The organism is Clostridium sp. C105KSO13, from assembly GCF_001517425.1.
Taxonomy (GTDB): Bacteria; Bacillota; Clostridia; order Lachnospirales; family Lachnospiraceae; genus Muricomes.
Window position 1 is genome coordinate 115,343 of the sequence record NZ_FBWL01000171.1, and the last position, 230,686, is coordinate 346,028.

Genomic DNA, 230,686 nt, shown 5'->3' on the forward strand with positions numbered 1-230,686 from the left:
ACTGATTGAAGAATCAGAGCTATAAAGTCAGTAAATTACAAAGTAAAAGATAAAGGAGTCAAAAGGATGGCGGCAGTGGCACTGGAGAATTGGGTGGAACGAATCAGAACCCCGGAAATTGAATGTATGAGCAGGGATGAAATGGCAGCCCTGCAGAGTAAACGTCTGGTAGATGTCGTAAATCGTGTCTATCACAACGTAGACTTTTATCATAGGAAGATGAAAGACCTGGGAGTAGAACCGGGAGATATTAAAGGAATTGCCGATATCGATAAGCTTCCTTTTACAACAAAAGAAGATTTAAGAGACAATTATCCTTTCGGGCTTCTGGCAATACCTAAGAGAGATGTTGTACGTGTTCAGGGAACCTCCGGCACAACGGGCAAGCTGACACTGGCATCCTACTCTCAGAAGGACATTGATGTCTGGGGGGAATGTGTAGCAAGATGTCTGTCCATGGCAGGCCTTAGCCAGGAGGATATTATCCATATCTGCTATGGCTATGGACTATTTACAGGAGGCATGGGAGTGGATTTCGGTGCAAGAGCACTGGGGGCAACGGTCATCCCCATGTCTGCAGGCAACACCACACGTCAGATGATGTGCATGGAAGACTTTGGCGCGACTGCTATTGCATGCACCCCGTCTTATGCACTTCATCTTGCAGAATCCCTGCAGGATGCCGGCCTTATAAACAGACTGCAGATAAAGACAGGGATCCACGGAGCAGAGCCCTGGACAGAGAAAATGCGCAGGAAGATCGAAGAAATTCTTCATATTAACTGTTTTGACATCTATGGACTATGTGAAATTACCGGACCAGGTGTGGCGCAGGATTGTATTCACCATGCAGGATTACATATCAATGTAGATTACTTCTATCCGGAAATATTAAATCCGGCTACCCAGGAGATGTGTGCAGATGGAGAAACCGGAGAGCTGGTTTTTACCACTCTGGCGAAGGAAGCAATGCCTTTGCTGCGCTACCGGACAAAGGATTTAACCAGCATTGACCACAGCACCTGCAAGTGTGGAAGGACTACACCGAGAATTTCTCAGTTTACCGGACGTACGGATGATATGAAAGTAATCCGAGGGGTCAATGTATTTCCGACTCAGGTCGAAACAGCACTCCTGAGCATGGGTGGTGCAGTGGCACCACATTATCTCATGATTGTAGAGCGGGAAAATAATATGGACATCCTTACGGTTATGGTAGAGGTAGATGAGAGCCTGTTCTCCGATGAAATCAGAAAATTGGATGCGCTGAAAAATAAAATAGGTGCAGTGCTGAAACAGGCACTGGGGGTATCTGCCCGTGTGAAGCTGGTCGAGCCGAAGACCATACAAAGAAGCGAGGGAAAAGCAGTGCGCGTTATCGATAAACGTGGTCTGTAATAAGCAAAGGGGGTAGGCAAAAGTGGGAATCACAATTCAGCAATTATCAGTATTCCTTGAAAACAGGGAAGGACGTCTGGACGAAGTGCTTGCGGCATTGGCAAATAATGATGTGAATATCGTGGCACTGAGCCTGGCGGATACATCGGATTACGGAATGCTCCGAATGATTGTTTCGAATCCGAACAAAGGCAGGGCTGTATTAAAGGAGGGTGGGTTTACAGCAATGCTAACAGATGTGGTGGCGTTTCGTGTTCCTCATGCTACAGGTTCTTTGAGCAAAGCAATGCACCAGATTGTAGAGGGAGATGTGAATATTGAATACATGTATGCCTTTGCAAACGGAGTGGATGCATCTGCTGTACTTAAGACAGATGATCCGGCGAGAGTGGCGGATATTTTGAGGGGCAGCGGATTTGACGTCTGGGAGGAAGCAGAAGCATATGTTTCCAACTTGGATCTCTAGTACCCTGTTCGGCACATTAGCATAACAGGTTTTAAAGCTGAAAAAAGGTATCGGGGAAGTTCCCGATACCTTTTTTAGGATTCTTAATCATATTTCGCTGTATTTCTTTTAAATATTTAATTTTAATTATATAATTAAAAGGTACATATAAAATTCTGATTAAAGTTTTACTACATTAGTTGCCTGAGGTCCTTTAGCTCCTTCTGTTACGTCAAACTCAACAGCCTGACCTTCTTCTAAGGACTTGAATCCATCCATGTTTAATCCTGAGTAGTGTACGAATACATCATTTCCTTCTGAATCAGAGATGAATCCATAACCTTTTTGGTTGTTAAACCATTTTACTGTACCTGTCATTGTGTTGCCCTCCATAAAATAAAAAAATAAATAATAAAGTATTTGCATTGTCCACGAAACTCTATCAACAACGCTGTATTAGCGTAGCACATTTAACAATGAAAGTCAACGCATTTATGAAACATTCTGCAAAAATATACAAATTGGTTAATATTTAACAGTTCAGATATCAGCTTAGTTCTTCTCCAGTTAATCTCTGTATCAGAATATTGAAAATAGTTCTAAAAAGTAATATAGTAATTATCAAAGAAAACCTATAATTCAGGAAAGTAAGGAAAATATTATGATAACAATAACAGGTAAAAGTGTATTTGGAGGAGTTGCTATCGGAAAGCTTTCTTTTTATAAGCGAAATCGCAGAGTGACCAAGCGCATCCATATCGACGATGCTAAGGCGGAATGCATCCGTTTTCAGGGTGCTAAGACAGTCGCTGTCGAGCAGTTGAAAAAGCTTTATGAAAAGGCCCTGGGGAATGTAGGTGAAGCGAATGCAATGATTTTTGAGGTTCACCAGATGATGCTGGAGGATCTGGATTATATAGAATCTGTTGAGAATATTATTCGCACCCAGAATGTAAATGCAGAGTTTGCGGTGGCGACAACGGCAGATAATTTTGCAGAAATGTTTTCTGCCATGGATGATGCGCATATGCAGGGACGGGCGGCAGATGTGCAGGATGTATCAGAACGTGTTTTGAATATTCTCTGCGGAGGCGGAGCAGATGAGAGGGGCAGGCAGAGCGGGAAGCCAAGTATTATTGCCGCTGACGATCTTGCCCCCAGCGAGACTGTGCAGCTGGATAAAAGCAAAATCCTCGGCTTTGCCACCATGTATGGATCTGCCAATTCTCATACCGCAATCCTGGCAAGGTCGATGAACATTCCGTCCATTATCCAACTGGGTGAGAAATTGAGTGACAAGCTAGATGGAAAGATGGCGGTGATGGACGGCTTTACCGGCACCCTGTATGTAGATCCGGATGAGAAGACCCTTGCCCTGATGCAGGAAAAACGAGTGAAAGACCTGAAGGAGAGAGCTCTTCTTGAACAGCTAAAAGGCAAGGAAAATGTGACAAAGAGTGGGCAGAAGGTAAACATTTATGCGAATATAGGAAATGTCTCTGAAGTGGGAGCTGTTCTGAAGAACGATGCAGGTGGAATCGGGCTGTTTCGAAGTGAGTTCCTGTATATGGAGAACGACACATTCCCCAGCGAGGAGCAGCAGTTTGAGGTATACAGGAAGGTTGCTGAGAATATGGCCGGCAGAAAAGTGATTATCCGTACAATGGATATCGGGGCAGATAAACAGGCGGACTATTTTGGACTGGATAAAGAAGAAAATCCGGCACTTGGATACAGGGCAATCCGCATCTGTCTGACAAAAACTGATATTTTTAAGACTCAGCTGCGAGCCCTTTACCGTGCGGCGGTGTTTGGAAATATTTCCATTATGTTCCCGATGATTATCTCCATGAAGGAGATTGCGAAGATTAAAGAGATGATTGCCGAAGTCATAAGTGAGCTGCAAGAAGATGGAATTCCTTTTAGGAAGGATGTGGAGCTGGGCGTAATGATTGAGACTCCCGCATCTGTCATGATCAGCCGGGAGCTGGCCCGCGAGGTGGATTTTTTCAGTGTGGGGACCAATGACCTGACACAGTATACACTTGCCATAGACCGGCAGAATCCCAAACTTGACAGTTTCTATGACCCACACCATCCGGCAATACTTGCCATGATCAGGATGGCGGCGGAAAATGCCCACGCAAAAGGCAGGCGGATCGGCATCTGCGGTGAACTGGGCGCTGATTTGGAACTCACGGAGACGTTCCTTAAGATGGGAGTGGATGAACTTTCCGTGTCACCGGCCATGGTTCTGCCTTTGAGAAAAAAAGTCAGAGAGTGTGAGTAACAAAAAATACAACAAATCAATGCATTCATGTAAAAAGTATTGTATAATAGAAGGGACCAGACTAACATATATTTATCATCAGGAAGAGTAAAGAAGCCAGATGATAGGAATAATATAAGAAGGGAGTAATATGGAGAGAGAAGCTTTTATATGGCTTGGACTGCTGATTGTTTTTTTGGCGGTTGAGATTGTTACAGTTGGGCTGACATCAATCTGGCTGGCAGGAGGATCTCTGGTGGCATTAATCCTGAACATTGCCGGCTTGAATCTATTATGGCAGGTGGCTGCATTTTTCGTTGTCTCTTTTTTACTATTGTTTTTTACCCGGCCTTTTGCGGTAAAGTACATAAATGGTCATCATGAGAAAACCAATTATGAAGGAGTGATCGGCAGGATAGTGCGGGTTACTAAAACTGTAGATAATCTGGCTCAAACCGGAACTGCAGTCGTGGGCGGCGAAGAATGGACAGCGAGAGCTGAGAAAGACGGAGATGTATTGGAGCCAGGAACTCTGGCAAAGGTGGTCAGCATATCCGGTGTGAAACTGATTCTAAAGAGATATGAGGAGGAATAAGTATGAGTGCTTTTATTTTAATAGTAATACTGGTTATTGTCTTGCTTGTCTTAATGACAAGTATCAGGATTGTGCCTCAGGCGCATGCCTATGTACTGGAGCGTTTGGGAGGCTACAGGGCTACCTGGAGTGTGGGTCTTCATTTTAAGGTGCCGATTATTGAGAAAGTAGCCAGAAAAGTTTCTTTGAAAGAACAGGTGGTAGATTTTGAGCCGCAGGCGGTTATTACAAAGGATAATGTAACCATGCAGATTGATACGATTGTATTTTTTGCGATTACAGATCCAAAGCTGTATGCATACGGTGTAGAAAATCCGATTACTGCTATTGAAAATCTGACAGCTACCACCTTGCGCAATATTATAGGTGATCTGGAACTGGATGAAACATTGACTTCGAGAGAGGCAATTAATTCCCAGATGCGTACTTCGCTTGATATTGCCACTGATCCGTGGGGAATTAAGGTAAAACGTGTGGAATTAAAGAATATTATGCCGCCCAAGGCTATCCAGGATGCAATGGAGAAGCAGATGAAGGCGGAGCGAGAACGAAGAGAAGCAATTCTGAGAGCAGAAGGAGAGAAGAAGTCTACTATCCTTGTGGCAGAAGGTCAAAAAGAATCCGTAATCCTGGAAGCGGAAGCTTCCAAGCAGGCAGCTATCCTGAAAGCAGAAGCTGAAAAGCAAAAGAGAATCCGTGAAGCAGAAGGTCAGGCTGAAGCTATCCGCAGTGTCCAGAAAGCAACCGCGGATGGTATTGAATTTGTTAAATCAGCGGGAGCTGATGATGCAGTATTGACGCTTAAGAGTCTGGAGGCATTTGCCAGGGCTGCGGACGGTAAAGCAACGAAAATTATTATTCCATCGGAATTGCAGGGAATAGCAGGCCTGACAAAAACAATCTCAGAAGTTGCACAGCATGAAAAACCTGAAGCATAGAGTATGTGTGAAAACGAAGTAATAAGAATATCTGTCCGTAATCTTGTAGAATTTATTCTGCGCGAGGGGGACATAGACAATAGAATACGCGGCAGCATGGATAAGGACATTATGCAGCAGGGAAGCAGAATCCACCGCAAGATACAGCGGCAGATGGGCTCTAATTACCGTGCCGAGATTCCTTTAAAGCTTCAGATTCCCTGCGAAGAATTTCTTCTTCAGGTAGAAGGCAGGGCAGATGGGGTTGTAGAGGAAAAAGGTCATGTTACGATAGATGAGATTAAAGGAGTTCTGAAGGAATTAGTTCATATTGAAGCACCTATAAATGTGCATCTTGCACAGGCCAAGTGCTATGCTTATATCTATGCTGCGCAGAAAGATCTGAAAGAGATCGGCGTGCAGATGACGTATTGCCATTTAGAGACAGAAGAAGTAAAGCGGTTTTCCTATATCTATCCGTTTTCGGAACTGGAAAGCTGGTTCCAGTATCTGGTAAGACAATATGAAAAATGGGCCAGGTTTCAGATGGAATGGAGGTCAGTACGGCAGGAGTCTATAAAACCTGTAGAGTTTCCTTTTGATTACAGAGAAGGCCAACGTGATATTGCGGCTTCCGTTTACAGGACAATAAATAGAAAGAAAAAGTTGTTTATACAGGCTCCTACAGGTGTGGGGAAGACTATGGCGACCGTATTTCCGGCGGTAAAAGCGGTGGGGGAAAATCTGGGAGAAAAGATTTTTTATCTTACTGCGAAAACCATCACCAGAACGGTAGCGGAACAGGCTTTTTTTACATTAAAAGAGCAGGGATTGAGATTTAAAGTTATTACTCTCACTGCCAAGGAAAAGATTTGTTTTTGTGAGGAAACAGTTTGTAATCCCGATTACTGTCCTTATGCAAAGGGGCACTATGACAGAGTGAATGATGCAGTATTTGATATGATTACTCATTCCGATGATATGAGCAGGGAGTCCCTGGAAGTTCAGGCAAGGAAATATAATGTCTGCCCCTTTGAGATGTCACTGGATGTATCGACATGGGCGGATGCTGTTATTTGTGATTACAATTACGTATTTGATCCCAATGCCCATTTGAAGCGTTTTTTTTCTGACGGAAACAAAGGAGAATATCTTTTCCTAATTGACGAGGCACATAATCTTGTAGAGCGTGGCAGGGAAATGTACAGTGCGGTTTTGTATAAGGAAGATGTGCTTGAAATAAAGCGTCTGGTGAAGAAGGATGACCCCAAACTGGCCAAAAGACTGGATGAATGTAACAAACAGCTTCTGGCTCTGAAAAGAGCATGCGAAAATTATGAAGTGTTAGAGAGCGTTTCCTATATTGCTGTGAAGCTGATGCATATTATGTCCGGAATAGAAGAGTACCTGGAAAAAGCACAGGATGAAGAAAAAAGAGAGCAGGTTTTGAATTTCTATTTTCAACTCAGGAATTTTATGCATATTCATGACAATCTGGATGAGAATTATATGCTTTACACAGAATTTGAACGTGACGGGCGCTTTAAATTAAAATTACTTTGTGTGAATCCGGCGGTCAACCTCAAAACATATTTGGATCAGGGGTACAGTACTGTGTTTTTTTCGGCCACGCTGCTTCCCATGCATTATTATAAAAAACTTTTGAGTGAAGCTGATGACTATGCTATTTATGCCCCATCCTCTTTTCCCAGGGAAAACTGCCTGATTTTACTGGGAACAGATGTAAGCTCTAAATATACTATGCGGGGAAACGCTATGTATCAAAAGTTCTCCGACTATATTTTGAATATGGTTGAAGCAAAAATGGGGAATTATATGGTTTTCTTTCCTTCTTACCAGTTTATGAAAGACGTCTATGAAGATTTTCAGAAAGAAATTGAGGAGAGGGAGGATATAGACTGTATTATCCAGTCTCAGCATATGGGAGAAGAGTCCCGGGAAATATTTCTGGAAAGTTTTGAGGAAGACAGAGAATGCAGCCTTGTGGGATTCTGTGTGATGGGAGGTATTTTTTCCGAAGGGATTGATCTTGCAAAAGACAGGCTGATAGGGGCGGCAATTGTAGGAACAGGCCTTCCCCAGGTGTGCAATGACAGAGAAATACTGAAGCAGTATTTTGATAGAAGAGGCATGAAAGGGTTTGATTATGCTTATTTGTATCCTGGAATGAATAAGGTACTGCAGTCTGCGGGAAGGGTGATACGGACAGAAACGGATAAAGGCATCATAGCTTTGTTGGATGACCGCTTTATGCAAAGAAAATACAGGGATATATTTCCAAGAGAATGGGAAAGATATCAGATATGCAGGTTGGAAAACTTTAGAGAAAATATAGAAAAATTCTGGGAGGAGAAAAAATAAATTTTCTCCTCCCAGTACTTGTAAACTAAATAGTATCATTATTCAATTGTTATATATTTAGCCTGATCTTCAATTTCTTTAGGGGCATCCTTGGGGATGGACAAGTGCAAAACTCCGTCTTTGAAAGAAGCTTTGATGTCTTCCTGTGTCAGATGATCACCGATATAAAAGCTGCGGTTGCAAGAACCTGTGTAGCGCTCTTTGCGGATACAGTTGCCCTTTTTATCCTTTTCCTCCTGATTCTCTTCGTGAGAAGCTGTGACGGTGAGATATCCATCTTTTAAATCCGCTTTAATATCTTCCTTATTATATCCCGGTAATTCAACTTCAACTAGATAGCTGTTGTCATTTTCATGTACATCAGTTCTCATTACCTGTGTTGCAGAACGTTCAATTGGACTCTCAAAAAATGGATCTTTAAAAAAATCATTGAAAAAATTTCTATTTGCTAATAACATAAATCCTACCTCCTTAACTAAATCCCTTACCTTTGTTCTAAATGTAATATAGCACACATTGTTAGCACTGTCAACAAGCGAGTGCTAAAAATGCGTGAAAAGTGTGTGAAGCACTATAAATATTGGCTTCACAATTATTGTGCCACTATATCCGGTTATTATTCTAAATTCTCTATTGCTTTTCTTTCAGTTTCGCTCTCGCCAAATAATTTTAAGAACTCCCGGGCTGCTCTGGTTAAAGGGATTTGATCGTTGTGTGCGATGACGATCTCCCTCTCGGGCAGATCTTCTTCTGTTTCGACAATAAACAAATCTTCAAGATTATCAGCGATGCAGTAATCCGGGATGAAAGCAATTCCCAATCCTATGCGGGCCAGATCCATAAGAAGATCATTGCTGGTCAGCTCTATTTCAGGGACGAGGTCCAGCTGGTGCTGCTGGAACATCCTGTGGAGAAACTCATTTGTTGTGCTTTGCCTATCCAGCATTAAAATAGGGTATTTGACAAGTTGTTCAAATGTAAGTTTCCTGTCTTTTAAATCGTGGAAGGACTGATTGGCTATGAAAACATCTCGGAAGGTTTTTATTTTTTTAAAAAAAGAAACATTGCTTAGATAGCTGTTGGGATAGTTTACTACAATCAGGTCCACCTGACCAAGTTCCAGAAGTTTTACACATTTAATGGAAGTCTGGTTGATGACTTTAATATGTGCATTTGGAAATGTCTTATGAAAATTTTCGAGATAGGGAATCAGAAAGTAGCGGCAGATGGTATCAGTGGCCCCAATACGGATCTGTCCACCTGTGGAAAGTGCATCAAGGAGTTGTGCCTCTCCCCGCTGTATCAGATGCATGGCCGGTTCAATGTGGCGCATCAGAATCTCTCCCTCTGGAGTCAGAGAAACCCGCTTTGTGCTGCGAATGAACAGCGTCTGGTCAAGTTTATTTTCCAGAGTTTTTATAGACTGGCTCACCGCAGACTGGGAAATGAAAAGCTTTTTGGATGCTTCAGAAAAACTTAAAGCAGATGCCACATGATAAAATACTTTGTAAAGTTCATAATTTATATCCACCATTAGACCTCCTAATAAATACTCCTTGTAGTATAAGATGTATGGAAGTGAATTACAACCCCTGTTATGATAAAATGATACCAGGGTCAAAAGGTCATGCATTTCATGCTTGCATGAAAAAGCATGACTTTGGGACCCGAGAAACATGATAAAAACAGGACGGGAGATTTGAGAATGAAAAAGGCGGGACACTGGGCACTGGGGATTATTTTATCGTTTGCTGTAATTATTATTCTTTTGATTTCGAGTTTTGAAGCAGCAATGTATACAGATTTCAGCTTTTATGAAAATGAATATAAAAAATATAATGTACTTCCTGAGCTGGATATGAAAATGAAAGACATGATGTACGTCACCCATGAAATGATGGAATACCTGAGAGGGGACAGGAAAAATCTTCAGGTGATTACAACGGTTGAAGGGAAAAAGCAGGACTTTTTTAATGACCAGGACAAGCTCCATATGAAAGACGTGCAGGGATTATTTATAGGAGGCCTGCGTTTGAGAGCAGGCAGTGCTGTTATTTTGTTCCTATGCCTTCTTCTTTTAATATTTACCAGGGGAGACTGGAAATATATTATTCCCCGCGCATTTCAGATTGCATTGGGGGTAACAGGAGCAATCTCGGCAGTACTGGGATATGTGCTTTCCAGGGATTTTACATCTGCATTTATAAGGTTCCATGAGGTTTTTTTTACGAATGATCTGTGGGTGTTTGATCCGGCTGAAGACTTTATGATCCGGATGCTGCCGGAAGGACTGTTTTCTGATTTTGTTGTGAGAATAGGCAGTATATTTACGGCAGGTCTTGTTATCCTGCTGATTTGCAGTGTTATATGGAGAAGAAAGACAAAGATTAGAGAAACTAATTAATTAGTTTAATATTATTAATTATTCTTATCAGGTGCGTCATGGTAGAATAATTAAGCAGGATACAGTGAAGATGCAAAGGAGACTGCTTATGAGTGAGGTAAGACGCATATATGTAGAAAAAAAGGATGAATTTGATATTGCAGCAAAAGAATTAGGACATGAAATCAGATACTATCTTGGAATCGGGACAGTGACTGGCGTTCGTGTCCTTATTCGTTATGATGTGGCGAATATTTCTGACGGAAAATTTGAAAGGGCGTGTAAAGGTATCTTTGCAGAACCACCTGTCGACATACTGTATCAGGAACATTTCCCTGTACAGGAAGGAAGCCATGTTTTTTCAGTAGAATATCTGCCCGGACAGTTTGACCAGAGGGCGGATTCTGCAGAACAGTGTATACAGCTTATCAGTGAAGAGGAAAAACCTGTGATCCGGACGGCTGTAACCTATGTCATCCAGGGAAATGTGACAGAAAGCGAGCTGGAAGCTATAAAAGTCCACTGTATTAATCCTGTAGATTCAAGAGAAGCCAGGCACCAAAAGCCCGAATCACTGGCGGTATCTTTTGAAGAGCCGGAGGTTGTTCGGATTTTTGAGGATTTTGGGACTATGACCCAAGATAAGCTGAAAGATTTATACGATTCCCTGGGCCTGGCGATGACTTTCAAAGATTTTCTATATATACAGAAATATTTCAGAGATGAGGAAAAGAGAAATCCTACAATAACTGAAGTCCGAGTGTTGGATACTTACTGGTCAGATCATTGCCGCCACACTACATTTTCTACGGAGCTGAAAAAAATTTCCTTTGGTGATGGAGACTATAAAGAGCCTATGATGCGGACTTATCACCAGTATTTACAGGATCACAGAGAAATTTCTGGGGACAGGGAAGACGAATGTATCTGCCTTATGGACCTGGCACTGATGGCGCTTCGGAAACTGAAGAAAGAAGGAAAATTGAACGATCAGGAGGAATCTGATGAAATCAATGCGTGCAGTATTGTGGTTCCCATAATGGTGGACGGCACAGAAGAAGAATGGCTGATCAATTTCAAAAATGAGACACATAATCATCCGACGGAAATCGAGCCATTCGGAGGCGCTGCAACCTGTCTTGGAGGTGCAATACGGGATCCTCTTTCCGGCCGTACCTATGTGTATCAGGCTATGCGGGTAACAGGGGCAGCCAATCCAACGGTATCTATACAGGATACATTAAAGGGAAAATTGCCACAGAAAAAGTTGGTGAGCCAGGCAGCCCGTGGTTACAGTTCTTATGGGAATCAGATAGGTCTCGCCACCGGTATTGTGCAGGAGATATACCATCCGGATTATGTAGCAAAACGCATGGAGATTGGTGCAGTGTTAGGTGCAGCACCGAAAAGGGCAGTGATCCGGGAGACTGCAGATCCGGGGGACAGAATTATTTTGCTGGGAGGACGTACCGGCCGGGACGGGTGCGGCGGGGCAACGGGATCTTCAAAGGTCCACACGGAGGAGTCCATTGCAGAATGTAGTGCAGAAGTACAGAAAGGGAACCCACCTACAGAACGTAAGCTGCAGCGTCTGTTCAGAAGAGAGGAAGTAAGCAGCTTAATAAAGAAATGTAATGATTTTGGTGCAGGGGGTGTTTCGGTCGCCGTAGGTGAATTAGCAGATGGGATTTGCATTGATCTGGATAAGGTACCAAAAAAATATGCCGGGCTTGACGGAACTGAAATTGCGATTTCCGAATCTCAGGAGAGAATGGCAGTTGTTGTAGATCCGGAAAATGTGGCTCGATTCCTGGACTTTGCAAAAGAAGAAAATCTGGAAGCAGTGGAGACTGCAGTGGTCACAGAGTCTTCAAGATTGATTATGGTGTGGCAGGGGAAAGAAATTGTAAACATTTCCCATACATTTCTGGACACCAATGGGGCACACCGGGAGACGGACGTGGAAGTGGAAATACCGAGCAGGATATCGAGTCTGCTTATAAAAGAGCAAATAGAAAATGTAAGAGAAAAGTGGCTCAGTGTGCTGGGAGACTTGAATGTATGCTCTCAAAAGGGACTGGTGGAAATGTTTGACAGCTCGATCGGGGCAGGTTCTGTGCTCATGCCATACGGAGGAAAATACCAGTTGACTAAATCCCAGACAATGGTGGCAAAGGTGCCCGTTTTAAAAGGAGAAACAGACAGTGTTTCCATGATGAGCTATGGATTTGATCCTTATCTGTCCGGTTGGAGTCCATACCATGGGGCAATTTATGCTATCACAGAATCTGTGGCAAAAATTGTGGCATCGGGAGGGGATTACAGGAAAATACATTTTACTTTTCAGGAGTATTTCCGAAGGATGACAGCAGATCCAAAGAGATGGAGTCAGCCTTTTGCAGCACTGCTTGGAGCTTATGACGCTCAGCTTGGATTCGGGCTTGCTGCCATCGGTGGAAAGGACAGTATGTCGGGAACGTTCCAGGATAGAGATGTTCCTCCTACACTGGTCTCATTTGCTGTGGCTATGGCAAAAGACAAAGAAATCATAACTCCGGAATTGAAAAAAACGGGAAATAAACTTATATGGATGAAAACCCCCAAAAACGAATATGATATTCCTGTATACAGTCAGCTGAAGGATCAGTATGACTTGTTTTATAAGGACATCCACAGTGGCAGGATTGTATCTGCTTATGCACTGGACAGATACGGCGTTATTGCGGCCGTAAGTAAGATGGCGTTTGGCAATGGGGTTGGCCTTAGAATAGAAGCTGACATAAAGGCAGACGAATTGTTCGCCCCGGCATTCGGAGACCTTGTGGCGGAAGTTCCGGCGGATAAAGCCTGCGAACTTAGGATTCCATGTACTGTAATCGGTGAAGTAACAGCAGACCAGATCTTCCATTATGGAGACACGGCAATCCCCCTTGAGGAAGCAAAAAATGCATGGACGCAGACACTGGAGAATGTATTTGCCACAAAATCTTCTTCAGACTGCAAGGAAGTAATAGAAGAAAACCTTTACCAAACAGAGAATATACATATTTGTGGTCACCAGATAGGACAGCCATCCGTATTCATACCGGTATTTCCAGGAACAAACTGTGAATATGACAGCCAAAAGGCATTTGAACGGGCGGGAGCCTCAGTGACAACAAAAGTGTTCAGAAATATGAGCGCATCGGATATACGTGAATCTGTTGAAGTATTTGAACGGGAAATTTCAAAAGCTCAGATTATCATGTTTCCGGGCGGATTTAGTGCAGGAGATGAGCCTGATGGCTCCGCAAAGTTTTTTGCAACGGCTTTTCAAAATGCAAAGATAAAGGAGGCGGTAGAAAAACTGATTCATGAACGCGACGGACTTGTTTTAGGAATCTGCAATGGGTTTCAGGCTCTCATTAAACTGGGATTGGTTCCTCATGGCTGCATTGTGGAGCAGACAGAGGAATCCCCCACCCTCACATACAACACGATTGGACGACATATTTCGAAAATGGTTTATACAAAAGTAATTTCGAACAAATCCCCATGGCTTTGGGGAGCGGAGGTCGGAAAAGTGTATACCAGCCCAGTATCCCACGGGGAAGGGCGGTTTGTCGCCGGCGAGAAGTGCATGGATCAACTGTTTTCAAATGGCCAGGCAGCAACCCAATACTGTGATATAGACGGTGTTGTCAGCATGAATGAAGAATGGAATGTAAATGGTTCTTACCGGGCTATCGAAAGTATCACCAGTCCTGACGGGCGTGTGCTGGGAAAGATGGCTCATGCAGAGAGGCGGGGAGATTCAGTGGCAATCAACATATATGGAGAACAGGATATGAAAATATTTGAATCAGGTGTGAAATATTTTACTGGAGGGCAGATAATTGGTAAATAAGGAGCAGTTATGGGAATGGATCCAGACGCTGGGAACAATCGGAAAAAATCCGGATGGCAGTGTAACTCGTTTTCCTTTTACGAATGAAGACCGTGAAGCCGGAGAATATTTAAAAAGATTGATGAGGGAAGCCGGACTTGCTGTGAGAGAAGATGCAGTTGGAAATATTATCGGCGAATGGGAAGGGCGGGATAAAAGTCTGCCCGTTGTTCTGACAGGTTCTCATTATGATACCGTTCAAAACGGAGGAAAATTTGATGGTACATTAGGCGTTCTGGCAGCGATAGAAAGCGTTCAAACCATGAGAGAGGCTGGATTTATCCCAAAACATTCCATCCGCGTGATCGGTTTTAAGGATGAGGAGGGAAATCGTTTCGGCTACGGTATGATCGGCAGTAAGGCAGTGTGCGGGCTTGCAGACCCAAATAAATTAAAGTCAAAGGATGAGAATGGGATTACACTTTATCAGGCTATGAAAGATTTTGGAGTTCATCCCGACAAATTGGATTCCTGCGAAATGAATGACCTGCAAATGTTTGTTGAATTGCATATCGAGCAGGGAAAAGTACTGGAGGAAAGACGCGCACAGATTGGCATTGTTACAGGCATTGCAGGGGTGACCCGCTTTGAGGTTACTGTCACGGGTGAAAGCGGACACGCCGGCTCTACCCCAATGAAAGGGCGCAAAGACCCTGTAGTGGCCATGAGTAAGTGGATTACAAGGCTTACATTGCTGGCAGAGACAAATGAGGAAATTCGTGCAACCGTGGGAGAAATCACTACAGTACCGGGAGTACGGAATGTAATTTGTGCGAAAGTAAGGTTTTCTCTGGATATAAGAGCCCTTGATAACCAGGAGGTTCGTATTTTTATGAAAACTATGGAGGCCTATGGAAGAGAACTGGAAACACAGCATGGCGTGCAAATCCAACTTGTACCGGAGCTTTCAAATCCATCACATTTATGCAGTGAGAAATATAGGCATATAGTTGACGAGATCTGCCTGGAGAAGAACATTCTGGCAGTCAGTCTTACCAGCGGAGCCGGGCACGACTGTATGAATTTTGCAGGAAAATGCGACACTGCTTTAATCTTTGTACCATCAGAAAGGGGGCTGTCCCACAGGAAAGAAGAATACACCTCAAAAGAGGACTGTGCAGTCGGTGCTGAAGTACTATGCGAATTTTTGAAACGGACAGCATGTTAAGACAAAAAGGAGAAAAGAGAGATGAGTATGAAAAGTTTTTTTAAATTGGAGGAAAAGAAAACAAATGTTAAGACAGAGGTGATTGCCGGAGTAACAACTTTCATGACTATGGCCTATGTACTGGCAGTACAACCCAGCGCTATAGTAGGTTTCTCAGGGGATACTTATACAGATATCAACGGAATTGTCATCACCAAAGAGGCTATTATGGTGACATGTGCCGTTGTAAGTGCAATTATCACTCTTTTTATGGGGCTGTATGCAAATCTGCCATTTGCGCTTGCTACGGGGATGGGCACAAACTTTATGTTTGGGGGCCTGATACAGTCAAACACATTGTCGTTCGGTGCAGTTATGGCTACAACTTTGATTTCCGGTGTGATTTTCGTAATTTTAACTATTTTTGGTGTTCGCGATCTTATTGTCAAGGCAATTCCCAAAAATATTAAAACCGGGATCGGAACGGCAATCGGGTTTTATATTACGTATTTAGGCTTTAAAAATTCTGGTATCGGAAGTTTTGAAAATGGCATTTCTTTCGGCAATTTGAGAGACCCAGCAGTACTGTTGGCAATACTTGGTTTATTCCTTATTGCAATTCTAACGGCTTATAAAGTTAATGGCGCCATACTTATCGGTATCGTAACGGTTACAATTATAGGGATACCTTTAGGGGTCACCACGATACCGGAAACTTTTGCAAAGGTTCCCGATTTTGCCGGCTTAAGTAATATTATGTTTGAATTTGACTTTATATCCCTGCTCACATTTCAGACCATTGTCTACGTTTTTATAGCCTTTTGTGGAGACTTTTTCTCCACCCTGGGTACTGTGTTAGGGGTGGGCGGAAAGGCAGGTATGCTCGACGAAAATGGAAACATGCCGGAAATTCAGAAACCTTTTCTTGTGGATGCCATTGGTACCTGTGTAAGTGCCTTTACCGGAAATACCACGATCACTACCTTTGTGGAATCTACTGCAGGCGTGGAAGCAGGCGGGCGTTCCGGACTTACCAGTGTTGTCGTAAGTGTACTTTTTGGTATTATGGTACTGTTCTCGCCGCTGGTATTAATGATTCCTAATGCAGCTACCGGGCCGGCACTGATTTTTGTGGGTCTGCTGATGATCAATGGTATTCAGAGTATTGATTTCAGTGACTTTACAGAGCTGTTTGGCACCTTTATCATGATTGTATTCGTGATTTTTACCGGCGGGATTGCCAGTGGTATTGCTGCAGGTATTCTGGCCCACATCGTGATTAAATTGGCAACGGGAAAATGGAAAGAGCTGCATCCGGTTATGTATGTGTTAGCGATACCACTGGTTATGTATTTCATATTTATGTAGGAGGAGAAGAAAATGAAAATATATCCCAAAAATAAAAGAAACTTATTAAAGGCGGCACTAGGTGAGCTTCAAAGTGATCTCCTGATCAAAAATGTCCGCCTGGTGAATGTAATCACAGGCGAAGTATATCCGGCAAGTGTATATGTGTATGATGGAATGATTGCTCATGTGGAATGGCACAATCCAGAGGATAACACTTTCACAGCCGAAGAAGTCATTGACGGCGAAGGCAAATTTCTGATTCCCGGACTGGTCGACAGCCATGTGCACATTGAAAGTTCTATGATGACTCCGAGAAATTTTGCAAAGGCAGTGATTCCTCATGGTACTACCACAGTGATTACTGATCCTCACGAGATAGGAAATGTATATGGCGTGGAGGGTGTACGTTACATGCATGATGCCGGAAGCAATCTGCCAATGTGCCAGTACATTGATATCCCCAGCTGTGTACCGTCGGTACCCGGGCTGGAAAATGCCGGTGCAGATTTCGGCGCTTCGGAGATTGAAGAGTTGGCCGGACTTGAGCGGGTAATCGGACTTGCGGAGGTTATGAGTTATATCGATGTCATTCACGGGGAAGACAGAATGATGGATATTCTTGATGTGGCAGAAAAACACGGACTTTATCTCCAGGGGCATGCACCGTTTCTGACAGGCAGAGAGTTGTCGGCCTATCTTTGCGCGGGTCCGAATACCTGCCATGAAACAAGAGATGCAGGGGAAGCTATTGAGAAGTACCGCAGTGGTATGCGCCTTGATGCAAGAGACAGTTCCATCACGAAAAATGTGAAGGAGGTGTGGAATGGTGTTAAAGACTGCAAGTTTTTTGATAACCTTAGTCTCTGCACGGATGACAGAGAGGCTGATGATATTCTAAATAACGGACAGTTGAATGAAGTTGTCCGCTCTGCGATTAAAGCCGGCATGGAACCGATAGCAGCAATCAAATCCGCCACCTGGAATTCAGCCAGAGAAGCCGGAATCACCAATCTGGGCGCTATCGCACCGGGGTATGCCGCAGATATGTTGATTGTTGATGACCTTAGATCGATTCACCCAAGCTGCGTCATTTACCGGGGTAAGCTGGTTGCCAGAGACGGAAAACTCACAGCGGCAATTGAGGATAAAAAATATCCACTGGAAAAAAGGAATTCTGTGACTATCAAAGAGTTAAGTGAGGATGATTTCACAATTAAAGTGCAGCCAGGCCAAGACAAAGTAAAAGTGAATGTAATGCGCTACTATGATTTAAATTTATCTACTACTCAGATAGAAAGTAGAGAATTGCCGGTAGTTGACGGCAAGCTGAAACTGGATGAGGACTTGAAGTTCGTGGCAGTGGTAAACCGTTATGAAGGAAATGACAATATTGCATTGGGCTTAGTGAGTGGGTTTGGTACAAAGAAGGGCGCGCTGGCGTCTACGGTCTCTCATGACAGCCATAACCTGACAATTGTCTATGATAAACCAGAGGATGCACTGGCTGCCGCAAATGCTCTAAAAGCCTGCGGCGGCGGTATGTGTGCGGCTTTAGACGGGAAGATACTTCATACACTGGAACTTCCCCTGGGAGGACTTATCTCCTTAAAACCTGCAGAAGAACTTGCAATTGACAGTGCACAGATGAAGGACGCTATCCGTCAATTGGGACTGACAGAAATGGAGAACCCCCTTCTTCGCATCGTAACCCTTGCATTGCCGGTTATTCCCGAGGCAAAAATGTCAGACCTTGGTTTGGTCAAAGTGTCAACAAAGGAACTGGTACCGCTATTTGTACAGTAAGTCAAATACCCCACAGCTGGCGTGTCCTGTCTTTTGAAGTAGAAGTGAAAAAGTGAATAATATTTGCATAAAAAATCTTGCATTTTGTCACATCTGTTGGTATAATCAGACCAAGTAATAAAAAATTGTACCAAACGCGAAGAAACAAGAAAGAATTTACAGCCCTATGAGAGGAGAAAGATTATGAAGAATTACAAAAGTATTATTGCAGTTCTGCTTGCGGGTACGATGTTATTTTCTTTGGCCGGATGTTCAGGCAAGAAGGATAAGGACTCATCTTCCAAAGGCAGTCAGAAGACAGCGGAGGCCGGCAAAGTAGACAAAGACGGCTACATTGTAAAAGGCACCGATACGGATTCCAAATCTGAGGACAATGACCTGGTCATTGCTATCGAAGGAAGTGTAAGCTCCATGGACCCGGCAAACATACCGGATACCAATGCGATTTCCGCAACACGAGGTGTCTATGAGAACCTGGTTCAGTTCAATGAGGAGAATGAACTCGTCGGTCAGCTGGCAAAAGACTGGGAGATTTCTGATGATTCCCTCACGTACACGTTCCACTTGAACGAAGGAATCAAATTCCATGACGGATCCGATTTCAATGCCGCTGCAGTAAAGGTAAATTACGACAGAGTTGTAAACAAGGATAACAATTTACGGCAGAGAAGAACTTTTGTCGTCACAAACGATGACGGTTCAGAGGAGCCACGGGTGGCAAGTGTTGAAACACCAGATGACTACACAGTTGTATTCAAGCTGACAAAAGCGTGGTCTCCGTTTATTAATCGTATGACACAGTTCTGTATCATTAGTCCGAAAGCTCTTGAGGAATATGGCAATGATATTATGAACCATCCCGTTGGTACAGGCCCCTATACATTTGTAGAGTGGGAAGAGGGAGACCATACAACAATGAAGAGAAACGATGATTACTGGAGAGAGAAACCGGGAGTGGATACCGTTACAATTAAAGAAGTTCCTGAAGCCGGTACACGTACGGCAATGCTCCAGACAGGAGAGGCTGATTTTGTGTATCCTATGCCTGTAGATCAGATTGAGGCAGTGCAGGATACAAAGGATTTGAATGTAATGGCTGCAGACTCTAACATTATGAGGTATGTAACCTTGAACATGAATCTTCCTGAACTGAAGGAAGAGAAAGTACGGCAGGCTATGAACTATGCAATTGATAAGGACGGGTACGTCCAGCTCATGTATTCCGGTTATGGAAAACCTGCCACTTCAGTAGTTCCGGAGATTATCACAGGTTATGAAGAGCAGCCGGCATATGATTTTGACCTGGACAAGGCAAAAGACCTGCTGAAGGAAGCCGGGTATGAAGATGGTTTTAAGCTGACACTGTGGGGAGATAACAGCACGCAGGAAATCAAAGGCATGACATTTATCAAGCAGCAGCTTGAGCAGATTGGAATTGAAGTAGACGTTATGCCAATGGAGCCGGCGACAATCAATGATAAAATTTATGTAGATGCAGATGAAACCGATATAAACATGTGGTATGTAAACTGGTCAGCTTCTGATTTTACAATGGACGGTTCTATTCGTTCACTGCTTTACAGCAGCATGTGCCCTCCGGTAAGTGCAAATACGGCATATTACAATGATAAAGATTTTGACAAAGACTTGGATGAAGGGCTCACGAATGCAGACCCGGATGCACAGGCAAAGGTATATGCAGATGCACAGAAACGTGCATGGGAAGCATGTCCATGGCTGTTCCTTGGCAATGACCAGGTGATTTTTTCAGAGAAGACATACCTGTCAGGCGTGTATGTATCTCCGGATGGTGCTTTCCATTTTGAGAACGCATCCCTGGCACAATAGTCAGCCATAGGATTTAAGCAGATATAGAACTTAGACGGATATAGAACTGCCATTTTCTGTAATGGCAGTTCTTTTAGAATAGGAGGAAAGCTGAATGGGGCGTTATGCATTAAAAAGGATTTTAAGCGCAATTCCACTTCTTATTGTTATTTCATTTTTGATTTTCATGTTCATACACCTTATCCCGGGGGATCCTGCAAGACAGATCGCGGGTATGGATGCCACAAAAGCTGATGTGGAGCTTGTAAGAAATCAGCTGGGATTAAATGACCCACTGCCTGTGCAGTACGGAAATTACATGAAAGGCCTGGTCACAGGAGATTTAGGAAATTCGGTTAAAAACGGAAAGACGGTAGTGGAGACGATTAGGCCTCGATTTAAACCAACGATCTTACTGACTGTTTCATCCATGATCTGGGCAACCATTATCGGTGTCTCACTTGGAATTATTTCTGCGGTTATGAAAGGGAAGGCTTTGGATTATATCGGAATGCTGATTGCCATATCAGGGATTTCTCTTCCTGGTTTCTGGCTGGGGCTGGAATTGATCCAGATATTTTCCGTAGGGCTGGGGTGGTTTCCTACAGGGGGGCTTGGCAGCTGGCAGGCGTATGTTCTTCCGTCACTGACTATGGGAGCTGGAATTATGGCCATTTTGGCAAGGTTTACTCGTTCTTCCATGCTGGAATCTATGCGAGAGGATTATGTGCGTACGGCCCGAGCAAAAGGACTCGCGGAGCTTCCGGTTGTAATACGGCATGCTCTCAAGAATTCTCTGATTGAGATTGTTACTGTAGGTGGATTGCAGATTGGCGGACTTCTGTCTGGCTCCGTAATGGCAGAGACTGTCTTTTCCATTCCGGGTTTGGGACGTCTTCTTGTAGATTCTATTAAGTTCAGGGATTATAAAGTTGTGCAGGCATTACTTTTGTTTTTTGCGCTGGAGTATATCGTAATTAATCTGGTTGTCGATCTGCTGTATGGCGTAATCAATCCCAGAGTCCGTTACGATTAGGAGGAAAAAGCATGGCAGAAATAAAATCAACAGTAAATATACAGAATTTTGAGGATGCGGAAGCTCTTCCAAAACCGAAGAGCAAAGTAAAGGAGTTTATAAAAAAATTCACAAAAAGAAAGACTGCCGTCATTTCCTTTATTTTTATCGTACTTCTTCTGCTGGCAGCAATTTTAGGACCTCTTCTTGCACCGTATGATGCCAATCAGGCAGATTATTCGAATCTCCTGCAGGGCCCCAGCGCTGCACACTTATGGGGTACGGATGAGTTTGGAAGGGATATTTTCAGCCGGCTGCTGGTAGGCACGAGATTGTCCCTTGCCTCGGCACTTTCAGCAACGATTGTGGGAACTGCTCTGGGTATCATTTTTGGACTGATTGCAGGATTTTATGGCGGATGGATTGATTCACTGATTATGAGATGCTGCGATATTCTGTTCTCGTTTCCGGATATCTTGCTGGCAATTGCCATTGTAGCAATTCTTGGGCCGGGTATGATTAATGTTATTATAGCGGTTGCAGTTTTTACAGTTCCTTCGTTTGCACGTATTATACGAAGTGCAACAATTTCGGTAAAGGAATCCCTCTATGTAGAGGTTGCCCGATCCATCGGGTGTAAGAACAGGAGAATTCTATGGGTACACATATTTCCCGGAACTATCCAGTCTATGATTGTAAACTTTACCATGCGGGTGGGCACGGCAATTCTTGCTGCCTCATCTCTTAGTTTTCTTGGATTTGGGGCGAATGTTACAGAGCCGGACTGGGGGGCTATGCTTTCACAGGGGAGAAATTACCTCAACACGGCTCCTCATATTGTACTATTCCCCGGTATTCTGATTTTCCTCACTGTCCTGGCATTTAATCTGCTGGGTGACGGGCTTCGGGATACACTGGATCCAAAAATGAATTAGGAGGAACAGATATGGCAGAAAAATTATTAGATGTAAAAAATCTCCGAACAGAATTTAAGCGTGATAAAAGCTGGGTCACCGCAGTCAACGATGTCTCATTCCACATTAATAAAGGGGAAATATTGGGTCTGGTCGGTGAATCAGGGTGTGGAAAGTCGGTGACTTCCCTGTCTTTGATGCGCCTTCTTCCGCCGGGATCCAGCAAGATTTCCGAAGGAGAAGTTCTCTTTAATGGGGAGGACATTTTGAAGGTGAACAAGAAGGGAATGAGAAAAATCAGAGGACGTGAGATATCCATGATATTCCAGGAACCCATGAGTTCTCTGAATCCCTGTATGCGCATTTCAAAACAGATCACTGAGGCCATATTGCTTCACAATGATATTTCTAAAACTGAAGCCTATAGACGTGCCTTTGATGTGCTGAAATCCGTTGGCATTCCGGATCCTGGTATGACCTTGAACAGCTACCCTCATCAGTTGTCAGGGGGCATGTGTCAGCGTGTTATGATCGCCATGGCAATGTCCTGTGAACCGCAGCTTCTCATTGCAGACGAGCCGACTACGGCATTGGATGTAACGATTCAGGCGCAGATTTTGGATTTGATGGAGGAGATTAAAGAAGAGCGCAATACCGGAATCCTGCTGATTACTCATGACTTGGGTGTGGTGGCAGAGATGTGCAGCAGAGTCATTGTCATGTATGCGGGCCGCATCGTGGAAGAGGCACCTGTAAAAGAACTGTTTGAGGCCCCCATGCATCCTTATACCAAAGGGCTGATTGAGTCTGTACCGAAGCTGGGGAGTAATGTGACATCCCTGCCTTCGATTCCGGGAAGTGTTCCTGATCTCTCCGTTATGCCCAAAGGATGCAAGTTTGCACCGAGATGCAAATATGCCATGGATATCTGCATAGGAAAAGAACCGGAGCTGGTTCCCATTCCGGGACAGGAACACCGCTGCAGCAGATGTGTTTTACACAACCTTGAGGAAAAGGAGGTATCCAGACCATGAGCACACCAATTGTTTCTGTAAAAAACGTGACAAAAACATTTGACGCAGGGAAAGGCATGTTTGCGAGGAAAGCAAAGGTACATGCAGTAAATGATATTTCTTTTGACATTATGCCGGGAGAGACATTTTCACTTGTGGGGGAATCGGGCTGTGGAAAGTCAACCACAGGAAGGCTAATTGACCATCTCCTCACCCCGGATTTCGGAGAAATCTGGTTTAACGGAAAAGATATATCAAAACTGAGCCAAAATGAGATGCGTCCCCTTCGAGCAGACGTGCAGATGATATTTCAGGATCCCTATGGCTCTCTGAATCCGAGAATCAAGGTGCAGGATCTGATTGCGGAGCCCCTGCTGATTCATACAGACCTTTCGGCGGGAGAAAGATTGAAAAAGGTATATGAATTATTGGAAATCGTGGGCTTAAGTGCTGCCCACGGTGAGCGCTATCCCCATGAATTTTCGGGAGGGCAAAGACAGAGACTCGGAATTGCAAGAGCACTTACTGTTCATCCAAAGCTAATTATTGCAGATGAGCCGGTTTCAGCTCTGGATGTATCCATTCAGGCACAGGTTTTAAATCTTCTTCAGCAGCTTCAGAAGGACTTTAACCTTACCTATCTGTTCATTTCCCATGATTTGAGCGTTGTGGAAATGATTTCAGATAAAATTGCGGTTATGTATCTGGGCACTATCGTTGAGACCGCTTCCAAAAAAGAACTGTATGCACATCCGATGCATCCATATACACGTTCTCTTCTTTCGGCAGTTCCAATTCCGGATCCCACAAAGAAGAAGGAGCGGATTCTGTTAAAAGGAGATTTGCCCAGCACTACAAATCTTCCGAGCGGCTGCCTGTTCCATACAAGGTGCCCATACTGCCAGGAAAAATGTATCAAGGAAAGACCCGAAACGCGAGAGATTGGGGAAGGGCATTTTATAAAATGCCACTATCCGATATGCAACGAGGAGGAAAAGAATGTATAAATTTGATAGAGCAAGCTATGAAAAGAGAATGGCGTGGTATACCGATGCTCGTTTTGGGATGTTTATCCACTGGGGGCTTTATGCGATTCCCGCCAGGGGAGAATGGGTGCGCAGCACAGAAGAGATATCGAAAGAAGAATATATGCAGTATTTTGAGGAATTCGATCCGACAGCTTATGACCCTACAGCATGGGCAAAAGCAGCAAAGGAAGCCGGCATGCAGTATGTTGTGTTAACCGCAAAACATCATGATGGTTTCTGTCTGTTTGACAGTCAGTATACAGATTTCAAGTCCACCAACACCAAATGCGGGCGAGATCTTGTGGCGGAATTCGTCGAGGCGGTAAGAGCTCAGGGACTGAAAGTCGGTCTGTATTTCACTCTTCTTGACTGGTATCACACAGACTATCCTCATTACGGAGATAAGATTCACCCAATGCGGAATAATCCAGAATATGGTAATGAGAATCGTAATTTTGACAACTATCTTACTTATATGCACAATCAGATTCGAGAAATATGCACCAATTATGGGAAACTTGATCTTTTGTGGTTTGACTTTTCCTATGATGATATGAGAGGAGAAACATGGCGTGCTACAGAATTAATGGATATGGTGCGCACGCTGCAGCCGGACGTAGTCATTGACAATCGGCTGGAGGTCAGCGGGGAAGGTTATGGTTCACTTGCCAGTGGGAATCCCACACCATACCATGGGGATTTTGTGAGTCCGGAACAGATGATTCCACCCAACGGCATTTGTGATGTGAACGGCAATGACCTGATATGGGAAGCCTGTGTGACTATGAACAACAACTGGGGCTATCATGCCACGGATCATTTCTTTAAACCGGCGGGCATGTTGATCAAGAAACTGGTGGAGTGCGTTTCCAAAGGCGGCAATATGCTTTTGAACGTGGGTCCGGATGCGAGAGGCAATATTCCGGATGAATCTTTGGACATTTTGAGCGTCATCGGAAAGTGGATGAAAAAGAACAGAGAAAGCATTTATTGCTGCGGAAAGTCGGGCATTGATAAGCCGGATTATGGGCGGATTACAAGAAACGGTAAAAAGCTTTATTATCATTTATTTGAGAATACTATCGGGCCTGTTCCCCTTACCGGGATAAAAAAAGAAGAGGTAGAAAAGATACGTTACCTGGGATCAAAAGCAGAAATTCCCATTTCCACAAGCTGGGTACACAGCGATTATCCCGACATTGTGTTTGCCGACCTGGGGCCGGATCCAATACTTCCGGATGAAATTGACACAGTTTTAGAGGTCACATTAAAATAACATACAAGGGAGGTAAGCCTTTATGTTTACTGAAGAAAGACAGGAGCAGATACTAAAGCTTCTCCGGGAGCAGGGGAAAGTATATGTAAAGGATCTGAGCAAAGCATATGATGTGACAGAAGATTGCATCAGAAAGGATCTCAAAGTACTCGAAAGCAGCGGACAGCTCAAGAGAACATACGGAGGGGCAATCCTCTCCCAGGAATATCCTCTGGAACGGGATGTTATAGACCGTAAAAATTATCATCTGGATAAGAAAAAGGCGATTGCAAAAAAGGCGGTAGGCCTGATTCACAACAATGAAACGATTTTTTTGGATATTTCTACAACGAACATTCAGCTGGCCAGGCTGCTCGCCCAGGCAAAAATGAAGGTTTTTGTTGTTACAAATATGATAGATATTCTACAGATAGTGGCTAAAAATCCTTTGATCACAGCAATCGGAACAGGCGGGATTATGTATCAGACTGTCAACGGCTTTATGGGAGCAACTGCGATCGAAGCTATCAGGCAGTATAGCTTTGAACGTGCTTTCATCGGAAGCTGTGGGATAGATATGACAGATCTTTCGGTAACCACATTTGGACCCGAGGATGGGCTGACAAAAAAGGCGGCCATTGAAAATAGCCGCCACAGTTATGTTATGATGGAAAAAGATAAGTTTTATTTTAATGAATCTTATAAATTTACACATCTTGATGATGTTCACGGTATTATTTCGGATGAAAATCCGGATTCCGGAATTATCAAGACATTAGAAAATGCAGGGGTACATTTATACTAGATTGCCAGAATGTATGCCGGGAGGACAGATGATGGGAAAATTTACATTAGAAGCTTGTGTAGACTCTGTAGAGTCCGCCATTGCGGCAGCGAAAGGCGGAGCTGACCGCCTGGAATTGTGTCAAAATCTGCTGATTGGCGGAACAACACCGGTGCCTTGGCTTTTCCAGGAAATCAGGCAGCATACGGATATTAGAATCCATGCGCTCATAAGACCGAGATTTGGCGATTTTTGTTATACTGATTATGAATTTAGCTTAATCTGTGACGCTGTAGAGACCTTCCGTCAATTGGGGGCAGAGGGAATTGTTGTGGGAATCCTGAAACCGGACGGGACTTTGGATGTGGAAAGAATGAAAATTCTCATGGAGAGAAAAGGAGACATGTCAGTTACTCTTCACCGGGCATTTGACGTATGCGCAAATCCAATCGCGGCCATGGAGCAGGCCGTCCATCTTGGAATTGATACAATCTTGACGTCCGGGCAGGAAAATACATGTGTTTTGGGAAAGGAACTGCTTAAAAAGCTTGTAAAGAAAAGTGCAGGGAGAATTTCCATTCAGGTGGGGGGCGGCGTGGATGCCGGTGTGATTCGCGACCTGTATGAATATACAAGTGCCGCTGCTTATCATATGTCAGGCAAAATTGTAATGAACAGCCCTATGGAGCACCGGAACAAAAGACTGAATATGGGCGGTCCAGGCATCAATGAATATGAAATCTGGCGCACGGATGAAAATAAAATCAGAGAAGCCAGGCAGGTTCTGGATAAACTGCAGCAGAGGTGATGATCATGTTTCTAGAAGAAAACAAGGAGAGAATAAAAAGAGAATATTGTGCCAGACAAAAGGAGCTTCCCGGGTTATTTGCGGAAGTGGATGAAAAAATGGCAGACTGCCGTCAGGAGGTGGTTCTTGCCCTGCAATATTTATATACGTATTCACCGTACAGTGACGTGGGAAACTATCCCTTTGAGTATTTTCTTGATTTTGCAGAACATGGTGTGAAACTTTGGAAGGAATCTGAAGAAGTAAAAAAGCTTCCGGAAGAAATATTTTTAAATTATGTACTTTGTCACAGAGTAAATGAAGAAGAAATTCTGCCCTGCCGAAGCTTGTTTTACAATCAGCTAAAAGACAGGGTGCAGGGAATGGCTCCAAAGGAACGCATGCTGGAGGTCAACTACTGGTGCGCGGAGAACGCAACCTATCAAAGTACAGATGACAGAACTTTGTCGGCATTGGCAGTGTATAAAAGAGGAAACGGCAGATGTGGGGAAGAGTCTACATTTATGGTGAATGCTCTCAGAAGTGTGGGAATTCCTGCAAGACAGGTTTATGCACCCCACTGGTCCCACTGTGATGACAATCATGCCTGGGTAGAAATGTGGTGGCACAAAACCTGGTATTTTACTGGTGCCTGTGAACCTCAGCCCATTTTGAACAGAGGATGGTTTACCAATGCATCTTCCAGAGCCATGATGATACATTCCCGCCGGTTTGATTCCGGAGTAGAAAAAGCTCTGGCCGGCCGGATGATTGGAAAGACGGGAATAACTGTGATGTTTAATGAACTGGACCGTTATGCAGTGGTTAAAAAAGCAAAGGTACACATAATAGATGAGAATGGCAGTCCGGTGCCGGGCGCACAGGTTTTCTTTGAAGTACTCAATTATGCACAATTTTTCCCGATTGCTCAGACTATCACAGATGAGACAGGAGAGACATATTTATTTACAGGGGTTGGCAGTTTGCATATTCGTGCAGAGCTGAACAAGCAGGCAGAGTTGTGTGGGGATGGGTTTATCGATACCGACAGAGAGGATATTTGCACAATTAAGCTGACAAAGAAAGCACCTAAGGAAGAATGGCTGGCTTACGATATGACTGCTCCCCATGACACTCCTGTACATACAGATGCCCCTACAAAGGAACAGGTTCTGTCAGGTGATGTAAGACTTAAAGCAGCTGCCAGGATAAGAGAGTCCCATATGCGTACCTTTACAAATCCAGACAGAGAAGCTTTTTTAACCGGAGATACGAAGCCGGGGGAAAATGGAGAGCTGCGTCAGGCTATGCTTGATGTTTTGACAGTAAAGGATCAGACAGACTGTAAATATGAAGTCCTGGAAGAACATCTGCAGTATGCCCTTCCCTATAAAAAACAATATCCCCATGATACCTTTGTACGGTATATCTTAAACCCGAGAGTGGAAGATGAGATACTTTCTACTTATCGGAAGAAGATCATCCAGACATTTGGTGCCGAAGAGATGAGTAAGTTTAGGGGAACGCCTGCCGCTATATGGGACTGGATTACTCTGAATATCTGTACCTGTCCTAAAAAAGAACAGGACAGCCTTATAACCCTTCCCGCTGCAAGCCTGAAGCTTCATACCGCCAGCCCTCGCTCCCAAAAGGTGCTTTTTGTAGCTATTGCAAGGTCATTGGGTATTCCCGCAAGACTGAATCCTGTCAGCGGTACAATGGAATACATGGCGGGAGACACATTTGTTCCCGTTTTGCCGGAAGAGTTATCGGACTGCCATCTGGTCTTAGAAAGAGGGGCAGATGATGCATGGAATTACTTCCAGGATTGGAGTATAGCCCGTTTTGTAGAGGGAAAATATGTTTCTTTAACGCTTTCAGATACCCTGTGGGAAGATGAAGAACTGCATCTGCAGCTAAAACCCGGCATATACAGGATTCTGACCGCCAACCGGATTCCCAATGGTTCGGTATTGACAAATCGGTATGAACTCCGGCTGGAGAGCGGTGAAGAAAAGAAAATCAGTCTGATGAAGAGAGAGGCAGACCTAAGTGATATGCTGTTGAATATTGATATGCCGGATTTCTATGTCCGGGATTGCAGCGGAAAGGAAATTAGCGGAGGTGATTTGAGCAGCAGCGGTCAGCATATTTTTTTCTGGCTGGAGGGAAGCAGAGAGCCTACTATTCATATTTTAAACGAATTGCTGGGACAAAAGGAGGAATATGCAGGATACCAGAATGAGATGATTTTTATTGTCCAGTCAAAGGCAATGCTTGCAGACAAAAATATTGCCCAGGTTTTGCGGACATTTCCCGGAATACGGGTCTTCTACGATGATTTCGCAAGAAATGTAGAGCTGCTGGGCAGACGTGTGTATGTGGATCATGAAAAACTTCCATTAATTATAGTTACCTCCGGAAAGCTAACTGCGGCCTATGCAGAAAGCGGATACAATGTGGGAACAGGAAATATGATGCTCAGGATTCTGGAAGAAATCCGGAATACCCGGGAATGAAATGGAGGTAGGAAACGTTGAAAATAGATTTAAGTGAAATCAGCGGAAAAAGACAATATCAGTTTGTAGAAAAATTTAATTATATACGGGAAGCAGGCACAAAAGGTGAGAAAAAGGCAGCGAATGAGATATTAAGATATCTCGAGAAAACGGGACTTACAGCTGTCACAGAAGAATTTGAATTTCCTGCATATGAGATTATGGAGGCGAGACTTAAGGTTACACAGCCATATGAAAAAGAGTATCGGGTAATAGGGTATAAAAAATGCGGAAACACACCGGAGAGCGGCATTGAGGCACCCTTTCTTTATATTGAAAACGGGGATGAAATCAGTCTGTCTTATGCAAAGGGAAAGATTGTCATGCTAAACGGACCGATACAGAAGAAAACCTATCAAAAATTAGTTTCCTTTGGGGCAGTTGGATTCATCACTATGTCAGGAACTCCAATCGATGAAGGGGAGGATCTGAAGCCTGCAGGGTACAGCCTGCGCGGCGTAAAAGAGCCTCCCGTACAGGGCGTGAATCTGCACTATAAAGATGCGGTGGAGCTGGTAGAAAATGGGGCTTCCCGGGTTAGATTAAAGCTGCAGCAAAGACAGGTGACGCGTGTCTCAAGAAATATTGTTGCCAGAGTAGAAGGTCTTGACAAGGCAGAGGAGATACTGACCTTAAGTGCGCACTACGACTCTGTTCCTCAGGGTCCGGGTGCCTATGACAATATGTCCGGTGCAGCGATTATCATGGAGCTTGCAGGATATTTTGCTAAAAATCCTCCCAGGCGTACGCTTGAGTTCATCTGGTTTGGGGCAGAAGAAGCAGGGCTTTGTGGGAGCAGGGCTTATGTGAGGACCCATGAAGCAGAACTTGCAAGACACAGATTCAATATGAATGTAGACCTGGCGGGACAGCTCATTGGCGGAACAGTAATCGGCGTGACAGGAGAAGCTAAAGTATGCCAGATGCTATCTTATCTGATGCATGAAGCCGGCATGGGTGTATCATTTAAAAATGACATTTGGGGAAGTGACTCCAACACATTTGCCTGGAAAGGTATACCGGCCATGACACTCAACCGAGACGGTTTCGGTATGCATACACGCTATGATACCGTCGAACTGATTTCTTCCTGTTCCTTAAAGCGCAGTGCAGATATCCTGCTGTATATCGCCAAAAATCTGTCCCAGGCAGAGGTCATTTCTTTTGAGAAAAAGGTACCGGAGGAAATGAAGCAGAGGCTGGAATTATATTATGAGGAAATATAAGACTCCTCTTTTTGTTTGTCTCGTTTGAATCTTGCAATTAGTTCTTCCAACATGTGTGCCTGGCTTGAAAGTTCTTGGCTTGCAGCAGCGTTTTCCTCAGAAGTGGCGGCATTTGCCTGGATTACGGATGAAATCTGCTCGACACCTTGATTTATCTGTGCTATGGCAACGGCCTGCATCTGGGAGGCATCTGCAATCTTGTTAATCAGCGTGATGGACTCATTTGTGGCATTTTCACTTTTTTGCAATGATTCAGCGGTAGCGGATGCAATTAAGGATGCTTTGTCAATTGCTTCCACTGCAGCTTTAATTAAAGAGGCAGTATCCTTTGCTGCTTCCGCTGATTTGCCAGCGAGGTTACGTACCTCATCAGCTACAACGGAAAAGCCCTTTCCAGCTTCGCCTGCACGGGCTGCTTCAATAGCTGCGTTCAAAGCCAGAATATTAGTCTGAAAGGCAATATCATCAATCATTTTAATGATTTTCGAAATCTCCTGGGATTTCTGCGCTATCCGCTCCATGGCTGTCACCATATTCTGCATCTCATTGCTGCTCATATTCATTTCTGTTCCAGAAAGAGACACTTTGTCATATGCAGATTTTGCATTTCCTGCATTTTGGGTGATTTGCTCTGTAACCTGTTCGATTGAAGCGGATAACTGTTCTACAGAACTTGCCTGTTCTGTTGCACCTTGAGACAGTGTTTGAGAAGTATTTGCTATCTGCCCGGAACCACTGTTTACCTGTTCTGCCGAGTTATGAATTTGACCTAACATGGCATTTAGGTTTATGAGCATTGTCTGCATGTAGGTTTTTAATTTTCGAAATTGCCCTTCGTACTCTTTGTGCAGTTCAACGGTGAAATCCCCTTCGGAAATCAAGTGCAGAGCATGGGATATTTCATCAATATAAGACTGGTAATTGTTAAGCTGCCCTATGGTGAGCCGGAAAGATTTGGCAAGCTGTCCTATTTCATCTTTCGAAGATACTGAGAGTTCTACATCAAAGTCACCGTCAGAGATGCGAGTCGCAGCAGCTGTAATTTTGCGGATTGGCTTTACAATATTACCACTTACAATACTGGTGATTATGATTACCGCAGCCAATACAAGAAATAACATTATAGACACAATGGTAATAACGGAACGAAGTCCACCACTAAGGATACTGTTTACCGTATCTATAGGTATTCCTACAAAATATATGCCTATGATTTGCTTGCTGTTATTATATAAAGGGGTATATTTTGTCATATACTTAGACCCAAGAATGTCTGCTTCACCGAAATATGTATTTTTGTTTAACCCCTTTTTGTATGCATCTTCATTGGTATCCAGCTTGGTTCCTATGACTCGTTTACCATTATTATCTTTGATTGTGGTCAATACTCTTTTAAAATCGTTGCCATCCTTTCCGAAAACAGTTGCAACCACATTCATTTTTTCAGAAAGCAGGTCAATGGCTTCATAGCTGCCTTCAATTTTCTGCCCATTTTCATCGATGAGTACGCCACTGCTATCTAGTGATAAAGTTCCAAACTGTTCTTTAAGTTGAACAGCGAGCATGTTATGCGCTGCTGTCAGTTGCTCTTCCACCTGTTTTTGCATAATCTTGTCTGTGGTTTTAAAACTTTCATAAACGCCAATTATGGCAGTGGAAAGTGATGTGATAATGACCAAAACAAGGATATTTAAGGTCAGTTTCGTTTTTAAGCTTTTCAAATTATGCACCTCTTTTTTATAGTTTAAAATCTATATATGATTATCGGCTGAATCCTAGTAATAATAACTAATATTATAAGTTTTCTGTAATATTTTTTATATTCAAAATATACGTAAACTGTATATAAGAGGTCATTAAAGAAAATAGCCCTTTATCGTTCAATTAATATTTAAAACGGCGTGTAGAGCCTTCCTGATTTCAGGCATCCGCTTTTGTTCAAACTCTGGCCGATCTTTAAGCCATTTCGTGTTTAGCGGGGAGGGATGGGGTAATATATAGGCCGGCTTATCATGAATTACTTGGTCTTGAAATACTAAATCAGCAAAGTTCCTTTTGGGGAAAAAATAGTTAGATGCATGTCTCCCTATTATAATGTAAATCAAGTTATCGACAGATTCTAATTCAAGATGCATCCATTTTTTTGCACAGTTCTTGGGCGGCGTACGGTCTCCTCCTTTTGGATTTTTTCCTGGATAGCAGTGCGCTATAGAGGTAATATAAAAGTAATCGGGGTTATAGAATACCTCATCTTGTATTTGATACCATTCCTGTCTAAGCTTTTTGCCACTCATATCATTAAATGGCTTTCCTGTTTCATGGACCAGCAGAGACGGGGCCTGACTAATCTGCATAATTTTAGATTGGGAATGCCCAAAAAATACCGGATGAGGTTCATACCCAAATAGTTCTTCGCAATCTCTGCACTGCAAGATTTCTTCTTTTAACTGTTGTATTTTCATAATGGTAGTCTCCAAAGAATATCAAAAAAGCCCATAAATCTGGGCTTTCTACTAGTAGCGGAAACTGGATTTGAACCAGCGACACCACGGGTATGAACCGTGTGCTCTAGCCAACTGAGCTATTCCGCCATATACGATATTTGAAAATGTATGGGACCTATAGGGCTCGAACCTATGACCCTCTGCTTGTAAGGCAGATGCTCTCCCAGCTGAGCTAAGATCCCATAACTTCACCGGTTTGCGATTGTATTACCCGCAACCCGCTTTGCTATTATACTATTAAAATTCGTCAGATGTCAACACCTTTTTCTGCTTTTTGAAATTTTGTAGTTTTGTGAAAAATCTGCTAAGTTGTCAGATATTTCCTTGAGCATATTAAGTCTATTTCTTGTAGCAATACTTTACTGATTATGATAAAATCAGAAGATGAGAAATTAATGGAGGAAAAAGTGATGAATGAAAAATCCAGAATTGTACTAAGGCTTGTGGCAGGTTTGTATCTTGTATATACAGGAATTAAATTGATTCAGGGACTTATGGCAGATAGACCTGCCAATATGGTCCTAATGTTTATAATAGCAGTAGTCTTTGTTATTGTCGGTGCCGTATTTGCCATTCTTTCTATAAAAGATATGAGAGAACTTAAAGGCACAGAATCGCCCGGGGAGCAAAGTGATGAGGAAGAGGTTCGGGAATCAGGAGAACCGCAGAACAGCGTGGAAATTGCCAAAGACGAGAACAATGAAAACAAGAACAATGTAAACCAAGAAGGAAGAAATACAGAGATCACGGACGAAAAAAAGTGATAGGGTGGATTTTATAACAGAGATAAGGAGAATTTAATATGCGTATAGGAATGGGGTATGATGTCCATACACTGACCACCGGAAGAAAGCTGATAATCGGAGGAGTGGAGATACCTTACAAAAAGGGACTCCTGGGACATTCAGATGCGGATGTGCTGGTTCATGCGATTATGGATGCTTTGTTGGGTGCTGCGGCCCTCGGTGATATCGGAAAGCATTTTCCAGATACAGATCTTCAGTATAAAGGGGTCTCGAGCATTGAGCTGTTAAAGCGTGTAGCACAGCTCATCGATGCTGAGGGGTATATTATAGAAAATATTGATGCCACGATAATTGCACAGGAACCTAAGATGCGGCCCTATATCGATCAGATGAGGGGCATTGTGGCAAAGGCACTTGGTCTCCTTGACGACCAGGTCAATATCAAGGCGACAACAGAAGAGGGGCTGGGATTTACCGGAAAGGGAGAAGGAATTTCTTCCCAGGCAATCTGTGCGCTGGAGAAGATAACAAATTTCAGCAGTTTTGATGTCACTCAGACTACAGCCGGCTGTGCGGGATGCCAGGGCTGCAAAAGAGAGTAGAGGAAAGGAAGTATAAGATGCGGCTTCGAAAACTTGACAGCAGTGAACACGGCCTGACAAGAGGTCTATGGGAGAAAGTGTTTAACGAGGACAGCAAAGAATTCCTGGATTACTATTATTTTATAAAAGCAAGAGATAACCAGATTTATGTAATAGAGGAGGAGCGGAAAATCCGCTCCATGCTCCAGTTGAATCCTTATGCTCTGCAGGTGGAAGATAAGCAATTTCTGTGTAACTATATTATTGCTGTTGCCACGGAGGAAAGTTACCGGAAGCGCGGCTATATGGGGGAACTGCTGCGAAAATCTATGAAAGATATGTATAGGCAAAGAGAGCCATTTACATTTTTGATGCCAGCAGCAGAGGCTATCTATACGCCTTATGATTTCCGTTTTGTTTACAGACAGAACCAGACAGAAATGTATGGCAAAGAGGGGATTGTGGAAGTGGACTTAAAGGATGCGGGGCCTGGTGACTCTGCTGATATGGCAGAATTCTTCAGAAATTACTTTGCTTTGCAGTACCAGGTATATGCCCTCAGAGATGAGAAGTATTATCAGACTATGATATTTGAACAGATGAGTGAAAACGGCGGGGTAAAGCTGATGAAGCTGGACGGACGTATTGTCGGAATGTTTGCTTATGCCAGAGAGGATAATCTTTACATCAGAGAACCCTTATATTTACGGGAATATGAAGAAGACTTCCAAAAGGCCGTTTACACATTAAGAAACGGGGCTAAGGCATCGGCAAAAGTATATGCGGGAAATGAAAGTGCAGAAACAAAAAAAGTTCCTACAATTATGGTGAGAATACTGCATTTGCAGTCACTTTTGAAATCTATGAACGTAAAGGCAGGAGAGAGGCTGGACTGTTCTTTTGCAGTGTTAGATCCGATCATAACAGCCAACAGCCGGGTATGGAAACTACTAAGCAGCGAAAATGATAGCTCGGTACAAGTTCGGGAGACAGAAGATTCAGAGGGAGTATTGACAATCAGCGCACTGACAAGTCTGCTGTTTGGTTACAAGACATTAAAAGAAGTAAGCCAAGAAGAAGATGTGGTAATCTCTGAAAGATTAGCAGATGAATTACAGAAAATTCAACCATTGAACAAAATATACTTAAATGAAGTGGTCTGAATATTCTGAAAACAGAGCGCAAAAGGGACAGTCCCCTTTTTCGTAGTTGACAAATTTGATAAGTTTGCATAATATGTATCTATATAGATAGAGTTTTAAAGGCAATGAGCGGAAAGAGTAGCAGGTTCTGAACTTTCAGAGAGAGGCTGCCACCGGCTGAAAGTGGCCTCAAGGGAGGAGTTTGTGAAGTGCATCCGGGAGCTGATTCTGCAAAAGTGACAGGCACTAGTAGCAGAGTACGGGGAGCATACGTTACGTGTGATAAGTGAAAGAAGAAATTCTTTTATTAGAGTGGAACCGCGGATATGACTTCGTCTCTTACAGGAGACGAGGTCTTTTTTCTTTCACAAGAAGGGAAGGTAGAAAGTTTTATGGGAATGATATCTTATATTAAAAATGAAATTCAGGTAATCAGGGAGCGCGATCCTGCAATAAAATCAAATATGGAGGTCTTGCTTTACCCGAGTTTTAAAGTTATACTTAACTATAGAGTGGCTCATAAGCTATATCTGAAGCAGCACTATTTTCTAGCCCGCTGGATCTCACAGAGAGCGGCAAGAAAGACCGGAATTGAAATACATCCCGGTGCAACGATTGGAAAGGGCCTGTTCATCGACCACGGAAGCGGAGTTATTATCGGAGAAACGACTATTATCGGGGATAATGTAACACTCTATCAGGGAGTTACTCTGGGCGGCACAGGCAAGGAACAGGGAAAGAGGCACCCTACACTGGAGGACAATGTGATGGTCAGTGCAGGAGCAAAAGTTATCGGATCCTTTACGATTGGTGAAAATTCAAAAATCGGAGCGGGGTCTGTTGTATTGGAAGAAGTTCCGCCTAACTGTACGGTTGTAGGCGTTCCGGGACGTGTTGTCCGTATGGACAATAAGAAAGTACCCAGAACAGATATGGATCAGATTCATCTGCCGGATCCGGTTCTGAGTGATATCAAAGAGCTTCAGGAATCCTGTGTTCGACTCAATGGTCAGGTTAAGGATATGGAAAAGCAAATGAAACACCTGCTTGACAAAAATAGTGGACAAAAAAGATGAGTCCTAAAAACAGCAAGAGGAGAGGAAGTATGAAATTATACGATACACTGTCAAAAAGAAAAGAAGAATTTATTCCCCTGGAACCGGGAAAAGTAAAAATGTATGTCTGTGGACCTACTGTTTACAATTACATTCATATAGGAAATGCAAGGCCTATGATTGTATTCGATACAGTGAGAAGATATTTTGAATATAAGGGATATGAGGTCAACTATGTGTCTAACTTTACTGACGTGGACGACAAGATTATAAAAAAGGCGATGGAGGAGGGCGTGGCAACATCTGAGATTTCCCAGCGCTATATTACAGAGTGCAAGAAGGATATGAAAGCTATGAATGTGAAGGCGGCCACAAAGAGCCCTCTCGCCACCGAGGAAATCTGCGGCATGGTGGACATGATTCAAACACTGATTGACAAGGGATTTGCCTATGAGAAGAATGGAACCGTCTACTACCGTACAAGAAAGTTTAAAGATTATGGAAAATTGTCTCATAAGAATCTGGATGATTTGCAGTCCGGCGGCCGCTCTCTGCTAGTGTCCGGCCAGGAAGAAAAAGAAGATTCTTTAGATTTTGTTTTATGGAAACCCAAAAAAGAAGGGGAACCGGCATGGAAATCTCCCTGGAGTGAAGGGCGGCCCGGCTGGCATATCGAATGCTCCGAAATGTCTAAGAAGTATCTGGGAGAGCAGATTGATATTCACGCAGGCGGAGAGGATCTGGTATTTCCTCATCATGAGAATGAAATCGCCCAGAGTGAATCTGCAAATGGCAAAGAATTTGCAAAATACTGGATGCATAATGCGTTTCTCAATATTGACAACAGGAAGATGTCAAAATCTCTTGGCAATTTTTTTACAGTCAGAGAGATCGGCGAGAAATATGACTTGCAGGTCCTGCGGTTCTTCATGCTCAGTGCTCACTACCGAAGCCCGCTGAATTTCAGCGCAGAGTTGATGGATGCAGCAGGGACGGGGCTGGAAAGGATTATAACCGCCGCAGATAATTTGAAGTTTCTGAAGAACAATGCGAAATTACAGAATATGACAGACGTAGAAAAAGAGGATTTTGAACGGACACAGGAGTATGTGGATGGATTTGAAAAAGCAATGGATGATGATTTTAATACAGCAGATGCAATCTCTTCCATCTTTGAACTGGTAAAATACACTAATACAACGGCAGACACAGAGAGCTCCGCAGAGTATCTGCAAAGTCTTCTGGATTTGCTGATAAAGCTGACGGATGTACTTGGAATCATCGTGGATAAAGATGACGAAATTCTGGCAGAGGATATCGAGGCTCTTATTGTGCAGCGCCAGGAGGCCAGAAAGAGCAAAAATTACGCGAGAGCTGATGAAATCAGAGAAGAACTTCTGTCAAAAGGTATTATACTGGAGGATACTCGAGAAGGGGTAAAATGGAAAAAAGCGTAGGATTTGAGTTTCACGAGTATATAAAAGAGATACTGGATCTTCAAGAGGTGGATATTGCAGGCTATTCACCTCTTGTTCTGGCATATATCGGTGACTGTATTTACGATCTGGTTATCAAGACCATGGTTATCAGCGGGGGAAATAAACCGGTACATAACCTACATGAGGAGACAAGCAGGTTTGTACAGGCTTCTGCTCAGTCATTGATGATGCGAGCTATGCAGGAACACTTGACAGAAGAAGAGCATGCAATTTACAGAAGGGGACGAAACGCAAAATCTGTTTCCCCCGCAAGAAACCAGTCCATCACGGATTACAGAAGAGCCACGGGATTTGAGGCACTTTTGGGATATCTATACCTGAAAGAGGATTACAAAAGACTTATCGATTTAGTAAAAATCGGCTTGGATAGCCTAGAGGAGTAATATGCAGGAAAAAGAAATAAACAAATTAGAAAACGACGGAAATACTTTAATAATCGAGGGCAGAAATGCAGTTATGGAAGCTTTTCGCTCGGGAAAAACAATTGATAAGCTTTTTGTTTTGAATGGCTGTCAGGACGGGCCTGTGAGGACAATTGTGCGAGAGGCCAAAAAACAGGATACGATTTTGAACTTTGTAGAAAAAGAAAGACTCTCACAGCTTTCCGAAAATGGAAAGCATCAGGGGGTTATTGCGTATGTGGCTGCCTATGATTATTCGGATATTGAAGATATGTTTAGTCTGGCAGAAAGGAAAGGGGAACCTCCTTTTCTGATTCTGCTTGATAATATTGAAGATCCCCATAATCTGGGGGCGATAATCCGTACCGCGAATCTGGCAGGTGCACACGGTGTCATCATACCTAAACGAAGGGCTGTGGGTCTTACTTCCACAGTTGTGAAAACCTCGGCCGGAGCTCTGAATTATACTCCTGTAGCAAAGGTTACAAATATATCTAAAACGATAGAAGAACTTAAAGAAAGAGGCCTTTGGTTTGTATGCGCAGATATGAGCGGTGAACCCATGTACAGCCTAAATCTCACAGGCCCTATTGGCATGGTCATAGGGAATGAAGGAGAAGGAGTAGGAAGGCTGGTAAAGGAAAAATGTGATTTTGTTGCAAGTATTCCGGTGAAAGGGGAGATAGATTCCCTGAATGCGTCTGTCGCAGCCGGAGTGCTGGCATATGAAATTGTTCGTCAGAGAATGAAATAAAAACCTGGAAAATATTACAGGCGGTCAGAATGAGAGAGGGTTGGACTGATGAGTAAATATGATGCGATAACAGACAAGCAGTTGATTTCAGATTTCCGGAACGGAAATTCAGAAATTATGGACTACATCATGGTAAAATATAAATCAATGGTCCGCAAAAAGGCAAGGGCAATGTATTTGATTGGTGGGGAAAATGAAGATCTTATACAAGAGGGAATGATTGGACTTATCAAGGCGGTCCGTGATTATGATCCTTCTCAGAAGGCTTCGTTTGTCAGTTTTGCTGAACTTTGCGTATCCAGACAGATGTACACTGCAATCGAAGCATCAAAAAGAAAAAAGCATCTGCCGCTAAACTCTTATATATCCCTATATGAAAATGGAGGTAATACAGACGAAGAGAAGAGCATTCCTTTGATAGACACTATCGAACCGGAGGTGGAGAACAATCCGGAAGCTCTGTATTTTGGCAAAGAATACACAGAAGCTTTTGCCGGGGAGTTAAAGAAAAATTTAAGTACTCTGGAAAACCGGGTGTTGTACCTTCATCTTATGGGGGCTGATTACAGGACAATTGCAGAATTGCTGGATAAGAGTCCCAAGACAATAGATAATGCACTCCAGAGAATAAGGAACAAGGCGGAAAGATTATTACCGGAATAAAAGAAAAGTCGGAAAAAGACCTATGAGTGAAAATATATTGCAGCATTGTGCAACATGTTCTGGAGGGATTACAATTAATAAAAATAGCCCGGGTTCCATAATGAATCCGGGCTAAAATATTTATATAATTTCGATAACATTTTTTGGGCCAGCTGCCTAGCGGATTCGAACCGCCGACCTCCGCCTTACCAAGGCGACGCTCTACCTACTGAGCCAAGGCAGCTTGTACGTGAATTTCACGCAACATTGATAATATACACTAAAAAGGGCAGTATTGTCAATATGGTTTGCTAAATATTTTCAGAATCCAGTATGATTGTGAATGGCCCGTCATTGATAAGGCTGACTTTCATTTCGGCTCCGAAGCTCCCGGTCTGGACTATCGGGACAGTTTTTCTGCATTTTTCTATGATATATTCGTAGAGGGCATTTGCCATATCTGGTTTTCCTGCTTCAATAAAGCTGGGGCGGTTGCCTTTTTTGCAGTTCGCATACAGGGTGAACTGGGAAACAAGGAGAAGACTCCCGCTTACATCGGACAGGGAAAGATTCGTTTTCCCATTTGCATCTTCAAAGATTCTAAGGCCGGTCATTTTCCGAATGAGCTTGTCCGCGGTTCCTTGGGTGTCGCTGTCTGAAATCCCGATCAAAACAAGAAATCCCTTTTTTATTTCGCCAATTACTTTTTCATCCACAGTCACGGATGCTTCCGTAACTCGTTGTATTACAAATTTCATATGCTTTCCCCTTGTTTTAGTTTATATGCTGTTTAGTTTATACTACATGTACCATAAAGTCCAGTACGCTTTTCCTGGGAAACCAATAAGATTACGGGCTATAAATATTATAAAAAATGAATGCTACTGTCAAGATGCAACGATTTGAGGAATACAGGAAATTAGTGGTGTGATTTATATGAGATTATGCTAGAATAAAAAATGTGGGGACCTTTAGTACAGGTGAAAGGTAGCAGTGATATGAGCCTGTTTAGAGATCAGCTCGTCCCGCTGAAAGAATGTCTGGAGGAATTACTGGAATTTATACAGGGACTGAAGGTAGAAGAAATTCCGTATTTTTACAGATCCATTGAAAACATGAAATATAATCTGGAAATTTGCTGTTTGGTTCAATATGAGGGGTGGGAACAGCTGGAGAGTATTCTAATAAGGGACTGGAAGGCAGCAAACCATATGCTGCTGGGAATCCCGGGATTTGATATTCGTGCGGACAATCCTGACAAAAAAGATGAGCTGAACTGCAGGTTTCTTGAACTTGTTTCCAATGTAGAAGAATTCTTACGGGCGGGAGAGAACTGACAAAAGGACGAGGGAAAAAACCTCGTTCTTTTGCTGTCAGGAGATTACTTGTCGTTGTATAGAATTTGTGGTAATATAATTGGGCAGAATGTTAGTATTTGAGGAGGAAATAATGGAAAACGAGACAGTTTCAAGGAATTTTATTGAACAGGAAATAGATAAGGACCTGGCGGAAGGTGTATATGACCATGTTAGTACCAGATTCCCCCCTGAGCCCAACGGATACCTTCACATTGGACATGCCAAGTCTATACTTTTGAACTACGGTCTTGCCCAGGAGTATAATGGAACATTCCATATGCGTTTTGATGATACAAACCCAACAAAAGAAGATGTGGAATTTGTAGATTCTATTAAAGAGGACATACAATGGCTGGGGGCGGACTGGGGCAATCATCTGTATTTCGCATCTGATTACTTTGATCAGATGTATGAATTTGCAGTGAAATTAATAAAAAAGGGAAAGGCATATGTTTGCGATCTTTCGCCGGAAGAGATTCGCGAGTACAGAGGAACGCTGACTGAGCCGGGAAAAGACAGCCCATACAGAAACCGCTCTGTGGAAGAAAATCTGGAGCTGTTTTCGGCTATGAAGAAAGGTGAATATAAAGATGGGGAGAAGGTTCTGAGGGCCAAGATTGACATGGCATCACCCAATATAAATATGCGCGATCCCATTCTTTACCGCGTTGCCCATATTTCTCATCACAGGACGGGGGATAAATGGTGTATTTATCCGATGTATGACTTTGCCCATCCGCTGGAAGATGCAATCGAGGAAATTACTCATTCTATTTGTACTCTGGAGTTTGAAGACCACAGGCCGCTATATGACTGGGTTGTAAAAGAATGCGAATTTGAACAGCCGCCGAGACAGATTGAGTTTGCAAAGCTGTATCTTACCAATGTGGTGACGGGAAAGCGCTATATAAAAAAGCTGGTAGAAGACCATATTGTGGACGGCTGGGATGATCCCCGTCTTGTGTCCATTGCGGCATTGAGAAGAAGAGGCTACACGCCAGAATCAATCAAGATGTTCATCGATATGTGCGGCATATCGAAGAGCCAGAGTTCTGTGGATTACGCCATGTTGGACTACTGCATCCGTGAGGACTTGAAGCTGAAGAAGCCCCGCATGCTGGCGGTACTCGATCCTATTAAGCTTATAATCGACAATTATCCGGAGAATCAGGTGGAATATCTGGATGTGCCGAACAACCTTGAAAATGAGGCCCTGGGCAGCAGAAAAGTGGCCTTTGGCAGAGAACTTTATATTGAAAGAAACGATTTTATGGAGGAGCCGCCGAAGAAGTATTTTCGTCTTTTCCCCGGAAATGAAGTACGTCTTATGTACGCATATTTTGTGAAATGCGTAAGTTTTGTAAAAGATGAGGCAGGAAATGTGACGGAGGTTCACTGTACCTATGACCCTGAAACAAAGAGTGGCGGAGGTTTTACCGGAAGAAAAGTAAAAGGGACGATTCACTGGGTACCTGCTTCCCATGCGGTAAAGGCGGAAGTCCGTCTTTATGAAAATCTTGTAGATGAAGAGAAGGGTGTATACAACAAGGAAGACGGTTCTTTGAATTTGAATCCGAATTCGCTTACTATCCTTAAGGATTGCTATGTGGAGAAGGCCTTTGATATGGCAAAGCCGGCCGACAGCTTTCAGTTTGTCAGAAATGGCTATTTCTGTATAGATGCAAAGGACTCAAAGCCAGATGCACTGGTATTCAACAGGATTGTTCCCCTTAAGAGCTCTTTTAAATTGCCAAAATAGTCACAAGGGGAACCATGAGATGAATGAATTGACGATCAACCTTCAGACTGACTCTAAGACTCCTCTTTATGAGCAAATTTACGACTATATAAAAAAGGACATTCAGAGTAAAAAAATTAAAAGCGGGGAAAAGCTTCCCTCTACCCGTTCCTTGAGTAAATATCTGGAGGTCAGCAGAAGCACAGTAGAGCTGGCCTATGAGCAGCTGTTATCTGAGGGTTACGTGGAGGCGGAACCTTACCGTGGGTATTTTGTGGCACAGATAGAAGGTCTATATCAGCTAAACCAGGGCACGGAGAAGATTCGAGAAAAGCCTGCAAAAGAAGCAAATCGATTTAAATATGATTTTACACCCAATGGAGTAGACCTGAAAAGTTTCCCTTATCATGTGTGGCGAAAATTATCAAGAGAGTGTCTGCTGGATGACAAGGCCGAAATGTTTCGTCTGGGACAACCTCAGGGAGAATATGGACTTAGGAATGCCATCTGCAATTATCTGCATCAGGCAAGAGGAGTTAACTGTCGCCCAGAGCAGATTATTGTAGGGGCTGGGAATGACTATCTTTTAATGCTTTTGACAACAGTTATCGGACAGAATCAAAAGGTTGCCCTGGAAAACCCCACATACAAGCAGGCCTACAGGCTTTTTAAAAATCTTTCCTATGAGACTTGCACTGTGGATATGGATTCCAGAGGCATGAAAATCAACCAGCTTAAGGATTCCGGAGCGGATATTGCATTTGTAATGCCATCCCATCAATATCCTATGGGAATTGTCATGCCTATCCGGAGGCGTCTGGAGCTTTTAAAATGGGCAGACGAAAAAGCGTTTCGCTATATCATAGAGGATGATTATGACAGTGAATTCCGCTACAAAGGGAAACCAATCCCGGCGCTTCAGGGATATGACAATCATGACAAGGTAATCTATATGGGCACCTTTTCAAAGTCCATTGCACCGGCGATACGAATGAGTTATATGGTGCTCCCGAACCCGCTGCTTGCATTGTACCAGGTGAAAAGCGGGTTCCTTAATTCTACTGTTTCAAAGGTAGATCAGCTGATCGTACAGAAGTTCATAGAAGAGGGATATTATGAGCGCCACTTGAATAAGACAAGAGCTCTATATAAAAACAGACATGATGTATTGCTGGGGTGCTTGAAAGGAATGCAGGATATCTGCACGGTGTCGGGAGAAAACTCCGGTGTTCATTTATTGCTTCACTTTGGAGAGGGATTGTCTGAGGAAGAGCTGATACAAAGGGCAAAAGCGGAAGAAATAAAGGTTTACGGGGTGACAGAGTATTATGTTGAACCCCCGAAAAAGAGGAATGCTACAATACTGCTTGGATATGCAAATATGAATGAAGAGAGGATAAAAGAAGCGGTCACCATTTTGGAAAAAGTGTGGAGAGAAAAAATAGCAGAACAAACAGGACCAAAGGATAATTCCCCGGCCCTGTGAGAATAATCAGACTGTTATTTAATTTCAATAGAAGGCGATTTCTCTTCATCTGAAACCGCTCCATCAGGAGTCTCACCGGCGCCGTCCGCAGAAGTATTGTCCGTTGTTTTTTTCAGCGGGACATACTCTCTGTCACGGACAGGCTGAAGATCACTGTCCAAATCAAAATCCTCATCTTCTGTAAGGTCCTGGCTGTCACCACAGCTGCATTCATCAGATCTGCTTTTGCAGAAATAAGCTATGATAAGACCAATTGCAGTACCAACGGTTGCAAGACTTATGAACCATTTTAAAAACTTTTTCAATTTATAAGTCTCCTTTCTATGGGGTAATAATTGAACTTAGCACTTATTGTAATACTTTTCAGGTGTAATTACAATGAGAAAATCGAAATAATATTTTACATAAAGATGAAAATATAGTATAATCCATAAGGCGGTGGGTTCATAAGAACCGCTAATGAATTTTAGCAGTGACAATATACGCAGGAGGGTTCAAAATGGTAAAAGCAGTAGTAGGTGCTAACTGGGGCGATGAAGGAAAAGGCAAGATTACAGATATGCTGGGAAAAGAGGCCGATATCATCGTTCGTTTTCAGGGGGGAGCAAATGCAGGACACACAATTATTAATGATTATGGGAAATTTGCACTGCATACACTGCCATCCGGGGTGTTTTACGACCATATAACCAGTATTATCGGGAATGGTGTAGCGCTGGATATTCCTGTTTTATTTAAAGAAATCCAGTCCATTATTAATCGGGGAGTTCCAAAACCGAAAATTCTTGTATCTGACAGAGCACAGATTGTAATGTCATATCACAAAGATTTTGACGCATACGAGGAAGAAAGGCTGGCAGGAAAGTCCTTTGGTTCTACAAAGTCGGGGATTGCACCATTTTATTCCGACAAGTATGCAAAGATTGGTTTTCAGGTCAGTGAGTTATTTGATGACAAGCTTCTGAAAGAAAAGGTTGTGCGTGTTGCAGAGCAAAAGAATGTGATGTTGGAACATTTATACCACAAGTCACCGATTGATCCTGACGATTTATATAAAGAACTCAAAGAATATAAAGAGATGATTGAACCTTATGTATGTGATGTTTCTCTTTATCTGCACAATGCCTTGCAAGAAGGAAAGCATATACTGCTGGAGGGGCAGCTCGGCTCCCTTAAGGATCCGGATCACGGCATTTACCCAATGGTTACGTCTTCTTCTACGCTGGCAGCTTACGGTGCAATAGGTGCAGGAATTCCTCCTTATGAGATTAAGCAGATCATCACGGTGTGCAAGGCATATTCCAGTGCAGTCGGAGGAGGCGCCTTTGTCAGCGAGATTTTCGGAGACGAAGCAGAAGAGCTGAGACACCGCGGCGGGGACGGCGGAGAGTACGGTGCTACGACCGGACGTCCCAGACGTGTAGGCTGGTTTGACTGCGTGGCATCAAAATACGGCTGCAGAATGCAGGGAACAACAGATGTGGCCTTCACCGTTCTGGATGTGCTGGGTTATCTTAATGAGATTCCGGTATGCGTTGGATACGAGATAAACGGGGAGGTAACTACTGAATTTCCAGTCACCCATCTCCTTGAAAAAGCGAGGCCGGTATGGAGGAAATTCCCAGGATGGAAATGTGATATCCGCGGAATCAAAAAGTATGAAGATCTGCCGGAAAACTGCAGAAACTATATTGAATTTATAGAACAGCAGATTGGTTATCCGATTACTATGATCAGTAACGGCCCCGGCCGGGATGATATCATTTATCGAAATTAGTCAAATACCCCGCAGTAAGCTGCGGGATATTTTGACTCTCGCGGCAGTCGCTAAATGGAAATGCCAGCATTTTTGCCTGGCTTGTTGCTGGCGGGAATAAACAGTTGTGTTGACTGCCCGAGCCCTGTATTTTTGCAGGGCTCTTTTTCTTATACCTTTTCCACAAATATAGTATAGTTGCCTGGTAAAACTTTTAGCATACTTAAGAGGGGGCAATCATATAATAATAAGGCCGGTGTCTATCGGCAAGGAGGTATTTTTATGCGTCAGAGCAACAATAAAAAAACAGTACAAGAGATGATTTCGATGGAAGAATACCTGGAAAGAAGACAAGAGAAAAGAAAAACAGAAATAGCAGAAGATCCGGTAAAGGGAAGCAGAGCGACAGAATGGAGTGCAGCTATGGAACTTGTACAATTATTGTATGTATAAGAAACTAAGACTCTTCATCTGTATCATCTGATTTTTCATTTTGAAACAGACGGTAGATTAATCCATAAGCATATAAAAGAACAGGTACAAAAATTGTGGCGGCTACTGACACTTTCAGCAAATCAGCGGAGGCAGAGCGATCAAAAACGGCGAAAATCAAAGTGCTTCCATATAGACAAATGAGAAGAATAGCACCGATTAAAGCGAGAATACGTTTGGCTTTTTTCATGACAACCTAAATCCTTTCTATTGCATATAATGTTATTAAGTAATAAATTTATTATAATTGAAACGGGGAAGCATTTCAACTTTGAATTGAAAATGATCATATTTTGTTATATAATGGGTGCGCAAGTGAAACTTAGAAAAAGGAGTTATATACCATGAGCGAAAAGTGTTTATTAGACCAGTGGAGAGATATGGCCTATGATAAAGAACAGACAAGAGAACAATTAGAAAAGTTCTGGGGCACATATTTTAATATTGAGAAAGAAATTTATGAGCAGCTTCTGGAAAAACCGGATACAGAGGTAAAAGGCACCGTAAAGGAGCTGGCTGGGAAGTATGGACAAGAAGTCCTGACAATGGTAGGGTTTCTGGACGGTATCAATGACAGTCTGAAGGTTCCTAATCCTATTGAGACAATGGAGGAGACAACAGAGGTGAGCCTTGCATTCGATAAGGAAAAGCTATATAAAAACATGGTCGATGCAAAAGCAGACTGGCTTTATGAGCTTCCACAATGGAATGAGATTTTTGATGAAGAGACTAGGAAGCGTCTGTACCGTGAGCAGAAGCAGTCAGGCACCATACGCAAAGAAAAGAAAATAGGAAGAAATGATCCCTGTCCCTGCGGAAGTGGCAAGAAATATAAAAAGTGCTGTGGAAGAAATGCATAATTAAATCGAATGAGAATATATTTTGAAGTTGTCGGCATAATATGTCTATTATATTACAGTGCCATTTGTCTGTATACAAGAAAACTCAATTCTACCTTTGCTTTATTCTGGCCGGTGTGCAGCGGGATACATATTCTGCTAGGTCTCCTGGCTTTTAAGGGAAAGTGGAGTATTCTACTGTGGATTATAATTTTTTTGCTCTGGGTTATTTTTCTTTCAGTTGAAATACAAATCTGCACTGCAATGACGAAAAGAGCAGAAGCCGGGCTTTCGTATATTATCGTTCTCGGTGCTCAGGTCCGTGGAACAAAAATAACCAATTCATTGATGAGGAGGCTTGATGCAGCTCTTTGTTATCTGGAAGAAAACTCCGAAACCAGCGTAATTGTTTCAGGCGGACAGGGCAAGGGAGAAGATATTAGTGAAGCATTTGCTATGGCAGAATATCTGTATCAGCACGGAATTGATGAAAAGCGTATTATTTTGGAGGATACATCCAAATCTACAATGGAAAACTTAAAAAACAGCAGTAAGATAATAGATGATTTAAGCAGACCTGTTGGAGTTGTGACAAATAATTTTCACATGTACCGTGCGCTGCAGATTGGCAAAAAGGCCGGGTTCAAGAATGTCCGGGGAATTGCTGCCACATCGAACCCGGTATTACAGTTAAATTATCTGGTAAGAGAATTTTTTGCTGTAATCTGGATGAAAAATAGCAGTTGACAAAAATGCCGACAGTGTTATAATGAGTCTAGATTTAGAAGAAAACACATTGACGAGACGAGTAGGGTGTGAAAGGATACAGAGAAGGAAGCCAAAGGCTGGAAGCTTCCCATTGCGGAAACATCTGAAAACTACCTCTGAGTGGCTGAAAACAGTCCGGTGATTCCGTTATCATCAAAATGAAGTGGTTCTGGCAGCAAGTCTGCTGGCTCAATTAGGGTGGAACCGCGAGATTATTGTAAACTCGTCCCTTTCTACAGCTTTTCTGTAGGAAGGGTTTTTTAATGCAAAAAAATTTATGAGAGGAGAAGAATATGAAGGTTATTTTAAAAGACGGATCAAGTAAAGAATATGCAGAAAGCAAGTCTTTGATTGAAATTGCAAAAGATATCAGCGAAGGGCTGGCCAGAATGGCCACAGCCGGAGAAATAAATGAAGAGGTAGTGGATTTAAGGACAGTTGTTGATAAGGATTGTAATCTCAATATACTGACATTTCAGGATGAGAAAGGAAAGGGAGCATTTCGTCATACTGCATCCCACATTATGGCTCAGGCTATAAAAAGATTATATCCGGACACGAAGCTTGCAATCGGACCTTCCGTAGCAGACGGGTTTTATTATGATATTGATAGGGATGAGCCGCTTGTCGCTGATGATCTAGAAAAAATTGAAACGGAAATGAAAAAGATTGTAAAAGAAGCACTTCCTATTCAGCAGTTTACAAAACCGAGAAAAGAAGCTATTGAGTATTTTAAAGAAAAAGATGAACCATATAAAGTAGAATTGATTGAAGATCTTCCCGAAGACTCTGTAATTAGCTTTTATTCTCAGGGAGAATTTACAGATTTGTGCGCAGGCCCACATCTGATGAACACGAAAGCCGTAAAAGCGTTTAAGCTTACAAGCCTGGCAGGTGCTTACTGGCGAGGCAGTGAGAAAAACAAAATGCTGCAGAGAGTTTATGGAACAGCATTTCCCAAAAAGGCTGAGCTGGATGAGTATTTGACAATGATGGAAGAAGCAAAGAAGCGCGATCACAGAAAATTGGGCAAAGAACTCGGTCTTTTTATGATGCGTGATGAAGGACCCGGCTTTCCGTTTTTCCTTCCAAACGGAATGGTTCTCAAGAATACACTTTTGGATTACTGGCGCCAGATACACACAAAAAACGGATACCAGGAAATTAATACTCCGATTATGTTAAGCCGCCACCTGTGGGAGACATCAGGGCACTGGGATCATTATAAGGACAACATGTATACAACGGTAATTGATGATGAAGATTTTGCAATCAAACCAATGAACTGTCCGGGCAGCATTTTAGTATATCAATCAGAACCCCGTTCCTACCGCGACCTTCCGCTGCGACTGGGAGAGCTGGGACTGGTTCACCGCCACGAAAAATCAGGCCAGCTTCATGGTTTGATGCGGGTACGCTGCTTTACCCAGGACGATGCCCATATTTTCCTGACACCGGAACAGATTCGAGATGAAATTAAAAAAGTTGCAAAACTAATTGACGAAATATATGCTCTCTTTGGATTCAAGTACCATGTTGAACTCTCCACCAGGCCTGAGGACAGTATGGGAAGCGATGAGGACTGGAATATGGCTACTGATGCGCTGCAAGGTGCTCTGGAGGAGTTGGGGCTTCCTTACGTGGTAAATGAAGGGGACGGCGCATTCTACGGCCCGAAGATTGATTTTCATCTGGAGGATTCCATTGGAAGGACATGGCAGTGCGGCACCATCCAGCTTGATTTTCAGCTCCCGCTGCGTTTTGAGATGGAGTATACAGGAGCCGACGGGGAAAAGCACAGGCCGATTATGATTCACCGTGTGGCCTTTGGTTCCGTCGAGCGTTTTATTGGTATTTTAATTGAGCATTTTGCCGGTGCATTCCCCACCTGGCTGGCACCGGTTCAGGTTAAAATACTGCCGATTTCAGATAAGCATAAGGAATATGGCCAAAAGGTTCTGGAAAAATTACGAGATGAAGGTATCCGAGCAGAAATTGATACACGTGCAGAGAAGATTGGATATAAAATCCGTGAAGCGCAGATGAAAAAGATTCCATATATGCTTGTAGTCGGAGCTAAGGAAGAAGAGGAAGATCTTGTCTCTGTCAGAAGCAGAGAGACAGGAGATGAAGGTCAGAAGAATTTGGACGAATTTATTGCATCTATAAAAAAAGAAATTGACGAAAAATCTGTCCGTGAAAGGAAAGAGACAGAATAATTTAACTGTTGGCTGGGCATAATGATACTGATTACATGATAGGAGGAGGTATGATTATGCCAGATTTGAAATGCACGGTGCAGACATGTACACACAACAAGCAGTTTTTATGTGACCTTGATAAAATTCAGGTGGGCGGAAACAATGCAAAATCAATGATAGAGACATCCTGTGATAGCTTTCAGGAAAGAGCAGGAGAAGCTTATGAAAACGGAAGCTACTCTAACAGTTACGGAGATGACATTACGGGGAATGCATCCGACCGCAGTGACGTTGACTGTGAAGCTACAGCCTGCCAGTATAATGACAGCTGTAAGTGCCAGGCCGGAAAAATCAGTGTAGAAGGAAGCAATGCCTGTCACAGTGACGGAACAGCATGTGCAACCTTTGAATATAGAGGCTGATTTAGAAAAATGAAATGAATATATAAGTACCAGACGGGGACGATTGATAATAATCGTCCCTTTCTTTTGTTGACGTGAGAGCACGTGTGGCGCTATAATCATTGTATCTGCATAAAAACGGGAAGGAATTATAAAGTGAATGGATGATAAAACACGAGATAAAATAAAAAAACAAGAGGAGAAGGGATATTATTCAGGAAGACCAGTATTCGATGGAAACGGTCGTTCAAGATTCCTACAGAAAATAGGGCGGGGAATGTCCGCTTTTCTGGTGATAGCAGCCGGCCTTCTTTTTTATTTTGCACTGCTGAGGCTCCCTGCTATTTCAGGGGCGGTTAAGGAAATATTTGAGGTTTTGAAGCCGATTATATATGGGCTGACAATTGCTTATCTTTTGAATCCCATCGTGAAGTTCATAGATTCCCGTTTAATTCCGGTCTTGGAAAAAAAGATTCCCAGCAAAAAGAAAGCACATGGGATCTCCAGATGTGTAGGCATCTTTGCGGCAATTATTGTACTTATTTTTGTGATTGTCACTTTGTTAAATATGATGATTCCTGAGTTATATACAAGTATCAGAGATATGGTTCTTACTGTGCCCAGTCAGTTAAGTCAGCTGGTTGATAAAGTCATGGAGATGAACTCACAGAATTCAACCTTAAGTCAGTTTTTAAACAGCATACTCAAAGAGGGCACGGAATATATACAAAACTGGATGCGCAGTGATTTGCTGAACCGAGTTAATATTGTGATGTCCAACCTGACAGTAGGTGTCATCAATATTGTCAGAGAGCTGCTGAATGCTGTCATAGGCATTATAGTATCTATATATGTACTGTTTAGTAAAGAAAAGTTTTCCAGTCAGTGCAAAAAAGTAACGTATGCGATTTTTCGCCCGTCGCAGGCCAACATGATTCTTCACCTGACGACGAAAGGAAATGAGATATTTGGCGGTTTTATTATTGGTAAAATTATTGATTCCGCTATTATAGGCGTATTGTGCTTTCTGGGTCTTTCACTGCTGAAGATGCCCTATACAATGCTGGTCAGTGTAATAGTGGGTGTTACCAATGTAATTCCGTTTTTCGGCCCATATATCGGTGCCATACCAAGTGCTATTCTAATCATGCTGGCAGACTTCAGGATGGGAGTTTATTTCATCATATTTATTATAGTGCTGCAGCAGATTGACGGAAATATTATAGGACCGAAGATATTGGGAGATACAACTGGCCTCTCGTCCTTCTGGGTAATCTTTGCAATCATGCTGGGCGGAGGTTTGTTTGGCATTCCGGGTATGATATTGGGCGTACCTACGTTTGCGGTAATCTATTATATTGTGAATATGCTGATTGACCACTTGCTGGAGAAAAAGAAGCTTCCATTGCATACGAAAGCATATGGAGAAAAAAGCTATGTAAATTCCGGAGGAAAATATATACATTCAGATGAAGAAAGAATCCAGGAAAATACTGGGGAAAAAGAGGAATAAGAGATGCCAATAAGAGTACAAAATGACTTACCGGTGAAAGAAATACTGGAGAGAGAAAATATATTTGTAATGGATGAATACCGTGCAGCACATCAGGATATCCGTCCTATAAGCATTGGGCTATTGAATCTGATGCCCTTAAAAGAGGACACGGAGCTTCAAATTCTCCGCTCCCTGTCCAATACACCTATACAGATAGATGTGACCTTTGTGCGGGTCAGCAGCCACGAGTCAAAAAACACCTCCACCAGCCATATTTTAAAGTTTTACGAGCCGTTTAAAAACATCAAAAACAATAAATTCGACGGTTTTATTATTACAGGAGCTCCAATTGAACAGATGCCGTTTGAGGCTGTGGATTACTGGAAGGAGCTGGAAGAGATTATGGAGTGGACAAAAACAAACGTGACTTCCACCCTGCATCTTTGCTGGGGAGCACAGGCGGGCTTGTATTATCATTATGGAATTGACAAAGTACAGCTTCCGGAAAAATTATTTGGTGTTTTTAAACACAGGGTCAAAAACCGCAAAATTCCGTTGGTGAGAGGTTTTGATGATGTGTTTTACGCTCCCCACTCCAGACATACTACGGTTTCCCAGGATCTTCTTGAGAAAGATGAGAGAATTACCATATTGGCTGATTCTAAAGAAGCCGGGGTCTTTTTATGTATGGCAGAGGATGGAAGGCAGATTTTTGTCATGGGGCATCCTGAGTATGACAGAATGTCACTTGACTCAGAATATAAAAGAGACAGGGCAAAGGGATTGGATATACAGGTACCCGCCAACTATTATCCGGATAATAATCCCCAAAATAAACCAGAACTGATCTGGCGGGCACATGCGAACAATCTGTATTCTAATTGGCTGAACTATTATGTATATCAAATGACCCCTTATGACCTGTATGGAACGCCGTCGTTTTAATAATTTTCAACACGTTGATCTTTCGAGTTTCCTGTCTGATATTCATTGTGTTTTTTTTCAATGGCTGTCTTATCCTGTTTTATAGCTCCGGAATGGATCAAGGCAGTCTTAGCGCATGCAGGACCGATTAATTCATACAAAACAGACGAGGATAAAATAATCGTCAACAGCATATTGCCCATAGTATCAGTTAAGATTCTTTTGCCTAAAAAAGCGAGCCCAATTGCTACTCCGGCTTGAGGAAATATAGCTAACCCTAAATAATTTCTTACTTCCTTTGTGGTTTTCGCTAGGATACATCCCAAATAAGCACCAAGGTATTTTCCCACAATCCGCATTATAAAATAGGATACACCGATTACTCCCAGGGTATCGAACGAGCCAATATCCAAACTCATTCCTGATACAACAAAGAAGATTGACAAAATTGGTGGGGTAAATCTTTCTACTTGCCTGTATAATTTTTTGTCTTTAGTCATGTTGATATAGGTCGTGCCAAACAACATACAGGAAAGTAAAGGGGAAATATCTACCGCAGCGCATAATCCCGCAAGTCCTAAAAGAAGTGAAATGGTTAATATTAGCCGGTTATCCTTGCTTCGTTTGGGAGTCATTAGCTTGCTCAAAACGACACCGCTTATAAAGCCAATTACCAATGCTCTAATATTGTATACCATGGGCATTAAAATATCAGAGGAAGAAACATTTGCCCCAGTCCTGGCGTTAACAATGGTAGTTGCCACGCTAAATACTATTAGACATACAGCGTCGTCAAAAGCAACTACCTGTAATAACATATTTACAAAATTGCCCCGGGCTTTACCGCTCACTTGGAAAGTAACAACATGTCACTGGACGATTTCAATGTCATTTTAGAAGTCCATAATATTGCCACGATTAAAGATCTTATACGACAGGATATAGGCGTTTCTATCCTTGCAAGAAGCGCGTGTCTTGATGAATTAAAAAAAGGTAAGATTACCGTATTGCCTATAGAAAATCTCAGCATGATTCGCGAAATCAATATTTTATATCACAGTGATTTTAAGCATGCGGATATTTTGCAGAGTATAATGAAGGAATACAATAAAGCAGTGAAATTTTACGCATCATAAATTGAGATTTATAACCGGTCAAATATCTATTAGCTGATATTCGACCGGTTATCTTAATGATTATTTAGTATTCGCGATAAAGTATTGCGAGCAATTCCAAGACGTTTAAGAGCTCTTGTGAAACTAGAAGATGGAGTGGCTGGATAGTAAGTATAGCCTATTGTTCCTCTAGCTGAAATTGAGATACCAGCTCGCTCAATGACTGTGCCTGTGCGGATAGTTCCTCGCTGGTCGCCGAGCTTTCTTCTGCGGCGGCGGAATTGCTCTGTACGACAGTGGATATCTGCGATACCCCTTCCTCTATATGTTCTATGGCAATGGTCTGCTTGTCGGAAGCATCCTGGACGGCAGCCATTGATTGTACAATTTCATTCAGGCCAGCGATTACCCGTTTCAATGCATCGGCGGTTTCATCTGTAATCTGGCTTCCGCCGTCCACTTCAGTGATGGAAGTTTCTATGAGATTTCTTGTATTGGCTGCAGACTGTGCGCTCTGTTCCGCCAACTTTCCAATCTGATCGGCTACCACAGCAAAACCTTTTCCCGCGGCTCCGGCTCTTGCCGCCTCAATCGAGGCATTCAGGGATAAAAGGTTGGTCTGTGCGGCAATGTCTTCGATTCCTCCAATAATATTTTTGATTTCGTTGGAGGTATTTTCTATACGTTTCATTGCTTCTGTTAATTTGGTCATCTTGTCCTGGCTTACAGCAGCTTCTTTTTCAACTGTTTTCGCTTTAGCATGGGCTGCATCTGTAGCTTTAGTCGTATCCTCCACCTGCTTTGTCACAGCTGTTGTGGTAGACAGCAGTTCCTCTACGGAACCGGCCTGTTCACTTGCTCCCTGTGCAAGCTCCTGAGCACCGGAGGCCAGCTGACGGGAACCGGCGTCTACCTGTGCGGAAGCGCTTCTTATAGATTGGATTGTTTCTGAAAGAGTCAGCCGGAGTTCCTGCATGGATAGTAATATTTCGTGGTATTCACCTACATAGATTTCTTCATTGACTCTGGAATGCACATTGAAGTTGCCTGCTGCCATTTCTGAGAGAAGATAACTTACATCACCAATAATAGTCTGCTGGGCAGATACTATAGAGGATGTTGACCGGGCCAGAGTCCGTGTCTCGTTTTTAGATTTGATATCAGGAACTTCTGTAGTCAAATCTCCTAAAGCCAGAAGCTTCAGACGCTCTGTGCACAAGCGGATGGCCTCGCCGATATGTTTGCCGGTTCTTCTTGCCATGAAGGTACCAAAAAACAGAATAATTACAGTAGATACTGCAATACCTATAAGACCCTTGACGGTATTGTCCAGAAAGTCGGAGGAGGGAGCGGTGATTCCCAGACTCCAGCCATTAATTCCTATAGGGGCATAAGCTAAATACTTGGTTTTACTGTTATAGGTGTATTTTCCAAATCCTGACTGCCCCTGGGTCATCTTTTTCTCCAGAGCGGCAACATCTTTTAAAGAAGCCTCTTTCTTGGAATCCTCAATATCGTTTTCTTCATTTACAACCAGATTGAAATCTTCATGTGCAATGATGCTCCCCTCACCGTTTATAATATAGGCGCCGCCATTTTTGCTTACTTTGATATTCGATACAATATCTGTAAGAAACATGGCATCTACAGTGACACCTACAACACCTGCAATCTGTGTATTCTGTTTGCCGTCTTTCCACAGGGGAGCTGCGATGACAACCGTTAATTTTCCGCTTACCTTGTTGTATGTAGGGTCGCTTATGACAGTATTGCCGGACAGAACCTTGCCAAAGTACGGACTGTCAGAAATATCTGTGTTGTTTATCTTATTTATTCCGTTTTTATCTGTGGCAAACACAGTATCCCATTGGTACTGTTCTTTGTATCTGCCCATTATATATTGTTTCTCAGTTGGTGAGAGTGTTTCTGAAGCTAATTGAGGAATTGTACCAAGCATTTCCACAGTATTCATGGTGGCTTTTAAGTTGGCTTTCACCTCCCCGGCTGCTTCAGCTGCCGTGACCGGCATACTTCCCTCCAATGCGCGGGCAGTTGAAATATAATTCAGATAGCAGGCGATGCCGCCTGACAAGAGCAATGATACCGTCAGTAAGCTGATGATAACTCTTTGAATCTCTCGCTTGATTGTTGTTATTTTCTCTTCTTTCGTATTATTTTTTCGTTTCCTTTGTAGTTTCATTTCTGAATCTCCTTCTGTAGATGTCTGCTATGCTTTTAAACTTTTTAATGCCTGTTTATTTTACAACGTTCCGGTGTGTTTGTCTATTCAAAACAAGAAATAAGTCACACAAAAATCATACAAAAATTTATAACTTGGCGCTTACAAACTGTACAAGTATTGGAAGTAATGCAGTGGCGGACGCGGCTTAACAAAGGTCAAATGTATATCCTGTTTCTATAGTTGACAAAACAAGTGAAGAAACATAAGATATTTTCTGCATAAATTATAGGTAAAAGCAAATTCTGGAGCAGATGTTGATAACTATTAGTTTATGTATGATTGTAAAAGATGAAGAAAATGTCTTAGATAGATGCCTTAGCTCTGTGGCTGATCTGGTTGATGAAATTATTATTGTGGATACAGGTTCCACAGATAAAACCAAACAAATAGCAGAAAAATTTACTCATAAAATCTTTAATTTTCAATGGATTGATGATTTTTCCGCAGCCCGCAATTTTGCTTTTGAAAAAGCAGAAATGGACTATATATTGTGGCTGGATGCGGATGATATTATTATACGGGAAGACCAGGAAAAATTTATGGCCTTAAAAAAAGAGCTTACACTTGAGACCGATGTTGTGATGATGCATTATAATGTTGGATTTGATGAAAATGGGAAAGTAACATTTTCCTATTTCAGAGAAAGACTGGTAAAAAGAAGCAACAAATTTAAATGGGTTGAGCCGGTTCATGAATGTCTGCAGTTCTGGGGGAATATTGTTCATGCGGATGTAGGAATTACACATGCAAAACTGGAAGAAAGCAGAAGTGACAGGAACCTTAAAATATACGAAAAGCTGCTGAAAGACGGAAAGGAGCTTTCTGCCAGAGGGACTTACTATTATGCGAGAGAGTTAAAGGACCATAAAAGATATGAGGATGCTATTTTAATGTTCACAAAGTTTCTTGACTCAGGATTGGGCTGGATGGAGGATAACATTGTGGCTTGCAGTGAACTGGCTAAATGTTATCAGATTACGGAAAACCCTCAGAAGGTATTGCAGAGCATGTTCAGGGGGTTCTGGTATGATAGCCCCAGAGGAGAAATGTGCTGTCAGATTGGAATGTATTTTAAAGAAGCGGGTAAATACCGGCAGGCAGCTTTTTGGTTTGAGCTGGTATTCAGCCTTGAAAAACCAGAAGATTCCTGGGGATTTCACCAGGAAGATTACTGGGGGTATATTCCTGCACTGGAGTGCTGTATCTGCTATGATAAACTGGGAGAGTACGAAAAAGCTGAGGCTTTTAATAATCTGGCAGAAAACCTCAAGCCCGGTTCAGCTGCGGTATTATACAATAAACAGTATTTTGAAAATAAACGAAGAGATGTAACTACTTTCAAGAAGAGCAGCCAGTACCAATAAAAGGATTTTGACAAGGGTAACCAACATTATGGATATTGTATATACTATTACTAAAGGAACATTAGTTTTATTATGAGGAGTCAAAATTATGAAAGAAAATGAAAATATAGAACAACAAAGCTGTTTCAACAATAATTCAAACTGTAATCCCTGCAACTGCGGCCCGGGAAATTGCCGCCCCAGACCTGTATGCCCTCCGGGACCAACTGGTCCAATGGGACCGAGAGGCCCGATGGGACCGAGAGGCCCGATGGGACCAAGAGGCCCGATGGGTCCGGAAGGTCCTACCGGCAGTCAGGGACCTGCGGGCGATACAGGTCCAAGAGGCGATGTGGGTCCAAGAGGTGACATAGGTCCAAGAGGGGCAACGGGAGCAACAGGTGCAACCGGCTCCACAGGAGGAGCGGGTGCAAGAGGAGCAACGGGAGCAACCGGTGCAACCGGCCCCACAGGAGGAACGGGTGCAAGAGGAGCTACGGGAGCAACCGGTCCTACAGGTCCTACCGGAGCAACAGGAGCTGCAGGCCCGGTGGGTCCGACAGGAGCAACAGGGGCAGACGGGGCAGCAGGTCCTGCAGGTCCTACAGGTGCAACAGGGGCAGACGGGGCAGCAGGTCCTGCAGGTCCTACAGGTGCAACAGGCCCGACAGGTCCTACGGGGCCAACCGGTCCTACAGGCCCCACCGGAGCAGACGGAACTTCTGTTACAATGGTTTCTATGAATGCACAGAATACAACCGGAGGTATTATCTCTGTGGTGCTTGGTGGTACCACGGTAAGCCTGCCGAATAATCAGAATCTAAGTACCTTTACGGTAAATGGTGCCAATACTGTTTTTACTGTACCAAGCACAGGCACCTATCTGGTGACTTACGAGATTAATATCACGGCATCAGTGCTTATGTCTTCCAGAATATTACTAAATGGCACCACACTTCCCGGAACCGTTTTTGCTCCACTTGTAGCTGTATCTGATTTATCTGCCACTACAATTACTCCACTGGCGGCCGGAGATAGACTTGAACTTCAGCTTTTTGGCGTAATTGCGGCATCGGTACTCCAACGCGGTGCAGGTGCTACCCTTACTGTTATACGACTCGCGTAGTTTTTTAAAACTTCAAATAAAGTAAAAAGGAGCAGCCCGGCTTGTCCTGGGCTGCTCCAAATGTAATGTCAATTTTTTTGTAACTGAAAGCCAAAATAAAACAAAGAGAATATATACTGGTATGAATTATGACAACTAACACATACTAACAAAAAACCTGTGAAAGGAGCTTTACAATGATAAATAATGAAGAACTTCCTATTGGCTTTACCATGGCACTTGCGCAGCATTCAGACGCTTTGAACCATTTTTCACACCTTTCAAAAGAAGAGCAGGAGAAAGTGGTTGAGGGAGCAAAGCAAAAGCACAGCCATGAGGCCATGAGAAATTATGTAGAAAATATGTTTCAGGGGTAATTACGGCATAAAACGCTTTGTGTGCAGCGACAAAAGAGGAGGTGCTTGAGGAGCAGAAAGCCAAGCTTAGAAGATACAATAAGGCAGTATATGCTGCGGTTTTTCAGGATGCAAAGAAATTCAAACAGAAGAGATAGAAAATATCAATATTACCATGTAATAAAACAATAGGCTATTTGTCTTCCTTTACTTGAACAGTTCGTATAAGAATTGTATACTACTATGGTATGATATGACTAAGGAGGAAGATATGAAGAAGAGAGTACTAGCACTTTTATTGACGGGTGCATTGGCAATGTCTATGTTTACAGCCTGCGGATCAAAAGAGACCGGCAGCCCGAAAGAAAACGGTACAGAGGCCGAGACAGAGGTAAAAGAGAAGGGTGAATATCAGTTTGTTTCCACTACTGATGCAGTGGCAGCTGCCAAGGAAGGCAAAACACATGTATTGGATGTACGTGAGTGGAGCAACTATGCCGAAGGAAGAATTGAAGACTCCGAATGGTGTCCTATTTTCCCACTGGAAGATGATTCACTGGTGGACCAAATGAAAACATATGCTAAAGACAAATTAAGCGATGGTGAAAAGATATACATTGTCTGCAACAGCGGTCAGAAAGGTGCACAGAAAGCAACCGGCGTTCTCAAAGAAGCGGGGGTTGATGAGAGCCTGATTTATACTGTGGAAGGTGGAGCAAAAGCACTTGCAAAGGAAAAAGGCGCCCTTACAACGAACCGGGTAGATGAGAATATTGACTGGCAGTATGTTAAAGGTACCGATGTGCTGTCAATGGAGGATCCTCAGATTGTAGATGTGCGTGATGATAAAACATACGAAGAGGGACATTTAAAGGATACACTGCAGGTAGATCTAAAAGATGTTGAAAATCCGGATGCTCAGACAGCAATGTATGATTTGTCAGGTGAGCTGGACAAAGATAAACCGGTATATTTTTTGTGCTACAGTGGAAACAAATGTGCAAAGACAGGGGTTTCAGTGTTAAAGGATGCAGGATTTGACCCGGATAATCTTTTTATTATTCAGGATGGAGCAAAGGACAGTGACATCTCAGCGGCTTTTGTAAAATAGCATAGTTATAAGGTGTTAAAGAGACGGCAGACAGCGGGGGATACCCCGCTGTTTTTACATCCATTCTCCATATTTGTGTACATATATTTTTTTCACAAGCTGAACACACAGAAGATAACCAATAAGAATTACAGCCAGCCAAAGAGCAAACTGTGGAGGCAGGCGGCGCATATCCAAACCTACTGCAAAATCTGTAAAGCCCGTTATCAGTCCGGCCGCGGTTATCACAAGTGTGGACAGGAAAAGTGGTGCCGAAGGTTTGCTTTGAAGGAACGGTATTTTTGCTGTGCGGATCATATAAATGACTAATACTTGTGATACCGTTCCAAATACGAACCATCCGCATTGAAACAAAGGGGCCTGTTCCATCGTATTTGCACCGATCACCAACCATAGAATGGCAAAACACAGAATATCAAATACAGAGCTTAATGGCCCCATATACGTGATAAAGGACTTGATAGAGTGTGTTTCCCATTTTCGCGGTTTCTTCATGTATTCTTTATCCACGCTGTCAAAGGGAATACCCATCTGTGCAAAGTCACACAGCAGGTTTTGTGTTAATATCTGCACAGGCAGCATGGGCAGAAAAGGCAGAAAAATGCTGGCTGCAATGACTGAAATCATATTGCCGAAATTACCACTTGCGGCCATCTTAATATACTTCATGATATTTCCGAAGGTACGTCTCCCCTCAATGACACCTTGTTCGAGCACCATTAAGTCTTTTTCCAGAAGAATGATGTCGGCAGTTTCTTTGGCAATATCCACGGCACTGTCCACTGAAATCCCAACATCTGCCTGTCGCAGGGCGGAGGCATCATTGATACCGTCTCCCAGGTATCCTACAGTATGACCTGCTGCCTGAAAGGCTCTTACTACCCGTTCTTTCTGGGCAGGGGACAACTTTGCGAATAAGTCGCAGTTTTTAACGGCTTTCAATAATTCATCATCATCCATTTGGTCTACATCACGTCCGATTACAAGGCTTGAAGTGTTTACGCCTACTTTGCCGCAGACCTTCAATGCCACGCCTTCGCTGTCTCCTGTGAGAACAACGGTGCGTACACCGTGTTCCAGAAGAGTGGAAATAGCTTTACTCATCCATAGGCACAATCTGTCCGCTCATTTCCACAAAAGAGGAGATAGAGATAATTTCCTCCACGGCACCTTTCGTAATAAGTTGTCTTTTTCCTGTTTTGTCCGTCAAAACTACGCTCATTCTGCCGCGGGAGAAATCGAAAGGTATTTCATCTACACGGCTATACTTCTCCAAGATGGGTTCCAGCCCATTTTTTGCGGCCCGGTTGATAATAGCAAGGTCGATTAGATTTTTTAGACCGGTCTGAAAATAACTGTTAAGATAGGCATGCCGAAGTATACGACTATCGTCCTCCCCGTGAAGGTTCATATACTTTTCCAACACAATCTTGTCCTCAGTCAATGTCCCGGTTTTATCTGTGCAAAGTATATCCATTTCTCCGAAGGTCTGTATAGCGCCGAGTGTGCGGACAATTACCCTGTGCTTTGACATGGAAACAGCCCCTTTAGCCAGCGTTGTAGTCATAATTACCGGCAGCATTTCCGGCGTAAGCCCGACAGCAATGCTAATGGCAAAGAGAAAGGCATTTGTCCAGTCACTTTTGGCAAAACCATTGATGAGAAATACGACAGGAACCATAACCAGCATCATGTTTATAAGGAGACGGCTGATGGAATCCACCCCTCGTTCAAAACTGGTTTTTGCCCGATCACCGGATAGGGACTTTGCCATAGATCCCAGGTAGGTGTCATTGCCGGTAGCAAGTACCACAGCCGTAGCACTGCCGCTAATTACATTGGAACCTGTAAAACCAAGATTCGTTAAATCAGTCAATCCATCCTCCGGTTTGTTTTTTGAAATGCTGAATTTCTCTACAGGGTTGGATTCTCCTGTCAATGCAGCCTGGGCAATAAAGGTGTCTTTCGTTGTCAGAAAGCGAACATCTGCCGGAAGCAGGATAACATTAAAAGGATGAATCATGGCCTCTCTCAGACGGTGAAGCACTGTATTTTTCTTTCCTGTTGTAATAACATTTTTTCCGTTTTCATCTTGCCTGTGCAGGGCTTCTTCGCTTGTTAGTCCGGTTTCTGCAGTGGAGAAAAGAGAAAATAATTTATCCGTTGCCATAAAAGAATAAGAGCTGAGTTTCATTTCGGTATCATGCCTGTTTTTTTGAAGCTGCCTGTTGTATAATGACCTCATAAATATAACATGTCTATGCAGATTGTCAACTTTTGGGAAGTGATTTTGTTCTCCGATTTGCCCAGATGAATCCTATGGATTTGAAAAATGCTTTGGGTTGACTTCTAAGTGGTATCATTATACAATACCATTTAGAAGAGGAACAATTATAACTAATTTAGAAGAGGAAGATTTTATGAAAATTTTTCAGAAAGGCTTCAACTATTCTCAGGATGGCTTTGGAAATCGGCTTGTTTACCACTTACAGGGCTGCAATATGAGGTGTCCCTGGTGTTCCAACCCCGAGGGAATGAAGCCAGAGGGGGTGTTAATTACAGAAAAGGAGTGGCTACTGGAGGAAGTCTGTCCCCACCGTGCAATTCAAGATGGCATACTTGAGCGGGAAATATGCCAAAGCTGCCCAGAGCATGAGTGTATTACGAAACACCGGACGAAGGGAATAAGGTTGTCTTATGAAGAGATAAATATAGACACGTTGGTGGAAGCGACTGTGTCCAATTCTTTGATGTTTTATGATGGCGGAGGAGTTACTTTTACCGGGGGGGAGGCCACAGTACAATTTTCGGAACTTCTTAAGGTGCTTAAAAGGCTGCGGGCCAAGGGGATACATACTGCTGTGGAGACCAACGGGACTCATGTCCGACTGGCGGAGTGTTTTCCATATATCAGCCAGCTTATTATGGACTGTAAATTGTGTGATGATGTGAAGCACCGTCAGTTTACAGGGATCTCCAATGTTCATATTATGAAAAACATAGGGGAGGCTGCAAGGACGCATCCCTGCGTACATATTCGCGTGCCGCTGATAGGTGGCATCAATGACAGCGATGAGGACCAGAAAGAATTTTTGGAGTTCTTCAAATCTATAAGTGGAGATAATGTGACATTCGAAGTATTGCAGTATCATGAATTTGGGAAAGAGAAATGGCATCAATGTGGGTGGGAATATAAGATGACAGATGCAGCCTATGTAAGTGATCAAGGGGTCAGGCAATTCAGGCAGGCAATTGTAGAATGCGGTCTGCAATATATGAGTACATAAAACGATATATGTCAGCAAAGTGGCGGGGATTCAGGAGGGCAAGTTCGCTTTGCGGCATCTCTGCCCTCCTGAAAAGATGAGAATATTCTGAAAACGGAACTCAAAAGGGACAGTCCCCCTTCAGAAAGGGACAGTCCCCCTTTAGAAAGGATGGAATTATGTTAGCAAGACTTGGATTATGGGCTTCTGAAATTACCGTTTTGGCGAAAGAGAGGTTTCAGGAAGAACGTAGTATTGACCACCTGGAGGGGTGGTTTCTGGCAAAAGAGATTATGAGGCGCTGCGATGAGGAGTTTCAGGACGAACCGGATTCTCTCCGCATTGCAAAGACGCTGAAGGAGACTGTGAAAGCGCTTCCTCTGTGGATCAGTGATTATCATTTGTTCGCAGGAACACAGGATGATTCTTTTGCGCGTTCCTACGCGCTGATTAACCCCGCTTTTACCGTGGACTCTTTCTGCGGATATTGTGATCCGGTGGCGGTATTTGAGGACATTGATCCCATAGGGGATATTACACAGGAAAGAATTGACGATTTGAAAGAGTACAATAATCACACGGCATTTTCGGACGCACTGCGCCGGGCATATGACCTTGCAGGGGACAGTACAAGTGAGGCTATCTTTTTTATTGAACAGGTAACAGGACATCTGGTTCCCGACGTGCGGCCCTTACTGAAATATGGAGTACAGGGTGTCAAGGATGAAATACATCGAAATAGGGAAAAGGAAAATGACGAAGAGAAGAAAGTCTATTTCCTGGCCATGGATACTGCATTGGATGCAGTACTGATTTTGGCCGAAAGGTACGCTAAACTGGCCCATGAAAAGTATGAAGCAGCAGAAGAGAAAGATAAGCCGCGGTATGCGTTGATGGAAGAAACTCTGAGAAAGGTTCCGGAAAAAGGGGCGGAGAACCTATACGAGGCCATCCAGTCCTTTATTTTAATCTGGCAGACTATGTGTCTGGAGCAGACGCCTAATCCATTTGCCTTTTCGGTGGGAAACGCGGACAGAATATTTGAGCCATACCGTGCAATGGAAGAGACAGACCGTGAGATAGCAGCGGCACTGTTCAAACATTTGCTCGTTTTCTTCAATGTAGCTGATAGAAGCTGGGCAATTTCCCAGAACCTTATTGTAGGTGGAAAATCAAACACGGGGGAAGATCTGACGAATCCGACGTCTTATGCTCTTTTGGATGCTTATTTTGATATGAATCTTCCTCAGCCCATACTTTCCGTAAAACTTCACAAAAACACACCGCAGGAATTGTATGAAAGCCTGGGAAGATTTTTCTTTACACCCGGTTGTCTGACACCGTCACTTTTTAATGACGATTCTGTTTTCCCGGTACTGCAGAGCATGAGTGGCATAAGTGCTGAAGATTTGGAGGACTATTCTGTGGCAGGCTGTCAGGAACCGCTGATTATGGGAAAAGACAATGGGAATACAACAAACAGCTGGCTGAATCTGGGGAAAGTGCTTGAACTATCTTTAAACGGAGGGATATCCACCATTACTGGAAAAAAACTGGGCAAGAGCGATGAAGAGCTGGGGTATGCAGATAAGAAGTCGATACTTGAGAATATCAGAAAAACATTTTATCAAAATCTGAACGAATATCTGGATAAAATGATTGCCTGTGCAAATGCAGCATCTGAGGCAGTTGGCCTTCTTCAGGTTCCATTTTTGTCTGCCATGATGGGGGGAGTTAAAAGCGGTATTGACGCAAGAGACACAAAGAAACAGGGGACGAAATATAACGGAAGCGGCTGCTTAATTCATGGGTTGTCTGTAGTTGCGGATTCTTTTATAGCAATTGACACCTTGTTAAAGGAACGCCCCCAGGATGCTGACAGGCTGATAGCTGCACTTAGCACAAATTTTAAAAACGATCCTGCAATGCAGCAGTACCTTATGACAGCACCAAAGTTTGGAAATCATATAGCAGTGGTAGATGAAGAAGCTGCGGAGATTGCAAACAAAGTCAGCGACATGGTTGCGTCCAGAAAGAATTATCTGGGCAATCCATTTAGACCTGATTGGTCCACACCTTCCACCCATCTTTTGTATGGATACTGGGTCGGGGCCACACCGGACGGGAGAAAAGCAAGGGAACAACTGGGCTATGGCGTAGACCCGCTGTACGGAGAGGCTCACCAGGGACTGGGCTTTAGAATGTTGTCCAATATGAAGCTGCCTTTTGAAAAGATGAATGGAGGATATGCATCTCATTTGGGAATCAATCCAAACTATTTTAAATCATCTGAATTTGAAAGCAAGGGTCTTGAGTTTCGTGATAAGATTGTGGTGCCACTTTTCTACAACCCACAGGAAAAAGGAGTATCTCCGTTTTACTTATACGTGAATGTGGCCACCCCTGAGATGTTGAGGAAAGTCCTTACAAATCCCAAAAGATATGCCCCCAGTGGAGTGTATATTGTGAGAATTCACGGGACATTCGTTAACTTCCTGGATTTATCACAGGATATTCAGGAGGACATTATTAAAAGGCTGGACCCGGCGTCTGCAAGTATGTGAGAAGGAGAGAAAAGATGCAGTATTATATCGGAATAGACCTTGGAACCTCCAGCGTGAAATCCCTTCTGATGAGAGAAGACGGCGAGATTATAGATATCGCGCAGGAAGGGTACGACATCATAAAGCCCCAACAGCAATATGCCCAGCAGGATATGAACCTGCTCTGTCAGGCCGCCGAGAGAACAATACAGGCGATTTTGGTGAAACATTCCGGGATAAAGGAAAATATACGGGGAATCGGTTATTCCGGGCAGATGCATGGACTGGTAATGATTGATAAAAACAGAAATCTTATCAGGGATGCGATTATATGGGCTGATCAGCGATCCGGAGAAGAAATCAGGGATATTTATTCAGTGATACCGGAAGAAGAGTACAAAGAAGTAGTACTGAATTCATTAAGCACCGGTTTTTTAATCACTTCCCTTATGTGGGTAAAAAAGCATGAGCCGAAAATTTATGCAAAAATTTTTAAAGTTATGCTTCCAAAAGACTACCTTCGCTATAAGATGTGTGGGGAACTGGGAACAGATATGTCCGACGCTTCCAGCGCAGTCATTTTTGACACAAAAAACAGGCAGTGGGCCTGGAAGTTTATCGAAAGACTGGGGATTAAAAGAGAGTTCTTTGTTCCTTGTCATGAGGCTTATGAAATTGCCGGAGAAGTAACGCAAGAATGTGAAAGAAATACAGGCTTAAAGGCAGGTACAAAGCTTGTATACGGAGGTGGCGACAGTCTGATGCAGGGGATAGGAAACGGAATTATATCTCCTGGGACCCTTTCTGCTAACATCGGCACTTCCAGCCAGCTTTCCTGCACCATTCCACAACCTTTACATGACAGCCTGTACCGGACGAATACCTTCTGTCATGTGCGGGAGGACAGATGGATGCTTATGGGGGCTAATTTAAGCGGCGGGGTGGCACTCAAATGGCTGATGAAAAACATCCTGGATATGCAGTCCTATGATGAGATGACGGCACTGGCAGAAAAAGTTCCCGCCGGCAGCAGCGGACTCCTTTTCCTGCCCTACTTAAGCGGGGAGCGGACACCCTATAATAATCCCGATGCAAAAGGTATTTATCTGGGGCTGACACTGAAACACACCAGGGCAGAGATGATTCGGAGCACCATGGAGGGAATTATTTTTGGAATGAAAAATTCTCTGGAGATTTTTCGGGACATGGGGATAGAGTTCCAGCGTATTTTTGCCTCAGGCGGTGGAGCGAGAGGAAGATTGTTCCGCCAGATACAGGCAGATATGTTTGGCAAAGAAATCTATACAAGCATAGGAAAAGAACAGGCATGTGTGGGTGCAGCTATTACAGCAGCCGTAGGAACAGGAGGGTATGCCTCCTATGAAGAAGCGTGTGACAGGATTGTCTGCCTCAGCAAAGATACAGTAATACCTGATTTGGAAAACCAGAAAATATACCAGGAAAGATATGAAGTTTATAAGGAATTGTATCCCAGGAATAAGGAGCTGTTCGATTGCAGTATTCACCGTGAAGGATTATAATAATATTTATGGGCGAAGAAAATTTATATATTAATGTTAAAAACCGGATATGTGAAGCCATTTTTAATGGCACATATAAAGAAGGAGAAAAGATACCAGCTGAACGTAATCTGGCGGAAGAGCTGGATGTGAGCCGGGTAACTCTTCGTAAGGCACTGGAGCTTTTAGAAGAAGACAACCTGATTGTAAGAGAAGTGGGCAGTGGAACGAGAATTTGCTTTCACAATTACGGAACTGCCTGTAATATGGATATGATCGTACTGATTGCCCCGGCTAAAAACCCGTTTTTTTCAGACTTTATTGCTCATTTTCAGCGGTATGCACAACGGGAGGGGTCTATGGTCCTCTATGTAGAACCCCCCCCCAGGGAAACTCTGGAAAACTGTCTGTACCGGCTTTATAAGAGAGGACTTCAGAATGTGGCAGTGTGGCTGGAGGATTTGCCGGTGGATATAGAGAAGCTGAAAAGACTCAGGGCGATGGGTATGAATATGGTATTTTTCGACACAGATAAAGGACTTCCTTATGCAGACTGTGTGGCCTTGGATAATGATAGAGCGATTTGTGAAATTTATGAGAAATTAAGAGAGATGGGGTACACGGATATCGGGTATGCAGGCTGGGATCGAAGTGATATCTACAGTATCCGGGGGCGCGAAAGGGCTTACTTGAAGATAGCAGGAGCAAAAGAGATATTTCTCAGGCTTCCCTGGAAATGCCGGAACAGCAGCAGTGATTTTGTATTGAACCGTTTGAAAGCTTCCAAGGAAAGACTCCCACAGGCGATTATCTGTGGTGACAGAGAAAGTGGTGTGGCGGTATCGAAAGCGGCCGGCCGGCTGAAACTGCAGATGCAGATAGCATCCATAGATGATTTCCGAGAAGCCAAAAGAAGGCATGTGGTTACGTATGTCCAGAATCTGAAAGAAAGCGTGAGCCAGATTTATGAATGTCTGCAGGAGCAGAATCAAAAGGGAGAGAGCTGGGTATCAGATGTTTATTTAATAAAAGGAAGTTTGTAACTAGCTTCATCTTACTTTGGCTAAGTACCGGATAGTTACGGGAATGTAAAGAATGGGAGGATATAAGAGATGGAATACAGTGAAGTGATTAAAAATGCGAGAGGATGCATCGGGCCTTACTGCAAGGCGTGCAATGTTTGTGACGGAGTTGTATGTAAGAATACAATGCCCGGGCCGGGAGCAAAAGGCACCGGAGATCTGGCCATAAGAAACTATCGCAAATGGCAGGAGGTGCGTGTCAATATGGACACTCTCTGCGAGCAAAAGCCGATACAGACGGAAATCGAACTTTTTGGAAATACCTTTGATTATCCGTTTTTTGCGGGGCCGGTAGGAGCAATAAAGCTGCACTACGGAGATAAATATGAGGAGCAGGAGTATAACGATATTCTTGTTTCGGCCTGTTCAGAAAATGGAATTGCCGCATTTACAGGTGACGGGACGAATCCTGTTGTTATGACAGAGGCCACAAAGGCAATTCACAATGCAGGCGGTATAGGGATTCCCACTGTAAAGCCCTGGGATCTGGAAACGATTCGGGAGAAGATGGAACTGGTAAAGAAATCAGGCGCATTTGCTGTGGCGATGGATATCGATGCAGCCGGACTGCCGTTTCTTAAAAACTTAAATCCACCGGCCGGAAGTAAATCTGTGAAAGAATTAAAAGAAATCGTAAAGATGGCAGAGATTCCATTTATTCTCAAAGGAATCATGACCCCGAAAGCAGCACACAAGGCAAAAGAAGCAGGAGTTCAGGGGATTGTCGTGTCAAATCACGGAGGACGTGTGCTCGACCAGTGCCCGTCAACGGCGGAGGCTCTACCCTCCATTGTGGAGACTGTGGGCAGTGAGATGAAAATATTTGTGGACGGCGGAATTCGCTCAGGAGTTGATCTGTTTAAAGCTTTGGCGTTGGGAGCTGACGGAGTTCTGATTGCCCGGCCTTTTGTGACGGCAGTATACGGAGGAGCAGCTGAAGGAGTTGCTGCGTACATAGAAAAAATAGGATCGGAACTGAAAGATACCATGGCAATGTGCGGTGCATTTTCTATTTCTGAGATTCAAAAAAGTATGATTTGGAAATGTTAAAAGATTTCTTCAAAAATCCATGTCCTTTTTTGTGAAAGATTCAATATTGACTCTGTATTCGATTGAGTGTTAATATTAGTAATAACACATTATATAGTTGGATATAAAAAGATAAGCACTAAATGTAGAATAAATCAATGTATGAAAAGGAGCGGGGCTTATGATGAAGATTATCAAAAAAGACGGGACAAAAGAAGATTTTAATGTACAGAAGGTCGTAGTAGCGGTCAATAAATCAGCTTATCGGGCCCTGATTAAATTCACAGACGAGGAACTGGATTATATCTGTCAATTTGTGGAGGAGAAAGCAAAGTCATTAAATGTCACAGACATCCCCATTGCAGAGATGCATAATATAGTGGAGGGGGCCCTTGAAAAGGTGAATCCGGTTGTGGCAAAGAGTTACAGGGATTATCGGAATTACAAACAGGATTTTGTACAGATGCTGGATGATGTGTACAAGAAGAGCCAGTCTATTATGTATATCGGCGACAAAGAGAACAGCAATACCGACAGTGCTCTTGTATCCACTAAGAGAAGTTTGATTTTCAACGAACTGAATAAAGAATTGTATAAGAAGTTCTTTCTGACTGTAGAGGAGATACAGGCTATACGCGAAGGGTACATCTATATCCATGATATGTCTGCCAGAAGGGATACAATGAACTGCTGCCTTTTTGATGTGAAGAGCGTGTTAAATGGCGGCTTTGAGATGGGAAATCTATGGTACAATGAGCCCAAAACTCTGGACACTGCCTTTGACGTTATAGGAGATATTGTGCTGAGTGCGGCAAGCCAGCAGTATGGCGGCTTTACTGTTCCAAACGTAGATGAGATTTTGGAGCCTTATGCCGAAAAATCACACAAACGTCTTCTTGAAAAGTATAGAGGCCTTGAACTTCCCGAAGAGATGGTTCAGAAGGTTGCATGGAAGGATTTAGAGAAAGAGATGGAGCAGGGCTTTCAGGGATGGGAGTACAAGTTTAATTCTGTTTCTTCAAGCCGCGGTGATTATCCCTTTATTACAGTATCAGCTGGAACCCGTACCAGCATTTACGGCAAACTGGCAACATTTAAGATGTTGGAGGTGCGCCGGAAAGGGCAGGGAAAAGAGGGGCACAAAAAGCCGGTTCTCTTTCCCAAAATTGTATTTTTATATGATGAGAATCTCCACGGCCCGGGAAAGCCTATGGAGGATTTGTTTGAGGCCGGCATAGAGTGCTCGAGGAAAACCATGTATCCTGATTGGCTCAGTCTGACCGGAGAAGGTTATGTGCCGAGTATGTACAAAAAGTACGGAAAAATTGTAAGCCCTATGGGCTGCAGGGCATTTTTATCTCCCTGGTACGAAAGAGGAGGAATGGAGCCCGCAGACGAGAAGGACGAGCCGGTATTTGTGGGCAGATTTAATATAGGGGCTATCAGTCTGCATCTGCCTATGATATATGCGAAGTCTCAGCAGGAAAACAAGCCATTTTTTGAAGTATTGGATTATTATCTGAACCTGATCAGGAAGCTGCACCAGAGAACCTATGATTATCTGGGTGAACTAAAGGCATCCACCAACCCGCTGGCATACTGTGAAGGTGGATTCTACGGTGGGCATTTGGGCTTATATGATAAAATAAAGCCTCTCCTGAAGTCGGCAACAGCATCTTTCGGCATTACGGCATTGAATGAACTACAAGAGCTTTACAATAAAAAATCCCTGGTCGAAGACGGGGAATTTGCCGTTGAGACTTTAAGCCACATTAATGATAAGATCAATGAGTTCAAGGAAGAAGACGGGCATCTGTATGCAATCTACGGTACACCTGCAGAGAATCTCTGCGGCGTACAGGTACAGCAGTTCCGCAAGAAATACGGGATTATTGAAAATGTGTCTGACAGGGAATATATAAGCAACAGTTTTCACTGTCACGTGAGCGAGGATATTACACCTATTGAAAAACAGGATCTGGAGGGCCGGTTCTGGAATTTATGTAATGGCGGAAAGATTCAGTATGTAAAATATCCGATTAATTATAATATAGAAGCTGTGAAGTCCCTGGTCAGAAGAGCTATGGACAAGGGTTTCTACGAAGGAGTAAACCTTTCTCTTTCTTATTGCGATGACTGCGGACACGAAGAATTGGATATGGACATATGCCCGGTGTGCAAAAGCAAAAACCTGACAAAAATAGACAGAATGAACGGATACCTGTCCTATTCCCGTGTGAAGGGGGATACAAGGCTCAATGATGCAAAGATGGCGGAGATTGCAGAAAGGAAAAGTATGTAATATGCAGTACCATAATATTACAAAGGACGATATGTTAAATGGCGACGGGCTGCGGGTAGTTCTCTGGGTTGCCGGCTGTTCTCATGGCTGCAGGGAATGTCACAACCCTGTCACCTGGGATCCTAACGGGGGAATTCTGTTTGATCGGGAAGCGAAAGAAGAACTTTATGGGTATCTGAGAAGAGACTATATCAGTGGTATCACATACAGCGGGGGCGACCCGCTGTTTGTCTCTAACAGGGCCGATATTACAGCATTGGCAGAGGAGATAAAACAAAAGTTCCCAGATAAAACCCAGTGGCTTTACACAGGATATGAGTGGGATGAGGTCAAAGATCTGGCGGCCATGAAATATCTTGATGTAGTGGTAGACGGAAGATTCGATGTGGATTTAAAAGATACAAAACTGCACTGGAAAGGCAGTGCAAATCAAAAAGTAATCGATGTACAGCAAAGCCTTAAGAATGGTGTGATTGTACTGCACGATGAGTAGAAGGAGACAAACATGCAGAGAATTGCAAAATTTTACAAAGTAAGCCTTGAACAATTTAAAACAGACTGGGCTGATACCTTTGGATCGGAGGAGGAAGAAACGCTTCAAAATATATATGAAGAAATCAAGCTGCCAAGGCGGGCTACTTCCGGTTCGGCGGGTTATGATTTCTATGCACCGATGCACTTGGTATTGAAACCCGGTGAAACAGTGAAAATTCCCACAGGTATCCGCGCAGAGATGGAGGAAGGCTGGGTTTTAAAATGCTATCCCAGAAGCGGTCTTGGCTTCAAATACAGACTACAGATGAATAATACGGTGGGAATTATCGACAGTGACTATTTTTATTCTGACAACGAAGGACATATTTTCTCCAAAATAACCAATGATACAAAAGAAGATAAGACTATAGACATCGGCCGAGGAGAAGGATTCATGCAGGGCATATTTGTAGAATACGGAATTACAGTAGATGATGATGCCACAGAAACCAGAAACGGTGGATTTGGCAGTACAACTCTAAAATTATAAAACAATTCTGAAAACGAGCCTCAAAAGGGTCAGACCCCGTTTAAGATTGGAAGGTTCTGGGTACTCTAACCATAGAATATCAGGCAACAGGAAAGGAATGAATGTTCTATGGTGAAGAAAGCAGTGGGAAGAGTAAGCGATTCTTTCCGAGAAAATATTGAATATATGAATCAGGTTCTTCCGGTGGAGGAAAGTTTTGATATGCTTCGGCGGGAAATTATAATTGGAGGCAGATATGCTACGCTCTACTTTATTAACGGGTTTATGAAAGAGGAGACCATGCAGAAGATCATAACCTCCTTTTTGGGTGTAAAAGAGAGAGAGATGCCTAAAGATGCAACTTCATTTTCCCGTAAATATATACCCTATGATTCAGTGGATATTATTTCCAGCTTTGATGAGGTGATAAAAAATGTTTTGTCCGGAATCTCCTGCCTTTTTATTGAAGGATATGAAGCCTGCATTGCCATTGACTGCCGCACTTATCCGGCAAGGAGTGTGGAGGAGCCGGAAAAAGATAAATCCTTACATGGCTCCAGAGATGGCTTTGTAGAAAATATTGTATTTAATACAGCAATGATACGCAGGCGTATACGAGATCCTCATCTGATCATGGAAATGGTGGAGGCGGGAAATACTACCAGAACTGATATCGCCATAAGCTATATGTCTGACAGGGTGGATGAGGAAATGCTGAAAAATATACAAAATCGGATCAACCAGCTTCAGATAGATGATTTGCGGATGAATCAGCAGACCCTGGCGGAGGAAATGTTTAAAAGAAAATGGTTTAACCCTTTCCCGAAATTTAAATTTACAGAGAGACCGGATACAGCGGTGGCGTGTCTTCTGGAGGGGAAGGTTGTGATCCTGGTAGATAATTCTCCCTCTACAATGATTCTGCCCACCTCCATCCTGGATATGATCGAGGAGGCAAATGATTACTATTTTCCCACTATGACAGGGGTTTACTTAAAATTTACTCGAATATTGATTACAATTCTCACTATGTTTTTGACACCGACGTTTATGCTGTTTATGCAAAACCCTGATTGGCTCCCTGACATATTCCGCTTTGTAGCTGTCAAAGATACAATCAACATTCCTTTAATATTTCAATTCCTGATACTGGAGTTATCCATTGATGGGCTTAGGCTTGCGGCACTGAATACCCCGAGTATGCTCAGTACGCCTTTAAGCGTAATTGCAGGTCTTGTTATGGGGGAATTTTCGGTACAATCGGGCTGGTTCAATGCAGAGGTAATGTTGTACATGGCCTTTGTGGCGGTTGCCAACTATACCCAGCCCAACTTTGAACTCGGTTATGCATTGAAGTTTATGCGGCTTATTCTCTTAATACTGACAGCTTGTTTAAACTTACCGGGATTCATTATCGGATGTGTCCTTATACTGTGTTTTCTCGCATTTAATAAGACCTTGTCCGGCAGAAACTATCTTAATATAAAGTTACATTAATAAAAATTTTCAATGAAAATATTTCCTTTTCCCTTTGCGGAGAAAAAGTTTTTGCGCAAAGGGGAAAAAGGTGGTATGATAAAAAAATAAAGTACAGTTCAGGAGGATGGGGATGGGATGAGAGAATTTGTGATTTCAGTAAACAGCACCGTGGATTTGCCAAAAGAGTGGCTTGAGGAGAGAAATGTCCAGGTAATTCCTTTAAAATATACAATTGATGGTAAGACCTATACTGATATGGAGGGTCTGACTGGTAAGGAGTTTTTTGCAAAACTTCGGGAAGGAAAAATGTCGGTTACGTCTCAGGTGAACCCCGAAGAGGCGAAGAGTGCTTTGGAGCCGTTCTTGAAAGAGGGAAGGGATGTACTTCATCTGGGCTTTTCCTCTGCATTGAGCGGTACATATAACAGCATGAGAATTGCCGGAGAAGAGCTGGCAGAAAAGTATCCTGAGGCAAAGATTGTTGTCATTGATACATTGTGCGCCTGCCTCGGTGAGGGACTTCTTCTCTATAAAGTACTGCAGTTAAGAGATGCCGGAAAGAACATGGATGAGATAGCAAAATGGGTGGAAGAGAACAAACTTCATATCTGCCACAATGTTACTGTAGATGATTTGAATCACCTGCATCGGGGCGGCAGAGTGTCAAAGACAACTGCAGTTGTAGGGACTCTGGTACAGATTAAACCAATTATCCATATGGACAACGAGGGCTCCCTTCAGGTAATCGGGAAAGAGCGCGGTCGTAAAAGGTCTCTGAATAAGATTGTAGAAATGGCAGTGGAGCAGTCCAAAGGCTGGGAAAATGATGAAATTATGGTCACACACGGTGACTGCCTGGAGGACGCCGAATACGTAGCGAATCTTGCTAAAGAAAAGCTGGGCGCAGCGGACGTTTTGATTAACAATATAGGAACGGTGATTGGAAGCCATACGGGCCCCGGTGTAATTGCACTTTTCTTTATGGGAAATGAACGATAAAAGTCATAACGAAGCTGTCCTGAAGGAGTATCGAAGAAACCTTCGGTGCTCCATTGGTGTGTTCTGTCATAGTAAGACACAACAAAGCAGAATCGTAGTTATGGCTGAAGTATAATGTTTTTGTGAAAATATATTGACATTTATTCTGGAATATGATAGTTTAAATAGTGCGTGAGGCAAAAAAGAAAGTAGAGTATCCACTCTCACCATAGCACAAGCAGGTGACTATTGGTTCGATATTGAAGTATTCACATGATTTTTTATAATGTGTGCATACCCAGGTACGAGTGGAGAGTGTTCACTCGTTTTTTTATGCGGCGGGGGACTTTAATTTTTATCTTTCAAATTTGTTTTTACGGAAAGAACCTGGAAAGAATTCATTTAACGGAGGTATACGACAATTAGCGATTTAATGATTAATGAGCAGATCAGAGACAAGGAAGTTCGATTGGTCAGTGAGGATGGGGAACAACTAGGAATCATGTCATCCAGAGAGGCCCTGAAGAAGGCTATGGAGGCAGAGCTTGATTTGGTGAAGATTGCACCGATGGCAAAACCGCCGGTCTGCAAGATTATTGATTATGGAAAATACAGATATGAGCAGGCACGCAAGGAAAAAGAAGCCAAGAAAAAGCAGAAGACTGTCGAGTTGAAGGAAGTGCGATTATCACCGAATATTGATACCAATGATTTGAATACGAAGGTCAACAATGCAAAGAAATTTATCATGAAAGGTAATAAAGTGAAGGTAACTTTGCGTTTCCGTGGAAGAGAGATGGCACATGTATATCAGAGCAAACATATTTTAGATGATTTTGCAGCCCAGCTGGAAGACATTGCATCTATCGAAAAACCGGCGAAGTTAGAAGGCCGAAATATGAGCATGGTTTTAACTGAAAAACGTTAAAAATAAATCATTACGGGCGCTTTCGGCTCCCAGTAAGCACACAATGAAGGAGGAACTTATTATGCCAAAAATTAAAACAAATAGAGCGGCAGCAAAACGTTTCAAAGTAACAGGTACAGGAAAGCTGAAAAGAAATAAAGCATACAAAAGCCATATCTTAACCAAGAAGTCTACGAAGAGAAAAAGAAATCTCAGACATCCGGCTATTACAGATGCTACAAATGTTAAAAATATGAAGAAAGTATTACCATATCTGTAAGATTTGGAAATTGATAAGGAGGATTAGGAAATGGCAAGAATTAAAGGCGGAATGAACGCTAAGAAAAAACATAACAGAACTTTGAAATTGGCTAAAGGATACAGAGGAGCACGCTCCAAACAGTACAGGGTTGCAAAACAGTCTGTCATGAGAGCACTTACATCTTCCTACGCTGGCAGAAAACAGCGTAAGCGTCAGATGAGACAATTGTGGATTGCACGTATCAATGCAGCTGCAAGAATGAATGGACTGTCCTACAGCAAGTTTATGTATGGTTTGAAACAGTCTAATATCGATGTGAACAGAAAAATGCTGGCAGAACTTGCAGTGAGTGACAAAGAAGGATTTGCCACACTGGCAGAGCTTGCAAAAGAAAAAATTGCATAATAAAGGCCAATAAAAAACATAAAAAATATGTTGACATTTGGAGAAACAAATAGTAAAATATCACTTGTGGCGTGTGAACGAGAAACTTTCTTCACCGCCGAAATGCGGAAGTGTCGGAACTGGCAGACGAGCAAGACTAAGGATCTTGTGAGCAATGCGCTCGTGTGGGTTCAAGTCCCATCTTCCGCACTAATATAAAAGAACCTCAATTCTACTAAAAATAAGTGGAATTGAGGTTTTTTTTGAGAATCACTTAAAAATCTCATGGTCTTGTCGATATTATAACATAATAGTAGTTCTACCATTGGATAAAAACGGGAGGGCACCATGGGGATTAGAAACGAGAAAAATAGAATATTAGGAGTATGTGGTATTCTTCTAACCATTCTTGTCTTTGCGCTCCTTTCCAGAGTGATTACAGTGCGGGCACAAGGGGTTTATGTACAGGAGAACATAGGGGATGAAAAAGTTGACCGTGAAGCAGCCAAAGAAGCAAAGGAAATTCAAAATCTTTTAAAATCAGGCGGCACATCCCAAACAGCAGAACAACAAGATGAGGCTCAGAATACTACAGGTCCTGCACTACATCTGAAGGAACAGCTTCAGAAAATGGCTGATGGTACAGTCAATGCGAACAAAGTACTGCTGAAAAGCAAAATGCATGTGTTAAGAACAGAAACTACAGACAACACGTTTAATATGGAGAACGGCGATATTGTTTTGAAACCGGGTGGGGAATACAGTCAAACAAATGATACTTCATCCTTTGATAGTGCAGGAACGGTGCCGGATGAAAAATTTGTAATTAACGGCGGAGTAAGCGGTTGGACAGATCAGTATAATATAACAGTAAAACGAGGAGCTAATCCGGTAATCACACTTGAAGATTTAAAAATCGATTTATCAGGTTTCAATGATTTAGCTCCAAAAAGTCCCCTTTATATAGAAAGCGGTGCTACTGTTACACTTGTTTTATCAGGTGGACAAGATGAGGCAAAAGTGCTCCTGCAGGGAAGCCCGCTGGTGTCGGGAATTACTTTGGAAACAGGAGCCACGCTTCGTATTCAGGGGAAAGGTGATATCCTTGTATATGGGGGCGGAGGTGCGTATGCAGTTGGAAACGGAAACACTGCAGGAGGTTCGTTTTGGGTCGGTGAGGACGCAAGATTTCAGGCATACAGCAATATGGCAGATGGTGCAATCAATGTAAAAGTGTCTCAGACTGCAGATACAAGGCGAATTCTGCAGGGATCTCTTGCTGCAGCATTGGACGGCGCTGCTATTATCAAGGCTGAAAACAGGGACGACTGGAATGAGCAGTACACCATGCATCTTCCGGATCAGTTCAGATCCTTTGCAGTGTCTACGACAACGCCAGGCGGTGATTATGTATCCTATATAGCTGCAGATGAAAATGCAGGTGTAAAGGATTCCATGCTGCTGGCGAACAGTTTAAATAAAGCGCAGCACAGCTATAATCTTACTGGCGCAGGCAACACAATTGCCTCACTGAAAGAACTGAAAAGTCAGAAGATTACATACACTGTATTACTTGACGCAAACGGAGGAACCTTTTCAGACAGAGACCCCAAGAAAATGTATGATATTGGATATGGAACAACGATCAGTCTCCCGACAGCAGCTGCCCTTATCAGAGATAACCATGATTTTTCCGGCTGGCATAGAACAAAGGATTCCTTTGAAGACGGGGATGAATGGGAATCTGACACGAAGGTAGTAAGAGACAGTACCTGGCTTTATGCATCCTGGATACCCCGGAACTGTACAGTTGAATATCGCTACGAAAATGAGATCAAAAAGAAAGTAGAGGGGAAGAAATTCGGAGATACACTGAGTGATGATGAGTCAAATGCAGAGGAAACCCCACCTACTATTAATAAGACAAACTATACAGTTGTAGGCTGGCTTGCGGAGGACGGCTCTAAGTGGGTATTTGGTAAAGATGGAACAAGGATTACGAAAGAAACTACTATACTTAAGCCATATCTACTTGCAGACTGTAAAGTTACATTTAAAGAAAATGCGGGTAAAGATACTGTAACTAATATGCCTTCTATCAATCCAATGACAGTACCGGCAACTACCAGTCTTTCGGCAGTAACGACGGTGCCCGAGCGTGCTGACTATACATTTATAGGATGGTACAGGGATGCTAAGTGTACAAAGCCGTGGGATATGAATGCCGACAAGGTTACGACCAGCATTACGCTGTATGCGGGCTGGGGAGCCAATGAGACAATAGTGACCTTTCATGTAGCAGAAGAAGGAGAAGAAAGTGTAGATCCTCCTTCAAGAACCGTCCCATTTGGGGAGAAAATCCCATCGCCGCATGCAGCAAAGAGTGAGCGTAAAACAAGCCTGCCCACAGGCTATAAAGTGGAAGGGTGGTATACGGATGAAAAGCTTACAAATAAGTGGGATTTTTCAGAGGGGCTGAAAGATTCTGATGGAAAATTTGACCTTTATGTAAAGTGGCATCAAGATACATGCTGGGCAACTTTTCTGCCTAACAGCACTGATGCAGCACTTCATGGGGAGCAGTCCCTATCGGTAGGTTATAACGAGAGTTTAAAGGGAGTTCATGTTGATTTGGAGAGCAAGCTTGAGAGCATGATTACACGAACCGGGTATGAGGTGAAAAACTGGGTTACCAGTGGAGGCAAAGTGTGGGATATGTCTGCTCCATTGACAGAAGATATTGAGTTGAAAGCTCAATGGACGCCGAAGATTTTTGAAATCAACTTTAAGACTCCTCAGGAGGATTGCCCCATCTTATCTTCCGGTGAAAGCTCAAAGCAGGTTGCATATGGAAAAACATTAAGCGAACCAAAGTACCCCGCAGACGGGCAGACTTGGCCGGGGCATACGTTTCAGGGCTGGTATACAGAAAAAGACGGTAAGGGAGAAAAATGGAACTTTGCCGGCGCCCAAGCTGCAAATACAGTAGAAGGAGATACAGATCTTTACGCATACTGGACTCAGGACGAATATACAATTAATTTCCAAACCTATGCAGAGGACGAGAATCCTCCTGAACCGTATAAAGGATTCCTTTACGGTGAACTGCTTGCAAAACCTGACGATCCGGTCAGGGAAAGATATGAGCTTCTTGGATGGTATAGGGATGAAAATTGTACAGAATCGTGGGATTTTGATACAGATACAGTAACTGGAGATATGACCCTCTATGCCGGGTGGCAGGGGGAACCTGTAGATGTTATCCTCAATATAGAATACGAACCGGAAAATGAGAAACCAGGGAAGAACGTTCAGGTGGATGTGCAAGGAGTGCGCTTTGGAGACTTCTTAACGCGTGAACAAGTGGAGGATCAGGAAACGGAAGCGACAAAGAAGAGGCCCGGATATACGTTAAATGGCTGGTATACAGATGAGCTGCATCAGGAAGAGGGGCTGTGGGATTTTGCACTGAACAGGGTGGAACCTCCGAAAAGCGAACCTCTCAATCTGTATGCGTACTGGACCTGGGATGAATATACAGCTCAGTTTATCACTTTTGACGGGGACACCAGCATTCCACCTCAAACCGGTCTGCGGTACGGCAATTTACTAACTAAGCCTTCACCGGATCCTGAGAGGGAACATTATACTTTCGGAGCATGGCATACGGTTCAGAACCCGGAAGACGATACAACCGTATGGGATTTTGAAAAAACTAAAATAACAGGAGATATGTGTCTTTATGCGTCCTGGACACCGGACGTCTATACATTGTCCTTTGAGACAAACGGTGGTTCGGCCCTTGAGCCTGTAAAAGTAACTTATGGCACGTATGTTCCCGATGAAAGTATGAAAACAACCAAAGAGGGATATGTGCTTGCAGGATGGTACCGTGACCCCGAGCTGACACAGCTTTTTGTGCCCGCTTCTGAATATGTTGACCATACAATGACCATTTATGCAAAATGGGAACTGAAAAAATATACAGTGCGCTATCACTATAGAGATTCCCCGGACAGTGATGAAGAAGAGGTGGAGACCTATAAGGAAGCTTTTAAAGTCGGAGATTATCTTACGAAACCAAATAAGACACTACCTCATAAAACTTTGAGTGCCTGGTATCAGGATGATACATATCAGGATAAATGGGTATTTAAGCGGGATCAGGTCCGAGGTGATACGGAACTTTATGCATACTGGTCGGATACATTGTATTCGGTACATTTTGAAACTTATGATGGTACGGAAATAAAAGACCTGGAAATGATCTGGGGAGAACAGTTCGAGCCGCCGAAGGATCCTGAGAGAACAGGCTATACATTTACGGGCTGGTATAAAGATGCCCAGTGGAAGGAACCCTGGGATTTTAATGAGGACTTTGTGAATGGAAACACAATCATTTATTCCGGATGGAAAGCAAACATGTACACAGTCAGCTTTGATACCGCCGGGGGCTCGGAGCCTGTCGAGTCCCAGACGCTGGCCTATGATTCGCTGATTACAGAGCCATCCGCACCGGCGAAGGATGGATATACATTTGAAGGCTGGACGGATGCAGGAGGAAACAAATGGGATTTCGGTAGGGATACAATAAAGGAGGATACAGTATTAACAGCACAGTGGTCTGAAAATAAAGACGAGGATGACGATAATGAAACCACATCCGGCGGTACCCCTGGGACAGGCACAAAAAGCACCGACGCCCCAGGCTCAGAAACACAGAACTTGGGAACTGCAGGCGCAGGCACCCCAGGTGCAGGTGACACAGGTTCGGGAACAGGTACATCTGGTCAGGCGCTTAAAGATGCTGCCGGCGATTTAAAGGAAATTCTCACCGGGGATAAAGCTCCGCTGACATATTCGATTGCAGGAATTATATTAGCTGCAGCCGGCATTCTCGGGTCATTGTATAAAAAGATGAGATAAGGAGATGGAGAAAAAGCTATGAAATATGAACTGACAAAAGATCTGGAAACGGGGAATACATTGATTGATTCCGAGCACAGAGAACTGTTCAGAATGGTCAATAATCTGCAGGAAGCCTGTGCAAAGGGGCAGGGGCGAAGTCAGGTGGAGACAGCAGCCGGATTTCTTGTGAATTATGTAAAAAAGCATTTCAGGGATGAACAGAATCTTCAGACGAGTGTAAGCTATCCGGGATACCCGGCACACAGAAGTTTCCATGAAAATTACATATCACAAATTTCGGCTGCTGCTGACACAATACTTGTGAGCAATGCAGATATTGCCTCCCTGGCGGAGCTGAATCGTCTGATTGGCATACTGATCGCCCATATCCGCACAGAGGATAAGAAATTGGCAGCATATATTGTAAGTTATAAGAAACAGAAATAGGTGTATTAATTGAAAGGGCTGGAAAAAGAATATGAAGTATGAACTGACAAAGGATTTGCAAACCGGAAACGCATTGATTGATTCCGAGCACAGAGAATTGTTTCGGATTATTAATAATTTACAGGAGGCCTGTGCAAAAGGGCAGGGACGCGGTAAGGTTGAACCCACCGCAAAATTTCTTGTGGATTATGTAAAAAAACATTTTCGAGATGAGGAAGAACTGCAGAAAAGTGTTGAGTATCCTGGGTATTCGGTACACAAAAAATTTCATGAAGACTATATTATACAGATAGAAGGGGGAGCGGATAAAATACTGACTCATAATGCGGACATAGCGTCTTTGGCAGAGCTAAACAAGCTGATTGGTATATTGGTGGCTCATATTCGTACAGAAGACAGAAAGCTTGCATCTTATGTCAGCACACATGATAAATAGAAAAATGTAATAGTAGTAACAAAAAAGCATCTGTTCTAAAACAGATGCTTTTTTAGATACATTATATTTTGATTTACATGGATTTCACGCTTTATATTTCGGGTGGAAGATTCTTTCGAAGATATGCCATTAACAAGCCGGCTATATTCTGACAGGGTGCCTGTACACATACGGCGCCTATTTGGTGAGCCACCATTGGCATTCCATATACGACACTGGAATCTTTATCCTGCCCGATGGTATAGGCTCCTTTTTGGCGCATGTGTAAGAGCCCCTGTGCTCCATCTCGCCCCATCCCGGTTAATATGATGCCCACCCCGCGCTGTCCGGCCGTTTCTGCCACAGAATGAAATAAAACATCTACAGAGGGGCGGTGTCCGCTTATCTTTTCCCCCGGAAATAAACCAACACGATAGTGGCTGCCGTCACGCAGCACCTTCATCTGCAGATCACCGCCGGGAGCAATCAGGGCAAGTCCGGGAGATATAATATCCCCATCTTTTGCTTCCCGCACCTCCATACGACAAAGTTTGTCCAGCCGATCGGCGTACATTTTTGTAAAGCCCTCCGGCATATGCTGCGTTATCACAATACCGGGAATATTTTCGGGAAGATCACGGAGGATTTGCAAAGTTGCCTCTGTACCGCCTGTGGAGGCCCCCACCGCAATCAGCATGGAGGATGGGACTTTCATAGTGAGCCTCTGACGATGGCCTCGCAGTCCAACAGCAGAACTACGGTACCATCCTCAAGAGAAAGCATCAGATTTGTAAGTTCCTGGCGGTTCTCAATAGGAATAGGGGCTGCAAGTGCAGTATTTATATTTTGAACCTGTAAAACGGAATCCACTGCAATACCAATGTGAATAGAGTTTATTTCCAGAATGATAATACAAGTGGAAGAAGTATATTCTACAAAAGGCTTGCCTAACTTAAGCCGCATGTCCATGACCGGGATAATCTGTCCTCTGAGATTGATAATACCCTTTATATAATCCGGTACCAGGGGAAGTGGGCGGATTGTATAGTTAGTAATAATTTCAATTACGTTATCTGTGCTGACTCCGAACACCAGTTTGTCTGATGTGAAAGTCAGAAATCGGGAAGTAGTCTGCTGTTCTTCTTCCAAAGTGTCTGCTGTGTCTGACATAATATAACCTCCAATCTATTTGCCTAAAACATTTCCTGGGCAGCGGTGTATATGCTGCCGATATCCAGAATAATACTGATATTGCCATCACCGAGAACAGTACAGCCACTGATGCCGGAGTGTTTAATATTAAAGTTGTTAAGATATGGCGGAAATGGCTTGACAACTACCTGCTGTTCTCCGATTAACTGATCTACAAAGATACAGTATGACTTATCACTTGCCTCTACCCACATCATAATTCCATCATCAATATCTGTAAAGCCTTCTTCCATACAAAACAGACTGCGGATTCGAACGACGGGGAAAAATTCATCCATACATTTTATGATTTCATGGCCTGAGGCATCCAGGATGATGTCCTCATTTGATGCTTTAAATGACTGTCTTATGTTGGCGATAGGAATCGTAAATATACTTCCTCCAATTGAAATTTCCATACCATCCACAATAGCAAGTGTTAGAGGAAGCTTTAAGGTTGTCTTGCTCCCCTTTCCTTTTTCACTGGAAATACTGACAACACCGCCAATCGCTTCTACGTTTTTACGGACAACATCCAGCCCGACCCCTCTGCCAGAAAATTCGGTAACTTCGGAATTTGTAGAAAATCCGGGCAGCATTAGAAGAGATAAAATTTCTTTTTGCGAGTACTCCTCTGCAGGCTTAGTCAGTAGATTGTTCCGGCTTGCCTTGGCAAGAATTGCATCCGTATCCATGCCTTTCCCGTCGTCTTCCACAGAAATGATAACTTCGCTTCCCGTATGTTTTGCGGAAAGTATAATCTCCGCCTGGGCCTCTTTTCCCGCATCGATACGCTCCTGAACGCTATCTTCAATGCCGTGATCCATTGAGTTTCGTACAATGTGCATAATAGGATCTGATATATTGTCTACGATGGTTTTGTCCACTTCTGTGTCTTCCCCGATTATAGTCAGCCGCACATCCTTATTCAGTGTCTTTTTCATGTCACGGACAATGCGGTTCATTTTTTGGAATACACTGGAAACGGGTACAATCCGCAGTGACATTGCAATATCCTGAAGATCATCCGTCAGTTTGCGGAGCTGGCGTGCTGATTTCAGAAAATTATCCAGCTTTACATTTTGAAGCTCCGGAGAAGCAATCACCATAGATTCTGTAATAACAATTTCACCCACAACTGCCATCAGTTTATCCAGCTTGCTGAGATTAACACTGATTAAACTCTGCTTTGTATGTGTGGCCGGGGCAAAATTGCCGGCGGTCGGAGTGGAACCTGCTGCAGGGGTATGCCTTGCTTTGCCGGCTGCGGCAGCTTTTGATGTATCCTTCTCTTTTTGTGGGTCATCTTCGCTGGAAATCAATTCATAGGTGTGAATATTACTGGTGCCTTTTAGAACACTTATTGCACTTTGGGCATCTTTTTCAGAAGAAAATCCGAGAAGAAATCCGTCTTTTGCAATCGCATCTTTAGTGCCGGAGTTTGTCTCCACGTCTTCTGGAACAAATTGAAAGGTCAGGTTCTTGTCTCTGAGTGCTGTCACGAGCATAAAAGCGCGAAGGTTTTCCATGCCGCAGTCCGGCTCAAAGAAAACCTGGATCTGGTAAGGAGCATTTATTCCAAAAGAATTTTGAGCCGAAGAATTCACTGCGGAGGAATCTAAGGAAGAACTACCGGTGTCTTCTTTTTGTATTCGTTTCAGAAAGCTGTTAATTTTGTCTGTAAAATCTGTAATGTCTGCATCCAGAGGCTGATTATTTTCTACCCGGATGATGTCTGCACTGAGCCTGTCCATAGATTGAAACATCAAATCAAAAAGATCACTTTTCTGTTCTTCATCCAAAGTGTCCATGCCGTTTTCGCGTATGTAAAAGAAGAGGTCTTCAATATGATGTGCCACTTCCATTAAAGACTGGAATTCAAGCATTGCAGAGGACCCTTTGATTGTATGCATACTTCTGAAAATCTCGTTTACGTCGTCTTCAGTAAAGCTGCCTGCTTTTTCGGCATTAATAAGCCTTTCATCTAACTGCTCTAAAAGGGAATTTGTTTCAAACAGGAAGGTTTCGAGCAGGCTGTCTGTTGTATTGTCCATAATTGCACCGCCTTATTTTATATTTGGTAAAAACATTGCAAAAGCAAGGGTATGTGTGGTAATGTACTTTTAGCATGTTTGACAATAAAAGAAAATGCTTCATTATTACACATAGATCCACTATAAGTCATATATCGGCAAGGCAAACAAAAAAATAATCAGGGCAGGTGATAAAATGTCAAATGTTTTAAAAGTTACAACACCAATGACCGGATATGAAAATTCAAATCAATTAAAGACAAACCCTTTAAAGACGGCGGACCCTTCCATACAGGGGCAGGTAAATCCGGAGAAAGTGGTAAGGCCGGATGCCAGGAATGACTCCGGGGCGGGACAAGATGCGGGATTGAAGTTTCAGTATGAATCCAATTATGGAACTTTCCTTCAGCAGCTGAAAGAAAGCCCTGCTCTGACAGAGGAGTTTTCACAGATTTTTATGAGAGGCACAGGCACACTGGCAGAGTCGGGACTGAAGGAGGGATTTGCACAAAAGCTGACAGAGTTTTTCGAGATGATTGAGTTCTCTCCCCGGGATATGCTGGGACTACTTAAGAATCAGAGCAATGCAGCTGTCCGCTTCAGCGGAACTTTTTTTTCTATGCTCAGGCAGGTGATGAATTCCGACTCTCCCCTGGAACTTAAAGCGTCCATTCTTGATTTTATGAGACGGTACACAGATATGGCAGAGACACCACATCTTATGGAGAATATCCGACGTACACTGAACAATATAAAAGGGCAGATGTACAGAGATTCAAGAGAACAGCTGGAGCAGTTGGAGGAAAAACTTCAATATGGTACGGGCGGCGAAGAGATGAAGGAGAATATGGAAGCAATCCGCGGAAAAATTTTACCTTTCCTGAATCTTTACATATCCAGAAGCCATGAAAGAGGGAACTTAAGAGACATGGCTGCCCTTCTGGCATCATTTGCTGCACGCTGTGAAAACGGCAACCCGGACAGGGTTCAGGCTTCTTTTGAACAACTGATGAGATATCCGGACATGCAGAAGTGTTTCCGGGGATTTGACGTCTCTGCGCTGCTGCAGGTACTGGCCAATACTGAGTATGAAAAAGCATCCAGGCAGAATGAATGGATGAACCGGTTTGCGGAGATTATTAAATCGGGTATGGCAGGGGAGGCCGGAAGCAGTCAGAAGGCAGCCTTTGAAAATATGATGCATTCCATTCTGCTTAACGAAAGCGTATATATGCCGGTTCTCCACATGATGCTCCCCATGCAGGTGGGGGAACGACTTATGTTTGCGGAGATGTGGATAGACCCGGACGCTGAAGGTCAGGAGACACAAAAGAAATCCGTGATAGCAAAAAGGACAGTGCAGGGACTTTTAAAATTTGATATCAGAAATCTGGGTTTCTTTGATCTGTATTTTATCTATCAGGGCGGCAGCATCAAGATGCAGCTGAACTGTCCGGAGAAACTGGAAGACAAAAGCCGCACTATTAAAGACGATATTTCAAAAATCATGTCTGAAAACGGGATAAAAGCAGAAGAACTATTTGTGGAAACAGGGCAGGAGTCTATCCCTGTATCCGATGCGTTTCCCAAAATATTTGAAAGGAAGAATTCAGTCAATGTCAGAATTTAAAGAACTTCTCAATCAAAAGGCGGTTGCACTGACTTATGATGAACACCGGCAGGCAGCTCCGGTTATTGTTGCGTCGGGGATGGGGTATATGGCTGAGAAAATAATTGAAGCGGCAGAGGATAACGGAGTACCTGTCTATGAAGATAATTCACTTGCAACTATACTTACCCAACTGGAGCTGGGCACGGAGGTACCGGAAGAATTATATCAGGCAATTGTGGATATCTATATGTACTTTCTGGATTATGTTCCTGAGAAAGAAATCCAGCCAAAGTGATATAATATATAGAGGCAATTATTCAATATCAGGCTCGAAAAGGACTGTTTTGTCAGAGATATATGGATACAGTCTTTTTTGTTTATGTAAAACCTAAGCAAGTTACTTCTCATTCGATTGATTTTCATTTTAAAATATAACATAGTCTTATAATTTTTGCTTGATTATCGAAACAATATGTAGTAGAATTTGTTAGATAAGGGGAAATATTAACGATATATTTTCAGCGAAAGGAAATAGAAAATACGATGTTTACAGGGGATATAATCACACGATAATGAAATGTGAAAAGAAATGATACGATAAATATATAAGATAGATATATAAAGGAGTACAGAGAATTATGGAAAATGATTTTGGAGAGATTCTTCTCTCTGCTCTGGATGAGGGAAATGATATCATATATCTTTCTGATCCTGAAAATTATAAACTATATTATCTCAACAAAACAGCAAAAAATGCACTGGGAAATCCACCCAGGACACAGTGGTTTGAGAAGCCCTGCTACCAGGTGCTGCATGGCAGCGAAAGTCCATGTAATTTTTGTCCATGCCCTAGGCTTTCAGACCAGGTCCAAAAATGGGAATGTTTTAGCAAGAAAATGGGAAAACACCTCCATGGTAAAAGCCTAGCGGTTGAAAGCGGGAATAGAATATTTCAGGTGGGAATCGCAGCTAATATTACAAAACAGGTGGAGCTGGAGAACAGGATTAATTACCTGAATAAGATGGATGAACTTACAGGAGCGGGAAATCGCAGAAGCTACCTTGACAGACTGTCCCGGATTGATGAATGCGAATCCGGCGGAATTGGCATCCTTGTGACAGATATAGACCGGCTGCGGGATGTCAACGATGCATACGGATGCCAGTGGGGGGATTTTATATTAATTCATACAGCCGAGGTATTGAAATCAATCTTTGGGGAGGAACTTTACCGCATCGGTGAAGATGAGTTTATGGCATTTGGAACGGATATGGATGAAGCCCGGTTTGAGAGCGTTGTAAAAGAACTTACCGAACGGGCAAAGTGGGACGAGCAGTTCCAGGTATCTCTGGGTGCAAGCTATTACGACGGAGAAAGAGATATTGAATATCATATTTCTGCAGCAAATGAAAAAATGAATCTTGCCAAGCTTTATCATTACAGTGAGAGTGAGGATCAGATCCTGGAAGGAACACCGTCTGAAAACGGAGGAAAATACCAGACTGTCCGCTCAGAGAAATTAAAAGCTGAGATTCAAGGTGAACGGTTCCAACTTTTCCTTCAGCCTCAGATCAGTCTGAAGTCAGGGGAAATCGGTGGAGCGGAGGCTCTGGTGAGGTATATAGATGAGAAAGGGAATATCATTTACCCAAATGCTTTTATTGATAAGTATGAGACAGAGGGACTAATCCGCTATATTGATATGTATATGCTGGAGGGTGTCTGCCGTCTGCTCGCAAAATGGCAGTTATCCGGCAAACAGAAATTGAATATTTCCGTAAACTTTTCCCGTGTTACGCTGATTGAAGACAACATTGTGAAAAAAATGAAAACAATCTGTGAAAAACATAAAGTTCCGCCTTCCATGGTGAAGATTGAGATTACAGAAAGCGTGGGAGTGCTGGGACGCCGTGAGCTGGAGCACCTGTTGATATCTCTTCAAAGAGCAGGCTTTTCCATATCTCTGGATGATTTCGGCTCCCGATATTCTGATCTTGCAATTTTGTCAATTGCTAATTTTGACGAGATTAAGCTGGATAAAAGTCTTGTAGATAAAATAGAAAATAAAGGAAAATCCAGAACCATTGCAGAGTATATATTACATATGTGTATGGATTTGGAGCTGACACATACGGTGGCTGAAGGAATTGAAACGGTTCCCCAGAGAGAAATATTTAAACAGTATGGTTGTGAACTTGGACAGGGGTATTTGTTTGACAGGCCCATGCCTGTGGAGGACTTTGAAAGAAAATATATACTATCTTAATTTTTTTTTGACTGGCAGTGTCGAAAAAGGTCAGGTTATGTTTGAAGAGAAGGTTACAGCAGACAAAAAGGAGGATTAATATGTCAGGTATCAATGGACTTTGGGGGAATTCTATTTCTATGGTGGAGAAATCCCTGGATTATTTATGGGAAAAACAGCAGGCCATATCAAATAATATTGCAAATGCGGAAACTCCAGGGTATAAGTCGAAGTATGTGACTTTTGAAGAGAGCTACAGGGAGAGACTTCAGGAGGCATTGAAAGCAAAAGATCCGTCACAGGTTCAAAAGGCTATTTCCGGGGCACGGACGACCATTATGGAAGCATCAAAGGAGTCGGCCAGGCTGGACGGCAATAATGTGAATGCAGATGTGCAGCTGATAGAGATGAGCAGAACCGCTCTGCAGTACCAGTACGGTCTGAATGCAATAAACAGCGACATAGCAAGACTTAGCACCGCGATCAAAGGACAGTAGGAGGCAGAAGATGGACGCAGGATTTATAACACCTATAAAATTATGGGAAAATCTTCCGGAGGCAACAAAAGCCGGACAGATAGAAAATGACAGTGATGTGTTCAAAAGTATATTTGAGCATGCGGTGAAGGACGTAACGAATACACAGAAAACATTAGAACAGCAGCAGTATTTGCTGGCAACCGGACAAATGGATGATGTACACAGTGTGTCGGTTGCGGCATCGGAAGCACAGCTGTCTGTGGATATGCTGGTTCAGCTGAGAAATAAAGCGATTGAATCTTACAATGAACTGATGAGAATCAGCCTGTAAGTAATAAAAAGATGAAGGATGTTGGCTGAAGGCATGGAAAAGATAAAAATAAAAGTGGAAGATCTGAAACAATTTTTAGACAGGTACAGTACCAGGACAAAGGTGTTGGCTGTGGGAGGAGCGGTTGTTATTCTGTCAGCAGCCATAATTGTAGCTTTGATTTTAAATCATAAAGAGTATACAGTGCTCTTTTCAGGGGTTACACAGGAAGAAGAGGCCCAGATTGTAGGGAAACTTTCGGAGGCAGGAGTAGAATATCAGTATAAAGATAACGGTAATATTCTTGTCCCCGAGGACGTCGCGGATCAAACCAGAGCAGACCTTGCCTATGAAGGATATCCCAAAAGTGGTTTTACATATGATGTCTTTACTGAACATGCGGGCGGAATGACCACCGATACAGAAAAGCAGACATATAAGCTCTATGATCTGCAGAATCGTATCGGTGCTACAATCCGTCTTTTTGATGGAGTGAAAGATGCAAAAGTAACGATAGCCTTAGAAGATGAACAGAAGTATGTTCTGGAGGATAAAGAAGATGAAACATCAGCAGCTACTGCCTCTGCCGTTGTCACTATGAAAGATGACGGTTCTCCTTCGGAAAAACAGGCCTTAGCTATACAGAGACTTGTTGCCGGGAGTGTGCCGGGCATGCAGATGGAGAATGTATCTGTGTTTGATGGAAATGGAATCGAAATCTCTGTGGATTCTGACAAGGCAGGCACCTCCGGTGATGCAGGAGAACAAATTGCTCAGCTGATAGAGACGCAGATTTCAAAAAAGGTTATAAATGTTTTGGGTCCCTTTTTTGGAAATAATAACATACGGGTTTCGGCGCGGGGTAAGATTAACATGGAGAAAGTAGTCCGTGAAACCACAACCTATAATACACCGGAGAAGGTTGATGAAAAGGATAAGACAGGAATCGTATCCAATGAAAGCACCGACAAAAGTACTGCAGATTCAGGAGAGACCGCTGGAGGTACAGCTGGAACAGAGGCAAATTCCGATGTCACCGAATACAATGCTGACAGCGGTACAGATGCCGGCAGTGTGGTGGACGAAAGCACAACCAGGGATTATCTTGTGAATCAGATAAAAGAACAAGGCGCATTAGATCCGGGAGTTTTGGAAGACCTGACGGTATCTGTTGCCGTTAACAGTGATTCCCGAAGCAATATCAGTATGAACCAGCTGATAGATCTTGTAGGAAATGCAACGGGAATTGCGGCGGCGGACAGAAAAGAAAAGATTACAATTGTGAATTCTCCCTTCTATGAACCCCAAAAGGCGGAGGCTAAAGAGACAGCAATGACGGATATTAGTGGCAAAGTAAAGGAATATTTTCCGATTGTTGCAGTGGCAGCACTCCTAGCAGCTGTTGTTATTTTAATTACTGTACTTTTGCTGAAAAGAAGGAAAAAGAAAAATCCTGAGCCTGAGGAAGCGGAACAAAAGCAGGAAACAGAAGATCTTGATGAGTTCCTTATCCCGGAGGAAACTATAAAACCGGAGATTCTGCATGCACAAAATGAAAAGAGCAGGGAATTGAGAGAAAATGTGAGAGAATTTGCGGATACGAATCCGGAGATTTCTGCGCAAATGATTAGAACCTGGCTGAATGGAGGAAATCAAGATGGAAGCAACCCGGCCAAATAGAGCTCCAAAGTTGACACCCGGGCAGAAAGCGGCGGCGGTTATAGCTGCCCTTGGGGCAGACAAAGCATCTAAAGTATATAAGTATCTGACAGAGGAAGAGGTGGAGCAGCTCACTTTAGAAGTGGCGAAACTGGGCCATCTGGAATCGGAGCAGACGGAGGCTATTTTGGATGACTTTTATAAAACCTGTCTGACCCAGAAGGTTGTGACAGACGGCGGGCTTGAGTATGCCAGGGCTGTGCTTGAAAAGACTTACGGGGAATCAGTGGCAAATGAACTTCTGAGGAAAGTTACTAAATATATGAAGAATCGGTCTTTTGACTTCATTACAAAGACAGATACAAAAAATTTATTTTCCCTTCTTCAGCATGAAAGACCCCAGACAATTGCACTGGTACTGTCTTACCTGGATTCTTCGCAGGCAGCCGAATTGATTGCGGAGCTTCCCGAAGACATGAGACTGAAGGTAGTAGAGAGTATTGCAAGAATGGAAAGCGCTTCACCTGAGGCAATTAAGATTGTGGAGGTACAGCTGGCAAAGAAATTTGACAATATTCTTACGACAGACTTCACCAGCATCGGAGGTGTGGATTATATTGCGGATGTTATGAACCGTATGGACAGAGGTAATGAAAAGTATATCTTTGACGAGATGGGAAAAGACGACCCGGAACTGGCCGAAACAATTCGCAAGAAGATGTTCGTATTCGAGGATATTCTTACGATGGACGACCGTGCGATACAGCGGTTTATGCGTGAGTGCGATATGAAGGATATTGTATACGCCTTAAAGAACGCCAGTGAGGAAATGCTTAGTCTGTTCTATAACAATATGTCAAGCCGTATGGCAGACACGGTACGGTCTGATCTGGAGGTTACCGTCAATGTACGTCTGCGCGATGTGGAAGAAGCGCAGCAGCGGATCGTCGAAATTATCAGAAAGCTTGATGAGGAAGGCGAGGTCGTCATAGGCAAAGGCGGAAAGGATGAAATTATTGTATAGGGTGATGAAAAGTGAGCCGGAGGCTGTGCTAAGCCTGGGAAAGGATGTACTATATCCGGATTTCGCCGCTGAAGGGAAAGAGGAGATACTTTCTGCGGAAGAAACAGCAGAGGATGAAGAGGAAAGTGAAACCCAGGATATTATGGCCGGGGTATATGCCCAGGCAAAGGAGATACTTGAGGCTGCCAAAAAAGAGGCGGAAGATATACGGACTGAAGCTTATCAGACCGGCTTTAAAGCCGGAAATGAGGAAGGTTACAAACAGGGGGCCGGGCGGGCCCTGAAGGCATATAATCTTCGGTTTGAGGCCGAGTTTAAGGCTCTCCAGAAACAGCTTGCAGAGTATATAAAAGATGTAGAAGTTGCGAAAGACACTCTGTTGGAACAATACATAGATGATTTGAAAAACATAGCATTGGCAATCGGTGAAAAGATTATACAAACCAGCTTAAAATCCAGCAGTGAGGTTGTTGAACGTATGATTTTGTCTGCTACAGGCAGAATTAAAAAATCAGCATGGGCTAAGATTTATATCGGCAAAGGCCAGGAGACTATGGATGTCCGAGGGGATGTAAAGTTCTTGCAGGAACTTTCTAAATTGTCAGACAATGTAAAGATTATCATGCTTGAGGAAGAAGAGACAGGAACCTGTATTGTAGAGCTGCCAGATGAGGTCATTGACATGAGTGTAAAGACGCAGCTTGAAAATATAAAAGAGATTCTCAATAACGCGCGTCTGTAAGTGTGGGGATATAGACAAAGTAAATGGAGGAAAACGGATGCTTAAAGATTTACCCGGTCTGATTATGAAATCTGAGTCAATCAGCCATATCGGAAAAATTGAAAACATTACCGGGATGGCCATGGAAGCATCTGGCGGAGGCGCCAACATAGGCGATATTGTTCTGATTTATAATGATGAGCAGAAAAAGCAGATACCCGCCGAAGTTGTCGGCTTTCGGGATGATAAGATACAACTGATGGCATATGAGAATATGCATGGCATTGGCACAGAAAGTTTTGTCAGAAATACAAAGAAAAGGCTGAAGGTTCTTGTGGGCGAATTTTTAAGAGGCAGGGTCATAGATGCACTGGGAAATCCTCTGGACGATGTGGGGGCGTTTAACTCCGATCGGTACTATTATGTGGATAACCCGAAGATCAACCCTCTTACGAGACCTCCAATTACCGAGGAACTTGAATTCGGGGTCAGAGCAATCGACGGCTTGAATACCATAGGTAAAGGGCAGAGGATCGGGATTTTTGCCGGGAGCGGTGTGGGGAAAAGTACTTTGCTTGGAATGATAGCCAGAAATGTAAAAACGGATATCAATGTGATTGCTCTGGTTGGAGAGCGTGGGCGTGAGGTGCGTGAATTTGTAGAGAAAGATCTGGGACCGGATGGCATGAAGCGTTCTGTTCTGGTAGTTGCCACTTCAGATCAGCCTGCGATGCTGAGAATGAAGTGTCCCATGGTTGCAACGACTATTGCTGAGTATTTTAAAGACCAGGGAAAGGATGTGCTGCTGATGATGGATTCACTGACGCGTTTTGCTATGGCCCAAAGAGAGATTGGCCTTGCGACAGGGGAGCCTCCCGTGGCTCGGGGATATACCCCTTCCATTTATGCCGAATTTCCAAAACTTCTCGAGAGAAGCGGAAACTTTGCAAAAGGTTCTATAACCGGAGTCTACACAGTTCTTGTGGAGGGGGATGACACAAATGAACCCGTAGCCGACACGGTTCGGGGAATCCTTGACGGGCATATTGTTCTTACCAGAAAGCTGGCAAACCGAGGACATTTTCCAGCTATTGATGTCAATGCCAGCATTTCCAGGCTGATGAGCAATATTGTTACGCCTGAACATAAGGAACTTGCTTCAAAAATCAGAGATCTCCTGAGTCTGTATGAACAAAACGAGGACTTAATATCAATTGGTGCATATAAAACAGGGACAAACCCTAAACTGGATGAAGCAATTTCTAAAATTGACAAGATAAATGCCTTTTTGATGCAGGAGGTAGAGAACAGTTACAGTAAAGAAGAGACTTTTCAAATGATGAAAGACATATTGAAATAAGAGTGGAGGAAGGCAGTTGAAACGGTTTTCATTTGCGTTGGACAGAGTTTTGAACTATAAAATCCAGATTGAAAGAAATTTGAGAAATGAATATGCACAGATTGTGCAGAAAGTTATGAGAAAGGAAGAACAGATCAAAGGACTGGAGCAAAGACACAGAGTGTGTGCTGTTGATTATGATCAGGAGAAAGAACGTGGTGCCATGGTAAACAGACTGCGTACGTTTGAAGATTATCTTCAGTCTCTTTCAGATAAAATAAATGCAGAAAAACAAAACCTGGCACAACTTAAAGTTATAGAAGAAAAGAAGAGACAGGAAGTAATTGCTGCGAAGCAGGATACGGCTTCTATTGATATGTTGAAGACGAAAAGAATGCAGGAATATGATAAAGAGGTCCAGAAAGACGATGAAAGGCTGATAGAGGAGTTTGTATCCAACATGATGTCAGGCAGTGCCTCTGCATAATAGGAGGTGTCATATGCAGATTACTATAGATATGAAGGTGAAGGGAGGAGGAAGATGAATCAGATCACGGAGACTTTGCCCCGACAGGAGAAGAAGTGTCATGTTTTGGGAAAAGGAAAAAACAAGGAAAAAGTTCAAAAGAGCTTTGAGGATATCTTAAAGGGGCAGAAGAAAGCTCAGACAGTGTTTACAGGGGACGGGGCAATTGTTTGTCCCCAGATGCAGGCTATGTTTTTCCAGACCTTGCCCGGGAAAACGGTGAAGATTCAGAATGATTTGAGTAAATTATCTTCTGTTTCTCAAATACAGGAAGGGCCTTTAGCCGGTCATCCAAAAGAAGGACAGGAGACTGTGCAGGATACTACGATGGAAAATATAGCAGGCAAAACGGAAGATTCTTTTAATACAATCCGGCCGGTAATACAGATGTCCCAGGATAATAGTACACAAGCAGCGCAATCCACGAGCTTAAAGGGGCAGACGGCAGATTCTCTGGGGACGATTTCATCAGTTGAGACAGCAGGAAAAGAGAGGCCGGCAACTGCTCCGGAAAGAAAGAGCAGTATGCCGAAGGTTACGGAGGAAAGACCGGCAGCTGCGAAAGAAACAGGCAATGAAATGCAGGCTGTTCAGAAATTTACCGTCCACACGGAATATGTACATGATGCAAAGGCCGGGAGAGAAGCTGCTTTAGCTCCCCGGGAAAAGATACAGCCGGATATACAGGATCTTAAAAGCAAAATTATAGATCAAATGAATACAGGGAAGAAAGAATTTCAAGTGCAGCTAAAACCGGATAACCTTGGGACGGTGCTTGTGAAGGCATCCTATGAAAACGGAAAGGCGGTCATTTCTATTGTATGTATGGAATCTAAGACCGTGCATACAATGGCCCAGAATGCAGAAGAGCTGGGAAACCTAATTCAGTCCAGGCTGGGCGGCCCAACCCAGGTAATGGTTGAGATGCCACACACGGATTATCTGGAACAGCAGGGCAAAAGGCAGGAGGGCAGGGAGCAGCAAGACAGAGGCCGGCAAGAGAAAAAAGAGAATCCTGCCAATGAAGGATCAGAAGAGTTCCTGCAGCAGCTAAGGTTAGGGCTAACATAAGAAGGAAAGGGAGATCACTTATGGATGGAATACAGGCATTAAGCAATAACAGCAGTACTTCAGTAGAGGCAGGAAGCGCAACGGGTACATCAGGTTTAAGCATTAATGACTTTTACAAGCTGCTTGCAGCTCAGATGCAATACCAGGATGCAGATAACCCAATGGACACAAGTGAGATGATGGCGCAGATGGTACAGACCCATATGATTGAGGCCATTACAAATATGTCCACAATTAATACAATTACCTACGCTTCTTCCATGGTTGGAAAAGAAGTGACAATGGCAGAAACTGACTCCCAGGGTCAATTTACGGGAGAACATACTACAGGAACTGTGTCTGGGATACTGATGGGGGACAATCCTATTCTTTATATGGGGGATAAGGCCTACCATATGGCTCAGATCATGACAGTAGGCAAGGTGCCGGAGTCTGTAATAGATGATGGTGAGGGAAGTGAAGGAACGGATACAGATAATAATAAAAACGGAGAATTAGCAGTATAGGATAAGAGAAAGAAGGTACAAAACATGGTTAAATCAATGTATGCGGCCATTGCCGGGCTGCGTTCACACCAGAACAAGATGGATGTAATCAGTAACAATATTGCGAATGTAAACACCTGGGGATTTAAGAGCAGGACTGCAAATTTTCAGGATGCTATGTATCAGAATCTGACAAACAGCACCGGGGGTAATACAACAGAGGGAGGAAACGGTGGTATAAACAGTTCTCAGCTTGGTTACGGAGTGAATATGGGTTCTATCTCGACAAATTTTACTACAGGAAGCTGGGGGTATACCGGCAATTCAATGAATTGTATGATTGACGGGACAGGCTTCTTTATCGTAGGTCCGATGCAGGAGAGCGTCCCTGCTGATGCCCTTGCAGAAAATAATATGAACCTCTCCAGAGTGGGGATATTCAGTGTGGACAATAACGGATATCTGGTAGACAACGACGGGAATTATATTTACGGATTTACGGAACAGGCTGCAGACGGCACATGGAACACAGAGAACCTTCAGCCTATAAGAATTCCCACAGATGATGCCGGAGAACGTTACAATATATCATCTTACAAAATCGGTGCCGACGGCGTCATCACAGGTATCACAAAGGACAGCCAGAAAATTACCATCGGCCAGATAGCTGTGGCTACGGTTGAGAATCCCGGTGGACTGGAGCAGACAGCGGGGTATCTGTACACCATCGGCGAAAATGCAGGAAATGTTTTGGGAGTACAGACAATGGGAACAACAACTGGCACCATTTTAAGTGGCTATCTGGAGATGTCTAATGTTGATCTTGCAACGGAAATGTCTAATATGATCACGACCCAGAGAGGCTATCAGGCCAACACAAAAGTGATCACTGTGACAGATGAAATGCTGGAACAGCTGGTCAATATGAAACGCTAGTGTATTAGGGAAGGAGGCGGAAGCTGCCGTGATAGAGCTGACCAAGTTAAATGGCGAGCCTATTTTAATTAATCCAAATCAAATCGAATATATAGAGCTGATACCGGAATCCAAGATTGTTATGATGAACGGAAAATATCACATTGTCTGTGAATATAAGGATGAGATTATTGTACGTATCATCAGGTTCTACAAAGCTATTCACAATATACACAACAGGGAGGACTGATTTCATGGATTTTACTACAATTGTCGGTATAGTGGGAGGACTTTTCTTCATTATAAGCGCGATTATGGACGGTGGAGATATAAGCAATTTTGTGGATATGCCCAGTGTGGCCATTGTAATGGGGGGTGTAGTATGTTCTGTTATTGCCAGCTTCCCGTTCAGCATGCTTAAAAATGTGGGGATGCATATGAAGAAACTGATCTCCGCAAAAGAATATGCTCCGGAACCGGTAATAAATACAATTGCTGAATTTGCCCAGCTTGCCAGAAGAAATGGACTTCTGGCATTGGAGGATAAAGCAAACGCGTTGGAGGACCCTTTTTTCAAGCAGGGGATCCTGCTTGTGGTGGATGCTATGGAGGCAGATAAGGTCAGGGAATTGCTGGAAACAGAGGTTGACAATATGTCGGCCAGGCATGAGGAGGAAGTAGCAATTTATGACAAATCCTCTCAGTATGCTCCGGCGTTTGGTATGATAGGTACTCTTGTAGGACTGATTAACATGCTCAAGAGCATGGATTTGTCAGACGGAGCATCCAATAGTCTGGGAGCCAGCATGGCAACAGCTTTGATTACAACATTTTATGGATGTATTCTGGCTAATCTTGTTTTCATGCCTATTGCGAAAAAGCTCAGAATACGAAATGAAGAAGAGGTAATCTACAAACAGATTATCATAGAAGGGGTCATGAGCATTCAGGCCGGAGAAAATCCCAAAATCATAAGAGAGAAGCTGACATCTCTGCTCAGGCAGAAGCAACAGAAACAGATACTAACAGGCAAGGGTGAGACTCCTGCGGGAAAAGGCATGAAAAAGGGAAAAAGGAAAGCAGCATGACTATAAAGTTTGTATATGACTGAGAAATAGGCAGGAGGAAGAGAGCAGTGAAACGTAGAGGAAAAAAACAGGAAGAAAGCGGAAGCTGGATGGACACATACGGCGACATGGTTACGCTGCTGCTTTGTTTTTTTGTATTACTCTATTCCATATCGTCTGTTGATCAGACAAAGTGGAAAAACCTGGTAAAAAGCATGAACCCGGAGGCAGCAGAGGCAGTCCAGGATAAGGCAGACAAAGTAGCGGACAGCCCAAAAGCCAGCGAGTCAGATTCAGATGTGAAATTTGAAGAACTGTATAACAGTCTGGTTCAAATACAAAATTCAGCCGGTGAATCTATGGATATTCAAATTGCGAGAGGGGACGGGTACCAGTTCATAACTTTCAGAGACCGGGTTTTCTTCGATGGAGACAGCTTTGTACTGAAAGAAGAAGGCAAGAAAGTGCTGGACTCCTTTTCAGCAGCTATAGCCCCGGCCGCCGAATCGGTGAAGGAGATACAGGTGCTGGGTCATACCACGCAGGCGGATCCGGCCATCCAAAATGAGTTGGTCAGTGATAGACTTTTGTCCTCTGACCGTGCGGCTGTAGTGGTTGCCTATATCCAGGGGAAAAACGTGATTGATCCTAAAAAACTGGTGAGTGCCGGGTATGGGCAGTTCCGTCCTATAGATACTTTTGAAACAGAGGAAGGAAGAAGGCAGAACCGGAGAGTGGAGATTTTAATTACCCAGTCGGGAGCTGTAGAGCAAAGCCTGGATGAATATTATAAGCAGGTATATCAGGACGGAGAACAAAAATAACAGGAGTAAAATTATGGCAGAAGTATTATCTCAGAATCAGATAGACGCACTGCTGAATTCTATGTTGAAGGATCACACAGAAAGCGTCTCTGAATCTCAGAAGGAGCCGGAAAAACCTTGGAAGAAATATGATTTTTCCAGTCCCAAGAAGTTTACAAAGGATAAGTTAAAATTAATTAAGGGAATTTATGATAATTATACCCGTCTTGCATCTTCCAGAGTCAATGGGATTCTCAGAGCAAACTGTGAGATGGAAGTCATAACGGTGGAAGAGCAGCATTATCATGAATTTAATAATGCTTTAAGTGATAATGATGTAATGACCTTGATGCCTCTGAAGCTTCCGGATGACTCAAAAGCACCTCCTGTTTTAGTACATATAAGCCAAAAGCTGATGCTTAATATGATTGACCGGATGCTGGGCGGGAGCGGGGATGATGACTCTGTGGATTCTTCTTACAGTTACACAGAGATTGAAAGCGCTCTGTATGAAAAGATGATGGAGTATCTTCTGGGAGTTACGAAGGACGCATGGAACAATTATATTCAAGTCAAAATGGGAGACCTCACTCTGGAGACTAACCCGGGGTTATATCAGGAAATCAATATGGAGGAACCGGTGGCAATCATTCTTATTAATGTGAAAATGAATGAGATAGAGGGGAATATGACAATTTGCATTCCCGGTAATTTATTGACAAATATTTTTTCGATTATTGATAAGCGGAAACATGTATCCGGTCTTTATGATGAGGGTATCGAGGACGCTCCGGAGATCATTTTAGATAACCTGAAGAATGGATCTTTGGAAATAAAGGCGGAGCTTAGCCAGGCGGAACTGAGCTTACATGATGTGTGCAGTCTCCGGGTGGGGGACGTGATAGATCTGAATCAGGGAAAAGATATGGATATCACATTGTATGTACAGGAACAGCCCTGGTTTAAGGGTACTCTCGGGGCACATAAGAAAAATGCTGCAGTCAGAATAGAGGAACGACTGAGTTATTAGATTAATTAATCAAAGAAAGAGGTAAAAAAAATGGCGAAAATTATGGTAGTAGACGATGCAGCGTTTATGCGCATGATGGTGAAGGATACTCTCTCAAAGGGAGGGTATACCGATATATGTGAGGCTGCAGACGGTGCAAAAGCAGTGCAGATGTATAAAGACATTAAACCGGATCTTGTGCTGATGGACATCACCATGCCTAACATGGACGGGCTGGAGGCTCTGAAGGCGATTAAGGCATATGATGCAGGAGCCACAGTCGTAATGTGTTCTGCAATGGGACAGGAGACTATGGTTATTGAAGCTATTAAATCAGGAGCAAAAGACTTTATTGTAAAGCCTTTTAAACCAAACCGTATTTTAGATACAGTATCAAAAATAATTGATCAATAGGCAGGAGGGGGCAATATGTCTTTTTTAAGTTCTCTGAATATCAGCGCAAGCGGCATGACCGCTCAGCGGCTTCGCCTGGATGTTGCGGCGGAAAACATTGCAAATGTTGAGACAACCAGAACGCAGGACGGGAGTCCATACCGCAGAAAGCTGGTGGTTCTGGAATCAAAAAATGATTTCCGCACAGCCTTTGCTAAAGCAAAAGATAAACAGTCTGCGCAAGGCGGAGTGGAGGCGGCTGCAGTCGTAGAGGATGGTACACAATGGAAGGCAGTGTATAATCCCAGTCATCCGGATGCTGATGCTAAGGGGTATGTGATGATGCCCAATGTGGATGTGGTACAGGAAACAACAGATGCAATGGCGGCCACGCGCTCATACGAAGCCAATATCACTGCGTTTAATGCAGTGAAGCAGATGGCCCAAAAGGCGCTGGAAATAGGAAAATAAAGAGTGGCTTTGCATTGCCGGAAAGAGAGTTAGAAAATGGACAATAAGAAATTAAGTTCAATGGAAATAGATGCCATAGGAGAAATACTGAATATCAGCCTGGGTGCTTCTGCGACTGCCATTTCTTCCATGCTGGATGAACGGGTAGATATTACAACTCCGGTTGTCCGTCTCCAGAATAAAGATGAATTTAAGTTCAATCATCTGGAGCCGGCTGTGGGAGTGGAGATTGTTTATATAGAAGGTCTTACAGGCAGTAATGTAATGCTCCTGAAGCGCAATGATGTGCGGGTCATCGTTGAAAAGCTGTTGGGCACGGAGATTGCAGAGGAAGATTTTGAACTGGATGAAATGAATATCAGTGCTATCTGCGAGGTTATGAATCAGATGATGGGAGCGTCGGCTACCGCACTTTCAGAACTGCTGGGGAGAACAGTAAATATTTCGACTCCGGAGTCCTTTGAAATCACAAGTCCGGATCAATTTAAGGATAAGTATTTTCTGGATGATAATGTTATGGCTGTAATTGGATTTACCATTCAGATAGCAGACAAACTGCAAAGTGAATTTATGAATCTTATGCCAATAGGGCTTGCCCGTGAGCTTGTTTCAGGGTTTTTTGCGGACGGGGTTCCCGATGTGGTGGAGGAATCGGATATAGCTTCACCTGCAGACCTGCCAGCTCAGGAGCCTGACAGAGAAAAATCTGCAGATGTGCCGGTCCAGGAACAGGCACAGGAATCGTCTGCTGTATCCCAGAATATAGCAGACGAGATGAATACAGAAAATCAAAAAGGCGGGGAGACTTCTAATGATATACTAGAGCTGATGCGCCGCCAGATGGAGGCTCAACAACTTCAAATGCAGCAGATGCAGCAAATGCTGCAGATGCAGCAGTCTGACTCCCCAAAGAAAATAGGCGTAAGACCGCTGCCCCGCCCCAATCTGACAGAGGGTATAGATACCCAGCCAAATGCAAAAGAGCAGGAAGCAAATATGGAATTAATTATGGGAGTGCCCCTGGATGTATCTGTGGAAATCGGGCGGACAAGAAAACTGGTAAAAGATATTTTGGAACTAAATAAAGGGTCTCTTGTAGTCTTGGACAAGCTCGCAGGGGAACAAGTGGATTTATTCGTCAACGGACAGTGCATCGCAAAAGGCGACGTGGTTGTAGTAGATGACAATTTTGGCATCCGTATTACAGAAATTTTAAATGATGAGATTGCACTGCTTGGGTAAGGGAGAATACATATGTTAGATGGAATGGCTACGGCACTGGGAACCTTGCTTATTATGGGCCTCATCCTCTGGCTAGCCTATGTTTTTTCAAAATATATAGGCAGAACAGGAAAAATCGGCGGTAAAACTCCCTACATGAAAATAATAGCCCAGCTTCCGGCAGGCCAGTATGGGACCCTTGCTATTGTACAGACCAAAAAGAGTTATCTCCTGCTGGGAATGACGTCCTCGCAGATTACGGTGCTGGACGAGTTTGAAGACCTGGAGGAATTAGATGAGAGTAATGCCGGCAAAGGGGAGATACCGGATTTCAAATTGCAGTTGGAGAGACTGACAAAAAGGAAGAAGTAAATATATGGATACAAATTCTTTAGTTAATATAAACGGGAATCAGGTTCCCTCGCTGGAAATCATTGTTATGATGACGGTTTTAATGCTTCTGCCATCCATTGTCATTATGATGACCTCATATGTCAGAATTATCATTATCCTTTCTTTTGCGAGAAATGGGCTGGGGGTGCAGCAGACACCGCCCAATATGGTGTTAACCGGAATCGCACTGTTTCTGACTTTGTTTATTATGAATCCAGTCATCAAGGATGTGAACACTCAGGCCTATGAGCCTTATAAAAGTGGTCAGATTACACAGCAGGAGGCATTGAAGCGGGCAGAAGTTCCTATGAAAGAATTTATGCTTAGACAGACAGAAAAAAGCAGTCTGAATATGTATATAGAGATGTCCGGGACAGATAAAAAAATAGAGCCCGAGAACCTGCCGATGACTGTCGTTATCCCCTCTTTTATGACCAGTGAGCTTAAAAGGGGATTTACGGCCGGCCTGCTTTTGCTTATTCCATTTCTCCTAATTGATATCATCGTATCCAGCACGCTAATGTCCATGGGAATGATTATGCTGCCGCCGGCAACTATTGCATTGCCGTTTAAGCTGCTTTTATTTGTTACGCTGAATGGATGGGAGCTTTTGTTCTCTACTATAGTGAAAAGTTTTAATTACTGACAGGAGGAAGAAAAATGCTGACCACGGGAGAAATTACGGATCTGATGTATCAGTTGTTTTTGATGGCGGTAAAGCTGGCCGGTCCCATATTAATCATCAGTATGGTGGTGGGGATTTTCATTTCCATTATTCAGGCGGCAACCCAGATTCATGAGCAGACGCTGACCTTTGTTCCAAAACTGATAGTTATAGGTGTGCTCCTTGTTGTATCCGGAGATAGTATGCTGAAGTCACTGCAGGAGTTTACACAGCATATATTCCTCCTGATAGCAGGTTAGGAGGGACAATATGTCTTTGACAGCTACGCCGGAGTTTGTGTTATTTACATTGATTTTGATGAGGATGTCCGGCTTTGTCTTTTTAAACCCTGTTCTCGGAAGAAAGAATATACCGGCTTTGTTCAAAGCCGGAATGGTATTTGCTCTTACCATAGGAGTGTACCCCCTGGCTCAGATTCCGGATACAGAGATTACATCAGCGATTGTACTGGGTGTACTTCTTCTGAAAGAATTCGCTTTGGGGTATCTGACAGGGTTTGTGATGCAGCTATTTGATATGGTTGTAACCTATGCGGGAGCAGTCATTGATTTTCAAATGGGATTATCCATGTCTACGGTATACGATGCACAGAACCAAACACAGACAGCCATGACTGGAAACATACTGCAGATATATTATCTTTTATTGTTCTTTGCGGTGGACGGTCATCTGGCTTTGATTAAAATATTATCAGAATCCGGTAAAGTAGTTCCCTATGCAGGTGTTGTACTGGGTCCGGATGCGGCCAGGTCCATATTGAATATATTTGTGGAGTGTATTGTCCTCGCAGTAAAACTGGCATTCCCTATGATTGCCTTTGAATTTCTGATGGAGATTGCAACAGGACTTCTGATGCGTATTATTCCCCAGATCAATCTTTTTGTAATAAGTATCCAGCTCAGAGTAATTCTGGGGATTATCATGATGGTTTTTATGGTTTCGCCGGCAGGAAATTTCCTGAATAGTCTTATTACGGATACGATGAAAACTATACAGGATGTATTAAGGATTGCAGGGACCTAAAGGGAGGGACATACTTTGGCGGCAGATTCAAAAACTGAAAAAGCCACACCGAAAAAAAGGCGTGACGAAAGAAAAGAAGGAAATGTTTTCAAAAGTACGGATGTTGCCAACGTTGCATTTGTTTTTATAGCTTTCTATTCTTTAAAGAAGCTGTTTCCTTCTATTTTGAAAACTGTGTCAGATTTTATGAAGCACTACCTGGATTTAGCAGGAAGTGCCGGGGAACTAAACCTGAATAATATCGGAGGGTATGGGCGTGAGTTCGCAGCGGCAGCTGCGAAAACTATATTGCCTTTTGCATTCATTTGTGTGGCGGTTGGTGTGATCATACATGGGGTACAGACTCGTTTTTTGTTCACTCCGAAGAATTTTTATCCAAAATTCAACCGGATAAGCCCTATACGGGGGATAAAAAACTTGTTTTCACTGAAAAATGTGATTGAACTTGTAAAAAATATTTTAAAGGTTATTGTACTTGTGGCTATACTTTACAACCTACTCAAAACCGATGCAGAGACTGTAATGCGGACGATGGATATGCCTGTAAGTACTTCAGTAACATACATGTTTGACAGGATGATGACTATGATTACAAAAGTTTCTTTGGTGTTTGTGGTCATTGCCATTTTTGATTACATGTTCCAGAGATGGGATTATGAACGCAAAATCCGCATGTCAAAGCAGGAACTAAAAGAAGAATTTAAACAGACGGAAGGAAACCCCGAAATTAAAGGCCGAATCCGTGAATTGCAGAAGCAGCGCGCCAGAACAAGGATGATGCAGGCAGTTCCTGAAGCAGATGTGATTATTCGAAACCCTACCCATTTTGCAGTTGCTCTTTTGTATGATATGGATAAGAATAATGCCCCAGTTGTGGTTGCAAAAGGACAGGACGATCTTGCTCTTCGAATTGTCAGGGTTGGGGAGGAACATAAGGTTGCAGTGATAGAGGACGTACCTCTTGCCAGAGGACTATACGCCCAGGCAGAAATAAACCATGAAATACCCATGGAATATTACGGAGCTGTGGCAGAGGTTCTGGTATTTGTATATAAGATGAACAAGAAAAATGAGGTAAAGCATGAAACGGTTATTAAATAATTCAGTGGCTCTTTTCGTAGTAGTCATTGTTCTACTTTTGATTATTCCCATGCCTCCGTTTGTTTTGGATGTCATGATTATTATAAATATATCTTTATCAATGATTATTCTTTTAATCAGTATGAATATAAAGGAACCTCTTGAATTCTCTATATTCCCGTCACTTTTGCTGATTACTACACTTTTCAGGCTGGGAATCAATGTTTCTTCTACCAGAAATATTCTGACCAGGCAGGGAGAGGCAGGCCAGGTGATCCATTCATTTGGCAGTTTTGTACTTCAGGGGAATATTGTTGTTGGATTTATTATTTTCTTCATTATTGTATTAGTTCAATTTATTGTTATCACCAAGGGTGCGGAGCGTGTGGCGGAGGTTGCAGCCAGATTCACACTGGATGCCATGCCCGGAAAGCAGATGGCAATCGATGCAGATTTAAGCTCGGGACTGATCAATGAACAGGAAGCCCGCATGCGAAGAAATAAGATACAGCGGGAGGCAGATTTTTATGGTGCCATGGACGGTGCCACAAAGATTGTAAAGGGTGACGCTATTATGGCCCTGATCATAACTGCGATCAATTTGATCGGCGGTTTTGCCATCGGCATCTTAATGTCAGGGCTGGAGCTTTCTCAGGCACTTTCTGTATACTCCATTGCCACGGTAGGGGATGGGCTGGTGTCTCAGATTCCGGCACTTTTGATATCTACGTCCACCGGTATGATTGTGACAAGGGCTGTCTCAGAGGGCAGTTTGAATGAAGATGTATCAAAGCAGTTTCTTGCGCAGCCCAGGGCAATCATGATGACAGGCGCAGTTCTGTTGATTTTGATGCTTGTGCCAGGAATGCCGAAGATCCAGATGGGAATTCTGGCGGCAGTTTTCATCATCGGCGGTCACAAACTCAGTCAGAAGGTGGAAGAAAATGCAGTCCTGGAGCAACAGGCAAAAGTACAGGAAGCTGAACTTTCTGCCCCACCGGTCACGGAGGAGGAGTATTTCAAAGATATAAACAACATATATTCTTTGATTGAAGTAGAGCCCATTGAAATGGAGTTTGGCTATAGTCTGATTCCGCTGATAGACGAATCAAGCGGAGGGAAAATGATAAACCGCATTGTTATTTTCAGGAGACAGTATGCCCAGGACATGGGATTTGTTATCCCTTCGGTCAGACTCAGAGACAGCTCCGCCTTAAATACAAATCAGTATGTTATTAAGATTAGGGGGGAGGAGGTTGCACGGGGAGAAATTCTTGTAGATCACTATCTAGCGCTGGAGCCGCCAAATCCATCAGGAACGATTGACGGTATTGAGACAATCGAGCCTGCCTATGGAATCCCAAGCAAGTGGATTTTACCTGAGAACAAGGAGATGGCAGAGATATACGGCTATACGGTTATAGATCCTCTCTCCGTTATGATTACGCATCTTTCGGAAACAATCAAACAGCATGCTTATGAGCTGCTAAACAGGCAGGAAACAAACCAGCTTCTTGAAACTGTGAAGAAGACCGTACCGGAGCTGGTGGAAGAAGTAATTCCCGGCCTGATGACTTTGGGTAATTTCCAGAAAATACTTGTAAACCTGTTAAAAGAAGGAATTCCGATAAAAGGAATGGAGACGATTCTGGAAACGATTGCAAACACCAGTGTCCCCGGTGAAGATACTACAAAGATAACGGAAAAAATCCGGGTATCACTTAAGCGTACGATTACAAGAAGATTTTGTGTGGGGGGACAGCTTAGAGTCGTAACATTGGATGCGGAACTGGAAAAGAACCTTGTACAGTGTCTTACCAGAGGTGAGCAGGGCACTTATCTGGCGGTAAGTCCGGATATTATGCAGAGCATACTTACCCAGGTGGGCGAAGAAATCAAAAAATTTCAGGAGATATCTCAGGATGTAATTATTCTCACAAGTCAGGTCATCCGTGTGTATCTGTATCAGATGCTGGAACAGTTTTACCCGTCGGTAAACATACTGGCATTTAATGAGATAGCCGATAACGTACAGATTCAGGCAATAGGAAATATCAGGCAGGAATAAGGAAATCAAGAGGGGAACAGGCATGAAAGATAGAAAAACGCAAAGCAAGGTGCCGGAAGGGTATACAAATGAAGAACTTCTTTCACTTTATCAGGAGACAAAAGAGCCGGAGCTGAAAAAAGAACTGGCCCTCAGGTATCTTTATATTGTGAAGTGCATTGCTATACAGATGAGAGATGTCTATACCGGATTTACCCAGATGGAGGATATCGTGAATGAGGGTGTTTTGATGCTGATGACAGCCATTGATAAATTCGACGAAGGCAAAAATGTCAAATTTGAAACTTATGCATCCAGAAGAATCCGGGGAATGATTATTGATATTGCCAGGAAGCAGGATTGGATACCCCGTACTCTCAGAAAAAATCTGCGGGATATAAATGAAGTGTCCATGAAATTTTATTCCGGACACGGTAGGTATCCTACAATGGAGGAACTGGCAGAACGTATGGAAATGGAACCACAGAAGATTCGCAGCATAATGGGAAAAGCAAATCTGTCTTCTGTATTGTCACTGGATATGGTTCTTGAAGAGACCAGTGATCGTTACAGAGCAATCCAGATACCTTCTGACAAAAGAGAGAGCCAGCCGGAAGAAAACTTTCTGGATCAGGAATTCAAAAACACCCTGGCGAAAGGCATACGCTCTTTAAAGGAAAAAGAACAGACAGTAATCTCTTTATACTACATAGAAGAATTAAACATGAAACAGATTGCGTCGATCATAAATGTAAGTGAGCCAAGAGTGTCACAGATACATGCAGCCGCAGTTTTAAAGCTGAGAAAATATATAGAAAAGTTAAGCAGAGGTGAGGAAAAGGAGGAGACTTATGTTTCAGGGATTATATAATCTTACATCCGGCATGCTGACACAGACAAGAAACCTGAATGTTATCAGCAACAATATGTCAAATGTTGCGACTGCCGGGTATAAGAGCGAGCAATTTACAGCTAAGACATTCCAGGAAGAACTTATTTACAGAAGCGGCAATAAGGATAAAAGCAATGCGGTTCCCATCGGCCGGATGAACCGTATTGTAACGGCAGACCGCAACTATACGGATTATACAAATGCCGGGTACAAAAGCACATCCGGAAGTCTGGATTTTGCTTTGGAATCTGACGGATTCTTTTGCATTCAGGGTGAAGGCGGCACTGTATATACCAGAAACGGTTCATTTTCCCTGGACAGCGGAGGGTATCTTTGTCTTCAGGGAGTGGGAAGAGTACTCGGCACCAACGGTCCTATTTATCTGGGGACCGACAAGGTCAGTGCCGATTCAGCCGGAAATATTTACACAGAACGGGGAAACGCCTATCTAGGCAGGCTTTCTGTTGTTGATTTCCAGAATAGGAATGAGCAGCTGACAAGAGGGGGGGACAAAACCTTTACAGCAGAGACACAGGGAACCCCTGTGAACGGAAGTGTCGTACAAAAGGCACTGGAATATTCAAATGTGGATACCGTAAAAGAGATGACAGCAATGATGGGCAGTCAGAGAGTACTGCAGAGCAATGCACAGATCTTGAAAATGTATGACCAGCTGACAGGAAAAATTGTGTCACAATTAGGTCCGGTATAGGAGGAGAAGAATGGATACTTCATTTTACACAGCAATGCAGGGTGCAATGACACAACAGGAAAGGATGAATGTGATATCTAACAATATCGCAAATATAAATACGCCGGGGTATAAGGCAAAAGATGCGGTTTTTCTGGAACTAATGCACTACAATATGCGGGCCGCCGAAGGTCGGGACACACAGTTGACGGCTGGTGCGGGACCGGCCGTTAATCATACAAATACAAACTTTTCGGGTGCCGGCTTTCAGAAAGGAGACGGAAATTATAACTTTGCAATTTCCGGGGACGGATTTTTCCTGCTGCAGGATCCGGCAGGAGGTGTTTCTTATACAAGGAACGGACATTTTTCTCTTTCCAGGAGGCAGGACGGCTTCTATCTGGTTTCTGATTCAGGCAAATTGGTGGCAGACAGCAGTCAAAATCCCATTCGATTTGTAAATAGGAAGATACAGGGAACTCCGGGAATCTACACATTTCAGAACACAGACGGTATGTTGAGTACTGGAATGAATGAATTTCAGCCAACGGCAAAAAACGGTACACCCGTCTTAAGTAACAATGCACGCCTTGAAGAGGGGGTTCTGGAAATGTCTAATGTGGAGCTGGCTAATGAGATGGCAAAGACCATGGAGTCCTCCAGAGCCTACTCACTGATGCTTAAAATGATGGAAACTTCGGATGAAGTGGAACAAACCGTGAATAGTTTAAGATCATAAACGAACGGAGAAGGAGACAGGGAAAATGGAAATTAGAACCTATGATGATGTAGGGGCACCGGCACTTGATGTAATCCGGGAAGTGGGCAGTATCGGAACAGGAAATGCGGCAACAGCCGTCTCAGAACTTTTGTCGGCAAATGTAAGAATTAATCTGCCCGATGTGCGGATTGAGGGATTCAACGAGGCAATCAAAGTGCTGGGTAATCCCGAAGATCCGGTGGCTGCTATTCTTGTGCAGATGTCAGGTGATATGAATGGGATTATGCTTTTTCTTCTGAAAATAGACTTTATCAATGCAGTACTTCATACTATGCTTGGAAAGACAGTTTCGGATTATTCCATGCTTGATGACATGGAGGTTTCTGCCCTTACTGAAGTTGGAAATATTGTGATATCCTCATATGTGAATGCACTGTCAGGACTCTCCGACATGGAAATCGAATTATCTGTCCCTGCGATTTCCATTAATATGCTGGGAGGAATCTTAAGTGTTCCTATGATAGAACTTGGGTATGAAACAGACAAGATTATGATAATATCAGGGGAATTTGTCTTAAATAAACATCAGCTTGACAGCAGTCTGCTGATGCTCCCGGACATCTCATCCCTGAACAAACTGATTAGGTCACTGGTGGCCGGCCATGAGTAAAGAAGTAATTGTCGGAATTGCAGATATGAAGATTCTGCGGCAGGAGGGAACTTTGATTACCTATGCTTTGGGCTCTTGTATCGGAATCAGTATCTATGACCCCATGATTAAGCTTACAGCCCTTTTGCATATTATGCTGCCCATGTCCCCGGGAAAAGAAGTTTCCCAGGTATTTAAATTCGCAGATACAGGTATCCAGGAGACACTTCGCAGAATGTCTGTTTTTGGGGGAATAAAAAGCAGGTATATATGCAAAATTGCAGGCGGTGCCAGAATGTTTGAGGTATTGCAAAATAGTTCTCTGGCAAATATCGGAGAGAGAAATATTGAAAGTGTAAAGAATATTCTGCAAAAGGAACGGATGCAGCTGACACGGCAGGATGTGGGCAGCAATTATGCAAGAACCATGCGTGTCTCTGCAGAAACGGGGACAGTAACTATACATACTTATGGAAGACCGGATGTTATATTGTGAATATCCGCAGATAGGAGGAGCAGGAAATGGCAAAGACAGAGATTTTGCTGGAATCAGGTACAAATGAAATAGAGATTATGGAGTTTACAGTGTATAATGAACTTTATGGAATTGATGTAGTCAAAGTGAGAGAGATTATGATGTCTGACAAAGTAAAACCCATACCTCATGCTCATGAAGCAGTAGAAGGAATATTTAAACCGCGGGATATCATGCTTACGGTGGTGGATCTTCCCTATTATCTTACAGGGGATGAGACGGCACCCGGGGTAAAAGATTTGTTTATGGTAACAAACTTTAATAAAATGAACATAGCCTTCCGTGTACATACAGTGGAAGGAATTCAAAGAATATCCCGGACTGATATCAAGAAGCCGGATAAAACACTGAGCAGGGGCTGCGAGAATGGAATTGCAGCTGGAATTGCGCAGTGTGGAAAAGAGCTGATTACAATACTGGACTTTGAGAAAATTGCCGCAGATATCGCACCCGAGAAAGGGCTGCAGACGGATGAGGAGAAAGGATTTGGCGGGTCGGATACAGAGAGGAAACGCATAAATGGACAGATGTGTAGTTAGAAGAGCTATCAAGGAAACGCAAACTGGAAAAGTGATCGGTTATGAATTACTGTTTCAGGGAAACAAAGATAATCTTTTTGCCCAGCCGGAGACAACCGCGGCGGATATGATATCCAGTTTTTTGATGAGCAACAGCAATAAGTTCGTAAGTGATAAGACTATGTTTATCACTTTTACCCCCTCGCTCTTATTTAGGAATACGCCCAAAATGTTTGAACCGGGTAAGGTGGTCATACAGGTTGATGATAATCTGGTTGTGAACCCACTGGCAAAACCTTTTCTCAAGAAGTACCACAAGGCGGGTTATCAGATTGCAGTCAGTGATTTCCAGTTTTCTCTGCGGTACCTGGACATGTTAGATGACGTAAGCTATATACGTTTAGACATGCATAGAAAAGAGATTTATGAAAACGAAAAGGAAAAAAACAGTTTAAAGAATATTATAGCTATGGCCCGGGGCGTTCAAAAAAAGTGCATTGCTGTCAATGTTGATTCTAAAGAAATCTATCAGTGTGCAGTTGAGCTGGAGGTAGATTATCTGGAGGGAAATTACATAGCACGGACGCTTATCACGAAAACGGACAGAGTGACATTCATGGAGGGAAACTTTTTCCAGCTCCTTGTTGAGGTTTCAAAACCGGAACCGGATATTTCTCAGGTGGAACAAATTATCAGCAGGGATGCAGGCCTTACCTTTTCTCTTTTGAAACTGGTCAACTCGGCCTACTTTGCACTTAGAAGGAGAACTTCCTCCATACGTCAGGCACTGGTCACATTGGGAATCGGACAGCTCAGACAATGGGTCTATATGTTAAGCTTCAGGCAGGATGTGGGGAGCCCTGCTTTGGAGGAACTTCTAAAGCTTTCATTTTTAAGGGCCAAGTTTGCTTCCGAGCTTGTAAATTATGTAAAGAAATGCCCGATTACAAATAACGAGGCCTATATGATGGGAATGTTTTCAACAATGGAGTATATGGTCGATGCTCCTATCGAAGAAATCCTGGAAAAGATTCCTCTGAATTCAGTTGTGGAAGAAGCTCTTGTATTAGGAAACGGAGTGGTGGGGAATATTTATAAACTGATTCTGTCCTATGAGAGGGCAGACTGGAAAGTATGTAAAGCTCTGGCAGAGGAGCTGGGAGTTCCTACGTATCTCCTTGCACAAATTTATATTGACTGTGTAGAAAATGTAAATACAATCTGGAACACTCTGACTACAGAATATGTAAGAAAAGGAGAGAAGCCTTTATTTTCAGAGAAATCGGATAATACAGAACATATAGAAGATATATTAAAGTAAAGTGGAGGTATAGTAGTGGCGGTAACAATTGTATTGACAAATCAAAAGGGCGGTGTGGGGAAGACAACCTCTTCGGCAGCTCTGGCTTCGGGTCTAAAGCAGGCCGGATACAGGGTTCTGGCGGTAGATCTTGATTCACAGGGAAACTTAGGATTCAGCCTCGGACTAGATATAGAAGAGGGACACACGATGTACCAGGTGCTCAAAGGAGAAATACCAGTCAGAGATGCTATCAGACACACCGAAGATTGTGCAGACATACTGGCGTCCGACATTCTCTTAAGCGAAGCAGAGATGTTTCTCACCGGTACTGCCCGGCAGCTTAAGCTAAAAAATATGCTTGATGATGTAAGCGGTGATTATGATTATATCATTATTGATACCCCTCCGGCTTTAAATATATTAACTGTGAACGGGTACGCAGCAGCAGATTATCTCGTGATACCTATGGCGGCTGAGATCTTGAGCCTTGTGGGACTCATCCAATTGAAGGAAACGATAGAAAGTGTGCAGGGCTCGGTGAATCCAAAACTGAATGTGCTGGGAATACTTATGACTAAATTTAATAGAAGAACCAGGCTGTCAAGAGAGGTGCTGGAGATGGCTCAGTCAGTCGCTTCACAGATAGGGACGGAAGTATTTGATACTAAAATCCGCTGTGGAGTTGCCGCTGCAGAGGCTCCAGCTCATGGGTTAAGTATTTTTGACTATGCACCAAGAGCAAATCCATCTGTAGATTACCGGGATTTTGTAGAGGAAGCGGTTCAGAAGATACATAAAGGTGCATAGAAGGGGAGAAAAAATGGCAAAGAGAACAAATAAGACAGATCATGTACTGAATCTATTGTCAGGCAATGAAGAAAAAAAGGACGCTTCAAACAAACAGGATGCTGCAGTACATCCGCCCACAGACCCTGAAAATACAGTTTCTGTGATTGATCCAGTGAATGAAGAAGCCAAATTAGCAGATGAAATAAGGAAATCCCTGGAGTCGGAGCTCGCGGAGGAAACAGAAGAAGAGCTTCCCGAAGAACAGGGTGCGCCAGTCGAAATAGAACCGAAGAAAGAACAGGAAGAATTTGTGTTTCTGAATGTTATGGAGGTGCTGGTGGAGGAAAAGGTAATCCATTATATGGAACAGTTCGGAGTGTGTACATGCTCACGCTGCAAGGCGGATGTTATGGCACTTGCCCTGACAAAGCTTCCTGCTAAGTATGTGGTAGTAAACAGGGCTGCAGTTTCTCCTCTAATTAATTTTTATTCCAGCAAATATGCGGGTCAGGTTACTGTTGAAATTACGAAAGCCTGTATTCGAGTAAATGAGATTCCCCATCATAACAGAGACTAGTACACGAGTGCTTAATTATTCTAAAGGTCCGGCCGATAATCAGTATATGGAACTTATCAGGGAATAGTAATAAGATAAATAAGGAGTGAACATTATGGCATCAATCGGTGGATTAAGCGCTGCGGCATCATCCGGTGTGAATAATACCAGTTCAATCAAAGGATATGGCGGATTGGCCAGCGGTCTTGACAGGGATTCTTTAATTGAAAATATGACGCAGGCAACCAGGCGTAAGATTGCAGCGCAAAAGCAAAAAATGCAGACCTTTCAGTGGCAGCAGACAGCAATGCAGAATATTACAAGTAAACTCTATGAGTTATCTTCAAAATTTATGTCCTATGCCTCCTCATCAAATCTCACTTCAAGCAAGCTCTTTTCCAGAAACCTGGTAACGGCCCTTGGAGAAAACAGCAAATATTTGTCTGTGACCGGAAGTGGGGCGTCGGCGGATACCATTTCCGTCCTGGGAGTGAAGAGCCTTGCAAAAAATGCACAGATGATCTCTAATAATGCTGTTTCCAACCAGACGCTGAAGACGGGAAGCATCAGTAATAATCTAGAGGATATGATACCTTTAGATAAAGTGTCCGGTGACTCTATGTATATTACTTATGGAACAAAGACATACACTGTTACTCTCAGCAGCACGTATGATTACAGCAGCGCTGATAAAACAGCGGCATCCATCAACAAAGCATTGTCTGATGTAACGATTGGAACCGGAAAGACATTGGCAGACGTTATGGAAGTAACGGAGTCGGACAACAAGCTGACATTTGTTAACAAGGATACAGCGGGAAATACCCTGGCATTATCAGGGAGCACAGGAGATCTGCTGGCAGACCTGGGATTTATGGAGGAAGGTCAGAAATTTGAGGATTTGACCGCAGATGAGATTACGATTACAAAAGAAGGACTGCCTGCAAAGAAAACAGCTGATTTACAGAAGGATACCCCCATTTGTAATATATTAAGCGGAAAGGAAATTAGTTTTTCTTACAATGGAACTATAAAATGGATTACTCTGGGTGAGTATGATGAGGATTCTAAATTAGAAACTGTAACAGCAGATTTGCAGTCGAAGCTGAATGATGCATTTGGAAAAGGGCGGATTTCAGTGAAGCTTAGGACTTCTGGTGATAACTCGTCATATCTTGAATTCACAACTATAACACCGGGCGGTACATCAGATGAGAATCTGGATCTTAGCTCTTCACTGGCTATTACTGCGGCGGACAAGGGGATTTTAGGTGATGCCGCGAATACAGTATTTGGGATTCCCAGCGGGGAATCGAATCGTCTGAATCTCTCGGCCAGTATAGCTAATTCTGGTTTGAAGGATGTCAGTGGAACACCTACAGGGGAAATGGTCATAGAAAATGATGGTGAATCCGTAAATTTAAAGGATTTGGGTCTCTCTTGGGACAGTTCAGTTAATGATATTATAAATGCCATTAATAATTCAAAAGAGTTGGGGATAAAAGTTTCTTATCAGTCTAATACAGATAAATTTTTGGTACAATCAACAGAGCAGGGAGCAAGCGGTAATATTAATTTGAAGGGCAATCTGGCCTCAGTTTTATTTGGAACTAATTATACAGTAGAAAAAGGGCAGGATGCAGTGATCAGTGTGCAGTATGCAGGTTCCAATACTGTTTCTGAGATTACCCGGGGAAGCAATACTATATCAATGGACGGACTGAATATTACATTGAAAGGCACATTTGGATATGACGATGATGGGCTTGTGACTGGTACAAGTCCTGTAACCTTTGATGCAAATGTGGATACAGACAATACCACTTCAATTGTAAAGGAAATGATAGACGTTTACAACGAAGTACTTGGTCTGATTAATAGCGAAGTAAATCAGAAGCCGGACAGGAATTATAAGCCTCTTACCGATGAACAGAGGGCAGAAATGTCAGACAGCCAGGTTGAAAAGTGGGAGACAGAAGCTAAGAAAGGCCTTCTCTTTAATGATACGGATTTAAGAGGTCTGGCAGACAGTCTGCGGTTTATTATTCCAAGCGGCCTCAGAGCAGATTTTGAAAAAATGGGAATTACTGTGTCCACCAGCTACAGTGATAACGGAAAACTTGTATTTGATGAGGAAAAGTTTAAGACTGCTCTTGGAACTGATCCGGATGCAGTAATGCAGGCATTCACGGCCGGTGCCGGAAAGAATGAGGACAAAACAACAAATACAGGCGGTCTGATGACATCTATGAAGACCATTATGGACCGCTATGCCTCGATGACAGGTGCTACAAAGGGTATCCTGGTAGAGCGGGCCGGTTCAGTCTATGCTCCCACTTCGGTGCTGAAAAACGGTATGCAGACTCAGATTGACAGTATCAAAGATTACATTGACCAATTGAATAAAAAGCTGGCAGCGGAGCAAGATAGATACGTTTCACAGTTTACAGCGCTGGAGACACTGATATCACAGATGAATTCACAGAGTGGTTATTTAAGTTCTATGTTTAGTTCGTAAATGGAAAGTGGGATAAAAATGAATATGGATGGTTACCAACAATATAAAGAGCAGTCTATTATGACGATGACATCAGGGGAGCTCCTTCTCCTGCTCTATGATGAGCTGATGAAAAGGCTGAAGCGGGCGGAAATCGCTCTGGACACAAAAAATTATGAACTGTTTGAACAGTCAGTGAATCGTTCTGTGGAAATTGTAAGACATCTGAAAGATACGTTGGATTACAGCTATGCAATCAGCAGAGAACTGGGCAGCATGTATGATTTCTTTATCTATGAACTAGGCAGACTGCAGGCAGGGAGAAAAAAGGAAACCATACAGGAATTACAGTCTCTTGTCAAGGAACTTAAAGATGCATTTGCTATGGCGGAGAAAGCGGTATGAGAGAAAGATATATCAGAGAGCTGCTGTCGGCAGTTACGGCAGAGGTTCAGAAAAAGTACTGCTCCATGAATGAAGTATATCGGCTTACAAAGGAGCTTGGTGAAGGGCTTTCAAATGATGATAAACTGGTTGTGCACATGATGCTTGAAATGAGGGGGAAGGAACTGGAAAAAATGAAAGACTGTGACATCTGCATCGAGCGCCTTATCCCTGGTGCTTCGGAGGATATACGGGAAAAACTTCATGTTGCATTGAAAGGCACTGTGCCGGGCCATGTTATAGATGAAAAAGAGAGTGCCATGTGGAAACAGATAACAGACACCACACTGGCAACAAAACGTATCTGGAAGCAGACAGTTGAAGTAGACAGGGTATTGAGCCGCCGTCTTGCCGGCAGCGACTCTTACTACTGTCAGGCAAAGGAACCTTCGGGATTGCAGACTGGGTTGTAATTCCGAGGGCTTTTTTAAGTAATCTTACATATATTATTATCGGTTTTGTGCGGGAAAAGATAAGCAGGCAAGTTAGAAAGAAAAGAGTCATATCATGAAAGAAATAGAGTTTAAAAATGTCACAAAAATATTTAATAATGATATCATAGGCATTGAAAACGTATCTTTTAAAATAGAAAAGGGTGAATTTGTATTTATAGTAGGCCGAAGCGGTTCAGGTAAGAGTACTCTGCTGAAACTTCTCAGCAGTCAGATTGAACCTACTTCCGGTGATATATTAGTGGGCGGGATTGACACAGGAAAACTTTCTGATTATAAAAGACCTTATTTCCGCAGGCAGTTCGGCATTATGGAGAGAGAACTGGGACTGCTGGATGATCGGACAGCGTTCGATAACGTCAGCCTTGCCATGTATGCGACCGAGCAGCCGTCCCGTCTGATAAAAAAGAGAGTGGGGCAGGCTTTAAGCACTACGGGAATTTCCCACCGGGCTTTGGCCTTTCCCCACGAGTTGTCTGTCGGTGAGACAGCAAGGGTATTGCTGGCAAGGGCTCTTGTAATTAATCCTAAAATCATGGTTGTGGATGAACCCACCGCTAATCTGGATCCGGATGCTTCCTGGGATCTGATGTGTCTTTTGGATGATTTAAACAGACTTGGTGTGACAATGATTGTTGCCAGTCACTCCAGAGAACTTGTTACAATTATGAAAAAACGGGTAATCACACTGGTGTCAGGCGTAAAGGTGCTGGATGAAAAACACGGGATTTATAATGCAAAGGCTATGGACATATTTGAAGAGAAGAGAGTGGAAAGTGAGCGAAAAAATAAACAGAAGTTATGAAGTGAAATGTCTGACAGAACTGTTGGGTGCACTAGTGAATCAGGAGGAGATTCCCAAATGGACCCGTGAGCCTGACTGGGGCAGACTCTATAAACTGGCAGATTATCACGGTGTTGCAAATATGGTCTATTATGGGATTCTGGGTGCAGAAAGCAAAGCACTGAAGCCCTGGAAAAAGAAATTTGAAGAACGTTTTCACCAGGCAGTACTCAGTGATGAACGTTTTTCTTTTGCAGTTCCACTTGTTCTAAACAGTCTGGAGCAGCACAAAGTACACAGCATTCTGCTCCATGAATACCGTATGCGGCATTTTTACCCTCAGACAGATATGAGAGCAACCAGATATGCGCGGGTACTTGTGGAAAAAGGAAAAGAAGATACAGTCAAAAAAGCAATGGAGTACCTGGATTTTGAACAACAGGATTCCAGGACGCAAGGGGAGACCTGGTATTATAAGATACCGGGAATACTAATTATTTTTCAGAACAGCATGACTTTTACAAACAAGAAAGTAAAGAAATATTTCTCTCTTTCTGTAAAGGATTATAAAAAAGAGAATGGATGCCGTTATATTCATGCTTTTGAACCTGAGGAGTTCTATGTCTATGTGATAGCCTGTGCAGCGGAAAGCTATGCGAAGGGAAACCTGGACATTCAGTTTATACTGGACATCTGGTTTTATTATATCAATGTATATAAAAGTCTGGACTGGACGGTCATTTATAAGGAACTGTCCTATCTGAATCTGGGAAACTTTCCTGACTACATTATTAAGTTGGCAGCTTTCTGGTTTGGCGGCATGCTTTTTCCGGAAGAAGAAGATTTTTTTGATTATATGGAAAGGTATATTTTATCAAAAGGTATTCAGTGTAGAAAAGAAAATGAGGAATTACTGCCTCTTGTGAAAGAAGTAGCAGATTTTTATAAAAAGGATTTGAAGCACAGACAAAGGGAACAGACGCTGGAGCAGCTTTTCCCCCAAAAGCAGTATATGAGTACTATGTTCCCGTTACTTTTGAAGCATCACTGGCTGCTCCCTGCATGCTGGGTATTTCGCCTGCTGCGAATGGCTGTACGAAAAAACAGGAGAACAAAAACTTAATTACAGCCCAGAAACGCCGATATTAAAATATAAGAGAAAATAAGCCATGAATTGCTGTGATTTAAAAAGGAGGCATGAAAGATGGATATATCTATAGACAGTTCGGTGGATAACATAAGAAATTCTTATAAGAACCGAACTGTTTCAGACGCCGCAGAAAAAAGAAATCTTTCGGGCTGTTCAAGAGAACGGCAGTTTGATAAGGTCATCATTACATCCAGCAGCCGTCAGGTTGAGGAGAAGAAGATAGCAGAAGAACTGACCAGACAGATTTTATCAGAAGTAAATACCCCCACACCGGAAGCAAAGATAGAGGAATTAAAGCAAAGAGTTACACAGGGAACTTATCTGGTCGATGCAGACAGACTGGCCGATAAAATACTGCTGCAAAGAGGAGAACAGACGGATGAATGAATTTCAGGAAGCAATCCAAAAAATGATTCTTTTGTTCCGGGATTTGACAGCTATTGAAAGCAAAATGCTGGAGGCTGCCAGAGAGAAGCGTATCGGACTCCTTGAAAACTATATGACGAAGGAACAGGCTTTTATCATGCAGCTTAAGGCTCTGGAAAGAGAAAAGGATAAGGCACAGACTGAGGCCGGGTACCAGAAAATGAGTTTTCGGGAAATACTGGAGGTATTAAGCGAAGAAAAGAGGGGACGTTTTCTTCCTCTCTTTAGGGAACTGAGCCGGGAAGTACAGATGTTTCAGGAAACCCATGAAGATTTGACGATGATTGTGACAGTAAATTTACGCCAGATTAACAAGAGGCTTGATGGCACAGAAGGATATATCAGCAGGAGAGTTTGATTTAGGGAGGAGAATACAATGATTCGTTCTACATTTTCAGGGTTTACGATGGCCCAGCTTGCTTTGAGTGCAAGCCAGAGAGCAATTGACGTTGCAGGCCAGAATCTCTCTAATGTAAATACGAGTGGCTATACAAGGCAGCGTCTGGATCTAACCAGCATCAACCCGATAGGCGCTAGTTTTTCGAGCTCAAAGTTCGACAATAAAGTGGGACAGGGAGTTATGATGAACGGTATCACTCAGATAAGAGATCCATATCTAGATATACAATACAGAAATCAGATTGCTAAGGCAGGCACAGCTGATGCCACTGACCAGATTTTAGAAAAAATAGGAAATATTTTTGACGAGACAGACAGTAAAGGTATACGGAGTGCTTTTAATGATATCATTTCACAGCTTACAAATATAGCACAGCCTTCTGAGGCCGGCGAGGAAAGCTCGGATGCCCTGGTTCGTTCAGCTTGTACGGTTTTTTTAAATGCAATACATCAGAACGCTACCTCCATTGAGAATATGATAAAAGATGTGGTAGATGAGCTTCAGAACTCGGATATTAAAAATGTGAATTCCTGTATTCAACAGATTTTGGAACTGAACACCACAATCAAGAACACCCAGATAATGGGAAATCCAGCCCTTGAGCTTCAAGATCAAAGAAATCAGCTTTTAGATGATCTGGCTACATATCTTCCGATTGAGGTTACTTATGAAACTGAGGGCACCGGCAGTCAGGCAGTAGATACTTTGAAGGTGACTTTTAGGGATATAGCAGGAAATGTTCATAACCTGATTTCTGATAATAAAGGTGGTGAATTCCAGCTTGGCACAGCGGGAGAAGGAATCCCGGTTTCCTTAAAGATTAAGGACGCTCTTACAGCAGACAATCCGTCAGACCCTACAAATGTCAACAACATTGATGTGGCCGATTTAATGTCAAATGGTGTCCTGAAGGGCAAAATAGACATGCTGAACAAATCCGAGTCTTTCGATGGCACAGATACAAAGGGAATAGGATATTACAGTTCCATGTTTGATACTTTTGTGAACACTTTCGCCACTTTGATGAATGGGATGAATGCCACAGAAAACGGTACGGTTGCTCATGACCTGTTTTCTACGAGCGATGGCTCCGACACATTTACTGCCGGAAACATTAAGATTTCGGATGAGTGGATGAACGGTACGGTAACTTTGACGAGAACACAAAATACGGGAGCCGGGGACACCGAAAATTCTACAGATTATAGTAATATACTGAAAATGATACATGAATTGAGCAATAAGGATCACGATTTTGCGGTATTTAGGGGAACCATGCTTTCAGGATATGACAATATCCAGAATACACAGGCTATAGAACGGAAAGCATCCTCTTCTATATTATCAAATCACATTTCTGTATTAAACCAGATTTCCGACTCAAAGGATGCGGTATCCGGTGTTAACCTAGACGAAGAAGTGATGGATATGATGCGTTACCAGCAGTCTTATAATGCCGCTTCAAGGCTCATGACTACATTGGATCAGCTGCTGGATAAATTGATTAATGAGACCGGTGTTGTCGGAAGATAGGAGGTGTCCGTATGCGTATTACGACAAACATGATCAGAAGAAATTATCAGAATAATCTTGGTTCTGCCATGAGTGGTCTGGAACAGGCCCGCAGGCAGGTGGAGACAGGACGCCGTTTCAGCAATTCATACGAAGACCCTTCGGCTGCAGCCCGGGGAACAGTGCTGGAAACCCGACTTGCAAGGAACACAGATTATACCAATACCGTGAAGAGCATACAGAAGTGGCAGGATATACAGGAAGATACAATTACCCAGTTAAGTTCTATGGCAAAAGAAATTGACAAAAATTATTTTGCATCAGCTATGAACGATGCCACTGGGGAGACGGGAAGGAGCGCATATGCCCAAAATTTAAGAGCCATGCAGAAGTCTATGATTATTACGCTGAATGCAAAATATGGAAATGCTTATGTCATGGCAGGAAATGACGGTTCCAATAGCCCCTTTGAATTATCGGCAGACGGGAAGGTTCTTTACCGCGGCATAGATGTAGACAGTAAGGATCCCGATGAACAGGCTGTTCTGTCGGAACTGTCGAATGAGACAGCATATGTAGATTTGGGATATGGACTTACATTCTCTGAAGGGAAGGTGGTCTCTTCCAGTGCATTCGACTCGGCTTCCCCGGGAATAAATGTGGTGGGGTACGGTCAGGCGGCAGACGGAACCAGCAAGAATCTTATTGTTCTGGCAGGTAAGATGGCTGATTTACTTGATGAAGATGAATTTAACGCTGAGGAGTATGGAAAGCTGTGGACCCAGTTCAATAAAGGCAGCAGTGATATGAGTAATCAGTTAACAGAAATTGGAACAAAAAGTCAGCTTCTTGAGTCTTCGCTGGACAGACTGGAAAATGAAACCATAAACATTAAAGAGCAATACAAAAGTGATGTGGGAATCGATGAGGCGGAGGCTATCATGAATTTTTCCTGGGCACAGTATGTGTACAATGCATCACTGAAAATAGGAACAAGTATTTTTTCTGCGTCTCTTTTGGACTTTTTAAGATAGCTTACTAGTATTAAAAAAAGAAAGGGTGAGAGATAAGCAATGGAACAATTGCTCAAAATTACAACGATACCTATTGAGTATGAGCTGACTGTACATAACGCTCATCTGGAACGGAAGAACGGCACTGCAGAAGTTGAAATCAGCCGCGATAAAGGTGGAATGAAGATTAAGAGCAGGCCGGTGCGCCTCAGAGTAGATACATATGAGGCCAGAAACTCTGTTGTACCCACAACGAAGACAGCCATTTACCAGGCTGCACAGAAAGGAAAGCAGGCCACATATGAAGCTACGGCACAGTTTGCCAGGGAGGGTCAGATTTTGCTGAATGCGAAGATAGGAGAGGGGGCGAAAACTCTGCAGTCTATATTGGACCAGAGGAACACTTTGCCCACAGGCCAGTTTAAATTGGGATTTATACCAAAGACAGGTCCGGATATTGATTGGGATTCTCCGTCTATATCTATCAATTACCAGATGGACAAATTAAATTTTGATGCCAGGATAGATTGGGGAAATGTAGAATTTGTACCAGGTAATATTGAGTTGTCGGTGCAGCAGTATCCGGACGTACATATCGAGTATATGGGAAACCCAATCTATGTACCGCCCAGTGCAGCCGACAGGTTTACCGGTGAAAATATTGACACAAAGGCGTAGAAACTAAAAAGGGAGGAAATATGGAAGAAGTAATGAAATCCAGTCTTTTTATGGAGGAGGAGCTAATCTATTTCCGGGAGGGTTTGTTTGGCTTTGAGGAATATAAAACCTTTATCCCTCTCCCTGTCGACGAGACCAGTGATGCTGTTCTCTGCCTGCAAAGCACGGAAGATCCGGAACTGTCATTTATTATTATGAATCCCTTTTATCTGAAAGAAGATTACCGGCCTGTTTTATCCTCTGCAGATTATAAAAAACTGGGAACGGAAGATGTAAGCCTGCTTTCATTTTATGTGGTTTGTGTCATTGGAAATTCATCGGAAAAAAGTACTGTAAATCTGAAATGCCCCATAGCAGTAAATACCGGGAACAGACAGGCGGTGCAGGTAATCCTTGCATCCGAGGAATATCGTATGCGGCACACGTTGAATGAGTTCCGGAAGAAAGGGGAGTAGGGCATGCTTGTACTGCAGCGCAAAAAGGGGGAGTCGGTTTTAATAGGAGACAATATTAAAATATCTGTTGTGGAGGTTTCGTCGGATTCTGTAAAGCTGGCCGTAGAGGCGCCAAAGGAGGTCAAAATACTGCGTGAAGAACTGGAGGAGGCCATAATTGTCAATCAGGAATCAGTTATGGATAAAGCGCATATTGATGACATTAAAAAAATTATACAGAGAGATATTCATTGATTGCAAATCCAAATTATGGTATAATAGTGTAGAAATAAAATACATAAGAAGGAGTGTAAGAATATGGAATTAAAATTTTATGCATGTGAGCTGTGCGGCAAGATTATTGCCATGGTAAAAGACAGCGGGACACCTACAGTCTGTTGCGGACAGACAATGAAGGAACTTGTACCCGGAAGTGTAGACGCTGCGGCAGAGAAGCATGTTCCTGTTGTTACTGTTGAAGACAACAAGGTTACAGTCGAAGTAGGTTCCGTACCACATCCTATGGCAGAAGAACATTTCATTGAGTGGATTGTCATCACTACAAAAGAGGGTGCACAGGGCAAGGCACTTAAACCGGGAGATGAGCCAAAGGCAGAATTCCTTCTGGCAGACGGAGATGAATTTATTTCTGCATATGAACACTGCAATCTGCATGGTTTATGGCAGTTTAAGTAACAAGCATTAAAGATATTACAAATATATAAAAAAATCCTCCTTTATGATTCAAAGTATAGCTTTATTTATATAAAGTGATGAAGGGGGATTTTTTTGTGCAAAAATCCAGCCATTTTACATCTGAAAGAGGGACATTCATGATCGCCATACAAGAGCAGGAATTTAAAGACTTTGCAAATTATATCAGAATCAATTACGGCATTCATTTTAAAGCTGAGAAAAAGACTTTAATTGAGGGCCGGCTCGGTAATTTAATAACGAGTATGCATATGAATAGTCTGGATGAGTATATGGCATACGTAAAAGCAGATAAATCTGGAAAGGCAACATCCGTAATGCTGGATAAGATTACAACAAATTACACATTTTTTATGAGAGAGCCGGAACATTTTACTTATTTTAAGACCACAGTGCTGCCTTATCTGACAAATAAAGTAAGGGACCGTGATCTGCGCATCTGGAGTGCTGCCTGCTCCACAGGAGAGGAGCCTTACACTCTTGCAATGCTGATTGATGAATACTTTGGATTTGACAAGAGGGGATGGGACACAAAAATATTAGCTACAGATATTTCAAAAGCAGCGATTTCAACAGCAAAATCTGGCATTTACGAAAATGAAAAGATAGCAGAGCTCCCCTTAAGCTGGCAGAAAAAATATTTTAAAGCATATGATTTTCAACAGAGCGAGGTAATTGATAAAATTAAAAACGAGATTATTTTCGGCAACATTAATCTAATGGACAAGTCTCTGCCTTTTAAAAGAAAAATGCATGTTATTTTCTGCCGGAATGTTATGATTTATTTTGATGGCCCGACCAAGGAAAAGCTGATTGATAAGCTGTACGATATTACGGAGCCGGGTGGATTTCTGTTTATCGGTCATTCAGAGGGGCTGAATCGGGAGACTACAAAGTACAAATATATCAGACCGGCAATTTACAGAAAAGAATAAGGAAACTAATGTGCAAAGGAGAAAACAATATGAAGAACTTATCTGTAAGCAAGAAGCTTATTAACGGATTTGGCATTGTACTGATTTTGATGCTGCTGTCCGGTGTCTTTTCCATCTTTAACCTGCATGAAATTAATTCGGAGGTGGAGCGGTACAGTAAGTATTCAGTGCCAAATTCAGAATATATCAGAGCCATGCAGGTAAATTTGCGAAGCACCATGCATGAGCTGCTGGGTGCTATGCTTACCAAACCAGAAGAGGCCGGCAAGATGTTGTCTTCAGCAGATCAACATTCAAAATCAGCTATTGACAAGCTGGAGGATTTTAAGAAGAATCAGAGTGATTCCAGCAGAAATGCCGACATTGAACAGGCCAAAACCATTATTAATTCGGGGAGTTCCGTAAGGGAGGAGATATCGAAACTTATTCTGGCTAATACAGATGAATCCCATAAAAGGGCTCTTGAGCTGTACCAGGAGCAATATAGTCCACAGCTTGAAAAAGTAATCAGCATCATGGAAAATATTGCGGCTTCGTCCCATGAAAAATCAAAAGTTCAGAAATTGGAAGCGGAGAGGATTATGCTGCGTTCAGAAGTGCTTCTTGCATCTGTCTCGGTTTTGTCTATTTTGATTACAATTTTTATTATTATTTTCATTAGAAAGTCCATTTTAGTTCCGGTTCAAAAAATTATAGTCATGAATAAAGAAGCTGCCAGGGGAAATTTGGACACCGAAATTGAGTATGAGAGCAGAGACGAGTTCGGCCAGATGATAGAATACATTAAAGAGTCCAATGCACTGCAAAGAAAAATAATTGGTGACATCATTGAAAAGTTTACAAGCATATCAGAAGGAAACCTGCAGTTTAATGTGGATATGGATTACCCTGGCGATTATGAGATTTTAAAGAAAGCAATCGAAACTACGGCTGACAACCTGAATGTTATTATGGAGACAATTAGTACAGCTGCCTCACAGGTCAGTGCAGGTGCTTCACAGGTATCCGACGGAGCCTTAGCTCTTGCCTCTGGATCCACAGAACAGGCATCTTCCATAGAAGAGCTGTCAGCTTCCATTGAGCATATTTCTTCTAGGACGGAGGAGAACGCTTCTGTTGTGAAAACTGTAACAGGATATGTAGAACAGGCAGGTCAGGGAGCCAAAAGCGGAAATGACTATATGCAGAAGCTTACGGATGCAATGGCTGAGATTGATACAGCTTCAAATGAGATTGTAAATATTACAAAAGCTATTGATGATATTGCATTTCAGACAAACATGCTTTCTCTGAATGCAGCAATTGAGGCGGCCCGGGCGGGAAGTGCCGGAAAAGGATTTACCGTTGTTGCAGATGAAGTGCGAAATCTTGCAGGGAAATCCGCTGAGGCGGCAAAGCAGACTGCCGAGCTGATTCAAAATACTGTTGCGGCTGTCTCCAGAGGGACTGAATTGACGGATCAGACGGCAAAGATCCTGCAGGAAGTAGGATCCAATACAAGAAAAGTTGCCGACAGCTTTGTACAGATAGAACAGGCATCTGCCGAACAGTCCGATGCAGTTGAACAGATGAAGCAGGGGCTTACGCAAGTATCTTCTGTAGTACAGACAAATGCGGCTACCGCAGAAGAAAATTCCGCCACCAGTGAGGAAATGTCAGCGCAGGCAGATACACTGCGTGCTGAAGTAGAAAAATTTAAGTTAAAAGATAGTATCCAAAAAGAATATGCTTCAGAGAATTCTACACCTGAGGAAATCCCCGAACCTGAGGATTGCCCAGAAATCGATGAGGAAAACGATGAGGAATCTGATTTAGGTAAATATTAAAGCCAAAAAAGTTCGGAGGAAGAAATACTATGAAAAAAACAATGAAACAGTCCACACTTATTTATGTTCTAAATGCATGCTCTCTGCTGCTGCTTGCTCTTGCAGGGGCCGGCTTCTATATCTTGTCTTCCAAAGGAAGTACCGCACAGACCAATGGCATAGCAGCAGTACAGGTTGTTGTGTTTGCCCTGCTTATAGGCGCGGCAGTGCTTCAGGTGATTACTATACTAATCATAAGTAGAAAGGTACTTCGCCCGATTACATTGGTTGAAAAGGAGATGAAAGAGATTGCAGAAGGCAACCTCTCCTCTGATTTTTCCATGGAAGTGGATACATCTGAAATCGGAATGCTTGCAGGTTCTATTTACAGTACCCGCAATACGCTCCAGAAATATATCGGGGATATTTCTGATAAACTTACGCAGATGGCAGAGGGGAATTTAAACTTGCAGAATGACATGGAATATAATGGAGAATTTTCACCTATTCAGACTGCCCTTGGCGTTATACTTGATTCCTTCAACAGCACATTGAAGCAGATAAATATTGCTGCTGAACAGGTAAGTACCGGTGCAGCCCAGGTATCCGGCGGGGCTCAGGCACTCTCAGCAGGCTCTACACAACAGGCATCCTCCATTGATGAACTGACCCTTTCCGTAGAGAAAGTTGCCGGACAGGCGGAGCAAAATGCTTCAAATGTCCGGGCTGCTACCAGATATGTGGAGCAGGTTGAAAAAGATATCAATACTGGAAACATCTATATGAAAAATCTTACAGAGGCCATGGGAGAGATGGACGCAGCGTCAAATGAGATTGTGAATATCACAAAAGTGATTGAGGATATTGCATTTCAGACGAATATTCTTTCTTTGAATGCAAGTATTGAGGCTGCCCGCGCCGGAGAGGCAGGAAAGGGATTTGCGGTTGTAGCCGATGAAGTCCGTAATCTTGCGGGAAAATCAGCGGAAGCTGCTAAGCAGACCTCAGAGCTGATTCAAAATTCCGTAACAAGTGTATCCAAGGGAACTGCCATTACGGCGCAGACCGCTCAGATTCTACAACAGGTTGGTTCCAATATGCAGAATGTATCGGAAAACTTTGTAAGCATTGAACAGGCATCCACAGAACAGACAGAATCAATTGAACAAATTCAGACTGGATTGGTTCAGGTGTCTGCTGTTGTACAGACGAATGCTGCCACTTCAGAAGAAAATTCTGCCACAAGCGAGGAAATGTCCGCTCAGGCAGATATACTGCGGGATGAAGTGGATAAGTTTATCCTGTACTCTTAAGCAAAGTAATAGGAGAGTCCGGCTTGCCGGATTCTCTTTTTACGTAATTTTACCTGCTTGTGCTTTTTAGAAGGCTGTGCTATAATCCCTTACATAGAATCTGGAAAACATTCGATTTCCATTTCTGATCGGCAGATTCGCCGAAAAATTCAACTGTAACTATTATAAAAACAATGAAAACAGGAGGAGGCTATGAAAAGGTGTAGAAGAGCCTTCATGATTTTGGCGGTTTCGCTGCTTCTGGCAGCTTGTGCATCCATATCATGCAAGGCACAGGAAGAAGAAGTTAAAAGGACTCTGGAGGATGTGCTTGCCGATGAGACAAGTACTTTCGAGGATGCAATGAAAAGTCTGTATCAGGAATCGGAACCTGTCACAGCACTGGAGAATGTAGAAGAAGAGGTGAAAAATTCTTTTTATGACCGGCTTTCTGCCGCAGAGCAATATCAACTCACCATACTTTACAAATATGAATTATTATCCAGAGCAGCAAAACACGAAGAAAAGGGTTACACAAAAGAACAGCTGGATGAGGTCTTAATGACCTATCAGACACTTACCCAGGTACAGAAAGAAAGTGAAATAGGAGAAGAAATCCAGGTCAAAGAGCAACATCGATTATGGGAGAAAGAAGCTTTTCAATTTATGGAGAACAACGTTGGAAATCTTATATACTATCAGGAAGAGGAAGAGAAACATGTCACAGACTTTGTGTCCTATGCTCAGTACCTACAGAATACAGCAGATTTTTCAATCGAGGATCTTTTAACTGAACTCGATAGCTTAGAGACTATACCACCGGATTTGGATCCGGAAAAAGTATTAGAGAAAGTAAAAAGGCGTTTTTATGAGATTTATGGAATCCCTGCTGAGACTGAATCAAAGACCGGGCCGGTAGCAGAGCCAAAATCAGTAAAAGACAGAAAATTCGAACGTGCTGAAAAGCAGGCTGAGAAGGAAATGGAAGCAATGCGGATTAATGCGGTGGCACGGGTGGGAGATACTTACTACAAGACTTTTGATGCTGCATTTGCTGCTTTGCCGCCGGGCGGTACCATGTATGTACTTAAAGACTGTATTGCAGGACACAATGTTACAACCAAGTCCTTCACTATTTATCCAGAAGGACAGAACGTTACTGTGACTGCAGACCCGAATCTTAAATGGGAGTCAGCAGGAATCCTTGCGGTTCCGACCGGTGTTGACAAAAATATCTCAGGTACATGGACGTTATCAGGAAATAACGGGTATACACTGACTATTGATGGCAACAGGAAATGTTCCTCAGGTATTTTATCATCTCTGTGCAAAATAACTATCAATCTTAAAAACGGGGTCCGCTTGAGAAACGGTGCGGCGAATGGTGTATGGAACAGCTTGGGAACCACAAATATATATAAGGATGTACTAATTTATAATAATTTACATGCAGGAATTGCCTCCCAGGGTACGATAAATATGTATGATGGGGAGATTTACGGTAATGCTACCAATGGGATACGGGCAAAAGTTGTCAATGTAGCCGGGGGACAAGTGCATCATAATGGGAGTGCCGGGGTACAGACTCAATGGGCAGACAACAGCACAGCAATTACCATCACAGGCGGTAGTATCTACAGTAACGCTACGGACGGAGTCGCCGCATATGCCTCAAATGAGGTGTGTACTACCAATATCTCAGGTGGTAAAATCTATTCTAATAATCAGGCAGGAGTCAGATCTCAAGCGTCATCCGGTACATTAAAACTTTCTGGAGATCCTAATATTTTTCAAAATGCAACAGGTATCATTAATCTGTCAGCCGCAACTATGTCCGGCGGTGCAGTTTATGAAAATTTCAATGGCGGTATTCATACGTCAAAGTCATTCACCATGACAGGAGGCAGTGTATATGGCAATACATCTGAAAAAAATGGTGGTGGTATTTATAATTCGGGATCTCTTTTTTTATCTGGCGGGGAGATTTCTTCCAACAGGGGAACTTTTGGCGGTGGTATTTATAATATAGGCACACTGGGGTTAAATAAAACAGCGATTGTAAATAATACTGCCCGGGCGGGCAGTGCCGTCTATCAGAACGGAATTATGAATGTGAGCGGAGAGGCCTGGATTGAAGAGAATAATGATGTTTATCTTCCGGAAGTGGGGAAAGTTATTACAGTTACAGGTCCTCTTACATCTAAAAAGACAGTGGCCCTTATAACACCTTCTGCCTATACCCTGGGGCGTACCTGTGTGAGAGCCAGCTATAACAAAGAAAAAGGAAGTGGGGTCTATCAGAAGTTTAATTTGAGCCCGCACGCATTCTATTTACTGCGCCCCGGGGATTACCAGTCAGGCGGTGCCGATACGGCAGATACGGATGTTGTAATCAGCAGGGCGTATACGATACATTATGAAGGAAATTATGATGATGACAGAATCCGGGTTCCGAAGGACGGGAAAAAGTATTGGTATGAAACTACAACAATATCGAGAGAAGTCCCCTATTTTGAATCTATAGGATTTAAAGGATGGTCCAGAAAGCCTGAGGCAGCGTCAGCGGCATACCAGCCGGGTGATGCACTCAGTGCAGCTTACAATGAAGAATTGGTTTTTTATGCACTCTGGAAGATGGAAGTTAAAGTTATCTATGTTAATAATGGTGCGGATTCAGGGACATCAAGGTCAGAATATGTCACTTTAAAGGAGTGCAGGGAGAATAATGGGTACGAAGTAAGAAAAAACACAAATTATACCAGATTTTCCCGAAAAGGATATAGTTTTATGGGTTGGACAAATGATGAAAAGGAGATAGGTAAGGGGGATGTAAAGTTTCCAGAAAGTAAGAAAAACATCGTCACATTTGAGGAATTATGCCGGATATCTGGTGACCAGCAGAAGGATATTGTGGGAGAATCGGATATACCGGAAGTAAAAATGTTCTCCATGTGGAATGCAATTCCGAAAATCACAGCTAATGGAGTAAGAACATTTTATGAAGGGACCGATGTTACAAAAGAAATGCTCTTATCTAATATAAAAGCCTTTGACAATGAAGATGGGGATATTACAGAAAATGTCCGTATTATCTCTATAAAATATGCCGATAGAAATAGTCCGGATGGAACAAAACATAAAGGAGAAAGGACCGTCTGGGAGAAAGGAATGTCTTCTGATGAAAAATTAGACACCTGGTTTTTGCAGATGGAAAAAGGCGATTCACCTGCCATACATCGCATCACCTATGCAGTAACAGACAGTGCGGGGGCAGAAGCTGTGCTAGAATGGACAGTGAAAGTCAGGTTCAATGAATTTCCTGTCATAGAGGCGGCAGACAGGTATTTTACTTTGGAAGAGGCTCAAACAGGGAAAATTACAGAAGAAGAAATTCGGCAATATGCTTTAAAGACCGGGCGCATGAAGGCTTCAGATCAGGAAGATGATGCGTTGTATCCCGGGAGTATACAGGAAAAGTTAAAACTGGTAGATTTCAGGCCGGAAGAGTTTTTAGAATTTAAAAAGCCGGGATATGTGGTGCTCACTTGCTCTGTACAAGACAGTATGGGACCGGGGGGAGCAGGAAAGGAAACTTTACGCCAGTTTACCGTTCACATATTAGAAGACGGTGAAATTATAAAGCCGGAAGGACCAAAGTATGTGCGCTTTATTAATAGAGAAAATTACGAAAAAAATGCATACCTGGAAGCAGAAAACTTAAGCGCTTTTAAAAAAGAAAGTCTGAACCAAAACGGAGGCCTACAGGTGGATTCCAGGTGGTATCGGAATCCAGAGTATAAAGAATTAATATCGGGCTTATGGGAGAAAGGAAGAACAGCAGAGAAGGTGTGGAATTTTTCGCAGGGAGATGTGGGAAAAGTCAAAGAGTACATAAATACCCATGGTATTGGAAACAGTAAAGAGAAAAATGCATTGACACGGTTTTTGAGGCAGTTCGATTCTCAAAATCATTAAAAAGTGGTGCAGAAAAACATTGGAAGGCAGAAAAATCTTAAGATAAAGGAAAAAAGACAAAGTCGCAGAATATAGTATATATATGATATAAGACAATCGGGATTCATTGTGAGGAAAAATATGACAATCAGAGAGCAGCTTGAAGAGCGGGAATTGGAATATTTGAGTCCTTATGCCGCACGCAGCAGGAATTCAAAGGGACGAAAAAAGGCGGAGGAGCAGTGTGATATACGACCTGTATTTCAAAGGGACAGGGATCGAATTCTGCACTGTAAATCTTTCCGGCGGCTGAAACAAAAAACCCAGGTTTTTTTACTGCCCAAGGGAGATCACTACAGGACAAGGCTGACTCACACCCTTGAGGTTTCACAGAATGCAAGAACCATAGCAAAGGCCCTTAGGCTTAACGAGGATCTTGTAGAAGCGATTGCCCTGGGACACGATTTGGGCCACACACCTTTTGGACATGCAGGAGAGCGGGCATTAAATGGTGTATATCATTTTTCACACCATGAGCAGAGCGTCAGGGTAGTCGAGTGCGTGGAAAAGCAGGGCAGGGGACTTAATCTCACATGGGAGGTCCGGGATGGTATTATGAATCATCAGACATCGGGCCATCCCCATACCCTTGAAGGACAGGTACTGCGTCTTTCAGACAAAATTGCGTACATTAATCATGATATGGATGATGCAATCCGGGCAGGCATACTTGCAGAAAGTGACATCCCCGCCGAATACAGAAAAGCACTGGGGAATTCCGGAAAGGAACGTCTCGATACCATGGTTCATGATGTCATCACACATAGCATGGACCGGCCGGTCATTACTATGTCCGATAAAGTGCAGACAGCCATGACCGGACTTAGGGAATTTATGTTTGAAAATGTATACATGAATCCCAAAGCAAAAGGGGAAGAAGATAAGGCGGTACATCTCATTGAGCAATTATATGATTATTATATACGGCACCCAGAGCTTTTGCCCAGGCAGTATCTGCGGAGTATGGAAACAACTGGTACATCTATGGAACAGACTATCTGTGACTATATAGCCGGGATGACAGACAATTATGCAGTAAAAAAATATGAAGAGTTCTTTGTGCCGGAAGCGTGGAAAAGTTAAAAAAGGAAATAGGGAAGTTTTGTCGAATATATATAGTGTAGCATATATATGTGGAGGCCTATATGTATTATTCAGAGGAACTGATAGAAGAAGTAAGAATTAAAAATGATATTGTAGATGTGATTTCCAGCTATGTGCGGCTCCAGAAAAAAGGAAGCTCGTATTTTGGCCTCTGTCCGTTTCACAACGAAAAGTCCCCCTCCTTTTCGGTAAGCAGAGGAAAGCAGATGTATTATTGTTTCGGTTGTGGAGCAGGGGGCAATGTATTTACATTCCTGATGGAGTATGAAAACTTTTCATTTGTAGAAGCCCTGAAGTTTTTGGCTGACAGGGCAGGGGTGGAACTTCCTGAGGCCAAATACTCGAAGGAAGCAAAGGAAAAGGCAGATTTGCGATCCACACTTTTGGAAATCAATAAAATAGCTGCCCAGTATTTTTATGTACAGCTGAAATCAGAACAGGGAAAAGCTGCATATACATATTTAAAAAAACGGGAGCTTTCCGACGATATGGTTAAAGCTTTTGGAATTGGATATTCTAACAAATACAGCAATGATTTATTCCATTATCTGAAAAGCAAAGGCTATAGTGAAGAATTAATACGCCAGGCAGGACTTATAAATACAGATGAAAAGAACGGCATATATGATAAGTTCTGGAACCGGGTCATGTTTCCCATTATGGATGTAAACAGCCGGGTAATCGGGTTCGGAGGCCGTGTTATGGGTGACGCAAAGCCAAAATATCTGAACTCACCGGAGACGGCTATTTTTGACAAGAGCCGTAATCTGTACGGACTAAATCGGGCGCGAACATCCAGAAAATCCTATTTTTTATTGTGCGAAGGGTATATGGATGTTATATCCTTGCACCAGGCTGGTTTTACCAATGCGGTTGCTTCTCTCGGAACAGCCCTGACAGCGGGACACGCTCTGCTGATTAAGCGATATGTGCAGGAGGTGTACCTAACTTATGACAGCGATGATGCCGGAACAAAGGCAGCACTTCGGGCTGTGCCTATTTTGAAAGACGCAGGCATTGAGGCTAAGGTAATCCGTATGGAACCGTACAAAGACCCGGACGAATTTATTAAGAATCTGGGAGCAGAAGAATTTGAGAAAAGGATTGAGAATGCAAAAAATGGCTTCCTCTTCAGTCTTGAGATTCTCTCCAAAGGCTACGATATGGACTCCCCCGAAGGGAAAACGGCCTTTTTTCGGGAAACTGCCAGACGGCTCACAGTCTTTGAAGAGGAACTGGAGAGAAATAATTATATTGAAGCAGTGGCAGGACAATATAAGGTCAGCGAGGAAAGTCTGAAGAAACTAGTGGTAAAGACCGCAATCGGTGACGGAATGGCAAAGCCTGCCGCCCGCCCAAAAGCTGCAGGGACAAAAGAAAAAACAAAAGAGGATGGGATTCTTGTATCCCAGAAAATACTTCTTACATGGATTATTGAGGACGAGGAACTGTTTAGTATCATTCAGAAATACATAAACCCGGAGGACTTCACAGAAGAATTGTATAAAACAGTTGCCAGGCTGCTTTACAGTCAGTATGCTTTAGGAGAACTAAATCCGGCGAAGATACTGAATCACTTTACAGCAGAGGAAGAACATCGGGAGGCGGCCTCTTTATTCCATACAAAAATCAAAGAACTCTCTACGAAGGAGGAACAGGAACAGGCTTTAAAAGAGACTATGTTCCGCGTAAAAGCAAACAGTATTGATGACCGAATTAAGAACTTAGATCCTGTTGATTTTGCAGGCCTGCAAAAACTGATGGAAGAGAAATGTATGCTGGATGATATAAAGAATCTGCATATTTCCATTGAATAAGGATAAAATAAAACAAGATAGCCCTATACTGCACTGGGTATAGGCGAAGGAAGGATGGACACATGGAAGAAAATACACAGAAATTTGACGAAAGGCTGAAAGAGCTTGTTGCGCTGGGAAAGAAAAAGAAAAGTATTCTCGAGCTTCAGGAGATTAATGACTTTTTCAGTGATATGGAGCTGGACCCAGACCATATGGAAAAGGTATTTGATTACCTGGAGTCAAATAATATAGATGTACTTCGTATCAACAGTGATAATGATGATGATGTGGAAGTTATTATTTCTGATGACGATGAAGTAGATATGGAGAATATTGATCTGACTGTACCGGACGGAGTCAGTATCGAAGACCCTGTGCGCATGTATCTAAAAGAGATTGGAAAAGTTCCGCTTTTGAGTGCAGAAAGAGAAATTGAGCTGGCACAGCGAATGGAAAAAGGTGATGAAGACGCAAAGAAAGAACTGGCAGAAGCAAACCTGCGGCTTGTTGTAAGTATTGCAAAACGTTATGTGGGCCGTGGGATGCTGTTTCTTGATTTGATTCAGGAGGGAAATTTAGGTCTGATTAAAGCAGTGGAAAAGTTTGATTACCACAAAGGGTACAAATTCAGTACTTATGCCACCTGGTGGATTCGTCAGGCTATAACAAGAGCTATTGCAGACCAGGCAAGAACAATCCGTATACCGGTACACATGGTAGAGACCATCAACAAGCTGATTCGTGTGTCCAGGCAGCTTTTACAGGAGCTGGGGCGTGAACCTATGCCGGAAGAAATTGCAAAGGAACTGGACATGCCAGTTGACCGTGTACGTGAAATCCTTAAGATTTCTCAGGAACCTGTATCCTTAGAGACTCCCATCGGTGAGGAAGAAGACAGTCATCTCGGCGATTTTATACAAGATGATAATGTGCCTGTTCCTGCAGAAGCTGCCGCTCAGACCTTGCTCAAAGAACAGCTTGATGAGGTGCTGGATACCCTGACGGAAAGGGAACAAAAAGTGCTGCGCCTGCGATTTGGGATGAACGACGGCAGAGCAAGAACCCTGGAAGAAGTCGGAAGGGAATTTGAGGTCACCCGTGAGCGCATTCGCCAAATAGAGGCAAAAGCACTTAGAAAACTCCGCCACCCAAGCCGCAGCCGGAAGCTTCGAGACTATCTGGACTAGGCGGGCAAAGATGGAACTGACAAGGAGAATGCAGGCAGTTGCAAATCTGGTGAGCAGCGGATATAAAATGGCGGATATAGGCACCGACCACGCCTATATTCCCATTTACCTTATGGAGCAGGGCAAAATCTCACTGGCTGTGGCAATGGACATTCATGAGGGACCTTTGAAGCGTGCCGAGGAACATATTTTGGAGAACGCTCTCTTGGACAGGATTGAAATTCGTCTCTCGGACGGATTTGAAAAACTTACCCCCTCAGAAGTTGATTCGGCAGTGATAGCCGGTATGGGCGGTGCGCTTATCATGAGGATTTTGACGAAGAACCGGAATGTTACGATGAGTCTGAAGGAATGTATTTTGCAGCCCCAATCGGAAATCGCAAAAGTGAGAGCCTTTCTTCTACAGGAAGGTTTTTTGTTTATCGACGAAGACATGGTTCTTGATGAAGGAAAATTTTATCCTGTAATGAAAGTGCAGCCGCCTGGGGAGAAGATACAGAATACTGTCGTTTGGACAAAAACGGAGATTCAGTATGGAAAATGTCTGCTTGAAAAACGGCATCCTGTATTGAAAAAATATCTGGAAAAAGAAAAGGCTTTAAAGTCAGAGTTATTGGAAAACTTGAAGAAACATGACAGTGTACATGCCAAAAAGCGGATAAACGAACTTAGGCAGGAACTGAACAATACAGAAAAGGGGCTGGAATATTATGCTTTGTAAAGAAATCGTGAAGGTGATAGAGGCTGCATATCCCAAGTCGGCGGCGCTGGATTTTGACAACGTGGGGCTGTTGGCTGGGAGAAGTACTCAGGAGATCCACTGTATATATGTGGCTTTGGATGCTACAAGCCAGACGATTGAACACGCAAAAGCGGCAGGTGCTGACATGCTGATTACGCATCATCCTTTGATTTTTTCTCCAATGAAAAATGTAACGGATGAAGATTTTGTGGGACGCAGAGTTGTGAATCTCATTCAAAGTAATATTTCTTATTATGCAATGCATACGAATTATGATGTGCTTGGTATGGCAAAGTTGTCTGGAAAGATACTAAAGCTGCAGAATTCGGAAGTTCTGGACATTACCGCTGAAGAAGACGGTAACCCTGAGGGAATTGGACGTATCGGAGCACTCAAACATACGATGACCCTGAAGGAATGTTGCGTGTATGTGAAGAATAGACTAAAATTAGATTCAGTAAAAGTATTTGGAGATATGGATAAAAAAGTAACCAGACTTGCTTTTTCTCCCGGTTCTGGGAAAAGTGCTATCGAACCGGCACTAAACAAGAAAGCAGATGTACTGGTGACAGGAGATATCGGACACCACGACGGACTAGATGCATTGGAGCAGGGACTTTCAGTGATTGATGCAGGACATTATGGAACGGAATATATTTTCATAGAAGACATGAAAGAATTCCTGCAGAAAAAACTGACCGGTCTGCAGGTGATAACCGCACCGATTATCCATCCATTTCAGATATATTGAGGTATGAAAGGAAGTTTAAAGTTTATGGGGAAAAAGACCTGTAAGGTAAAGGTTGGAAATGAGACAAGAGAATATGCTTTTGGAATCACGTATCAGCAAATTGCAGAGGATTTTCAAAAAAACTACCCTCATCAGATTGTACTCGTTTTTGTGGGTCAGTTCCGTCTTCAGGAACTGACAAAAAAGCTGGAGGCTGATTGTGAATTGGAGTTTGTCACAACCGGAGACGCTATCGGATATGAGACTTATAAGCGTAGTCTGTGCTTTATGCTCGTTAAGGCTGTACACGATGTAGGCGGGCATGACAAGGTAGAAAGAGTCCGGATCCATTTTTCAATGAGTAAAGGATACTACTGTACAGTACAGGGAGATGTGAATTTAAACCAAGATTTTCTGGACCTGGTGACTGTTCGTATGAAGAACCTGACCGAGAGCAGGATTCCTATTGAAAAGCGTTCTATTCATACAAACGAGGCGGTGAAACTCTTCAGAAAGCATGGAATGTATGATAAGGAACGGCTTTTTGAATATAGGCGTGTATCCAAGGTCAATATATACCGCATGAACGAATTTGAGGATTATTATTACGGGTACATGGTACCGGATACAGGTTATTTGAAATACTATTCTCTTTACTTATACGACGAGGGATTTATTCTTCAAATGCCTACTGTAAAAGAACCAGAGAAAGTAGATTCCTTTGAACCCACACCGAAATCCTTTCAAGTTTTAAAAAAATCAATTTTGTGGGGGGATCTTCAGGGAATCGACACGGTTGGTGCCCTCAATGATAGGGTGACCCAGCATGACATGAGTGAGGTAGTTCTGGTACAGGAAGCCTATCAGGAGAGGCAGATCAGCGAGATTGCGAAGCAGATTGCAAAAAGACCGAATGTAAAATTTGTATTGATTGCCGGTCCGTCTTCCTCGGGAAAAACCACGTTCTCTCACCGATTATCTGTGCAGCTCATGGTAAATGGCATGTATCCTCATCCGATAGCAGTGGACAATTATTTTGTGGAAAGGGAGAAAACGCCCAGGGACGAAAGCGGAAATTATAATTTTGAATGTTTGGAGGCCATCGATGTTCAAAAGTTCAACGAAGATATGCAGTCTCTTCTTTCAGGCAAAGAAGTCCGCCTGCCTGTATTTAATTTTAAAACGGGAACCAGAGATTATGACACCATACCAAAGAAACTTGGAAAGCAGGATATTCTTGTGATTGAAGGGATTCACTGTCTGAATCCAGGACTGCCGGAATCTTTAAATGCCGACAATCAGTTTAAAATATACATCAGTGCCCTGACGCAGCTGAATATTGACGAACATAACCGGATTCCTTCCACAGACGGAAGGCTGATACGCCGCATTGTAAGAGATGCAAGAACCAGAGGAACTTCTGCAAGAAACACGATTGCTATGTGGCCTTCTGTGAGAAGAGGAGAAGAACAGAACATCTTTCCCTATCAAGAGGAGGCAGATGTAATGTTCAATTCATCACTGTTATATGAGCTGGCTGTACTAAAACAATACGTAGAACCACTTCTTTTTGGAATGGGAAAAACCTGTCCGGAATACGTAGAGGCAAAAAGGCTGTTGAAGTTTTTTGACTATTTTGTCGGAATCGGAAGTGAACCCGTACCTACAAATTCACTTTTACGAGAATTCATAGGCGGCGGATGCTTCCAGCTTTGATTACTTCGATTTTACTTCCCTCCAGAATCTGTTATATAAAGCATCGTTTTCATCTCCCAGGAATTTGAAGGTTTCACAATTCTTTAAATCTTCCGGTTCCGGGAAAGTTATCCTGCTGTCCCGGAACTTTTTGTCCTCTATCAGCTTTCGTCCTTCGGAATTGGGAATAGAATATGTGGTATAGTCATAATTCATTTTTGCAATGTCAGGGCGACAGAGGAAATTAATAAATTTTTCCGCATTTTCTTTGTGCTCCGCATTTTTCGGTATTACCCATGAATCAATCCAGAGGTTGGAGCCTTCTTTTGGGATTACGTACTCCAGATTTGGGTTCTCCATCTGTGTATAAAGTGCTTCACCGGAATAAATTACGCCGAGAGCTGCCTCATTACCAATCATTTTGTCACGTACCTGGTCGATGACATAGGCTTGTACGAGAGGCTTTTGTTCTATAAGTAATTTCTTAGCATGCTCCAGTTCATCCAGATCCGTTGAGTTCAGCGAATATCCCAGGTATTTCAGTACAACACCGAACGCATCCCGGACACTGTCCTGCATTAGGATATTGTCTTTATATTTTTCATCCCACAGTATCCCCCAGCTGTCCACAGGTTCGTCCACCATGGTTTTATTATATAAGATTCCCACGGTGCCAAAAAGGTAGGGCACAGAATATTTGTTTCCCGGGTCATACTGGCGTGCCTGCTCCATGTAAGTTTGGTCAATGTATTTTATATTTGGCACTCTGTCGAAGTCTATTTCAGCAAGCAGATTATTTTCAATCATACGCTGTACCATATAGTCTGAAGGGCATACCACATCATATGCAATGGCCCCGGACTGAATTTTAGGATACATGATTTCATTAGTCTCATATTCCTCGTAGATAACATGAATACCTGTCTCTTTTTCAAACTTTGTTAGTACATCCGGGTTAATATATTCACCCCAGTTATAAACGATTACCTGGTTTTTGCCCGACGCGCTGTTCTGTGATCCATAGAAGAAGCCGCCGGCAACGATGACAATTACAATTGCAGCGGGAACTATTCTATGAAAAATAAATCGGGAAACCATATGTTTTTTCTTAATTTCCGTTGGTCCCGGAGAATGAACCCCTGTTTTATCCGGTGCAGCATTTACCAGCATAAGTAATACTAGTACGGTAAGGAACATAATGGTGGAGAGAGCATACATCTCCGGCTTGATTCCCTTTCTGACTTCACTGTATATTTTGGTGGAAAGAGTGTCTACCCCAGGTCCTTTGGTAAAATGAGTGATGACAAAATCATCCAGCGACATGGTAAAAGCCAGCAAAAAACCTGAGAATACTCCCGGCATAATATCCGGGAACACAACCTTAAGGAATGCATAGGCTGGGGAAGCGCCCAGATCCAGTGCAGCTTCGTACACATTTTTATTAGTCTGCTTAAGTTTTGGCAGTACGCTTAAAATAACATATGGTATATTAAATGTAATATGGGCCAGTAAAATTGTCTTGAAACCCAGGGAAAAACGGAATGCAATAAATAGAAGCATCAGTGAAATGCCAGTCACAATATCTGCATTGAGCATAGGGATATTGGTGATTCCCAGTGTGAGAGTCCTAAATTTAGGTTTCATTGCCTGAATACCAATAGAGGCAGCCGTCCCGATAATCGTTGCGATCAAAGCGGAAACAAGGGCAATGATAAGTGTAGTGTAGAGGGCATTCATGATCTCCTGATTCTGGAAAAGGGTGATATACCATTTACCTGTAAAGCCGCCCCACTTTGCACGAGTCTTGGAGCTATTGAAAGACAGCACAATCAATGTGGCAATGGGCGCATAAAGCAGAACAAATATTAAGATCAGATAAAATCTTTTTGCAGCGTGCTTAATCAAAACGTATTTCCCTCCCCATCTTTATCATATTTGGCAATCAGAGCCATACTTACAATAATAAATATCATAAGAACAAGAGAAAGTCCAGAACCGGTATTCCAGTTGCTTCCCTGTTTGAATTCCTGTTCGATAACATTTCCGATTAAAAGTATCTTACTTCCACCCAGCAAATCAGAGATAACAAAGGTAGTCAGTGAGGGAACAAAGACCATGGTGATTCCGCTGATAATTCCTGGAACGCTTAGAGGCAGAATGATCCGTGTGAAGGTCTGCAGGTTATTGGCTCCTAGATCCCGGGCTGCCGAGATAACTTCTTTGTCAATTTTGGCGAGTACATTATATATAGGCAGCACCATGAAGGGTAAAAAATTATATACCATACCGAGAATAATTGCATAGGGCGTATTTATCATACCCTGTGCAGGCAGGTGGAAAAACTCCAGCACAGCATTGACGATTCCGTTTTTCTCCAGGAGATTCTGCCAGGCAATGGTACGAAGAAGGGAATTCATCCACATTGGCAGAATAAAAATGAGAACAATAAAGCTGCTCTGGTTTACATTCTTTTCAGACAGAATCATGGCAAGGGGGTAAGCCAGTAGAAGACAGATTACAGTGCTGATAAAAGACAGCAGAAGAGCAAGCCCCAGAGCCTTGAGATTCTCAGGAGCTGTAACCTGTGCAAGATTCTGCAATGTGAAATTCCCTTCTTTGCCGGTTAGTCCATAATAAACTATCATGAGAAGGGGGATAATAATAAATGACACTGCCCAGAATAAATAAGGGCCGGTCAGCAGCTTTCTACTCTTCAATTCCTGCAGCCTCCTCGTCTTCAGATTCCGGTTTTTGCATAATCTGAATGTCAAAGGGATCAACTTTGATTCCAACTTCAGTTCCTACGGGAAACATATCGGTACTGTGTACCAGAAGTTCGTAATTATTTGCCAGTACCTCCATCTCATAGTGCACCCCTTTAAAAATGGTGTGAGTTACTACCCCTTGTATGATACCCTTCTTCGGTTTTACCAGATCAATATCCTCCGGTCGAATTACTGCGTCTACGGGTCTGTTCGTGCCGAAACCGACATCTACGCACTCCCAGACGGCACCCAGCATTTTGACTACTTTATCCTCCACCATCGTAGCGGAAACAATATTACTGTCACCGATAAAGTCTGCAACAAAAGCATTTTGGGGCTCATTATAAATATCCTCGGGAGTTCCCACCTGCTGGATATAACCCCGGTTCATGACAACAATTGTGTCGGACATGGTAAGGGCCTCTTCCTGGTCATGAGTCACATAGAGAAAGGTGATGCCCAGCTCATTTTTCAGACGTATCAGTTCATACTGCATATCCTGGCGGAGCTTCAGATCCAGCGCACCAAGAGGCTCGTCCAGAAGGAGAACCTTTGGTTCATTGACAATAGCGCGGGCAATGGCGATGCGCTGCTGCTGGCCACCGCTTAGCGAATCCGGGGTTCTGTTTTCGAAGCCATCCAGGTTCACAAGCTTTAATGCATAACGAATTTTATCCTGAATATAGCCTTTGGTTTTTCCTTTAATCTTCAAACCAAAAGCTATGTTCTCTGCAATAGTCATATGTGAAAAAAGGGCATATTTTTGAAATACGGTATTTAATTGCCTGCGGTTAGGCGGCAGACTGTTGATATTTTTTCCGTTGAAAATGATATCTCCTGAATCGGGGGTTTCAAAACCGCCAAGAATTCTGAGCAGAGTAGTCTTTCCGCATCCGCTTGGGCCCAACAGGGTAAGAAACTCATTTTCACGGATATAGAGGCTTAGCTGATCCAACACTACATTTTCATCATAGGATTTTGTGATATTTACGATATCTATTAACTTATTGGACATTCTATTACATTCCTTCCGAATAAAAAGCTTTTATTTTATCGAGGCGGCTGCCCATATTTTCTAAAAGCAGATCTGCCAGTGTGAGAGCAGTCATGGATTCCGCCACAACAACTGCTCTGGGTACGATAACAGGATCATGGCGTCCCTTAATGGCAAGTGTAGTTGCCTGCCCATTTGAAGTTACCGTATTCTGCGTACGCGCAATGGAGGATGTGGGCTTTACAGTAAGCCGGGCCAGGAGCGTGGAGCCGTCACTCATTCCGCCCAGGGTGCCGCCGGAGTGGTTTGTCTTTTTGGCTATCTGTCCGTCCTGAATGTAAAATTCATCATTATTCAAACTGCCTTTAGATGAGGCAGCTTCCAACCCATCCCCGATTTCCACAGCTTTTACAGCGCCTATGGACATCAGTGCTTTGGCGAGATTTGCATCCAGTTTGTCAAACACAGGTTCACCAAGGCCAACCGGCAGACCGGCTGCTAAACATTCGATAATCCCGCCGCTTGAATCTAGGTCTTTCATCAGGGAAGAAAGGTAAACCTCTGCCTTTTCGGCAGCATCATTGTTGGGCATATACAGACTGTTTTCCGGAATCTCTGCAAAGTGATAGTCTTCTTCAGAAATTATAACAGGTCCTATAGATTTTGTGAAGGCGGTCACTGTAATTCCCATTTCCTTTAGGAATAAGGATGCTATGGCACCGGCCGCTACTCTGCCGGCAGTTTCCCGGCCTGAAGATCTGCCTCCACCGCGGTGATCGCGAAAACCGTACTTTTCGGTAAAGGGATAATCGGCATGGCCTGGACGGTATGCCTGCACCATATTACCATAATCCTTAGGACGCTGGTCATAATTGTGGACGAGGAGTGAAATCGGCGTCCCGGTTGTCCTTCCGTCAAACACACCGGATAAAATTTCCACCTTATCTGATTCATTCCGCATGGTTGTATATTTATTCTGACCGGGCTTTCGCCTGTCTAAAAAACGCTGTATATCCTTTTCACGAAGAAAAAGCCCGGCAGGACAGCCATCCACAACTGCACCTATGGCCGGACCGTGGGATTCCCCCCACGTTGTCACTCGAAATAATTTGCCAAATGTTGATCCACTCATAGAAATACTCCTTTCTCTTAACGCATAGAATCATTATATAAGAAGTTGTTTAAACCTGCAATCAAGTTACAGAAATTTAACATTTTATTAAGATACCAGATTTTTGCTGTACATTTGCAATCTTTCGTAATATAATGTGAACTAGATTTAGACTAAAAAATAGGGAGTAATACTAAATGAGCGAAAAGAAAACAAAACAATCAGATGGTTTTAGCCCGAAGGATAATGACGTAAATGAAGATTACTATCTTGATGATATAGATGAATTTGACGACGATACCTGCCTGGATGACGAGTTAAGTGAAGAGGACGAAGATTATTTCCTTGATGACGGGGAAGATGAGGCAGAGAAATCCTCTGAAGCTGCAGGGGAAGTCATCGGCCGTGATATTTTTGAAGAGGAGGATCCTCAGGTGGCAAACAGGAAGGTCAGGCGAAAAAGAAAAGGCAAAAGCAAAGGAAAAATGGAAAAAAACAGTGGAAAAATTAAAACCAGAGGTTCAACGAAAGCCTGGATTATTTCTGGATCTGTAGTTGCGGTACTTCTTCTGGTGTACGTGGGTGTTTCCTTATTTTTTGAGAACCATTTTTTACCAAATACAAAAATAAACGGCCGTGATTTTTCAGCTAAGAAAACAACTTATGTGGAGGCCTTTTTGAAAGAAAAAGTAAAAGATTATGAACTGACTGTGCTGGAAAAGGATAAAAAGTCTGACTTTGTCAAAGGAAGCGATATTTCACTGGTATATAAAGAAAGCGATGCAGTGGAAAAAGAATTGAAGAAACAAAATGGATTTTTGTGGCCGGCAGCTCTTTTCTCAGAGGACTCCTCAGAAGTAAACATAAAAGTATCCTATGACCAGTCTGCTCTTGAGAATAAGGTTAAAAGCCTTCAGGCCGTATCGGCTGAGCAGATAGCACCCGAATCTGCCCATCCCGAATTTGACGGAGAGAAGTTTGTTGTCAAACCGGAGGTTATCGGTACAGCGGTGGATATGGATACATTGAACAAAAAAGTGTCGCAGTATATTACGGAGTTTAAGCCAAAATTGGATATGGAGAAAGAAAAGTGCTATATTCTTCCAAAATATACTTCCAAATCTAAAGAAGTACAAAAAGCCTGTGACATTATGAATAACTATACAAAAGCAAGTATTACCTATAACATGACAGAACCGGTGGTAGTTGATAAGGCATTGATTTCCACCTGGCTTTCAGTGGATGACGATATGCATGTGACATTCGATGAGAATGAGGTCAAAGCATGGCTTACTGATTTCGGTGATACATATGATACTGTAGGGATAACAAGAAGTATCACCACTCCCACCGGAAAGACAGCGGAGGTATCAGGGGGCACTTACGGCTGGTCAATCGATGAAGATACAGAATTTACGGCTCTGACAGACAGCATTAAAAAGGGGGAGACCGTGTCGAAAGATCCTGCCTACTATCAGACTGCAGCAGAGCATTCCGCGACAGACTGGGGAAAGACATATGCCGAGGTGGACTTGACGACCCAGCACATGTGGTATATCGTAGATGGTGCTGTGTCTATGGAATCGGATGTAGTAACAGGAGTTCCAATTCCGGAAAAGGAAACTCCTGCAGGTGTATATGATATTTTGGAGATACAGAGAGACAAAACTCTGATTGGAGAAACAGATCCTGCAACAGGCGAACCTGAATATAAAACACCCGTTACCTTCTGGATGCGGATTACATGGACCGGCGTTGGATTCCATAATGCGGACTGGCAGCCTGCATTTGGAGGCACTTTATATCAAAATCCAAATGTAGGATCTCATGGCTGTATAAATATGCCCTATGATACGGCAGAAGTTTTGTTTAACTCCATATCAGTAGGCACACCGGTTATTATGCACTATTAATGATTGATTCAAAGACCCCGCAGCAAGCTGACGGGGCATCAAACTTGTAGCGCAGCAAGCTGCGGGGTATTTGACCCTGGCGGCAGTCGCCAAATGGAAATGCAGGCATTTTTGCTTGGCTCGTTGCTCGCGGGAATAAACGAGGTAACTATGTACGAATTATTAAAACAGGACGGTCTTGCGAAGCGGGGCCGTCTTCATACGGTTCACGGAGTCATTGAGACACCGGTTTTTATGAATGTGGGAACGGCTGCTGCTATTAAGGGGGCTGTGTCCACGGATGATTTAAAAACAATCAAAACGCAGGTGGAGCTGTCGAACACTTATCACCTGCATGTACGTCCGGGGGACGAAGTAATAAAAAAGCTGGGCGGTCTTCACAAATTCATGAACTGGGACAGGCCTATACTGACGGATTCAGGCGGTTTTCAGGTATTTTCCCTAGCTGATTTAAGAAAAATAAAGGAAGAAGGAGTCCATTTTCAATCTCATATTGACGGCAGAAAGATTTTCATGGGACCTGAGGAAAGTATGCAGATCCAGTCAAATCTTGCATCTACTATCGCCATGGCTTTTGATGAGTGTCCCTCCAGCGTAGCTGACAGAGAGTATATGACCAATTCTGTGGCAAGGACCACCAGGTGGCTGAATCGCTGTAAGACAGAAATGAACCGCCTGAATGAACTGCCAGATACTATTAATAAGGAACAGATGCTTTTTGCAATTAACCAGGGCGGAATATATGAGGACATCCGTGTGGAACATGCAAAGCAGATTACAGAGCTAAATCTGGACGGATATGCTGTCGGTGGACTCGCAGTCGGTGAAAGCCATGAAGAAATGTACCGTATTCTGGACGTGGTCGTGCCTCATCTGCCGACAGAAAAACCAGTTTATCTTATGGGCGTGGGAACACCGGCCAATATACTGGAAGGAGTAGAACGGGGAGTTGATTTTTTTGACTGTGTGTACCCTTCCAGAAACGGAAGACACGGCCATGTGTACACAAACCGAGGAAAACTTAATCTCTTTAACGCCAGATATGAGCTGGATGACAGACCTATAGAAGAGGGCTGTAAGTGCCCTGCCTGCAGAAGCTTCAGCAGAGCCTACATCCGTCATCTGCTGAAGGCAAAAGAAATGCTTGGAATGAGACTCTGTGTTCTCCACAATCTTTACTTTTATAATACAATGATGGAAGAGATAAGAGGTGCCATCGAGGCAGGAGAATTTAAATCCTATAAAAAGAGGAAACTGGACGGCATGGCAGGAATAGGAGAATCATAAAAATTTCCTGAATTACCAAAAGATACTTGAAGAATCAGAGAACTTTGTGTATAGTTAAATTGTCTGTAAAAAAGATATGCTTTTCATACACTTAAGAATGTGTACTTTTATGTAAAGCCAGAATTTAGGAGGAAGTAAGATGAACGGTTTATTGGCAGCTTCAGGCGGAGCGACAGGAACATTTGGCATTATCGTGATTTATGTTGTCATTATTGGCGGTATGTGGTTTTTATTGATGCGGCCCCAGAAGAAGGAGCAGAAGAGAGTCCAGTCAATGCTTTCCACAATGGAAGTGGGGGATACTGCATTGACAACCAGCGGTTTTTATGGGGTTATTATCGATATTACAGATGATGATGTGATCGTAGAATTCGGAAATAACAAGAACTGCAGAATTCCCATGCAGAAATCCGCAATTGCACAGATAGAAAAACCAAATGCGGAGTAGAACTTTTACGTAAGTTAGAACAATAAAGAGAGAGTATCCGTCAGACCTGCTTAAGGTTTGACGGATACTCTCTCTTTTTTCCTATAGCACTTTTACGAATTAAAGGGTTGAAACGTAAATAAAAATACGGTATGATAAAGCTTAGTAATTTTTAATTCTATTATTTCGGAAGGAAGTAAACCATATGAAATTGAATATTGGTGTGATTAAAGGGGATGGCATCGGCCCAGAGATTGTATCTCAGGCAATGAAAGTCCTTGATAAAACGTGTGAGGTATTCGGATATGAGTGTTTTTATACCCAGCTTTTAATGGGGGGAGCTTCCATAGATGTAAACGGAACGCCTTTGACAGATGAGACAATTCGACTTGCAAAAGCCAGTGACGCGGTGCTGATGGGCTCTATAGGAGGAGATGCAAAAACTTCTCCATGGTATCAGCTTGAACCGGCCAAAAGACCGGAGGCGGGCCTCTTGAAGCTTCGGAAGGAATTGAAGCTTTTTGCAAATCTGCGTCCGGCAGTGTTGTATGATGAATTAAAAAGTGCATGTCCTCTGAAAGAGAAAATAATAAAAGACGGATTTGATATGATGATTATGCGTGAACTTACCGGAGGCCTCTATTTTGGAAACAGAAAAACATTGGTTACAAATGGTGTGAGGACTGCTTATGATGAGCTTACATATAACGAAGAAGAAATCCGCCGCATTGCAAAGAGAGGCTTTGAGGTTGCCGTAAAACGCCGGAAAAAGGTGACAAGTGTTGACAAAGCTAACGTACTGGATTCTTCCAGACTCTGGCGGAATGTTGTAGAAGAAGTGGCAGAGGACTATCCGGAAGTGGCACTGGAGCATATGCTTGTAGACAACTGCGCAATGCAGCTAGTGAAGAACCCCGGACAGTTTGATGTCATTTTGACGGAAAATATGTTTGGAGACATTTTATCGGATGAGGCAAGTATGGTGACCGGTTCTATTGGGATGCTGCCATCCGCAAGCCTGAACGAGACAAAATTTGGCCTTTATGAACCAAGCGGCGGCTCCGCCCCGGATATTGCCGGGAAAGACATTGCAAATCCTATTGCAGCCATTTTATCCGCCGGGATGATGCTCCGTTTTTCCTTCAATCTTGACAGGGAAGCGGATGCGGTGGAGAATGCAGTGTCAGAAGTTTTAAGGGAAGGATATAGGACTGCAGATATTATGTCGGAAGGAAAGATTCAGATTGGTACCCGGGAGATGGGGCAGAGAATCTGTTCTTATATACATCGGTAAGCTTAAAAGAGTAATCTTGTGAGATAAAAAGGAGGTTTTTATCATGAGAAGTGATAGAGTGACAAAAGGTGTACAGCAGGCACCACATCGTTCCCTGTTCAACGCACTGGGAATGACACAGGAGGAACTGGACCGGCCGTTGGTAGGTGTAGTCAGTTCTTATAACGAAATTGTACCAGGGCACATGAATCTGGACAAAATTACAGAAGCGGTAAAGATGGGTGTTGCAATGGCCGGAGGGACTCCGGTTATGGTTCCTGCGATTGCTGTCTGTGATGGAATTGCCATGGGGCATGTAGGAATGAAATATTCTCTTGTTACAAGAGATTTGATTGCTGACTCCACAGAAGCTCTTGCCTTGGCACATCAATTTGATGGGTTCGTGATGATTCCAAATTGTGATAAAAATGTACCGGGACTTTTGATGGCGGCAGCCAGAATCAATGTCCCTACAATCTTTGTAAGCGGTGGTCCCATGCTTGCCGGTCGTGTGAAAGGCAACAGAACAAGCCTTTCCAGTATGTTTGAGGCTGTGGGAGCACATGCAGCGGGGAAGATAACGGAGGAGGATTTGTGTGAGTTTGAAAATAAGGCATGTCCCACTTGTGGTTCCTGCTCCGGTATGTACACTGCGAACAGTATGAACTGTCTGACAGAGGCTCTGGGTATGGGATTAAAGGGAAACGGCACTATCCCGGCGGTTTATTCGGCAAGACTGCAGCTTGCCAAGCATGCGGGTATGCAGGTGATGGAGCTGATAAAGCAGAATATACGCCCCAGAGATATTATTACAGAGAAAGCTATTTTGAATGCGTTGACGGTGGACATGGCGCTTGGTTGTTCAACTAACAGCATGCTGCATCTACCGGCAATTGCCCATGAGATCGGTATGGATTTCGAGATTGACTTTGCCAATGAAATCAGCGCAAAGACCCCCAATCTTTGTCATCTGGCTCCTGCCGGACATACATATATCGAAGACTTGCATGGTGCCGGCGGTGTATACGCGGTTATGAATGAACTGAATAAAAAAGGACTCCTGAGCACAGACTGCATGACAGTAACCGGAAAGACAGTGGCCGAGAATATTGAAGGCTGTATGAATACAGATCCTGAGGTTATCCGACCAATCGACCATCCTTACAGCGAGACAGGCGGCATTGCCGTGCTCAAGGGAAATCTGGCACCGGACGGCAGTGTGGTGAAACGCTCTGCAGTAGTTCCGGAGATGCTGGTGCATGAGGGCCCCGCAAGAATCTTTGAGAGTGATGAAGCGGCAACAGAAGCAATCAATACAGGGAAGATTCATCCTGGCGATGTTATTGTGATTCGCTATGAGGGGCCCAAAGGCGGTCCCGGCATGAGAGAGATGCTGAATCCCACTTCCGCGATTGCAGGATATGGTCTTGGCTCCTGCGTTGCTCTGATTACAGATGGGCGTTTCAGCGGTGCATCAAGAGGTGCATCCATCGGGCATGTTTCTCCGGAAGCAGCAGTGGGGGGACCTATCGCCCTGGTAGAAGAGGGAGATATTATCAAAATTAATATACCTGAGTTAAAGCTGGATCTGGATGTTACGGAGAAAGAACTAGAGGCGAGAAGAGAAAAATGGCAGCCCAGAAAGCCTGAAATTACAACAGGATATCTGGCAAGATATGCTGCTATGGTTTCATCGGGAAACAGAGGTGCCATCTTGGAAGTTCCGGGGAAGAATTAGTTAGGAGGAATATTATGCACATATCTGGAGCAGAAATCGTGATTGCATGTTTAAAGGAGCAGGGAGTGGATACGGTTTTCGGGTATCCGGGCGGTGCTATCCTGAACTTATATGACGCTTTATATAAACATAGTGATGAGATCAGGCATATTCTGACATCCCATGAACAGGGGGCTGCCCATGCAGCGGACGGATATGCAAGAGCAACGGGCAGAGCAGGCGTCTGTTTTGCCACCAGTGGTCCGGGAGCGACTAATCTGGTAACGGGTATTGCCACGGCATACATGGATTCTATTCCGATTGTGGCAATTACCTGTAACGTGGGTGTCTCCCTTCTGGGGAAGGACAGTTTTCAGGAGATTGACATTGCAGGGATCACCATGCCTATCACGAAACATAACTATATTGTGAAGGACGTCGCAAAACTGGCAGAAACCATCAGAAAAGCGTTTCGTATTGCACAGACAGGCCGCCCTGGTCCGGTTCTCATCGATATTCCAAAAGATATAACAGCAGAAAAAACGGATTATAAACCGGCAAAAATTGAACCTACAGTGCCTGTTTCGGAAGCTGTTTCTGAAAAAGAGATTGATACAGCCATTTCTATGATAAATAAGTCTAAACGGCCATATATTTTTGTGGGTGGAGGAGCCGTCCTCTCAGGCGCCGATAAGGAATTGATGGAATTTGTAAATAAGGTGGATGCACCTGTTGCAGATACCCTGATGGGAAAAGGTGCATTTCCGGGCACAGATAAAAGGTATACCGGTATGCTGGGAATGCATGGTACGAAAACATCAAATTACGGAGTAAGTGCATGCGACCTTCTGATTGTTGTTGGAGCACGGTTCAGTGACCGGGTTACCGGAAACACAAAAAAGTTTGCAAAAAATGCGAAATTACTGCAGTTCGATGTGGACGAAGCTGAAATGAATAAAAATGTGATTATTACGAAAAGCGTTACAGGTGACATCAAAGAGGTTCTAAAGAAGGTCAATCAGAAACTGCCACCGCAGTCGCATCCGGAATGGATGGATAAAATTCAGGGTTATAAAGAAAAATACCCCCTCCAATATCATAAAGATGTATTATCCGGTCCGTTTATTGTGGAGGAGATTTACAGACAGACAAAAGGGGACGCGCTCATTGTGACAGAGGTTGGACAGCATCAGATGTGGGCAGCCCAGTATTATCAATTTACCAAACCCCGCACGCTAATTACGTCAGGCGGTCTTGGAACCATGGGATACGGCCTGGGCGCAGCACTGGGGGCAAAGACAGGATGCCCGGAGAAACTGGTGGTAAATATTGCCGGTGACGGGTGTTTCCGTATGAATATGAATGAAATTGCCACAGCCGTCAGATATCAGATTCCTGTAATTGAGGTAATCGTCAATAACCACGTGCTTGGGATGGTACGCCAGTGGCAAGATTTGTTTTACGAAAAGCGCTATTCTGCAACGGTATTGGAAGATGCAGTTGACTTCGTGAAGCTTGCGGAGGCTATGGGAGCAGAAGGAATACGAGCCACTACCCGGGAAGAATTTGAAAATGCTTTTGCAAGGGCACTTGAGCTAAAAAAACCGATTGTAATTGACTGTCAAATCGACTGCGATGAAAAGGTATGGCCAATGGTAGCACCGGGGGCAGCAATCAGCGATGTATTTGACGAAGATGATATGGAAATATGAGGATGAAGAATGCAGGAGGATTAAAATTACAATGAGAAGAGTTTACAATTTTTCAGCCGGTCCGGCAGTCTTGCCGGAGGAAGTATTGAAGTCAGCGGCAGAAGAAATGCTGGATTATAATGAAACAGGAATGTCGGTTATGGAAATGAGCCATCGCAGCAGGGCTTTTGAAGAAATTATAGGATCAGCAGAAGCAGATTTGCGGGAGCTTATGAATATTCCTGATAATTATAAAGTCCTTTTTTTACAGGGGGGAGCTTCCCAGCAATTTGCGATGATACCCATGAACCTGATGAAAAATAAAGTTGCAGATTACATTATAACCGGCCAGTGGGCAAAGAAAGCTGCCGAAGAAGCGGCGAAATACGGAAAGATCCATAAGATTGCCTCTTCAGAAGACAAAACTTTTTCCTATATCCCGGACTGCTCAAACCTTCCGGTATCAGAGGATGCGGATTATGTATATATCTGCGAAAACAACACTATTTATGGCACAAAATATAAGGAGCTTCCAGACACAAAGGGCAAAACCCTTGTGGCAGATGTGTCCTCCTGTTTTCTGTCAGAACCTGTGGATGTGAGCAGATACGGCCTAATCTATGGCGGCGTACAGAAGAATATCGGACCTGCAGGGGTGGTTATTGTTATCATCCGGGAAGACCTGATTACAGAAGATGTTCTGCCGGGCACTCCGTCCATGCTTACATATAAGATACATGCAGATGCAAAGTCTCTATATAATACACCCCCTGCCTACGGAATTTATATTTGTGGCAAAGTATTTAAATGGCTGAAGGAAATGGGCGGACTGGAAGTTATGAAAGCCCGCAATGAGAAAAAAGCGAAACTTCTGTACGACTTTCTGGATCAGAGTAAGCTGTTTAAGGGAACGGTGGTTGTGAAGGACCGATCGCTTATGAATGTTCCGTTTGTTACAGGAAATGCTGATCTGGATGCAAAATTTGTAAAGGAAGCAAAGGCGGCAGGACTTGAAAATATAAAAGGACACAGAACTGTAGGCGGTATGCGTGCAAGTATTTATAATGCTATGCCCTATGAAGGCGTGGAGACACTTGTGGCATTTATGAGGAAATTTGAAGAGGAGAATTTGAAGAATGTATAAGTTTCATTGCCTGAATCCTATTGCTCAGGTAGGACTGGAAAGATTTGACGAAGACTTCACTGGTACAGAAGATGCTGCAGATGCCGATGCAATACTGGTTCGCAGCGCTTTAATGTGTGATATGGAATTTAACAGCAAGCTGAAGGCAATTGCCCGCGCTGGTGCAGGAGTTAACAACATTCCTCTGGACAGGTGTGCCGAGGAGGGAATTGTTGTATTCAATACACCCGGGGCCAATGCCAACGGTGTAAAAGAACTTGTCATCGCAGGAATGCTTCTGGCCGCCCGGGATATTGTAGGCGGAATCAGCTGGGTACAGGAGCATGAGGAAGACGGGGACATTGCAAAGATTACAGAAAAAAAGAAAAAGCTTTTTTCCGGTACGGAGCTGGACGGAAAAAAACTAGGTGTCATTGGTCTGGGTGCTATCGGTGTTCTGGTGGCAAATACGGCTATTCATTTAGGGATGGAAGTATACGGTTATGATCCTTACGTTTCCGTAGATTCGGCATGGAAACTCTCCAGAAGTATCCATCATGCGAAAACAGTTGATGAGCTTTATAAGGAATGTGACTATATTACAATCCATGTACCTGCTACAGATACTACAAAAGAGATGATTGATAAGGACAGTATCAGTCTTATGAAAAAAGATGTGGTGATTTTAAATTTTGCAAGAGACATTCTTGTGAACGGGGAAGATATGGTAGACGCACTGATATCCGGAGCGGTAAAACGATATGTGACGGATTTTCCCACCCCGGAGATTGCCGGAGTCAAAGGCGCAATTGTAATACCTCACCTTGGCGCGTCCACGGAAGAGTCCGAGGATAACTGTGCAAAAATGGCAACCCGGGAAATCATGGATTACCTGAAAAACGGAAACATTGTACATTCTGTAAATTATCCAGACTGTGATATGGGGGAGAAGGGAGAAAATACCAGGATTACAATTCTTCACCGCAATGTGCCGAACATGTTGGGACAGTTTACTGCCTTGCTTGCTAAAGCGGATATGAACATTTCTCTTTTGACCAATAAAAGCAGAAAAGAATATGCATACACAATGATTGACACGGAAGGAGATATCACCGAAGAAGTAGAGAAAGCATTTTCGCAGATAGACGGTGTGCTTAAGGTGAGGATTCTTCTGTAAATTATGTTCTTAAAAATGCTGTGCAATGACACAATGGTTCATTGCACAGCATTTTTTACAGTTTACCGCAGTAACGTATTGACAATTCGTGTATAATTGTATACGATTATACACGAATGCAATGTATAGGGTGAATTGTTATGCTTCACTTGCAGTCTTTTCACAGGAGGTAAAGAAGAACATGGAAGAAAGAAAAATATTTTTGAACAGGCACACAAATTTACTGGAACTGGAGGAACACATGTATCCACTTGTAGATGTGGATACTCCCAATACATTCCAGAATTTATTCCGCTATGATCAGATACCTAAAATTGCTTTTAACGACAGAATAGTACCACATCACATGCCGGATGAAATCTGGATTACAGATACAACCTTTCGGGACGGACAGCAGTCCCGCGCCCCATATACAACAGATCAGATTGTAACAATTTATGATTATCTGCATAAATTAGGAGGTCCAAATGGGAAAATCAGACAAAGCGAATTTTTCCTGTATAGTAAGAAAGACAGAGACGCAGTATACAAATGTCTTGAGAAGGGGTATAAGTTTCCAGAAGTTACGAGCTGGATACGAGCCAGTAAAAAAGACTTTGAACTGGTAAAGGATATCGGATTGAAGGAAACGGGTATTCTTGTAAGCTGTTCTGACTACCATATTTTTTATAAGCTTAAGATGACAAGAAAAGAGGCACTGGAGCATTATCTGTCTGTGGTGCGTGAATGTATAGAGACAGGAGTCAGGCCAAGGTGCCATCTGGAGGATATTACAAGGGCTGATATATACGGATTTGTGATTCCCTTCTGTGTGGAACTGATGAAGCTGATGGATGAGTACCAGATTCCAGTGAAAATCCGTGTATGTGATACCCTGGGCTATGGAGTAAATTTTCCGGGGGCGGTAATACCCAGATCAATCCCGGGCATTATTTATGGCTTGATGACACATGCCGGTGTCCCCAGCGAGCTGATAGAATTTCACGGTCACAATGATTTTTATAAGGCGGTAAATAATTCTACTACAGCCTGGCTTTATGGCGCCTGCGGGGTAAACTGTTCCCTGTTCGGAATCGGAGAACGCACTGGGAATACGCCTCTGGAGGCTATGGTATTTGAATATGTCCAGCTTCGGGGCACCCTGGATGGAATGGACACCACCGTTATTACAGAGCTTGCAAAATATTATACAAAAGAAATAGGCTATCACGTTCCTTCCAGGACGCCCTTTGTGGGAAGAAATTTTAACGTGACAAAAGCGGGAATCCACGCAGATGGTATGCTGAAAAATGAAGAAATCTATAACATATTTGACACCAGTAAGTTCCTTAACCGCCCGGCCCGGGTTTCTGTATCCAATACATCAGGAATTGCAGGCATTGCTTATTGGATCAATACATACTATAAACTTCCCTCCGAGAAGCAGGTGAATAAAAAATCTTTGCTTGTACAGGAAATTAAAAAGTGGGTAGATAAAGAGTATGAAGACGGACGTGTTACAGTTTTGACAGATGGTGAATTAGTTGCTAAAATAGATGATGTATGTGGCAAACTGCATATCGTACTCTAATTTTGGAGGAAATATAATAACATGGAAGAATATCAGGAACATTCTCTGGGCGGACGTGTTTTTCAGAAGATCCGGGAAGACATACTCAAGGGCAAATATGAGGAACACGACGAATTAAGGGAAAACACAATCGGAAAAGAGCTTGGAGTAAGCCGTACTCCTGTGCGTGAAGCACTCAGACAGCTTGAGCTGGAAGGTTTAGTCTCTATTGTTCCAAACAAAGGTGCATATGTAACAGGAATCTCAGGGAAAGATGTAAGAGATATTTATATTATCCGTTCCATGCTGGAGGGCCTGTGTGCCAGATGGGCAACTGAAAATATAACAGCGGTGCAGATGGATGAACTTGATGAGATTATGCTGCTTTCCGAGTTCCACATAAAAAAGGAGGGAGATATCAATCCAGAGCAAATTACAGAACTGGACAGCAGATTTCACAATGTTTTATACGAAGCATCTGACAGCAGGATACTTTCTCATGTGCTGGCAGATTTTCATGGCTACGTTCAGAGAGCCCGCAAGTTTTCTGTAGTATCGGAGGAGAGAGCCAGAAAATCCATACGTGAACACAGACAGATATTGCGTGCAATCAAAGAAAAAGATGCCGATTTGGCGGAACAACTGGCAAATGAGCATATGCTGCATGTAATGCAGAACCTGAAGAAACAGGGATATGAGTAGATTACCCGGCAAAACATTTAACATTTAACAAGGAGACTGACGAGATGGAAAAGATTAAGATGAGTACCCCTATTGTTGAGATGAACGGAGATGAAATGACAAGGATTCTCTGGAAGATGATTAAAAAGAATCTCCTGGAGCCTTATATTGAGCTGAATACTGAATATTATGACCTGGGTCTGGAAAAGAGAAATGAGACAAATGACCAGATTACAGTTGATGCGGCCAATGCCACTAAGAAATACAAAGTGGCTGTCAAATGCGCAACCATTACGCCAAACGCAGCTCGTATGAAAGAATATGACCTGAAAGAAATGTGGAAAAGTCCAAACGGGACAATCCGTGCAATTCTGGATGGCACTGTTTTCCGTGCTCCCATTGTTGTAAAAGGCATTGAACCCTGCGTAAAAAACTGGAAGTATCCAATCACTATTGCAAGACACGCCTACGGTGATGTTTATAAAGCCTCTGAGATGAAAATACCGGGGCCGGGGAAAGTGGAACTTGTTTATACAGCAGAAGATGGAACTCAGACAAAAGAGCTGGTGCATAATTTTGCTGGTGAGGGGATTGTACAGGGAATGCATAATCTTAACCGGTCCATTGAAAGCTTTGCCAGAAGCTGTTTTAATTATGCCCTGGATTCAAAGCAGGACATCTGGTTTGCTGCTAAGGATACAATTTCAAAAAAATATGACCACACATTTAAGGACATTTTCCAGAACATTTATGATACAGAATATAATGAAAAGTTTAAATCTGCGGACATCGAATATTTCTATACCCTGATTGATGACGCAGTAGCCAGAGTTATGAAGTCGGAGGGTGGATATATATGGGCATGTAAAAATTATGACGGAGATGTAATGAGCGATATGATTTCCTCCGCGTTTGGCTCACTTGCCATGATGACGTCTGTACTTGTATCTCCTGAAGGCGACTATGAATATGAGGCAGCTCACGGAACTGTGCAGAGGCATTATTATAAGCACTTGAAAGGCGAAGAGACCTCTACCAACTCTGTAGCAACCATTTTTGCCTGGACAGGAGCACTCAGAAAACGCGGAGAACTGGATGGTAATAAAGAATTAATGGAATTTGCAGACAAACTGGAAAAAGCAACGATCGATACAATTGAAAGTGGAAGCATGACAAAAGATCTTGCTTTAATTACAACCATTCCAAATGCCACAGTGTTAAACAGCGAGGACTTCATAAAGACAATTGCTATGCGATTATAGGTGGGAAGTTTTATATAAAAAGGAAATGCCAGTTTTGAAATATAAATCAAAACTGGCATTTCCTTTTATACACTTTTTGTTAAGAGAGCCGTTAAGTGTCAGCCAGGTTTCCCCATTTTTCATAGAGTTTTTCCAGCTCTTTTGTTTTTACAGCTTTTTCAAGAGATAATTCCTGACACTTGACAGAATTAGAATAGACGTCTTCTCTGGTCATAAGCTCATCAATTTCTGCATTTCTATCTTCCAGTAGAGTAATGCGCTCTTCCGTCTTTTCTAGTTCATTTTGTCGTTTCCGTTCTTTTGCCTGCTGTGCTTTCTGTTCCTGCCAGCTTAATTTTCCCTCCGATACAGACTCTGACGCACCTGCGCTTAAAAATTCCCCATTAGAAGATATGGAAGGGGAGGAGCCCGCCGAAGCATAGACTTTCACCAGTTCATCTTTCTTTTCTAAGTAATAATCATAGTTGCCGATATAATTTACAAAGGTCTGATTCACAAGTTCTAGAATTCGTGTGGCGGTCTGATTGATAAAATAACGGTCATGGGACACATAAAGGACAGTTCCTGTGTAGTCGTTCAATGCTTTTTCAAGAATCTCTTTTGAGGTAATGTCCAGATGATTTGTTGGCTCGTCCAGTATCAGAAAATTTGCCTCAGAGAGCATGAGCTTTGCAAGGGACACTCTGCCTTTCTCACCGCCGCTTAAGTCTTTGATCAGTTTATACACATCATCTCCGGTAAACTGAAATGCGGCTAGTGTGCTGCGTATCTGGGTGTTGGTTAAAGTCGGATAATCATCGGAAATCTCATCAAAAATATTTTTCCGGCTATGAAGAACATGGTGTTCCTGATCATAGTAGCCGATTTTAACCTTAGATCCCAATGTAAAGGACCCCGTATCCGGCAGGAGAACTTGATTTAATATCTTCAAAAGAGTCGTTTTTCCTGTTCCATTGTCGCCGATAATTGCCACATGTTCACCCCGCGTGATTTCAAAACTGACATCCCGAAATAATGTCTGACTTTCGAAACTTTTGGACAGCCCTTCCACCCGCAGTACATCATTACCGCTGATACAGGATGGCTCCAGTGAAAAATGCATTTCTCTCGCTGCTTCACGGGGTTTTTCTACAGGGGTTATTTTGTTCAGCATTTTTTCACGGCTTTCTGCGCGCCGTATGGACTTTTCACGGTTGAACTGCCGAAGTTTTTCTATAACAGCTTCCTGATGTTTTATTTCATTCTGCTGATTCAGATATTCTTTTATCATCGCATCGCGTATCTGCTGTTTTTTATCGGCATAGGCTTTATAGTTACCTGCATACATACGAATAGTGCCATTCTCTATTTCAATAACTTTGGATACCACTCGGTTTAGGAAAAATCTGTCGTGGGATACGATAAGTACGGCACCGGGATAATTGATCAGATAGGTTTCCAGCCATGTGATAGAATTTAAATCCAGATGATTTGTGGGCTCATCCAAAAGCAGTATATCCGGTTTTGTGAGAAGCAGTTTACCAAGAGACACCCTTGTTTTCTGTCCTCCGGATAATGTCTCCGTCTTTTTATCAAATTCCTTCTCCTGGAATCCCAGGCCTTTCAGGACTCCAATCAGCTCACTTTCGTAGGCGTAGCCGTTTTCCGACTCAAACCGAGACATCAGCCGGTTATATGTGGAAAGTCTGTTTTGCAATTCTTCACCTTCTAAAAGTTTTAATTCCTTTTCAATGCTCCGAATCTGCTGTTCGAGTTCGATGATATCTGCCTTTGCAGTTTTTACTTCCTCGTAGATGGTGCGTCCTGCCTCCATATCTTGCTGTTGGGCCAGATATCCCAAAGTTTTACCCCTTGTCAGTATAATTTGCCCGTCATCGGCAGGTTCTTCTCCTACAATCATTTTTAAAATGGTTGACTTTCCCGCTCCGTTCACACCTACCAGTGCCGCTTTTTCTATATCTTCTATATGAAATGATCCATCTTTTACAATCAGCTGTTCGCCGAAGAATTTATTAAGATTATGACATGCAAGTATCATAAGATTCCTCCTTGGTTTTTGCTTACAGTTCTGCTGTCTTCTGTTCCTTTTGAACCGCTGCATAATTACACACTTCTTTAATTATAGCGAAAATACTATAAAATACAACTAAAAATTGACTTTCTGAACACGATTCTATATAATAAACCTAAACTAAATTTGGAGGAAACAGCAGTGGAAGATAGAGAAATATCGCGTGCAGTGATTGGGAGGCTACCAAGATATTATCGATTTCTGGGAGAATTGCTGGATGAAGATGTAGAGCGCATCTCTTCCAGCGACTTGAGTAAGAAAATGCGTGTTACAGCATCTCAGATTCGGCAGGATTTGAATAATTTCGGTGGTTTTGGCCAGCAGGGATATGGCTATAATGTCAAATATCTGTATACAGAGATAGGCAAAATATTGGGTTTAGATCATACACACAATATTATTATTGTAGGAGCAGGAAATCTGGGACAGGCACTGGCCAACTATATGGGATTTGAGAAAAGCGGGTTTATACTGAAAGGTCTTTTTGATGTAAATCCAAGACTGGAGGGGGTAGCGATTCGTGGTATACCCATCAGAAGAATAGATGAACTCAAAGATTTTATCAAACACAATGATATTGAAATTGCCGTTCTGACAATTCCAAAGTCAAAAGCAGAAGAAGTGGCTGAAATATTGGTTGCAGGTGGGATTCATGGAATCTGGAATTTTGCACATACAGATTTGATTCTGCCCGATAATGTAGTAGTAGAGAGTGTGCATTTATCTGATAGTCTACTGGAATTATCCTATAATATCAGCAGCCTGGAAAAGGGCAAAGGAAATAACTGACAATGCAGGACGTGTAATAAAGACAGTGGTCTTTTTACACGTCGTTTCACATTCTACAATTGCTAGAACCAAGCAGATATATTTAACGAGAGCCAAACAGCAATAAAACCGTAGGTTTTCAAGCTTGGCTCTGAGCAGTTATGTTGTAAGAATTGATTTAGGAGGGTTAGGAAAGTATGAGATATCTGCCGACAGGGGAGTGGATGCAGGAAGCAGACCGCTATACAATCCAGGAGATTGGCATTCCTTCCATGGTATTGATGGAACGTGCAGCGCTTAAAACTGTTGATATTCTTGAAAAAGAACAGGTAAATCTGGACAAAACACTGATCGTCTGTGGCTCAGGAAATAACGGAGGCGATGGCTTTGCGATTGCAAGACTGTTAAAAGAGAAGGGATACGAAGTAACTGTCTCTTTCATCGGCAAAGAAGCTTCTATGAGTGAGGATTGCAGGCAGCAATTGAAAATCGCTAAAAAATGCGGCGTTTGTATAGTAACATCCATAAACCGAAAGGAATATACTAGTGTAGTGGATGCCGTTTTTGGAGTGGGGCTAAATCGGGAGATTACGGGAGCTTACCGGGAGAATATTGAAAAGATGAACCATCTGCCGGGGCAGAAAGTTGCTGTGGATATTCCCTCAGGCATTTGCTCCGCTACAGGAACACTTTTGGGAACAGCTTTTTTGGCAGAACTGACAGTTACTTTTGCATGCGAAAAGCTAGGGTGCATTCTGTATCCCGGACATGTGTATGCGGGAAAGACAATTGTCGCGGACATTGGTGTCAGCAGAGAAATTTTTGAAAAAGAGCCATCGGTTTGCTACACTTTTGACAGGGCCGATTTACCTAAACTGCTCCCGGCGAGGAAACCGAATTCTCATAAAGGTACCTACGGAAAAGTGCTGATGATCACCGGAAGTTTAGGTATGGCGGGAGCTGCTTTTTTAAGTGCAAAGGCAGCGTATATAACAGGTGCAGGACTAATACAGGTTTACACAGCAAAAGAAAACAGGAGTATTTTGCAGCAGCTTTTGCCAGAAGCTATTATTTCCACTTATACAGACTATGATGAAGAAAACCTGCATCGCCTTCTTGACTGGGCCGATGTTGTGTGCATAGGGTGCGGTCTGGGGAGGACAGATGTTTCCAAAAACCTGGTTGTCGGAACAGTGAAGCGGGTAAAAACTCCATGTGTCATCGATGCCGATGCTCTGTATATACTAAGCCGTCATACGGAACTTTTAAAAGGGCAGGAACGTAAATTTGTCCTGACTCCTCATATGAAGGAAATGACTGGCCTGCTGGGGTGCACTATGGAGGAACTTCAGAAAGAACGTTTCGAAAAACTTCAGACATTCACAGAACAATGCAGTGTGGTTTGTGCTTTGAAAGATGCACGAACCTTAGTATCAAAGCGGGACAGACAGATATTCGTGAACACGGCCGGCAACAGTTCTATGGCTAAAGCCGGGTCCGGAGATGTACTTGCGGGTGTGATTGCCGGTCTCATGGCACAGGGGCTTGGCTGCTATGAATCAGCTGCCTGTGGAGTATATCTCCACGCCTGCGGAGGGGATGAGGCAAAGAAAGCAAAAGGCTCTTACAGTACATTGGCAGATGATTTGATTACAGGTATAGGAATCTGTATAAAAAAGACAGAGGAGAATATGGTACAATGAAGCAATACAACAGGGTGTATGCCGGTATAGACTTGGATGCAGCGGTTTACAATATGGAACAAATGAAGAAGAACATTGGGGACACAGCTCAGATGATTGCTGTTCTCAAGATGGACGGATACGGGCATGGAGCCGGCCCTCTTGCCAGAATCTTTGAAGAAAAAGAATATATATGGGGGTATGCTACTGCGAGCCTGGAGGAAGCTGTGTCTCTTCGAAACACCGGCGTAGAAAAACCAATTCTAGTTCTGGGCTGTATTTTTCCTGATCAGTATGAGGAAATGCTCCTAAACAATATCCGTGCCACGGTCTACATGAAAGAGATGGCCCGGGCGATGTCCGAGGCTGCCGTAAAACTAGGCAGAACAGCATACTTTCATATCAAGATTGATACGGGAATGGGAAGACTTGGATTCATACCGGACAGAAAAAGTGTGGAGGATATTCGTGAAATAAGCAGTCTCCCAAATGTAAAACTGGAAGGAATGTTCACACACTTTGCAAGGGCAGATGAAGAAGATAAAAGATACACAATAGAGCAGCATGATAAGTTTGTGAGGATGGAGGAATCACTGAAAAGTGAAGGAATAGATATTACATATCACCACTGTGACAACAGTGCAGGAATCATTGATTTTCCCGAAATGAAACATAATCTTGTGCGGGCAGGAATTTCAATCTACGGGATATATCCCTCCGATGAGGTTTCTAAAGAGCCAGTGCATTTAAAGCCGGTGCTTGAACTAATCAGCCATATTACTTTCGTCAAAGAGGTACCGGCAGGAACCGCCATCAGCTATGGCGGCATATACGTAGCACAGAAAAAAATGAGGGTGGCTACCATACCGGTGGGGTATGGGGACGGTTACTCCAGGGGACTTTCTAATAAAGCAGATGTGCTGATACACGGAAAACGTGCCAGAATACTGGGGCGTGTCTGCATGGATCAGTTTATGGTCGATGTCACCGACATACCGGAAGCAAAGTATATGGATAAAGCTGTGCTAATCGGCTCGGACGGGGCAGAGCACATTTCTGTGGAGGAATTAAGCAATATAAGTGGGCGTTTTCCCTATGAATTTTTATGCTGCCTTGGAAGACGGGTTCCCAGAGTTTACATAGAAAACGGAGAGGTTGTAGAACAGGCAGAATACCTGTCTTAGAGCCGAATATACCGATTTACAAATCATCCCGGCCAATTTTTACGCCGGTCTGCATACATCCGAAAAAAGCGGGAATACTCAAGTATCAAAGTGAAGAATCGGAGTGTGAAATGGTTTTGGTAATTAAAAGAGGAGATATATATTACGCGGATTTAAGTCCTGTTGTGGGATCGGAACAGGGGGGCATCCGCCCGGTACTGGTTATTCAGAATGATGTGGGGAACAAACACAGTCCTACAGTTATCTGTGCAGCGATTACATCCAGGATGAATAAAGCAAAACTGCCGACCCATATTGAAATAAGTGCACAGAAATACAATATCGTAAAAAATTCTGTGATATTGCTAGAGCAGATACGTACCATCGATAAACAGAGACTGAAAGAATTTGTCTGCCATGTGGACAGCCAGATGATGAGGAGAGTGGATGATGCAATTAGAATCAGCCTGGAGCTTCCTACATATACAGAGAGGAATCTATAAAGAAAGAATTGAAATATCGCAAGAAGAATGATAAAATTGTATAGCGAGTTTAATAGATAAAGTACGTTAAGAAAAGAAAAAGAGGAGATTTGAGATGTCAGGACATTCTAAATTTGCAAATATTAAGCATAAAAAAGAAAAAAATGATGCTGCAAAAGGTAAGATTTTTACCAAGCTCGGGCGTGAGCTTGCTGTTGCGGTAAAGGAGGGGGGCGGTCCGGATCCGGACAATAACAGTAGGTTGCGGGATGTGATTGCAAAAGCAAAATCCAACAATATGCCCAATGATACTATTGACAGGAACATTAAGAAGGCTGCAGGAGAAGGCACTGGGGATAATTATGAGCATATTACATATGAGGGTTACGGGCCGGGCGGTACAGCGATCATTGTAAAGACACTGACGGACAATAAGAACCGCACCGCCTCCAATGTAAAAAATGCATTTACCAAAGGAAGCGGAAATGTAGGGACCCCGGGTTGCGTATCCTTTATGTTTGATGAAAAGGGACAGATACTGGTAGACAAGGAAGAATGTGATATGGATGTAGATGAATTGATGATGCTGGTCTTAGATTCTGGAGCGGAAGACTTTTTGGAGAATGAAGACAGTTACGAAATTCTTACATCACCGGAGGATTTCAGCGATGTCCGTCTCGAACTCGAGAAAGCAGGAATTACCATGGCGGATGCTGAGGTGACTATGATTCCCCAGACCTATGTGGAACTTTCAATTGAGGAAGATATTAAAAATATCCAGAAGACATTAGATTTACTTGAAGAGGATGATGATGTACAGGACGTCTATCACAACTGGGACGAGTAAAGGAGAAAAAATGGAACAGAAGAACTTACGGTCTGATATGATTTCCCTGTTTCAGGAGACAGGAAAATACGCTCAGAAATTTCATAAAAAAACCTATGAATCTGATATGGATACTCTGAAAGACAGGTACAGAGAGCTTCTGGATGAAATAAAGGGCATCATTGAGGAGTCTGACGATGACATGGAGGAGATTGCCGCCTATGTGCCTGACTATGTGGCAGAACAGATGTCGGGGATACCTTCCAAGAGAAAGAAAGACATTGCATGCCTGGACAATAACATGAATATGGTGTCTTACTACGTTCCCCTCATGGGAGAGATTATTAGTGTAAAAACCAAGCCTTTTACAGAGAAGATGGTGGAGATATGGAACCAAAAAATGCCCGAGAATAAAATTGGACACTCTACCCGGGAACATATCCAGGGTGGATTCAAAAAGGGACTGTTCTGCTATATTACAACTGCGGTCTGCCGAAGCCTTAACAAACCAGATGACTGTTATGAGCTTACGCTTTTTCGGGACTACAGAGATCATTATCTTTTGAATTGTGAAAAGGGCGAAGAGATTGTAAACGAGTATTACAATATTGCGCCGACAATTGTGAAAAGAATAGACAGAGAAGACAATTCATCTGAAATATATGCCAGAATCTGGCAGGACTATTTAAGTCCCTGTCTTCGGTTGATTGAAGAAGAAAAGAAAGAAGAGTGCAGAGATTTATACAGCGATATGGTCCGGAATTTGGAAAAGAAGTACTTATACTCTTGATGTAAGGTTAATGGTATGGATGTATACAATTTACATTCATACCATTTTTGTATGTTTTACAGCCCACAATTGGTATAATTCCTGCCCTATCTTCAGATAATACAAAAATAAAAGGCGATTGTATCGGAAAGGCAGGATAAATATGGAACAGGATATGAATAACAACCAAGGAAAGGAAATTCAGGAAAAACAGGCGTCAGAAAATGAGGAAATAGAAGACACAGGTACTTTGAGGCTGGGAAAGGAGAAAGACAGACATAATATTCAACTCATCACTATTATCGGTGAAATTGAGGGGCATGAAGCTGCTGCCGGAAATGTAAAGGCCACGAAGTATGAGCATTTAATTCCACGTCTTGCAGAGGCAGAGGACAATGATGAAATAGAAGGAATTTTAATCTTACTAAACACACTGGGGGGCGATGTGGAGGCAGGGCTTGCCATTTCGGAAATGATAGCATCCTTAAGTAAACCTACGGTTTCACTTGTACTTGGAGGAAGTCATTCCATTGGAGGCCCCCTGGCGGTCTCGGCGGATTATTCTTTCATTGTCCCCACAGGTACTATGATTGTACACCCGGTCCGTTCTACAGGAATGTTTATCGGAGTGATTCAAAGTTACCGTAATATGGAAAGAACAAAGGATCGAATTACAAAATTCATAGCCGACCATTCCAAAATCACACAGGAACGCCTGGAGGAACTGATGCTGGATTCCACACAGCTTGTGAAAGATGTGGGGACACTTCTGGTGGGGCAGGAAGCCGTAGACGAGGGCATTATAAGCGAAGTAGGAGGCATCAGCCAGGCTCTGAAAAAACTACACGAAATGATAGAAGAAACAAAATAAACTTCTAATGTTTCACGAGATATGATATACTAAACCCAGTATGTGTAATTATCAAGGGGGAAGTATTATGGCTGCAAAGTCAACAAAAAAGAGAAAAAACACTAGAAATAAGCCGAAGAAATCCGCTGAAAACAGCGCCTTGAAGGAGGAAATCGCGATACTTTCAGTATTGGCGTTGTGTATACTGCTGGCAATAGGCAACTTTGGCCTGGGTGGAATTGCGGGGGAGGCAGTTTCCTCGGTCTTGTTTGGATTATTTGGATTTATGGCGTATATTTTGCCTTTTGTTCTATTTGGTGTGGTTGCCTTTCTTATTTCTAATAAAGGCAACACACATGCTTACATAAAAGCAGGTTCAGCGATTTTTCTGACACTGCTGCTAGCAGCGTTTTTAGAATTGATTATGAACCCGTATGATTCTGAAGCCAGGTTAATGTCTTATTACAAAGCTTCCAGTCTGCACAAGAATGCCGGCGGGCTTATAGGGGGCTGTGCAGTAAAATTGCTTTGTCCTCTGATTGGACGTGTAGGGGCATATGTGGTTGTGATTATTCTGATGATTATCTGTGTAATACTGATTACGGAGAAGTCTCTTCTTTCACCGCTGACTCACAAAGGTATAGAAGCCTATGAGGACGCAAAAAGGCGAAAAGAAGCATCTGCGCAAAAGCGTACTGACAGACAGCAGGAAAAAGCAGCCAGAAAAGCTAATGAAAGTGCAAAAAGACAGAAGCAAAAGGTGTCTGGTGTGTCCTTTGCTACCACACTGACAAAGAGAAAGTCACCGGACTTAAGGGAACTAACGGTATCCGATGCTAAAGATACTAAAGAACCGCCTGCCGGTTCTCCTTTTGAAGACCTTTTGATCAGCCGTCCTGAGCCTGACGTAGAAATCGCTCCCAGCCAGGCCGACGGGGCAATATATGAAACTGGGAAAAAGCAAAAAACTAAAGAAAGCGCCCGCCAGGTTGCCGCAGAGACAGCTCAGGTTGCAGAGACCGTAAAAAAGCAGGAGGGGCAGCAAAACGATGGCTACCAAAAGCCGCCCCTGACTTTGCTGAGCCATGGAAAAAAGACCGGAGGTGATTCAGATGGGCACCTTCGGGCGACGGCTCTGAAGCTGGAACAGACACTCCAGAATTTCGGAGTACAGGTACATGTCACGAATGCCAGTCAGGGCCCTTCGGTTACAAGGTATGAAATTCAGCCGGAGCAGGGTGTTAAGGTAAGTAAGATTGTAGGGCTGGCGGATGATATTAAATTGAATCTGGCTGTTACTGACTTGAGGATTGAGGCTCCTATTCCAGGGAAAGCTGCTGTCGGAATAGAGGTTCCAAACAGTGAAAATATAGCAGTTATGCTGCGGGATCTTTTGGAATCCAATGGGTTTAAAAACAGCAAGTCAAGTATTCCCTTTGCGGTTGGAAAGAATATTTCCGGGAAAGTGGTTGTGGCGGATATTGCTAAGATGCCTCATCTTCTTGTGGCAGGAGCTACCGGATCGGGAAAATCTGTCTGTATCAACACACTGATTATGAGTATCATATATAAATCTGATCCGGCGGATGTGAAGTTGATTATGGTGGACCCCAAGGTAGTCGAACTCAGTGTCTACAACGGAATACCGCATCTTTTGATTCCGGTCGTCACCGATCCGAAGAAAGCAGCCGGGGCTCTGAACTGGGCAGTTGCAGAAATGGAAAAGCGGTATAAACTATTTGCAAAATACAATGTGAGAGATTTAAAAGGATTCAATGAGAAGGTTGGCCAGATGGATGCCACAAAAGATGGTCCGAAAAGGATGCCTCAAATTGTAATTATTGTGGACGAGCTGGCAGACCTGATGATGGTGGCGCCCGGAGAAGTAGAGAGTGCAATCTGTCGCCTGGCACAACTGGCAAGGGCGGCAGGACTTCATTTGATATTGGCGACCCAGAGACCCTCCGTCAATGTCATCACGGGATTGATTAAGGCAAATATGCCTTCAAGAATCGCCTTTTCTGTATCTTCCGGGGTGGATTCACGGACTATTATTGATATGAACGGAGCGGAGAAGCTTCTCGGAAAAGGGGATATGCTGTTTTATCCAACAGGCTACCCGAAACCGGTCAGGGTGCAGGGATCTTTTGTCTCAGATAAAGAAGTGCAGAAGGTAGTGGACTACTTAATTCAAAATTGCGAAAATGTTTCCTACAGTGAAGAGGTGGAAGAGCATATGAACTCCAACACCCCAGGAAGCCAGGTCCCAGGTGCGTCCAATGACGGAGATGAAAGAGATACCTATTTTGTGGAGGCAGGAAAATTAATCATAGATAAAGAAAAAGCATCTATTGGAATGCTTCAGCGCATGTTCAAAATTGGATTTAACAGGGCTGCCCGTATTATGGATCAGCTTGCCCAGTGCAAGGTAGTAGGTCCGGAGGAGGGCACAAAACCAAGAAAGATACTGATGTCAAAGGAAGAGTTTGAACAATACATAAAAGAAAACATATAAAAATGTATATGCAGGGAGGAAAGTGTATGAAAACAGACATTCAAATTGCTCAGGAGGCAGAGATGCTTCCCATTAAGGATGTGGCGGCCGATATTGGTATTTCGGAAGAGGAACTTGAGTTTTACGGGAAATATAAGGCAAAGTTGACAGATGATTTATGGGATCGAATAAAAGGCCGCAAGGATGGAAAGCTAGTTCTTGTGACAGCCATCAACCCAACTCCCGCCGGTGAGGGAAAGACTACAACTACGGTGGGACTTGGACAGGCAATGACGAAGCTGCATAAAAAAGCCCTGATTGCCTTGAGAGAGCCTTCCCTGGGCCCCTGTTTTGGCATCAAGGGCGGCGCGGCAGGAGGCGGGTATGCACAAGTCGTCCCCATGGAAGACTTGAACCTGCATTTTACAGGGGATTTTCATGCGATTACTTCGGCAAACAATCTGCTGGCTGCAATCCTTGACAATCATATACAGCAAGGGAATGCACTTCAAATTGATCCTCGTCAGGTTGTCTGGAAACGTTGTCTGGATATGAATGACAGGGTTCTGCGCAACGTTGTTGTAGGGCTTGGAAATAAAACAGACGGCATGGTGCGTGAGGATCATTTTGTTATTACAGTGGCATCCGAAATTATGGCAATTCTGTGTTTAGCCGATGATATGGCCGACTTAAAATGCCGTCTCGGCAGAATCATCGTGGCCTATAATTTTGCCGGAGATCCTGTCACTGCGGAGGACTTACAGGCCACCGGTGCAATGACCGCACTTCTAAAAGATGCTCTTAAGCCGAATATTGTACAGACACTGGAGCATACGCCGGCACTTGTGCACGGAGGACCATTTGCAAATATTGCGCATGGATGCAATAGTGTACGCGCAACGAAGATGGCGATGAAACTCAGCGACATTGCCATTACAGAGGCAGGCTTTGGTGCAGATCTTGGAGCTGAAAAATTCATGGATATAAAATGCCGCAAAGCAGGTCTTAAGCCAGATGCTGTAGTTTTGGTTGCAACTGTGCGTGCTTTGAAGTATAATGGTGGAGCTGAAAAAGGAAATCTCGGTGAAGAGAACCTAAAGGCCCTTGCAAAGGGTATTGTAAATCTGGAAAAGCATATAGAAAATATTAAGAAATATAACGTTCCGGTAGTAGTTGCATTGAACTCTTTTGTCACAGATACTATTGCTGAACATGAATTTATCCGCGTGTTCTGTGAAGAGCGTGGATGTGAATTTGCACTTTCTGAGGTTTGGGAAAAAGGCGGTGAAGGTGGTCTTCAGCTTGCTCAAAAGTTACTTGAGACACTGGAAAAGAAAGAGAACCATTTCCGCCTGCTCTATGAAGACGGATTATCCCTAAAAGATAAAATACAAACAATAGCCAAAGAAATCTACGGAGCACGGGGTGTTGTGTATGAACCTGCCGCCGAAAAACAACTTGTCAAAATTGAGAATATGGGATTTGGGTCCTTCCCTGTTTGTATGGCGAAGAATCAATATTCTCTGTCTGACGACGCAGGGAAATTGGGGCGTCCCAAAGATTTTGACATTCATATCCGGGAGGTCTATGTCAGTGCAGGTGCCGGATTTGTAGTTGCATTGACAGGAGCCATCATGACAATGCCGGGGCTCCCAAAAGTACCGGCTGCCAACCAGATTGATGTGACAGAGGACAGTAAAATTACCGGTTTATTTTAAGGAGGACACAGATGGCAAGGATAATGGACGGAAAATTAATTTCCAGCCAGATAAAAGATGAGCTTAAAGCAGAGGTTGCCAGGATAAAAGAAGAGGGGGGGCATATATGCCTGGCTGTTGTACAGGTAGGAGATGATCCTGCATCCACTGTATATGTGAGAAATAAAAAGAAGGCCTGTGCATACGTGGGGATTAAGTCCAGTACATTCAAACTGCCGGAGGAAACCACAGAGGATGACCTTGTGAAGCTTGTCATGAAACTTAATAATGACATAAGTGTCCATGGTATTCTTGTGCAGCTTCCGCTTCCTTCCCACATCGACGAGGACAAGATTATACGTACGATTTCACCGGACAAAGATGTGGACGGTTTTCACCCGGTCAGTGTGGGACGTCTCTGGATAGGCGAAAAAGGATTTGTATCTTGTACCCCTGCCGGTATCATTGAGCTTTTAAAGCGTTCGGATATTAAAATCGCAGGAAAGGAATGTGTTATAATCGGAAGAAGCAATATTGTGGGCAAGCCCATGGCCGCACTTTTGCTCCGCGAAAATGGAACGGTAACAGTGGCACACTCCCACACAAAAGGGCTGAAAGATATTGCAAAAAGAGCAGATATTTTAATTGTTGCTGTCGGGAAAAAACAATTTATCAACTCTGAATATATAAAAGACGGAGCTGTTGTCGTTGATGTGGGCATGCACCGTGATGAAAATAATAAGCTTTGCGGAGATGTAGATTACGAAGATGCAGCCTGCAGGGTATCTGCAATTACTCCTGTCCCCGGAGGAGTCGGACCAATGACAATAGCCATGCTGATGAACAACTGCGTGGAGACTGTACGCAAATAGGAGGAAACAGTATGAGGTGTACACATTGTGGTGCCATAATTCCGGATGATATGTTATATTGTCCGGAATGCAACATGGAAGTTCAGATTGTGCCAGATTATAATCCGCTGGAAGACATCCTTGCACGTGAAGTGAAGGGGTCTGTTGAAGACGCCACAAGACAGATTAAGACAGACGATATCAGAAGATACCGCCGGGGAGAAGCACAGGAGTACAATAATTCCACGAGAGTTCTCAGCCAGAACGAGCTAGATGAAATGCGTTCAAGGAGAAGTGCTGCCGCTCAGGAAAGAAGAGCTGCTTTAGATTCTCAACAAAAAAGGCGCCAGCAAATAGCACGTAAAAAGCGTCTGGCAAAGAAACGTCGTAAAAGAGCATTGATTATTCTGCTGATTCTTGTTGTCCTGGCAGGTGTATCCGGTTTTTTCCTTTATCAAAATTCTTATGCAGGACAGATGAACAAAGGAAACCAGGCACTGCAATCCGGAGAATATGCAGCAGCGGAAATCTATTTTAAAAACGCAATTTCTAAAAATGAAAAGAAGGCCGAGGCCTATACCGGATTATCAAAAGTATATGTTCAACAGGATGATCCGGATGGGGCGGAGGCGGTATTTTTGACAGCAATCAGTTCCCAGCCCTCTAATGTGGAGTTGTACAGAGCGGCAATCAATTTCTATATAGATACTGATCAGCTTATCAAAATATCTGAGCTTTTGGACAATTGTGAGGATGATGAAGTTTTAAAAGAGGTTCGGGCTTACGTATCTAATGCCCCCGAGTTTAGCCTGGAAGAAGGTACATATTCCGAGGTGCAGGAGGTTTCCTTAAGCTCCTCAGGTGAAACGATTTATTACACTACAGACGGCTCAGAACCGGACACATCTTCAGAAAAGTATACAGAACCCATCCTTTTACCGGAGGGAGAGACTACTATTATGGCTATTTCAGTGAACAAGAAAGAAATCCCAAGTCTGACAGTCTCTAAAGTATATACGATTGATATTCCAGTGGCAGATGCGCCGGCGGTCACTCCTTCAACAGGTCAGTATAATGGGGAGACACAGATTACGATTAATGTCCCCGATGGTTATACGGCGTATTACACACTGGACGGCAGCGAGCCAACTGACGCGTCCGCAAAATATGAAGGCCCTATAAATATGCCGGAAGGCCAGACCATGTTCAGCGCGATTCTGGTCAGCAAACAAGGCAAATATACTCAGGTAACAAAACGAAACTATGTTCTGGATCCAGCAGGCTAGTGCGTTGTCCGTAAAACCCGATACATTAGAAAACATAAAATCACCGTGAAAGAACATGATTTCAGGGAGATTTTTATATTGTATTGGATTTTGTACAAGGTTTAACGGAGAATTCACAGTAAAACGGTTGCGTTAAAAAATTAACGGTGGTATAGTATGGTTATTCAGTGAATAGCATGACTTTAAAGGAGATGAAATTAAATGAGCAGATTTACGTTACCAAGAGACATTTATTACGGAAAAGGAAGTCTGGAAGAACTCAGAAACTTAAAAGGAAAGAAAGCGGTACTTGTTGTCGGAGGCGGCTCCATGAAGCGTCAGGGATTTCTTGACAAAGCGATAGGATATCTAAAAGAAGCGGGAATGGAAGTTAAGCTTTTTGAAGGTGTAGAGCCGGATCCATCTGTTGAGACAGTTAGGAAGGGAGCAGAGGTGATGCGTGCTTTTGAGCCCGACTGGATTGTTTCTATGGGTGGGGGGTCTCCGATTGATGCTGCCAAAGCAATGTGGACTTTCTATGAATATCCGGATGTAACATTTGATGATTTATGTATTCCATTTAACTTCCCTGAATTGAGGCAGAAAGCAAAATTCGCTGCAATCCCCTCTACTTCAGGTACAGCAACAGAGGTTACAGCATTTTCAGTTATTACAGATTATAATACAGGCGTAAAGTATCCGCTGGCGGATTTTAATATTACTCCTGATGTGGCAATAGTAGATGCCAATCTGGTCGAGGCTCTTCCTGTAAAACAGGTTGCCTATACAGGGATGGATGCACTGACTCATGCAATTGAAGCATACGTATCCACTTTGAATTCTCCGTTTACAGATCCACTGGCAATCCAGGCAATTGAGATGGTATTTGATTATCTGCCGGAATCTTATAAGGGCAATCAAAATGCAAGAGAGCAAATGCACACTGCACAGTGTCTGGCAGGTATGGCATTTTCCAATGCCCTGCTTGGCATCGTACATTCTATGGCCCATAAGACCGGGGCTGCTTTTTCTACGGGACACATTACACACGGATGTGCAAATGCACTGTATCTGCCATTTGTAATCAAGTACAATGCAAAAGATCCAGTAGCCGCAAAACGTTATGCCGAAATTGCACGCCGCACGGGGCTTTTAGGCTCGTCTGAAAAAGCTCTGATTAACAGCCTGTGTGAAAAGATAGATGCTTTTAATGTGCAGCTTGGAATTCCTAAGACCTTGAAGGAATTTGGAATTATTGAAGATGAGTTCAAAGAAAAGATTTCCCACATTTCTGAACTGGCCGTAGGGGATGCCTGTACAGGTTCTAACCCGAGAAGCATTACTCCTGCAGAAATGGAGAAATTGTTTTATTGCATTTACTACGGAACAGAAGTGGATTTCTAATTGTAAAGTCTATATTTTTAAAAGATTAAGCAAAATTATACATAACAAGATTGGGACAGACATAAAATGTCTGTCCTTGTTTCTGAGTACAGCCAAGCTGTTGAAAGCAGGTCGATTCTGTTAAAAAAGAGGACTTGCCAAGGCAATGTTTATGGCGTATTATAAAAATGGTTGCTATTTTAAAAGGCAGAAGGAGGAGTAAAATGTATAAGATATTAAAGTCAGAAAAACTGGCTGATAAGACTTATCTGATGGATGTGCATGCACCGCGTGTTGCTGCTCATTGTCAGCCGGGTCAATTTATAATTGTTAAGATGGATGATAAAGGAGAGAGAGTCCCTCTTACAATCTGTGATTATGACAGAGAAGCAGGAACGATTACAATTGTATTTCAGGCAATAGGAGCTTCTACGACTAGAATGATGGAGCTTAAGGCCGGAGACAGCTTTCGTGATTTCGTGGGACCGTTGGGTCAGCCTTCTGAGTTTATCAGCGAAGATATTGAAGAGCTAAAGAAGAAAAAGGTTTTATATGTAGCCGGCGGTGTTGGCGCTGCCCCCGTTTATCCACAGGTGAAATGGCTACATAAGCGCGGAATCCAAGCAGATGTTATTGTCGGGGCCAAGACAAAAGATTTATTAATCCTGGAAAAAGAACTGGAAGCTGTAGCGGGCAATCTGTATATAACTACAGATGACGGTTCCTATGGACGTTCCGGCATGGTTACTGCGGTTATAGAGGATCTTGTACAGAACGAGGGCAAACACTATGATGTATGTGTGGCTATCGGCCCTATGATTATGATGAAGTTTGTCTGTCTGCTTACCAAGAAGCTGAATCTTCCTACAATTGTCAGTATGAATCCGATTATGGTCGACGGAACTGGTATGTGCGGAGCCTGTCGTCTTCAGGTTGGCGATGAAGTGAAGTTTGCCTGTGTGGATGGTCCTGAGTTTGACGGACATCTTGTGGATTTTGATCAGGCTATGGCGAGAACCCGTATGTATAAGACAGAAGAAGGCCGCGAAATTTTGAGATTGCAGGAAGGGGACACCCATCATGGTGGCTGTGGTGTCTGTGGAGGTGATAACTAATGGCAGATATGTTAAAGAAGGTACCTGTAAAAGAGCAGGCACCGGAAGTAAGAGCAAAGAATTTTGAAGAAGTATGTCTTGGATATAATAAGGAAGAAGCAATGGATGAGTCTACCCGCTGCCTGGAATGTAAAAATGCAAGGTGTATCCAGGGATGTCCGGTAGCTATCAATATTCCCGGATTTATAAAAGAAGTAAAAGCAGGCAATATTGAAGAGGCTTACAAGGTAATCAGCGAATCATCTGCCCTGCCGGCTGTCTGTGGACGTGTATGTCCCCAGGAATCACAGTGTGAAAAGAGATGTATCCGGGGAATCAAAGGTGAGCCGGTTTCTATCGGTAAACTGGAAAGATTTGTGGCTGATTATGCCCTGGAGAATAATATTAATCCGGTAGGTGCAGAGGAAAAAAACGGTCACAAGGTGGCAGTTATCGGTTCCGGCCCGTCAGGACTTACTTGTGCCGGAGATCTGGCAAAGATGGGCTATGATGTAACTGTCTTTGAAGCACTCCATGAGCTGGGCGGCGTGCTTGTATATGGTATTCCCGAATTCCGTCTCCCGAAGCAGAAAGTCGTGGCTAAAGAAATAGAAAAAGTAAAAGGTTTAGGAGTCAAATTTGAGAAAAATGTTGTTATCGGCAAGTCCGTTACTGTTGATCAGCTGTTGGACGAAGAAGGTTTTGAAGCCGTATTTATCGGCTCGGGAGCAGGACTTCCGATGTTCATGGGGATTCCCGGAGAAAATGCAAACGGTGTATTTTCTGCAAATGAATACCTGACAAGAAGCAACCTGATGAAAGCTTTTGATGATTCCTATGACACTCCTATTGCTGCGGGAAAGAAAGTTGCAGTTGTAGGCGGTGGAAATGTGGCTATGGATGCTGCAAGGACTGCTTTGCGGCTTGGCGCAGAGGTACATGTTGTGTACAGAAGGAGTGAGGAAGAACTTCCAGCTAGAGTTGAAGAGGTGCATCACGCAAAAGAAGAGGGTATTATCTTTGACCTCCTTACCAATCCAAAAGAAATTCTTGTAGATGAGAACGGGCATGTCCGGGGGATGAAGGTAATCCGGATGGAACTGGGCGAAGCTGACGCATCAGGCAGAAGACGTCCTATAGAGATTCCCGGCTCTGAGTATGAGATTGCATTGGACACTGTAATCATGTCTCTTGGAACATCACCTAATCCGTTAATTGCTTCTACCACAATTGGCTTGGATGTCAACAGAAGAAAATGTATCATTGCAGAAGAAGAAACAGGACAAACCTCAAAAGAAGGTGTGTACGCAGGCGGTGATGCAGTGACAGGAGCAGCTACCGTTATTCTGGCCATGGGTGCAGGCAAAGCAGGTGCAAAGGGAATCGACGAATATCTGCGCAATAGAGATAAATAATAGATATAAATGAAGATTACACTTTTAACAGTAGGAAAGATAAAAGAAAAATATCTGAAGGATGCAGTTGCGGAATATAGTAAACGCTTAAGCAAATACTGTAAACTTGAAGTTATAGAAGTCGCAGATGAAAAGACTCCTGATCAGGCCAGTGAGACTGTGAATAACAATATCAGGAGAAAAGAAGGAGAGCGCCTTATGAAATATCTCCGGGGTGATGCTTTTGTTATCACTCTGGAGATACAGGGGCATCCGCTTACATCTGAAGAACTGGCAGAGAAGATAGAGGGATTAGGCATATCCGGCATCAGCCACATAATCTTTGTAATAGGTGGCTCTATAGGTCTTGGCACAAAAGTCTTGATGCGCTCAGACTATGCCCTTAGCGTTTCACGCATGACATTCCCACATCAGCTCATGAGGGCTATTTTGCTGGAACAAATTTACAGAAGTTATCGAATTATACAGGGAGCACCCTATCATAAATAAGTCCCGGGAGAAGAAAATCTCCTGGGATTTATTCAATATAAAAGATGATGTAAGGGGCAAAAGGTATTTTGACCCTTGATACTTACGGATTGTTTTATTATATAAACAATTGACGCTTATACTGTAATGTGATAAACTTTCGTAAAAAGTGAATTTTTTAACAACTTCATTTTACGGCAAAAGGAGTGCAGATATGCAAAGTACAAATGGAAAAAAGATTGTTATAGTCGGTGCTGGAAATGTGGGAGAAGCTATTGCCTATACTCTCATGACAAAAGTTCAGGCCGAGGATATTGTTCTAGTGGATGTAAACCAGGAGAGGGCGAAAGGTGCAGCCCTTGATATTGCACATGGAACCAGTTTTCATCACCAGATTCAGGTCAGGCAGGCCGGATACGAGGAGTGTGCGGGCGCAGACATTATTATTGTGACTGCCGGAATTACAAGAAAGCCGGGACAGACCCGACTGGAACTGGCCAAGACTAATGTTTCTATTATCAGAAGTATTACAAAGAGCATCATGGAATATGCAAAGAACCCGCTGATTATTGTTGTTTCTAATCCTGCCGATGTTATGACTAGGGCAATAAAAGAATTTTCAGGTCTGCAGTCCCAAAGAGTAATCGGAAGCGGAACTTCCCTGGACACAGCCAGATTCCGTTACAATATCAGCACAGAACTTGATGTAAATGTGAAGGATGTACAGGCCTATATTGTCGGCGAGCATGGAGACAGCCAGGTTCCGGTATGGAGCTCCGCAATAGTAGGCGGCCTTCCCCTGCAGGCGTATGAAGAGCAGACAGGGATTTCACTTGACAAAGCAGCCATTGCGGAACACACGAAGGTAGGCGGAGCCGAGGTAATTGGTTTGAAGGGAGCTACTTTCTATGGAGTTGCAATGTCAGTTTCAACAATCGTGGAAGCAATCATAAAAGACGAAGGTGCCATACTTCCTGTGGCCCACGTGTTGGATGAGTGTTTTGGAGAATGGGAAGGTGTTGCTGTTTCTCTTCCATGCCGTATCGGAGGAGAAGGAATTGAAGAGAGCTTTAGAATTCCTATGAATGAAGAAGAGATACAGGCAATGAATCATTCTGCAGAAATATTAAAAGGTTTCTGGGCACAAGTAAAGGAACAATAAAACAAGTATTGGAACAATATAACAAATAAAAAACAGTAGAAAAGGAGAACAAAAACATGGACAAGAAGGAATTTGCATTAAAGCAGCACGAGGAATGGGCAGGTAAGATAGAAGTGACCAGCAGAGCAAAACTTGAGACACCGGAAGATTTGTCTGTTGCCTATACTCCGGGAGTAGCAGAGCCTTGTTTAAAGATTTCAGAAGACGTAGACTTATCTTACAAATACACACGCCGCGGTAACATGGTGGCAGTTGTTACAGATGGAACTGCAGTCTTAGGGCTTGGAGATATCGGTCCGGAAGCCGGAATGCCTGTTATGGAGGGGAAATGTGTGCTATTTAAGGAATTCGGTGGTGTAGATGCATTTCCTCTGTGCGTGCGTACAAAGGATGTGGACGAAATCGTAAAGACAGTAAGTCTTCTGGCAGGAAGCTTCGGCGGAGTAAATCTGGAAGATATTTCCGCACCAAGATGCTTTGAAATTGAAAAGAAACTTAAAGAGTGCTGTGATATTCCTATTTTCCATGATGATCAGCACGGCACGGCAGTCGTGACAGCAGCAGCCCTCATCAATGCTCTGAAGCTAACAGGAAAGAAACTGGAGGAAATAAAAGTAGTTACTTCCGGCGCAGGAGCAGCGGGAATTGCCATTATTAAACTTTTAGTAAGCCTGGGACTTAAAAAAGTTATCATGTGTGACCGCCATGGTGCCATCTACAAAGGCCGGGAAGGATTAAATAGTCAAAAAGCACAGATGGCAGAAATCTGTAATCTTGATATGGAAAAGGGAAGCCTGGCAGATGTATTAAAGGGAGCAGATGTATTTATCGGTGTATCTGCTCCGGGCACTGTTACTGAGGAAATGGTAAAGAGCATGGGCGACAAGCCGATTCTCTTCCCGATGGCGAATCCTGTTCCGGAGATTATGCCGGACCTGGCTAAAAAAGCAGGTGCTGCGGTTATTGGTACCGGAAGAAGCGATTTCCCCAACCAAATCAACAATGTGCTGGCATTTCCCGGCATTTTCCGTGGAGCGCTGGACGTGCGTGCCAAGGACATTAATGATGAGATGAAAGTGGCTGCGGCATACGCCATTGCAGGTTTAGTGGAAGAAGACAAAATGTCGCCGGATTACATTATTCCTAATCCATTTGACAAACGTGTTGCTAAAGAAGTGGCCGAGGCCGTTGCAGAGGCGGCAAGAAAGTCCGGTGTGGCAAGAGTCTAAAGGAACAAAAAATTCCACAGGCACAGTTTCTCCTTTTTCGAGAAGCTGTGCCTTTTGTTAAAAACGGGGAAATGCATATTTATGAAGTGAGTTGAAGCAGCATAAGAATAAGACAAAAATGCCGTACATATACTACAAATAAAGGGCGTATGTGTGGCATTTTGATATGGGCAAAGATAGAAAGAATGATAGATTAAAGGAGAGGCTTGCATCTGCTGCAAGTATGCCGAAAGACGTAGTTCTCGGGGCTGCTGTTGTGACAATTATTGGAGCGGGAGAGGTCTGTATTGAAAATTACAGGGGAATCATAGAATATACAGATGTATTGATACGTGTGCAGACAAAAGGATATCAGATCAAGCTCCAGGGAAAACATCTGCAGATAGAATATTATACCAATGATGAAATGAAGATAACAGGCATGATAGTTTCACTAGAATATTGTAAGTGAGGTAAAGAAACTGTGATTCAGTCAATAATTCGGTATGTGCGGGGGTATGTAAAGATTCGGGTGAGGGGCTATTCACCGGAACGCTTTTTAAACATGTGCAGACATCATCAGATCTACATATGGGGGCTCTCTCCCTGCGGCAATTCATATGAGCTTTATATGAGCCTGAAAGGATTTCGCAAACTTAGACCTATTGTAAGGAAGACGCATACAAGAGTTTTGCTTATCTCGAGAGTTGGTCTTCCTTTTTTTATATATAAATACAGGAAAAGAAAACTTTTTTTCCTGAGTTTCTTTCTTTGTCTGGGGCTGCTCTATTTGTATTCCAGCTTTATTTGGGACATTCATTTTGAAGGAAATGAGAAGTGGACCAATGAGACACTGCTGGAGTTTTTGGAGACAAAGGATGTTGCACCACATATGCAAAAAAGTAAAGTAGACTGTGCTCAGATTGTTAAAGATATCCGAAAGGAGTATGATGACATCGTATGGGTATCAGCATCTATCGACGGAAGCAGACTTAACATACAGATAAAAGAAAATGAGGATACTTTCCGGGAAGACGGGGAGAACAAAAAATCCAGTCTGCCACAGGGAGTGGAGACACAAAGTCAGAATGACATAGAACAGCCTAAAGATCTGGTTGCCTCCAAAGACGGTGTTATTACCAGTATTATCACCAGAACAGGTGTGCCTCAGGTTCATAAGGGAGATACCGTATCTAAAGGTGATATATTGGTGTCAGGCAGAGTGGAGGTGGTAGATGACAGTCTGGAAGTTGTGGGATACCAATATCAAAAAGCGGATGCAGATATTTTTGCGGATACGCAGATGCATTATGAGGATACAATCAGTACAAAATATAAAAAAAAGTATTATGAAAAGTCCAAAAGGTGTCAGTATTATGTTAGAATAGGTTCTTGGCTTGTTACTGTGGGAACGCTTAAAAACAATTATAAGGAATGGGAACTTCATACAAGCGAACACCAGCTGAAGCTGGGAGAAAATTTTTATCTTCCGGCATCTTACGGAAGCGAAGTTATAAAATCATACACTACAAAAGAAAAAGCGTATACAAAAGAGGCCATTCAAAAACAATTGAGCGAAAACTTTGCACAATTTTCCAAAAAGTTACAGGAAAAAGGTGTTCAAATTAAAGAAAATAGTGTTAAAATACACATAGACCAAAACCAGGCTTCTGCCACAGGAGAACTTTTTTTGAATGAAAGAATTACTCAGGAGGCAGATACGGAAATCATTGAAATTGAAAGGAACGAACAGGATGAGTCTGTCAGAACTGATAATTGATATTCCGGCCGAGCATGAGAAAAATGTATTCGGCCAGTTTGATGCATATGCAAAAAAGCTTGAGCGTGCCTTCCATGTCACGCTGATACCACGGGACGGGGAGACTAAGATTTTAGGAGAAGCTCCAGCTGCGGAAAAAGTCAAGAATATACTGGAACAGCTTACCAAACTCTCCCAGCGTGGAAATGTCATCACAGAGCAAAATGTAGATTACGCCATTTCCCTTGTTTTTGAAAACCAGGAGGAGAATATTGTAGAGATTGACAGGGATGTAATCTGCCATACGCTCCAGGGAAAACCGATTAAGCCCAAGACACTGGGGCAGAAACGCTATGTGGATGCCATTAGAAATAAGATGATTACATTTGGACTGGGACCTGCCGGGACAGGAAAGACTTATCTCGCTATGGCCATGGCAATTACAGCCTTTAAGCAAGAAGAGGTCGGTCGGATTATTCTGACCCGGCCGGCTATCGAAGCAGGGGAGAAGCTTGGCTTTCTCCCGGGAGACCTGCAAAGTAAAATTGACCCCTATCTCAGACCCCTTTATGATGCGCTGTATCAGATTATGGGGGCAGAAAGTTTCCTGAAGAATTCAGAGAAGGGGTTGATTGAGGTTGCACCCCTTGCCTACATGAGAGGGCGTACTCTGGACAATGCTTTCATTATACTTGATGAAGCGCAGAACACCACGCCTGCACAGATGAAGATGTTTTTGACCCGTATCGGATTTGGCTCCAAAGTAGTAATCACCGGAGACACCACTCAGAAAGATTTACCCTCCGGTACCGTTTCAGGTCTTGATGTGGCTGTGAAAGTGGTGAAAAATATTGAAGATATAAGCATCTGTACTCTGACAAGCAAAGACGTTGTGCGTCACCCACTTGTACAGAAAATTGTAAAAGCCTATGAGGATTATGAAAAAAAAGAAACCCGGTTTGAAAATAAATCAAGTTATAAATCAAAAAAGAAACAAAAGAGGAGAAAATCATGAGTCTATACATGGAAGAGGAAGGTACCGTTGTTCTGCCTTTTGACACAAAAGAGACAGCAGAACTTGTGATTGAAGCAGCACTGGAATATGAGGGCTGTCCATATGAGGCAGAAATAAACCTGCTGCTTACCACAGATGAGGATATTAGAGAAATGAATCAAATGTTCCGCCAGATAGACAAGCCTACAGACGTTCTTTCATTTCCAATGCTGGAGTATGAGACTCCCGGGGATTTTTCCGTGCTGGAGGAAAGTATTCAAGACACTTTTAATCCAGAATCCGGAGAACTGATGCTGGGTGATATAGTCATTTCCAAAGATAAGGTTCTTTTCCAGGCAGAGTCTTACGGGCACACACCCAGACGGGAATTTGCTTTTCTTATTGCCCACAGTATGCTTCACTTATTCGGATATGACCATATGAAAGACAAGGAACGTCTCATTATGGAGAAAAAGCAAAATGATATTTTAGAAAATGTTCAAATATTGAGGTAATGTAGATGACGGAGGATACATATGGCTGAGTCACAGAAGCGAAAAGCAAAAAAAGATGATTTCCTGATGCAGGGCGCAATATTGGCCGCCGCCGGTGTTATTACAAAAATTATCGGTGTTGTATACCGGATTCCCCTGACGAACATTCTCGGAGATGAGGGAATTGGTTTTTATGGTTATGCTTTTGAAGTCTATGCTATGGCACTGGTTCTTTCTTCTTTGAGCCTTCCCACTGCTGTATCCAAACTGGTTTCAGCGAGGATGGCAATGAAGCAGCGCAAGAATGCATTCAGGGTATTTACATGCTCCTTACTTTTTGCTATAGCAGTAGGTGCTTTCTTCGCACTTATTATTTTTTCCGGAGCAGATGCGTTTTCTACACATTTAATGAAATCCCCTTTAAGTGCTTTGGCTCTTAAAGTATTGGCACCGGGCCTTTTTATTGTATCCATTTTAGGGGTGCTCAGGGGATATTTTCAGGGTCTGGGAACTATGGTACCCACAGCAGTGTCCCAGGTGATTGAGCAGCTTGTAAATGCAGTTGTAAGTATTCTCGGCGCGGTGCTGCTTTTTAAAATCGGGACACGGGCAGCCGTAAAACAGAATAATGAATTACTGGGGCCGGCCTACGGTGCAGCGGGGGCTACTATAGGCACAATTGTAGGTGCACTTTTCGCATTATTTTTTCTGCTTTTTGCTTTCTTTGTGTATAAAGACGTTATAAAGAGGCAGATCCGCAGAGATAAAAGCCGAAGAACAGAAAGCTATAGACGGATACTTAAGATTCTGATAGTAACTATTATTCCGGTGATTTTCAGTACGGCAATTTATAATATCAACCAGATTCTCGACATGACACTTTTCAATACGATCATGGCGGCCCAGGGGTTCACAGAAGAAAAGTATATGGCCCTTTTAGGTATTTATTCCGGCAAGTATAATACATTAATTAATGTGCCCCTGGCTATGACAAACGGGCTGGCAGCTTCTGTCATACCAAGTCTGACTGTTGCAGTGACAACGAATAATAGGCCCCAGGTTTATAATAAGATTAATCAGTCAATTCGATTCACTATGTTGATTGCAATTCCCTGTTTCGTAGGGTTTGTAGTGCTAGCATCTCCACTTATGGTTCTGCTGTTCAATGATGCCAACACAACCCCCGCCGCAATTCTGGCATTGGGGGCCATTACAATAGTGTTGTATTGTCTTTCCACAGTGTCAAATTCTATTCTTCAGGGCCTGGACAAGATGTCAACACCGGCAAAGAATGCAGGAATCTCCCTGGTAATACATATTATTGCACTGTTGATTATGCTAATAGTTTTCAAATGGAATATTTATGCACTGGTGGGAAGTAATATCGTGTTTGCACTTTGCATGTGCGTTTTAAATATGAGAGCAATTCACAAAGCAAGCGGCTACAAACAGGATGTGGAGAAGAACTATGTACGTCCTTTGCTGGCGGCGGTTATCATGGGAGTTGTGACATATGCGGTACATTTGGTTTTGGATCTCCTGATTGGAGGACGTTTTGCCACCATAATTTCCATCTTGATCGCGGTACTTGTCTATGCTGTGAGTGTGTTAAAGCTTGGAGTCCTTTCTGTAGATGATATCCTGGCTTTGCCTCAGGGGAATAAAATTCTGCGGTTTTGCAGAATGTTACATCTGCTCTCTGAAGAGAAATATTAGAGAAAATTGTATAAAAGCGGTAAAAAAGCCAATACTGTATGAAAAAAAGGAGTTGAATCCTTATGAAAAAGAAGTACTATGTTGGCTTTCTTACAGGAATATTTTTATTGGCTGTTATATTGGGTATTGGATATCAGCTCAGTTATCGGCACACGATGGACCGGCAGGAGGCCAAATCGGAAGCGGAGAAGACAACTGAAAGTGTGACAACAAAGGGAAACGCTGAGAAAAATGAAGGGTATTATATATGCGAACTCAATGGATATGTTGTTGTATATCTATACGATAAAACAACAGTTTATGAGGTCACCAGCATTTTAGTTTCAGAATTACCTGAGGATGTACGAAAAGAAGTTGAAATTGGGAAATATGTTGAAAAAGAGTCGCAGGTGTATGGGTTTCTGGAGAACTATTCCAGCTGATCGATGAACGAATACTCCTGTTATGCAACAGAACATTGGTTTACACATAGGAGAATAAAATGGATCAACAAAAGATTAAAAGAATTAACGAATTATATAGAAAATCAAAAGCTGAAGGTCTGACAGAATCCGAAAAGAAGGAACAGAAAGTGCTGCGCCGGGAATATATTGATTCCTTCAAGCGCAATCTGCGCGGTCAGCTTGACAATATAGATATTAAGGAAAAAGACGGAACAGTAGTAAACCTTGGGGAAAAGTATGGAAACAAAAAAGGAAATTAGAACAAGGATAATAAAAGAACGAGCCGCACTTGATCCGGAAATGAGACAGGCTTTCAGTGACAAAATTTTTGAACAGATAATCAGCCATCCGTTGTATAGACATGCCAGGGAAATTTATTGTTATGTTTCCTTTGGTGAGGAAGTATCCACGGAGAAGCTGATTTCTTATTCTTTAAAAATGGGGAAAAAAGTCGCGGTTCCAAAGATTATTGTGGATAACTCCGCTGCAAAGGAGAACACTTCTGGTTTTTTGGAAAAGTCTGCAGCCTTTAAGCAAAAAAGAAGGATGGAATTTTATTACATAGAAAGTACAGATGAATTAAGCAAAGGATACTTTGGAATTATGGAACCGCCGGAAAAGGCACCGGCCTGCGGAGATTCTGTGTTGGTTATTATGCCCGGGGTTGCGTTTGACAGACAGTGTAACCGCATTGGCTACGGCAAAGGATTTTATGATTTTTATTTAAGGCAGCATCCTTGGTTCCGAAAAATAGCACTTGCCTATTCCGTGCAGTGCCTGGGAAAATTCTCTGCTGAGAAACACGATATCCGTCCGGAAATGATTATAACAGAAGAGGAGATTTACACATGTTGAATGGACTTCCGAAAGACCCGGTTATTTTACTGAGTGTAATCAACACCAGGCTCAGAGATTATTATAAAACTTTGGATGAGCTGTGCGAGGACATAAAGATATCCCCGGCAGAAGTCAAAGAAAAGTTGAAAACAATAGATTATGAATACGATGCAGTACAAAACCAGTTTGTGTGATGAACTGTGATAAGGAAAGGATTATATAGAATGACTGATAATGTAAAGAATAAAGACTTAAAAAAAATTCTGGATACTATAAACCTTGAGAAACCTGCGCCGGCTGAAGAACCGCAAAGACAGTATTACTTTATAAAAAAGGCGCAGGGATATGTAGAGGCATTGAGTGAAAAGGCAGGACGTCCTCTGACCTTCTGTGTAGTGACCTTTGGCTGTCAGATGAATGCAAGGGACTCTGAAAAACTGACAGGCATTTTACAGCAGATTGGTTATCAAGAGGAGACGGAAGAGGAAAAAGCGGATTTTGTCATTTATAACACCTGTACTGTCCGTGAGAACGCCAATCAAAGGGTTTACGGAAGAATCGGACAGTTAAAAAAGGGGAAAAAAGACAACCCTTATATGCTGATAGGCTTATGTGGCTGTATGATGCAGGAACCTAAGGCAGTGGAAAAACTGAAAAAAAGCTATCGCTACATAGACTTGATTTTTGGTACTCACAACATTTATAAATTTGCAGAGTTGATTGTAACACGCTTTGAATCTGAGCGGATGGTGATTGATATCTGGAAAGATACTGATAAAATTGTGGAAGATCTCCCGAGTGAAAGAAAGTATTTTTTTAAATCCGGAGTAAATATCATGTTCGGCTGCAATAACTTTTGCAGCTACTGCATCGTACCTTATGTGAGAGGGCGGGAGAGAAGCCGCAATCCCAGGGATATTATCCGTGAGATAGAAGCACTGGTGGCCGATGGTGTGGCAGAGGTTATGCTGCTGGGGCAAAATGTGAATTCCTATGGTAAAAGTCTTGAAACTCCTATGAGTTTTGCTGAACTCTTGCAGGAGATAGAAAAAATAGAGGGACTTGAAAGAATTCGATTCATGACCTCTCATCCCAAGGATTTATCTGATGAACTAATTCAGGTGATGGGAAACTCTCAAAAGATATGTAAACATCTACATTTGCCGGTGCAGTCGGGAAGCAGTCGGATTCTCAAAAAAATGAACCGCGGATATACTAAAGAACACTATCTGAAGCTTGTGGATAAAATCCGTACAGCCGTTCCGGATATTTCTCTGACTACGGACATTATTGTGGGCTTCCCGGGTGAGACAGAGGAAGACTTTCAGGAGACTCTGGATGTGGTCAGAAAAGTACGTTATGACAGTGCTTTTACTTTTATTTATTCAAAAAGGACTGGAACCCCGGCTGCAGTGATGGAAGAACAGATTTCGGATGAAGTAGTGAAAGAAAGATTTGATCGTCTTCTTCATGAGGTACAAACCATTTCCAGAGAAGTGTGCAGTGTACATACAGATACTATTCAGGAAATACTGGTGGAGGGAGTGAATGACCACGATTCTTCGCTTATGACAGGAAGAATGAGCAACAATCTTTTGGTTCATTTCCCGGGAGATAAAAGTCTCATTGGAAAAATCATTGATGTTAAGCTGAAAGAATGTAAAGGTTTTTACTATATTGGTGAACTGGCCAAGAAATAAATTCCAATCATATTTCATATAAAAACGTCCAGACTATATATGAATAGTTACGTTAATATATAGGAGGGCGTTTTTTCGTGAAGAAATTAAGCGAATATTTATTTCTTTGGACGCTGGGGGGTACAATTTATTATGCATTTGAAATGGCATTCAGAGGATTTTCCCACTGGTCCATGTTTGTACTAGGAGGAGTGTGCATGGTGTTTTTTGCACAGCAGGGACTCTGGGTAAAATGGAAGGATCCCCTGTGGCTCCAAGTAGTCCGCTGTGCAGTGTTTGTCACTTCGGCAGAATTTATTACCGGAATTATTGTGAACAAGTGGTTAAAATGGAACGTATGGGATTATTCAGATCAAATATTCCATCTTTTCGGACAAATTTGTGTCCCGTTTATCATTCTGTTTTCCGGCCTGTGTGCCCTTGGAATTCTTTTGACAGGATATTTGCTTCACTGGCTCTATGGAGAAGCGAAGCCCCAATTTCATGTGCTGTAGAGTTAGCATAGAAAACCACTCTTTCATAACCCAGAAAAAAATGATATACTTAGAGGGAATTTTGGAAACGAAAGGAAGAAGAAATTGGCAGAATTAACTCCTATGATGCAGCAGTATATGGATACAAAATCCCAATACCCCGACTGCATTCTATTTTATAGACTTGGTGACTTTTATGAAATGTTTTTTGAGGATGCACTGACAGCTTCAAAGGAATTGGAAATTACACTGACAGGCAAGAACTGCGGTCTTGAAGAGCGGGCGCCTATGTGCGGCGTCCCTTATCATGCAGTGGACAGTTATCTAAATAAGCTGGTGTCCAGAGGATACAAGGTTGCCATATGTGAACAGATGGAGGACCCAAAGCAGGCCAGGGGATTGGTGAAGCGGGATGTGGTCCGCATCGTGACTCCGGGTACTAATCTTGCAGCCCAGGCATTGGATGAGGCAAAAAATAATTATCTAATGTGTATTGTTTACATAGCTGACAGATACGGATTGTCTATTGCAGATGTCACTACGGGTGATTATTTTGTGACAGAACTGCCTGACAGCACAAAACTTCTGGACGAGATTTATAAATTTATGCCCTCTGAAATCATATGCAATGAGTCTTTTTACATGAGCGGTATGGACCTGGATGATTTGAAGGACAGACTGGGAATTGCCATTTATTCTCTTGACTCCTGGTATTTTGATGATCCCGTCTGCAGAGAAAAACTGTTGGAACATTTTCAGGTTTCTACACTTGCAGGTCTGGGGCTTCAGGATTTTGACAGTGGGATTATCAGTGCCGGAGCTCTGCTGCAGTACTTACTGGAGACTCAGAAAAATGATCTCTCCCAGCTGACACATATTACCCCTTATATTACAGGAAAATATATGATGCTGGACAGTTCCACACGCAGAAATCTGGAACTTACCGAAACTCTGAGGGAAAAGCAAAAAAGAGGTTCTCTTCTCTGGGTGCTTGATAAGACCAAAACCGCAATGGGCGCCAGAACTCTGCGAAAATATGTGGAACAGCCTCTCATAGAGCTTCAGGAGATTGAAAAACGTCTGGATGCCGTAGAAGAATTGAAAAATGAGGCAATCGGCAGAGAGGAAATACGGGAATATCTGGCTCCGATTTATGATTTGGAACGTCTGGTTACAAGAATCACTTATGGTTCGGCAAATCCAAGAGATTTGACGGCCTTTCGCAGTTCCCTTGAAATGCTTCCCCCCATCCGTTATATCCTGGAGGACATGCAATCACAATTACTGTCTCAAATCCGGGAGGATATGGATACTCTGGAGGATTTGTGCACCCTGATTAAAGAGGCGATTACAGACGATCCGCCCCTTGCCATGAAAGAGGGTGGCATTATCCGGAATGGATACAGTGAAGAGGTAGATACGCTCCGACGGGCAAAGTCCGACGGGAAAGAGTGGATTGCCAGACTGGAAGAAGAAGAGCGGGAAAAAACAGGAATTAAGAACCTGAAGGTAAAATACAACAAAGTATTTGGGTATTACCTGGAGGTTACCAATTCTTATAAAGATATGGTTCCGGATTACTATACCAGAAAGCAGACGCTGGCAAATGCAGAGCGTTATATTACACCAAAGCTCAAAGAATTGGAGGACACCATTTTAGGGGCAGAGGACAAGCTGTATGCTCTGGAATATGAACTGTATAGTACAGTGCGTGATACAGTGGCGGGGGAAGTTGTGCGGATTCAGAAAACAGCCAAAGCAGTGGCTGCACTGGATGTGTTTACCTCACTCGCCCAGGTGGCCGAGAGGGGAAATTATGTCCGTCCGGATACCAATGAAAAAGGTGTAATCAATATTAAAGACGGCCGCCACCCGGTGGTAGAAAAGATGATTCCGAATGATATGTTTATTTCAAATGATACATACCTGGACGATAAAAAGCAGCGGATTTCTATTATCACAGGGCCAAATATGGCCGGAAAGTCCACTTACATGAGACAGGTTGCCCTGATTGTCCTTATGGGCCAGCTTGGATCCTTTGTTCCTGCTGCAGCTGCCGATATCGGGATTGTGGATCGGATTTTCACCAGAGTCGGGGCATCGGATGATCTGGCCTCCGGTCAGAGTACCTTTATGGTAGAAATGACAGAGGTAGCAAATATTCTGCGCAACGCTACAAGTAAAAGTCTGTTGATTCTGGACGAGATAGGGCGGGGCACCAGTACTTTTGACGGCCTGTCTATTGCCTGGGCTGTGGTGGAATATATCTCAGATACGCGCCTGCTGGGTGCGAAAACCTTGTTTGCAACTCACTATCATGAACTCACTGAGCTGGAGGGGAAGATACAGAATGTAAATAATTACTGTATTGCTGTCAAAGAAAAGGGTGAGGATATAGTTTTCCTTCGAAAAATAGTCAAGGGCGGCGCAGATAAGAGCTACGGAATCCAGGTGGCCAAACTGGCAGGAGTACCGGACATTGTAACCAACCGCGCTAAAGAAATTGTGGAAGAATTAAGCAACGAGGATATAACCGCAAGGGTCAGTGAGATTGCAGCAAAAGAAAATGAAACAAAAAAACTGGCAAAGATGAAAAAATACGATGAAGTCGATATTGCACAAATGTCTCTTTTTGATACAGTCAAGGACGATGATGTGCTGGAAGAACTAAAAACAATCGATGTTGGAAACCTGACGCCTGTTGATGCGTTGAATACTATATACAGGCTGCAGAACAAGTTAAAGAACAGATGGTAGGAGGGGCGTTATGTCACATATTCAGGTGCTGGATCAGATTACAATTGATAAAATTGCCGCCGGGGAAGTGATTGAGCGACCGGCTTCTATTGTAAAGGAGCTGGCAGAAAATGCCATGGATGCAGGTGCTTCTGCGGTAACAGTTGAAATTCAGGAGGGCGGAATCTCTTTTATCCGGGTTACGGACAATGGCAGTGGTATTTCACGGGAGGATGTCCCCAATGCTTTCTTAAGACATTCTACCAGCAAAATTCGCAGTGTAGAAGATCTTTCCCACATTTCTTCCCTGGGGTTTCGAGGGGAGGCACTTTCCAGTATTGCCGCAGTCACAAAGGTTGAGCTGGTTACAAAAACAAGAGAAGAACCCTTTGGAACCAGGTATATTATAGAAGGCGGAAAAGAACAGTCACTGGAGGACATCGGAGCTCCTGATGGAACCACTTTCCTGATCCGACAGCTGTTCTATAATGTTCCCGCTAGAAGAAAATTTTTAAAAACCCCCATGACAGAAGCCGGACATATACAGGATTTACTGATGCGGCTTGCACTTTCTCATCCTGAGGTCTCGTTTCAGTTAATCAATAACGGACAGGAGAAATTAAGGACATCAGGAAACGGCAGATTAAAAGATGTAATTTATAGTATCTACGGGAGGGAAGCGGCCTCTAATCTGATTGATATGGATTACGAGAAGGAGGGTGCCAGAATTACAGGATATCTCGGACGCCCGTCCGTCAGCAGAGGAAACCGTAATTTTGAGAACTTTTTTGTAAACGGAAGATATGTAAAAAGCGCCATGATTTCCAGGGCCGTTGAGGATGCCTACAGAGATTTTATGATGCAGCACAAATTTCCGTTCCTTGTATTACATTTCTACATAAATGGAGAAGATATAGATATAAATGTCCATCCCACTAAGATGGAACTTCGTTTTCAGAAACAGCAGCAAGTCTATAATCTCGTATATGAAGGCGTACACAGAACCCTTCTGGAGCCGGAACTTATCCCGGTTGTGAAGGCACCAGATTCTCCAAAATTAAAGGTGGAAAGTGCGGCCAGCCCATTTCTCCTGAAACCCAGGTCAGAAATGCCGGAGCATACTGTACCGCCGGAAAGTATAAAAACTAAAGAGAATAAAACAGAGGAGGTAAAGGATGAGGAGTATTTCCTCAGAAAAATGAAAGAGAGGGTTCTGTCTTATCACAATCATACCTCAACTCCTGAGGTATCTGATATAGAAAATGTAAAGCAGGCGAATTCCCGGGAGAATACAGAAGAATATACGATACGTGAAACGGGAAACTATCACGCACAAGAAACAGCTGCCACGGACGCCGGGGAAGTCAGACAGATGGATCTATTTGAAGAAAATCTTCTGAAAAGGGATGTGAAGGCAGAATACAGGTTGATTGGGCAGGTGTTCGGCACATACTGGCTGGTGGAATTCCAGAACAATCTTTACATTATCGATCAGCATGCTGCCCATGAACGAGTTTTGTATGAAAGAACTCTAAAAGGGATGAAAGACAGAGATTTTACTTCCCAGTATCTGAGTCCGCCTATTATACTTACATTATCCATGCAGGAGGAAGAAATACTGAAGGAAAATATGGAGAGGTTTGTGAGAATCGGATTTGAGATTGAACCCTTTGGCGGTGATGGCTACGCAGTCAGGGCAGTTCCGGACAATCTGTTTAGCATTGCAAAAAAAGAACTGCTGCTAGAGATGCTTGATGGCCTGGCCGACGGACTAAGTACCTCCATGACACCGGAGCTGATAGACGAAAAAGTGGCTTCAATGTCCTGCAAGGCTGCCGTCAAGGGAAACAGCCGGTTGTCTGCCGGGGAAGTGGATACATTGATCGGGGAATTGCTTTTGCTGGAGAATCCATATCATTGTCCCCATGGCAGACCAACGATCATAGCCATGACAAAACGTGAACTGGAAAAAAAGTTTAAGAGGATTGTATAAATGAAAAAACCATTGATTATTCTTGCGGGACCCACCGCTGTCGGAAAGACAAAGCTGTCAATCAGTCTTGCAAAAACAGTGGGGGGCGAGATTATTTCGGCAGATTCCATGCAGGTATACAGGCATATGGATATTGGTTCCGCAAAAATCCAACCTGAGGAGATGGAAGGGATTGTACATCATCTGGTAGATGTGCTGGAACCGGATGAAGAATTTCATGTAGTGCGTTTTCAGCAGATGGCAAAAGCAGCTGTGGAAGAGATTTATGAAAGAGGAAGAATACCCATTCTAGTGGGCGGCACCGGGTTTTATATTCAGGCTCTTCTGTATGATATTGACTTTACAAAAAATGAAAGCGATCCAAAATACCGCAGATACCTGGAGGAACTTGTGCAGAAAAAAGGACCCGGATATCTTCATGAAATGTTGAAAAAAACGGATGCCAAATCCGCAGAATCCATTCATCCCCACAATAGTAAACGAGTGATACGTGCACTGGAATTTTATAATCAGACAGGAAAAAAGATATCAGAGCACAACCGGGTGGAACGGCAAAAGCAATCCCCTTACCATTTTGCCTATTTTGTGCTCTATGATGAGAGAAAAAGGCTATACGAAAGAATTGACAGCCGTGTAGACCAGATGCTAAAAGAAGGACTCGTTAAGGAGGTGCAGGCCTTAAAAGATAGAGGCTGCATCAGGGATATGGTTTCCATGCAGGGGCTCGGATACAAGGAAATTCTTGCTTATTTAGACGGGGAGACAAGCTTTGAAGAGGCAGTCTACAGGATTAAGCGGGATACCCGTCATTTTGCCAAACGTCAGCTTACTTGGTTTAAGAGGGAAAAAGATGTTATATGGATGAATAAAGGTGATTTTGAGAATGAAGAACACAGCCTTCTTGGAAAAATGCAGGAAGAACTGATAAAACGAAATATATGTTAATTACAAGGAGAAGGGTATGAGTTTTGAAATTAATCAGATTTATGATAAGCTTGGAATTGAGAAAGATGTCTGCCGGTTTGGATGTAAGATAGAGGAAAGTTTAATTCCGCGGTTCCGTGAATTTGATAAAACAGCAGAATTTAATCAATTAAAGGTACTGCAGGCTATGCAGGAAAATCGGGTCAGTGAGGCATGTTTCCAGTACGCAAGTGGTTATGGATACAATGATCTGGGGCGAGATAAGCTGGAGGCTGTATATGCATCTGCTTTCCACACAGAGGCCGCACTGGTGCGTCCTCAGATTACCTGCGGAACCCACGCTCTGGCGCTGGCTCTTGCGGCAAACTTGCGGCCCGGTGATGAACTGCTTTCTCCGATAGGAAAGCCCTATGATACGCTGGAGGAAGTAATCGGTATCAGGAAATCGAAAGGTTCCCTCGCAGAATATGGCATTACCTACAGTCAGGTAGAGCTTCTGGAGGATGGCGAATTTGATTATCCTGCTATTCGAAAGGCGATACAGGAAAAGACGAAGCTAGTAACAATTCAGCGTTCCAAGGGCTATCAGACACGCCCCAGCTATTCCATAAGAAAAATAGGGGAACTGATTTCTTTCATTAAAGGCATAAAGCCGGATGTTATCTGTATGGTAGATAACTGTTACGGAGAATTTGTAGAGACAACGGAGCCAAGTGATGTTGGAGCCGATATGATTGTTGGATCTCTAATCAAAAATCCCGGAGGCGGTCTGGCACCTATCGGAGGATATATCGCAGGCAGAGAAGATTTGATAGAGAACTGCGCCTACAGATTGACAGCTCCCGGACTGGGCAAAGAAGTAGGAGCCTCACTGGGCGTAATGCAGTCCTTCTACCAAGGGTTCTTCCTGGCTCCCACTGTTGTATGCAGCGCGCTGAAAGGCGCGGTATTTGCTGCGAATATTTATGAAAAGCTGGGCTTTTCTGTAATTCCAAACGGGTCGGAAAGCCGCCATGATATTATCCAGGCTGTAGAGCTGGGAACGTCGGAGGGTGTGATTGCTTTCTGCAAAGGAATTCAGTCAGCTGCCCCGGTGGACAGCTATGTAAATCCGGAACCCTGGGCTATGCCGGGATATGACAGCGATGTCATTATGGCGGCTGGAGCTTTTATACAAGGTTCTTCCATCGAACTGAGTGCAGACGGTCCTATAAAGCCGCCGTATGCCGTTTATTTCCAGGGTGGGCTTACCTGGCCCCACGCGAAGCTGGGGATTTTGAAATCACTGCAGAGTCTGATAAATTACGGAGCCATATCCAGGGATTTACTTTAAAGTCAAAGACCCCGCAGCAAGCTGACGGGGCCTCAAACCTGCAGCGCAGCAGACTGCGGGGTATTTGACCCTCGCGGCAGTCGCCAAATGGAAATGCAGGCATTTCCGCTTGGCTCATTGCCTGCGGGAATAACAAGGGAGGAAAGTTATGAGCAAAATTGCTGTAATCGGGGGTGGGGCTTCCGGTCTGATGGCTGCTATATCAGCAGCTCAAGAGGGAGCTGATGTTTGTATATATGAGCATAAAGACAGAATTGGCAAAAAAATTCTATCCACAGGAAATGGAAGATGCAATTTTACAAATTTAAACCAAGAGCCGATTCACTATCATTCTGAAAATATTTTGTTTCCCTGGAGGATTGTAAAAAAGTTCGACGTTCAGCAGACAGTTGCATTTTTCCTGAAACTGGGTATATATTCAAAAAACAGGAACGGCTATCTATATCCCCAGTCTGATCAGGCCTCTGCAATTCTGGATGTACTTCGCATGGAAGTGAAAAGGCTTGGGATTCAGGTTAGGACAGAGGCTAAATGCAAGGGGATTTCTCCTGTAGAGGGTGGATTTCTGATTCATACAGAAGCCCGGGACTTTACTGCACAAAAGGTGATTCTGGCGGCAGGCTCCAAAGCAGCGCCTTCTTCCGGATCGGATGGCTCCGGCTATCAGCTCGCCAAAAACCTGGGACATCGTCTGGTGCCGGTTCTGCCCTCCCTTGTACAGCTCTGCTGCGAGGAAGGATTTTACAAGAGCATTGCAGGGGTTCGTGCAGAAGGACTTGTTTCTCTTTATGTGGACGGGGAATGTTATGCCAGAGAGCAGGGGGAAATACAGCTTACAAAGTATGGAATATCGGGGATTCCTGTTTTTCAGGTGAGTCGTTATGCTGCCATCGGTCTGCATGAAGGAAAACAGGTCACTGCACAGTTAAATTTTATGCCGGATTTTACAGAAGAACAGTTTTTAGTTTTTCTTAGAAATCGGATAGAAATACGCCCTGAAAAAACAGCAGAAGGGTTTTTGACAGGACTGTTTCACAAAAAATTATCCGGTTTATGGATGAAATTGTCACATATAGACAGAACGAAGAAAATAGAAGATTGCAGGCCGGAAGAGATCGAACGGCTGGCTCATCTCATACAGAATTTCTCTACTAAGGTTGTACAGACAAACTCTTTTGAACAGGCCCAGGTCTGCAGAGGAGGAATTGACACAAAAGAAGTGAATCAGGATACGCTGGAATCGCTTGTGGTTCCCGGTCTTTATTTTGCAGGAGAAATTCTCGATGTGGACGGTATCTGTGGAGGCTACAATTTACAATGGGCCTGGTCCAGCGGCTACAGGGCCGGAAAGGAGGCTGCAGGTGCTTAGAATCAGTCAGTTAAACTTACATCCCGGGCACAGCCCCGAGGAGCTTACAGATAAAATCTGTAAATCCCTTCGTATACGCAGGGCAGATTTACTGAACTATGAGATTCAAAAACAATCCATTGATGCCCGGAAAAAACCGGATATCTTTTTTTCTTATACAGTAGATGTAAAAGTAAAAGATGAACGTCAGGTGTTGCGAAAGAGCAGAGGGAGAGCGGCAAAGACCGACAGAATATCTTATCAGCTTCCTAGTTCGGGTACTGTTCCCCTTGTGTACCGTCCGATCATTGTAGGAAGTGGACCGGCAGGTCTTTTCTGTGGCTATCTGCTTGCAAAGTCCGGATATGCCCCTGTCATTCTGGAGAGAGGTAATCCGGTGGAAGAGCGTCTCAAAGATGTGGAGGAGTTCTGGAAAACCGGAAATCTGAATCTATCTTCGAATGTGCAGTTTGGAGAAGGAGGCGCCGGAACTTTTTCTGACGGCAAGCTAAACACACTCGTAAAGGACAAAAAAGGGAGGAGCCGTTTTGTGCTGCAGACCTTTGTAGATCATGGTGCGCCTGCCGATATTCTGTACGAGCAGAAGCCTCATATAGGAACGGATATTCTGACGGACATAGTAAAAAACATGAGACATAGCATCCGAAATATGGGCGGTGAATTCCGCTTTCAAAGTCAGATGACAGATATAAAAATGAAAAACATCTCCCGGGTTGACGGTAAACATGATGAAATTGCCAAATGTATCGGCAGTGTTGTCCTGGACAGTGGAGAGGAAATAGATACAAATGTCTGTGTCCTCGCATTAGGCCACAGTGCAAGGGATACATTCCAAATGCTCTATGCCCGGCAGATTCCAATGGAGGCAAAGTCTTTTGCAGTGGGGGTCAGAATTGAACATCCACAGTCTATGATTACCCGGAGCCAGTACGGGAAAACCACATACAGCGGGCTGCCTGCTGCTTCCTATAAGCTTACCGCAAAGCTTAAGAACAAAAGAGGTGCATATACTTTCTGTATGTGTCCGGGCGGCTATGTAGTAAATGCATCCTCTGAGGAGAAACGTCTTGCAGTCAATGGAATGAGTTATCATCAAAGAGATGGTATCAATGCCAACAGTGCAGTGGTTGTTACCGTAACTCCTGAAGATTACAAGAGTACAGGGCCACTGTCCGGTATTGAATTTCAACGTATGCTGGAGGAATGTGCATACAAAGAAGGAAAAGGAAGAGTTCCAGTACAGTGTTTTGAGGATTTTAGGAAAAATCGCCCCACTGTAAAGCTTGGAAATGTAGTGCCTCAGATAAAAGGTGATTTTACTCTGGCAAATGTAAGAAAAATCTTCCCAAAGGAACTGGGGGATTCCCTGGAGGAGGGAATTCTTCTGATGGACGACAAAATTCATGGCTTTGCCGAGGCAGATGCTGTTTTGTCCGGTGTGGAAAGCCGCACTTCCTCCCCTGTGAAGATCTTACGCGGCCCAGACTTTGAAAGCACAGTGTCCGGGCTGTATCCCTGCGGCGAAGGTGCGGGATATGCAGGTGGAATTACTTCCGCTGCCATGGACGGAATAAAGACTGCAGAAGCCATTATTAAAAAATATTCACAGAAACTTAATATTACAGCCCCTGTACATGAATTTTAATTTATGCTAGAATAAATCATTGTATTGTGACATATGCATTTAGGTATTATTTATATGAAAAACAGTGCTACAATAAAAGAAATCCTCGAAGAGGAACGCCCCTATGAGAAATGCATAAGATTTGGAGCGAGTAATTTAACAAATATTGAATTACTGGCTGTTTTGCTGCGTACAGGAACCCGGGGGGAGAATTCTCTGCAATTAGCTGAGAAACTTTTGTATCCGATCTTCTCTCAGGAAGGGATTCTCAATATTCATAAATGGACATTAGAACAACTCCTTCAGGTTAAGGGAATAGGCAAAGTAAAGGCTGTTCAGATTTTATGCCTTTCTGAGCTTTCAAAAAGGCTCTCCAAAGCGACGGCACAACCGGGCTTAAGTTTTACAACTCCCTCCTCCATTGCTAAATATTATATGGAGGATATGAGACATGGCAGCCGTGAATCTATGAAGCTTTTGCTTTTGAACACTAAAACACGCTTAATCGGAGAAACTGATATTTCAAAGGGTACTATTAATTCCGCAGTAGTTTCTCCCAGAGAGTTGTTTGTCGAAGCTCTGCAGAAGAATGCCGTGTCCATTATCCTGCTTCATAATCACCCCAGTGGGGACCCGACTCCCAGTAAAGAGGACGTTCTCATTACCAGAAGAATATGGGATGCGGGACAGCTGATAGGTGTGGAACTGCTGGACCACATTATCATTGGGAACAACTGTTATATAAGTATGAAAGAGAAGAACTTCCTCAATTAAAACATGTCGGGAAGAAGGTTGCAGATATGGCAAGAAATGTATACGGACTTGATTTGGGAACGTATGAGATAAAATTATATGACAAAAAAAAGGATAAGATATCAAAAATAAAAAATGTAATTGCAATGCAGAACAAAAAGCATATTTTTTCTGTTGGCAGTGAAGCTTATGAGATGTATGAGAAAGCCCCGGGCAACATACAGGTGGTCTTTCCTATGCACAATGGAGTGATTGCGCATTTCGATGATATGCAGTATTTGATGCAGAAGGTTTTAGGGACGGAAAAGCAGTTTTCGCGTGGTGATAAATATGTGATTGCTGTCCCTACAGATGTGACAGAAGTTGAAAAGCGTGCCTTTTACGATTTGGTTTCTCATTCTACGGCAAAGGCAAAATCTGTTAGTATTGTGGCGCGGGGAATAGCTGATGCTGTAGGAATGGGACTTGATGTTTGGAGTGAAAAAGGCATTCTTGTGGCTAACTTTGGAGGGGAGACAACGGAATTGTCTGTCCTGGCATCAGGAGGGATGATCTTTAATCGTCTGATAAAAGTCGGCGGGGTACATTTTGATACGGCAATTGTAAATCTGGTTCGCCATAACCGTGACTTTCTCATGGGCCGGGTTACGGCTGAAAAGCTTAGAAAGAATTTCGGTGTATTTGAACAAGAGACCGACGCATCCTTAACCGTTGCCGGGAGAGATCTTATTATGGGGGTTCCGAAGCAGGACAGCATTCCCATCAGTCTTGTGCGTGCAGCAATGAAAGAACCTCTGGCAGAGTGTATTCATGCCATTAAAGCTATGATAGACAGAACGCCCCCGGATGTACACAGAAGGATTGAACAAAATGGTATCTATCTGACCGGCGGACTGGCAAATTTGAAAGGACTTTCTACGTATATAGAAGAGAGTACGGGCCTTAAGGTCACTGCATCACCGGCGCCCGAACTCAGTGCAGTAATAGGATTAAAGAAGATTATATTAGATAAAGATTACAGGAAATTGACATATTCTATGTTGGACGAAGATTACAGGTGGCTGAGATAATATGAAAAAGAAAAATCAAACCTCATCATCAAATAAATATTGGCTTGCGGGACTTTCCTTGTTCTGCATTCTCCTGATGGCTCTGTCTCTGGTTTCGGATAAGGCCGAAGGGCCGTTAAAGGGCATTGCAGGTGTAACAGTAATACCCATGCAGAAGGGCATCAGTCAGATAGGAATCTGGCTTGGGGATATCAGTGACAATTTTGATACACTGCAGGATATGAAAAAGGAAAACGACCGGCTTCAGAAAAAGGTAGATGAACTGATAACGGAAAACAATAATCTGCAGGAAGAAAAATATGAGCTGGAACGACTGCAGAATTTATATAAACTAGATCAGAACTATGCAGATTATAAAAAGACCGGAGCTCATGTTATCGGAAAGGATTCTGGAAACTGGTTCAGTACTTTCACCATCGACAAGGGCAGCAATGATGGAATCAAAGTGAATATGAATGTCATGGCCGGAAGCGGCCTGGTAGGAATCGTTACAAAGACAGGGCCAACCTGGTCCACAGTCCGCTCCATTATTGATGATTCCAGCAATGTCAGCGGAATGGCCCTTTCCACTTCCGACAAATGTATGGTGCGGGGAGATCTGATGCTGATAAATGACGGGAAAATCCGTTTTGAACAGATGGAGAATAATGAGAATAAAGTGCAGGTGGGAGATCAGATTGTAACTTCCCATATCAGTGATAAATACCTGCAGGGGATTTTAATCGGCTATATCAGTGAGATTACCGTAGATTCCAATAATCTTACACGCTCCGGCTATATTACACCTGTGGTTGACTTTAAAAATTTACAGGAGGTGCTGGTCATTACGACTACTAAAGCAGATCTGACCGGCAAAGAAACAAAGTAAAGAATAGGAGATCAGTCTAAATGAAGATGAAAAAGGCCAAAAGAATTGTTGTGACTGCTGTCATATTTATTGTATGCTATCTTTTACAGTGCACAGTGTTTGGGCACCTTACTCTGGCTTCTGTTAAACCGAATCTACTGCTTATTGTTACTGCATCCTTCGGATTTATGAGAGGCTCAAGGGAGGGAATGTTTGTAGGCTTTTTCTCCGGACTTCTGATGGATATACAGTTTGGAAATGTTTTAGGGCTCTATGCCCTGATATATCTGCTCACAGGATTTATCAATGGTTTGTTCCAGCACGTATATTACGATGAAGATATTAAATTACCCTTGGCTTTAATCGCAGGAAGCGAATTCCTTTACGGCCTGGTCATTTACTTCTTGATGTTTATGCTGCGAAGTGAATTCCACTTTACTTATTATCTTAGTCATAATATCATACCTGAGCTCATATATACTATTGTTGCTGCGCTCGGAATATACCCGTTGATTTTATATTTAAATCATAAACTGGAAACAGATGAAAAAAGGAGTGCAAGTAAATTTGTTTGAGCGTATAAGAGATATTATATACCGAATTGTTAAATCTCGGCTGTTTGTCCTGGTTCTTGTGTTTTGTGTCCTGTTTGCCATATTGATCAATCGGGTGTTTTATTTACAGATTGTGAAGGGAAAGTATTATCTGGACAACTATAAACTTCAGATCAGAAAGACAAGAGAAATCCCCGGAACCAGAGGAAACATCTATGACAGAAACGGAAAGCTGCTGGCCTACAATGAACTGGCCTATTCTGTAACTATGGAAGACAACATCACAGCTGATACAAGAACAGAAAAGAATAAAATTTTGAATGGAATTCTGGACAAAATTATCAAAATCGTGGAATCCAACGGAGACTCCGTTATCAATGATTTTGGAATTGTTCTTGATTCTGCCGGAAACTATGAGTTTTCTCAGACGGATAAGACACTGAGGTTACGTTTTATTGCTGATGTGTATGGGTTTAAGACAATTGATGAGCTTGACGAAAAACAAAAGAATGCATCAGCAGAGGATATTATTAATTATCTGTGTACGGATAAAACATACGGTTTTGGACTAAACGTGAAGAAATTGGATAAACCATACATCTTGAAAATGGTGAATCTCCGCTATGCCATCAATCTTAATAGTTTTCAAAAATTCATTCCTACAATCCTTGCGACAGATGTCAGCGACGAGACTGTAGCAGCGATTATGGAGAACATGGACAAGCTTGATGGGGTAGATGTAGCAGAAGATTCTATGCGACGCTATACAGATAGTAAATATTTTGCTTCCATTATCGGCTATACAGGGAAGATTTCTCAGGAAGAGTACGATGCCCTGGATAAGGAAGCAAAAAAACAGTACACCAAGACGGATATTATTGGAAAGTCAGGTCTCGAAAAGACAATGGATGATGTCCTGCAGGGAAAAAAAGGTGAGATAGAGTTGTACGTAGATAGTGTGGGCAAGATTACGGAAACTGTTAGCAACAAGGACCCGGAGGCAGGTAATGATGTATATCTGACTATTGACAAGGATTTGCAGGAACAGACTTACCAGCTGCTGGAAGAAAAGCTTGCAGGTATCGTGCTGAACAAGCTCAGAAATGTAATGAACTATGATCCCAGCACAGCACCCGATGCTAAAGATATTATTATTCCGGTGGATGATGCCTACAATGCGTTTATCGGAAACGAAATTATAGATGAATCTCACTTTGGTGCAGATGATGCAAAGCCGGTGGAAAAACAGGTTTATTCCATATTTACAGATAAAAAAGCCTCGGCTGTCAAAGCGATTATCAATGAAATGAACAACAGTGGTGCCGCAGCTTATAAGAATCTGACGGACGAGATGAAGGCATATATGGACTACATTTCCATCGATGTACTGCAGAACGATACGGGTATTCTTATGAAGGATACAATAGATACGAGTGATAAGACTTATCAGCAATGGACCAAGGATGAAACAATCAGCCTGCATCAGTACCTGAATTATGCCATTTCACAGAACTGGGTAGACACCTCAAAGTTGTCGGATTATGTATCCGCAGAAAAATATTCCGATTCTGAGGAGATTTATCAGGGAATTTTAACATTTTTACAAGATTATTTGAGTTCAGATATCAATTTCGACAAACTTCTCTACAAATATCTTATAAAATCAGGGGGTATCAGTGGAGGACAGATTTGCGCCATGGTATATGAGCAGGGTGTACTGCCCATGGATGAGCCGGCATATAACGGTCTGGTCAGCGGGACTGTGGATTCTTATACATGGCTTTATCAGAAAATCCAGAGTCTGGAAGTTACGCCCGGTCAGCTTGCTTTGGAGCCCTGTACAGGCTCGGCCGTAGTCAGTGATCCAAATACCGGACAAGTGCTGGCATGCGTATCCTATCCCGGCTATGATAATAACCGGCTGTCCAACACTATGGATTCCAAGTATTACAATCAGCTTGTAACCGGGCTTTCCCGTCCCTTCTACAATAACGCGACCCAGGAACGCACAGCACCCGGGTCAACTTACAAAATGGTTTCCTCTGTCGCCGGGCTGACAGAAGGTGTTATTACAGGAGGTACTTATATCAACTGTACTGGGGAGTTTGATAAGGTTACGCCAAGTCCCAGATGCTGGATTTATCCGGGATATCATGGTACTCTAAGCGTAGTGGGTGCCCTGGAGGTTTCCTGCAACGATTTCTTTTACGAAGTCGGGTATGACTTAGGGATGGATTCCGGAGGAAATTATGACAGTGATAAGGGCGTGGAGGCTTTGGCAAAATACGCGAAAGACTTTGGACTTGGAGAAAAGTCGGGTCTGGAAATTCCAGAATCAGATCCTCAGATTTCCGACGAATATTCGGTCCAGTCGGCCATCGGACAGGGAACCAACAACTACACAGTCAGTCAGCTGAACAGATATGTTGCAGCAGTGGCCAATCGGGGGACAGTCTACGACCTGACCCTGCTGGGTAAAACCACTGATGTAAACGGGAAATTGATTAAACAGTATGAGCCCGTTGTTGATCATGAAATGAAAGATGTGAGCAGTAGCACATGGGATCTGGTACATCAGGGCATGGAAGCCGTGATCGGTTACAACTCAACGACCTTTTCCGGATTGGATATTTCCATGGCCGGAAAAACAGGTACCGCACAACAAAGTGCCATACATCCGGATCACGGTTTGTTTGTCGGGTATGCCCCTGCCGAATCGCCGGAAATTGCAATTGCAGTTCGTATAGCAAATGGCTACAGCTCCTCCTATGCGGCCGAGATAGGAAGAGACATTGTACGAGCAAACTTTAAGCTTGCCGACAAGAACGAGTTAATCACCAGATCCGCCGCAGACCTGGGCGGTGCCATAGCTGGCGACTGACCGATAGTGATTAGTGAGGTTTTTTACGAACTGACCGAAAAGAACTTCCTTAGTAAGAAAGAACTGTGATAGAAAGGACTGTAAAGTACATGGACAAGCTGGTAACGATTAAGAGCTGCAGATATGGACTTAAGGTTCATCTGAATCCGGAGGTTGCATTTGATGTCCTGTTGGAGGGTATAGCTTCTAGATTCAGGGACTCTGCAAGGTTTTTTGAAGGTTCTAAAATGGCAGTTTCGTTTCTGGACAGGATACTTTCAGATGAGCAGGAAAAGGAAATTCTGGAATTGATGACTGAAATCACCGGAATTGATATTGTCTGCATCATTGACTGTGATAAAGAAAATGAAATGACATACAGAAGCATTGTGGAGAATACGCTCACCAATATCCAGAAAAGAGACGGGCAGTTCTACAGAGGTACATTAAGAAAAAGGCAGGTGCTGGAGTCCGATACAAGCATCATCATACTTGGTGATGTTGAGCCGGGTGCGAAAATAATTGCGAAAGGAAATGTTGTTATTGTCGGTTCTCTGTTTGGTTCAGTCCAGGCGGGAGCAGCGGGAAACAGAGACGCTTATATTGTCTCTTTAGCCATGCAGCCAACACATATTCGGATTAGCAACATTGACGGAAAGCGTCAGATTATTTATCAGGAGAGCGCCAAAATTAAAGGTCCAAAGATAGCAGTAGTCGATGGGAACCGCATATATGTGGATCCGCTGATAGATTAGGCATAACACAAGTAGGAGGAAGAAAACCATGGGAGAAGTTATTGTCATTACATCCGGAAAAGGCGGGGTCGGGAAGACGACCACGACAGCGAATATAGGAATTGGCCTGGCGCAGCTTGGCAAGAAAGTTATTGTCATAGATACAGACTTGGGCCTGCGGAATCTGGATGTGGTCATGGGGCTTGAAAACAGGATTGTCTATAATCTGGTTGATGTAATAGAGGGAAGCTGCCGCCTGAAACAGGCTTTAATTAGGGACAAGCGTTTTCCTGAGCTGTATCTGCTTCCGTCTGCTCAGACAAGAGATAAGACTGCAGTTTCACCGGAACAGATGCGTAAGCTGATCGGAGACTTGAAAGATGAGTTTGACTATATCCTTCTGGACTGTCCTGCCGGCATTGAACAAGGTTTTGAAAATGCTGTGGCAGGGGCTGACAGAGCGATTATCGTTACTACACCGGAGGTATCTGCTATTCGGGACGCAGACCGTATCATCGGCCTTTTGGAGGTCCATGGAATCAAGAAAAATGATTTGATTATTAACCGGCTTCGCGTAGACATGGTAAAGCGCGGAGATATGATGTCTGTGGATGATGTTACCGAGATCCTGGCAATTCATCTGCTGGGAGTAATTCCTGATGACGAACATGTGGTTATTGCGACAAATCAGGGAGAACCTATCATCGGTACAGACTGTATGGCAGGCCAGGCTTATTCCAATGTCTGCAGACGTATTATGGGAGAAGAAGTTCCGGCCTTGGATTTTGGCAAAACGGAAGGGTTTCTCTCAAAACTTTCCAGCCTGTTTAAAAAAAATTAGGGGGGAAATGCTATGAGTGTACCATCTGTTGATGTTGCGAAAGAGAGACTGAAAACTCTGCTGTTGGCAGACAGAATGCAGTGCACACCCGAAACGGCGGAAAAGTTTTCCGCGGATATCTATCATACAATATCGAAATATTTGGAGATTAACCCCAATGATTTCAACATTAAGATAACACGTACAGATATACATATTAAGATTACAGGAGAAAACCATTGAAATTTATTCTTCAGAATATCAGGCAGAGATATCACTTAAAGGATTATAAATTGGGTCTGGCAGCACTTGTGACTGCAATTTCCATTATTGGCATATTTGTGGTGGGAAGTGCACAGGCCGCGGTTCAGGGAAAGCAAATCGCAGGGGTCATATTCGGAACTATTGTCATGATTGTTGTTTCGCTAATCGACTATGAGTGGGTGCTGAATTTGTATTGGCCTTTATACGGACTTAATCTTATTCTGCTCCTGGCAGTCCGGTTTTTTGGTGAAGAGGTGAATGGAGCAACCAGATGGCTGAATCTGGGCTTCGTTCAATTTCAGCCTTCGGATCTGACAAAAATTATTACCGTTTTATTTTTTGCAAAATTCCTTATGGAACGAAAGCAGAAAATAAACAATAAAATGACGATTATACAGGCGGTTGCTCTTATTTTACCATCACTTTTTCTAATATATAAGCAGCCCAACCTTTCTAATACAATTTGTCTGGCGACATTGTTCTGTATTATGCTGTATATGGGAGGCTTAAGCTACAAGTTTATCGGAACAGTGCTTGCAATTGTAATTCCCACATCTATTTTATTATTGGCGGTGGTAGTACAGCCAAATCAGCCGTTTTTAAAAGGCTATCAACAGAAGCGTATTCTTGCCTGGCTGGAGCCCGAAAAGTATGCTACAGATGAGGCATACCAGCAGATTAATTCGGTTATGGCCATTGGATCCGGAATGTTGGCGGGCAAAGGGTACAATAATAACACGACAACCTCCGTAAAAAACGGAAACTTTATTTCAGAACCTCAGACAGACTTTATTTTTGCAATTATTGGAGAAGAATTAGGCTTTGTGGGTTGTTGTATTGTGATAATTTTGTTATTATTAATTGTAATTGACTGCATTTTGATTGGTGTTAAAGCAAAAGACACAGGAGGGAAACTCATCTGTGGTGGAGTTGCCACACTAATAGGAATACAAACATTTATTAATATTAGTGTGGCAACGCAGATATTCCCGAACACAGGAATCTCACTGCCTTTTGTGAGTTATGGACTGACTTCCATAGTGTGCTTTTATATGGGAATTGGTTTTGTTCTGAATGTCGGCTTGCAGCCTAATAAATATCAATAGAGGAGAGCATATATGAACATAGGATTGGTCGCACATGATGCGAAAAAGAAATTAATGCAGAACTTCTGTATTGCATACAGGGGGATTTTAAGCAAACATAGCTTGTTTGCCACCGAAACAACTGGAAATCTAGTAGAGAGTGTAACAAATTTAAACATTCATAAATATCTCCCAGGACATCTGGGAGGAAATCAGCAGATTGGTGCACAAATTGAACACAATGAAATGGATTTGCTGATATTTTTCCGAGATCCGCTGACCCCCCGTTCACATGAACCAGATGTCAATGATATTGTAAAATTGTGCGATGTTTATAATATCCCTATAGCAACCAATATTGCGACAGCGGAGGCATTGATTTTAGCACTGGATAGAGGAGATCTTGACTGGCGTGAAATGTATAAATAAAAGAATTTCTGCTGCAGTATGCATGGTTCTTTCACTAATTTTAGGAGGTTGTAGTGCTCTTGGTGGAGGATCTTCTGCAGCAGAAGAATATGAACAGCAGTATTACAATAAATCATTGTATCAAGATAAGATGTTTGCTTCGGATTTGTGTGTGACAGATACGGATGTATCCCTGAAAGGATATGCTGCAGATGAGAGTCTGCATGCAGCCGGGCTCTTTGATCTAAAGAGTGAAAAAGTTCTTTATGCGGATAAAATACATGAAAAGTTGTTTCCGGCCAGTACGACAAAAATTATGACTGCATATTTAACTCTAAAATATGGCAATCTGGATGACATTGTGACAGTGGGATCCGATGCAGTCCAATTTTCATATGACGAACAGGTATGTGGACTTCAGGCCGGAGATACAGTGACTCTTTATGATTTACTCTGTGGCCTTGTCTTATACTCAGGCAATGACAGTGCTGTGGCAATTGCAGAATATCTGGGAGGAAGTATGGAAGGATTTGCCGATATGATGAACAGGGAGGCAAATGCCCTTGGGGCGACTAATACTCATTTTGTCAATCCCCATGGCTTGCAGAACGACAATCACTATACAACGGCATATGATCTATATCTCATGTTTAATGCCTGTACCAAGGATCAGCGTTTCCTGGATATTATTTCTATGGATTCCTATACCGGGACGTTAAAGAGCAGTGACCAGATGGTTCGCACAGTGGTATGGACGCCGACAAACTACTATTCTCAGGGATTGGTAAAGGCGCCATCAGATATAAACATATTCGGCGGCAAAACCGGAACAACAGACGAGGCTGGCTCTTGTGTTATCTTATATAGCCGGGATATGGAAAATAATCCTTACATATCTATTATGATGGGTGCGCCTGATAAAGATATTTTATACAGTGATATGACTTCCCTTCTGACAATCGGAATCCCCGCACCTTAGCAAGATAAAAATGTATGGACAAAAAGTCTCAAGGTACTTTTTGTCCATACATTTTTATACAACAATTGCTTTAAAATTACTCTGACATGCCTTTTATTCTTCCGAACAGGCTGATTAGGTAAAGACCGCACAAACCGATAATCGTATAAATTATTCTGGAAAGCCAGCTTAAATTTCCAAAGAGAAAGGCTACTAAATCGAATCGAAAAATACCAACCAGAAGCCAGTTGACAGCTCCGATTATCACAAGTGTCAGAGCAGTATAATCAAACCACTTCATATTATTTCCTCCTTTTCCATATCGATACTTTTATTATTGCCGCAAAAACTGGAAATATACATATAAAAATGTTATACTAAATCTGATTTTATTTTAAGATATTACAGGAGGGAGATATTTTGCCATCCAAAAGGAATACGTCCATTAATATAAAAAGATATAAAAGAAAGCGTGAAATGAATATAGGAGTTTTCATTTTTGCGATTATGTTCCTCTACCTTATAATAACTGTTATCATGTACGCCGCACAGAAGAGGGTATCCATTTATGAAGTGCGTGAAGGCAGCATTCTCAATGATTATTCTTACAACGGTCTTGTAATCAGAGATGAGACTGTAGTAGATGCTGAAGAATCTGGATATATCAATTATTGCCAGGGTGATAGCAGCAAAGTAAAATCCGGTGCCAATGTATATGTGATTTCTTCTAAAAAAATGGCCTATGATGATAAGGCAAAAGAAAGAGCTGCCCCCTTGAACAAGGAAGAGCAGAACACCATCAGGGTTAAAATGCAGAATTTCAATGAAAATTTTAATACACAAAAGTTTTCATCTGTCTATTCTTTAAAAAATGAAATTGCAAATGCCTTTCTCCTTGCGGCCCATCAGACCCAAACGTCTAGAATAGAAGAAATGCTTGCCGACAACGGCACCAATGCAAATATTTATACGTCTCCCAGGGACGGAATTTTTGTATTGGATTTTGACGGATATGAATCCTTAACCGCAGACTCCTTCCAGAAAAAAGATTTTGATAAAAGCAACTACAAAAAGGTAAGCCTGGAAGATAGCATGAATATTGAAAAAGGCAAACCGGTCTACAAGCTTATATCTAACGAAGACTGGTCTGTGCTCATAGAACTGGATGAGGATATTGCAAAGAAATTATCAGATCTGACTTATGTGAAGACCCGGATAGACAAGGATAGTGAGTCCATATGGGCCAATTTTTCTATTGTAAAGAAAGAGGGAGAATATTACGGGAAGCTGGATTATGACAATTCAATGATCCGTTATGCTAATGACAGGTTTCTGAATGTTGAATTGATTCTGGAAGATGAAAGAGGACTAAAAATTCCCAGAAGCAGCGTAGTAGAGCAGGACTTCTATGAAGTACCTCAGGAGTATATTACATTTGGCGGCAATAGCTCATCTTCTGGGGTAATGGTTCGGGGAAAAGGTGGAACAGCCGTTTTTCGTACGGCAGATATCTATAAATCTACGGAGGATGGACAAGTGTATTTAAGCCCTCTGGATCTGAAAGCCGGCACAGTGCTCATAAAGCCGGAATCTTCGGAGGCAATGGAATTATCTGAAACAAAACCCCTGAAAGGTGTCTATAATATTAACAAAGGGTATGCCGTATTCAGACAGGTCACTATTCTCGCCGAAAGTGATGAATATTATATTGTCAAGGAAGGCGACTCCCAGGGCCTGTTCAACTACGACCATATTGTTCAGGAAGGTGATTCTGTCAGAGAAGACGAGGTTGTATTTTAAGCAGAGAGGTGACAATAAATGTTAAAACAACAGTTGGAAGAAGTCGAGAAAAAAATACAGGGTGCCTGTGAGCGGGCCAAAAGGACAAGGGACGAGGTGGCACTGATTGCTGTCAGCAAGACAAAACCTGTGGCTGTTCTTCAGGAAGCGTATGACCTTGGTATACGTGTTTTTGGGGAAAACAAAGTGCAGGAACTTACAGAAAAACAGGAAGCTCTGCCCAATGATATTCAATGGCATATGATTGGACATCTCCAGACAAATAAGGTGAAATACATTGTTGATAAGGTTGCATTAATTCATTCCGTAGATTCTCTGAAGCTGGCAAAAACCATTGAAAAGGAGTCTGCAAAGAAGAATTGTGTAACACATATTTTGATCGAGGTAAATGTAGCTGAAGAGGAAAGTAAATTTGGACTTAAAATGATGGAAGTGATTCCATTTATTGAAAAAATAGCTTTATTTAAGCACATTAAGGTGGATGGCCTCATGACAATTGCTCCATTTGTTGATAATCCTGAAGATAATCGCTCAGTTTTCGCTAATTTACAAAAATTATCTGTTGACATTGAGAAGAAAAACATTGATAATGTTAATGTAAGTATACTTTCAATGGGGATGACCAATGATTACGAGGTTGCGATTGAAGAAGGAGCAACTATGGTTCGCGTGGGAACCGGAATCTTTGGTGCCAGGAATTATACCGCATAGCGCATAATAAACTGGATCAGAAAGTATCTTTAAAAATATATTTATGCGTCGGGAGAGTGCATAAGATAGGAGTGTAAAATGGGTGTGTTTGATAAATTTTTGGACATCATGAAGTTGAATGACGACGAATACGACGATGACGACTTCTATGATGACGAATTTGATAATGACGAATTTGATGAAAAACCGCGTCACTCTCTGTTTGGTAAAAAGTCCGGCAGAGACGTATATGACGATTTTGATATTCAGGAGGATAAAAAATCTGTATCTGCAGGCGGCAAGGTGACACCAATGCGGCAGCCTGTTTCCAGAAGAAGTGCGGCTATGGAAGTCTGTGTAGTTAAGCCTTCATCTGTGGATGATTCAAGAGAAATTACAGAGACACTGCTGGCAGGTCGCACAGTTATTTTGAATCTGGAAGGTATGGATTTGGAAATAGCGCAGCGTATCATTGATTTTATTTCCGGTGCGACTTTCGCAATCAACGGTAATCTTCAGAAGATATCTAATTATATCTTCCTTGTGACACCGACGAATGTTGATATTTCCGGTGATTTGCAGGATTTGCTGGGTGGATCCATGGAATCAGCTAATGTGAGGGGAAGATATTAAATCTGTTATGTTGAAGGATGAACAATTATTGGCAAAACGTCTGATAGAACTTTCAAAGACAGCGTACTACCGTGACACTATTACATATTCAGATTTTTTGAATTTGAATGAATTGAATATTTTGCATTCTCTGCCAAAGGACATGCTTGATACAAACTATGCCACCTTTGGCGGATATAATTCAGCAGAGCGTCAGATGGCAGCATTTCTTCCTGATGCTCTTTCTTTTAGCGAAACCCGGGAGACAGATTTAGAAGACATTGGGTTTCCCTTTGCTGCTGTCAGTATAGCACCGCTCCATGAAAAGTTTGCCCAGATTCTTTCCCATCGAGATTACCTGGGGGCAATTCTCAATCTTGGCATTGAGCGCTCCAAATTAGGTGATATCCTGGTTGAAGGAGATAAGTCGGTTGTTTTTATTCATGAAGGGCTTAGTTCTTTTCTGCAGGAGGAATTAAGCAGGGTTGGTCATACCAGTGTAAAGCTCTGTGAAATGAACCTTAAAGATTATCATTATACGCCCCGCTTTGAGGAAATCAAAGGGACCGTCGCATCAGTTCGACTGGATAGCCTTCTGTCACTTGTTTTTTCTTCTTCACGCACAAAGTTAACTAGTCTGATTGAAGGGGAAAAGGTTTTTGTCAATGGAAGGCTCATGACGACTAATTCCTGCCAGGTAAAAGAAGAGGATGTCATTTCCGTCAGGGGAATGGGAAAAATCAGGTATAAAGGAATATTATCACGCACAAAAAAGAATCGGTTTCTTATATTAATCCATAAATATATATGAAACAACCATACCAAGGAGTATAAGCATGAACAATAGGAAAATAGGACATATTCAAAGTTATTTGCTGGCTGTCCTGGGATGTGCCGCACTGATAATAGCAGACCAGTTTACAAAGCATCTTGCTGCCTTGCACTTGAAAAGTCAGGAACCTTTTATTATCTGGAAAGGTGTATTTAAACTGGAATATTTGGAAAACCGGGGAGCCGCTTTCGGTATTATGCAAAACCGACAGCTTCTGCTCAGTTTGGGGGCCATTTTGATTATCTGCCTGGTCACATATTTCTATGGACGCATGCCACATACATCTCGGTTTTATCTGCTTCGCATCTGTTCCGTCATGGTGTGCGCAGGTGCGGTGGGGAATTTAATAGACAGGGTGCGGCAGAATTATGTGGTTGATTTTTTTTATTTTGAACTGATAAATTTTCCGATTTTTAATGTAGCTGACTGCTACGTTGTTGTTTCATGCATCTTGTTTGGATTCTCCATCCTTTTCTACTACAGGGAAGAGGAACTTAATTTTTTTAAGAAGGGATAAAAGCAGATGGAAGATTTATTTTTTACAGCGGAAACAGCCGGAATGAGAATCGATAAATTTCTTTCAAATGCTGTGGACAATGTTTCCAGATCTTATATTCAAAAGCTGATTGAGAATGGTGCAGTCACAGTGAACGGAAAGGAGGTTAAGTCCAATTATAAAACAGGTTCTGGAGATTTGATAGCCATACACCTCCCTGAGCCTGAAATCCCTGACATTCAGCCGGAAGATATTCCGCTGGATATTTTATTTGAGGATGACGATATTTTGGTTGTAAATAAACCCAAGGGCATGGTTGTTCATCCAGCACCCGGACATTATAACCATACCCTTGTCAATGCTATTATGTTTCACTGCAGCAATAACCTATCTGGAATTAACGGAGTGTTAAGACCGGGAATTGTTCATCGGATCGACAAAGATACAACAGGCTCTTTACTTGTGTGTAAAAATGATGCCTCTCACCGAAGCCTGGCAGCGCAGCTTAAAGAACACAGCATAACCAGGAAATACCATGCAATTGTTCATGGAAATCTTAAAGAAGATACAGGCATTATTGATGCCCCGATAGGACGTCATCCAATAGACAGAAAAAAAATGAGCATAAATGTCCCTCATGGACGCAGTGCTGTTACACACTACAGAGTACTAAAACGTTTTGGAAATTTCACCTATATAGAATGTGAGTTGGAAACAGGACGCACCCACCAGATAAGAGTCCACATGGCATGTATTCATCATCCTATATTGGGGGATACTGTCTATGGACCGGCAAAATGTCCGTTTAAATTGGAGGGACAGACTCTGCATGCAAAAATACTTGGCTTCACGCATCCAACGACCTCTAAATATGTGGAATTTGATGCTCCACTCCCGGAATACTTTTTAGAGTTAATGAATAAGTTAAGATAAATATGCATACGAAAGCAAGCTTAATTGCGAAAATAATTCATTCATATTGTAAATGTTTGCGACATCTTGTATAATAATTAATGTAATGACCACATAAGTGGAACAAAAAGCTGTTTGACGTAAAGGAGAGTGACCGAAATGAAAACAAACACGATTATTACAATTGGCAGACAGTTCGGTAGTGCAGGCCGTGAAATAGGCTACAAAGTTGCTGACGACTTTGGAATTAAATTATATGACAAAGAAATGTTGATGCGAGCAGCAAAGGAAAGCGGAATCAGTGAAGAGATATTTGAAACTCATGACGAAAAGCCTACCAACAGCTTTTTATATTCTCTGGTAATGGATACTTATTCTATGGGGTATACCGGCAGTACTTATGCGGATATGCCTATTAATCACAAAGTCTTTCTGGCTCAATTTGATGCAATCAAAAAAATTGCCGATGATGGACCATGTATTTTAATAGGCCGATGTGCAGATTATGCCTTGGAATCCTATGAAAATGTAGTGAGCGTGTTTATCAATGCAGATTTGGACACACGAATCCGCAGAATTGCACGGAAATACGATCTCACTGACGCCAAAGCAAAAGACATGATCACTAAGACTGACAAGAAGCGCTCCAGTTATTATAATTACTATACCAATAAAAAATGGTCAGATGCGGAGAGTTATGAATTATGTCTAAACAGTGGCGAACTCGGTGTGGAGGGAACTGCAAAGGCAATTGAGCAGTATGTAATGCTTAAAGAAACTATCAAAACAGAAGATAAAAAATTGTAATTTATGGTTCTCTAAGCTTTACCGCTTTGGCAGCCTTTCTACGGCGGTTTTCATCTATAGCTGCATAATGTTTCTTGGTGGTATTTACATCTTTGTGGCCCAGAACATCGGCCACAAGGTAAATATCACCAGTTTCTTTATATAGCGAAGTGCCATATGTGCTGCGTAGTTTATGGGGAGTGATTTTCTTGTTCGGTGTAATTTGTCCGGCGTATTTTTTTACCATATTTTCTACGGCCTGCACCCCCATCCTGCGTCTCTGGGTGGAAAGGAAAAGCGCATTTTCGTGACCGGGCAGGGGAATGGAAGACTGCCTGGTAGTATAAATATACATCTTGAGCGCATTTTCAACTTCCTCGCCAAAATAGACAACCATTTCATTTCCACCTTTTCGCATAACTTTCACCCCGTTATTTTTAAAATCTACATCCTGGATATCCAGCCCCACACATTCGGAGACACGGATTCCGGTTCCAAGTAACAACGTTAGAATTGCAAGGTCTCTATTCCTTGTTTTCTCAAAATAAACCTTTCGCTGTCCGGTCAGATCATCACCGCCGTGTTCTACATATTCCAATAGAGATGCCACTTCATCAGCATCCAACCTGATGATTGCTTTGTCATGCAGCTTTGGCATATCTACCAGCAGGGTCGGATTATTTTGAATGGCCTGTCTCTTGAAAAAATAGGCATAGAAACTCCTCAGTGCAGACATCTTGCGCGCAAGGCCCTTCTCAGTATTTGTAATCTGTTTTTCCTCAGGCCCCCTATAAACCTTCAGATATTCCTCATATTCTTCGATATCGACCGGTTCAATGCGGTCTAGATCCTTCACAGTAAACATATCCATGGTATAGTTCTTATATACAGGATTATTCTCCATCAGAAAATGAAAGAATACACGAATGTCATAGGCATAAGATATTCGTGTTCTTGGAGAAGTTTTCGGCTCTATGGCACGAAAGTAATCCTTTGTAAAAGCAGGCATAGTTTTAAGTATTTCCCTAAGTCTCAGTGTATTGTCTATGTAGGCCTGCTCATGATAAGTTTTCCTTTTCTTATTAGACATTGCTTATACTCCTTGGTGAGGTTTTTTTGAATCTTCCCTTTTTAAATTATATCATATCTGCAACTCTTGGTCTACATCTATTGGAAAAATCAGTATTTGTCGTATAGATTGTTTTTACTTACTAAGCTATATTATATGTAAATGAGGCAGTATAAAGAAAACCTCCATCTTCTTTATGCTGCCTCTGGGTGAGTTTATATATCAATATATGTAGGGATTACATATTGATATCGTAATATATAACCAGAATAATTCCGCTAATATCTTTTTTTATTTGACGATAAATTCCGAACTATCATAAGCAACCATTAGATTCTGTCCGGCCTGAATATGATCTGAGCTCAATGAATTAATTTCTTTTAATGCCTGTACATAGTCGGGTATGGAAGTATAATCTTCTGTAATGTATGTCCTGGCAATGTCCCACAATGTATCACCGGGCTGAATTACAATACTTTTGTAATAGTTGAAATTAACAGGTTCCTCTTTACGGCTGTCATGTGCTGAACTTAATATACCTCCAAACAATGTACAAACACCAAAAACAATAAATACGGTAACAACCAATATGATAATCAGCCGGCGCAACTTCGTTGCCTCTTTTTGCGTGGCTGCATTTGAATTACTGCCTCTGCTTCCCATTATGTCCCCTCCTGTAGTATTGCTGTTTCTATTGCTATGTTCTTCTGTTACAAACATCTGTTCTCTATAGGTAAATTATATTACACGAACAAGTGTTTGTCAATAGTTTAAAGGAGGTTTCTCGAACATGTTTTCGTAACAAGTGTTTGCCTTTTGAATTCAGATATGATATTATATTTACAAGATTATGTTGTATGGTTATTTGTGCGGATAATAAAAAGGAGGGGCCTATGTCGCAGGGCAAGATCAGTAATAAGCAGTTAGAGATATTAGAGTGCATAAAGGAACAGACACTGAGAAGAGGATTCCCGCCTTCGGTGCGTGAGATTTGTGAGGCGGTAAATCTGAAATCTACTTCTTCTGTGCATTCCCATCTTGAAACACTTGAAAAGAATGGCTATATAAGGAGAGACCCCACAAAGCCTAGGGCGATAGAGATTTTGGACGATACCTTCAACCTTACAAGACGTGAAGTAGTGAATGTTCCTCTGGTTGGGAATGTTGCCGCCGGGGAACCTCTGCTTGCTCAGGAGCATATTGATGACTACTTTCCTATTCCAATGGAATTTATGCCCAATAACCAGACCTTTATGTTGAGGGTAAAGGGAGAAAGCATGATTAATGCAGGAATTTTCGATGAGGATATGGTGCTGGTTGAACAGGCTCAGACAGCTGCTAACGGAGATATGGTAGTTGCACTTGTGGAGGACGGGGCTACTGTCAAGACATTTTACAAGGAGAAGGGATATTACCGTCTTCAGCCGGAAAATGATAATATGGATCCGATTATTGTAAATGAAGTATCTATTCTCGGTAAGGTAATCGGCGTTTTCCGCTTTCTCTAAATTGAGTATCATCCTATTAGCTGCATAAAAACTTATGAATCAAGAAGAGCAGGAGGAGAAAATATGTTTAAGCATTACTTCTCTTCTCCTGCTTCTTTAATCAAATTACAGTGCTTCAATATTCACATCTTTTCCATCCCGCCATATTCTTTCCAGATCATAGAATAACCTGTTTTCTTTATCAAAAATGTGCACAATGACATCAACAAAGTCGAGCAGAATCCAATTTCCCGTTCCGTATCCTTCCCGTTGTTTTAATTGGAATCCGGCCTTATGCAGACAATCTTCCACATTATCTACCAGAGCGCTTACCTGACTTTGACTGTTTCCGTTTGCAATGATGAAGTAGTCTGCAAGAACCGAAACCTCAGAAATATCAATGATTTTGATATCTTCACCTTTTTTTTCATCCAATGCATTGTAAGCAATGCGTGCCATTTTCTTCGCTTTTTCCATAACATCCTCCTTTTGATTTATGCAAGTGAAACCCGCAAAGCGTATTTCATCTCGTTTATTTTTTTGAATAATACTCATAAGTTCTGACTGTCATAGGATCGATATCTCTTCCCATTTTTTTCAGATAAGTAATGGTTGAATCTGCACTTATAGCAACCGCCTCGTTGATGTTAGAAAATGCAATGTACCTTACCTGATCAAGAACAGGGATTTTCATACGTCCCGGCTCTATGTAGTCAGCAATATATATAATTTTTTCCAGTAATGTCATATCGGGTCTACCGGTAGTATGAAAGGTGATTGCATTGAGAATCTCAGCATCTTTTATATTATATTCATGCTCTGTAAGATATGCCCCGAGTTTTGCGTGTATCAGCGCAGGCATCATCAGTTCAGATTCTGTCAGGGGGATTTTGTATTCTCTGCATTGCTTTATCTGCTTTTTTATGGGGTACCCTTTGCCGCAGTCATGTAGAAGGCCGGCAAGCATAGCTTTCTCCATGTTCTCTCCATGACACATAGAAAGAGAAGCAGCTGTGTACATGACACCGATTGTGTGCCTGTAGCGCTCCGGCCTTAAATTCTTTTCTAATTTTTTCTGGATTCCTATGATATCATCCATCATGCATGAATGCCTCCTGCCTTACGTGTATAAGTGATGCTCTTTAATATAATCTGCAACCGCATCCGGTACCATATAATGAACTGTAAGCCCTCTGGATGCTCGTTTCCTTATAGTGGTAGAGGAGATTTCAAGCAGCGGTGCTCTTAAAAGTTCAATTTCTGCGTTGTATTTCATCTTCAGATATGAAATTTGTTTTTCCATATCTCCCACATCTTTATCATCTCTCATTGCGGCAAGTATAGTACAGGTGGTGAAAATACCCTTAAAATATTTCCACTCTTCGATTGCAAAGAGAGAATCTGCCCCCAGGATAAAATAAAATTGATTTCTGGGGTACATCTTATGAAAACTCAGCATTGTCTGGTAGGTATAAGAATGAACGCCCTCTTTCGCTTCATGCAGAGATATCTTGAAATGGGGTGAGGCGCTGATTGCTAGCTTAACCATCTCAATACGGTGCTGCAGGGAAGTATCCATTTCCTCTGCCTCCTTGTGAGGGGGGTTGCCGTTAGGCAAAAACCATATTTCATCAAGATTAAATTCTTCAAAAGCAAATTCACCCAAGAGTAGATGTCCTATGTGAATTGGGTCAAATGTGCCTCCCATAATACCAATCTTCATAACATTTACCTATGGAAGTACGATCTTTTTTTTGTCGTCCTTCCCCTCTCTGTATAATACAATTTTCTTGCCAATTACCTGTACAACCTGTGAGCGTGTTCTTTCTGCTATCATGTTTCCCATTTCTTTGGGATCATCCCCACAGTTCTGCAGTACACTGATTTTAATTAACTCACGGGCATCCAGAGCCTCCGAAATAGCTTCGGTAAGACCCGGTGTCACACTGGATTTGCCAATCTGAAAGACTGGGTCCATTGTCATGGCAAGGCTTTTTAAATACGCTCTCTGTTTTGTTGTCATTATTGTTTATCTCCTGTTATTTATAATAATCAAATTGTAATCCGTACATTTTAACTGTATCACCCTCCTGGATGCCGGCGTTTTCCAGTGCCTCCAGAATTCCTGCATCCTTTAGAAAACGCTGAAAAAAAGCAAATCCTTTCTCTGAGTCAAGATTCGTGTAGCCCAGCATTTTTTCTATTTTAGGACCTTCAACGACATACAGTTCGTTCTCCTTTTCTACTGTATAGGGAAGATCTTCATAGATTAGCTCGTCCTCCGGGAAGTATTCCTGCTCGAATATAATAGGTTTTGTCTCTATATGCTGCAGCTGCTCACTTACATAATATAGAAGCTCCAAAATACCCTTGCCAGACACACCGGAAATTGGAAATACCTTCATTCCCTGGGGCTCAAATTCGGCTCTCAGCCTGTCCACCGGATTTTCATCACCTTTAAAGATTAAATCCATCTTGTTTGCCGCAATTACCTGCGGCCGTGCAGCAATCTCGGGTTTGTAAGCTGCAAGTTCGGCATTGATCTTATAAATGTCATCAACGGGATCTCTCCCTTCAGTCCCCGCTGCATCGACAACGTGAATCATCATTCTCGTACGTTCAATATGACGCAGAAACTCATGTCCCAGTCCTACACCTTCCGATGCTCCTTCTATCAACCCTGGAACATCAGCCATCACAAATCCTTTGGATCCTTTCAGATCCACCACTCCAAGGTTTGGGTTTAAAGTAGTGAAATGATAGTTGGCTATTTTGGGCTCAGCATTAGTTACCCGGGAAAGTAATGTAGACTTTCCCACATTTGGAAATCCAATCAATCCAACATCGGCTATCACTTTTAATTCCAGACTGACCTCAAGCTCCCTAAAAGGCTGCCCCGGCTGAGCATACTTGGGGACCTGCATAGTTGCTGTAGCAAAATGCTGGTTTCCTAAGCCTCCTCGTCCTCCTTTTAAAATAATCTGTCTGCGGTTGCTGCCGGACATATCGGCAACAACCTTTCCGGTCTTCTCTTCTTTTACCACGGTTCCTTCTGGAACTTTCAGTACAAGATCCTTGCCGTCTTTTCCGTGGCAGCGGCGTTTCCCACCTTCTTCCCCGTCACCGGCAGCGTATTTTCTTTTGTGGCGGAAATCTGTCAGTGTATTTAGGCCCTCATCAATCTCAAGAATCAAATCTCCGCCTTTTCCACCGTCTCCTCCGTCAGGTCCTCCGTTGGGTACATACAGTTCCCGTCTGAAACTGCAGTGCCCGTCTCCGCCTTTCCCTGACCTTATAAAAATTTTGGCTTTATCTGCAAACATAATCTATATCCTTTTCTTCTTATTAATTATCTTTGTCACTTTTTAACTTTTTTATTATATCATAAGCGTTTTGTTTTTACTATTGATAATTGCTTAAAGAATCCGGCTTGTAAGTTTCCTATTATATTATATAAAAAACCCCAGACCGTTTATCAGGTCTGAGGCCGCTCATACATTATTCAGCTACAGGATAGATAGAAACCTGTTTCTTATCTCTTCCTTTTCTCTCGTATCTGACAACACCGTCAACTAAAGCAAACAGAGTGTCATCACCGCCGCGCTGTACATTCACACCTGGGTGAATTTTTGTTCCGCGCTGTTTGTAAAGGATATTTCCGGCTTTTACAAACTGTCCGTCAGCTCTCTTGGCACCCAATCTTTTGGATTCGGAGTCACGGCCGTTCTTAGTGGAACCCATTCCCTTTTTATGAGCAAAATATTGAAGGTTCAATTTTATCATGGTTATTACACCTCCTTAAAGATAATATCAATGTATGGTTTGTAATTACTGTCATCTTCTATTTCTTCCAAACCAAGAAGCATAGTGTCCAACAGCAATCTGGCATCCTGTGTAGGTTCTGCATCTCCGGTAAAACGGAATCTAATATCTCCCTGTGTATCAGAATCATCCGAGACAACAGATACATCATCAGTTGTATACCTTTCAATTGCATTCAGAGTATTGATGATGAGCATGGAGACTGCGGCGCATACAATATCCATACCTTCTTCAGAAAACCCGGCGTGGCCCTGCGCGTCAAAACCTGCATATTCATGCTTGTCTGTCTTGTAAACGGTTACCCTAATCATCCCGCCACCAACTAAGCGTTGATCTTGTCAATCTTCACTGCGGTATATTGTTGTCTGTGACCGTTTTTCTTATGATACCCAGTTTTTCTCTTATACTTATAAACAATTACTTTTTTTGCTTTTCCATTACCAACTACAGAAGCTGTAACTGTTGCACCATCGACTGTCGGATTACCAACGACAAGCTTGTCATTGTTCACTGCAAGTACCTGGTCAAATGTATAAGTCTCTCCAGCTTCTACCCCAAGTTTTTCTACTTTAATGATATCGCCTTCGGCTACTTTGTACTGTTTACCACCTGTTGCTATAATTGCGTACATATGGCACCTCCTATTATCATTACTCGCCAATTACGGTGTCCGCCTGCTGACGGAACTTCAAAACCTCACTGTGCGGCATACTGTTGTAGTATAGCATATGTTGTTTCGCGAAGTCAATACTTTACGAATAATTATTAATCAAAGTCATTAATCTTATTATAGCAATATTCTATGATGCTTTTTCGTGTTATGATGCCGATAAACTTATTCTGGTCATCGACAACCGGCACAAAATTCTGATTCATCGCTCTTTTTATAAGATCTTCCATATCTGCGTCTGCTGCTACTACGTCAAAACCTGCCTTAAGTGGGAAATCACGGATAAAAATCTTCTCTGCACTTTTCAAGTTTAAGTTTTTGTAACTTTTAATCCCCCAAAGCAAATCCCCTTCCGTAACGGTCCCCACAAATTCTCCATCTTTATTCAGCATGGGGATGGCAGCGTATTTGTGATACTCCATTGTTTCAAGCACCTGACGGAGTGTAAAATCATTATAAACGTAAGCAACATCACTTTTGGGTTTTAGAAAGAACAAAATGTTCATGTTGAACTTGCTCCTTTTCTTTTATGTTTAGTAGTATGTTTATATTTGCGTTACCACAAATATTTCGTACAATGCCTTTATGGCACCTTTGAAATCATCATGCCGAACCCCTACAATAATATTCAGTTCACTGGAGCCCTGATCAATCATTTTTACATTAATATGTGCATGCGCAAGTGCAGAAAAAATCCTTCCTGCAGTACCGCGGGTTGCCTTCATACCGCGGCCTACAATGGCAATCAATGAAAGGTCAGACTCCAATTCAAGATGATCCGGAGTGACAACACTGTGGATTTCTGCAAGAACTTTCTGTTCCCTATCTTCAAATTCATCTTTGTGAACAAAGATTGTCATTGTATCAATTCCCGAAGGCATATGTTCAATGGAAATATCATTGTCCTCAAATACCTGCAGTACCTTGCGGCAAAACCCAATTTCAGAATTCATCATAGCCTTTTCTATTGTAATTGCGACAAAACCGTCCGTACCGGCAATTCCGGTAATTGTATATTTGGGTTTTCTGCAAGTGCTTTCTACAATTAAGGTGCCTTCTTCTTCCGGAGCATTGGTGTTGCGTATATTAATTGGAATCCCTGCTTTTCTGACAGGGAAGATGGCATCTTCATGAAGCACACTGGCTCCCATATAAGAAAGCTCCCTCAACTCCTTGTAGGTAATTGTTTCAATTGATTTTGCATTTTTGACAATTCTGGGATCGGCAATCAGGAAACCTGACACGTCTGTCCAGTTTTCATATACATCCGCAGAAACAGCCAATGCCACAATAGAGCCTGTGATGTCGGACCCCCCTCTGGAAAACGTCACAATTGTACCATCCTCTTTTGCTCCATAGAATCCGGGGATAACTGCACGTTCAGTACTGCTCAGACGGTGAGACAACAGTTCATTTGTAACGATATCATTAAAAGTTCCGTCATCGTTGAACCGTATGACCTCTGCTGCATCCACAAACTCGAAGCCGAGATATGCTGACATAATAATTCCGTTTAAATATTCTCCTCTGGAGGCCGCGTAATTTCTTCCCGCTTCTTTAATGAAGTTCTTCTGTATCATTTCAAATTCTTGATCCAGGGAAAGGGTAAGACCAAGCCCTTCAATAATTTCATTGTATCTGTCTTTAATTTCAAAAAGCTTATCCTGAAAATCTTTCTTTCTTATTGCAGCGTCATAACAATTATACAACATATCCGTTACTTTTGTATCCCTTGAAAATCTTTTTCCGGGAGCGGATGGCACAACATACTTTCTGGACTCTTCAGATTGAATGATTTCGCCGGCCTTTTGGAAATGATCGGCATTTGCCAGAGAGCTTCCGCCAAATTTTACTACTTTCTTCATTATTTTTCCTCCAAATATACAGACAAAAGAATATTTTTGCAAGATTTATGCGTTCTTGGTTCATTATTATAACGCAGTCGTTCCTGCTTGTAAATCTCTTATTTTAGGTTTTTCTGCATATTTCGACAGGATGTTTTATACAATTACATCTGCATATTGTGCGTTTGCTGCCTTTTTTAAATCACCGGGAAAAAGCTTTAGCTGCATACCAAGTTTTCCACCACTGACATAAATATAATCCAAGTTTTCCACAGTTTCATCTATAACGGTGGAAAAATCCTTTTTCATTCCTATAGATGTACAGCCGCCCCGTATATAACCGGTAACTGCGGTAAGTTCCTTTACAGGAAGCATTTCAATAGATTTTTCACCCACTACTTTGGCTGCCTTTTTTAAGTGAAGTTCTGCTTCAATCGGAATGACAAATACATAATGTTCTCCACTCTTTCCGGTCGTCACCAGAGTCTTGTATACCCTGTCATGGGGAAGATGCATCTTATCTGCGATTGTAATCCCGTCGATGAACTCATTGCTTTCATAGGTCTGATATTCATAGGGGATTTTATGCTTCTCCAGGATACGCATGGCATTTGTTTTCAGTTCTTTCTTGCTCATAAATAGTTCCTCCTTAAAGCAAATCATTGTGTGAATAACTCTCTAATTTTAGCGGACCTCTGTGGATAACTTTTAAAAAACCCACAATTTTGCCCGATAAAGGGGCCGTTGCCCCACATTGTATACAAGAGTACAATTTATTATCGGACCAAGCCACCCGCGCACAACAAAGTTGTTTTTATTAAAAATTTATGTGTTATCGTATACAATTTAAAAAAGCAAAAAATAAGTAAGCCCTAAAAAAGGCTTGAAAAAAAGCTGCTTCCGTTCAGCTCTTTGTTTAACTTTGTACAATTGAACTATTCTTTAATACTTTCATGCAGAGGTCTGCGGACTTTCTTTCGTGTCACCTCCACAAGCTGTAATTCTGTCATATCTACCAATGTTGTCTGAATGGGGTCTCGTGATAAATAATGGCGGAAAAACTTGAGTAGTTCATGCGTTGCATTGTCATCTTCCAGATTAATGAAATCTATAATAATGATTCCATTGAGATTTCTGAGACGTATTTGCTTTGCTGCCTCCTCTGCAGCTTCCAAATTGATTTTTAAATACGTTTCCATTGGTCCCTTTTTAGCAACAAATTTTCCGGAATTTACATCGATGACCGTCAGAGCTTCTGTATACTGAATCACCAGATATGCACCATTTTTGAGCCATACACGCTGTCCCAGTGTACGATCCAGTACAGTACGGGTACTATATAACTTAGCCAGAGAAAGCTGATTACTGGCATACCTTCTAAGATTAACTAAATATTCAGGTTGTTCTTTTTCGTAGTATTCCCTGACCTGACTGTAGAGCTCGTCCCCTTCAATTATAATCTCTGTCAGTCCCTCCGTGTATACATTCTTCAAATCTGATATATAGGCAGAAGGCTCCTGGTACAAACAGGAAAAGCATATCCTTGTATGAGCAATTTTTTTCATTTCAAAATATTTAGTTTCCAGTCCTCTGATTTCTTCAATAATATCAGAAAAAGCCGCATCTTTAGCATTGGTACGTACGATAATACCATACTCCTCATTTTTCAGTGGCTGAAGCTGTTCCTTTAACTGCGTCCTTAAACGTTTCGGCAATTTGCCGGAGGTTCCGATTCTTGTATTTCCAGAAGTTAAAATAACATAATGCCCATGAAAACTCAGATTGCTGCTAACCGTAGGGGCTTTTGTCTTGACTGCTTCTTTGGTAATCTGAACAACAAGCTCATCACCGATACAAAGTGATTTTTTTCCACTTTTGCGGGTAAATATAGCTCTGTCGGCCTGGCTCATGTCATAATAGCATTCTACTTTGTTCCCTATCTCAATAAAGGCAGCGCCTATATTTGACACAATATTTTTAACTTTACCTACATAAATATTCCCCAAGGCCTGTACGGAATTTCCTTTTTCACCTTCGGGAGTGCAATGTATCTCAACAATTTCATCATTTTCCAGTAGAAACATCCATATTTTATTTTCTTCCTTCATCATGAGAACTTTCCTTGAAATCATACAGTCTCTTTCTCCATTTCCCAACCCATATCTTCCAGTGACTTCAGTTCCCTGACAACGCCTTGCCCCACATCTGCATACATTTCCAGGCGATGATGCTGAAAATCTACAAAATCCCATGGAATGTTTAAAAAACGACAGAAAGCTTCCATAACAAGCCCGGGCTTCAAATTCTGAACACTTCCTGCGGCAAGCTGCATATAGATACCGTCCCCGGAAGATTCAAATTTATAAATCATGGGTTTAATGTCTACTTCATTTACACTGCGCTTTGTCTGCTTTTCTATACGGATTTCCGGCTGTTCCAAAAATGCAGGAATCTTTTTTACCCACTCCTCCGGCAGAGAACCTTTTTTAAGGATAGTAAGATAATCGGCGGCGGCTACAATTGCCATACCTGTCATCTTTTTTTCTTCTGAAATCTGTCGGAAGCTTATAACCTCCATACCCTCCACCATAACTTCATTAAGTTGCTTTACAGCCTCTTTTCCGGAAATGGCTTCTTTCAGTTCAATATCGAAATACTCACCGTCACTGGAAAGACCTATCCCTAAAGGGCTTGCAAAGGACATAATCATATGAGGGCTGTACCCGCCCGTAAAAGAAATGGGGATACCTGCCCGCCTCATAGCCTTCTGAAAGAACCGCATGACATCCAGATGCCCGATAAATCTTAAGGCTCCGTATTTCCTGAATTTAATTCTTGCCTTCATAACAGACACCTCCTCCAAATTGTGCTGCACCACAGCCGGAACATCCCATCCGGCAATTGGGCGTAATGATGCCTTGCTTTGCTCTCTCCCATTCCTTCTTAAGGAAATCCCTGCTTACTCCAATGTCAATAAAATCCCAGGGGAACAATTCATTGAGATTTCTCTCCCGAGTTGTGTAAAACTCTATATCGGTGTTTGTGTTGCAAAACGCTTTCATCCACTTTTCATTAGAAAATGACTCTGTCCATGAATCATAAAGACATCCCAGTCTGTAGGCCTCCTCAATAACTTTTCCCACACGTCTGTCCCCACGGGCAAAGACACCCTCCAGCACAGTGACATCTGCGTCATGCCAGTTATATTTCAGGCTTTTTTTGTTTAACTGCTCCTGAAACGCATGTTTTACCACATAAGCCCGGCGGATATATTCCTTGTTGCTGCACATTGATGCCCACTGAAAAGGTGTAAAGGGTTTTGGCACAAAAAAGGAAGAGCTCGCGGTAATCTGGCATTTCCCATGGCGTTCTTCTTTTGGTATTTCATAATACTTTCTGGCAATTTTGTCCGAAAGCACTGCAATCTCCTTCATATCTTCATCTGTTTCCGTAGGAAGCCCCAGCATGAAATATAATTTTACTTTAGACCAACCGCCTTCGAAAGCCTGTCCTGCCCCCTCCAGAATGATTTCCTCCGTCAGCCCTTTGTTGATAACATCCCGAAGCCGCTGAGAGCCTGCCTCCGGGGCAAATGTAAGACTGCTTTTTTTGACATCCTGTACTTTGCTCATCACGTCCAGAGAGAATGCATCAATACGAAGAGAAGGCAGAGAAATATTTATCCCTTCGCCCTGGAATTCTTCTATCAGAAAATTCACCAGCTCTTTAAGCTCAGAGTAATCACTGGAGCTTAAGGAGCTTAAGGAAATTTCTTCATGCCCGGTATTCTTAAGCATCCTGCAGGCATACTCCTTTAAAGTATCCACATCCCGCTCTCTGGTCGGGCGGTACAGCATACCTGCCTGACAGAACCTGCATCCCCGGATGCACCCTCTCTGGATTTCAAGCACGACTCGGTCCTGGGTTGCCTTGATGAAAGGTACAACAGGAGCCATGGGGTAAGAGGCATTCGTGACATCCATAATAATTTGCTTTTTGATTTTCTCAGGTATCCCCGGTATTTTTGGCGCAAAGGACTTTAACGTTCCATCTTCGTGATAGGAAACCTCATAAAACCCAGGGGCATAAATACCCTCAACACAAGCTGCTCTCTTCAGAAATTCCTCGCGGCTTGTCCCCTCAGTGCGGCAGGACTTATATAAATCCAACAGCTCATCATATACTGTTTCACCTTCCCCTATATAAAACAGATCAAAAAATTCTGTCAGTGGCTCCGGATTGTAGGTACAGGGGCCGCCTCCCAGCACAATCGGGTGCTCCCAGGTGCGATCCTCGCTGTGGATCGGAATCTGGCTTAAATCTAATATCTGCAAAATGTTGGTGTAGCACATTTCATATTGGATTGTGATTCCAAGGAAATCAAATTCTTTTACAGGATCCTGGGATTCCAGCGCAAACAAAGGAATATCTTCCTC

Annotated in this window: 220 protein-coding genes, 4 tRNA genes, 1 pseudogene and 1 other annotated feature (2 of these 226 cut by a window edge); of the genes and pseudogenes, 185 read left to right on the forward strand and 40 right to left on the reverse strand. The window is 42.9% G+C overall.

Annotated elements, in window-relative coordinates:
• The 3 genes in view from BN3456_RS14045 to BN3456_RS14055 are tightly spaced (at most 41 nt apart) and all read left to right on the forward strand, a layout consistent with a single transcriptional unit that may run on beyond the window.
• Positions 1–25: the final stretch of an ACT domain-containing protein gene (locus BN3456_RS14045; protein ID WP_347458073.1), read on the forward strand. 455 nt of this gene lie to the left of the window's left edge; only the last 25 of its 480 coding nucleotides appear in the window; its start codon lies off the left edge, out of view; its stop codon occupies positions 23–25.
• A 41-nt stretch (positions 26–66) separates the two neighbouring features.
• Positions 67–1,398 (forward strand): phenylacetate--CoA ligase family protein, encoded by a 1,332-nt coding sequence (locus BN3456_RS14050; protein WP_089985102.1) that lies wholly within the window; start codon positions 67–69, stop codon positions 1,396–1,398.
• A 22-nt stretch (positions 1,399–1,420) separates the two neighbouring features.
• Positions 1,421–1,864 (forward strand): amino acid-binding protein, encoded by a 444-nt coding sequence (locus BN3456_RS14055; protein ID WP_089985104.1) that lies wholly within the window; start codon positions 1,421–1,423, stop codon positions 1,862–1,864.
• A gap of 159 nt (positions 1,865–2,023) precedes the next feature.
• Here BN3456_RS14055 and BN3456_RS14060 read toward each other — a convergent pair whose 3' ends face one another.
• A complete protein-coding gene (locus tag BN3456_RS14060) occupies positions 2,024–2,221 on the reverse strand; it encodes a cold shock domain-containing protein (RefSeq protein ID WP_089985107.1) in 198 nt (65 codons plus the stop codon).
• A 283-nt stretch (positions 2,222–2,504) separates the two neighbouring features.
• Between BN3456_RS14060 and ptsP the strand changes: the two genes are divergently transcribed.
• From ptsP to BN3456_RS14080, 4 genes are all read left to right on the forward strand, one after another.
• Positions 2,505–4,133, forward strand: a complete 1,629-nt coding sequence (gene ptsP, locus BN3456_RS14065; RefSeq protein ID WP_089985109.1) for a phosphoenolpyruvate--protein phosphotransferase — start codon at positions 2,505–2,507, stop codon at positions 4,131–4,133.
• A gap of 130 nt (positions 4,134–4,263) precedes the next feature.
• Complete coding sequence (locus BN3456_RS14070; RefSeq protein WP_089985112.1) at positions 4,264–4,707, forward strand: NfeD family protein; 444 nt, start codon at positions 4,264–4,266, stop codon at positions 4,705–4,707.
• A 2-nt stretch (positions 4,708–4,709) separates the two neighbouring features.
• On the forward strand, positions 4,710–5,645 hold the full coding sequence (locus BN3456_RS14075; protein WP_089985114.1) for an SPFH domain-containing protein: 936 nt from the start codon (positions 4,710–4,712) through the stop codon (positions 5,643–5,645).
• A 3-nt stretch (positions 5,646–5,648) separates the two neighbouring features.
• Positions 5,649–8,006: an ATP-dependent DNA helicase gene (locus tag BN3456_RS14080; protein WP_089985117.1), complete on the forward strand. Its 2,358-nt coding sequence runs from the start codon at positions 5,649–5,651 to the stop codon at positions 8,004–8,006.
• Between the two features lie 38 nt (positions 8,007–8,044).
• Here BN3456_RS14080 and BN3456_RS14085 read toward each other — a convergent pair whose 3' ends face one another.
• Both BN3456_RS14085 and BN3456_RS14090 read right to left on the reverse strand, forming a co-directional pair.
• Positions 8,045–8,464 carry an Hsp20/alpha crystallin family protein gene (locus tag BN3456_RS14085; protein WP_089985121.1) on the reverse strand — a complete coding sequence of 140 codons (420 nt, stop codon included), beginning with the start codon at positions 8,462–8,464 and terminating at the stop codon, positions 8,045–8,047.
• 158 nt (positions 8,465–8,622) lie between these two features.
• Complete coding sequence (locus BN3456_RS14090) at positions 8,623–9,537, reverse strand: LysR family transcriptional regulator (protein ID WP_347458080.1); 915 nt, start codon at positions 9,535–9,537, stop codon at positions 8,623–8,625.
• Between the two features lie 174 nt (positions 9,538–9,711).
• Between BN3456_RS14090 and BN3456_RS14095 the strand changes: the two genes are divergently transcribed.
• The 15 genes from BN3456_RS14095 to BN3456_RS14165 all read left to right on the forward strand — a co-directional run bounded on the left by BN3456_RS14095 (position 9,712) and on the right by BN3456_RS14165 (position 31,021).
• Positions 9,712–10,410 carry a TIGR01906 family membrane protein gene (locus tag BN3456_RS14095; RefSeq protein ID WP_089985127.1) on the forward strand — a complete coding sequence of 233 codons (699 nt, stop codon included), beginning with the start codon at positions 9,712–9,714 and terminating at the stop codon, positions 10,408–10,410.
• An 88-nt stretch (positions 10,411–10,498) separates the two neighbouring features.
• Entirely contained in the window at positions 10,499–14,275 is a 3,777-nt protein-coding gene (locus BN3456_RS14100; RefSeq protein WP_089985129.1) for a phosphoribosylformylglycinamidine synthase, read from the forward strand.
• Complete coding sequence (locus tag BN3456_RS14105; RefSeq protein ID WP_089985132.1) at positions 14,265–15,482, forward strand: Zn-dependent hydrolase; 1,218 nt, start codon at positions 14,265–14,267, stop codon at positions 15,480–15,482. Before BN3456_RS14100 ends, BN3456_RS14105 begins: the two co-directional genes overlap by 11 nt.
• 21 nt (positions 15,483–15,503) lie before the next feature.
• Positions 15,504–16,829 (forward strand): NCS2 family permease, encoded by a 1,326-nt coding sequence (locus tag BN3456_RS14110; RefSeq protein WP_089985135.1) that lies wholly within the window; start codon positions 15,504–15,506, stop codon positions 16,827–16,829.
• A gap of 12 nt (positions 16,830–16,841) precedes the next feature.
• Positions 16,842–18,614, forward strand: a complete 1,773-nt coding sequence (gene ade / locus BN3456_RS14115; protein WP_089985137.1) for an adenine deaminase — start codon at positions 16,842–16,844, stop codon at positions 18,612–18,614.
• 183 nt (positions 18,615–18,797) lie between these two features.
• Positions 18,798–20,462, forward strand: a complete 1,665-nt coding sequence (locus tag BN3456_RS14120) for an ABC transporter substrate-binding protein (RefSeq protein ID WP_089985139.1) — start codon at positions 18,798–18,800, stop codon at positions 20,460–20,462.
• 94 nt (positions 20,463–20,556) lie between these two features.
• Positions 20,557–21,477, forward strand: coding sequence for an ABC transporter permease (locus BN3456_RS14125; protein ID WP_089985142.1), 921 nt, complete (start codon positions 20,557–20,559; stop codon positions 21,475–21,477).
• 11 nt (positions 21,478–21,488) lie between these two features.
• Complete coding sequence (locus BN3456_RS14130; RefSeq protein WP_089985145.1) at positions 21,489–22,391, forward strand: ABC transporter permease; 903 nt, start codon at positions 21,489–21,491, stop codon at positions 22,389–22,391.
• 11 nt (positions 22,392–22,402) lie between these two features.
• The gene (locus BN3456_RS14135; protein ID WP_089985148.1) at positions 22,403–23,404 is read left to right on the forward strand and encodes an ABC transporter ATP-binding protein; all 1,002 of its coding nucleotides are present in this window, start codon (positions 22,403–22,405) and stop codon (positions 23,402–23,404) included.
• Positions 23,401–24,390 (forward strand): ABC transporter ATP-binding protein, encoded by a 990-nt coding sequence (locus BN3456_RS14140; RefSeq protein WP_089985151.1) that lies wholly within the window; start codon positions 23,401–23,403, stop codon positions 24,388–24,390. Before BN3456_RS14135 ends, BN3456_RS14140 begins: the two co-directional genes overlap by 4 nt.
• A complete protein-coding gene (locus BN3456_RS14145) occupies positions 24,383–25,687 on the forward strand; it encodes an alpha-L-fucosidase (protein WP_089985153.1) in 1,305 nt (434 codons plus the stop codon). Before BN3456_RS14140 ends, BN3456_RS14145 begins: the two co-directional genes overlap by 8 nt.
• 22 nt (positions 25,688–25,709) lie before the next feature.
• Complete coding sequence (locus BN3456_RS14150) at positions 25,710–26,471, forward strand: DeoR/GlpR family DNA-binding transcription regulator (RefSeq protein ID WP_089985156.1); 762 nt, start codon at positions 25,710–25,712, stop codon at positions 26,469–26,471.
• Positions 26,472–26,502: 31 nt separating this feature from the next.
• Positions 26,503–27,258: a copper homeostasis protein CutC gene (locus BN3456_RS14155; RefSeq protein WP_089985158.1), complete on the forward strand. Its 756-nt coding sequence runs from the start codon at positions 26,503–26,505 to the stop codon at positions 27,256–27,258.
• Positions 27,259–27,263: 5 nt separating this feature from the next.
• Positions 27,264–29,756 carry a transglutaminase-like domain-containing protein gene (locus tag BN3456_RS14160; RefSeq protein ID WP_242862891.1) on the forward strand — a complete coding sequence of 831 codons (2,493 nt, stop codon included), beginning with the start codon at positions 27,264–27,266 and terminating at the stop codon, positions 29,754–29,756.
• Positions 29,757–29,773: 17 nt separating this feature from the next.
• Entirely contained in the window at positions 29,774–31,021 is a 1,248-nt protein-coding gene (locus tag BN3456_RS14165; RefSeq protein WP_242862892.1) for a M28 family metallopeptidase, read from the forward strand.
• Here BN3456_RS14165 and BN3456_RS14170 read toward each other — a convergent pair.
• From BN3456_RS14170 to BN3456_RS14185, 4 genes are all read right to left on the reverse strand, one after another.
• Positions 31,006–32,742, reverse strand: coding sequence for a methyl-accepting chemotaxis protein (locus BN3456_RS14170; protein ID WP_141654526.1), 1,737 nt, complete (start codon positions 32,740–32,742; stop codon positions 31,006–31,008). The genes BN3456_RS14165 and BN3456_RS14170 overlap by 16 nt on opposite strands.
• Positions 32,743–32,901: 159 nt before the next feature.
• Positions 32,902–33,483, reverse strand: coding sequence for a uracil-DNA glycosylase family protein (locus BN3456_RS14175; RefSeq protein WP_089985167.1), 582 nt, complete (start codon positions 33,481–33,483; stop codon positions 32,902–32,904).
• A gap of 55 nt (positions 33,484–33,538) precedes the next feature.
• A tRNA-Met gene (locus tag BN3456_RS14180) sits at positions 33,539–33,612 on the reverse strand.
• 22 nt (positions 33,613–33,634) lie between these two features.
• Positions 33,635–33,707: transfer RNA gene (locus tag BN3456_RS14185), tRNA-Val, on the reverse strand.
• A 228-nt stretch (positions 33,708–33,935) separates the two neighbouring features.
• Here BN3456_RS14185 and BN3456_RS14190 point away from each other — a divergent pair.
• From BN3456_RS14190 to BN3456_RS14225, 8 genes are all read left to right on the forward strand, one after another.
• Positions 33,936–34,289, forward strand: coding sequence for a hypothetical protein (locus BN3456_RS14190; RefSeq protein ID WP_141654527.1), 354 nt, complete (start codon positions 33,936–33,938; stop codon positions 34,287–34,289).
• Positions 34,290–34,327: 38 nt separating this feature from the next.
• The gene (gene ispF / locus BN3456_RS14195; protein WP_089985171.1) at positions 34,328–34,873 is read left to right on the forward strand and encodes a 2-C-methyl-D-erythritol 2,4-cyclodiphosphate synthase; all 546 of its coding nucleotides are present in this window, start codon (positions 34,328–34,330) and stop codon (positions 34,871–34,873) included.
• Between the two features lie 17 nt (positions 34,874–34,890).
• Complete coding sequence (locus BN3456_RS14200) at positions 34,891–36,015, forward strand: GNAT family N-acetyltransferase (protein WP_089985174.1); 1,125 nt, start codon at positions 34,891–34,893, stop codon at positions 36,013–36,015.
• Positions 36,016–36,110: 95 nt separating this feature from the next.
• Positions 36,111–36,337 (forward strand) — a binding site (T-box leader).
• Positions 36,338–36,392: 55 nt separating this feature from the next.
• Complete coding sequence (gene epsC, locus BN3456_RS14205) at positions 36,393–37,070, forward strand: serine O-acetyltransferase EpsC (RefSeq protein WP_347458081.1); 678 nt, start codon at positions 36,393–36,395, stop codon at positions 37,068–37,070.
• Positions 37,071–37,099: 29 nt separating this feature from the next.
• A complete protein-coding gene (gene cysS / locus BN3456_RS14210) occupies positions 37,100–38,506 on the forward strand; it encodes a cysteine--tRNA ligase (RefSeq protein WP_089985176.1) in 1,407 nt (468 codons plus the stop codon).
• On the forward strand, positions 38,491–38,931 hold the full coding sequence (locus tag BN3456_RS14215) for a Mini-ribonuclease 3 (protein ID WP_089985179.1): 441 nt from the start codon (positions 38,491–38,493) through the stop codon (positions 38,929–38,931). Before cysS ends, BN3456_RS14215 begins: the two co-directional genes overlap by 16 nt.
• A 1-nt stretch (position 38,932) precedes the next feature.
• A complete protein-coding gene (gene rlmB / locus BN3456_RS14220) occupies positions 38,933–39,703 on the forward strand; it encodes a 23S rRNA (guanosine(2251)-2'-O)-methyltransferase RlmB (RefSeq protein WP_089985181.1) in 771 nt (256 codons plus the stop codon).
• A 48-nt stretch (positions 39,704–39,751) separates the two neighbouring features.
• Positions 39,752–40,366: a sigma-70 family RNA polymerase sigma factor gene (locus tag BN3456_RS14225; protein WP_089985182.1), complete on the forward strand. Its 615-nt coding sequence runs from the start codon at positions 39,752–39,754 to the stop codon at positions 40,364–40,366.
• A gap of 150 nt (positions 40,367–40,516) precedes the next feature.
• Here BN3456_RS14225 and BN3456_RS14230 read toward each other — a convergent pair.
• Positions 40,517–40,589, reverse strand: a tRNA-Thr gene (locus tag BN3456_RS14230).
• A gap of 67 nt (positions 40,590–40,656) precedes the next feature.
• Entirely contained in the window at positions 40,657–41,103 is a 447-nt protein-coding gene (gene dtd / locus BN3456_RS14235; protein WP_089985183.1) for a D-aminoacyl-tRNA deacylase, read from the reverse strand.
• 240 nt (positions 41,104–41,343) lie between these two features.
• Between dtd and BN3456_RS14240 the strand changes: the two genes are divergently transcribed.
• The 3 genes from BN3456_RS14240 (at position 41,344) to BN3456_RS14250 (ending at position 44,927) form a co-directional block, all read left to right on the forward strand.
• On the forward strand, positions 41,344–41,682 hold the full coding sequence (locus tag BN3456_RS14240) for a hypothetical protein (protein WP_089985185.1): 339 nt from the start codon (positions 41,344–41,346) through the stop codon (positions 41,680–41,682).
• A 112-nt stretch (positions 41,683–41,794) separates the two neighbouring features.
• On the forward strand, positions 41,795–43,462 hold the full coding sequence (locus BN3456_RS14245) for a glutamine--tRNA ligase/YqeY domain fusion protein (protein WP_089985186.1): 1,668 nt from the start codon (positions 41,795–41,797) through the stop codon (positions 43,460–43,462).
• Between the two features lie 19 nt (positions 43,463–43,481).
• Entirely contained in the window at positions 43,482–44,927 is a 1,446-nt protein-coding gene (locus BN3456_RS14250) for a MocR-like pyridoxine biosynthesis transcription factor PdxR (protein ID WP_089985188.1), read from the forward strand.
• A 14-nt stretch (positions 44,928–44,941) separates the two neighbouring features.
• Here BN3456_RS14250 and BN3456_RS14255 read toward each other — a convergent pair whose 3' ends face one another.
• Positions 44,942–45,232: a hypothetical protein gene (locus BN3456_RS14255; protein WP_242862893.1), complete on the reverse strand. Its 291-nt coding sequence runs from the start codon at positions 45,230–45,232 to the stop codon at positions 44,942–44,944.
• Positions 45,233–45,426: 194 nt separating this feature from the next.
• Here BN3456_RS14255 and BN3456_RS14260 point away from each other — a divergent pair, with 194 nt between their 5' ends.
• Together BN3456_RS14260 and BN3456_RS15990 are read left to right on the forward strand one after the other, a co-directional pair.
• Entirely contained in the window at positions 45,427–46,704 is a 1,278-nt protein-coding gene (locus BN3456_RS14260) for an adenylosuccinate synthase (RefSeq protein ID WP_089985191.1), read from the forward strand.
• A 261-nt stretch (positions 46,705–46,965) separates the two neighbouring features.
• Positions 46,966–47,136: a hypothetical protein gene (locus tag BN3456_RS15990; protein ID WP_176699213.1), complete on the forward strand. Its 171-nt coding sequence runs from the start codon at positions 46,966–46,968 to the stop codon at positions 47,134–47,136.
• 4 nt (positions 47,137–47,140) lie between these two features.
• Here BN3456_RS15990 and BN3456_RS14265 read toward each other — a convergent pair whose 3' ends face one another.
• On the reverse strand, positions 47,141–47,365 hold the full coding sequence (locus BN3456_RS14265; RefSeq protein WP_089985193.1) for a hypothetical protein: 225 nt from the start codon (positions 47,363–47,365) through the stop codon (positions 47,141–47,143).
• 154 nt (positions 47,366–47,519) lie between these two features.
• Here BN3456_RS14265 and BN3456_RS14270 point away from each other — a divergent pair, with 154 nt between their 5' ends.
• From BN3456_RS14270 to metA, 6 genes are all read left to right on the forward strand, one after another.
• Positions 47,520–48,035, forward strand: coding sequence for an SEC-C metal-binding domain-containing protein (locus tag BN3456_RS14270; RefSeq protein ID WP_089985195.1), 516 nt, complete (start codon positions 47,520–47,522; stop codon positions 48,033–48,035).
• Positions 48,036–48,278: 243 nt separating this feature from the next.
• The gene (locus BN3456_RS14275; protein ID WP_242862894.1) at positions 48,279–48,761 is read left to right on the forward strand and encodes a YdcF family protein; all 483 of its coding nucleotides are present in this window, start codon (positions 48,279–48,281) and stop codon (positions 48,759–48,761) included.
• 314 nt (positions 48,762–49,075) lie between these two features.
• Entirely contained in the window at positions 49,076–51,001 is a 1,926-nt protein-coding gene (gene thrS, locus BN3456_RS14280) for a threonine--tRNA ligase (protein ID WP_089985198.1), read from the forward strand.
• Positions 51,002–51,057: 56 nt separating this feature from the next.
• On the forward strand, positions 51,058–51,405 hold the full coding sequence (locus BN3456_RS14285) for a DUF1540 domain-containing protein (RefSeq protein WP_089985201.1): 348 nt from the start codon (positions 51,058–51,060) through the stop codon (positions 51,403–51,405).
• Positions 51,406–51,544: 139 nt separating this feature from the next.
• On the forward strand, positions 51,545–52,897 hold the full coding sequence (locus BN3456_RS14290; protein ID WP_089985202.1) for an AI-2E family transporter: 1,353 nt from the start codon (positions 51,545–51,547) through the stop codon (positions 52,895–52,897).
• 3 nt (positions 52,898–52,900) lie between these two features.
• Positions 52,901–53,824: a homoserine O-acetyltransferase MetA gene (gene metA, locus BN3456_RS14295; RefSeq protein WP_089985204.1), complete on the forward strand. Its 924-nt coding sequence runs from the start codon at positions 52,901–52,903 to the stop codon at positions 53,822–53,824.
• Here metA and BN3456_RS14300 read toward each other — a convergent pair.
• On the reverse strand, positions 53,821–54,621 hold the full coding sequence (locus BN3456_RS14300; RefSeq protein ID WP_089985207.1) for a cation:proton antiporter: 801 nt from the start codon (positions 54,619–54,621) through the stop codon (positions 53,821–53,823). The genes metA and BN3456_RS14300 overlap by 4 nt on opposite strands.
• A 48-nt stretch (positions 54,622–54,669) precedes the next feature.
• On the opposite strand from BN3456_RS14300, the gene BN3456_RS14305 reads away from it, so the two are divergent.
• Complete coding sequence (locus BN3456_RS14305; RefSeq protein ID WP_242862895.1) at positions 54,670–54,939, forward strand: LysR family transcriptional regulator substrate-binding protein; 270 nt, start codon at positions 54,670–54,672, stop codon at positions 54,937–54,939.
• A 157-nt stretch (positions 54,940–55,096) separates the two neighbouring features.
• On the opposite strand, the gene BN3456_RS14310 is transcribed toward BN3456_RS14305, so the two are convergent.
• Complete coding sequence (locus BN3456_RS14310; protein WP_089985210.1) at positions 55,097–57,118, reverse strand: methyl-accepting chemotaxis protein; 2,022 nt, start codon at positions 57,116–57,118, stop codon at positions 55,097–55,099.
• A gap of 293 nt (positions 57,119–57,411) precedes the next feature.
• On the opposite strand from BN3456_RS14310, the gene BN3456_RS14315 reads away from it, so the two are divergent.
• The 4 genes from BN3456_RS14315 to BN3456_RS14330 all read left to right on the forward strand — a co-directional run bounded on the left by BN3456_RS14315 (position 57,412) and on the right by BN3456_RS14330 (position 61,075).
• Complete coding sequence (locus BN3456_RS14315) at positions 57,412–58,524, forward strand: tetratricopeptide repeat-containing glycosyltransferase family 2 protein (protein WP_347458074.1); 1,113 nt, start codon at positions 57,412–57,414, stop codon at positions 58,522–58,524.
• 88 nt (positions 58,525–58,612) lie between these two features.
• Positions 58,613–59,629, forward strand: a complete 1,017-nt coding sequence (locus BN3456_RS16495; protein ID WP_089985213.1) for a BclA C-terminal domain-containing protein — start codon at positions 58,613–58,615, stop codon at positions 59,627–59,629.
• Between the two features lie 176 nt (positions 59,630–59,805).
• A complete protein-coding gene (locus BN3456_RS14325; protein ID WP_074180249.1) occupies positions 59,806–59,985 on the forward strand; it encodes a hypothetical protein in 180 nt (59 codons plus the stop codon).
• 250 nt (positions 59,986–60,235) lie between these two features.
• Positions 60,236–61,075 (forward strand): rhodanese-like domain-containing protein, encoded by an 840-nt coding sequence (locus tag BN3456_RS14330; protein WP_089985216.1) that lies wholly within the window; start codon positions 60,236–60,238, stop codon positions 61,073–61,075.
• 54 nt (positions 61,076–61,129) lie between these two features.
• On the opposite strand, the gene BN3456_RS16385 is transcribed toward BN3456_RS14330, so the two are convergent.
• Positions 61,130–62,179 (reverse strand): HAD-IC family P-type ATPase, encoded by a 1,050-nt coding sequence (locus BN3456_RS16385; protein WP_242862896.1) that lies wholly within the window; start codon positions 62,177–62,179, stop codon positions 61,130–61,132.
• Positions 62,172–63,269 carry an HAD-IC family P-type ATPase gene (locus BN3456_RS16390; protein WP_242862897.1) on the reverse strand — a complete coding sequence of 366 codons (1,098 nt, stop codon included), beginning with the start codon at positions 63,267–63,269 and terminating at the stop codon, positions 62,172–62,174. Before BN3456_RS16390 ends, BN3456_RS16385 begins: the two co-directional genes overlap by 8 nt.
• A 226-nt stretch (positions 63,270–63,495) precedes the next feature.
• Between BN3456_RS16390 and BN3456_RS14340 the strand changes: the two genes are divergently transcribed.
• The 17 genes from BN3456_RS14340 (at position 63,496) to BN3456_RS14420 (ending at position 83,621) form a co-directional block, all read left to right on the forward strand.
• On the forward strand, positions 63,496–64,362 hold the full coding sequence (locus BN3456_RS14340) for a glycyl-radical enzyme activating protein (protein ID WP_089985218.1): 867 nt from the start codon (positions 63,496–63,498) through the stop codon (positions 64,360–64,362).
• Positions 64,363–64,520: 158 nt separating this feature from the next.
• A complete protein-coding gene (locus BN3456_RS14345) occupies positions 64,521–66,905 on the forward strand; it encodes a pyruvate formate lyase family protein (protein WP_089985220.1) in 2,385 nt (794 codons plus the stop codon).
• A 14-nt stretch (positions 66,906–66,919) separates the two neighbouring features.
• Positions 66,920–68,425 (forward strand): xylulokinase, encoded by a 1,506-nt coding sequence (gene xylB, locus BN3456_RS14350; RefSeq protein WP_089985222.1) that lies wholly within the window; start codon positions 66,920–66,922, stop codon positions 68,423–68,425.
• Positions 68,426–68,433: 8 nt separating this feature from the next.
• A complete protein-coding gene (locus BN3456_RS14355) occupies positions 68,434–69,447 on the forward strand; it encodes a GntR family transcriptional regulator (protein WP_089985225.1) in 1,014 nt (337 codons plus the stop codon).
• A 69-nt stretch (positions 69,448–69,516) separates the two neighbouring features.
• The gene (locus tag BN3456_RS14360) at positions 69,517–70,536 is read left to right on the forward strand and encodes an alpha-hydroxy-acid oxidizing protein (RefSeq protein ID WP_089985227.1); all 1,020 of its coding nucleotides are present in this window, start codon (positions 69,517–69,519) and stop codon (positions 70,534–70,536) included.
• Positions 70,537–70,696: 160 nt separating this feature from the next.
• On the forward strand, positions 70,697–72,817 hold the full coding sequence (nrdD, locus tag BN3456_RS14365) for an anaerobic ribonucleoside-triphosphate reductase (RefSeq protein ID WP_089985230.1): 2,121 nt from the start codon (positions 70,697–70,699) through the stop codon (positions 72,815–72,817).
• A 1-nt stretch (position 72,818) separates the two neighbouring features.
• The gene (nrdG, locus tag BN3456_RS14370) at positions 72,819–73,310 is read left to right on the forward strand and encodes an anaerobic ribonucleoside-triphosphate reductase activating protein (protein WP_089985233.1); all 492 of its coding nucleotides are present in this window, start codon (positions 72,819–72,821) and stop codon (positions 73,308–73,310) included.
• A 12-nt stretch (positions 73,311–73,322) separates the two neighbouring features.
• Positions 73,323–73,841, forward strand: coding sequence for a deoxyuridine 5'-triphosphate nucleotidohydrolase (locus BN3456_RS14375; protein ID WP_089985235.1), 519 nt, complete (start codon positions 73,323–73,325; stop codon positions 73,839–73,841).
• 108 nt (positions 73,842–73,949) lie between these two features.
• Positions 73,950–75,317, forward strand: a complete 1,368-nt coding sequence (locus BN3456_RS14380; protein WP_089985237.1) for a spore germination protein — start codon at positions 73,950–73,952, stop codon at positions 75,315–75,317.
• 117 nt (positions 75,318–75,434) lie between these two features.
• Entirely contained in the window at positions 75,435–76,298 is an 864-nt protein-coding gene (locus tag BN3456_RS14385) for a DegV family protein (protein ID WP_089985239.1), read from the forward strand.
• A 412-nt stretch (positions 76,299–76,710) separates the two neighbouring features.
• Positions 76,711–77,205, forward strand: coding sequence for a translation initiation factor IF-3 (infC, locus tag BN3456_RS14390; RefSeq protein ID WP_089985242.1), 495 nt, complete (start codon positions 76,711–76,713; stop codon positions 77,203–77,205).
• 61 nt (positions 77,206–77,266) lie between these two features.
• Entirely contained in the window at positions 77,267–77,464 is a 198-nt protein-coding gene (gene rpmI / locus BN3456_RS14395; RefSeq protein ID WP_009004123.1) for a 50S ribosomal protein L35, read from the forward strand.
• A 30-nt stretch (positions 77,465–77,494) separates the two neighbouring features.
• Positions 77,495–77,851, forward strand: coding sequence for a 50S ribosomal protein L20 (gene rplT / locus BN3456_RS14400; protein WP_089985245.1), 357 nt, complete (start codon positions 77,495–77,497; stop codon positions 77,849–77,851).
• Positions 77,852–77,955: 104 nt separating this feature from the next.
• Positions 77,956–78,040, forward strand: a tRNA-Leu gene (locus BN3456_RS14405).
• Positions 78,041–78,178: 138 nt separating this feature from the next.
• Entirely contained in the window at positions 78,179–82,756 is a 4,578-nt protein-coding gene (locus tag BN3456_RS14410; protein WP_089985248.1) for an InlB B-repeat-containing protein, read from the forward strand.
• Positions 82,757–82,774: 18 nt separating this feature from the next.
• On the forward strand, positions 82,775–83,185 hold the full coding sequence (locus tag BN3456_RS14415) for a bacteriohemerythrin (protein ID WP_089985250.1): 411 nt from the start codon (positions 82,775–82,777) through the stop codon (positions 83,183–83,185).
• Between the two features lie 31 nt (positions 83,186–83,216).
• On the forward strand, positions 83,217–83,621 hold the full coding sequence (locus BN3456_RS14420; RefSeq protein WP_089985252.1) for a bacteriohemerythrin: 405 nt from the start codon (positions 83,217–83,219) through the stop codon (positions 83,619–83,621).
• 91 nt (positions 83,622–83,712) lie between these two features.
• On the opposite strand, the pseudogene BN3456_RS14425 reads toward BN3456_RS14420, so the two are convergent.
• From BN3456_RS14425 to BN3456_RS14435, 3 genes and pseudogenes are all read right to left on the reverse strand, one after another.
• Positions 83,713–84,294 (reverse strand): annotated as a pseudogene (locus BN3456_RS14425) (CheB methylesterase domain-containing protein); the annotation flags it as partial.
• Between the two features lie 17 nt (positions 84,295–84,311).
• Positions 84,312–84,770 (reverse strand): chemotaxis protein CheW, encoded by a 459-nt coding sequence (locus BN3456_RS14430; RefSeq protein ID WP_089985256.1) that lies wholly within the window; start codon positions 84,768–84,770, stop codon positions 84,312–84,314.
• Between the two features lie 23 nt (positions 84,771–84,793).
• Complete coding sequence (locus tag BN3456_RS14435) at positions 84,794–86,845, reverse strand: chemotaxis protein CheA (protein WP_089985259.1); 2,052 nt, start codon at positions 86,843–86,845, stop codon at positions 84,794–84,796.
• Positions 86,846–87,020: 175 nt separating this feature from the next.
• On the opposite strand from BN3456_RS14435, the gene BN3456_RS14440 reads away from it, so the two are divergent.
• From BN3456_RS14440 to BN3456_RS14725, 58 genes are all read left to right on the forward strand, one after another.
• The gene (locus BN3456_RS14440; RefSeq protein WP_089985261.1) at positions 87,021–88,454 is read left to right on the forward strand and encodes a hypothetical protein; all 1,434 of its coding nucleotides are present in this window, start codon (positions 87,021–87,023) and stop codon (positions 88,452–88,454) included.
• Positions 88,441–88,731 (forward strand): EscU/YscU/HrcU family type III secretion system export apparatus switch protein, encoded by a 291-nt coding sequence (locus BN3456_RS14445; RefSeq protein WP_089985264.1) that lies wholly within the window; start codon positions 88,441–88,443, stop codon positions 88,729–88,731. The genes BN3456_RS14440 and BN3456_RS14445 overlap by 14 nt, the downstream gene beginning before the upstream one ends.
• Before the next feature lie 343 nt (positions 88,732–89,074).
• The gene (locus BN3456_RS14450) at positions 89,075–90,703 is read left to right on the forward strand and encodes a bifunctional diguanylate cyclase/phosphodiesterase (protein WP_089985267.1); all 1,629 of its coding nucleotides are present in this window, start codon (positions 89,075–89,077) and stop codon (positions 90,701–90,703) included.
• Positions 90,704–90,783: 80 nt separating this feature from the next.
• Positions 90,784–91,179, forward strand: a complete 396-nt coding sequence (gene flgB, locus BN3456_RS14455; RefSeq protein ID WP_089985270.1) for a flagellar basal body rod protein FlgB — start codon at positions 90,784–90,786, stop codon at positions 91,177–91,179.
• Between the two features lie 10 nt (positions 91,180–91,189).
• Positions 91,190–91,492 (forward strand): flagellar hook-basal body complex protein FliE, encoded by a 303-nt coding sequence (fliE, locus tag BN3456_RS14460; RefSeq protein ID WP_089985272.1) that lies wholly within the window; start codon positions 91,190–91,192, stop codon positions 91,490–91,492.
• Positions 91,493–91,525: 33 nt separating this feature from the next.
• Positions 91,526–93,151, forward strand: a complete 1,626-nt coding sequence (gene fliF / locus BN3456_RS14465; RefSeq protein WP_089985580.1) for a flagellar basal-body MS-ring/collar protein FliF — start codon at positions 91,526–91,528, stop codon at positions 93,149–93,151.
• The gene (gene fliG / locus BN3456_RS14470; protein ID WP_089985275.1) at positions 93,129–94,154 is read left to right on the forward strand and encodes a flagellar motor switch protein FliG; all 1,026 of its coding nucleotides are present in this window, start codon (positions 93,129–93,131) and stop codon (positions 94,152–94,154) included. Before fliF ends, fliG begins: the two co-directional genes overlap by 23 nt.
• Entirely contained in the window at positions 94,138–94,896 is a 759-nt protein-coding gene (locus tag BN3456_RS14475) for a FliH/SctL family protein (RefSeq protein WP_089985277.1), read from the forward strand. Before fliG ends, BN3456_RS14475 begins: the two co-directional genes overlap by 17 nt.
• A gap of 37 nt (positions 94,897–94,933) precedes the next feature.
• Positions 94,934–96,235 carry a flagellar protein export ATPase FliI gene (gene fliI, locus BN3456_RS14480; protein ID WP_089985279.1) on the forward strand — a complete coding sequence of 434 codons (1,302 nt, stop codon included), beginning with the start codon at positions 94,934–94,936 and terminating at the stop codon, positions 96,233–96,235.
• A 16-nt stretch (positions 96,236–96,251) separates the two neighbouring features.
• Complete coding sequence (locus BN3456_RS14485) at positions 96,252–96,701, forward strand: flagellar export protein FliJ (RefSeq protein WP_089985282.1); 450 nt, start codon at positions 96,252–96,254, stop codon at positions 96,699–96,701.
• A 54-nt stretch (positions 96,702–96,755) separates the two neighbouring features.
• Complete coding sequence (locus BN3456_RS14490) at positions 96,756–97,811, forward strand: flagellar hook-length control protein FliK (protein ID WP_089985284.1); 1,056 nt, start codon at positions 96,756–96,758, stop codon at positions 97,809–97,811.
• 20 nt (positions 97,812–97,831) lie between these two features.
• A complete protein-coding gene (locus tag BN3456_RS14495) occupies positions 97,832–98,317 on the forward strand; it encodes a flagellar hook capping FlgD N-terminal domain-containing protein (protein WP_089985287.1) in 486 nt (161 codons plus the stop codon).
• A gap of 24 nt (positions 98,318–98,341) precedes the next feature.
• Positions 98,342–99,232: a flagellar hook-basal body protein gene (locus BN3456_RS14500; RefSeq protein ID WP_089985289.1), complete on the forward strand. Its 891-nt coding sequence runs from the start codon at positions 98,342–98,344 to the stop codon at positions 99,230–99,232.
• Positions 99,233–99,260: 28 nt separating this feature from the next.
• Positions 99,261–99,461 (forward strand): flagellar FlbD family protein, encoded by a 201-nt coding sequence (locus BN3456_RS14505; protein ID WP_089985292.1) that lies wholly within the window; start codon positions 99,261–99,263, stop codon positions 99,459–99,461.
• Positions 99,462–99,465: 4 nt separating this feature from the next.
• Entirely contained in the window at positions 99,466–100,299 is an 834-nt protein-coding gene (locus BN3456_RS14510) for a motility protein A (protein ID WP_089985294.1), read from the forward strand.
• Between the two features lie 47 nt (positions 100,300–100,346).
• On the forward strand, positions 100,347–101,102 hold the full coding sequence (locus BN3456_RS14515) for an OmpA/MotB family protein (RefSeq protein ID WP_089985296.1): 756 nt from the start codon (positions 100,347–100,349) through the stop codon (positions 101,100–101,102).
• 13 nt (positions 101,103–101,115) lie between these two features.
• A complete protein-coding gene (locus BN3456_RS14520) occupies positions 101,116–102,111 on the forward strand; it encodes a flagellar motor switch protein FliM (RefSeq protein ID WP_089985299.1) in 996 nt (331 codons plus the stop codon).
• 30 nt (positions 102,112–102,141) lie between these two features.
• Positions 102,142–102,504: a response regulator gene (locus BN3456_RS14525; protein WP_089985302.1), complete on the forward strand. Its 363-nt coding sequence runs from the start codon at positions 102,142–102,144 to the stop codon at positions 102,502–102,504.
• Between the two features lie 15 nt (positions 102,505–102,519).
• Positions 102,520–102,954: a flagellar basal body rod protein FlgC gene (gene flgC, locus BN3456_RS14530; protein WP_089985304.1), complete on the forward strand. Its 435-nt coding sequence runs from the start codon at positions 102,520–102,522 to the stop codon at positions 102,952–102,954.
• 36 nt (positions 102,955–102,990) lie between these two features.
• The gene (gene fliY / locus BN3456_RS14535) at positions 102,991–104,196 is read left to right on the forward strand and encodes a flagellar motor switch phosphatase FliY (RefSeq protein ID WP_089985307.1); all 1,206 of its coding nucleotides are present in this window, start codon (positions 102,991–102,993) and stop codon (positions 104,194–104,196) included.
• Between the two features lie 12 nt (positions 104,197–104,208).
• Positions 104,209–104,547: a flagellar biosynthetic protein FliO gene (locus tag BN3456_RS14540; RefSeq protein WP_089985310.1), complete on the forward strand. Its 339-nt coding sequence runs from the start codon at positions 104,209–104,211 to the stop codon at positions 104,545–104,547.
• A 4-nt stretch (positions 104,548–104,551) separates the two neighbouring features.
• On the forward strand, positions 104,552–105,214 hold the full coding sequence (fliP, locus tag BN3456_RS14545; protein WP_089985312.1) for a flagellar type III secretion system pore protein FliP: 663 nt from the start codon (positions 104,552–104,554) through the stop codon (positions 105,212–105,214).
• A gap of 14 nt (positions 105,215–105,228) precedes the next feature.
• A complete protein-coding gene (locus BN3456_RS14550; RefSeq protein WP_347458075.1) occupies positions 105,229–105,492 on the forward strand; it encodes a flagellar biosynthetic protein FliQ in 264 nt (87 codons plus the stop codon).
• A 10-nt stretch (positions 105,493–105,502) separates the two neighbouring features.
• On the forward strand, positions 105,503–106,276 hold the full coding sequence (gene fliR, locus BN3456_RS14555) for a flagellar biosynthetic protein FliR (protein WP_089985315.1): 774 nt from the start codon (positions 105,503–105,505) through the stop codon (positions 106,274–106,276).
• Between the two features lie 15 nt (positions 106,277–106,291).
• On the forward strand, positions 106,292–107,377 hold the full coding sequence (gene flhB / locus BN3456_RS14560; RefSeq protein WP_089985318.1) for a flagellar biosynthesis protein FlhB: 1,086 nt from the start codon (positions 106,292–106,294) through the stop codon (positions 107,375–107,377).
• Complete coding sequence (flhA, locus tag BN3456_RS14565; RefSeq protein ID WP_089985321.1) at positions 107,358–109,424, forward strand: flagellar biosynthesis protein FlhA; 2,067 nt, start codon at positions 107,358–107,360, stop codon at positions 109,422–109,424. The genes flhB and flhA overlap by 20 nt, the downstream gene beginning before the upstream one ends.
• Before the next feature lie 22 nt (positions 109,425–109,446).
• Entirely contained in the window at positions 109,447–110,274 is an 828-nt protein-coding gene (locus BN3456_RS14570; RefSeq protein ID WP_089985324.1) for a sigma-70 family RNA polymerase sigma factor, read from the forward strand.
• The gene (locus BN3456_RS14575; protein ID WP_089985327.1) at positions 110,255–111,007 is read left to right on the forward strand and encodes a flagellar hook-basal body protein; all 753 of its coding nucleotides are present in this window, start codon (positions 110,255–110,257) and stop codon (positions 111,005–111,007) included. Before BN3456_RS14570 ends, BN3456_RS14575 begins: the two co-directional genes overlap by 20 nt.
• 10 nt (positions 111,008–111,017) lie before the next feature.
• On the forward strand, positions 111,018–111,725 hold the full coding sequence (locus BN3456_RS14580) for a flagellar hook-basal body protein (RefSeq protein WP_089985330.1): 708 nt from the start codon (positions 111,018–111,020) through the stop codon (positions 111,723–111,725).
• A gap of 25 nt (positions 111,726–111,750) precedes the next feature.
• On the forward strand, positions 111,751–112,377 hold the full coding sequence (locus BN3456_RS14585; RefSeq protein WP_089985333.1) for a chemotaxis protein CheC: 627 nt from the start codon (positions 111,751–111,753) through the stop codon (positions 112,375–112,377).
• Positions 112,370–112,852: a chemotaxis protein CheD gene (locus BN3456_RS14590; RefSeq protein ID WP_089985335.1), complete on the forward strand. Its 483-nt coding sequence runs from the start codon at positions 112,370–112,372 to the stop codon at positions 112,850–112,852. Before BN3456_RS14585 ends, BN3456_RS14590 begins: the two co-directional genes overlap by 8 nt.
• A gap of 26 nt (positions 112,853–112,878) precedes the next feature.
• A complete protein-coding gene (locus BN3456_RS14595; protein ID WP_089985337.1) occupies positions 112,879–113,430 on the forward strand; it encodes a chemotaxis protein CheW in 552 nt (183 codons plus the stop codon).
• Positions 113,411–114,730 carry an EAL and HDOD domain-containing protein gene (locus tag BN3456_RS14600; protein WP_089985340.1) on the forward strand — a complete coding sequence of 440 codons (1,320 nt, stop codon included), beginning with the start codon at positions 113,411–113,413 and terminating at the stop codon, positions 114,728–114,730. The genes BN3456_RS14595 and BN3456_RS14600 overlap by 20 nt, the downstream gene beginning before the upstream one ends.
• A gap of 15 nt (positions 114,731–114,745) precedes the next feature.
• Positions 114,746–115,519 (forward strand): ParA family protein, encoded by a 774-nt coding sequence (locus BN3456_RS14605; protein WP_089985342.1) that lies wholly within the window; start codon positions 114,746–114,748, stop codon positions 115,517–115,519.
• Between the two features lie 13 nt (positions 115,520–115,532).
• Positions 115,533–116,078 carry a late competence development ComFB family protein gene (locus tag BN3456_RS14610; RefSeq protein ID WP_089985344.1) on the forward strand — a complete coding sequence of 182 codons (546 nt, stop codon included), beginning with the start codon at positions 115,533–115,535 and terminating at the stop codon, positions 116,076–116,078.
• Between the two features lie 94 nt (positions 116,079–116,172).
• Positions 116,173–118,575, forward strand: a complete 2,403-nt coding sequence (fliD, locus tag BN3456_RS14615; RefSeq protein ID WP_089985347.1) for a flagellar filament capping protein FliD — start codon at positions 116,173–116,175, stop codon at positions 118,573–118,575.
• An 18-nt stretch (positions 118,576–118,593) separates the two neighbouring features.
• The gene (gene fliS / locus BN3456_RS14620; protein ID WP_089985349.1) at positions 118,594–118,959 is read left to right on the forward strand and encodes a flagellar export chaperone FliS; all 366 of its coding nucleotides are present in this window, start codon (positions 118,594–118,596) and stop codon (positions 118,957–118,959) included.
• Complete coding sequence (locus BN3456_RS14625; RefSeq protein WP_089985351.1) at positions 118,956–119,411, forward strand: hypothetical protein; 456 nt, start codon at positions 118,956–118,958, stop codon at positions 119,409–119,411. Before fliS ends, BN3456_RS14625 begins: the two co-directional genes overlap by 4 nt.
• 94 nt (positions 119,412–119,505) lie before the next feature.
• Positions 119,506–120,255, forward strand: a complete 750-nt coding sequence (locus BN3456_RS14630; RefSeq protein ID WP_089985353.1) for a cell division ATP-binding protein FtsE — start codon at positions 119,506–119,508, stop codon at positions 120,253–120,255.
• Positions 120,227–121,357 carry a nucleotidyltransferase family protein gene (locus tag BN3456_RS14635; RefSeq protein WP_176699214.1) on the forward strand — a complete coding sequence of 377 codons (1,131 nt, stop codon included), beginning with the start codon at positions 120,227–120,229 and terminating at the stop codon, positions 121,355–121,357. The genes BN3456_RS14630 and BN3456_RS14635 overlap by 29 nt, the downstream gene beginning before the upstream one ends.
• A gap of 81 nt (positions 121,358–121,438) precedes the next feature.
• Positions 121,439–121,771, forward strand: coding sequence for a flagellar biosynthesis anti-sigma factor FlgM (locus tag BN3456_RS14640; RefSeq protein ID WP_089985359.1), 333 nt, complete (start codon positions 121,439–121,441; stop codon positions 121,769–121,771).
• The gene (locus BN3456_RS14645; RefSeq protein WP_089985362.1) at positions 121,764–122,168 is read left to right on the forward strand and encodes a hypothetical protein; all 405 of its coding nucleotides are present in this window, start codon (positions 121,764–121,766) and stop codon (positions 122,166–122,168) included. Before BN3456_RS14640 ends, BN3456_RS14645 begins: the two co-directional genes overlap by 8 nt.
• An 18-nt stretch (positions 122,169–122,186) precedes the next feature.
• Entirely contained in the window at positions 122,187–123,743 is a 1,557-nt protein-coding gene (gene flgK / locus BN3456_RS14650; protein WP_089985364.1) for a flagellar hook-associated protein FlgK, read from the forward strand.
• Positions 123,744–123,754: 11 nt separating this feature from the next.
• Positions 123,755–124,756 (forward strand): flagellin N-terminal helical domain-containing protein, encoded by a 1,002-nt coding sequence (locus BN3456_RS14655; protein WP_089985367.1) that lies wholly within the window; start codon positions 123,755–123,757, stop codon positions 124,754–124,756.
• A gap of 39 nt (positions 124,757–124,795) precedes the next feature.
• Positions 124,796–125,413 carry a DUF6470 family protein gene (locus BN3456_RS14660; protein ID WP_089985370.1) on the forward strand — a complete coding sequence of 206 codons (618 nt, stop codon included), beginning with the start codon at positions 124,796–124,798 and terminating at the stop codon, positions 125,411–125,413.
• Positions 125,414–125,433: 20 nt separating this feature from the next.
• The gene (locus BN3456_RS14665; protein ID WP_089985372.1) at positions 125,434–125,868 is read left to right on the forward strand and encodes a flagellar assembly protein FliW; all 435 of its coding nucleotides are present in this window, start codon (positions 125,434–125,436) and stop codon (positions 125,866–125,868) included.
• Between the two features lie 3 nt (positions 125,869–125,871).
• The gene (gene csrA, locus BN3456_RS14670; protein WP_089985375.1) at positions 125,872–126,102 is read left to right on the forward strand and encodes a carbon storage regulator CsrA; all 231 of its coding nucleotides are present in this window, start codon (positions 125,872–125,874) and stop codon (positions 126,100–126,102) included.
• Positions 126,103–126,165: 63 nt separating this feature from the next.
• A complete protein-coding gene (locus tag BN3456_RS14675) occupies positions 126,166–126,543 on the forward strand; it encodes a desulfoferrodoxin family protein (RefSeq protein WP_089985378.1) in 378 nt (125 codons plus the stop codon).
• Between the two features lie 137 nt (positions 126,544–126,680).
• Positions 126,681–127,496 carry a CheR family methyltransferase gene (locus tag BN3456_RS14680; protein WP_089985380.1) on the forward strand — a complete coding sequence of 272 codons (816 nt, stop codon included), beginning with the start codon at positions 126,681–126,683 and terminating at the stop codon, positions 127,494–127,496.
• Positions 127,497–127,525: 29 nt separating this feature from the next.
• Positions 127,526–129,322, forward strand: a complete 1,797-nt coding sequence (locus BN3456_RS14685) for a methyl-accepting chemotaxis protein (RefSeq protein WP_176699215.1) — start codon at positions 127,526–127,528, stop codon at positions 129,320–129,322.
• A 29-nt stretch (positions 129,323–129,351) separates the two neighbouring features.
• On the forward strand, positions 129,352–130,614 hold the full coding sequence (locus BN3456_RS14690) for a methyl-accepting chemotaxis protein (protein ID WP_089985384.1): 1,263 nt from the start codon (positions 129,352–129,354) through the stop codon (positions 130,612–130,614).
• Between the two features lie 192 nt (positions 130,615–130,806).
• Complete coding sequence (locus tag BN3456_RS14695; RefSeq protein WP_141654528.1) at positions 130,807–134,568, forward strand: right-handed parallel beta-helix repeat-containing protein; 3,762 nt, start codon at positions 130,807–130,809, stop codon at positions 134,566–134,568.
• Between the two features lie 120 nt (positions 134,569–134,688).
• Positions 134,689–135,690: a deoxyguanosinetriphosphate triphosphohydrolase gene (locus BN3456_RS14700; RefSeq protein ID WP_089985389.1), complete on the forward strand. Its 1,002-nt coding sequence runs from the start codon at positions 134,689–134,691 to the stop codon at positions 135,688–135,690.
• Between the two features lie 62 nt (positions 135,691–135,752).
• A complete protein-coding gene (gene dnaG / locus BN3456_RS14705) occupies positions 135,753–137,528 on the forward strand; it encodes a DNA primase (RefSeq protein WP_089985392.1) in 1,776 nt (591 codons plus the stop codon).
• Between the two features lie 62 nt (positions 137,529–137,590).
• Positions 137,591–138,697, forward strand: a complete 1,107-nt coding sequence (gene rpoD / locus BN3456_RS14710; protein ID WP_089985394.1) for an RNA polymerase sigma factor RpoD — start codon at positions 137,591–137,593, stop codon at positions 138,695–138,697.
• A gap of 10 nt (positions 138,698–138,707) precedes the next feature.
• A complete protein-coding gene (locus BN3456_RS14715; protein WP_089985396.1) occupies positions 138,708–139,418 on the forward strand; it encodes a tRNA (adenine(22)-N(1))-methyltransferase in 711 nt (236 codons plus the stop codon).
• A complete protein-coding gene (locus tag BN3456_RS14720; protein WP_089985399.1) occupies positions 139,408–140,190 on the forward strand; it encodes a Nif3-like dinuclear metal center hexameric protein in 783 nt (260 codons plus the stop codon). Before BN3456_RS14715 ends, BN3456_RS14720 begins: the two co-directional genes overlap by 11 nt.
• 24 nt (positions 140,191–140,214) lie before the next feature.
• Positions 140,215–141,885, forward strand: a complete 1,671-nt coding sequence (locus BN3456_RS14725; RefSeq protein WP_089985402.1) for a nucleoside kinase — start codon at positions 140,215–140,217, stop codon at positions 141,883–141,885.
• Here BN3456_RS14725 and BN3456_RS14730 read toward each other — a convergent pair whose 3' ends face one another.
• From BN3456_RS14730 to aroC, 4 genes are read right to left on the reverse strand one after another with little or no spacing between them, the layout of a single operon-like run.
• Positions 141,886–143,769, reverse strand: a complete 1,884-nt coding sequence (locus tag BN3456_RS14730; protein WP_089985405.1) for an extracellular solute-binding protein — start codon at positions 143,767–143,769, stop codon at positions 141,886–141,888.
• On the reverse strand, positions 143,766–144,581 hold the full coding sequence (locus tag BN3456_RS14735; protein ID WP_089985407.1) for an ABC transporter permease: 816 nt from the start codon (positions 144,579–144,581) through the stop codon (positions 143,766–143,768). The genes BN3456_RS14730 and BN3456_RS14735 overlap by 4 nt, the downstream gene beginning before the upstream one ends.
• Positions 144,571–145,644, reverse strand: a complete 1,074-nt coding sequence (locus tag BN3456_RS14740; RefSeq protein WP_089985410.1) for an ABC transporter ATP-binding protein — start codon at positions 145,642–145,644, stop codon at positions 144,571–144,573. Before BN3456_RS14740 ends, BN3456_RS14735 begins: the two co-directional genes overlap by 11 nt.
• Before the next feature lie 4 nt (positions 145,645–145,648).
• Positions 145,649–146,755 (reverse strand): chorismate synthase, encoded by a 1,107-nt coding sequence (gene aroC / locus BN3456_RS14745; RefSeq protein WP_089985413.1) that lies wholly within the window; start codon positions 146,753–146,755, stop codon positions 145,649–145,651.
• A gap of 176 nt (positions 146,756–146,931) precedes the next feature.
• Here aroC and BN3456_RS14750 point away from each other — a divergent pair, with 176 nt between their 5' ends.
• The 11 genes from BN3456_RS14750 to BN3456_RS14800 all read left to right on the forward strand — a co-directional run bounded on the left by BN3456_RS14750 (position 146,932) and on the right by BN3456_RS14800 (position 160,834).
• Positions 146,932–148,647, forward strand: a complete 1,716-nt coding sequence (locus BN3456_RS14750) for a L,D-transpeptidase family protein (protein ID WP_242862898.1) — start codon at positions 146,932–146,934, stop codon at positions 148,645–148,647.
• Between the two features lie 150 nt (positions 148,648–148,797).
• Positions 148,798–149,934 (forward strand): tRNA guanosine(34) transglycosylase Tgt, encoded by a 1,137-nt coding sequence (gene tgt, locus BN3456_RS14755; protein ID WP_089985415.1) that lies wholly within the window; start codon positions 148,798–148,800, stop codon positions 149,932–149,934.
• 139 nt (positions 149,935–150,073) lie between these two features.
• Positions 150,074–150,382: a preprotein translocase subunit YajC gene (yajC, locus tag BN3456_RS14760; RefSeq protein ID WP_089985418.1), complete on the forward strand. Its 309-nt coding sequence runs from the start codon at positions 150,074–150,076 to the stop codon at positions 150,380–150,382.
• Positions 150,383–150,566: 184 nt separating this feature from the next.
• Positions 150,567–151,655, forward strand: coding sequence for a 3-isopropylmalate dehydrogenase (leuB, locus tag BN3456_RS14765; RefSeq protein ID WP_089985421.1), 1,089 nt, complete (start codon positions 150,567–150,569; stop codon positions 151,653–151,655).
• Between the two features lie 43 nt (positions 151,656–151,698).
• Positions 151,699–153,372, forward strand: coding sequence for a dihydroxy-acid dehydratase (ilvD, locus tag BN3456_RS14770; protein ID WP_089985423.1), 1,674 nt, complete (start codon positions 151,699–151,701; stop codon positions 153,370–153,372).
• Positions 153,373–153,383: 11 nt separating this feature from the next.
• On the forward strand, positions 153,384–155,063 hold the full coding sequence (gene ilvB, locus BN3456_RS14775; RefSeq protein WP_347458082.1) for a biosynthetic-type acetolactate synthase large subunit: 1,680 nt from the start codon (positions 153,384–153,386) through the stop codon (positions 155,061–155,063).
• Between the two features lie 31 nt (positions 155,064–155,094).
• Positions 155,095–156,186 (forward strand): 3-phosphoserine/phosphohydroxythreonine transaminase, encoded by a 1,092-nt coding sequence (gene serC / locus BN3456_RS14780; RefSeq protein ID WP_089985585.1) that lies wholly within the window; start codon positions 155,095–155,097, stop codon positions 156,184–156,186.
• Complete coding sequence (locus BN3456_RS14785) at positions 156,179–157,342, forward strand: phosphoglycerate dehydrogenase (protein ID WP_089985427.1); 1,164 nt, start codon at positions 156,179–156,181, stop codon at positions 157,340–157,342. The genes serC and BN3456_RS14785 overlap by 8 nt, the downstream gene beginning before the upstream one ends.
• 181 nt (positions 157,343–157,523) lie before the next feature.
• Entirely contained in the window at positions 157,524–158,912 is a 1,389-nt protein-coding gene (locus BN3456_RS14790) for a 2-isopropylmalate synthase (RefSeq protein ID WP_089985429.1), read from the forward strand.
• 21 nt (positions 158,913–158,933) lie between these two features.
• Positions 158,934–159,593 (forward strand): GntR family transcriptional regulator, encoded by a 660-nt coding sequence (locus BN3456_RS14795; protein WP_089985432.1) that lies wholly within the window; start codon positions 158,934–158,936, stop codon positions 159,591–159,593.
• Between the two features lie 44 nt (positions 159,594–159,637).
• Entirely contained in the window at positions 159,638–160,834 is a 1,197-nt protein-coding gene (locus BN3456_RS14800; RefSeq protein WP_089985434.1) for an NADP-dependent isocitrate dehydrogenase, read from the forward strand.
• A 91-nt stretch (positions 160,835–160,925) separates the two neighbouring features.
• Here the strand turns inward: BN3456_RS14800 and abc-f are convergent, their stop codons facing one another.
• Positions 160,926–162,872, reverse strand: coding sequence for a ribosomal protection-like ABC-F family protein (gene abc-f, locus BN3456_RS14805; RefSeq protein WP_089985437.1), 1,947 nt, complete (start codon positions 162,870–162,872; stop codon positions 160,926–160,928).
• A gap of 174 nt (positions 162,873–163,046) precedes the next feature.
• Between abc-f and BN3456_RS14810 the strand changes: the two genes are divergently transcribed.
• From BN3456_RS14810 to BN3456_RS15030, 45 genes are all read left to right on the forward strand, one after another.
• Positions 163,047–163,694: a redox-sensing transcriptional repressor Rex gene (locus tag BN3456_RS14810; RefSeq protein ID WP_089985439.1), complete on the forward strand. Its 648-nt coding sequence runs from the start codon at positions 163,047–163,049 to the stop codon at positions 163,692–163,694.
• A 176-nt stretch (positions 163,695–163,870) separates the two neighbouring features.
• A complete protein-coding gene (locus tag BN3456_RS14815; RefSeq protein ID WP_089985442.1) occupies positions 163,871–165,376 on the forward strand; it encodes an NAD(P)H-hydrate dehydratase in 1,506 nt (501 codons plus the stop codon).
• Complete coding sequence (alr, locus tag BN3456_RS14820) at positions 165,373–166,539, forward strand: alanine racemase (RefSeq protein ID WP_089985445.1); 1,167 nt, start codon at positions 165,373–165,375, stop codon at positions 166,537–166,539. The genes BN3456_RS14815 and alr overlap by 4 nt, the downstream gene beginning before the upstream one ends.
• A gap of 116 nt (positions 166,540–166,655) precedes the next feature.
• Positions 166,656–167,021 (forward strand): type II toxin-antitoxin system PemK/MazF family toxin, encoded by a 366-nt coding sequence (locus tag BN3456_RS14825; protein WP_089985587.1) that lies wholly within the window; start codon positions 166,656–166,658, stop codon positions 167,019–167,021.
• A 94-nt stretch (positions 167,022–167,115) separates the two neighbouring features.
• Entirely contained in the window at positions 167,116–167,847 is a 732-nt protein-coding gene (locus tag BN3456_RS14830; RefSeq protein WP_089985448.1) for a YebC/PmpR family DNA-binding transcriptional regulator, read from the forward strand.
• 10 nt (positions 167,848–167,857) lie between these two features.
• A complete protein-coding gene (locus BN3456_RS14835; RefSeq protein ID WP_089985451.1) occupies positions 167,858–168,616 on the forward strand; it encodes a CFI-box-CTERM domain-containing protein in 759 nt (252 codons plus the stop codon).
• Positions 168,617–168,758: 142 nt separating this feature from the next.
• The gene (locus BN3456_RS14840) at positions 168,759–169,466 is read left to right on the forward strand and encodes a ClpP family protease (RefSeq protein WP_242862899.1); all 708 of its coding nucleotides are present in this window, start codon (positions 168,759–168,761) and stop codon (positions 169,464–169,466) included.
• Positions 169,467–169,533: 67 nt separating this feature from the next.
• The gene (locus BN3456_RS14845) at positions 169,534–171,960 is read left to right on the forward strand and encodes an FtsK/SpoIIIE family DNA translocase (RefSeq protein ID WP_089985454.1); all 2,427 of its coding nucleotides are present in this window, start codon (positions 169,534–169,536) and stop codon (positions 171,958–171,960) included.
• A 26-nt stretch (positions 171,961–171,986) separates the two neighbouring features.
• Positions 171,987–173,657 carry a formate--tetrahydrofolate ligase gene (locus BN3456_RS14850; RefSeq protein WP_089985590.1) on the forward strand — a complete coding sequence of 557 codons (1,671 nt, stop codon included), beginning with the start codon at positions 171,987–171,989 and terminating at the stop codon, positions 173,655–173,657.
• An 11-nt stretch (positions 173,658–173,668) separates the two neighbouring features.
• On the forward strand, positions 173,669–174,508 hold the full coding sequence (folD, locus tag BN3456_RS14855) for a bifunctional methylenetetrahydrofolate dehydrogenase/methenyltetrahydrofolate cyclohydrolase FolD (RefSeq protein WP_089985457.1): 840 nt from the start codon (positions 173,669–173,671) through the stop codon (positions 174,506–174,508).
• An 11-nt stretch (positions 174,509–174,519) separates the two neighbouring features.
• Complete coding sequence (locus BN3456_RS14860; RefSeq protein WP_089985459.1) at positions 174,520–175,773, forward strand: chitobiase/beta-hexosaminidase C-terminal domain-containing protein; 1,254 nt, start codon at positions 174,520–174,522, stop codon at positions 175,771–175,773.
• Between the two features lie 201 nt (positions 175,774–175,974).
• Positions 175,975–177,156 carry an iron-containing alcohol dehydrogenase gene (locus BN3456_RS14865; RefSeq protein WP_089985461.1) on the forward strand — a complete coding sequence of 394 codons (1,182 nt, stop codon included), beginning with the start codon at positions 175,975–175,977 and terminating at the stop codon, positions 177,154–177,156.
• A gap of 203 nt (positions 177,157–177,359) precedes the next feature.
• Complete coding sequence (locus BN3456_RS14870; RefSeq protein ID WP_089985463.1) at positions 177,360–178,250, forward strand: sulfide/dihydroorotate dehydrogenase-like FAD/NAD-binding protein; 891 nt, start codon at positions 177,360–177,362, stop codon at positions 178,248–178,250.
• Positions 178,250–179,644 (forward strand): NADPH-dependent glutamate synthase, encoded by a 1,395-nt coding sequence (gene gltA, locus BN3456_RS14875; RefSeq protein ID WP_089985465.1) that lies wholly within the window; start codon positions 178,250–178,252, stop codon positions 179,642–179,644. Before BN3456_RS14870 ends, gltA begins: the two co-directional genes overlap by 1 nt.
• 9 nt (positions 179,645–179,653) lie before the next feature.
• Complete coding sequence (rlmH, locus tag BN3456_RS14880) at positions 179,654–180,133, forward strand: 23S rRNA (pseudouridine(1915)-N(3))-methyltransferase RlmH (RefSeq protein WP_089985468.1); 480 nt, start codon at positions 179,654–179,656, stop codon at positions 180,131–180,133.
• A gap of 193 nt (positions 180,134–180,326) precedes the next feature.
• Positions 180,327–181,274: an L-lactate dehydrogenase gene (locus BN3456_RS14885; protein WP_089985470.1), complete on the forward strand. Its 948-nt coding sequence runs from the start codon at positions 180,327–180,329 to the stop codon at positions 181,272–181,274.
• 56 nt (positions 181,275–181,330) lie between these two features.
• Complete coding sequence (locus tag BN3456_RS14890) at positions 181,331–182,503, forward strand: NAD(P)-dependent malic enzyme (protein ID WP_089985472.1); 1,173 nt, start codon at positions 181,331–181,333, stop codon at positions 182,501–182,503.
• A gap of 166 nt (positions 182,504–182,669) precedes the next feature.
• Positions 182,670–182,954 carry a YabP/YqfC family sporulation protein gene (locus tag BN3456_RS14895; protein WP_089985592.1) on the forward strand — a complete coding sequence of 95 codons (285 nt, stop codon included), beginning with the start codon at positions 182,670–182,672 and terminating at the stop codon, positions 182,952–182,954.
• 60 nt (positions 182,955–183,014) lie between these two features.
• Positions 183,015–184,262 (forward strand): sporulation protein YqfD, encoded by a 1,248-nt coding sequence (locus BN3456_RS14900; protein ID WP_347458083.1) that lies wholly within the window; start codon positions 183,015–183,017, stop codon positions 184,260–184,262.
• Positions 184,237–185,256, forward strand: a complete 1,020-nt coding sequence (locus tag BN3456_RS14905; protein ID WP_089985474.1) for a PhoH family protein — start codon at positions 184,237–184,239, stop codon at positions 185,254–185,256. The genes BN3456_RS14900 and BN3456_RS14905 overlap by 26 nt, the downstream gene beginning before the upstream one ends.
• Positions 185,253–185,750: an rRNA maturation RNase YbeY gene (gene ybeY, locus BN3456_RS14910; protein WP_089985476.1), complete on the forward strand. Its 498-nt coding sequence runs from the start codon at positions 185,253–185,255 to the stop codon at positions 185,748–185,750. The genes BN3456_RS14905 and ybeY overlap by 4 nt, the downstream gene beginning before the upstream one ends.
• Before the next feature lie 21 nt (positions 185,751–185,771).
• Positions 185,772–187,445, forward strand: coding sequence for a putative polysaccharide biosynthesis protein (locus BN3456_RS14915; RefSeq protein ID WP_089985478.1), 1,674 nt, complete (start codon positions 185,772–185,774; stop codon positions 187,443–187,445).
• 62 nt (positions 187,446–187,507) lie between these two features.
• Positions 187,508–187,867, forward strand: a complete 360-nt coding sequence (locus BN3456_RS14920) for a hypothetical protein (protein WP_089985480.1) — start codon at positions 187,508–187,510, stop codon at positions 187,865–187,867.
• Between the two features lie 59 nt (positions 187,868–187,926).
• Positions 187,927–188,148, forward strand: a complete 222-nt coding sequence (locus tag BN3456_RS14925; RefSeq protein ID WP_089985482.1) for a DUF896 domain-containing protein — start codon at positions 187,927–187,929, stop codon at positions 188,146–188,148.
• Positions 188,126–188,743 (forward strand): 5-formyltetrahydrofolate cyclo-ligase, encoded by a 618-nt coding sequence (locus BN3456_RS14930; RefSeq protein ID WP_242862900.1) that lies wholly within the window; start codon positions 188,126–188,128, stop codon positions 188,741–188,743. Before BN3456_RS14925 ends, BN3456_RS14930 begins: the two co-directional genes overlap by 23 nt.
• Positions 188,737–188,919 (forward strand): DUF4250 domain-containing protein, encoded by a 183-nt coding sequence (locus tag BN3456_RS14935; RefSeq protein ID WP_089985486.1) that lies wholly within the window; start codon positions 188,737–188,739, stop codon positions 188,917–188,919. The genes BN3456_RS14930 and BN3456_RS14935 overlap by 7 nt, the downstream gene beginning before the upstream one ends.
• Before the next feature lie 30 nt (positions 188,920–188,949).
• On the forward strand, positions 188,950–190,425 hold the full coding sequence (gene miaB, locus BN3456_RS14940; protein WP_089985489.1) for a tRNA (N6-isopentenyl adenosine(37)-C2)-methylthiotransferase MiaB: 1,476 nt from the start codon (positions 188,950–188,952) through the stop codon (positions 190,423–190,425).
• A gap of 77 nt (positions 190,426–190,502) precedes the next feature.
• Positions 190,503–190,919: a putative ABC transporter permease gene (locus BN3456_RS14945; RefSeq protein ID WP_089985491.1), complete on the forward strand. Its 417-nt coding sequence runs from the start codon at positions 190,503–190,505 to the stop codon at positions 190,917–190,919.
• A gap of 84 nt (positions 190,920–191,003) precedes the next feature.
• A complete protein-coding gene (gene mutS, locus BN3456_RS14950; protein WP_347458076.1) occupies positions 191,004–193,655 on the forward strand; it encodes a DNA mismatch repair protein MutS in 2,652 nt (883 codons plus the stop codon).
• 10 nt (positions 193,656–193,665) lie between these two features.
• Complete coding sequence (gene mutL / locus BN3456_RS14955; protein WP_089985492.1) at positions 193,666–195,627, forward strand: DNA mismatch repair endonuclease MutL; 1,962 nt, start codon at positions 193,666–193,668, stop codon at positions 195,625–195,627.
• Positions 195,628–196,572: a tRNA (adenosine(37)-N6)-dimethylallyltransferase MiaA gene (miaA, locus tag BN3456_RS14960; RefSeq protein WP_089985494.1), complete on the forward strand. Its 945-nt coding sequence runs from the start codon at positions 195,628–195,630 to the stop codon at positions 196,570–196,572. It begins immediately after the preceding gene.
• Between the two features lie 16 nt (positions 196,573–196,588).
• Entirely contained in the window at positions 196,589–197,884 is a 1,296-nt protein-coding gene (locus BN3456_RS14965) for a methionine gamma-lyase family protein (RefSeq protein WP_089985496.1), read from the forward strand.
• A gap of 148 nt (positions 197,885–198,032) precedes the next feature.
• Positions 198,033–199,253, forward strand: coding sequence for an NAD(P)/FAD-dependent oxidoreductase (locus BN3456_RS14970; protein WP_089985497.1), 1,221 nt, complete (start codon positions 198,033–198,035; stop codon positions 199,251–199,253).
• Positions 199,168–200,898, forward strand: a complete 1,731-nt coding sequence (locus tag BN3456_RS14975; RefSeq protein WP_347458077.1) for an NAD(P)/FAD-dependent oxidoreductase — start codon at positions 199,168–199,170, stop codon at positions 200,896–200,898. The genes BN3456_RS14970 and BN3456_RS14975 overlap by 86 nt, the downstream gene beginning before the upstream one ends.
• A 54-nt stretch (positions 200,899–200,952) precedes the next feature.
• The gene (gene radC / locus BN3456_RS14980; protein WP_089985502.1) at positions 200,953–201,651 is read left to right on the forward strand and encodes a RadC family protein; all 699 of its coding nucleotides are present in this window, start codon (positions 200,953–200,955) and stop codon (positions 201,649–201,651) included.
• A gap of 26 nt (positions 201,652–201,677) precedes the next feature.
• A complete protein-coding gene (locus tag BN3456_RS14985; protein ID WP_089985504.1) occupies positions 201,678–202,700 on the forward strand; it encodes a rod shape-determining protein in 1,023 nt (340 codons plus the stop codon).
• 1 nt (position 202,701) lies between these two features.
• A complete protein-coding gene (mreC, locus tag BN3456_RS14990; protein ID WP_089985506.1) occupies positions 202,702–203,568 on the forward strand; it encodes a rod shape-determining protein MreC in 867 nt (288 codons plus the stop codon).
• 20 nt (positions 203,569–203,588) lie between these two features.
• The gene (gene mreD / locus BN3456_RS14995; RefSeq protein ID WP_089985508.1) at positions 203,589–204,122 is read left to right on the forward strand and encodes a rod shape-determining protein MreD; all 534 of its coding nucleotides are present in this window, start codon (positions 203,589–203,591) and stop codon (positions 204,120–204,122) included.
• On the forward strand, positions 204,115–206,982 hold the full coding sequence (locus BN3456_RS15000; RefSeq protein WP_089985509.1) for a penicillin-binding transpeptidase domain-containing protein: 2,868 nt from the start codon (positions 204,115–204,117) through the stop codon (positions 206,980–206,982). The genes mreD and BN3456_RS15000 overlap by 8 nt, the downstream gene beginning before the upstream one ends.
• 89 nt (positions 206,983–207,071) lie before the next feature.
• Positions 207,072–207,716, forward strand: a complete 645-nt coding sequence (locus BN3456_RS15005; protein ID WP_089985511.1) for a septum site-determining protein MinC — start codon at positions 207,072–207,074, stop codon at positions 207,714–207,716.
• Between the two features lie 28 nt (positions 207,717–207,744).
• On the forward strand, positions 207,745–208,536 hold the full coding sequence (gene minD / locus BN3456_RS15010; protein ID WP_089985512.1) for a septum site-determining protein MinD: 792 nt from the start codon (positions 207,745–207,747) through the stop codon (positions 208,534–208,536).
• A gap of 12 nt (positions 208,537–208,548) precedes the next feature.
• Positions 208,549–208,758 (forward strand): cell division topological specificity factor MinE, encoded by a 210-nt coding sequence (locus BN3456_RS15015; RefSeq protein ID WP_089985514.1) that lies wholly within the window; start codon positions 208,549–208,551, stop codon positions 208,756–208,758.
• Positions 208,755–209,885: an FtsW/RodA/SpoVE family cell cycle protein gene (locus BN3456_RS15020; RefSeq protein WP_089985516.1), complete on the forward strand. Its 1,131-nt coding sequence runs from the start codon at positions 208,755–208,757 to the stop codon at positions 209,883–209,885. The genes BN3456_RS15015 and BN3456_RS15020 overlap by 4 nt, the downstream gene beginning before the upstream one ends.
• Before the next feature lie 12 nt (positions 209,886–209,897).
• Positions 209,898–210,293 (forward strand): methylglyoxal synthase, encoded by a 396-nt coding sequence (locus tag BN3456_RS15025; RefSeq protein WP_089985517.1) that lies wholly within the window; start codon positions 209,898–209,900, stop codon positions 210,291–210,293.
• Positions 210,277–211,251, forward strand: a complete 975-nt coding sequence (locus tag BN3456_RS15030) for a D-alanyl-D-alanine carboxypeptidase family protein (protein ID WP_347458078.1) — start codon at positions 210,277–210,279, stop codon at positions 211,249–211,251. Before BN3456_RS15025 ends, BN3456_RS15030 begins: the two co-directional genes overlap by 17 nt.
• Positions 211,252–211,327: 76 nt before the next feature.
• Here the strand turns inward: BN3456_RS15030 and BN3456_RS15035 are convergent, their stop codons facing one another.
• Entirely contained in the window at positions 211,328–211,531 is a 204-nt protein-coding gene (locus BN3456_RS15035) for a DUF378 domain-containing protein (RefSeq protein WP_089985519.1), read from the reverse strand.
• Between the two features lie 119 nt (positions 211,532–211,650).
• On the opposite strand from BN3456_RS15035, the gene BN3456_RS15040 reads away from it, so the two are divergent.
• The 7 genes from BN3456_RS15040 to BN3456_RS15070 all read left to right on the forward strand — a co-directional run bounded on the left by BN3456_RS15040 (position 211,651) and on the right by BN3456_RS15070 (position 217,379).
• Positions 211,651–213,030, forward strand: a complete 1,380-nt coding sequence (locus BN3456_RS15040) for an HlyD family efflux transporter periplasmic adaptor subunit (RefSeq protein WP_089985520.1) — start codon at positions 211,651–211,653, stop codon at positions 213,028–213,030.
• Positions 213,031–213,048: 18 nt separating this feature from the next.
• A complete protein-coding gene (locus tag BN3456_RS15045) occupies positions 213,049–213,741 on the forward strand; it encodes a YggS family pyridoxal phosphate-dependent enzyme (protein WP_089985522.1) in 693 nt (230 codons plus the stop codon).
• Between the two features lie 78 nt (positions 213,742–213,819).
• Positions 213,820–214,353, forward strand: coding sequence for a cell division protein SepF (locus tag BN3456_RS15050; RefSeq protein WP_089985523.1), 534 nt, complete (start codon positions 213,820–213,822; stop codon positions 214,351–214,353).
• 7 nt (positions 214,354–214,360) lie between these two features.
• A complete protein-coding gene (locus tag BN3456_RS15055; RefSeq protein WP_089985525.1) occupies positions 214,361–215,143 on the forward strand; it encodes a YlmH/Sll1252 family protein in 783 nt (260 codons plus the stop codon).
• 25 nt (positions 215,144–215,168) lie between these two features.
• Entirely contained in the window at positions 215,169–215,681 is a 513-nt protein-coding gene (gene lspA, locus BN3456_RS15060; RefSeq protein WP_089985526.1) for a signal peptidase II, read from the forward strand.
• 6 nt (positions 215,682–215,687) lie between these two features.
• On the forward strand, positions 215,688–216,593 hold the full coding sequence (locus BN3456_RS15065) for an RluA family pseudouridine synthase (protein WP_089985528.1): 906 nt from the start codon (positions 215,688–215,690) through the stop codon (positions 216,591–216,593).
• A 138-nt stretch (positions 216,594–216,731) separates the two neighbouring features.
• A complete protein-coding gene (locus tag BN3456_RS15070) occupies positions 216,732–217,379 on the forward strand; it encodes a cytidylate kinase-like family protein (protein ID WP_089985529.1) in 648 nt (215 codons plus the stop codon).
• Between the two features lies 1 nt (position 217,380).
• Here the strand turns inward: BN3456_RS15070 and BN3456_RS15075 are convergent, their stop codons facing one another.
• Positions 217,381–218,448, reverse strand: coding sequence for a tyrosine-type recombinase/integrase (locus BN3456_RS15075; RefSeq protein WP_089985531.1), 1,068 nt, complete (start codon positions 218,446–218,448; stop codon positions 217,381–217,383).
• A gap of 270 nt (positions 218,449–218,718) precedes the next feature.
• Entirely contained in the window at positions 218,719–219,090 is a 372-nt protein-coding gene (locus BN3456_RS15080; RefSeq protein WP_089985533.1) for a LysM peptidoglycan-binding domain-containing protein, read from the reverse strand.
• A 230-nt stretch (positions 219,091–219,320) separates the two neighbouring features.
• Between BN3456_RS15080 and lexA the strand changes: the two genes are divergently transcribed.
• Positions 219,321–219,935, forward strand: coding sequence for a transcriptional repressor LexA (gene lexA, locus BN3456_RS15085; protein ID WP_089985599.1), 615 nt, complete (start codon positions 219,321–219,323; stop codon positions 219,933–219,935).
• 105 nt (positions 219,936–220,040) lie between these two features.
• Here lexA and rsfS read toward each other — a convergent pair whose 3' ends face one another.
• From rsfS to BN3456_RS15155, 14 genes are all read right to left on the reverse strand, one after another.
• Positions 220,041–220,391: a ribosome silencing factor gene (rsfS, locus tag BN3456_RS15090; protein ID WP_089985535.1), complete on the reverse strand. Its 351-nt coding sequence runs from the start codon at positions 220,389–220,391 to the stop codon at positions 220,041–220,043.
• 55 nt (positions 220,392–220,446) lie between these two features.
• Positions 220,447–221,016 (reverse strand): bis(5'-nucleosyl)-tetraphosphatase (symmetrical) YqeK, encoded by a 570-nt coding sequence (gene yqeK, locus BN3456_RS15095; protein WP_089985537.1) that lies wholly within the window; start codon positions 221,014–221,016, stop codon positions 220,447–220,449.
• Positions 221,017–221,034: 18 nt separating this feature from the next.
• Entirely contained in the window at positions 221,035–221,637 is a 603-nt protein-coding gene (gene nadD, locus BN3456_RS15100) for a nicotinate-nucleotide adenylyltransferase (protein ID WP_089985538.1), read from the reverse strand.
• 9 nt (positions 221,638–221,646) lie between these two features.
• Complete coding sequence (gene yhbY, locus BN3456_RS15105; protein ID WP_089985540.1) at positions 221,647–221,937, reverse strand: ribosome assembly RNA-binding protein YhbY; 291 nt, start codon at positions 221,935–221,937, stop codon at positions 221,647–221,649.
• Positions 221,938–221,953: 16 nt separating this feature from the next.
• Complete coding sequence (gene obgE / locus BN3456_RS15110; RefSeq protein WP_089985541.1) at positions 221,954–223,237, reverse strand: GTPase ObgE; 1,284 nt, start codon at positions 223,235–223,237, stop codon at positions 221,954–221,956.
• A 175-nt stretch (positions 223,238–223,412) separates the two neighbouring features.
• On the reverse strand, positions 223,413–223,697 hold the full coding sequence (gene rpmA / locus BN3456_RS15115) for a 50S ribosomal protein L27 (RefSeq protein WP_089985543.1): 285 nt from the start codon (positions 223,695–223,697) through the stop codon (positions 223,413–223,415).
• Between the two features lie 5 nt (positions 223,698–223,702).
• The gene (locus BN3456_RS15120; RefSeq protein WP_089985544.1) at positions 223,703–224,047 is read right to left on the reverse strand and encodes a ribosomal-processing cysteine protease Prp; all 345 of its coding nucleotides are present in this window, start codon (positions 224,045–224,047) and stop codon (positions 223,703–223,705) included.
• Positions 224,048–224,058: 11 nt separating this feature from the next.
• Complete coding sequence (rplU, locus tag BN3456_RS15125; RefSeq protein ID WP_089985546.1) at positions 224,059–224,367, reverse strand: 50S ribosomal protein L21; 309 nt, start codon at positions 224,365–224,367, stop codon at positions 224,059–224,061.
• A 134-nt stretch (positions 224,368–224,501) separates the two neighbouring features.
• Entirely contained in the window at positions 224,502–224,912 is a 411-nt protein-coding gene (locus BN3456_RS15130) for a CBS domain-containing protein (RefSeq protein WP_089985548.1), read from the reverse strand.
• Between the two features lie 39 nt (positions 224,913–224,951).
• The gene (locus tag BN3456_RS15135) at positions 224,952–226,271 is read right to left on the reverse strand and encodes an aspartate kinase (RefSeq protein ID WP_089985549.1); all 1,320 of its coding nucleotides are present in this window, start codon (positions 226,269–226,271) and stop codon (positions 224,952–224,954) included.
• Between the two features lie 135 nt (positions 226,272–226,406).
• On the reverse strand, positions 226,407–226,886 hold the full coding sequence (gene ybaK / locus BN3456_RS15140) for a Cys-tRNA(Pro) deacylase (protein ID WP_089985551.1): 480 nt from the start codon (positions 226,884–226,886) through the stop codon (positions 226,407–226,409).
• A gap of 299 nt (positions 226,887–227,185) precedes the next feature.
• Positions 227,186–228,382 (reverse strand): ribonuclease E/G, encoded by a 1,197-nt coding sequence (locus BN3456_RS15145; protein WP_347458079.1) that lies wholly within the window; start codon positions 228,380–228,382, stop codon positions 227,186–227,188.
• On the reverse strand, positions 228,379–229,095 hold the full coding sequence (locus BN3456_RS15150) for a TIGR03936 family radical SAM-associated protein (protein ID WP_089985552.1): 717 nt from the start codon (positions 229,093–229,095) through the stop codon (positions 228,379–228,381). The genes BN3456_RS15145 and BN3456_RS15150 overlap by 4 nt, the downstream gene beginning before the upstream one ends.
• On the reverse strand, positions 229,079–230,686 hold the 3' portion of the coding sequence (locus BN3456_RS15155; RefSeq protein ID WP_089985554.1) for a TIGR03960 family B12-binding radical SAM protein. The gene runs 258 nt beyond the window's last position; 1,608 of the gene's 1,866 nt are visible here — the last part of the coding sequence; its start codon lies off the right edge, out of view — the gene reads right to left on this strand; it ends in the stop codon at positions 229,079–229,081. The genes BN3456_RS15150 and BN3456_RS15155 overlap by 17 nt, the downstream gene beginning before the upstream one ends.

Coding starts and splice junctions, on each gene's coding strand:
- BN3456_RS14270 (WP_089985195.1), top strand. CDS start 47,520: ATGAGCGAAAAGTGTTTATTAGACCAGTGGAGAGATATGGCCTATGAT.
- dnaG (WP_089985392.1), top strand. CDS start 135,753: ATGTATTATTCAGAGGAACTGATAGAAGAAGTAAGAATTAAAAATGAT.
- BN3456_RS14850 (WP_089985590.1), top strand. CDS start 171,987: ATGAAAACAGACATTCAAATTGCTCAGGAGGCAGAGATGCTTCCCATT.
- BN3456_RS14575 (WP_089985327.1), top strand. CDS start 110,255: ATGTTTCAGGGATTATATAATCTTACATCCGGCATGCTGACACAGACA.
- lexA (WP_089985599.1), top strand. CDS start 219,321: ATGTCGCAGGGCAAGATCAGTAATAAGCAGTTAGAGATATTAGAGTGC.
- BN3456_RS14215 (WP_089985179.1), top strand. CDS start 38,491: ATGGAAAAAAGCGTAGGATTTGAGTTTCACGAGTATATAAAAGAGATA.
- BN3456_RS14245 (WP_089985186.1), top strand. CDS start 41,795: ATGGAAAACGAGACAGTTTCAAGGAATTTTATTGAACAGGAAATAGAT.
- BN3456_RS14540 (WP_089985310.1), top strand. CDS start 104,209: ATGTTAGATGGAATGGCTACGGCACTGGGAACCTTGCTTATTATGGGC.
- xylB (WP_089985222.1), top strand. CDS start 66,920: ATGCAGTATTATATCGGAATAGACCTTGGAACCTCCAGCGTGAAATCC.
- BN3456_RS14100 (WP_089985129.1), top strand. CDS start 10,499: ATGAGTGAGGTAAGACGCATATATGTAGAAAAAAAGGATGAATTTGAT.
- BN3456_RS14265 (WP_089985193.1), bottom strand. CDS start 47,365: ATGAAAAAAGCCAAACGTATTCTCGCTTTAATCGGTGCTATTCTTCTC.
- BN3456_RS14330 (WP_089985216.1), top strand. CDS start 60,236: ATGAAGAAGAGAGTACTAGCACTTTTATTGACGGGTGCATTGGCAATG.
- rplT (WP_089985245.1), top strand. CDS start 77,495: ATGGCAAGAATTAAAGGCGGAATGAACGCTAAGAAAAAACATAACAGA.
- BN3456_RS14840 (WP_242862899.1), top strand. CDS start 168,759: ATGGAACAGGATATGAATAACAACCAAGGAAAGGAAATTCAGGAAAAA.
- BN3456_RS14325 (WP_074180249.1), top strand. CDS start 59,806: ATGATAAATAATGAAGAACTTCCTATTGGCTTTACCATGGCACTTGCG.
- BN3456_RS14985 (WP_089985504.1), top strand. CDS start 201,678: ATGGCAAGAAATGTATACGGACTTGATTTGGGAACGTATGAGATAAAA.
- BN3456_RS14145 (WP_089985153.1), top strand. CDS start 24,383: ATGTATAAATTTGATAGAGCAAGCTATGAAAAGAGAATGGCGTGGTAT.
- BN3456_RS14135 (WP_089985148.1), top strand. CDS start 22,403: ATGGCAGAAAAATTATTAGATGTAAAAAATCTCCGAACAGAATTTAAG.
- BN3456_RS14240 (WP_089985185.1), top strand. CDS start 41,344: ATGAGCCTGTTTAGAGATCAGCTCGTCCCGCTGAAAGAATGTCTGGAG.
- BN3456_RS14155 (WP_089985158.1), top strand. CDS start 26,503: ATGGGAAAATTTACATTAGAAGCTTGTGTAGACTCTGTAGAGTCCGCC.
- fliD (WP_089985347.1), top strand. CDS start 116,173: ATGGCATCAATCGGTGGATTAAGCGCTGCGGCATCATCCGGTGTGAAT.
- flgK (WP_089985364.1), top strand. CDS start 122,187: ATGATTCGTTCTACATTTTCAGGGTTTACGATGGCCCAGCTTGCTTTG.
- nrdD (WP_089985230.1), top strand. CDS start 70,697: ATGATGAAGATTATCAAAAAAGACGGGACAAAAGAAGATTTTAATGTA.
- BN3456_RS14410 (WP_089985248.1), top strand. CDS start 78,179: ATGGGGATTAGAAACGAGAAAAATAGAATATTAGGAGTATGTGGTATT.
- flhA (WP_089985321.1), top strand. CDS start 107,358: ATGAAACGGTTATTAAATAATTCAGTGGCTCTTTTCGTAGTAGTCATT.
- BN3456_RS14300 (WP_089985207.1), bottom strand. CDS start 54,621: ATGTTATTACAGGTAGTTGCTTTTGACGACGCTGTATGTCTAATAGTA.
- BN3456_RS15080 (WP_089985533.1), bottom strand. CDS start 219,090: ATGGGAAGCAGAGGCAGTAATTCAAATGCAGCCACGCAAAAAGAGGCA.
- BN3456_RS14140 (WP_089985151.1), top strand. CDS start 23,401: ATGAGCACACCAATTGTTTCTGTAAAAAACGTGACAAAAACATTTGAC.
- BN3456_RS14905 (WP_089985474.1), top strand. CDS start 184,237: ATGAGTCTGTCAGAACTGATAATTGATATTCCGGCCGAGCATGAGAAA.
- ispF (WP_089985171.1), top strand. CDS start 34,328: ATGCGTATAGGAATGGGGTATGATGTCCATACACTGACCACCGGAAGA.
- BN3456_RS14275 (WP_242862894.1), top strand. CDS start 48,279: ATGACGAAAAGAGCAGAAGCCGGGCTTTCGTATATTATCGTTCTCGGT.
- BN3456_RS14690 (WP_089985384.1), top strand. CDS start 129,352: ATGAAAAAAACAATGAAACAGTCCACACTTATTTATGTTCTAAATGCA.
- BN3456_RS14315 (WP_347458074.1), top strand. CDS start 57,412: ATGTTGATAACTATTAGTTTATGTATGATTGTAAAAGATGAAGAAAAT.
- BN3456_RS14870 (WP_089985463.1), top strand. CDS start 177,360: ATGTATAAGATATTAAAGTCAGAAAAACTGGCTGATAAGACTTATCTG.
- fliE (WP_089985272.1), top strand. CDS start 91,190: ATGGACGCAGGATTTATAACACCTATAAAATTATGGGAAAATCTTCCG.
- BN3456_RS14160 (WP_242862891.1), top strand. CDS start 27,264: ATGTTTCTAGAAGAAAACAAGGAGAGAATAAAAAGAGAATATTGTGCC.
- BN3456_RS14150 (WP_089985156.1), top strand. CDS start 25,710: ATGTTTACTGAAGAAAGACAGGAGCAGATACTAAAGCTTCTCCGGGAG.
- BN3456_RS15075 (WP_089985531.1), bottom strand. CDS start 218,448: ATGTCTAATAAGAAAAGGAAAACTTATCATGAGCAGGCCTACATAGAC.
- BN3456_RS14080 (WP_089985117.1), top strand. CDS start 5,649: ATGTGTGAAAACGAAGTAATAAGAATATCTGTCCGTAATCTTGTAGAA.
- BN3456_RS15070 (WP_089985529.1), top strand. CDS start 216,732: ATGAAAACAAACACGATTATTACAATTGGCAGACAGTTCGGTAGTGCA.
- tgt (WP_089985415.1), top strand. CDS start 148,798: ATGTACGAATTATTAAAACAGGACGGTCTTGCGAAGCGGGGCCGTCTT.
- leuB (WP_089985421.1), top strand. CDS start 150,567: ATGAAATTGAATATTGGTGTGATTAAAGGGGATGGCATCGGCCCAGAG.
- BN3456_RS14345 (WP_089985220.1), top strand. CDS start 64,521: ATGTTAGCAAGACTTGGATTATGGGCTTCTGAAATTACCGTTTTGGCG.
- BN3456_RS14695 (WP_141654528.1), top strand. CDS start 130,807: ATGAAAAGGTGTAGAAGAGCCTTCATGATTTTGGCGGTTTCGCTGCTT.
- BN3456_RS14490 (WP_089985284.1), top strand. CDS start 96,756: ATGAATCAGATCACGGAGACTTTGCCCCGACAGGAGAAGAAGTGTCAT.
- BN3456_RS14895 (WP_089985592.1), top strand. CDS start 182,670: ATGGGCAAAGATAGAAAGAATGATAGATTAAAGGAGAGGCTTGCATCT.
- BN3456_RS15120 (WP_089985544.1), bottom strand. CDS start 224,047: ATGATTAGGGTAACCGTTTACAAGACAGACAAGCATGAATATGCAGGT.
- rplU (WP_089985546.1), bottom strand. CDS start 224,367: ATGTACGCAATTATAGCAACAGGTGGTAAACAGTACAAAGTAGCCGAA.
- flgC (WP_089985304.1), top strand. CDS start 102,520: ATGTCTTTTTTAAGTTCTCTGAATATCAGCGCAAGCGGCATGACCGCT.
- BN3456_RS14570 (WP_089985324.1), top strand. CDS start 109,447: ATGAAAGATAGAAAAACGCAAAGCAAGGTGCCGGAAGGGTATACAAAT.
- BN3456_RS14355 (WP_089985225.1), top strand. CDS start 68,434: ATGGGCGAAGAAAATTTATATATTAATGTTAAAAACCGGATATGTGAA.
- BN3456_RS14935 (WP_089985486.1), top strand. CDS start 188,737: ATGTTGAATGGACTTCCGAAAGACCCGGTTATTTTACTGAGTGTAATC.
- alr (WP_089985445.1), top strand. CDS start 165,373: ATGAAGCAATACAACAGGGTGTATGCCGGTATAGACTTGGATGCAGCG.
- BN3456_RS14890 (WP_089985472.1), top strand. CDS start 181,331: ATGGACAAGAAGGAATTTGCATTAAAGCAGCACGAGGAATGGGCAGGT.
- BN3456_RS14305 (WP_242862895.1), top strand. CDS start 54,670: ATGTCACTGGACGATTTCAATGTCATTTTAGAAGTCCATAATATTGCC.
- BN3456_RS14450 (WP_089985267.1), top strand. CDS start 89,075: ATGGAAAATGATTTTGGAGAGATTCTTCTCTCTGCTCTGGATGAGGGA.
- rpmA (WP_089985543.1), bottom strand. CDS start 223,697: ATGATAAAATTGAACCTTCAATATTTTGCTCATAAAAAGGGAATGGGT.
- BN3456_RS15150 (WP_089985552.1), bottom strand. CDS start 229,095: ATGAAGGCAAGAATTAAATTCAGGAAATACGGAGCCTTAAGATTTATC.
- ptsP (WP_089985109.1), top strand. CDS start 2,505: ATGATAACAATAACAGGTAAAAGTGTATTTGGAGGAGTTGCTATCGGA.
- BN3456_RS15135 (WP_089985549.1), bottom strand. CDS start 226,271: ATGAAGAAAGTAGTAAAATTTGGCGGAAGCTCTCTGGCAAATGCCGAT.
- BN3456_RS14085 (WP_089985121.1), bottom strand. CDS start 8,464: ATGTTATTAGCAAATAGAAATTTTTTCAATGATTTTTTTAAAGATCCA.
- BN3456_RS14495 (WP_089985287.1), top strand. CDS start 97,832: ATGGATGGAATACAGGCATTAAGCAATAACAGCAGTACTTCAGTAGAG.
- obgE (WP_089985541.1), bottom strand. CDS start 223,237: ATGTTTGCAGATAAAGCCAAAATTTTTATAAGGTCAGGGAAAGGCGGA.
- miaB (WP_089985489.1), top strand. CDS start 188,950: ATGACTGATAATGTAAAGAATAAAGACTTAAAAAAAATTCTGGATACT.
- nadD (WP_089985538.1), bottom strand. CDS start 221,637: ATGAAGATTGGTATTATGGGAGGCACATTTGACCCAATTCACATAGGA.
- BN3456_RS14420 (WP_089985252.1), top strand. CDS start 83,217: ATGAAGTATGAACTGACAAAGGATTTGCAAACCGGAAACGCATTGATT.
- BN3456_RS14550 (WP_347458075.1), top strand. CDS start 105,229: ATGCTGACCACGGGAGAAATTACGGATCTGATGTATCAGTTGTTTTTG.
- infC (WP_089985242.1), top strand. CDS start 76,711: ATGATTAATGAGCAGATCAGAGACAAGGAAGTTCGATTGGTCAGTGAG.
- BN3456_RS14200 (WP_089985174.1), top strand. CDS start 34,891: ATGCGGCTTCGAAAACTTGACAGCAGTGAACACGGCCTGACAAGAGGT.
- BN3456_RS14725 (WP_089985402.1), top strand. CDS start 140,215: ATGGGGAAAAAGACCTGTAAGGTAAAGGTTGGAAATGAGACAAGAGAA.
- BN3456_RS14750 (WP_242862898.1), top strand. CDS start 146,932: ATGAGCGAAAAGAAAACAAAACAATCAGATGGTTTTAGCCCGAAGGAT.
- aroC (WP_089985413.1), bottom strand. CDS start 146,755: ATGAGTGGATCAACATTTGGCAAATTATTTCGAGTGACAACGTGGGGG.
- BN3456_RS14675 (WP_089985378.1), top strand. CDS start 126,166: ATGGAATTAAAATTTTATGCATGTGAGCTGTGCGGCAAGATTATTGCC.
- BN3456_RS14740 (WP_089985410.1), bottom strand. CDS start 145,644: ATGTCCAATAAGTTAATAGATATCGTAAATATCACAAAATCCTATGAT.
- BN3456_RS14835 (WP_089985451.1), top strand. CDS start 167,858: ATGGAACAGAAGAACTTACGGTCTGATATGATTTCCCTGTTTCAGGAG.
- BN3456_RS14110 (WP_089985135.1), top strand. CDS start 15,504: ATGAGTATGAAAAGTTTTTTTAAATTGGAGGAAAAGAAAACAAATGTT.
- BN3456_RS15005 (WP_089985511.1), top strand. CDS start 207,072: ATGGACAAGCTGGTAACGATTAAGAGCTGCAGATATGGACTTAAGGTT.
- BN3456_RS14340 (WP_089985218.1), top strand. CDS start 63,496: ATGAAAATTTTTCAGAAAGGCTTCAACTATTCTCAGGATGGCTTTGGA.
- metA (WP_089985204.1), top strand. CDS start 52,901: ATGCCAATAAGAGTACAAAATGACTTACCGGTGAAAGAAATACTGGAG.
- BN3456_RS14510 (WP_089985294.1), top strand. CDS start 99,466: ATGGATTTTACTACAATTGTCGGTATAGTGGGAGGACTTTTCTTCATT.
- BN3456_RS15050 (WP_089985523.1), top strand. CDS start 213,820: ATGGGTGTGTTTGATAAATTTTTGGACATCATGAAGTTGAATGACGAC.
- BN3456_RS14685 (WP_176699215.1), top strand. CDS start 127,526: ATGAAGAACTTATCTGTAAGCAAGAAGCTTATTAACGGATTTGGCATT.
- yqeK (WP_089985537.1), bottom strand. CDS start 221,016: ATGATGGATGATATCATAGGAATCCAGAAAAAATTAGAAAAGAATTTA.
- BN3456_RS15045 (WP_089985522.1), top strand. CDS start 213,049: ATGTTAAAACAACAGTTGGAAGAAGTCGAGAAAAAAATACAGGGTGCC.
- yhbY (WP_089985540.1), bottom strand. CDS start 221,937: ATGACAACAAAACAGAGAGCGTATTTAAAAAGCCTTGCCATGACAATG.
- BN3456_RS14700 (WP_089985389.1), top strand. CDS start 134,689: ATGACAATCAGAGAGCAGCTTGAAGAGCGGGAATTGGAATATTTGAGT.
- BN3456_RS14385 (WP_089985239.1), top strand. CDS start 75,435: ATGAGAGAATTTGTGATTTCAGTAAACAGCACCGTGGATTTGCCAAAA.
- BN3456_RS14445 (WP_089985264.1), top strand. CDS start 88,441: ATGTCAGAATTTAAAGAACTTCTCAATCAAAAGGCGGTTGCACTGACT.
- BN3456_RS14580 (WP_089985330.1), top strand. CDS start 111,018: ATGGATACTTCATTTTACACAGCAATGCAGGGTGCAATGACACAACAG.
- BN3456_RS14380 (WP_089985237.1), top strand. CDS start 73,950: ATGGTGAAGAAAGCAGTGGGAAGAGTAAGCGATTCTTTCCGAGAAAAT.
- BN3456_RS14630 (WP_089985353.1), top strand. CDS start 119,506: ATGAAAGAAATAGAGTTTAAAAATGTCACAAAAATATTTAATAATGAT.
- fliG (WP_089985275.1), top strand. CDS start 93,129: ATGGAAGCAACCCGGCCAAATAGAGCTCCAAAGTTGACACCCGGGCAG.
- BN3456_RS14120 (WP_089985139.1), top strand. CDS start 18,798: ATGAAGAATTACAAAAGTATTATTGCAGTTCTGCTTGCGGGTACGATG.
- BN3456_RS15055 (WP_089985525.1), top strand. CDS start 214,361: ATGTTGAAGGATGAACAATTATTGGCAAAACGTCTGATAGAACTTTCA.
- BN3456_RS14050 (WP_089985102.1), top strand. CDS start 67: ATGGCGGCAGTGGCACTGGAGAATTGGGTGGAACGAATCAGAACCCCG.
- BN3456_RS14885 (WP_089985470.1), top strand. CDS start 180,327: ATGCAAAGTACAAATGGAAAAAAGATTGTTATAGTCGGTGCTGGAAAT.
- BN3456_RS14865 (WP_089985461.1), top strand. CDS start 175,975: ATGAGCAGATTTACGTTACCAAGAGACATTTATTACGGAAAAGGAAGT.
- ybeY (WP_089985476.1), top strand. CDS start 185,253: ATGAGTCTATACATGGAAGAGGAAGGTACCGTTGTTCTGCCTTTTGAC.
- BN3456_RS14625 (WP_089985351.1), top strand. CDS start 118,956: ATGAGAGAAAGATATATCAGAGAGCTGCTGTCGGCAGTTACGGCAGAG.
- gltA (WP_089985465.1), top strand. CDS start 178,250: ATGGCAGATATGTTAAAGAAGGTACCTGTAAAAGAGCAGGCACCGGAA.
- BN3456_RS14250 (WP_089985188.1), top strand. CDS start 43,482: ATGAATGAATTGACGATCAACCTTCAGACTGACTCTAAGACTCCTCTT.
- BN3456_RS15025 (WP_089985517.1), top strand. CDS start 209,898: ATGAACATAGGATTGGTCGCACATGATGCGAAAAAGAAATTAATGCAG.
- rsfS (WP_089985535.1), bottom strand. CDS start 220,391: ATGGAAAAAGCGAAGAAAATGGCACGCATTGCTTACAATGCATTGGAT.
- BN3456_RS14360 (WP_089985227.1), top strand. CDS start 69,517: ATGGAATACAGTGAAGTGATTAAAAATGCGAGAGGATGCATCGGGCCT.
- BN3456_RS14860 (WP_089985459.1), top strand. CDS start 174,520: ATGAGGTGTACACATTGTGGTGCCATAATTCCGGATGATATGTTATAT.
- BN3456_RS14930 (WP_242862900.1), top strand. CDS start 188,126: ATGGAAACAAAAAAGGAAATTAGAACAAGGATAATAAAAGAACGAGCC.
- flgB (WP_089985270.1), top strand. CDS start 90,784: ATGTCAGGTATCAATGGACTTTGGGGGAATTCTATTTCTATGGTGGAG.
- BN3456_RS15145 (WP_347458079.1), bottom strand. CDS start 228,382: ATGATTTCAAGGAAAGTTCTCATGATGAAGGAAGAAAATAAAATATGG.
- BN3456_RS14310 (WP_089985210.1), bottom strand. CDS start 57,118: ATGAAACTACAAAGGAAACGAAAAAATAATACGAAAGAAGAGAAAATA.
- BN3456_RS14430 (WP_089985256.1), bottom strand. CDS start 84,770: ATGTCAGACACAGCAGACACTTTGGAAGAAGAACAGCAGACTACTTCC.
- BN3456_RS14645 (WP_089985362.1), top strand. CDS start 121,764: ATGAATGAATTTCAGGAAGCAATCCAAAAAATGATTCTTTTGTTCCGG.
- fliY (WP_089985307.1), top strand. CDS start 102,991: ATGGACAATAAGAAATTAAGTTCAATGGAAATAGATGCCATAGGAGAA.
- ade (WP_089985137.1), top strand. CDS start 16,842: ATGAAAATATATCCCAAAAATAAAAGAAACTTATTAAAGGCGGCACTA.
- BN3456_RS14655 (WP_089985367.1), top strand. CDS start 123,755: ATGCGTATTACGACAAACATGATCAGAAGAAATTATCAGAATAATCTT.
- BN3456_RS15065 (WP_089985528.1), top strand. CDS start 215,688: ATGGAAGATTTATTTTTTACAGCGGAAACAGCCGGAATGAGAATCGAT.
- BN3456_RS15130 (WP_089985548.1), bottom strand. CDS start 224,912: ATGAACATTTTGTTCTTTCTAAAACCCAAAAGTGATGTTGCTTACGTT.
- mreC (WP_089985506.1), top strand. CDS start 202,702: ATGAAAAAGAAAAATCAAACCTCATCATCAAATAAATATTGGCTTGCG.
- miaA (WP_089985494.1), top strand. CDS start 195,628: ATGAAAAAACCATTGATTATTCTTGCGGGACCCACCGCTGTCGGAAAG.
- fliP (WP_089985312.1), top strand. CDS start 104,552: ATGGATACAAATTCTTTAGTTAATATAAACGGGAATCAGGTTCCCTCG.
- mreD (WP_089985508.1), top strand. CDS start 203,589: ATGAAGATGAAAAAGGCCAAAAGAATTGTTGTGACTGCTGTCATATTT.
- thrS (WP_089985198.1), top strand. CDS start 49,076: ATGAAGGTTATTTTAAAAGACGGATCAAGTAAAGAATATGCAGAAAGC.
- BN3456_RS16390 (WP_242862897.1), bottom strand. CDS start 63,269: ATGAAACTCAGCTCTTATTCTTTTATGGCAACGGATAAATTATTTTCT.
- BN3456_RS14130 (WP_089985145.1), top strand. CDS start 21,489: ATGGCAGAAATAAAATCAACAGTAAATATACAGAATTTTGAGGATGCG.
- BN3456_RS14715 (WP_089985396.1), top strand. CDS start 138,708: ATGGAACTGACAAGGAGAATGCAGGCAGTTGCAAATCTGGTGAGCAGC.
- BN3456_RS14290 (WP_089985202.1), top strand. CDS start 51,545: ATGGATGATAAAACACGAGATAAAATAAAAAAACAAGAGGAGAAGGGA.
- BN3456_RS15015 (WP_089985514.1), top strand. CDS start 208,549: ATGAGTGTACCATCTGTTGATGTTGCGAAAGAGAGACTGAAAACTCTG.
- BN3456_RS14500 (WP_089985289.1), top strand. CDS start 98,342: ATGGTTAAATCAATGTATGCGGCCATTGCCGGGCTGCGTTCACACCAG.
- folD (WP_089985457.1), top strand. CDS start 173,669: ATGGCAAGGATAATGGACGGAAAATTAATTTCCAGCCAGATAAAAGAT.
- BN3456_RS14800 (WP_089985434.1), top strand. CDS start 159,638: ATGGAAAAGATTAAGATGAGTACCCCTATTGTTGAGATGAACGGAGAT.
- abc-f (WP_089985437.1), bottom strand. CDS start 162,872: ATGATACTTGCATGTCATAATCTTAATAAATTCTTCGGCGAACAGCTG.
- BN3456_RS14440 (WP_089985261.1), top strand. CDS start 87,021: ATGTCAAATGTTTTAAAAGTTACAACACCAATGACCGGATATGAAAAT.
- BN3456_RS14375 (WP_089985235.1), top strand. CDS start 73,323: ATGCAGAGAATTGCAAAATTTTACAAAGTAAGCCTTGAACAATTTAAA.
- BN3456_RS14585 (WP_089985333.1), top strand. CDS start 111,751: ATGGAAATTAGAACCTATGATGATGTAGGGGCACCGGCACTTGATGTA.
- ilvD (WP_089985423.1), top strand. CDS start 151,699: ATGAGAAGTGATAGAGTGACAAAAGGTGTACAGCAGGCACCACATCGT.
- BN3456_RS14475 (WP_089985277.1), top strand. CDS start 94,138: ATGAAATTATTGTATAGGGTGATGAAAAGTGAGCCGGAGGCTGTGCTA.
- BN3456_RS14975 (WP_347458077.1), top strand. CDS start 199,168: ATGTGGACGGTATCTGTGGAGGCTACAATTTACAATGGGCCTGGTCCA.
- BN3456_RS14520 (WP_089985299.1), top strand. CDS start 101,116: ATGGCAGAAGTATTATCTCAGAATCAGATAGACGCACTGCTGAATTCT.
- BN3456_RS14590 (WP_089985335.1), top strand. CDS start 112,370: ATGAGTAAAGAAGTAATTGTCGGAATTGCAGATATGAAGATTCTGCGG.
- BN3456_RS14915 (WP_089985478.1), top strand. CDS start 185,772: ATGGCTGAGTCACAGAAGCGAAAAGCAAAAAAAGATGATTTCCTGATG.
- nrdG (WP_089985233.1), top strand. CDS start 72,819: ATGCAGTACCATAATATTACAAAGGACGATATGTTAAATGGCGACGGG.
- BN3456_RS14125 (WP_089985142.1), top strand. CDS start 20,557: ATGGGGCGTTATGCATTAAAAAGGATTTTAAGCGCAATTCCACTTCTT.
- BN3456_RS14640 (WP_089985359.1), top strand. CDS start 121,439: ATGGATATATCTATAGACAGTTCGGTGGATAACATAAGAAATTCTTAT.
- BN3456_RS14525 (WP_089985302.1), top strand. CDS start 102,142: ATGGCGAAAATTATGGTAGTAGACGATGCAGCGTTTATGCGCATGATG.
- BN3456_RS16385 (WP_242862896.1), bottom strand. CDS start 62,179: ATGAGTAAAGCTATTTCCACTCTTCTGGAACACGGTGTACGCACCGTT.
- fliF (WP_089985580.1), top strand. CDS start 91,526: ATGGAAAAGATAAAAATAAAAGTGGAAGATCTGAAACAATTTTTAGAC.
- csrA (WP_089985375.1), top strand. CDS start 125,872: ATGCTTGTACTGCAGCGCAAAAAGGGGGAGTCGGTTTTAATAGGAGAC.
- BN3456_RS14070 (WP_089985112.1), top strand. CDS start 4,264: ATGGAGAGAGAAGCTTTTATATGGCTTGGACTGCTGATTGTTTTTTTG.
- radC (WP_089985502.1), top strand. CDS start 200,953: ATGAAAAACAGTGCTACAATAAAAGAAATCCTCGAAGAGGAACGCCCC.
- rpoD (WP_089985394.1), top strand. CDS start 137,591: ATGGAAGAAAATACACAGAAATTTGACGAAAGGCTGAAAGAGCTTGTT.
- BN3456_RS14965 (WP_089985496.1), top strand. CDS start 196,589: ATGAGTTTTGAAATTAATCAGATTTATGATAAGCTTGGAATTGAGAAA.
- BN3456_RS14595 (WP_089985337.1), top strand. CDS start 112,879: ATGGCAAAGACAGAGATTTTGCTGGAATCAGGTACAAATGAAATAGAG.
- dtd (WP_089985183.1), bottom strand. CDS start 41,103: ATGAAATTTGTAATACAACGAGTTACGGAAGCATCCGTGACTGTGGAT.
- rpmI (WP_009004123.1), top strand. CDS start 77,267: ATGCCAAAAATTAAAACAAATAGAGCGGCAGCAAAACGTTTCAAAGTA.
- minD (WP_089985512.1), top strand. CDS start 207,745: ATGGGAGAAGTTATTGTCATTACATCCGGAAAAGGCGGGGTCGGGAAG.
- BN3456_RS14435 (WP_089985259.1), bottom strand. CDS start 86,845: ATGGACAATACAACAGACAGCCTGCTCGAAACCTTCCTGTTTGAAACA.
- BN3456_RS14795 (WP_089985432.1), top strand. CDS start 158,934: ATGGAAGAATATCAGGAACATTCTCTGGGCGGACGTGTTTTTCAGAAG.
- BN3456_RS14285 (WP_089985201.1), top strand. CDS start 51,058: ATGCCAGATTTGAAATGCACGGTGCAGACATGTACACACAACAAGCAG.
- BN3456_RS14190 (WP_141654527.1), top strand. CDS start 33,936: ATGAATGAAAAATCCAGAATTGTACTAAGGCTTGTGGCAGGTTTGTAT.
- BN3456_RS15035 (WP_089985519.1), bottom strand. CDS start 211,531: ATGAAGTGGTTTGATTATACTGCTCTGACACTTGTGATAATCGGAGCT.
- BN3456_RS14790 (WP_089985429.1), top strand. CDS start 157,524: ATGGAAGAAAGAAAAATATTTTTGAACAGGCACACAAATTTACTGGAA.
- BN3456_RS14060 (WP_089985107.1), bottom strand. CDS start 2,221: ATGACAGGTACAGTAAAATGGTTTAACAACCAAAAAGGTTATGGATTC.
- BN3456_RS14665 (WP_089985372.1), top strand. CDS start 125,434: ATGGAAGAAGTAATGAAATCCAGTCTTTTTATGGAGGAGGAGCTAATC.
- BN3456_RS14815 (WP_089985442.1), top strand. CDS start 163,871: ATGAGATATCTGCCGACAGGGGAGTGGATGCAGGAAGCAGACCGCTAT.
- ybaK (WP_089985551.1), bottom strand. CDS start 226,886: ATGAGCAAGAAAGAACTGAAAACAAATGCCATGCGTATCCTGGAGAAG.
- BN3456_RS14415 (WP_089985250.1), top strand. CDS start 82,775: ATGAAATATGAACTGACAAAAGATCTGGAAACGGGGAATACATTGATT.
- BN3456_RS14920 (WP_089985480.1), top strand. CDS start 187,508: ATGAAAAAGAAGTACTATGTTGGCTTTCTTACAGGAATATTTTTATTG.
- rlmH (WP_089985468.1), top strand. CDS start 179,654: ATGAAGATTACACTTTTAACAGTAGGAAAGATAAAAGAAAAATATCTG.
- BN3456_RS14095 (WP_089985127.1), top strand. CDS start 9,712: ATGAAAAAGGCGGGACACTGGGCACTGGGGATTATTTTATCGTTTGCT.
- fliI (WP_089985279.1), top strand. CDS start 94,934: ATGCTTAAAGATTTACCCGGTCTGATTATGAAATCTGAGTCAATCAGC.
- BN3456_RS14845 (WP_089985454.1), top strand. CDS start 169,534: ATGGCTGCAAAGTCAACAAAAAAGAGAAAAAACACTAGAAATAAGCCG.
- epsC (WP_347458081.1), top strand. CDS start 36,393: ATGATATCTTATATTAAAAATGAAATTCAGGTAATCAGGGAGCGCGAT.
- BN3456_RS16495 (WP_089985213.1), top strand. CDS start 58,613: ATGAAAGAAAATGAAAATATAGAACAACAAAGCTGTTTCAACAATAAT.
- BN3456_RS14175 (WP_089985167.1), bottom strand. CDS start 33,483: ATGAAAATACAACAGTTAAAAGAAGAAATCTTGCAGTGCAGAGATTGC.
- BN3456_RS14720 (WP_089985399.1), top strand. CDS start 139,408: ATGCTTTGTAAAGAAATCGTGAAGGTGATAGAGGCTGCATATCCCAAG.
- lspA (WP_089985526.1), top strand. CDS start 215,169: ATGAACAATAGGAAAATAGGACATATTCAAAGTTATTTGCTGGCTGTC.
- cysS (WP_089985176.1), top strand. CDS start 37,100: ATGAAATTATACGATACACTGTCAAAAAGAAAAGAAGAATTTATTCCC.
- BN3456_RS15990 (WP_176699213.1), top strand. CDS start 46,966: ATGCGTCAGAGCAACAATAAAAAAACAGTACAAGAGATGATTTCGATG.
- BN3456_RS14680 (WP_089985380.1), top strand. CDS start 126,681: ATGATCGCCATACAAGAGCAGGAATTTAAAGACTTTGCAAATTATATC.
- BN3456_RS14610 (WP_089985344.1), top strand. CDS start 115,533: ATGGCAAAGAGAACAAATAAGACAGATCATGTACTGAATCTATTGTCA.
- BN3456_RS14660 (WP_089985370.1), top strand. CDS start 124,796: ATGGAACAATTGCTCAAAATTACAACGATACCTATTGAGTATGAGCTG.
- serC (WP_089985585.1), top strand. CDS start 155,095: ATGAGAAGAGTTTACAATTTTTCAGCCGGTCCGGCAGTCTTGCCGGAG.
- BN3456_RS14925 (WP_089985482.1), top strand. CDS start 187,927: ATGGATCAACAAAAGATTAAAAGAATTAACGAATTATATAGAAAATCA.
- fliR (WP_089985315.1), top strand. CDS start 105,503: ATGTCTTTGACAGCTACGCCGGAGTTTGTGTTATTTACATTGATTTTG.
- BN3456_RS14830 (WP_089985448.1), top strand. CDS start 167,116: ATGTCAGGACATTCTAAATTTGCAAATATTAAGCATAAAAAAGAAAAA.
- BN3456_RS14075 (WP_089985114.1), top strand. CDS start 4,710: ATGAGTGCTTTTATTTTAATAGTAATACTGGTTATTGTCTTGCTTGTC.
- fliS (WP_089985349.1), top strand. CDS start 118,594: ATGAATATGGATGGTTACCAACAATATAAAGAGCAGTCTATTATGACG.
- BN3456_RS14600 (WP_089985340.1), top strand. CDS start 113,411: ATGGACAGATGTGTAGTTAGAAGAGCTATCAAGGAAACGCAAACTGGA.
- rlmB (WP_089985181.1), top strand. CDS start 38,933: ATGCAGGAAAAAGAAATAAACAAATTAGAAAACGACGGAAATACTTTA.
- mutL (WP_089985492.1), top strand. CDS start 193,666: ATGTCACATATTCAGGTGCTGGATCAGATTACAATTGATAAAATTGCC.
- yajC (WP_089985418.1), top strand. CDS start 150,074: ATGAACGGTTTATTGGCAGCTTCAGGCGGAGCGACAGGAACATTTGGC.
- BN3456_RS14785 (WP_089985427.1), top strand. CDS start 156,179: ATGTATAAGTTTCATTGCCTGAATCCTATTGCTCAGGTAGGACTGGAA.
- BN3456_RS14225 (WP_089985182.1), top strand. CDS start 39,752: ATGAGTAAATATGATGCGATAACAGACAAGCAGTTGATTTCAGATTTC.
- BN3456_RS14970 (WP_089985497.1), top strand. CDS start 198,033: ATGAGCAAAATTGCTGTAATCGGGGGTGGGGCTTCCGGTCTGATGGCT.
- BN3456_RS14260 (WP_089985191.1), top strand. CDS start 45,427: ATGGTAAAAGCAGTAGTAGGTGCTAACTGGGGCGATGAAGGAAAAGGC.